The following is a 230,686-nucleotide window of genomic DNA, read 5'->3' as shown; positions in this document are numbered from 1 at the left end:
AAAAACGCGATAACATGCTTTAAAGACGTTTGCTAAAACCACTCAAAAGCCAAGTATACCTTTAAAAAACAGCCCAGTTGTAGGATGTGCTAAACGCAGTACACCGCATCAATCGCGATCAATGCGCCTCCTGACATCCGCACACCCTCTAACTCTTCCGTCAAACCAACGTTAGTCAACGACTAATGGCTAACATCCACTTTTTCACCTTTGCTTTGACCAACTTCAGTCAGTAATTGCTCAAACCAAGCGGTATCAATGTTAAACGGTTTACCGCCTTTGATGCGTGGAAACTCGATGGCACGCAAGATGTTGTTTTGATCTTCATCATGACCGATGACGCCGGATTCACGGCGGAATGCGCATTCCACGGCCAGATCAGCACAGGATTTGATTAAACGCATATCATCGACATTAGCCGCTGCTGCCCGAGCAAAATAGCCGGATTTTTGCACCAGGGTTTTTTCTGCACCTATCATTTGGGCAAACTGTTCGCCAAACCATTTTCCAGGATTAACCGCATCCAGTTTGATGTGACCAAACGCATCGCGCGGTACTTCCTGACCTTTGGCTTGCAGTTCGGCGACAATGGCCTCAACACCCGCACCTTCAGAAACAAAGATGTTGACGCAATCAACGGTATCCAATACTTGACGCAAACGCGCTGCCTCGGCTGCCAGGTCAATGGCCATTTCCGGTACGAATACAGCGTGAACTTCATAAGACTCACGTGACAAACCCAACTCAGGCAACCAGTCGCTTTGATCCAGCAGTTTGCGGTATTCCAGCGCGGTGGCCGCAGTCAACCAACCGCAGTTCCGGCCCATCACTTCATGGATAATCAACATACGCGGATTGGAATTATTTTCAGCGACCACGTTTTTAAAGTAACGCGCACCTTCTTCAGCGGCTGTCCAGGCTCCCAGAGACTGTTTGATTGGATAGACATCGTTATCCACGGTTTTCGGCAGACCGATTACCGACAGGCCATAGTTATTTCTGGCCAAAAAAGCCGCCAGATCGGCTGCCGCAGTATTGGTATCATCACCGCCGATGGTGTGCAGAATTTCCACACCGTCTTTGATTAACTGATCAGCAGCCACTTTTTGCGGATCTTCGCCTTCTTTGACCAAGCCACGTTTCACGCAATCTTTGACATTGGTCAGTTTTACCCGGCTATTGCCGATCACTGAACCGCCGAATTTTTGCAACAAGCTGGCTTTGGCGCGAACTTCCGCAGTAACCGGATAGGAATCACCCAATAACAAGCCTTTGTATCCGCCACGATAGCAGATGATTTCGATACTAGGGTCGATCTCGGTATAGCGTTCAATCAGACTGCCAATAGCAGAATTCAGACAAGGTGCCAAACCGCCTGCAGTGAGAATTGCAACTTTTTTAGGTTTATTCATGAGCGTGTCAAATATAGCAGTTAAGAAAAAATGGATTATTCGGTTAAATCAAGGCAATACTTATAGCTCTAATTTTAGCACAGGGCTTTCCTGTATCGCCAATTCAAGCATGACCATTCAGCAAATGAAAAGTGATCAGCCGCCTCTGTCCACTATCAGACTTAATCTGTATACTTTAAACAAAGCGATGTTTGCGTTACTAGTTGATGCCGGCATCGAGGCTGCGCAGCTGTTTTATGTTATTTAGCATCAACATCGACTATTTAGCAGCCCGTAGCCTCGATGCAGCAACGCGGAATCGAGGAATTCGCAGCGTAACCTTTATAAAAGCAAGGCTAGGGGGCTCTAACAAGCCTCAACCACTAATACAAACCGAGTAACCCACCAATTCATATTTTGCCGGATAGGGCGTAGGATGTGCTGAACGCAGTGAAGCGCATCAACCGCGCACGATGCGCCTGCAGAATCGGCACATCCCTAACGCTGCCGTCAAAGTAATATTGGTCAACCGCTAGTCTTAAATAATGTCTATTATTAATTCCGAAAACGAGGTAAATCAGGTGTTAGGCTGTTTGGATAAGATGAGTACAGAACTGCAAAATCCGGTACGCTACCGCCTGCCGTTGGGCGACAGCGGCGTGGATCTCAATCCATTAATCGGCCAAACGCTGCAACTACATTATACCGGGCAGATTTTTTGTACACATTGCCAGAAAAAAACCCGGAAAAGTTTTAATCAGGGCTATTGCTATCCTTGTTTTATCCGGCTGGCACAATGCGATATGTGCATTATGAAACCGGAAACCTGCCATTATGCTGCCGGAACCTGTCGTGAACCGGAATGGGGCGAGAGCTTCTGCTTCCAGCCGCACATCGTTTATCTGGCTAATTCATCCGGCATAAAAGTGGGCATTACCCGGCACTCCCAAATACCGACACGCTGGATAGATCAAGGTGCGATACAGGCCTTGCCGATTTTTCAGGTCAGCTCCCGGCATATTTCCGGGCTGGTCGAAGTCAGTCTGGCTAAACATGTCAGCGACAAAACCAGTTGGCAGCAGATGTTGAAAAACAACACCACCGCATTGGATTTAAAAACCATCCGCGACAATTTATTGGCTGATTGCAGCCCAGATTTAGCCGATATTGCTAAGCAGTTTGGCGCAGACAGTTTAAGCTTACTGGATCAAGCCGAACCGGTAGATATCCATTATCCGGTGCAGCAATACCCAAGCAAAATCAAATCGCTGGATTTCGAAAAAACCCCAACAGTTACCGGCATTTTACAGGGCATTAAAGGTCAATACCTGTTACTGGATACAGGTGTCATCAACATCCGTAAATTTACCGGCTATGAAATAGAAGTTAATGCGTCATAAAGGCTTTACTACTTTCTAAACGCATAGACAAAATACTGCAAGGCATTGACTCGGCTTAAAAACTCCACAGACAATATAGCAGATACCATACTAATGCCTTGTTTAAGCGATATCTTTAACCCCGCCGGCTGTTTCGCCAAAGACCGTAAATAGGGATAAGTCGGCAAAGTATTTAGGGTGATATCTTTTTCCAGTGCCAGGGAAAAACCGCTATTGTCAGCCAATGCCTGGTAATCCTGCCGGGTAAATTGCACATTGCATTTACCAAAAAAACCATCAGTTAAGTATCCGGAAAAACTAAAATCAGATAATTTGGCCAGTTTTGGACTCAATAAAAAATCCGACAAAGCCAAGTAACCGCCAGGTTTAAGCACACGATTTGCTTCTTTAAAAAATTGTTCACGACTGGGAAAATGAAAAATACACTCCACCGCCAGCACCACATCGAAGCTGTGGTCGGCAAACGGCAAGGCACAGGCATCGCCCTGCTGAAACCGGATACGGTTAGTGCCGGACGGCAACACCTGCTCTCTGGCACGCAGTAACTGACGTTCATCAATATTCAGCCCTACCAGATCCATATCTTGATACCGCTGGTTCAATGCGGCGATAGTACCGCCAAAACCACAGCCGACATCAAGTACGGCCTGACTATTGGTCACTTTTGCCGAATGATATATCAATTCGCTCAGTTGCTCGGCTGCGGCAACAAAATCTGTACTGTCGCCCTTGGCCTGTGCCGGAAACGGCCAGTATCCCCAATGGACATGGTGTCCAAAACTCTGTTCCAAACCTGAATGACCTTTAGCAAAAGCATCCATTAAATAATCAAAATACGGTAATTTAATAGTCATGTCGGCACCTTTTAGCAAAGATTAATTCAGGCCAGCCAAGCGCTGACCAATTGTAAAAACAAAGCTGGGGCATCCACATGTAACCAATGTCCTGCCCCTGGAATTTCTTTGATTTCGGCATTGGGGAAACGTTGATAAATACTGTCAGGACGAATATAAAACGAATTTTCACCCGCCAGAAACAGCACAGGCAAGGGGTAAATCTGAGCCGATAATTGTGCCGGAAACGCCACAATGTTGGCGGCATTGTCTGCAAAAAAATCCAGATTGACCCGCCAGCTATATTGACCTGCCTCAAATACCAGATTTTGCAGTAGAAACTGCCGGTAATTAAGATCGGGAATCAATGCCGCCAGATGTTGCTCAGCCTGTTTACGATTACCCAACTCATGCAAGGGCAGATTTTTCAGCGCGGCGACCGTGGTGGCAAAACTGTGTTGATAGCTGACCGGAGAAATATCCACCACAATCAATTTGCCCAGACGTTGCGGATAATGCAGGGCAAACCACATGGCGATTTTTCCACCCATGCTATGACCAATGATATCGGCGGTATCGATCTGCTGATTGTCCATAAACAATCGTACGTCTTCGGCCATGGCAGGATAATCCATATGCACATGATGGTCAGAACTGCCGTGATTACGCATATCCAGCACAAATACCTGACGCTGTTGCGCCAGCTGTTTGGCTATAGAGCGCCAATTACGTGCCGATGCAAAAAAACCGTGTAATATCAGTAAGGGGGTCCCCGACTGAGATTCACCAAAACTTTCAAAAGCCAGTGCTATAGCTTGCATGATGTGCGGAAACAATAAGGTTATTTTATTAAGGGCTGCAAATATTGCCAGACCTTAGCGGCAATGGCAGGTTGCGCCAATGCGTTGGGGTGTAATCCGTCAGCTTGCATTAAATCCGGCTGCAATGCCACATCTTCCAGCAAAAACGGCAGCAGCGGAATATGCAGAGTCTCGGCCAATTGCGGATAAATGCTGTAAAACATTTCGATATAACGTTTGCCGTAATTTGGCGGAATTTTCATACCCAATAATAATACCTTGGCCCCGGCAGTTTGGCTGCGCTTAATCATTTCAGTCAAATTGGTTTTCATGGCCGCTGCAGACAAACCACGCAAACCATCATTCGCACCAAGCTCCAGAACCACTATATCCGGTTTGTACTGACTCAAGGCGGCATCAATTCTGCTTAAACCACCGGCAGTGGTTTCGCCGCTGATGCTGGCATTACTGATAAGATAGTTGTTATGTTCAGCGGCCAGTTTTTTTTGCAGCAGCGTCACCCAACCTTGCTGAACTTCCATACCGTATGCCGCACTAATACTATCTCCAAACACCAGAATTGATTTCGCCATAACCGTGGTGAATGGTATAAAACTTAACGCCAGTAACAGAACCCAATTAGACATAATGCCTTCCCATAATGATAAATTCGCTCCAGCCATGATCGTCACGCAAAATCTCGGTAAAACAGTGCCAACCTCGGCAGGCGTACTGCATATATTGTCATCTGTCGATTTAATCATCAAGCCCGGCGAGAGTGCCGCCATTATCGGCGAGTCCGGTTCCGGCAAATCGACGCTGTTGAGCTTGCTGGCAGGCCTGGATACACCCAGCAGCGGCACCATAGTGGTCAATGGCTTGAATATCAGCAAGCTGGATGAGGATGGCCGCGCCAAACTCCGCCATGATTTGATTGGCTTTGTATTCCAGTCATTTTATTTATTGCCGGCCTTGACCGCCCTGGAAAATGTGATGCTGCCGCTGGAACTGCGCGGAGCAGCTCACGCTCAAGCAGCGGCTGCAGCCCTACTGGAGCGGGTGGGTTTAGCGCATCGATTAAACCACCTGCCCAAACAATTATCCGGCGGTGAACAACAGCGGGTGGCACTGGCACGGGCTTTTGTGACCCGCCCGGCCATTCTGTTTGCCGACGAACCAACCGGCAATCTTGACAGCAAAACCGGTGCCCAAGTCGCCGAACTGTTGTTTGAACTTAATCAGGAACAACACACCACCCTGGTGTTAGTGACCCATGATGCCGCCCTGGCTGCACGTTGTGAGCGGACTATTCGACTGGATAGCGGGAAGGTGATATGCAACAACTGAAGCTGGCGCTGAAATTATTACGGCGTGATTTACGCGCCGGGGAACTGAGTTTGTTGATTTTTGCCTTGCTGATTGCGGTGGGCAGTACAGCGGCCATCACCCTGTTCAGCGACCGTATGACTCGGAGTATGAGCAATCAGGCCAGTGAATTTCTAGCGGCGGATCTGGCCATTGCCGGTGCCAACCCAATACCGCCTGCCTGGCTTGATCAGGCAGGCACACTGGGTTTAAAACAGGCACAAGTGACAGAATTCAACAGCATGTTGCTGGAAAACAATGAAATGCTGCTGGCCTCGGTGAAAGCTGTCAGCGCCTATTATCCCTTACGCGGCAGTTTAAAAATTGCCGGTGCCGATGGCTTGAGCCAAATCAAGATTCAACATGGCCCGGAACCCGGTAGCGTTTGGGTAGAACAACGGGTGTTAACAGCGCTCGGACTTGAATTGGGCGCCAGCCTGACCATAGGTGAGCAAACCCTGCGCATCAGCCGGATATTGCTTTACGAGCCGGACAAACGCAGCACTTTTTATAATTTTGCCCCTCGGGTTTTAATGCATCAGCAGGATTTGGCCGCGACCGCAGTCATTCAACCCGGCAGCCATGTGCAGTATGTATTCCAATTCAGTGGTGAACCACTGGCTCTGTCTAGCTTCGAGGACAGTTTAAAAACTCAGCTAAAACCCGGCCAGCGTCTGATGGATATCCATACCGACCGTCCGGAACTGGGTGCCGCCTTACAGCGCACGTCCCAATATCTGGGCTTGTCCAGTGTGGTCGTGGTGTTAATCGCCGGGGTAGCCATTGCCATGAGCGCTCAACGTTATAGCGAACGGCATTTTAATACCGCCGCTTTATGGCGCTGTATGGGCTACCCGCAAAACGCCATGTTAAGGTTGTTTGTTTATCAGTTTCTGTTGCTGGGCATATTGTGTAGCGTAGCAGGTTGTGGTTTGGGCTGGCTGGCACAACAAGGCCTGTTTTGGGTGCTGGCCGATTTATTGCCGGCCGAACTGGCCGCGCCAGGTTTAATGGCCTATGCCGCCGGCTTTATCACCGGCATGGTTATTTTACTGGGCTTTGCCTTACCGCCCTTGTTAAGACTGGGACGGGTACCACCTTTGCGGGTACTGCGCCGGGAACTGTCGCCCTTGCCCAATAGCGCTCGCCTGGTTTACGGCTTGGCTCTCAGCCTGATGGCGGCCTTGATTTGGCGTTACACCGCCGATCTAAAGTTGACGGCATTAATTCTCGGTAGCGGCGCTTTGGCGCTTTTGGTGTTAAGCGGCCTGATTTGGGTTTTTTTAAGCTTGGTAAGTCGTTTATTCCTTCGCATGAATCTGCAATGGCGGTTTGGCTTAAGGGGTTTGCTACGTAACCGCCAGGGTAGTATCAGCCAAATTCTGGCTTTTGGCATTACTCTGACTGCGCTGGCACTCAGTTCGGTAGTGCGCAATGATATGCTGAATAACTGGCTGAAACAGTTACCCGCTGATGCCCCCAATTACTTTGCGCTAAATATTTTTCCTGAGCAAGTTAATCAGGTGCAGGATTATTTGCAGCAAGCCGGCATCAACAGCAATCGGTTTTATCCGGTGGTACGTGGTCGCCTTACTGCTATCAATACTGAACCGGTGCAACAACGGGTGGTCAAGGACAGCCAGGGTGAGGCCGCTACCCAACGCGAACTCAGCTTAACCTGGTCGGACAGCCTGCCGGCGGATAATCAAGTCGTGGCAGGCGGCGTTTGGCAAGCCGACCAACCCGGCCAGGTTTCAATTGAACAAAAACTGGCGGAAAGTCTGAAAATTCTGCCCGGTGACCGGCTCAGCTTTAGCATCGGCGGCAGCGAAGTATCAGCAATAGTGGTAAATATCCGCACGGTACAGTGGGACACGATGCGGCCCAATTTTTATATGATATTTTCCCCCGGCACTCTGACTGATTTTCCCAGCACATTTATCACCAGTTTTTATGTTGCCGAACACCTTAAACCAGCGTTAAACGGGCTGCTGAAACAATTTCCGGCCACCACCCTGCTGGAACTGGATATGATCTTGGCCCAATTTAAAACCATGCTCCATCAGGTCACCACCGCAATTAACCTATTGCTGTGTTTTGCTGTGTTGGCCGGCTTAATGGTATTGTTCGCCACAGTTTACGCCAGCCTGGATCAACGGCTTTACGAAGCGGCATTGCTGCGTACCTTGGGCGCAAGCAGGCGTTTTTTAAGACGCGCTCAGCTCATCGAATTCCTGTTACTGGGCAGTTTGGCCGGCCTGCTGGCAGCACTGGCCAGCGAACTTATTATCTATGCTTTATACAGTCAGTTGCTGCACATGGCTTATCAACCCAATTTCCGGCTCTGGGCAAGCTTGCCGGCCATCGGTGCCGTACTTGTCAGCCTGCCGGGCCTGTGGGGAGCGCGCGAGGCGGTCAACCAGTCTCCGCTGGCCGTCTTAAAACGGCAATGATTATGGTATACAAACCCAATGCTACTATCGCCACCTTGAATTGGTAATTGATCATGCTTGAAGTCGTAACTCTGCCGGTATTGACCGACAACTATATATATCTGCTCCACGATACGCTCTGCAATACGACAGCAGTAGTGGATCCAGCCTTGGCCGAACCAGTGCTGGCCGCCTTGCACAGCCGGGGTTGGCAACTTGATTATATTTTTAACACCCATCACCATAACGATCATGTCGGCGGAAATCTGACTTTAAAACAGCTAACCGGCTGCCGAATTGCCGGAGCAGCGGCGGACAGCTTAAGGATTCCAGGTCTGGATATTGGTCTGCATGATGGCGACAGTCTGAGTCTGGGACAACACCACTGGCAGATTATTGCTACGCCTGGTCATACCAGCGGCCATATCGTGTTTTATTGTGCAGAGCAAAACTTGCTGTTTTGTGGTGATACCTTGTTCTCGCTGGGTTGCGGACGGCTGTTTGAAGGTAGTCCGGCGCAAATGTGGCAATCTCTGCAACGCTTAAAAACCCTGCCGGAAAACACCCAGGTGTATTGCACCCATGAATACAGCCAAAGTAATGCCCGTTTTGCCTTGACTCTGGAGCCGGACAACCCGGATTTGCAGCAGCGCGCCAGCCAGATAGCGGCATTACGCAACGAAAACTTGAGCACCCTGCCCAGCAGCATCGGCTTGGAACGGGCCACCAATCCGTTTTTGCGCGAACATAGCCCTAGTATTCGCCGAGCTGTCGGCGCTACCACCACTGAAACTGCCGTGGACGTGTTTAGCCGCACCCGCGCCTTAAAAGACCAATTTAGCTGATCAGTCTAATAAATTAAACCGGCTTTTGGGTAAATGCCGGCAGTAAGGTACAATTACACTAAGCTAAGCGAGCTTAAATCTGCTTAAGCAGTGATGATACGCTACCGTTTATAACTGAGCTAAACCAAACAAGAGGTATAAAAATGAAAAAAAGCTTGTTTCTGGCGATTGCCATGCTGGTTTCCGGCACTGCTATGGCCGCAACTGATCACTATATTTTACGTGACGGCAATCATGTCCAGCACCTGAAGATTACCAAAGTGGGTAATGATATTAGTGTCAGTGCTGATGTGGATTTTGAACCCAACGCAGCCGAAACCGGTCGGCATCCTTGCTCAGCCCAGGTTTCTGGTGAAGCTAAAAGTACTGGCGAAAACGAATTGGTGATGAAAAAGCATATTGAGGGTGAAGCCCGCAGTTGCTTATTGAAAGTGCGCGTCTCGCCGAATGGCGCCAAAGTTGAGCAATCCGAAGAATGCGGTTATTTTGCCGCCGGGATCTGCCGCTTTTCTTCAGATGGCAAAGAATTGGTTAAAATTCAATAAATCATTCGCAGACTAAAACCTGGCTATGCAGGTTTTAATGGTTATCGGCGTGGGCGCAGCAGCGTACCCACGCCATAAAGCGACAAGTTTAACCCACATGGTGCGGCTTAAACTTTGCGTTTTACTTCCAAAATATTCGGCAACTGATTAATTCTGGCCAATACCAAGCTTAATTGTTCGGTGTTTTGAACCAGGATAGACAAATTCAGTATCGCCGACAAATCATCATGGGTCTTCAGGTTGGCCTCACTGATATGCACTCTGGCAGCCGCCAGCAGTTGCGAAACATCGCTGAGTAAATTCTGAGCATTAAAAGCATGAATTACAATCGGCACGGTATGGCGGCTAAGCTGGTTGGCACTCCACTCTGCGGGCAACACTTGCGCTTGTTGTTCGGTTGGTAATTGCTGAATATTTTCACAATCCCGGCGGTGAATCACAATTCCGCGCTTGTGGGAAATAAAACCAACGATGTCTTCACCTGTCACCGGTATGCAGCAAGATGCCAGAGTAGTCACTACGTTATCAATACCAGCTACTGTCACCAGCGATTTGGGACTGGCTTGGGCTGCCACCAGTTTTACCGGTAATGGCTCCAGTTCCGGTATTTTTAATGCTGCAGCCAATTGCCGATTATTGACGTCGCCACGCCCTAGAGCTTCGTATAACTGTTCGACATTCAGCATTTTGAAATGTTTGAGCAGATCTGCGGTCTCAATATGCTTTAAACCCAAACGCCGAATTTCTTTATCCAGTAACTGTTTGCCGGCATTAATGTTCTCGGCCAGTTTCTGCTGTTTATACCAGCTTTTTACTTTGCCGATTGCCCTTGGGGTTTTTAAATAACCCAAATTGGGATCCAGCCAATTATGATTGGGCTGTCCATTCTTGACGACGATAATCTCAACCTGTTCACCGGAACGCAGTTTATAGGTTAAGGGTTTGATCTGACCATTGACTTTGGCCCCACGGCAACCGTGACCTATATCGGTATGGATAGCGTAAGCAAAGTCCAGCGGTGTTGCGCCTTTAATCAGATCTATCAATTTACCGGCTGGTGTCAACACAAATACCCGATCCGAAAACAATTCTGTACGGAAGTTTTCAATCAAATTATCGCCATTCTCCCGGTCTTCCAGCAATTGCCGCAATGAGGCGATATTTTTTTCGGTAGCGGCATTGTATTTACGGCCTTCCTTATATCGCCAATGCGCTGCCACTCCTAATTCAGCAAATTCATGCATGGCACGGGTGCGGATCTGCACTTCTATCCGGTTGCCCTGCTCATCCACAACCACGGTATGTAATGATTGATAGCCGTTTTCTTTTGGATTAGCGATATAGTCGTCAAACTCTTTGGGAATATACTGCCAGCAACTATGCGCGATGCCCAATACCGTATAACAGGTGGAGGTGGTATCGACGATGGCACGTACTGCCAGTAAATCGTACAGATCATTAATTCCCAGCTGTTTACGCCGCATTTTGCAGAAAATACTGTAAATATGCTTGGGGCGACCGTAGACTTTGGCCGGAATATCGACTTCAGTTAATTTCTGGCGGAATTTTTGCAAAAACGTTTCGATCGCCGCTTCACGCTGAATGCGTTTTTCTGCCAGGGCCTTGGCTATCGTAAAATAATTTTCTGGATCAAGATAACGGAAAGCCAGATCTTCCAATTCCCATTTGAATTGATTGATACCCAGACGATTGGCCAGGGGCGCATAGATATCCAGGGTTTCCTGGGCAATAAAGCGCTGGATTTCCGGTGCTTCGACCGATAGATTTCTTAAGCGTTGAATGCGAAAAGCCAGTTTGATAAGCACGGCCCTGACATCGTGGGTCATTGCCAGCAACATGCGGCGCAAAATTTCGGATTGGTTAGGCTGGTTAGCCATCTCCAGGCTGTAGATATTGACTTTGTTCAACCACAGCACATCTTCCACCAAGGTCGCCACCGCTGCGCCGAATTCAGCTTTGATTTCAGCCAGAGAAAAAATCGCCGCCACCCGCGAATCACTTAGCAGCGCCGCTAAAATAGCTTCCAGATCGATATGTACAGCCATCAGCACCGCAGCGACATCCTGACCATAAGGACGAAAATTAAATCCGGCTGGTGCTGCATGAACTTTTGCCTGAGTAACTATATTCAGTGCCTTGACGATTTTGGCTTCGTCTTCGACAGAAAAACCTGAAAATAAGTCTTGAATGCGCTTTAACACTTGATCCATAAAGTTAATTGATAGAAAGCTGATGAGCCGCCTTGCTTGTCGACAGATAGGCGAGTTGTGCGAGCTAAATAAGCATCATAAGCTGCATTGCCATCTCTGGGCCAGCATTTTGCGACTTAGACTTTTGGAAATTTTTGACCTTGCTCAACCCATAAAAGTTGCAGATGAATTGAGGTTTGGTTAGGGAAGATTTGTTTTGGAGGGTAGCAGAAAAAAAACACTTTTCCTGAATGACTGGTATCAACCTAGTCAGTCATTCAGGTTAAGGCATAATCTGAACAGCTAAATCAATGAACCAGACTCAGTAATACACCCGCAGCAACAGCTGAGCCGATAACCCCGGCAACATTTGGCCCCATGGCATGCATCAGCAAAAAATTGTGGGGATTACTTTCCAGACCGATTTTATTGGCAACCCGCGCAGCCATAGGCACGGCGGAAACACCGGCCGCACCAATGAGCGGATTAATAGGCGTACTGCTAAACCGATTCATGATCTTGGCCATGATTACTCCGCTGGCTGTACCGATTGAGAAGGCAATGGCACCTAAACCCAGGATCCCCAAGGTTTCCATTTTCAAAAAGGCTTCAGCACTAAGTTTTGAGCCAACTGACAAACCCAGAAAGATGGTAATAATATTGATCAGTTCATTTTGGGCTGTCTTGCTAAGCCTGTCTACCACACCGGTAGCATTCATCAGATTACCCAAACAAAACATACCGATCAGCGGCGCTGCGGAAGGCAATAACAAGGCAGTCAGCACTACCAACATTAATGGAAAGATGACTTTTTCAGTATGACTGACCGCGCGCAGTTGCTGCATTTCAATACTGCGTTCCTCAACCGTGGTCAAAGCCCGCATGATAGGCGGCTGGATCAGCGGCACCAAGGCCATATATGAATAAGCGGCTACGGCGATGGCTCCTAATAATTCCGGGGCCAATTTGGAGGCTACGTAAATGGCAGTTGGGCCGTCTGCACCGCCAATAATGGCAATTGCGGCAGCCTGCTTCAAGGTAAAATCCATTCCGGGTACGGCATTTAAGGCCAAGGCACCAAATAAAGTGGCGAAAATACCAAATTGAGCAGCCGCCCCCAAAAACAGGGTTTTTGGATTTGCCAGCATGGGACCAAAATCAGTCATGGCCCCGACCCCCATGAAAATCAACAGGGGAAATACGCCAGCCTTGATACCGCCGTACATGTAATAAAGAATACCCCCCTCATCTATCATGCCTGCTATCGGAATATTACTGAGAATAGCCCCAAAACCTATAGGCAATAATAACAGCGGTTCGAACCCTTTTTTAATAGCGAGAAACAGCAGTAGGAAACCCACAGCCATCATAATAGCTTGTGGGCCTGTAAAGTTATACAGGCCGGTGCTTTCCCATAAAAGTCTGAGATTTTCCATTGAGTGTCTTAGTTTATGTCAGGCTTAGTTGGAATTAGTAATATGTCGGTTAACTTTTATAAAGTTACCAGAATATCGCCTACCGCTACTGAATCGCCCTGACGTACATTAACTGCACTGACGATTCCCGCCACCTTGGCGCGAATTTCCGTTTCCATTTTCATGGCTTCCATAACCAGTACCACTTCGCCTTCGGCGATGTGTGAACCTACATTGACATTTACCTTTAAAATCACACCGGCCAATGGCGAAATGACCACACCGCTACCACTAACGATAGGCGGTGTCACAACCAAATCAGGGCCAATCGGCGCTGCTGGTGCAGGCTGGATATCGAATTTAGCGTCAGCCGGGCCGACAGCAACATGAAAGTTTCGCCCATCAACATTTACGGTATAAGTTTCAACTTTACCTGGATCGCTTGCCACCGCTGGTGTAGCAGCTACTGCAGGTGCAGATTCTTTGCCCGGTGCCGGCTCGAATGCGGCTGGATTGCCGCGATTCTGGATAAATTTCCAGCCAATCTGGGCAAACATGCCGTCAATTAAAGCATCTTCCTCAATCGATGCCGACAATTTAACGTTTTCGGCAGCTGCTTTGCGCTGTACTTCAGCCAGGATATTGGCAAATTCCGGCGGTAACAGATCTGCCGGACGACAAGTTATTGGCTCCGCGCCATCAAGCACACGCAATTGCAGTTCTTTATTGACCGGTGCAGGAGTGGCACCGTATTCACCTTTCAAAACCCCAGCAGTTTCTTTACTGATGGTTTTGTAACGTTCGCCAGCCAAAACGTTTAATACTGCTTGAGTGCCGACAATTTGTGAAGTGGGCGTTACCAGAGGGATATGACCCAGATCTTCGCGGACTTTGGGAATTTCCAATAACACTGCATCGAATTTGTCTGCAGCACCTTGCTCTCTAAGCTGACTTTCCATGTTAGTCAGCATACCACCCGGAACTTGTGAAACCAGAATACGGGCATCCACACCTTTCAGGCTGCCTTCAAACTGGGCATATTTTTTCCGCACTTCGCGGAAATAAGCGGCAATTTTTTCCAGTTTAATCAAATCCAGACCGGTATCGTAAGGTTGTCCCTGAAAACTGGCGACAATGGATTCGGTTGGACTATGTCCATAAGTCATACTCAATGAGGAGATGGCGGTATCTGCATTATCCAGACCGGCTTCTACGGCTTTGATGTAGGTACCAACACTAAGGCCGGTAGTGGCATGACATTGCATATGAATAGGTATGGACACCGCTTTTTTAAGCTTACTGACCAGTTCGAAAGCATCATATGGTGTCAGCAATCCCGCCATATCTTTGATACAAATGGAATGAGCCCCCATATCTTCAATAACTCTACCCAATTCCACCCATTTCGGAATGGTATGCACTGGACTGGTGGTATAGGAAATAGTACCTTGAGCATGTGCATCGGTTTGCAAAACGGCTTTGACGGCACGCTCGATATTTCGCATATCATTCATGGCATCAAATATGCGGAATACGTCGATACCGTTGATGAAACAGCGCTCAACAAATTTATCCACCACATCATCGGCATAATGACGATAGCCCAGAATATTCTGGCCCCGGAACAGCATTTGTTGCGGAGTATTGGGCATGGCTTTTTTCAGGAGCCGTAAACGTTCCCAGGGGTCTTCGCCTAGATATCGAACACAGGCATCAAAAGTGGCACCACCCCAGGACTCGATGGACCAATAACCAATTTCATCAAGTTGCTGACAAATCGGCAGCATGTCTTCGATGCGTAGTCTGGTTGCCAGGATAGACTGGTGTGCGTCACGTAATACAACTTCTGTAATTCCTAAAGGTTTTTTTACCTTTGCCACTCGTGCTTCTCCTACTGAAACGTTTGGGGCCGATGATTTTTACCTTGCGGGTAACAAATTAAAATCGTAAATTTATACTCTTAATTTTTAGGGTATTTTTTTCGGTATTGATGGACTGCGGCGGTAATGGCTGCCAATACCCCGGCATCCTCAATTTGTCTGGCACTGATTTGCTGAGCAGACAAATCCGGAAAATAGCGTTGCACCACGGCTGACATTGCGGAAATTGCCAATACCAACATTGCCAAAAATCCATAGACGATGCCCATGCCCAACAGCATCAGCTCAATTCCTGAAGACAGCATCTCGTTCATGATACCTGACCGTTATTCCAAAAACTAAATATTTAGGTGTCGAAACCCTAGTTGCACAAATGTCTTGTACACAGACTTCGATATTCATTCAGACGGTTCCGGAAGGACTTTGGCCACGCCACATCCAAACCATGAACCTGCGAGTAAATTAAATACTGGATGGGTGACCGCTTATTGCCGGACTTGCCCAAGCCGGCTTATCCATTTACGGCATCTCATTATTACCAAAACTACAGAATTAAACAATCCCAAATTTGGGCCAATCTATACTGAGAAACCAATATTGATCAGGCTTAGTCACAAAATTTGCCTGTTTGCTTGAATTCATAGCAAAAATTGAACGTCTACGCTCAACATCAGCCACCTGCTGAGTAGCAGTCTATGCCAAACCCTGTAAAAATGCCAGCACTTCGGTCACATGGGTTTTGACCTGCACCTTGCGCCATTCTTTAAGCAGCACTCCACTTTCATCAATGATGAAGGTGCTACGCTCAATACCACGCACCTGTTTGCCATACATGGACTTCATTTTGATCACATCGAATAACTGACACAGGGTTTCATCAGTATCTGCCAGCAAATCAAACGGAAAACCTTGCTTGGATTTGAAGTTGTCATGAGATTTGCTGCTATCTCGGGAAACCCCAAGTATCACGGTCTGCAAGCCCTGAAACTGCTGAAAGTGATCTTTGAAAGACACACCCTCCAGCGTACAACCAGGTGTACTGTCTTTGGGATAAAAATACAGTACTATTTTTTTGCCACGGTAATCGCTCAACTGAATGGTTTTGCCGTCAGTTGCCGCTATTTGAAAATCCGGTACCGGCTTACCTAAGATCAATTCACTCATGTTGTTAACGTTTGATGGGTTCGAGAATGGCATCAATATTCAGGTTATCGCAGAAATCCAAAAACTCTTCCCGCAATGAAAGAATGCGGACATCATCGGGAACCAGCAGAATAAATTTACTGGAAAACACAGTATTGCTGAAAAAAGCAGTCTGATGGCTGCTGGCCGTAATTTCTTCTATGACTATACCACGCTCCACCAAAAAAGTAGTCACGGCAACCAGGATATCTTTTTTGTCCAGCGAGATGGTTTCCAAGGTATAAGGCACGCCGGATTCTGTCAGCTGATCTTTTTCCGGACGCATAAAATTGATATTGACACCATTGCGTTTAGCAATGGCATCCAGCAATCCTTCGAGTTTGGCAATATGATTCCAGTTGCCGTTAATCAGCACATAAAGCGCGGTGAGTTGAGTCAGATTGGAGGTACGCAACTCTAAAACATGACATTGACAAGCACTGACTGCGGCCAAGGTTTCAACAACCAAATCTTTAGTTTTATTTCCTAAAACCGAAATTGCGAGTTGCATAAGCGATAGTCCTTAAATTTCAGAGCAGTTTACCAGCTATCATAGCAAAATCCAGGTTTGCCCTGGATAATCTCTTAGTCAGTTTGGATTGAGGTAATTCCAGCAGTATCATCAAAATATACGGTGACTTTCTGAGCGGCCCTAACCACTTGCAAACAGGACTCATTGACATGAAAAGCAAGGCATAATTGTTGATCGCTGACTTGATTAACCCGTTTTGGTTGTATGCTGTCATGCAGCCAGGACAGGCAGAATGACCAAAGTAACCACAACAAAGCAATAACCAAAATAATCTCACCATACATTTCCAGAAGTTCCAGTAAGGTTTTATAGCCACCAAACCAGCGGATTTCATCAGAGAGATTTTTAACACCTAGTAACCAACCGCCCAAGGTGAACAATGGTAATAAAAAATACAGCCAGAGCAGCCAACTGCATATAGATAAAAAAATGGATCCGCATTTTTGACGAAAACTTTGTAAATGCGGCTGATTGATGATGATATCTTTCATTTTTGCCGCAAGCCTCTGTCCAAGGTAACCCATACTGCCCGCTGTCCGCGTTTTTTGCGCACGGCTTTGACGCAGCCGTGTACGGTAGTTCCGACATTAATCAGCCAATAGACGATGGGATACCAGATCATCCAGTAATAATGCCGGGCAGATCCGCCGCTTTTACGTTCATATCGAGAATCTATGCCCAGACTGACTGCAAATTGCACCAGACAAGTCACGCATAACAGCATACTAGTCCAGCGAGGTGACAAATCTTCCAGTGCTTCCTGAGCCTGTTCCGCAGCAATCCATTGCAAGGGTACCGCCAGCAGATAAGCCAGTATGGTAAACGCCCAGCTTAAACTGATACAGCATTCCAGATATAAAGGCCACATGCCGCGTGAACGCCAGCGCCATAAGGAACTGAAATAACGCAACAGGACTTCCACGCCGCCTTGTGCCCAACGCGAACGCTGCTTCCATAAACCGACCAAGGTTTCGGGCATTAATACCCAACACAAGGCATTGGGTTCGAAGCGGATAGTCCAACCAGCCAGTTGCAGTTTCCAGCTAATATCAATATCTTCGGTGACCATATCTGGGCTCCAGTAGCCGACATCATGCAGAGCGGTTTTACGGAAACCGGCAATCACACCCGACACCGTGAAGACATGACCATAAGCACGCTGGGCGCGTTTTATCATGCCGACGATAGCAGAAAACTCACCAACTTGTATCTTGCCCAATAAGGTAGAACGATTACGAATTCTGGGATTACCGGTCACAGCGCCGACACGCGGGTTATCAAGAAAGTGCCTGACTATCCAGGCGGTAGCCGTGGGTGCCAGCAGCGCATCACCATCAATACCTATCAGGATTTCACTGTTGGCCAATAAGGCTGCAGTACGTAAACCCACAGCTTTACCCTGATTTTGCGCCAGATTAATAACTCTGATGCATTCATGCTGGTCAGCCAGTTCGTGCAATATTTCCAGAGTATTGTCTTTGCTGCCGTCATTGATAGCAATAATTTCGTAATGTGGATATTGCTGATGCAGCAGGTATTCAATGGTTTCTCTGACGTTCTCACCTTCGTTGTAACACGGAATTAAAATTGACACTGGCGGATATTCGGACAAAACCGGCAAATCGTCCAGCACATTGCCGCGATTTTTCTCCCAACGCAGATAGTAAATGATGCCGCCCAGCATCCAAACATAAGCCATCAGTAAAGGATAGTAAAACATGAAGCGGGACAGTAATTCGTCGACCGTTTGCCAGGGCATTTCTTCCAAATATTCCTGCAGCATCAGCCGCCAATCAATCAGATGCTGAAACCACGGTTGCGCGATGATATTATCCATTGCCGGCTGTCGGATTTATATGATTTTTAATATTTTTTTTGGGTCGGAAAAAAGTTTTTCAACTCGTCCAACCGCGGCTGGTCGTGATAAACATTATCCGGATAGTAACCAATATGCTTAGCGCCGTTTTTTTTCAGCAACTGAAATTGTTCAATAAAAACCGGCATGGCAATATCCTGCTGCTTTGCCCAATCTACTGCTTGCAACTCGAAAACCATTTTATCCAAGCCATGCGGATAGGCCGCAGTTTTTTGTACCAACTCGGTCAACCAACGTTTGGGATCTGCCGCATTTTCCATAAAGGGCATTGCTTCTATGGCAACATAATCATAATGCATCAGGAAAGCCGGAAACGATTGGGCATACCATTCTTCGCTATAAGGTTTTAACAAAGGCAAAGCGTAAAAATTTCGGGCTGTTTTAATGTTGGGCCGGTAATATCGAACTTTATCGGCTAGATAATCCGTGAACTGCGCGATCAATTCGGTTTTTTGTTGAGCCCAACGCAGCCGTAAAGCACTACTGGCATGAATCTGCTCAAATTCGGCCGGTAACCCCCAAACATTGTGGGTATAATCCATTGCCAATTGCGAAACATCTTCAAAATCCGACAAAATACCGTCATCGTGAAATAAAATACCGTTAAAGTCGCAATATTTGGCCAAATCCTCATAAATTTCACCAACGAATTGTCGGGCTTCCGGATTGAAAGGCGATAAACGGGTATAGACATGCCGAGCCAGCTGGGGCTCACCATCGCGCCATTCCTTCACATACCATTTCAAGGGCACATCAGCTTTATAAGCCATAATCGGCATCCAGGCATAAACTTTGACCCCAGCCTTCGCCCGTAATTGCCAAGCAACATGATTAAACAAATCGCGCCTGACCGGTAAATGCCGATTGGGAAAATACAGTTGGTCGGCATTGCCGTCACCATCCGGATCAGAATAAGCTTGTAAATACACGGTATTGGCACCGCTGGTTTTGATGCGGTCCAGCAAAGCGGACAGATTTCGCTTGGTCTGTGCCTCATCTTCGTCATAGATATAGTCTAAATCCACATGAACAACCCGCAACTCCTGATCCAGACGCTGGTGTTTCAATATCTCGGCAAACTGTGCCACATTGGGATCATCGGCTATCATCAAGCGCTTCATTACCGCAAAATCGGCCAAGCTGTTAAGGCCGTCACTCAGCCCCATGGTCAGACTCATACCTGCTAGTTTGGCCGCTTCCAGTGCTACCGCATTATATTCACCGTAGGGCCAAACCAACACTCGTGGTCGTTTGCCTATCAATTGAAACAAGTGCTCCGAACTTTTGTCAATTTCTTGAAAAATACGTTTACGATAACTTTCATCGTTTTCATATTCCTCATATTCCGAACTATACAAGCGGGAAGTAACTGCGCTTTCCATATTGGCTTGAGGGTTGGCGGGAATACTGTGATGCAGATCATGGGTATGCGAAGCAATTTCCACCAGCCCGGTTTCCATTACTTCCCTGATTTGAGCTGTACTCATGATGGGTTTACTACCTTCATAACTGGCAGGTTGCTCCAACCAGCTACCCACGACTGCCAGGGTAGCCGAATAGTGATATTTTTTCAGCAACGGCATGGCTCGGGTAAAAAAACTTTGATACCCATCGTCGAAAGTGAGCATGACCGCTTTGTCCGGCAGGCTTTTTCCGGTTTGCCGGGCATCAAGAACATCCTGGACACTGATGACATGATAATTATTCTTTTTCAGCCAAGCGAAGTGCTGCTCTAAATGCTGCTTGTTGACACCTATTCGGTCAAACGGCGGCACACGCTCTTCTTCTTCAAGAATATCGTGGTAGTTCAACACCAGGAAACCGGCGAAGTTGGTATCGGCGCTAGCTGCTACGTTAACCAGCAGACAGGCAATAGTAAAGATAAGACGAGCAAAAATGCGCATAATCACTTAAGGTTAATCGAAAATACTACAGCTCAGCACCATTACCACTGGGCTAGCACACAAAATCGGGTTGGGCATTTTACCCGAAACCAGCTGTTTAGCCCGGATTATTTCCTGGAACCTGCAGTTGATTGAGGGGATTTCCGAGGGGCAGATTGATTAGCTGATTCAACTAGTTAAAGCCTTAACCTTGCAGAAAACACCGGTAGGCCGTTAAAAGCCAAATCCGTTTTTATTTGTAGCGGTATGGTTTTCTGAATCATGCTATGTCAGCATCTATACAGCAACTGTGCTGGGTTACACAGGTTACAAGAGTATACGCGGATTTGCTGTGGTTTTTTGCTAAAAAACGACTGACTGACCAGACCTCAGTTGATTGCAGTGTATTTAAAACCCGGCTAACAAACAATTTAGGTTTGATATCGATTCCGTGGTTTGCATTGAACCAGACTATAGTTGCCGAATTTAGTTAAAATAGCCGGTATGAGCACACCGATCGCTTCTCCACACACCCCAATGATGCAGCAATTTTTACGCATCAAATCACAGTATCCGGACACCTTACTGTTTTATCGGATGGGGGATTTTTATGAGCTGTTTTTTGACGATGCCAAAAAGGCTGCGCAACTGCTGGACATTACCCTGACAGCTCGCGGCCAATCAGCCGGCACACCAATTCCGATGGCCGGCATTCCCTATCATGCTGCCGAAAACTATATCGCCCGACTATTAAAACAGGGCGAATCTATCGCCATTTGCGAACAAATCGGTGACCCGGCCACATCCAAAGGCCCTGTTGATCGCAAAGTGGTAAGAGTGGTCACACCCGGTACCGTCACCGATGAAGCCTTACTGGATGATCGCAAGGACAATCTATTGGCGGCTTTTGTTCACTTCGATCAGGGCTATGGCTTGGCTAGCCTGGATGTGGGCAGCGGCAGATTTGTACTGCAACAGTTTGTCAATGAACAGCAATTGCTGAGCGAACTGGAGCGCTTAAGCCCGGTTGAACTGCTTTACAATGAAAATGAGGCGCTACCCGCATCCGTCAAGGAACGCCGCAGTTTGTGTAAACGTCCGCCCTGGCATTTTGATCTGGACAGTTGCCGGCTGTTGCTGCTGAAACAGTTTGGAGTACATGATTTAAAAGGTTATGGCTGTGAAGATTTAACGGCGGCTATTTGCGCCGCCGGTGCCTTACTGCAATATTTACGCGATACTCAGCAATGCGCTTTGCCGCATATCCAGGGTATCAGCGTAGAAAACGCCGATGACAGTATTAGCCTGGATGCCGCCAGTCGCCGCAATCTGGAATTGGACACCCATCCCAGCGGACAGATCCAATACACGCTGCTAGGTGTACTGGATAAAACCGCCACGGCAATGGGCGGACGTTGCTTACGGCGCTGGCTGCACCGGCCGTTGCGCGATCAAAGCCGGATCAATGACCGTTATGCCAGTATCGCCAGTTTATTGGAAAACCAGCGTTATGCCGATCTTCAACTCAGCCTGCGCCAAGTGGGCGACATTGAACGGATAAGTGCGCGCATTGCCTTAAAAACTGCCCGTCCCCGCGATTTGCTGGTATTACGGCATAGTTTGTCGGTATTACCGCAATTGCAGCAACAACTGGTAAACACGGATAATCAGTATTTAGAGGATTTGCGGCTGAAATTGCGTGAACAACCAGAGATGTTGGCATTGCTGCAACAAGCCATCGTCGATAATCCGCCGGTGCTGATTCGTGACGGCGGAGTCATTGCTGCCGGGTATCATTCTGAGCTGGATGCTTTACGCAATTTAAGCCAGAACGCCGACCAGTTTTTACTGGATATGGAGCTCAGCGAACGGCAAACCACCGGGATTAGCAATCTTAAAGTCAATTATAACCGGGTACATGGCTATTACATTGAGATTTCCAATGCCCAGGCCGACAAGGTACCGGCGCATTATCAGCGTAAACAGACTTTGAAAGGCGCGGAACGTTATATCACCCCGGAATTAAAAAATTTTGAATACAAAGTGTTGAGTGCCAGGGAAAAATCCCTAGCCTTTGAAAAAAATCTTTACGAAGAATTATTGACTACCCTGGCCAGTGAAATTCAAATGTTGCAGGCTGGTGCAGCCGCTATCGCGGAACTTGACGTACTAGTCAATTTTGCCGAACGTGCCGAAACCCTAAATTTGTGCCAACCGACACTGAATACCGAACCCGGCATAGAGATTGTGGCTGGACGCCATCTGGTGGTTGAGCAAATCTCACAGATTCCATTCATAGCCAATGATTTAAACTTTGCCGACACCAAGCGTATGTTAGTCATTACCGGCCCGAATATGGGTGGTAAATCCACGTTTATGCGGCAGGCTGCGCTAATTGTGCTGCTGGCGCATATCGGCTGTTACGTGCCGGCCCAAGCCATGCGCTGTGGCCCTATCGATAAAATTTTTACCCGCATCGGTGCTTCAGATGATTTGGCCAGCGGCCGCTCCACCTTTATGGTGGAAATGTCGGAAACGGCCAATATTCTGCATAATGCCACCAGCAATAGCCTGATTCTGATGGATGAAATCGGTCGCGGTACCAGCACCTTTGATGGTTTATCACTGGCCTGGGCCTGTGCTGATTATCTGGCCAGGCACACTCAAGCTTATACCCTGTTTGCCACCCATTATTTTGAATTAACAGCGCTGGCCGAAGAACTAAGCAGTATCCATAATATTCATTTGGATGCTATGGAACATGGCGACAAGATAGTATTTTTGCACGCGGTAAAAGATGGCCCGGCCAATCAGAGCTATGGTTTGCAAGTGGCTGCGCTGGCCGGGGTACCACAAACAGTGATTGCTCAAGCCAAATCCAAGCTGCTGCAGCTGGAAAATCAGGTTTATATTGAGCAACAAAGCCACCAGCCCGTAAATCAGTTTGATTTGTTTACCGCGCCTGATTGCCATCCGGCCGTATGTTTACTGGAAGAACTAGATCCTGATAGCCTGAGTCCACGTCAGGCTCTTGACATGTTGTACCGATTGAAAAAATTATTGAAGAATGCTTGAATGCCGCAGATAGGGATGGTCTAAAATCTCCCTAATTAAGCTTGATCAACTTTTCCGGGTAATTGCGGTATTGGTAGTTTGTGAGCAGAAACGTTGACGAGAGCGCCTTGCCAATCAAACCAGTATTGAAAAAACGCCTGACTGCCCATAGACTGAAGCCGATACCGGTTAAACCCTAGAACTATTTTCAGGAAAACCGGTCTTATGCTTGCCTAAAAACCCAATAGTACATAATACATATCATGGATGCCAACAGCCTTAGCCCTGCCCAAACCGCTCTAAATCAACTCAGCACCTATATCAATACCAAGATAATCGGCCAGGAAGTATTGGTGGAACGGATGCTGATCGCCTTATTGGCAGATGGTCATTTACTAGTGGAAGGCGCTCCAGGCTTAGCCAAAACCCGGGCCATTAATGTGCTTAGCCAAAGTATAGACGCAGACTTTCATCGAGTACAATTCACCCCGGATTTGTTGCCCTCCGATTTAACCGGTACCGAGATTTATCGTCCGCAGCTAGGCAGCTTTGATTTTCAAAAAGGCCCGTTGTTTCATAATCTGATCTTGGCCGACGAAATTAATCGTGCCCCCGCCAAAGTCCAAGCGGCCTTACTGGAGGCTATGGCCGAACGTCAAATTACCGTAGGTAAGGCTACTTATCCCCTACCACCCTTATTTCTGGTGATGGCGACCCAGAACCCAATCGAACAAGAGGGTACTTATCCATTACCGGAAGCCCAGTTGGACAGATTTTTACTGCATGTCAAAATTGATTATCCCAACGCTATCCATGAACGCAACATATTGCATTTGGCCCGTGCGGAAGCAAGAGGAACGGTTCAGCAACTGGCCGCCTACCAGCAAAAAATCAGCCAACATACGGTATTTGCCGCCCGCTACGAAGTCCTGGATATTTATATGGCGGAAAGTCTGGAGCAATATTTGCTGCAAATTGTGCTGGCAACCCGTAATCCCGGCGCATACGGTCAGGATTTGGCTAACTGGATAGAATATGGGGCCAGTCCGCGCGCCAGTATTGCCTTGGATCGCTGCGCACGCGCCAAGGCTTGGTTAAATCAGCGTGATTTTGTTGATCCCAGTGATATTCAGGATATGGCTTATGACGTATTGCGACATCGAATTATTTTATCTTATGAAGCGGAAGCGGAAGGCATCAGTACAGATGAGGTTATTAAACAATTGATAGCCCGCATCGCGGTACCTTAAACCTGTCTCCCTACTCCATAATGGATAAATACAATTCTCTAGCGGCAAATCATGATGAACGGGTCAAGGTCAGCTTAAAAAACCTGATTGATCTGGCTAAAGCGGCGGCGGCATTGCAACTGCGCTATGCTGGTATCCGTGCCGTAAACAATGGTGATTATTTATCGCCGCAGAAAGGCCGAGGCATGATTTTTGATGAAACCCGGCTCTATCAGCCTGGAGACGATGTACGCCGCATTGATTGGCGAGTGACGGCACGAACCGACAAAGTACATAGCAAGGTTTTTCGTGAAGAACGAGAGCGGCCACTGTTCATCTCTGTTGATTATAGATCTACCATGACATTTGCTACCCGCGGCGTTTTTAAATCAGTGCAAGCTGCCAAACTGGCTGGCTTATTGGCCTGGACGGCCTTACGCCAGCGCGACCGGATTGGTGGCCAGATTTTTAACGAAACCGGCTGTCAGGAATTAAAACCCTTGGCCGGCAAAGCTGCATTGCTGCATTTTTTTAATGCCTTGGTGAAACCCCGCTATACGCCAGTGGCCGATTTAAGTCTGGATAAAGTGCTGGCCAGATTATTGCAGCACGCCCGCCCCGGCAGTCAGGTGATTATTCTCAGCGATTTTCGCGGCCTGAATAGTAATGCTGAGCATCATTTGGCCAAATTGGCCCGCCATTGTGATGTGGCGCTAATCCAGATTAACGACCCACTTGAAGCCAAATTGCCCAGTAAAGGCCGCTACCGTTTTACCGACAGCCTGCGGGAATTATTAATAGATAGTAGCGACAAACGCTTTGCACTGAACTATCAGCAACGCTTTCAAAACCGGCAAACCTACTTGCAGCAACTGTGTCGCAAACTGCACCTGACTTGGCTATCATGCAGCACTACTCAGCAACCCGCTGAAGTTCTACAAACATTGAGATGATATTGAAGCTGCTATTCCCTGCAACCATGATGCACATCCATCACTATTCCGCTTAAATGCAACAATTGACTATGGAACCATTGCCTTTAAGAGATATTCATTTACCCGAGCCAATCAGCTGGTGGCCACCTGCTCCCGGCTGGTGGCTGGTGGCCATTTTAGTGCTCATATTAATTACTCTGGCCGGGTATCTATACCGCCGTGCCCAGCAGCGGATAGCATTACAAACTGCAGCTAAGTTATTGCTGGCTATTCGAAACAATCCGGATCGGGACAATCTGGAAACGCTGATCGCGCTATCGGCATGGTTACGCCGGGTAGCCATCAGCACTACACCACGCAGTGATGTAGCCAGTCTTAGCGGCCAGGACTGGCTGGCGTTTTTGGACAAATCCTTTACTGACGCACCATTTAGCCAAGGTGTAGGCCAATGTCTGGCAAATGCCCAATACCGGCAAAGCCCACCAGATACCGTGGAATTTGCCGAGTTATTCTCGCTTTGCGAGCGTTGGCTGAAGCGACAAAAACCAGCTGGCAACAGCACCGGCTTATTAAGCGGTGTGATATTCAGGAATAAACCATGATTAATTTATATTGGCCATGGCTATTGCTGTTATTACCATTCCCGCTATTGATCAGGTTATTGCTGCCGGCCCAAACAGAGGAGCAACAAGCCGCGTTAAAAGTTCCGTTTTTAGCCGATTTCGGCACCGGGGAAAACCGTGTCGTCCGTACCTACCGCCCCTGGTCATTATGGGTGGCCGCCCTGGCCTGGTGCTGTCTGGTCTTGGCGACAACGCGTCCGCAATGGTTAGGCGAGCCGCTGGAACTATCCGTCAGTGGCCGCGACCTGATGCTGGCAGTCGATGTATCTGGAAGTATGCATGAACAGGATTTTATTATTAACGGTAGTCCGGTGGACCGGCTAACCGCCATTAAACAAGTGGCCGGGGAGTTTATTCAGCGCCGTACCGGTGACCGCTTGGGCTTGATTTTGTTTGGCACCCAAGCTTATCTGCATGTACCACTCACTTTTGATCGCAAAACCGTGCGTACCTTGTTAAACGAAGCTTTTATCGGCATTACTGAGGACGAGCCACAAACATCAATAGGTGATGCTATTGGTCTGGCGGTTAAACGCCTGCAAAATCAGAAAACCGATAGCCGGGTACTGATTTTGTTGACGGATGGTGCGAATACCGCCGGTGAGCTGACACCTTTGAAAGCAGCAGAACTGGCAGCTAACCATCATCTGAAAATTTATACAATAGGCATTGGTGCCGATGAAATGCTGGTACGCAGTTTATTTGGTGCCCGCCGGGTAAATCCATCAGCCGATCTTGACGAAAAAACCCTGACAGCTATTGCCAATACTAGCGGCGGTCGTTATTTCCGAGCGCATAACAGTGAGGAACTGGCACAAATATATACCATACTGGATCAATTGGAACCTGTGGAAAAAGACAAGCAATATTTCCGTCCCCAAAGTGAATTGTTTTATTGGCCATTGACACTGGCGCTAATATTGGTGGCGGGACTGACGCTTTATGATTTGAGGCAATCATGAATTTTAACGAATTTCATTTTTTACGCCCAGAATGGCTACTGGCTTTGCTACCAGGTACGCTGATACTCTTGCTGTTGTTCCGGCGCAAACAGGCGCAGAACTATTGGCTGGAAGTCTGCGATGCAGAACTGCTGCCTTATCTTTTACAGACCACACCTTTGCGGCAACGCCGGAGTGGCCTGCTGGTCACTGCTTTGGTAGGATTAACAACGGTTCTGGCTCTGGCTGGACCAACTTGGCAGCGCTTACCTAGCCCGGCTTTCCGCAATGACTCGGCACTGGTAATAGCCCTTAATCTATCTGCGTCTATGGATGCTACCGATATTAAGCCCAGTCGTATTGCTAAAGCCCGTTACAAAATTGCCGACTTGCTGAACCAACGCAAAGATGGACAGACTGCATTACTGGTTTACGGCGGCACAGCCTTTACCGTCACACCACTGACCAGTGACACCGCGACTATTGCCAGCCAACTGGAGGCACTAAGTACCGATATTATGCCCAGTCCAGGCAGTAATGCCGACCGGGCGGTGCATAAAGCCGCTGACTTATTGCGCCAAGCCGGGGTGGCACAAGGCCATATATTGCTGATTAGCGACTCACTGGATACCAACAGTATCGACAAGGTACTGGCGGAACGCGGCGCTTATCATATCTCGGTATTAGCAATAGGTACTCAGGATGGTGCTCCGATTTCGCAACCGGGCGGGGGGTTTGTTAAAGACGACAGTGGCAATATCATCGTTGCTAAATTAGACTCGGCCAATTTGCAAATCTTGGCTGCAAAAGCTCAGGGTGTATATCAGACTGTGACCACGGATGATGCTGATGTGGAGACATTGGGCAAAACGTTTAACCGAATTAATCCACAGGATACTAAGGCACAACAAGACAATTTATTACTGCAGCAATGGGATGAAGCCGGCCCTTGGCTGGTATTGCTGATACTACCATGGGCGGCCCTGCGCTTCCGCAAAGGCTTGCTGGTATGGTTGGGACTGTGTTTACTATTACCCTACCCTCAGGATAGCTGGGCATTTGACTGGCAAAGCCTGTGGCACAACCCTAACCAGCGTGCACAACAGGCTTTTAGCCAACAAGATTATTCACAGGCTGCTGCCGAGTTTGCCAATCCAGACTGGCGTGCAGTTGCACAATACAAAGCCGGCGCATACCAACAGGCGGCAGAAACTTTGCAAGAAACCCAGAACGCCGATGGTTTTTACAATCGCGGCAACGCGCTGGCCAAAGCCGGACAGTTAGCCGAGGCAGTGAAAGCCTATCAGCAGGCTTTAGCTTTGAATCCGGATCATCAGGATGCCCAATACAATAAGGAGCTGGTGGAAAAGCGCTTGCAGGAACAAAAACAACAAGCCGATAATCAGCAACACTCCGATCAGCAACAGCCACAAAAAAAAGATCAGCCTGCCAAGCAATCCGATCAGTCGCAAAAAACTGATCAACAGGGCGACCAGGGTGAGCAGGGTGAGCAGCAAAACCAGCATGACCAAGACCAGACCGAGCGATCCAAACAGCCTGATCAGCCGGATAAACCCACTGAGCAGGCCCAACAGTCACCGGCAAACCAGACTAAACCCGCTGAAACCCAAACCGGCCAGCCGGATCAAACGGCTAACAGCGCAAAACCGCTTACAGCTGCCGAACAACAAGAAAAAAATGAACGTGATCGCGCTAACGAGCAATTGCTGAAACGCATACCTGATGAACCGACAGGTTTATTAAAACGTAAGTTCAAATATCAATACTCGCAGCAAGGCAGCAACCCTGCCGCTGACAGCAAATGGTAACACCGATGAGAATATTGCAAGCTCTACTTGTCCCCGTTTTATTATTGCTTAATCTGATTGCCCAGGCTGCCGAAATTCAGGTATCGGTGGATCGTAATCCGGTCAATCTGCATGATTCATTTCAAATTACTTTTTCCTCCACCGCCACCCCGGATGCCGATCCGGATTTTACCCCCTTGCAAGACAATTTTGAAATTTTGAATCAGCAGCGCAGCAGTAATGCCTCTTGGGTAAATGGCCACGGCAACCGGAGCGAACAATGGATCTTGACCTTGATGGCCAAGCAGCCAGGGGAATTGTTGATTCCACCGATTGCCTTCGGCAACGACAACAGCAAACCTTTGCGCCTGAATGTCACTGAAACCAGTACTGCACCTCAAAATGATGAGGAAATTTTCCTGGAAGTAAGCACCAGCACCGAAACGCCTTATGTGCAATCACAGGTGTTATATACCGTGCGTTTGTTCCGCCGCCTGCAAATTACTCAAGCCAGGCTGGATGAACCGCAACTGAAAGATGCGGTGATTGAAAAACTAGGCGAAGACAGTAATTACACGACGCAAATTAAAGGTGTTGATTATTGGGTCACTGAGCGCAAATACGCGATCTTTCCCCAACAAAGCGGGGTGTTTACAATTGCGCCGCTCTCGCTGACTGCCGACGTGCTAACGATGCGCAAACCGCGTTTCAACAGCTTTTTTAATCAGCAAACTTCCGAAACCCGCCGCATAGCATCCAAAGCCATTACGCTGACAGTGCAATCCGAACCAGCTGGCTTTAAAAATCAGGCCTGGCTAAGTGCCGAAGCTCTGGAATTAACGGAAAGTTGGTCGAATAATCGTCTGGAAACCAAAGTCGGAGAACCGTTAACCCGGACATTGCGTTTAACCGCACACGGCACTACGGTTGGTCAATTGCCGGAACTCGCCAGCACGCTTGCCGTGGATGGCATCAAAACCTATCCGGATCAACCACAACTAAGAGAGGACAAACAAAACGATGGCCTGGTAGCCTTCCGTGAAGAAAAGATTGCCTTTATCCCAGCCAAATCTGGTGACTATAACCTGCCGGCCATTGAGATTGTCTGGTTTAACACCAAAACCCAGCGCACTGAAACCGCAAGATTAGCGGCGATAACTATTAAAGCGCTGGCCGGAAATGAAGCAAATACCGGAGCACCAGCCGAAACGACCAAGGCTCCAACTGCTGTGGCAGCATACGATAAACACAGCATAACACAGCCTGCAAACGACAACAGCCAGGTATATTTTTGGCAGGTTTTGTCGGCCTGTCTTGCTATAGGCTGGCTGCTGACTGTTTGGAAACTGTACCAGCGCCCCAAACCACAAGTCGCCGAAAAACCATTACGGAATAGCGCGACACCAGCCGCCAATTCCACTATCGAAAAACGCCTACAACGCGCCTGTATGGATGATAATGCCGGTTTGGCTAAGCAACTATTGCTACAGTGGGGTAAAGCTGAATACGCGGCCGATAGCCTGGGTAGTTTGGCCGGCAATTGCAAAGCCCCGTTGCGCGATGAAATTGAACTGTTAAATCAGCATTTGTATGCCGGTTTGCAGGCAGACTGGACAGGCCTGCCTTTATGGCAGGCGTTTAGCCAACATCACAACATATCCAAGCCTAAACCCAGTGAAGAAAAAGGCCTGGAACCATTGTACAAGCTTTAATCATGGCCGATGTCGATACCATCTTTGCCGCATTGGCGAAATCGGCATTTCGCCAGCGTTTTCATTTGCCGGCCAAAGAGCAGGCATATTTGCGTGATAAAGGCCTGGACATCGTGCTAAGCCATGCCCGAGACTTTGTTCGGCTTAGGCTCGCGGCAGCTCAGCCCCATAACGACGGCAAACAAACCCCTTATCGCGGCCATCCGGTATTTATTGCCCAACATGCCACCGCCTGTTGTTGCCGGGGCTGTCTGGCAAAATGGCATGGTCTGCCGCAGAGCATGGCTTTGACTGACACACAAATAGCCTATGTGGTAGCCGTACTGGAGCGCTGGTTACGCCAAGAAATGCGCTGATACTTGCTGTACCGGCGTCTTTCAGCGCTAGCATTTGCGTAGATATTCGGCGGCCATGTATAAAGCAGCAATTGAGCGGGCTTCGCTGCATTCGCCAGTGGCCAGCAACTGATCAATTTGGTAAATGTTCCAGGGAACCACTTCCAGTTCTTCGGGTTCGTCGCCAAGCAGTTTTTCCGGATAGAGATCTTGCGCCAAAATGATGTCTATGGTGTGTTCCAGATAGGCCGGCGCCAATGAAACAGTGTGCAAGTGCGATAGGCGGTTGGCGCCGAAACCCACTTCTTCCTTGAGTTCGCGATTGGCGGCAGCCAGACTGTCTTCACCGGCATCAATTTTACCTTTCGGCAAACCCAGTTCGTAACGATGTAATCCGGCAGCATATTCTCTGACCAGTAACACCGTGTGCGAGTCAAGCATGGGTACTACCAGTACTGCCCCCATCGAAGCATTACGGGCCAGGCGCTCATATTGGCGAAACTGGCCACCGGAAAATTCGATTTCCAGCGCCTCTATCCGAAACAAACGGCTTTCGGCAACCACGGCAGTACTGTGAATGATAGGTATTTTTTTAGACATGGGCTGCTTCATATCTGGTTAATGATGCGGACTGTTGTTTTTTCCGGGCATATTCGATTTGAAAAACATCGTAACAGAGTCCAGCTAGTAAGAGCGCAGGTTTTTGGTTACCATGCCGTTTTTTAGTTACTGCATCTTTTAGGGATACCGCACAATGTTAGTCTGGCAGGAAATCGACACGGTAATGCTTGATATGGACGGCACTTTGCTGGACTTGAATTTTGATAACCATTTTTGGCAGGAGTTTGTGCCTTTACGGTATGCGCAGTTACACAATATTAGCCTGGAATCGGCCAAGCAGACGCTTGCCCCACGCTTTCGGGCCATGGAAGGCCAGTTGGAATGGTATTGTCTGGATTATTGGAGTGCTGATCTACAACTGGATATCGCTGGTTTAAAGCAGGAGTTGGCGGGATTGATTGCTGTACATCCACATGTTACCGAATTTCTGGATGCCGTGCGGCGTAGCGGCAAGCGTTTATTGCTGGTGACTAATGCGCACCGGCATAGTTTGAATTTGAAAATGGAAAAAACCTGTTTGCAGATTTTTTTCGACGCAATTATCTGTTCGCACGATTTTGGCCTGGCTAAAGAACAGCCTGGATTTTGGCAGGTGTTACAGGATACCCATGTTTATGATAAGCAACATACCCTGCTGGTGGATGACAGTGCGGCGGTGCTGCGTTCTGCACAAAACTTTGGCATTGCCCATCTGGTAGCGATTACCCGGCCGGATAGCCGGGGTGCTCTGAAACAGATTACGGAATTTGCGGCGATTGAGGACTTTCGGGCTCTGATGCCTGGCTTGGCGTAGTCTGCGCTGCCGGCCTTGGTTTGGGTCGTGGCGCGGAACGTGGCCCGGAAGGTGGGCGTTTACTGTGATTAACCACCCGTTCGCGTGGCTGTTTACGCTCGGGAATTAACACATTTTCCGCCAATAATTCCGGAGTAATGGCCTGGATGGCAACTTTTTCGCCGATATAGTCTTCAATATCCGGCATGGAATAGGCATATTCTTCACAGATAAAACTGATAGCTTCGCCGCTGGCACCAAAACGCGCGGTACGCCCGATACGATGCACATAATCCTCGACATCCTGGGGTAAATCGTAATTAATGACATGCGAAACATCGGGAATATGCAAACCGCGGGCTGCTACATCGGTGGCTATTAACAGATGAACCCGATTTTCCTGAAAGTCGTTGAGCAGACGTTGACGCTTTTCCTGCGGCACGTCGCCACTTAATAATGCCGTTTTATAGCCATTGGCCTGCAAATAATCATCCAATTGTTCGGCACTGCGTTTGGTATTGACGAAAACGATACTGCGAAACGGCTGATAATGGCGCAGCAAACCGATCAGCAAGGGAATTTTTTGTTCATTTGCCGGACAGAAAGCCAGCTGATTGATGGCTTTAGAAGTGACTTCCTCCGATTCAATCCTAATCAGCACCGGATTGTTCATATGTTCGTAAGCCAGTTCGGTGACCTTGTAAGATAAGGTGGCTGAGAACAGCAGATTGAGGCGTTTTTCAGCCGGCGGCATCCGCCGTAACAGAAAGCGGATGTCTTTGATAAAGCCTAGATCGAACATACGGTCGGCCTCATCCATGACAGTAACCTGGATATTATCCAGGGTAAACGCCCCCTGCCGGTAAAAATCAATAATACGTCCTGGGGTACCGATAATGATATCCACATTAGTTTTGATCTTGTCGAGCTGTTTCTGGTAATCAGTGCCACCGTAGATCAAAGCAAACTTGAGATCCAGGTATTGACTCATCAGCACGGCATCTTTATGAATCTGGATAGCCAGTTCGCGGGTGGGGGCAAGAATAATGGCACGCGGATTTTTGATTTTCTCGCTTTCGTCGTTAAGCAAATGCTGAAATGCCGCCAGTAAAAACGTAGCGGTTTTGCCGGTGCCGGTTTGAGCCTGACCGGCAATATCTTTGCCGCGTAAAGCCAAGGGCAAAGATTTGTCCTGTATCGGCGTGCAATGGATAAATCCAGCTTCCTTCAAACCCTTGATGATGGTATCGGACAGCTCCAGATTACTAAATTGTGTTTGCGTCAAATGTGTTTTTTTCATAGTCCTATAGGATAACTTAAAATCCGTTATGTTTGAAATTGATTGACAGTGGCTGGCCGGGAATCTATAGTTTTAACTTTGTAACCAATTGGAGAATGGCGTGAGCGACTTAGTCTTTCATGTATCGGATGCTGATTTTAATGAAACTGTGTTGAAAGCCGAAGTGCCGGTATTGCTGGATTACTGGGCAGAATGGTGTGGTCCGTGCAAAATGATTGCGCCGGTACTTGACGAAGTAGCCGGCGAATTTAACGGTAAATTGAAAGTTGCCAAACTGAATATCGACGAAAACCCAAAAACGCCGCAACTGTACGGTGTGCGCGGTATTCCGACCTTGATGATTTTCAAAAATGGCGAGATAGAAGCCACTAAAGTTGGGGCTTTGACTAAATCCCAATTAACGGCTTTCATAACCAGCAACATTTAAAGCGAATGTATAATCCGGATTTATCACAAAACATTTTGATAAGTCCGGGTATTGCGCTAGAATCTTCCGCTCTAACATCTTTGTTTCCATTTCATCTGTAGCTGATCCGCAACCAAGCTTCTTCCAGTAAACGGTTTTCTGCCGCTTTACGTATCTTTCATTTCTCTTAAAAAACATGAATCTAACCGAGTTAAAACTAAAACAAGTCAGCGAAATTATTAGCATAGCCGAAACCCTGGGCCTGGAAAATATCGACAGAGCCCGAAAGCAGGAGTTAATTTTCTGCATTCTGAAGAAACAGGCAAAAAGTGGTGAGGATATTTTTGGTGACGGTGTACTGGAAATTCTTCAGGACGGCTTTGGCTTTTTGCGCACTCCGGGCGCCTCTTATCTGGCCGGGCCAGATGATATTTACGTTTCCCCCAGTCAAATTCGCCGGTTTGGTTTACGCACCGGGGACACTGTCAGCGGCAAAATAAGACCCCCCAAAGAGGGTGAACGTTATTTTGCGATGCTGAAAGTAGAAAGCATCAATTTTGAATCGCCGGAAAATTCCAAAAACAAAATTTCTTTCTCCAATCTGACGCCATTATTTGCCAATAAGCGTTTCCGTCTGGAACAAGGCAACGGCACCAGTGAAGACTTGACTGCGCGTATCATTGACCTGATTGCGCCAATCGGCAAAGGCCAACGTGGCCTGATCGTGTCCCCGCCTAAAGCCGGTAAAACCATGATCATGCAAAGCATAGCCCATGCAATTGCCGAGAATAATCCTGAATGCTATCTGATCGTGTTGCTGATTGATGAACGTCCAGAAGAGGTAACCGAAATGGAACGCTGTGTGCGCGGTGAAGTGGTTTCCAGTACTTTTGACGAGCCGGCAACCCGCCATGTCCAGGTTGCAGATATGGTCATCGAAAAAGCCCGGCGCCTGGTGGAACACAAGCACGATGTGGTTATTCTGTTAGATTCAATTACGCGTTTGGCCAGAGCTTACAACATGGTGGTACCTTCCTCCGGTAAACTGTTGTCGGGTGGGGTGGATGCCAATGCTCTGGAAAAACCTAAACGCTTTTTCGGCGCGGCTCGCAATATTGAAGAAGGTGGCAGCTTGACGATTATTGCCACGGCTCTAGTTGAAACAGGCTCCCGTATGGATGAAGTGATCTTTGAAGAATTCAAAGGTACCGGTAATATGGAATTGCATCTAGAACGCAAAATTGCCGAAAAACGGGTTTATCCGGCCATCAACATCAACCGTTCCGGCACTCGCCGCGAAGAGTACCTGGTTGATCCGGACGAGTTACAAAAAACCTGGATTCTGCGTAAAATTCTGCAACCGATGGATGAACTGGCAGCTTCCGAGTTTTTACTGGGCAAATTAAAAGATTTTAAAACCAATGCCGAGTTTTTTAGTTCGATGAAACGCTAAGCCATTACTTTCTTGATGCACCTATCTTCATTAAGTTATTGGTGACATAGCGACGGCATCAAGACCGGCATAAATCCCCCTCGAGTTTTTGTAATAAAGAGGGGGTTTACTGCACTAAACCCAAAGCCATACATCTTAAAAAATTAAATAAAACCAGCAGCTTATAAAAAATCTGCTTTGACTGATCAGTCGTATCGCCCACCGACCACACAGTTATTGTGTTTTATGCGGTCAAGTTTGTTATATTGCGCGCCAACCTTTAACAGGAGAGTGGCTTGCAAAACTCCAACAGATTTTTTATTCAATTTATCCGCTTGGCCGGCCCCTTTTGGCAATCTGAAAACAAGGCGACAATCCGTAGCATCTCGTTCGCGTTGCTGGCACTGACTCTGGCGCAGATTGCGATATCGGTTTTGATCAATGAATGGAGTGCAAATCTGTTCGATGCCCTGGAACAGCGTTCCATGTCGCGGCTGTGGATCCAGATTTTTTTAATCCTACTGATATTCATCGCCAATATCGGTATTACCGCTACCCATCTGAATGTAAAACGGCGTTTGCAACTGGAATGGCGCGGTTGGTTGACCGATAAACTGATAGGTCAATGGATGCGTGATGGCCGCCATTATCTGGTGACCCATATAGCCGGACAACACGATAATCCAGATGGCAGGATCGCTGAAGATATTCGCATTGCCACCGAATACGCGATTGATTTATTACACACATTGTTGTTCTGTATTTTATTATTGGTCAGTTTTACCCAAATCCTCTGGTCACTTTCCGGGACGATTACCCTGGATTTAGGCTGGTTCAGCATCCCTTTTCACGGGCATCTAGTCTGGCTGGCACTGATTTTTGCCACCAGCGCTTCCATGCTGGGCTGGTGGATAGGTCGCCCTCTGACCAAAGCCACCGACCACAGACAAACCTATGAAGCTAATTTCCGTTTTGCCCTGGTAAAAGCCCGGGAAAACTCGCAAGCCATTGCCCTAATTCACGGCGAACGCCATGAAAATCCGCATTTTCATCATTTGTTTGGCGGAATTGTCGAAGCATGGAATCAGCAAACCAAAGCCTGGGCACAAATTATTATGTTCAGTTCCGGTTATTCGGTGCTATCGATGGCGTTTCCAATTCTGGTTTCTGCTCCACGGTACATTCTGGGTAGTATTTCCTTAGGCGCACTGATGCAATCTGCCCAAGCTTTTCAGCAATTAGTCTCCGCCTTATCCTGGCCGGTGGATAATATGGGTAAGGTTGCCGAATGGCGAGCTTCAGTTGAGCGTATATTAGGCCTAAGCAAAGCTCTGGAGGATTTGGAACGCGAAATCGCCAAACCGGCAGCGCATCGCATCCAGATAAGCAAAAATGCCGGCACCGTGCTGCGTTTTGAGAATTTATGCATTTCCAGGCTGGACGGTATCGTTTGCGTGTCGAGTTTAAACGCCGAAATTCGGGCTGGGGAGTGGGTATTAATCGACGGTAATGCTTTTACTGGTAATAAGCTATTCAAGGCAATTGCCGGCCTGTGGCCATGGGGTGAAGGGCGTATCGAATTACCTGACGATGAGCTGATGTTTTTTATGCCGCCCCACCCCTATTTGCCTACCGATACGCTGCGTACGGCGGTGTGTTATCCTTCTGAGAGAACAGCATTTGCACAGGATGCCCTGGAGGCTGCTTTTGCGCTGGCCGGAGTAACAGAATTGCTCGATCAACTGGAGCAAACCGGGGACTGGGAAAAAATTCTAGAACGCGAGCAACAACAACGTCTGGGACTAGTACGCTTGTTGCTGCAAAAACCCAAATGGATTTTAATGCAGGAAGCATTTGCCGCGTTAGATCCTGCTGACGAACTGGATGTCATGAAAATCATTCACAATGCCCTGCCCAATGCTGCAGTATTGACCATAAGCCGCCAACCGGGAGTAAAGGCTTTACATCAGCGCACTATTTTGATGTGCTGAACAAACTGTTGCCGCCTGAATCTCTGGAAGGGTTTGCCTATGCCATCTGCTGCTAAAAAATTGCGCGGGGTTAATCTGGGCGGCTGGCTGGTACTGGAAAAATGGATGACTCCCAGCCTGTTTGCGGGGCTGGCGGCTGAAGATGAAACCGCTTGGTGTCTGGAGATGGGAGCGGCGGCTGAGCCGCGCTTAAAACAGCATTGGCAAACATTCATCAAGCGTGAAGACTTTGACTGGCTGGCGCAACGTGGTATCAATGCGGTGCGCATTCCGGTTGGTCATTGGCTATTTGGCCCGGATTATCCATATCACCCCCGCTTTGCTGAACACCGCTACCCTTATGTAAACGACGGCCTGGAAGTGCTGGATCAGGCATTCGCTTGGGCGCAGGAATTCGGTTTGTTAATTATGCTGGATTTACATGCGGCCCCTGGTTGCCAAAATGGTTTTGATAACGGCGGCATAAAAGACGTGTGCGACTGGCATACCCAAGCCGCCTATTTGCAGCATTCATTGGCTGTACTGGAAAAACTGGCGGCCCGTTATCATCTGCACCCGGCTTTACACGGCATAGAAGTGTTGAATGAACCCCATCAGGATATAGCCAGTGCTTATTTGATGACCTTTACCCATCAGGCCTACCAGCGTATCCGTCAATATTGTTCAGCCGACCAAGTGGCTGTAGTATTTCATGATGGTTTTCGTTCTTACCAGCATTATACCGAGCTACTGCAAGCCAGCACTTACCAGAATCTGATTTTTGATATTCACCGTTATCAATGCTTTACTCTGGAAGACCTTAACAGTGATATTTATACTCATATCCGCAAAGCAGTGAGCGAGTGGAAAACTGAGGCCGACGATATTATCCGTCATGCCGGCCGTAATACCATCGTTGGTGAATGGAGCCTGGGCCTGGATCCGCGCATGTTGGAACTATGGCAGCAAGATTGGCATGATGTGGTGCAACCCACTATGGATAAATTTCAACAAAATGTGGCTTATCGCGGCTATGCTGCCAGTCAACTAGCCTGTTTTGAAAAATATCTGGGCTGGTTTTTCTGGAGTTACAAAACCGAAACCATGCCGCAATGGTCATTTCGGGATTGTGTTGAGAACGGTTGGCTGCCAACTCATTTTAGCTGACATCATCGGCAAGCTAAATTTTCATAAATTCAGCTACTTGGGCAACGCTGGGTAATATTTTGAATACGCCAGGCGAGGATGCCACCCAAGCGCCACAGGCATTAGCCAACTGCAAAGTTGCAGACCACGACTTTCCCGCGGCCAATCCAGCCAGTAATCCGGCACTGAACGCATCTCCTGCACCAGTGGCATCCAGCATATTAATGGGTCTGGCTGGACAATAAACAGCTTGCTCATCACGTGGTATGGCGATACTGCCTTGCGCACCCAAGGTAGTGACTAACAATTTGCCCTGCCAACCGGTCTGTTGCCGCCACTCAGCCCACCAGACCGGCCAGTCCGGGTTATGCCGGCTATCCGATCGATTTAGTAAGCGGATAGCTTCGGTTTGATTAACAATCAACACATCGGTGAGACCCAGCAATTCGGCACTCGGCTGCCGCCAAGGCGAGGGATTAAGTACCGTGCCAGCCCCCAACTTTCGCGCATATTCGAAAGCCGCCAATATCGGTGCGTCACCAATTTCAAACTGGGCATAAACATAACTGTGCGCATCTAATTGGGCCAGCGCGGCTGTTAGATGCGCCGGGGAAAGTTCGGCATTAGCCCCCGGATAAACGGCTAAAAAATTCTCGCCATGCCCGGCAATAAAACCGACCCCAAAACCAGAGCTGGAACCGACACTGACCACATATTGATCAGACACTCCCTCTTGCTTTAATACCTGCCGCAAGCCTTGACCGGCAGCATCTGCCCCTACGGCAAACACCCCCAGTACCGGCATATCAAGCCGGTGCAGCCCAATCGCCACATTAAAACCCTTACCACCATGATCACTATGCAATGCCGTTGCCAACAATGATTCGCCTGGGCCAGGTAAATACGCCACATCCAGACAAACCGCTTGCACATAGCTGCCAAGCACCAAAATATTCATACTGAAAAACCCTATCAGATACCAGTGTTATACTAAGTTTATTGGGTATCACGATTTAAACCAAGAACTTTGCAAACCAGAATTTTCTGTGCCCGGCATATTATGCTTGAATTGAATAGCCTGATTTATGGCATGAGATGATGTAACTATTCAGCCTAGTGGTTCGCCAATGTTATTAGGATGCACCAACTCGGGAAGCATATCGTGCGCGATTGATGCGCATCACTGCGTTCAGCACATCCTACCAGGTATCCGTCAAATTAATGTTGGTCAACCACTAGCCTCAAGGCTGCATACAGGAATCGAGCTGCCGGCTGTTAAGTGATTTGACAAAATGTCTTCGATACATGCTATCGGGTTTTTAAGGCCATCTGCGGCGATGAGCCTCGATTCCACTCCGTTGCATCGAGGCTACAGTCTCTACTTTTCAATAGGGTAAATAGTTACGAAACTACCACCAATATTTTGTTTTTGAAACAATTGGTTGTAGGATATGCCGGGTAACAATGCTAAAAAACGGCGGCAATCCGTTTCCTTTGCCAACGATGCGTCGATGACGCTATCTGGGCTTTGTGTCTGCCTATTTGCCAGACGATTAGCCTTTTTTACTGTATGGATAGTCATTCAAGATATACCACTATGACAAGAAAAACTTATACCAATTTAGACAGGGACTATAATCATGAACTTAAATTGTAAAAAAATACTATGCACCGGCTTAATGCTGGGAGTTGCACCAGCCAGCCATGCCGGACTGGCTGCGGTGGGCAGCAATCTGGTTAATGACAATGTGTTGAATGTCACCTGGACTGCAGATGCCAATTTATTAGGCACACTGGAAGCCGGAGATGCCGGGCTAACTGCTGCTATTATCAGCGATGTCGGCAGCATTACTGACTCATTGGGCATACATACCCTCAGCAGTGCAGACTTTGGCAGCAACGGACAAACCGACTGGTGGGGCAGCCTGGCCTTTATCAGCTACTTGAATGACACCAGCTACTTGGGTTATCACACTTGGCAATTGTCTGATGGTAACAGCCTTAGCTACCAGTTTAACACCAACCTGGGCGAAACTCCCGGTACCTCGCTGTCAAATACCAGCAGTAACTACCCGCTGTTTTCTAACTTGCAAGCTAACGCCTTTTGGTGGACACCTGCTGAAGCGCTGGGTACCCCAGCCAACGCTGTGGATTTTAATACTTTTTATGGCTATACCGGCGGTGCAGATAAGACCAGTCAGTTCTATGCTTGGCCGGTTTTGCCTGGCAATGTGACATTACCGGTTCCAGAACCTGGCTCGCTGTGGTTATTTGTATCAGGCGTGTTGGGTTTATGTGGTTTTAAACGCCGTCAGGCTTAACAGCAATTTTTACACTTTGGATACCGTCAGGCGTTAATAAAAAAGTTAGCCCTTACCAGCACCCAAACCGGCAAATCATGAAAAAATCAGTAGCGTCATGAAAGTTGGGTTTTTTAAAAATAAAAAAGGGAGCTTAAGCTCCCTTTTTTTTCAGACGGTCTGCGGACAAACTTACTGTTTCTTTTCGTGGATGGTGATATCGGCTCTGGCTTGTAATGAATTCAAGACCGATTCAAATTCCGCCTTGCCTAACACGCCGGCAATATTTTTGGCTATCAAACCCTGCTGGGCTTTATTTGCTTCAGTCAATTCACCTTCCGTCACCTTAACGATGTTGGCAACCACTTTACCACCCTGAGCATCATCAATAATCACGACGCCTGGATGCCCAGCCTGGGGCTTGGCGGCTTTAAACACGGCCTGACTGACTAGTGGAGACACATCGGCAGAAACCCGGCTTAAACCCTGCACTTTTTTCAAGGGTAAGTGATTAGCTTCCGCCAATTGCGCCAGCGCTTTACCGGCTAGCAGCTCAGCTTTTAACTGTTCGGCAATAGCTGTGGTTTTTTGCACGGCTTTATCATGTTGCAAGGCGGTAATTACCTGGGCTTTGACATCTTTCAGCTCTTTAGTAGCAGCCGGCAAATGCTCGCGCATCCGCAATACCACTATTTTGTCGGCACCGATTTCCAGTGGTTCGCTATTATTACCTTTCTGAACATCTTCAGAAAACGCGGCCAAGCGGATTTTTTCCTCAGCGGCAATCCCTTCACCCTTATTGTGGGTAAACAGCCCGGTGTTTTTGACTGACTCATCCAGCAATTTAGCGCTAGGTTCCAAAGTATCTGGATTTTCGTAACTGACTTCTGTCAATTTTTCACCCAAACTAGTGAACTTGGCTTCAGCCTGGGTTTTTTGATAAGCCTTACTGACTTCGGCCTTAACCGCTTCATAGGGCTTTACTTCACCCGGCACTAATTCGGTCACTTTGATCAAGTGATAACCAAATGCTGACTTAATCGGTTCCGAGACTTCACCCTGTTTAAGACTTAACGCAGTATCTTCAAAACTTTTTTCAAAAACACCGGCATTAAACAAACCTAAATCACCACCGTTTTTGGCTGAGGCCTTATCGTCGGACACTTCGGCCGCCAGTAACGCAAAATCTTTAGCCTTTAATTCCTGCTTGGCTTTGATGGCTTTTTGTAAGGCTTGCTCATCGTTGACATCCTTACTGAATGCAAACAGGATGTGACTGACTTTACGACGTTCTTTGGTACTGAACGCGGCTTTTTGCTCTTCGTAATAAGCTTTAAGCTGCTCGTCTGCCGGTTTAATTTGTTCCGCTAACTTATCCAGCGATAGCTCAACATAATCGACAGCTATTTGTTCTTCGCTTTGATAGGCATCCTGATGCTGTTGAAAATACGCCGTGATTTCTTCATCACTAGGCTTATCGGTCACCGGAGTCAGCGCTACCGTAACATATTCCAAATCACGCTTCTGATTTTGAATCTTGAAAAAATTGCTGATCTCTGCCGGTGTCACAAAACTGCTATCCGTGATGGCACGTTGAAATTGCTGCATTATCAGGGCTTTTTTGATACGGAGAATAAACTCCTCTGAGGATATGCCTTGCGCCCCTAATAAAGCCTGATACTGGGCTTTATCAAACTTACCGTCTTTCTGAAAATACTCCAGGGTCTTGATAAATTCTTTGGCGGTATCGTCGGTGACCAGCAAGTTTTCTTTTTGCACATATTGCAGCAAAACTTCATCTCGGACTAATTGTGACAAAGCCTGTTTTCTGATGGTTTCTTCATCGACTTTGATACCAGCCAGACTTTGGGCAAACTGTTGATAAGCCTTGTTGACATCATTTTCAAAAAACTCCTTGTCGCCGACAGTAATGACCGGGGTTTCCTTGCCCCCACCTAAGTAATTTTGGATGCCCCACAAGCCAAACAGCACACAAATCAGTACCAAAACGACTGATGCAAATACGCCATGCACCTTTTCTCTTATCTCTAATAGCATAAACCGTGTCCTTAAACAGTTTTTAACCTGATTAATATCAGGCAGTAAAAAATAGCGAACAAAAAAAAACCTCGAACCATACGGCCCGAGGTTTCTGTTTTGGCGGAGCGGACGGGGCTCGAACCCGCGACCCCCGGCGTGACAGGCCGGTATTCTAACCAACTGAACTACCGCTCCTAAGTCTGGTGGGTGCTGAGGGGTTCGAACCCCCGACCCTCGCCTTGTAAGGGCGATGCTCTCCCAGCTGAGCTAAGCACCCGACTAAAGAGCGACTAGTTTACAGCATCTTTTAAAGATTTACCAGCTTTAAATGAAGGAATTTTTGCTGCCTTGATAGTAATTTCTTCACCAGTTTGTGGATTGCGGCCTTTACGCTCAGCTCTCTCTTTAACTTCGAAAGTGCCAAAGCCAACCAGCACAACAGAATCACCTGCTTTAAGCGCGTTTTCTACAGATTTAAGAAATCCATCCAGAGCGCGACCAGCATCAGCTTTGGTCAGTTGTGACGCGCCAGCAATTGCATCAATAAGTTCCGATTTATTCATTTTTTCCCCTTAGGATGTTGTTGTATTAATTTTGCTTAACAATCAAGCGGTTATATTGACGCCACAAACCGGCTTGCCAACAATCCGATTTACAGGCCTCTCGACAGTGCAAAGAGCGAATATTTATAACAACCGCTAACTACCTGTGTCAAGCGTAATAAATCGCGGCAGACCACAAACCATAAGGTTTGCATCCAAATCAGCCAGGGCGGAAACTATTAATGCGCAATCAAAGTGGACTGTTTTTTCTCAGTTTTTGCTACCCCGGCTTCATTAATATCTGCCACCACCTCAATAGGCACAGGCAAATATTGCAGTGCAATCTCCAAAACTTCATCTATCCAACGCACACATTTGATGGTTAGATTCTGTTTAATATTATCGGGTATTTCAATTAGATCTTTGGCATTTTCAGCGGGTATCACTACTGTGGTAATACCACCCCGATGTGCTGCCAGCAGTTTTTCTTTTAAACCGCCTATAGGCAATACTTCCCCGCGCAGGGTAATTTCACCGGTCATGGCCACATCGGCCCGTACCGGAATTTTGGTCAGTGCCGAAATAATAGCGGTGCACATACCGATACCGGCGCTTGGGCCATCCTTGGGGGTTGCACCTTCCGGAACGTGGATATGGATATCGTTTTTCTGGAATACTTCGCTGTTGATACCCAAAATATCGGCCCGGCTTCTGACTACGGTGACAGCGGCTTCTATGGATTCCTTCATCACTTCACCGAGTTTACCGGTCGCCAACTGTTTACCTTTACCCGGCATCACTGCGGTTTCTATGGTCAGTAATTCTCCGCCGACTTCTGTCCAGGCCAAACCGGTAACCTGACCGATCTGATCTTTATCTTCGGCGATACCGTAACTGAAACGGCGCACACCCAGATATTTTTCCAGGGTCTTTTCTGAAACGACCACCTTGGTTTTCTTGGTTTTCAAAAGCAGACTTTTCACCACCTTGCGGCAGATTTTTGAAATTTCCCGCTCCAAGGATCTGACTCCGGCTTCGCGGGTGTAATATCTGACTATATCTTTAATCGCCGACTCGGAAATACTGATTTCCGCTGCAGTCAAGCCATTGTTTTTTATCTGTTTTGGTATCAGAAAACGCATGGCTATATTGATTTTTTCGTCTTCGGTATAACCGGACAAACGTATTACTTCCATCCGATCCATCAAGGCCGGCGGAATATTCAAGGTGTTGGCGGTCGCCACAAACATGACATCCGACAAATCAAAATCCACTTCCAGATAATGATCGGCAAAAGTATGATTTTGCTCAGGATCCAACACTTCTAGCAATGCAGAAGCTGGATCGCCACGAAAATCAGCAGCCATTTTATCTATTTCGTCCAACAAGAACATAGGATTGCGGGTTTTGATCTTAGCCAGATTTTGCAGGATTTTGCCCGGCATAGAGCCAATGTATGTGCGTCTATGACCTCTGATCTCGGCCTCATCCCTAACCCCACCCAAAGCCATTCGCACAAATTTGCGATTGGTGGCACGGGCTATGGATTGGCCCAAGGAGGTTTTACCAACCCCTGGCGGCCCAACCAGACACAGGATAGGCCCTTTCAATTGTTTAACCCGTTGCTGCACGGCAAGATATTCGAGAATCCGTTCTTTGACCTTTTCCAGGCCATAGTGTTCGGTATCCAGAACCTGTTCGGCCAGCTTTAGATCGTGACGCACCTTGGTTTTCTTTTTCCAGGGTACATTGACCATCCAATCAATATAATTACGCACCACAGTCGCTTCTGCCGACATGGGTGACATCATTTTCAATTTATTCAGTTCAGCCGTGGCTTTAGTTTTGGCTTCGGCGGACATACCGGCAGCGGCAATTTTCTTTTCCAGTTCGTCAACTTCGTTGCTGGCTTCATCCATTTCGCCCAATTCTTTCTGAATGGCTTTCATTTGCTCATTCAGATAGTATTCGCGCTGATTTTTCTCCATCTGTTTTTTAACGCGGCCACGAATCTTTTTTTCCATTTCCAGAATATCGACTTCGCCTTCCATCAGCGTCATTAAGTTTTCCAGACGCTTAGACACATCCAGCAGTTCCAACATGGCCTGCTTTTCTTCCACCTTCAGCGCCATATGGGCAGCCATGGTATCGGCCAGACGACCTGGGTCATCAATGCCGCTCAGTGCATTCAGGACTTCCGGAGGAATTTTATTGTTCAATTTCACATACTGATCAAATGAATTGACCGCAGTACGTTGCAGCACTTCCATTTCCTGTTCGGAAATATTGATTTCGTCGCTCAATTCCAGAACGGTTGCCGCACAGTAACCATCGACGTCCTGATATTGGATGATAGAGCAGCGTTTACTGCCTTCCACCAATACTTTCACAGTACCGTCCGGCAGTTTCAGCAATTGCAGAATATTGGCCAGCGTACCGATTTTATATAAATCCTCGATACCGGGCTCATCGACATTGGCCTGTTTTTGCGCTACCAGCAATACCTGGGTGTCCAACCTGACGGCAGCATCCAGCGCCTCAATAGACATGCCACGCCCAACGAACAAGGGGATCACCATATGCGGATAAACGACTACGTCGCGCAACGGTAACACCGGGATTAAATCGTCTTTATTATGAGTCATTTTAATTGTTTCCTACGGCAGGAAGTAAACTTGGATGTAGCGCTTAAATTAAAGGCCTTGATAAACTATTTCTAACTCAGCAAGCTTGCTTAAGCATTAGCAACCGACTAGAACAAGGTCAGACAAGGTCGGCTTAACGGAACCTAAGCTTTACTGGCCTAGGCGGGTGTTTAAATTCCTATATTGGGACTGTATCAAGTTTTACAAGCTGCCGCCACAAAAAAAGCCGCTAGACAGCGGCTTTTTTTGTATCCAATACTAAACAGATTATTTCTAAATTGCGTCAGTTTCCAGCCTGAACCAAGTGGGTTTAACTAGAATCATGATATTTTTAGACTGATTAGCCATCCTTAGCCGCACGTTTGGCCGGTTCGACACCGTAAACCAGGATAGGTTCAGACTCACCCTGGATGACACCAGCATCAATCACTACCTTGGTAATATTATCACTTGAGGGCAATTCATACATGGTATCCAGCAGTACGTTTTCGACTATGGTACGCAAACCGCGGGCGCCGGTTTTTCTGACCATTGATTTTTTGGCAATCGCTGCCAGTGAGTCGTCGCGAAACTCCAGTTCTGCACCTTCCATTTCAAACAGATGCTGGTATTGTTTGAGCAGCGCGTTTTTAGGTTGGGTGAGGATCTGAATTAAAGCCTGTTCGTCAAGTTCTTCCAGAGTAGCCACTACCGGCAAGCGGCCGACAAATTCAGGAATCAAACCGTATTTAATTAAATCTTCAGAGCGCACATCGGCAAACAGCTCACCCACATTACGCTTGTCATCCTGCACTTTTAACTCGGCAGAAAAACCTATACCGCCTTTTTCGGTGCGGCTTTTGATAATTTTATCCAGGCCGGCAAAAGCACCACCAACAATAAACAGGATATTGGCTGTATTAACCTGCAAAAAGTCCTGCTGAGGATGTTTACGCCCACCCTGCGGCGGTACTGAAGCAACGGTGCCTTCGATCAGTTTCAGCAAAGCCTGCTGCACGCCTTCACCGGACACGTCACGGGTAATGGACGGATTATCGGATTTGCGGGTAATCTTGTCGATTTCATCGATGTAAACAATGCCGGTTTCGGCTTTTTCGACATCGTAATCGCATTTTTGCAGAATTTTTAAAATGATGTTTTCCACATCTTCACCGACATAACCAGCTTCGGTGAGGGTAGTGGCATCAGCAATGGTAAACGGCACATCCAGCAAACGCGCCAGGGTTTCCGCCAACAGGGTTTTTCCTGAACCGGTAGGGCCTATCAGCAAAATATTGCTTTTGGCCAGCTCAATACCCTGTTTTTTGGTATTGCTGCGTAAGCGTTTGTAATGGTTATACACCGCAACAGCCAGAATTTTTTTGGCGTTTTCCTGCCCTATGACATAGTTATCAAGCTCCAACTTGATTTCTTTGGGCTTAGGCAAAGCCCCGGCAGCGGCGCCGCTGACTTCTTCCTGCAACTCATCTTTGATGATGTCATTACACAGTTCCACACATTCATCGCAAACATAAACCGAAGGACCGGCAATTAATTTACGTACTTCGTTCTGGCTTTTACCGCAAAATGAGCAGTACAGCAGTTTCTCGTCGTCCTTGCCTTTTTTATCTTTACTCATGAAAACCCTCAACACCGTTGCAGACTATGCTTGCCGTTATGCCAAGCATATCTGCAAAAATCAAATTTTCCAAGCCGATGAATAGCCCAGCCAAATATATCGCGTCTAAATGTTACAGCACTAATTTTTACACAGCGCGACTACTGAGTACCTTGTCAATCAAGCCGTAATCAACCGCCTGATCGGCGCTTAAAAAATTATCACGATCGGTATCCTGCTGCACTCTTTCCAGCGACTGACCGGTATGGTGTGCCAGAATCGCATTCAGCTTATCTCTAATCAGCAAAATTTCCCGGGCATGAATATCAATATCGGATGCCTGGCCCTGAAAACCGCCCAACGGCTGATGGATCATGACCCGCGAATGCGGCAGACAATAACGCTTGCCGTTAGCACCGCCTGCCAACAGCAAGGCACCCATACTGGCAGCCTGACCGATACACATGGTACTGACATCCGGTTTAATGAATTGCATGGTGTCGTAAATAGCCATGCCTGAGGTCACTGAGCCACCCGGCGAGTTGATATACAAATGAATGTCTTTATCGGGATTTTCCGATTCCAAAAACAATAATTGCGCCACGACCAGATTAGCCATGTAATCTTCAACTTTACCAACCAGGAAGATGACCCGTTCTTTCAATAACCTTGAATAAATATCGTAGGAACGTTCGCCGCGTGCGGTTTGTTCAACAACAATAGGCACCAAGCCGCCGGCAGCGGAAGGTGTTATCAATTCTGGCATGGTATTTTGTACATACATAGTCTATTAGGCCTCTATTTGCTGTTTTTCCATTACTTCACTAAAACTTAGCGTTACTTCGCCAATGTTAGACTGACCTACTATCCAGTCAACGGCTTGATCTTCCAGCACCATTTGCTGGACATCATTCAAACGTTCTTTGTCGGCATAATACCAGTTAACGACGTCTTCCGGCTTTTCATAGCTTTTTGCCATATCTTCAATCACAGAACGTACTTTGCCGGCATCAATGGTGATTTCGTTTTTGCGGATGATTTCACCTAAAATCAGGCCCAGTGCCACCCGGCGTCTGGCCTGGTTTTCAAACGCTTCTACCGGCAGCTGTAAATCTTCCAGCTTCAGTTTCAGTTGCTTGGCACGCTCTGCATAAGGTTTCAATACATTTTGCAATTCCTGGTCCACCAGCACATTGGGCAGAGTGACGCTGACACTGTCATACAAGGTGTCGAGAACTGAGTTTTTCAGCCGGCTTTTCAGGCCTTGTACCAGCTCTCTTTCCATATTATTTCTGACATCGGCACGAAATGAGTTAATGTCGGCTTCTTCAACACCGTAGGCTTTAATAAACTCAGCATCGACTTCCGGCAATATCGGCGCTTCCACACTCAATACTTCCACTTCAAACTCGGCAGTCTTACCGGCTAATTGCTGATTGTTGTAATTTTCCGGGAATGCCAAGCTAAAGGTTTTGACACCACCCGCTGCCAAACCCAGTAATTGGTCTTCAAAACCGGGTATCATCTGACTGGCACCGATTTCAACTTTAAAGTTTTCGGCTTTGCCATTGGTAAAGTTTTCGCCTTCTGCAACACCGGTAAAATTAATGGTAATCTGATCACCGGCTTCAGAAGCGCGCTCGACCGACTGCCAGGTTTTTTTCTGCTGGCGCAGTTTCAGGATCATATTGTCGACATCGGCTTCAGTCACTTCTGCCAAAGGCCGGGTAACGGTCAACTGAGTAATGCCGTCCAAAGCAATTTCCGGATAGACTTCGAATTCGGCAATATATTCAAAACCTGTCTCCACTTCGGACGGATGAATATGCGGCTGTCCAGCCGGCACCAGCTCTTGCTGTTGCAAGGCTTCAAAATAAGTAGTTTGAATCAAATCACCGGTAACTTCACCCAACACCCTTTCACCATAAAGTCTTTTCACAACATGGCTCGGCGCTTTTCCCGGACGGAATCCATCTATTTTGACTTCCTTGGCCAGAGTTTTAAGGCGAGTTTCTATTTTTGCCTCAAATACTGTATGCGGAATGCTCACAGTCATTTTGCGGTTTAATTCTGATGTCTTCTCGACAGAAACTTGCATTGTTTTACCTCAAAAAATATATAAAGGGATACTGTTGCGGAGACCTGCGCACAACTTATCAATTCGGAGAATTAACGCGGTATCGTTAACTTAACAAAAGGGGATGGTGCGAGCGGAGAGACTCGAACTCTCACGGGGTTACCACTGGAACCTAAATCCAGCGCGTCTACCAATTTCGCCACGCTCGCAAAATAGCATGGCATTATAATCAGTGCGTTTTTTAAACACAACCTGCAATTTTATCCGACTCTGTATGAATACTCTAGAAATCAGCCCTTTTTTGCTGTTGATGACGCTAATGTCCTGTTGTTTGCCAACTCAAGCCAACACTAATATTTACTATCCAGTCAGCTTTCCAGAACGGCAAATTGATATCAAAGTGGAAATTGCCGCCACTAAAGCGGAACGCGAACAGGGTTTGATGTACCGAACCGATTTGCCCACCAACACCGGAATGTTGTTTGTTTATGCTCAGCCTGCTGTACTGGAAGTCTGGATGAAAAACACGCTGTTAACCCTGGACGTAGTGTTTTTAGACGGCAAGCAACACATAGTATCCCTGTTGGACAATTTGCCGCCCTGCCGCCATTCACCCTGCCCCATTTACCGCTCAGCACTGCCTGCCCAATACATGTTGGAGCTGCCGGGCGGCTTTATCAAGCAGCATCAGCTAAAAACCGGTGAGTACTTAAGCCTGCCGAAACGCTGATAGGCCGCTTAACGCGGGCCATTGACATCTTCGGGATCGCCCTCATAAGGTGTGGCGTATTTACAGTCTTTTTGCGGACACACTTTTTCGGTACCGCGCCGTTTAGTGGTTTTCAAGGTCAAAATCGGCCAGTTACAATCCGGGCAGCTTTGCTGGATAGGCGCATCCCATAGCGCATAATCGCATTTGGGATAATCGGAGCAGGAATAAAATATTTTGCCGCTCCGGGCCTTGCGTTTGAGAATACTGCCCTGCTTACATTGCGGACAGGCCACTCCGGTATCCTGGGGCTTTTCCAGAGGCTCGATATGCTTACACCCCGGATAAGCGCTACACCCCAGGAATTTGCCATAACGCCCGATTTTAATCACCAGCGGAGCGCTGCATTTTGGACAAAACCGGCCTTCGGCGACTTCCGGATTGGCAGAAACAGCGGCATCTTCACCCAGATTACGGGTGTATGAGCAGGTCGGATAATTGGTACAGCCGATAAAACGACCATTGCGGCCCAAGCGGATGGATAAGGCGCTACCGCATTCCGGGCATTTTTCATCCAAACTTTCCTGAGTAACGTCGCTACGCTGCACACTGTTTTCTTTTTCGCTGATTAAATGCGTGAACGGCTGCCAAAAATCGTTCATCAGCGGTATCCAGTCTTTTTCACCGCGCGCCACGGCATCCAGATCATCTTCCAGATTGGCGGTAAAACCGTAATCCACGTATTTGGTGAAATGTTCGGTCAAAAACTTATTAACGATACGCCCAACATCGGTGGGATAAAAGCGCTTGCTGTCTATGGTGACATACTCACGATTCTGCAAGGTGGAAATAATCGTGGCATAGGTGGAAGGCCGGCCTATGCCGTGTTCTTCCAGGGCTTTTACCAGACTGGCCTCGCTATAACGCGGCGGCGGCTCGGTAAAATGCTGATCGGCGCTAATATCTCTGAGTTCTACAGGCCGGCCCTCTTCCATCGGCGGCAACAGGCTTTCCTGATCATCTGCCGCATCTTTGCTGTCGTCCTTGCCTTCCAGATACACCGCCATAAAGCCGGGATTGGTGATGGTGGAACCAGTGGCGCGAAACACATTGTCAGCACTGCCGCAATGCAGATCCACCGCCAGTTGATTCAGGGTGGCGTTAATCATTTGGCAGGCTACAGTCCGCTTCCAGATTAAGTCGTACAGCTTATATTGCTCGATAGTCAACCGCTCTTTTACCTGTTCCGGCAAGCGCTGCACCGAGGTGGGCCGGATGGCTTCATGAGCTTCCTGGGCATTTTTGGATTTGGTCTTGTATTCGCGCGGCTGCTTGGGAACCTGACTGGCTCCGTATTTTTCACTGATCAAGGCGCGAATATCGGCAATGGCCTCTTCGGCCAGATTCACCGAGTCGGTACGCATATAGGAAATTAAGCCCACAGCTTCGCCGCCCAGATCTATGCCTTCATACAATTGCTGGGCCACCATCATGGTGCGTTTGGTGGTAAAGCCAAGTTTCCGAGCGGCTTCCTGCTGCAAAGTTGAGGTAATAAACGGCGGAGCCGGGTTGCGGCTACGCTGTTTCTTTTCCATTTTGGCAACCGTCAGCCGGCCATCGGCGGCATCCAGCAGGGTTTGCTTGACCTGAGTGGCCTGGGCTTCGGTGGTAAAACTAAACTGGTTGAGTTTTTCACCTGCGAAATAAGTCAATCTGGCTTTAAACGGCAAACCCTGAGCCACGGCATCGGCGCTGTGCGTCCAGTATTCGCGGGTTTTAAAGGCCTCGATTTCCATTTCCCGTTCGACTATCATCCGCAATGCCGGACTTTGTACCCGACCGGCCGAGAGACCTCGTCTGATTTTTTTCCAAAGCAGCGGCGACAGATTGAAACCCACCAGATAATCCAAAGCCCGCCGTGCTTGCTGGGCATTGATCATATTGATGGAGAGTTCGGTAGGATTGGCGATGGCTTCGGTAACAGCTTTTTTGGTGATTTCATGAAACACCACGCGCTGCACCAGCTTATCCTTTAATAATTTCTTTTCTTTCAGATGTTCAAAAACATGCCAGGAAATGGCCTCGCCTTCGCGATCAGGGTCGGTGGCCAGATACAGGATATCGGCATTTTTGATGGCTTTGCCGATTTCCTGCAAATGTCGCTGATTGCGGTCTATGACCTGATATTTCATGGCAAAGCCGTTATTGGGATCAACGGCGCCTTCTTTGGGTATCAGATCACGTACATGTCCATAGGATGCAAGCACCTGAAAATCCTTTCCCAAGTATTTTTCAATGGTTTTACATTTTGCGGGTGACTCTACTATGACTAAACTTTTACTCATGCTGTCCTTACAAACACTTAATGCAGAGATGTCGGGATCAAATCGTAAACGATATCTTCCATACGGGAAAATGCGGCACTATCGCCGGGCTGACTTAGCAATACCATCAACACTATCCATTTCAGACGCTCCAGAGTGATGTTTTCATCCTTAAGCGCCATTGCTCGATCAATGGCAATTTCACGATTGGCCGGCGACAAAATCCCGGCGTGTTCCAGAAACATCAGAAAATCCCGACATTCCAGATCAAACACTGCGACTTCCTGGGCACTGAAAATTCGGAATGAAGAAGCCACACCGGAAGCAATGGTTTCCATTTCGGCCAGGGATTCTAACCAATCGAAGGCCTTATTGACATCAGGCTGCTGAAACCCTGCCTCCAGCAATTCACTGGCAATGACATCGGAGTCAGGATAACTGTCGCTATCGAGATAATTTTCAAAAAGATAAATTAATACATCAAATATGTCTTCTTTCATTAGAACCTTTATTTTGTTCGAAAGTAGCTACCACCAGCGGCTGCGGCAATATAACCCTGTAGCTCCATAACCAGCAACATCGACGAAACCGTTTCCACCGACCAGCCAATTTCCTGCACTAAAGTATCCACCGTTGTTGGGCTGTAGTCGATTAAATTCAATAGTTTTTGCTGCTCCAGGTCAAGCACGAACTGCTTTATTTCTGGACGAATTATGTTATGTACTTGATTAAAATCAGCTAATTCTTCAAAAATATCCTGTGCAGTTTCCACTAATTTGGCACCTTGGCGAATTAATGCGTTACAACCCCGAGCCAAAGGGTTATGAATTGAGCCGGGTATGGCAAACACTTCACGGTTTTGCTCCAGAGCCAAACGCGCGGTAATTAAAGACCCGCTTTGCTGGGCAGCTTCTACTACCAGCAAGCCCATGCTTAAGCCGCTAATGATACGGTTGCGGCGCGGAAAATGACTGGCTTTGGCGGTGGTACCGGGCGGAAATTCCGAAACCAGAGCGCCATTGACCACAATTTGGGTGGCTAAGGCTTTGTGACAGGCCGGATAAACCCGATCCAGACCGGTACCGGCTACAGCAATGGTGTGACCATTAACATTTAAAGCCCCCTGATGGCTGGCAGCATCAATGCCCAAGGCCATGCCGCTGGTAATCACTAATCCGGCTGATGCCAGAGTTTCAGCAAACTCCACAGCCGTTTTAATGCCAACCGCGGAGGGATTGCGGCTACCCACCATGGCAATTTGCGGCAAGCTTAATAAATCCAGCCGGCCTTTAATAAACAGCACCGGCGGGGGATTGGCTATTTCCCGCAATTGCAGTGGATAGTTATCATCCGCCAGCGTTAAAACATGGTTTTCCGGCTGCTCCAACCAGAGCAGATCTGTTTCGACCGCCTGCCAATCCGGATTTTGCAGGCCGTTGATAATGCTATCGCTAAAGCCGATGCCGCTGAGCGTGGCGCGTGAGGCAGCAAATACCTGGCTGGGCTCAAGATGCTCGAGCAGCCGGCAGATGGCCTGACCGCCAACCCCAGGCACACGCAGCATGGCTAACCAATACTTGAGATGAGGATTGCTTGGTTTTGTCAAAGTGAACCCGGTTGTCGGTGGATACTAAGGATATGGCCTAAATTAACACATTACGTCTGTTTTTAAAGAACCGCAGCCTATTATTAACAACCGGCCAGCCCAATCTGACTAAGTGGATTTAGTATGAATTTGCCGAATAAGCGATGTTTTTGGCAAAGTTTAGATGAATTTGTTCAGAAAGGCTATATCCGGACTATGGATGTCATTGAGCAATCTGCTGCCAGGGGGAGACTCCTAAGTTACATTTGATCATTAAGCCTACCTTAAGTACTGCAGCCATACCGAACCTACGCCATTGACCAAAGCAATAGCGAATAACTTGACAAATTTTTAATAGTAGAGAAACTAACAGTCTGTTTAATCTCCTGAGCCGCTGCATTGAACGATATTTCTTTGGGTATTCTGTTTAGTATATTGGCTGCATTATTGGTCATTTCCGCGTTTTTTGCCGGTTCGGAAACAGCGCTGATGACACTTAACCGCTATCGTTTACAGCATCTGGTTAAAAAAAAACACCGGGGAGCGATTAAAACCCTGGCATTGTTGAAACGGCCAGACCGTTTAATCGGCCTGATTTTACTGGGCAGCAGTTTTGTAAACATCATGGCCTCATCACTAGCCACTGTAATTGCCATCCGCATCGGCGGCGACCAAGCCATCGCTCCGGCCACAGCTTTATTAACCTTTGTGCTGCTGATTTTTTCCGAAGTAACCCCCAAAACCCTGGGCGCATTAAAACCGGAAAAACTGGCGTTTATATCGGCCTGGATTTATGTACCTTTGCTGAAAATATTTTACCCGGTGGTATTTTTGGTGAATTTGATTTCCGGGCTGATATTACGGCTGTTTGGCATCAATACCCAAAAGGGCAAAATTGAAAACATCAATAAAGACGAATTAAAAAGCATAGTGGCAGATGCGGAACATTTGATGCCGGTGCGTTATCAGAATATGCTGCTCAGCATTCTTGATCTGGAATCGGCGCGAGTAGAAGACATCATGACTCAGCGCCAGGAAATTGTCGGCATTGATCTGGAAGCGCCTATCGCCATCATAATTGAGCAAATACAAAACAGCCCGCACACTCGTTTGCCGGTTTATAAAAAAACCATAGACCGCGTGATCGGCTTTGCTCATTTGCGTACCATGCTGGCCCTGTTAAATCGACCTGATTTTGACAAACACAGTATTACCGAAAACCTGATTAAACCGTTTTTTATCCCTGCCGGCACCTCTATACACCGGCAAATGCAAACTTTTAAAACCGAAAAACTTAGGATTGGCCTGGTGGTTGATGAATACGGCGATGTGTCGGGCTTGCTGACTCTGGATGATGTGTTGCAGGAAATTGTCGGTGAACTAATCGCTGAAGAACCCAACATCAAATTACATAATGATGGTAGCTATCTGGTAAACGGTAGCGTCACTATCAGGGAATTAAACCGGATTACCCAATGGAATTTACCCACCGAAGGCCCAAAAACCCTTAACGGCCTGATTATTGAGTATCTGGAAACCATCCCCAAGGCCGGCACCAGCGTTAAGCTGCATGGTCATCCGCTGGAAATTATTGAATGCGATAGCAATACTATCCGCCAGGTAAAATTTTATTCTCAGCCCTAATCGTTTTCTTCCGCCCAAAAAAAAGCAGTTATTAAAAAATAACTGCTCAGAAAAAGGAAGAAATATAACGCAACTTTAAGCCATATTACTATACTGAAAGCTGGATATTATATTACTCGGCTTATTGACAATTTAATATGTGGCATATTGTCGCGGCTTATTATTGAATTTTCCGGGATAATTAAGCGCACTGTCGATAGCAGGCGACATCGGGTAAAGCAGAATCTATAAAAGATTTAAGCCCCAACAAAAACCATCAACACAATAGGTGTCGCAGCGGGTAAAATCGGCAACTTGATTCGGTAAGGTTGATGACAATGCAAAAAATTCAGATCGGCATCAGCAGTTGCCTGCTGGGCCAAGAGGTGCGGTACGACGGCGCCCATAAATACAATAGTTATATTGAACAAACCTTGGGGCAATATTTTAGTTTCCGACCCTTTTGCCCGGAAGTGGAAAGCGGCATGGGCATACCCCGACCGACCATACAATTGCTGGAAACATCGGCCGGTATCCGCTGTGTTGGGGTAAAAGATCCCAGCATGGACGTAACCGAACGTCTGGAGGCGGTATCCAGACAACAGCATGAATGGCTGGCTGGTTTATGCGGTTATATCCTGAAAAAAGACTCGCCCAGCTGCGGCAAAGAACGTGTCAAAGTTTACAAAAATCAGGTGCCGACCCGTAAAGGCACCGGTATTTTTGCTGCCTATGTGCAGGATACCTTCCCGGAACTACCGGTGGAGGACGAAGGCCGGCTGGGTGATCCGGTGTTACGGGAAAACTTTGTGCAGCGGGTATTTGTGTTACATCGCTGGCGGCAACTGCGCAGCCAACCGTTAAGCACCCACGCCTTGATGGTGTTTCACAGCCGCCACAAACTGATCGCCATGAGCCATAATCAAAATACAGCCCGTATACTGGGCCGACTGGTCGCGGACACCAAGCCCGATACCCTGGAAGCGGAAGCACAGCGCTATATCAGTTTGTTAATGGCCTGTCTGAAAAAGCCCGCCACCCGTAAAAACCATGTCAATGTTTTACAGCATATTCAGGGCTATCTAAAAACCAAACTGGATGGTGATGACAAACAGGAATTGATAGACAGCATAGAACGCTACCGCCTGGAACAATTACCCTTAATTGTACCGCTTACCCTATTGCGTCATCATTTTCGCCGGCAACCGGACGCGTTTATTGATGCGTCTTATTATATGCAGCCGCATCCAGGCGAACTGGCTTTGTTGAATGATATTTAATGCAATTGCTTATCTGTTAAACACTTTTTAGCTTATTCAGGAGTTTGTGTGAGCATCAGACCTTACCAAAATCAATTGCCTAAGATTGGCGCACGGGTTTATATCGATTCTGCGGCAGTCGTGATAGGCCGGGTCAGCTTGGGCGATGATGTATCGGTCTGGCCCGGCACGGTCATACGTGGCGATGTGGAAACCATTAGTATAGGTGCCGGCAGCAATGTGCAGGATGGCGCCGTGCTGCACGTATCCCATGCCGGCGATTACTCGCCGCAAGGCCGGCCACTGAATATAGGTCTGGGCGTGACCATAGGCCACCGCGCCGTCGTGCACGGCTGTACTATCGGCAATTACTGTCTGATCGGCATAGGGGCCATCATCATGGATGGCGCGGTACTGGAAGATTATGTGATGCTAGGCGCCGGAGCCCTGGTGCCGCCCGGCAAAAAACTGGACAGTGGTTTTTTATATGTCGGCGCACCAGCCAAAGTGGCACGGCCTTTAAGCGATAGCGAAAAAGAATTTCTGGAATATTCTTACCGGCATTATATTAAGCTGAAGGATGGGTATTTGCGGGAGACACTAATAACCGATTGATTATCAATGAATTTTTAATACCAGACTAATGATGCAGAATGGCAGGTGTCGTTTATTTATTGTGGAATCAAGTACATTTTCAGGCCTTAACTGATGAATAAAACTGATTTGGAAAATCTGGTTAATATTAGAGTGGAGGCAGCCGAGGTTCTTCTGTCTGCCGGTCAGTAAATGGCTGTTATTATTTGATAGGATATGCCCTGGAGTGCGCACTAAAAGCATGTATTGCAAAACAAGTCATGCAATATGATTTTCCTGATATAAAAACGGTAAACGCTAGCTACTCCCACAAATTACATGAATTAATCGGGGTCGCCGGGCTACAGCAAGATTTACGAAACAAGGAGCAGATTGATACGGACTTTGGAGATAACTGGGCAACGGCTAAGGACTGGTCGGAAGATTCAAGATATGAATGGAATATTTGTCGGACTCAGGCACAAAGCCTTCGTGATGCGGTTACGAATCCTGATTCAGGAGTACTGGCATGGCTAAAGAATTATTGGTAACCGAAACCCTGACTGAAGAAATGAAAACAGCAGGGGCTAAATTAATTAAGCGACTTGATGAAGACAATGGTCAGGTTATCAGTGCATTCTGGCTATTTTCGGAAGAAGACAGGCTGTGGAAATTAATCATCGCATCGGAGCTGGTGATTTCCGATGGCCCCATAAGCTATTATCGACGCATATCGACTTTAAACGAACAGACTAAAAATACTGATCAGGTTATCTCATTACACGATATACGGGTTGTGGGCCCAGATCAAAAGATAGTGCAATTATTACCGCGAGTGACCGCAACCGCCAATGGCGGCTCGATAGCCGGTACCAGAAATGCTATCAACGGTGTGTTTATAGATGATGTTTATATCTATAGAACAAGTCGCCAGCCAGAGAATGTTCCTAGTTTTGCGTAAAGCCGCTGATAGACAAGCTAAGTTTTTCAATGTGATTAGCCAGGTTAGCCGCGAAATAAAAACAGTATAAACTCGCATTTATAGATATTGTTAAACATTAAAACAGCATATAAGAATGCAGATGCTGGAAGTGGTTATCACGTTTAACAGCCAGCAATCGCAAATTAGCGCCGATTTTTCAGGAATGCCCTTCCCTTAGCCAATTATAAAGAGGGCCGCATTTGCGGCCCTCTGGTTCGCTTTGAGCGACTGGTAAGATAATCTCCCCAATGGACAGGGATTTCGATTTTGGGTGGTAACACCCAGACTAATCCAGCCCACGATAACGGCAGCAAGCGCTTATTGGCCAGGCTGTTACAGATAGACAACCATTACTGACTCTGTACCGCGCGCAGAAACCCGTCTACATACTGTGCAGGCAAGTCGATATGTTCATATTCTTGATTAGCCGAACTTAAGATAAGCTTCAAACCTGAATGACGGCCGGCTTCCAAATCCGCCAAACTTAGCTGTACTTCGGCGCGATCCCGATACAGACAGCCATCGCCGACACCTTTATACTCCTGGCAGCGTAATGTTTCGTGCCGAAGGTGATAGGTAGGGATCGACAGACCGGTTTCGGTTTTCGCCATATCGTAGCGCCGCGAATTTGCCATGCTATGGCTGCTGCCGTAATTGGCATCGAATTCCAGCCAATAACTGGTATTGCCTGCGAACCGGCTGTCTTTATGCGCCGTTAAATAATAGGAAACCGAATTGCTGCCATAAAGAAACTCTTGAAAATGGCGCACTTGCAGTTCCGGTGCGGATAATATCTGGTTTGGGCTGCCCGGAAAAGCCTCTATCTTGGTTTGTTGTTCGATTTCTGCTGCGGATTGGTACTTCAGGTCACTGGCGCAGCCTGCAACGCCGATTGCCAAACACAGCAATAATGTGTTTTTGAAAATAGTTATGAGCTTCATAACCTATACCCCACTTCGAATTATTATGATGGTCTTCACATGGGATTGGGAAGAGCTGGTCGGCATTACTCTGCCGACTCAGCTTTGATGGCGGTTGTTCATTAAAAGTTCTCAACCAACATAAAAATAATTAGGCTGGATTAATTATTAACCCTTATAAATCAAATGGCTTATTCGACTCGACTTGCAGATTAAGCCGATTTACGCTACCTAAAACACTCCAGCCGCCTGTAGGTCGGCATGATAAGACGAGCGTACCAGCGGCGCACTGGCGACTTGCTGAAAACCCAGGGTTTTGGCGATATCAGCGTAGCGTTTAAACTGGTCAGGGTGAATGTATTCTTTGACGGCCAAATGGGCTTTGCTGGGTTGCAGGTATTGGCCCAGGGTGAGCATGGTGACGCCGTGAGCCAGCAGGTCTTGCATGACTTGCTGCACTTCGGGTTCGGTTTCGCCCAGGCCTAACATCAGGCCGGATTTGGTGGGGACATGCGGTAAACGCTGTTTGTGGTTTTGCAGCAGGCTTAATGAGGTTTGATAGTCGGCACCGGGGCGGGCTTCCAGATAAAGCCGAGGCACGGTTTCCAGGTTGTGGTTAAACACATCGCAGGGCTGCTGGCCAAGTATTTCCAGCGCGATATCCATACGACCACGAAAATCCGGCACCAGCACTTCGATACGAGTGTTGGGAGCCTGCGCCCGAATGGCACTGATACAGGCGGCAAAATGCCCTGCCCCGCCATCTCTAAGGTCATCCCGGTTCACCGATGTAACCACCACATATTTAAGCTGCATGTCGGCAATGGTGTTAGCCAGGTTTTGCGGTTCATTGGCATCCAGGGCCTGGGGTTTACCATGGGCAACATCGCAAAACGGGCAGCGGCGGGTGCATAAATCACCCATGATCATGAAAGTGGCGGTACCGTGACTGAAACATTCGCCCAGATTAGGGCAGGCAGCTTCTTCGCAGACGGTATGCAGGCTATTGGCACGCAGAGATTTTTTGACTTGGTTGACCTTGTCACCGGACGGCAATTTGATGCGTATCCAGTCCGGTTTACGCAGCAGGGTTTCCGGTGTTTCCACTTTGATAGGGATACGGGACAGTTTGTCGGCGTTACGCTGATGAGTGGCCGGGGTATCGCGGGATGGGGCTTGCAGCTTCATGATTCAAGGGCCTGGATAATGTGGTGGACAAGCGGTACTACCAGTTCGTGGTTGTGGATATTGATGCCTTGATCAGCCAATTGGGTGACTTGCAGTCCGGCGTAGCCGCAGGGGTTGATATTGCGGAACGGGCTTAAGTCCATTGCATTATTCAGGCTTAAGCCATGATAACAGCAGCCGCGTTTAATTCTTAAGCCCAGTGAGGCAATTTTTTGCTCCTGGACATAAACACCGGGGGCATCTGCCCGAGCCTGGGCAGTAATGCCATATTGGCTGAGGGTGTTGATAACGGCATTTTCCAACAGGCTGACGATATGGCGCGGGCCTTTGTTCAGGCGGCGCAGATCGGCCAACACATAAACGATCAGTTGCCCCGGACCATGATAGGTGATTTGACCGCCTCTATCGCTGGCGATGACCGGGATGGTAGCAGCGCCGAGCAAATGTTCCAGTTTGCCGTTCAGACCCAGGGTATAAACGGCTGGATGCTCGGTAATCCAGATTTCATCAGGGCTTTGCGGCGTTCTGGTTTCGGTAAAAGCCTGCATCTGCCGCCAAACGGTGGCGTAATCCTGTAAGCCTAAATCCCGCAAAACGGTTGCTGCCGCCGCCATTTACAAGGCCATTAAAACTTCAGGACAGGCGGTTAGCTCCATATAGATGGCGTCAAGCTGGGCGCGACTGGTCGCTTCGATGACCACCGTGACTGCCGTATAGTTGCCGGCTTTGCTGGGCCGGCTGGTCACCGCACCTTCGCTAATGTCATCGACATGACGGCGCACCACTTCCACTACCATAGCATCAAAGTCGGCATGGCTTTTACCCATGACTTTAATGGGAAACTGGCAGGGAAACTCCAATAGGCTTTCGGTGTCGCTCATGACAGGGATTTTTTGTAGTCTTGCAGTAATTTATCCAGTTTTTGCCAGACTGGGCCGGGTTTACCGTCTGCCACAGCCGTACCATCCAGATCCACGATGGGAATAATCTCGCGGGTGGAGCTGGCCACCCACACCTCGCTGGCGGCCTGTAACTCGGCCAGACTGATATCGGCTTCACGGCTGGCAATATTATTAGCCTGAGCCAGTTCCAGAATCACATCGCGGGTAATGCCGGGCAGGATTTCATGACTTTTGGGTGGTGTTACCAGTACGCCATCTATCACAGCAAAGATATTACTGGCTGCGCCTTCGATAACCCGGCCATTTTTAACCAGAATAGCTTCGGCAGCACCTTGATCCAGGGCTTGCTGTCTTAACAGAATATTAGCCAGCAGGGTAATCGCTTTAACCTGACACATTTGCCAGCGGGTGTCATCCAGAGTAACGGCTTTAATGCCAACGGTTTTACCGGTAAACGGCACTATTTCCGAACACATGGCAAAGACGGTGGGAATAGTTTCCGCCGGGAAGCCATGATCGCGTTTAGGCGCATAACCCCTGGTGATTTGCAGATAAATGTATTGGTCTTTGCCGTTGTTGTTCAGCAGAGGCTGAAAAATGTTTTGCCATTCGTCAACACTGTAGTTCAAAGGCAAACGGATGGCGGCCAGGCTGTTGTTAAGGCGCTGGACATGGCTTTCCAACCGGAACAGTTTACCGGCATAGGCGGGAATAACTTCGTATACGCCATCACCAAACAGAAAACCGCGATCCAATACCGATACTTTGGCTTCCGCCAAAGGTAGATACGCGCCGTTTAGATAAACCTTATCCACTGTTACTTCTCCAACAGACTTAAAGCCGCATCATAGAGACGACGGAAGATGCCGCCTTCGGCCACACTGTCCATCGCCACCAGCGGTTTGCTTAATATGGTTTCACCGCCCAAGCTCACGGTAAGGCTGCCAACGGTGTCACCCTTATTTATGGGGGCGAAAACGGCTTTATCAATCTGGGTTTCGGCTTTTAATTCGGTAAAATGTTTGCGCGGTGCGGTGACATAAAGGTCTTCGGCGACACTAACCGGCAGTTTTGAGGTCACGCCTTTTCTGACTCTGGCTTCGGCCAGTGGCGTATTGGCTTCGTAAAGACGATGGGTTTCGAAAAACCGGAAACCAAAGTTCAACAGAGACTGGCTTTCGTTGGCGCGCGCATTGGGGCTGGCAGTACCCAGCACCACCGAAATCAGCCGCATGTCTTCACGCTTGGCTGAAGCCACCATGCAATAACCGGCTTCGTCGGTAAATCCGGTTTTAACCCCATCGACCGAGGGATCGCGCCACAACAACTGATTACGGTTTTGCTGAGTAATGTTGTTATAAGTAAATTCTTTTTGGGAATCCCAGCGGTAATAATCCGGAAATTCTTTGATCAAGGCCTGGGCCAGGGTCGCCAAATCGCGGGCGGTACTGAAGTGGTTGGCGGTAGGCAAGCCCATGCTGTTTTCGAAATGACTGTTGGTCATGCCCAGTCTGGCAGCCTGTTCGTTCATCATATCGGCAAAGGTTTCTTCGCTGCCGGCCACATGTTCGGCCAGGGCCACACTGGCATCGTTACCGGACTGGATAATCACACCCTGTAATAAGTCCTGGATGGTTACCTGTTTGTTAACTTCGACAAACATTTTGGAACCACTGGTTTCCCAGGCTTTTTGACTGATGGTGACTTTTTCGTCCAGACTGAGATGTCCGGCTTTAAGTTCGCGGAATACCACGTAAACCGTCATGATTTTGGTCAAACTGGCGGGGGCGGAATGTTTATCGGCATCTTTTTCCACCAAAACCCGGCCACTGTTGAAATCCATTAATAGATAACTTGATGCGGCGATACTGGGCGCCGCCGGAGTAAACACCTGGTTGGCTGCCAACAGGGATGGTGCGGTCAGTAATAATAACAGTCCGCTGAGCAGACTAAATCTTAAACGAAAAAATTGCATCATGGGCGCGCATCAATAATCAATCGGGAGTTTATATTGTAACACTGTCCTGATCTGCTAAGAAAAAACCAAATAAGCAGGGTGAGTAAGCCAAGTTTCGGCCTCATGGCCACCGCTGAGCAGATAAATTTTACCGGCCTGAATTTTCTGCCTATACTCTCGAAAAAATACTGTTGTTTCCCTTCATCCGTCATTTAAGGGGCGGCCCTATGCCTGAACTTGTTAAATCCACTGTGCCCGATGTTCTCTATCTTTTTTGGTTAAGCTGCAGCCGTCTATGAATAAACGGCTTACCATTCTCTACAATCTCTGGAAACGCCTGAACGGTGATACTGCTTATGAGCGATATCTGGCCCATTGGCAGCAAGCCCATGCCGCTGCCGGCGACAAACCGCTTAGTCGCAAAGCTTATTTTGCGGCTGAAACTCAACGTAAATGGAACGGTGTCAAACGTTGCTGTTAATCACAACGGCTAGCGCCAAATTTCACAATTGGTAAGGAAAATATGAATATTCTTTCTGTCGGTAAAAAATTGTTCGTGCTGGATACCAATGTTTTGATGCACGATCCGACCTCAATTTTTCGCTTTCAAGAACACAATGTATTTATTCCTATGGTGGTGCTGGAAGAACTGGATCACGCCAAGAAGGGGTTGTCCGATGTATCGCGGAATGTGCGGCAAGTCAGCCGATTTCTGGATGATCTGATTCGTGATCTGGATCAGCAGTCAATAAACGAAGGTATTCCACTATCCAGAGTGGAACTGGGCAGCAGTATTGAGAATCAGGATGGCCGCCTTTATTTTCAAACCAGACAATTAGCGCATTTGCTGCCGCCTGATCTGCCTGGACAAATTGCCGACAATTCGATTTTAAGCATAGTACTGGCGCTAGGAAAAGAATATCCGGAAGTTAAGGTTATTCTGGTCTCCAAGGATATTAATATGCGCATCAAGGCGGCGGCCTTACAGATTAGCGCTGAGGATTATCATAACGACCAGACCATAGAAGACATTGATTTGCTGTACAGCGGAGCAATGGCGCTGGAAGCGGATTTTTGGGAGGAGCACGGCAGCAAGATGGAGTCTTGGCAGGAAAACAACGCCACGTTTTATCGTTTGCGCGGCCCGCATGTGGCGGAATGGTATCCCAATCAATTTCTGTATATGGAAGACGGCTCTGGGTTTGAGGCTATCGTCAAATCCATTAACGGTGATTCGGCAGTGCTGCAATTGACTGCCGACTTTACCAGCAAGAATCACAGCGTCTGGGGGGTGTATGCCAAAAATCGTGAGCAAAATTTTGCCTTAAACGCCTTAACCGATCCGAATGTGGATTTTGTCACGCTGCTGGGCTCGGCAGGTACCGGTAAAACCCTGTTGGCACTGGCTGCCGGTTTGTCCATGACCATGGAACGCAAAATGTTCCAGGAAATTATCATGACCAGAGAGACGGTACCGGTGGGCCAGGATATCGGCTTTTTGCCGGGTACCGAGGAAGAAAAAATGGCACCCTGGATGGGGGCGCTGATGGACAATATGGAATTGCTGGGTAGCCGTTCCGGCAGTAATGAGTGGGAACAAGGCGCGTCTCAGAATATGATGATGAACCGGGTAAAAATCCGCTCGCTTAATTTTATGCGGGGCCGGACTTTTTTAAACCGTTATCTGATCATAGACGAAGCTCAAAATTTAACACCAAAACAGATGAAAACCTTGATTACCAGGGCCGGCCCTGGCACCAAAATCATCTGCATAGGCAATTTGGCCCAGATAGATACGCCTTATTTAACCGCCACCAGTTCCGGCTTGACTTATGTGGTTGACCGCTTTAAAAGCTGGGAAAACAGTGCGCATATTACCTTGCGCCGAGGTGAACGTTCCAGACTGGCGGATTTTGCTTCGGATAATTTGTGATTTTTATGGCTGGTGCGGGGTAAAGGACTGTTACGCTACCTGGGTGTGCGGTATTTGATGCCGCACACCCACATGTTTCCGGCTTACATCTCAGGAGCAGCCAATTGCCCCCCTACTCTTGGCCAGGCGGTTAATACGGCTTTGACCAGGGTTGCCAGGGGGATGGCAAAAAACACCCCCCAAAACCCCCATAATCCGCCAAAGAACAGGATGGCGATAATAATGGCCACTGGATGCAGATTGACTGCTTCGGAAAATAATAAAGGCACCAACACGACACCGTCTATAGCCTGTATCACTGAATAGGCGATCAATACATAGGTCAGCTCTTCGCCGCTACTGGCGCCCCATTGCATATAGGCCACCGCCAGCACCGGAAAAGTGACCAGAGTCGCGCCAATATAAGGTATCAATACCGAAATCCCCATCAATACCGACAGCAGCATGGCGTAATTAAGATCCAGCAAATAAAAGGTCAGATAACTGGCAGCCCATAAGATGAATATTTCCAGAAATTTACCGCGCACATAATTGGCGATCTGCCGATCCACTTCATGCCAGACGCTGATGCTGAGACTGCGTTCGGTCGGCAGAAACTGTGAACACCAGCTTAGTAAGGTCTGTTTGTCTTTTAGGAAGAAAAACACCATGAACGGCACCAGAAACAGATAAATAATGGCGGCCAGGATGCCGGCAAAGGATTGGGCGGAGACGGTGATTAATTCCTGACCATATTTGATCAGATCTTCCTGAACGGAAAACATGATCTGACGCACCCGAGCATGGGAAATAAGTTCGGGGTGTTTTTCCGGAAAGCGCATGATTTCATTCTGGGCGCTGGTAATAATATCGGGAATGTGATGCACCAGTTGCACTAATTGTTCGGAGACGACCGGTATCAACACAAACAGCACAAAACCTAAACCAGCCAAAAATACCGAAAACACCAGTAACACCGCAACCAATCTAGGTATTTTGAGTTGCTGGACTTTGGCAACCAGACCTTCCAGTAGATAAGCCAGTACCACAGAAGCAAAAACCGGCATCAACAGGCTAGCCAGACCAAAGATTAATAAAGAGCCGACCAATAAAATGGTCGCCAGGGACACCACTTGCGAGTTGGGTAAGATGCGGTCAAAAAAAGCCCGGACAAAGCGGAAGTTGGAAAAATCGGTTGGGGTGTGCTTGACCATCTGTCGCCTGAGCCTGTTTTGTGCCTGTCAAATTTGACAAGTGGGGTAAGTGGATTAATGAATTTAAGTTAAGTCTCGCGCTATGTCTAAAACACGGACTTAACCCGCTCAGCTAGGATGCCTTAACAGTAAAAGCAAAGATTACAGCAAATGTTTGATAGCTTGCCTTTCTTCAATTAATTCTTCCTGATTAATGCGTAATTTTTCCAGGCTAAACTCATTGAGTTCCAAGCCCTGGACGATGCTGATTTGGCCATCTTGAATGGTTACCGGAAACGAAAACACCAGACCTTCGGGCACGCCGTAACTGCCATCGGAAGCCACCCCCATGCTAACCCAGGTGCCGGGTGCAGTACCGTAAACCAGGGTGCGCATGTGCTGGATAGCGGCATGGGCGGCGGATGCAGCGCTGGATTGGCCACGCGCTTTAATGACTTCGGTGCCGCGATATTGCACAGTGGGTATAAATTGATCGATATACCAGTCGTGTTCCACCAGGCTCAATGCCTCGCTATCGTTGACCTTGGCGTGATGCAAATCCGGATATTGGGTGCAGGAATGGTTGCCCCAGATGATGACGTTTTTAATCGCTGTGACCGGCTCTTCGCATTTAAGCGCCAGTTGACTGATAGCGCGGGTATGATCAAGCATGGCCATGGAGGAAAAGCAGTTTGCCGGTAAATCGGGGGCGTTTTTAATGGCGATTAAGGCATTGGTATTGGCCGGATTGCCGGTGACCAGCACTTTAACCTTGGGGTTGGCAACCTGGTTGATTACTCGACCCTGCGCGGCAAAAATAGCGGCATTCTGTTCCAACAAATCGCTACGCAACATACCTTGCTGGCGTGGTTTGGCACCCACCAGGAAAGCATATTCGACACCCTGAAAAGCTACTTCTGGGTCATCGGTAACGATGATTTTATGCAGTAGCGGGTAGGCGCAATCATTCAGCTCCATGACGACACCGGCCAAAGTATTTAAAGCCGGGGTAATTTCCAGCAGGCGCAACACAATAGGCTGATCCAGACCTAATAATTCCCCTGCCGCCAGACGAAACAACAACGAATAACTTATATGTCCAGCTGCGCCTGTTACAACAATTTCGACGGGGGTTTTCATGTTTAATCCTTATGCATTATTAACTTAACTATTTACGCTCAAACCTGCACCAGAAATGCGCATCCACTTCGCCCTATCCTTATGATAGGGCTGTCAGCTAACGATTCCGGCAATCACGGCAATAAGCGGTGAATAGTTGCCGGCAAATATGACACAAAGCTTTTCAGCTAACAATCTATAATTGTCGGCTGGTCTAAAACAGACCGGACGCATCAGGCCAAATCGCTGACCAAGCAGATGCTTAGACAAGGGGCAAGCCGATTAATATCCTGTATAATGCGGCAGCCCAAAAACCGCCGGTTTTACCCACATTTATCTCGATAAGGCCCAGCCATGAAAAAACTGTTGTTTCAGTTCGATACCGATGCCCACCCTTCGGTTTTTGATACGGTCGTTGCCTATGATGGCGGGGCCGATCACGTGATCGGCCATAGTAATTTAAGCCCGGAAACGGTGGGTGCGCTGGTTGACGGCGCCATTTTCACCCGCGCGCCCAAGGATAAGAAAAATACGGCTATTTTTATCGGCGGCAGTAATATGGCTGCCGGTCAGGCCCTGCTGGCAGCGGTACAGAATCATTTTTTTCCGGGTTTTCAGGTTTCTGTGATGCTGGACAGTAACGGCAGTAATACTACCGCCGCGGCGGCTGTGGCTAAACTGGTCAGCCACGGCAGTATCGCCGGCAAAAAAGCGATGGTGCTGGCTGGAACCGGCCCGGTGGGCCAGCGGGCTGCGGCCTTGATGGCACTGGAAGGCGCGGAAGTGACCATTACTTCCCGTCAAATTTTTAATGCCGAAAAAGCCTGTTTTGCTATGAAAGAGCGCTTTAATGTGGATTTAACCCCGTTGGCGGCGAGTGATTACGAGTCACGCGCCGAAGCCATACAGGATGCCAATATTGTACTGGCCACCGGCGCGGCTGGTGTGGAACTGCTTAAACCGGAACACTGGCAGGATAATCCGCACCTGGAATTGCTGGCTGATGCCAATGCCACTCCACCTGTCGGCATAGGCGGCACTGAGGTGATGGATAAGGGTCAGTTACGCCACGGTAAAATTGTCTGGGGAGCTATTGGTTTTGGTGCGCTGAAACTGGCTTTACACCGGGCCTGTATCGCCAAGTTGTTTACCGATAATAAACAAGTATTGGATGCCGAGGTTATTTATAAACTTGCCAAGGAAATGAGTTAATTGTCTATCCCATCCGCCGGATCTGGGGCTGCCAACCTGCCGCAACAGAACATTCTGGATTTGTTTTTGGCCGGTGTCAGGGCTGCTGATCCCTATTTGGCGGTGCAAAGCTGTTTGCACGCAGACAATGCGCAATTGCACATCGATCTGGGGCGCGAATCCGACCAACACCAACGCAGCAGCGCTTGGCCGCTGGTGCATGTCCTGGCCTTTGGCAAGGCGGCTTGCGCGATGGCGGAGGCGGCCCGAAGTATTATCCCGCCCAGCAAAATGGCCCAACCGGGCCTGATTGTCACCACCTATGATAATGTCCGCGCCATTGAAAATTTTCAGGTTATCGGTGCCGGGCATCCTTTGCCCGATGCGGCGGGCTTACAGGCAGCCCAGTTACTGGCCAATCGCGCTGCTGCGGCCCGGCCCGGTGAGCTGTTGCTGGTTCTGGTTTCCGGCGGTGGTTCTGCATTGCTGCCCTTGCCGGTTGTGGGCATCAGTCTGCCCGAAAAAATTGCCACCACGAATCTGTTGCTGGCCTGCGGTGCCAATATTCAGCAAATCAATTGTGTACGCAAGCATCTGTCTCAATTGAAAGGTGGCGGTCTGGCAAAACTGGCCGGCTGCGCCGATTTGCACGCCCTGATTTTATCTGATGTGATAGGCGATGATCTCAGCGCAATTGCCAGCGGTCCAACAGTGCCGGACGATACTCGGTTCGCCGATGCGATACAGGTATTAAAATCATTTCAAGTCTGGACACAAACCCCACCAGCTGTGCAACATCACTTGCTGGCTGGCCTGAAAAATACTGAACTGGAAACGCCAAAAACCGGTGCAGACTGTTTTGCCAATAATGCTCAAACGCTGATAGGCAGCAATACCATCAGCCTGGATGCAGTGAGTCGAGCCGCCGCCGCAGCCGGCTATCAAGTGGATATTTATAGCCGGCAGTTATGTGGCGAAGCCAAACTTGCAGCCGGTGAACTGGCGGCTTATGTCAGGCAAACGCAGGCAAATGGTTTAAATCAGCCTATCGCCATTATCGCTGGCGGCGAAACTACGGTAACATTAGCCGGTAATGACTATGGCAAAGGTGGGCGAAATCAGGAAATGGCCCTGGCGTTTGCTGTAGCTGCGGAACAACATCAGCTGGATGACCACTGGCAATTTTTAAGTGGCGGCACCGATGGTCGGGATGGCCCCACTGATGCAGCGGGGGGTGTCGTGGATGCTGAAACGCTGAAACGCATCCGTGCCGCCGGGATAGATCCGGAAACAAGTTTGTTGCAGCACAACGCCTATCCGGCTCTACAGGCGGCAGATGCATTGTTGATAACCGGAGCAACCGGCACCAATGTGGCGGATTTACAGATTGTGTTGCTGCACCCTAACCATAAATGAAAAATACTTGGCTGATCAGCCCGGCCCAACCGAATGCGGTAATAACAAAACAGCTTTAGGAGAACACCATGTTTGACAAATCAATGACCATATCTGGTTTTGATGATGAATTATTTCGGGCAATTGAACTGGAACGTAATCGCCAGGAAGATCATATTGAGCTGATCGCTTCGGAAAACTATGCCAGCCCCAGAGTTCTGGAAGCGCAAGGCTCTTTGTTGACTAATAAGTATGCCGAAGGCTATCCGCAAAAACGCTATTACGGCGGCTGCGAATATGTCGATATTGTCGAGCAATTGGCTATTGACCGCGCCAAACAACTGTTTAATGCAGATTTTGCTAATGTACAGCCCCACTCAGGATCACAAGCCAATATGGCGGTCTTTATGTCGCTGGTACAACCCGGCGACACCATTCTGGGTTTAAGTCTGGCCGATGGCGGCCATTTGACTCATGGCGCCAAACCCAATTTTTCCGGCAAAATTTATAACGCTATCCAATATGGCCTGAATCCAGAAACCGGCGAAATCAATTATGCCCAAGTTGAGGCTCTGGCACTAGAACACAAACCCAAACTGATTATTGCCGGTTTTTCGGCTTATTCACGGATTTGGGACTGGCAACGGTTCCGGGAAATTGCCGATCAGGTTGGTGCCTATTTTGTGGTGGATATGGCCCATGTGGCTGGTTTGGTGGCCGCCGGGATTTACCCCAACCCGGTACCGTTTGCCGATGTGGTGACCAGTACCACCCATAAATCCCTGCGCGGCCCACGTGGCGGCTTGATCGTGGCAAAAAGCAACCCTGAGCTGGAAAAGAAAATCAATTCCAATATCTTTCCGGGCATTCAAGGCGGCCCGTTAATGCATGTAATTGCGGCTAAGGCCGTGGCGTTTAAAGAGGCGTTGACGCCAGAATTTAAAACCTATCAAGTGCAAGTGGTGAAAAACGCCCAAGCAATGGCGGAAGTGTTTATCGAGCGCGGCTTTGATGTGGTGTCTGGCGGTACCGATAACCATTTGATGCTGGTCTCTTTAGTGGCTAAAGGTATTACCGGTAAAGCGGCCGATGCCGCACTGGGCCGCGCCCATATTACTGTCAATAAAAATGCCGTGCCGAATGACCCGCAGTCTCCTTTTGTTACCAGCGGCATTCGGGTTGGCACGCCGGCACCGACTACCCGTGGCTTTAAAGAAGCGGAAGTTCGGGAAATTGCCCATTTGATGAGTGATGTGATGGATAACATTAACGATGAAGCCGTCATTGACAGAGTACGCGGCAGAGTTCACGAGTTGTGCGCACTGTTCCCGGTTTATCGGGCTTAATCACGACGCTGTACTGAATTAGCTTTACCTAGACATTTTTTTGGAAAATATCCATGTCCGACATTGAAATTGCCCAACAAGCCAAACTGCGGCCTATCATTGATTTGGCCGGTGAAAAATTTGGCATTGCCCCAGAGCATCTTGACCCTTATGGTCATTACAAAGCCAAATTATCGCTGGAATATGTTAATTCCCTGACTGACCGGACAGACGGCAAGCTGATACTGGTGACAGCCATCAGCCCTACTCCGGCCGGTGAAGGTAAAACCACCACCACGGTGGGTTTGGGCGATGCGCTGAACCGGCTAGGCAAAAAAACCATCATCTGCCTGCGTGAACCTTCGCTAGGCCCCTGTTTTGGTGTTAAAGGCGGTGCTGCCGGCGGCGGTTATGCCCAGGTGGTGCCTATGGAAGACATCAATCTGCATTTTACCGGTGATTTTCACGCTATAGGTGTGGCGCATAATCTGTTATCAGCGTTGATAGACAATCACATCAACCACGGCAATGCGCTGGACATAGACCCGCGCCGGATTCAGTGGAAACGGGTCATAGACATGAATGACCGGGCACTGCGCAAAATTACCATTGGTCAGGGCGGTGTCGCTAACGGTTATTTGCGTGAAGACGGTTTTGATATTGTGGTGGCATCCGAAGTGATGGCGATTTTGTGTCTGGCCACCAGCCGCGCCGATCTGAAAGCCCGGTTAGGCCGGATTGTGATTGGCTATAAATCCGACAAGGTCACTCCCGTTTACGCCAGCGATCTGAAAGCGCACGGGGCGATGGCGGCATTGTTAAAAGACGCCATTAAGCCTAATCTGGTGCAGACCCTGGAAAACAATCTGGCGATTATCCACGGTGGCCCATTTGCCAATATTGCCCACGGCTGCAATACCGTGACCGCTACCAAAACCGCTTTAAAACTGGCGGATTACGCCGTGACTGAAGCCGGTTTTGGTGCTGATTTAGGCGCAGAAAAGTTTATCGACATCAAATGCCGGATGGCAGGCTTAACCCCGGCAGCGGTGGTGCTGGTGGCTACAGTGCGGGCGTTGAAGTTTCATGGCGGGGTGAGCAAAGATAATCTGAATCAGGAAAATCTGGAAGCGTTGGAACAGGGCTTTGCCAATCTGGAACGCCATCTGCACAATATCCGCACCCATTATGGCCTGCCTTGTGTGGTCAGTATCAACCATTTTACTTTCGACACCCCGGCGGAAATTGAACTGTTACAAGCCAAATGTGCGGCGCTGGACGTGAAATGTGTGGTTGCCAAGCATTGGGCGCACGGCGGCGCGGGTGCCGAGCAACTGGCTGAGGAAATTTTGCAGATCGTGGATAACCGGGAACCCGGCTTTAGTTATGTCTATGATGCTGAATTACCCTTGTGGGACAAAATTTCCGCAATTGCCACCAAGCTGTATGGCGCAGCGGGTATTACCGCCAGCAGCAAGGTACAGGCGGAAATCCGCACCTTACAAAAACGCTACGGCGATTTCCCGATCTGTATGGCCAAAACCCAAATGTCGTTTTCCACCGACCCTAACGCCAAAGGCGCACCCAGTGGTCATACCGTGGAAATCAGCGAAGTGCGGCTGGCTAACGGAGCCGGTTTTATCGTGGCAATTGCTGGTGACATGATGACCATGCCGGGTCTGCCCAAAATACCGGCTGCCGAGCGGATTGATATTAGTGATGATGGGGTGATTAGCGGCTTGTTTTAGCTTGGGGTAATCGACCCGATAGAGGTCTCATTCTTACGATTACGCTATCGCTAATGGTACCTAGCGTTGAGAACGACAGCTTTCATCTCCAAGGCTGGGTTGAACAACATGACACCCAGCATCAACTCAGCGTAAATTTACGGCCATTGGCAAAATTAAACCGATTGTCGCTTTTGGGTCGAGTCCAGCTGAACTTTTCTGAGCGACTAACGTTTGGACACATAGCTATTATTGACAATGATTGATTTCCTAATTAATCGGGGATATAGTATTGCTATATGGCATTAAAGGGGAAGACTATGACCACAAGCACCGTATTCACCAATAACCGCAGTCAGGCTGTGCGTTTGCCGGCAGACATGCGTTTTCCAGAGTCTGTGAAAAAAGTTGAAGTCAGGCTAGTAGGCAATGAGCGTATCATTGCGCCGGTAGAATCGGCATGGGATAGTTTTTTTATTGCCGGCCCCACAGTCAGCGACGATTTTATGACTGAACGCGCCAGCCAACAGCAAAGCGAACGCGAAAGCTTTTAAAAATGTTGAGATTTCTGCTTGATACCAACATTGTCATTTATGTGATCAAACAACGACCTATCGAAGTATTAGCCACTTTCAATAAACATCACAATAGGATGGCAATTTCCATCATCACCTTGGCGGAACTGGTGCATGGTGCAGAAAAAAGTCAGTTTCCTGCTAAAAACTTGTCCACCATTGAAGATTTTTGTAGCCGCCTGCAAGTGCTTCCTTACACCGAATCAGCTGCCTATCATTACGGCACTATTCGCGCTGCCCTTGAGCTTGCTGGACAAGCTATAGGGGTAAACAATCTGCACATTGCCGCTCATGCCCGTAGTCAGGGATTGGTGCTTGTCAGCAACAATCTGCGTGAATTTAACAGGGTTCCTGGCTTGTTGACGGAAAACTGGGTGTAATGCATCCGGTGCAATAGCTGCGCCTATTGACGCTCTAAGGATTGCGGCTTATTGTGTTGCCGGTCGCGTTAGAATATCTCAATGCAGTCTTTACCATCAACCATCAAAGTTTGTATTATCTGGGTATGATTATCCAACAGGGCTTTGATGGTTACCGGCTTAGCTTGATTACCCGTTTTTAGCCAGATAATTTTTGGTGGCTGCCCATAAACCAGATTCATTTCGTAAAAATCTGCATCTTGGGTCACAATCACGAAATCATGGGTGATGACGTATTGGCGAATGGCTGCATCATCAGCCTGTTCCAGCCCGATTAGGGCAACCTGAGTTGAAGCAGGATAATAGTCCTGAATGAACGGAATGATGCGCCGCGACAGGTTTTCATCTAACAGTAATTTCATAATGTGCTAATCGCAACAGAATTTCTCTCCCGGTCTGCGGCAAAGAGTAAACAGGCGGTGATGTCATCTCCATTAAGTTCTGGAAAATCATCCAATATTTCTTGCCGGCTCATACCCTCAGCCAACCATGAAAGTACATCATAAACCGTAATTCGCAAACCACGAATGCAAGGCTTCCCGCTGCGCTTGCCTGGTTGCAGGGTAATGATATTGTGATAATCAATAGCCATGTTTACTCCTTTGGGTTTGATACTGTTATTTTAGTGTATTTTCCCACTTCTGAAGCGCATAGTTGGATTCTAATCCCTATTCGCAATTAGCCATTGATTTATCAACACAATAGTGGCGTGGATCCGCATCTGTTGGCAGATTTATATGTTTTGATCAACAATCTACTGCCAACTGATTAAATTAAATAGGTAACGAAACAACTTGTAGCTGGTGGCAATCCTTAAGAATTCATTACACCATACACATATGATTGTCGGTCGGCCAGTAGCGGCCACATAAACAATCATTGATGAATGACTGTAAACGGGCGCATTGCCGCCGATGATGTGACTACACTTTTCCGGACATTTTATTTGTTCTCTACAGATGTTCACAAATTTATTGTTGCATCAGTGGTTTCATGGTATATTCAAAATATTGATTCAATACTAATCATTATTGTAAACGGCTTAAATCCAACGTTCAGAGGATTCCTAGATCAGCCTGTAAGCCTAACGTTAGATAATATCCATGAGTGAACATCAAGGGATTTAATGAGTCCAACTGTTTTTCGCGAAAGTGGCTTCCGGTTTTATTTTTTCTCCCGTGAGGAACCGAGAATGCACGTTCATGTTCAGACTCAAAATGGAGAGGCAAAATTTTGGATTGAACCCAAGATTGAGCTTGACCAATACATTGAGCTTTCACAACACGAAATCAACGAAGCGCTTCGCTTAATTCAGGAGCACGAAAATGAAGTCCGCAACGCTTGGCTCAAACATTTCTCCAGCTGAAGTAACTAATATCTCCGGGCATGGTTTTTGGCTATTGCTGGAAGATGAAGAACTGTTTCTGCCATTCTCCAGCTTCCCTTGGTTTCAGGATGCCACGGTCAGTAAGATTCTTAATGTCGAGCTTCCATCATCCAACCATTTGTATTGGCCTGAGTTAGATGTGGATTTGGCTGTAGAATCTATTCGCTATCCTGAGAAATTTCCGCTGGTGAGCAAACATAATGGCTAACCCAGGCTAGCAGGCTTCGCTCTGGCGCTGAGCATTCAAATATTCTGAATAGCTCAGATCGGGCGTAAGCGGTTAGCAAACCCCAGCTACCCATTTTTCCATCTGCTGTTAATATGCGCCCTATCCACTTGCCAGGGCAGCAGTGATTCAATATCTTCCAGAGTCTGCGCCTTAGGTAGTTCTTTTAAAATATGGTGCAGATAGCGATACGGCTCTAGTCCATTGAGTTTGGCGGTTTCAATCAGGCTATAGAGATTGGCGCTGGCTTTGGCACCTTTTATGGTATCGGCGAATAGCCAGTTATTAAGATTATGCAAAGCTTTGCATAACCGCAAAGCTTGGTTGTTCTCGGATACCCCTAAAGGCACACAAGCCAGCGCGATTCATTACAGCTTAATTGAAACAGCTAAAGCCAATGGCTTGGAACCCTACGCCTACTTAACCCAAGTGCTCAAGGCACTACCTTATGCCGATACCGTTGAAAAAATTGAAGCCTTGTTGCCCTGGAATTTTAAAAATCCGAATTTGTCCAGGTAAGGGCGAGTACGTCTTTTATTGAGCGCTTACTTTAAAGAACTGCCCAAAGCTCAGACTCTGGAAGATATTGAATCACTGCTGCCCTGTCAAGTGGATAGCGAACATATTAACAGTGCATGGAAAAATGGCTAGATGGGGGTAAGCGCTCAATTATCCGCGTAATTCACAACCCTTATGGGCCCTGTCAGACTATCCCCACGCTATAAACTTGGGATTTACGATGGCATCAACCGAAAGCAATACCGATCACGAATTCTGGCAACGCCATATCGAGCAATGGCACACCTCCGGGTTATCTCAAGCCAGTTACTGCCGCCAGCAAGCGCTACTTGTCCATCGATTTAGTTATTGGAAGCGCAAGTTCCTGGCAGAGTGCGAACCGATTTCGCCTGATCCAAAAAGCGGCTTTGCCCGAGTGCAAGTAGCGGCACCTGTCGCCACACCTTCCTCGCCGGGCTTGTCCTTGTGCTTTCGGGATGGCATCCGGTTGACCGGGATTACGCAGACTAATCTGGCTTTGATTAAACCCTTGCTTGAGGTATTGCGGTGACTTATATCATGCGCCCCGCCTTGGAACTGACAGAGGTCTATCTTTACCGGCAAGCCATTGATTTTCGCAAATCCCATCGTGGCCTGGCGGCGATTATTGAGTGTGAGCTCGGCCATAATCCGTTTGATGGTGGGCTGTATGCGTTCACCAATCAGCAGCGAACTAAAATCAAATGTTTGTTCTGGGAAAACACGGGCTTTGTCCTTTATTACAAGGCTTTGGTCGAGGATAAGTTCAAGTGGCCGAAGGGTGATGAGGCACTGTTAACGTTAACCGGTCAGCAGTTGAATTGGCTTTTGGATGGCTATGACATTAGCGTCATGAAAGGCCATAAAAACCGGCATTATGAATCTGTTTTTTAAGGGAAATATCAGTATTTACGGAGTGAAATCGCGTATAATATCAGCATGATTTCACCTCACTTTCCTGCCTTAGAACACGATGATTACTCGGCTGTCTTGTTGCCGGGGATGCTCGCTGAATTACTTGAAAAAGCACAACGCGTGGATGAGTTAACGCAAACCGTTGAACTTAAATCCGAAGTCATTGCCTCGCTCAAACAACGGATTGAGTTACTCGAAGAAGCGCTACGGTTATCCAAAGTCAAACGCTTTGCACCTTCGCCGGCAAGGCCATGACTTACCTCAGTAATCAATGGGATAAGCTGATGGTGTATTGCTCGAATGGGGAATTGAACATCAGCAATATTCTTGCTGAAAACGCTATTCGTCCCTTTGTGATTGGTCGCAAAGCAGGGTTATTCAGTGATAGCCCCAAAGGGGCACAAGCCAGCGCAATCCATTACAGTTTGATTGAAACGGCTAAAGCTAATGGAATAGAACCCTACGCCTATTTAACCCAAGTCCTCAAAGCACTGCCTTATGCCGATACGGTTGAAAAAATTGAAGCCTTGTTGCCCTGGAATTTTAAAAATCAGAATTTTGCCAGATAGGGGTAGTACGTGCTTTATTAAGCGCTTACGATCAAATCCTCGTTGTGTTAAACGACGAACCAAACAACATCTGCCTCGACAGGGAAATGAAGCTCTTAATCAATGTTATAACTGGAAAATTGAAATCGTAAAGTGAACAGCATTGGGTACGTCCCCTATTTTCGTATTTCGGGATATTAAAATCCGCTTTGGCTATGCCAAAAATCGCTATCGCGGTTTAGCCAAAAACGCTGCCCGATTGACCTTCCTGGCAGCGATTGCCAATGTCATACGCGGGGATGCTTACGAACGTCGACGCCTGATTGCGTCTGAAATTTGAAAATAGGCCCAGAAACGGGCTTATTTTGGAGTGAATCCGGCTGTTTTTATACAAAAATGACCAAATATTCAAATCTTTGATCAACTTTTCAAGTGGCTGATGCTGAAAATGTCAGTTTTTCAAAGGTTCCTTAACAGTGCCTGCGCCGAAATTGTATTGCACAATAAGGCATCATGAAAACTAACATGTTTCCCATTGCTTTAAATAATAAAGACACACTAGCAGTACCACTAAAGCCATCTAATACAGTGGTAAATGGTAGTTCTCTTACTGCTTGATGTATCCAACATAGTAATCGTCTTTTACTCCCATAATACCGAGTCTTAGGAAAACTTGATATAGCTTGTTGAATATCGTATTCTGCAACTTCTATAGGTTTTTGGTAACGCCATTCGGTTACTGAAACTTCTGTGTCAGTGGTATTATAGGAGTCAAAAGTCATAACTTTTATCTAGCAAGTAGATATGGTGCGATGCGATATAAATTTTCATTTGAACTTATCGACAATATATTTAGGCCCAACAATTGCTACACCTCTGTATGGATTCATGCCTGTCAAATGAGGATCACCACTTAGAATAAAGCTGGCACCAGCATCAATCGCTAAGGCCAGAAACTGGTTGTCTTTAGGATCAATGCAATCAGTAATGACGCTAGTGACTGAAACAATTTCTGACGATTGTGCGTATAAGGTCAAAAACTCAAGCCGTGCTTCATCACTCAAATACTTATTAAATTTTTGTCGATAGATTACATCAACCAATTCTGCCAATGTAGAATCCGATGCAACAATCTGAAATTTTTTTAAAGCTAATGAAAATGCTTTAGCGGAAATTGAATTTGGTAGGATTGCAGCACTAATCGCAAGACTCGTATCGACAACAATTCGTTTAGTTTCAGCGATTGGCATGAACTAAAGCAGTAATGTCATCTTCAGTTAAACCATCTTCTTCAGCAGCTCCACTAATTTTTTGCTTGTATGCGTCAAACGCTTTAACTGCCGCGACACCTTTAAGCGGAGATAATTCGTTCATTAGTTTCATCACTTGCAACAGAGTTGTAGCTGGATTACCTGATGTTGATAAAACAAAAGATACAGGACGACCGCGACGAGTAATCAGCACTGGTTCCCGTTGCGATGTATCAATGAGTTCGCCAAAGTGATTCTGAGCGTCCAACGATGTCATGGTTCGCATAGTCAATCCTCCAATTTCAGCGAAATAGCTGTTACATAGATTATAGCTGATTTGCATTCGATACCGTTGATTTTTTGAATGCACATTTCGCACCTGATCGTCAAGAACACAAAATATTATCTGTGCTTCCGAATTACATTCTTTATTTTGCTCAACAAATTTAGAAAACAAGGTAAAATAAACAATATAAAACATGGACTTATACCACATACAACTACTACAAAATACGTTATACTAGGCTGTATAATCTGATCTTGTCTACGGGTATCATAAAGCGACTAATTTCTATTAGTCTTTATAAATCAATTGGATATTGGCCGAGCGGCCGAAGGCGCACGCATGGAAAGTGTGTATACGACAACGTATCAAGGGTTCGAAACCCTTTCAAAATTTGCTATTAATTCACAACATCCCCTTACGCTGCTTGTCATGAACGACCGTTATCAGGCGGCGAATTTTAATGATCGTATGTCCATTCTGGGTCGTAACCGGGCAACATCCTGTTGTGGGAATCCCTTTGCTAAAATTTTAACCTCATGATGAGTGTCCAGCCTCCACTGATCAACTTCCCATCAAGCCCTGAAAGTTTTATAAATGCACGATGTAATTCATACTGTCGTGTAGTACCCGTATAATATGAATCTTGGTAGCTGAAACACAATAAAAAATTAAATGACGATTGATGTGGAATTGTCTGTACCCTTCCCGAATGTAATCACAGGCAAAACCCAATTCCGGATTTTCAGCAATTAAAGCGAAAGCATCATTTAATTCATCAAAATAAAAATCCGCCTGCTCCTCTCCCCATTTGTTAAAAGAGTAAAGCCAGATATTTTTTATATCCTGTTTTGCGAGTGCCTGAGTATGGATTTTGCGCATTTTCACGCTAAACCGGCTTCTTTTTTGGCTTCCTGTCTGATTGTTTCCATTTCTAATTCGCCGGAATCGCCACTTTCTTCACCTTCAATTAAGGCCATACGTAAAGATTGCAGTTTTGAGTTTGCTTCCCTTTCTTCTAGCAATCGTAAAGAATCACGCATAATTTCACTAACGCTTGCATAGCGTCCACTTTTGAGCAAAGAGTCAATGAGGTTGTTCCAGTACTCACCAAGGCTAACAGTTTGAGTTCTTGTTTGTGCCATGTTGTTCCCCTGGTCGGATTATAAAAAGCTAGTGTAAGATATATTCTTACATTTTGCAAAGCAAACTTATTTTTCGAAACGAGTAATGCCTATCCAGGGTGGGAGTCGTACTCACGCGGAAATAAAGCTACAGCCCAACGTAAATAAATGGGCAATTACGGCCAAAAGCAGACCGAGGAGCTCTGGCTTTAATGACCGAAGTGGAATTGATAGCCGACTTTTGCTATCGAAAAGATATTGGCAATATGGGATTTTTAATTTCCAATTCGATCATGGATAACCACTTGATTTATATAAATTTCAGAATTTGAACAAAATTCATTTAATAACCTTTCAAAGTCTATTATATTTCTTTGAATGTCAATGAAATCATTTATTTTGTAGACATCTATTTCAATCTTGCTTTTGTTTTTAATAACAACCTCTCCGCCAAACCAAGATGCAAGGTTATTAAGATGCCAATTTGGATCAATTAGATATATCTCATCTGGTTTTTCATCTGAAATAGCCCACATCCCGTGCACTATTCTGTTTCTTGACGGACTTAGTTGGCGATATTTTTTAATAATTTTGGCGAACTGTTGGATTAAATCATGGTTGAGTTCTGAGTTGACAATTTTTTTTAATATATCGAATCTTGTACCATTGTTAACTATGGATGTGTAGATCATCATGGATGTAGATGCATCACTTTTTGTTAATACTCCAAGAAGCACCCCAAACAATACATCAATATGTGTCCACATATGTGCAATATTAGCAATATGTGCAGCAAGATCTGGTCTTGTAATAAGACAGTCTCTACCACCTCTAACAATGGGCCGTGACTCTTTATATCTTTCATTAAATGGCTGAGGCATAATTTATTCTGATTTTTCGGTTATGATGGCATTCTAGCACGTAGGATGGGTAGAGGCGATAGCCGAAACCCATCAATATATGTCGCTATGCAACATGAATATTGATAGCAATTCTAAATATTAACATAACTTTGTTTATTATATTTACGGTCATCGTGATGGGTTTCGGCTATCGCCTCTACCCATCCTACATCATGTCAACTACAAACCAATAAGCTGTCATTGGTAAAATTACAGCGACTGTCTCTTGTGGGTCGAGTCCAGCCAGTCATCAACAATTTATGTCTAAACAATAATAGTAATTTGCATTACTCATAGTGGCTCCACATACGCAATATTTTGACCTGTTTTTCATTAACAAGCACATGGTAAACCAGGCGATGCTGAATGTTGATGCGTCGAGAGTACGAGCCAGTTAAATCTCCAACCAGCTTTTCAAATGGCGGTAGATGCTGCAATGGATCGTTTTTTAATAGTTCAAAAAGTTGTTGTGCTTTTTCTTTCAATCCGGCAGCGGCTAGATTTTTGGCGTCTTTTTGCGCTGGGTTCGTGTGCAGCAACGCCCAACGCACCAGTCCAGTTGCTTTTAGTACCAACGACACGAGACAGCACCTATATTTAGCATATTGATGACAGCTTACTCTGATAAAGCATGTTTTTTGCCCATTTAAGTGCGTTAATGCTAACAGCTGCAAACAGGGTCTTCTTCCAGCATCCGGCGCAATACGGCTATCGCCTATTGGCACCCTATGGATTGCGGCTTAGCGTAACCGTTTTCATATGATTTTTTATTCCCTCTCACAGTCTACAATCAAAAAACCATTTACAATTCATTCCAATCATCGTATTGATCAATCGCCTTGTTAACTTCAACAGAACCGCCCCAATCAACTGGAAATATACCGCGTTCAACATCGCGGTGAAACGTGGAATATGGCCAATCCCCAACTCGCTTAACCAAGCCATGTTTTAGCGGATTAATCATGCAATATTCGATATGCGCCGCATATTCGGTTTCGTCAACAATTAAATGTTCCCAAAAACGGCGCTGCCAAATACCTCGTTCACCGCGTTTTAGCCTAACGGTTGAGCGTTTTTCCGTTGCCGGAAGACTCTTGGAAAAGCTTTGTTTAATCAGCCGCCAGCGGTTGGTGTTGTCAATATCCCTCGGCGGTAATGTCCAAACACAATGGATATGGTTTGGTAATACGACCCAAGCGTCTATATGGAACGGCCTTTTCTTTCGCGTCGCTTGTACCGATTTTCGCAGATTATCAATGTGCCTAACCAGAAGATTATTTTGACTTCTTTCCAACAAATTAACGGTAAAAAAGTAACATCCTCCCGGTATTCGGTAACGGCGGTAATCTGGCATGGGGTATCCTTTATGCTAACACTTGTCATAACAGGTATCGCTTGCATCCGGCGCAATACGGCTATCGCCTCACGCCCTATGACATGCAGCTTAGCTTGTTATTCAATATTTTGAATTTGCTCGCGCATTTGTTCTATCAGCACTTTTAGGTCTATGGAAATCTGGGTCATTTCCCGGTCTGCGGATTTTGAACCCAAGGTATTGGCTTCGCGGTTCATTTCCTGCATCAGGAAGTCTAGGCGGCGGCCGCTGGGTTCGGATTGTTTAAGGGTGTGCAGCACTTCGGTGACATGGGTTTCCAGGCGATCCAGTTCTTCGGCCACATCCAGCTTTTGCGCCATCAGTACAAGCTCCTGTTCCAGGCGGTCGTAATTGGGCTCGGCAACCAGTTCTACGATACGTGCGGTGAGTTTACTGCGCAAATTGTTCAATACTTCCGGCATGCGAGCATGACCGGCTACCACCAATTGCTGAATTTTCAGACAACGATCAGCAATTAATTCTGCCAGTTGCAGGCCTTCCCTGGTTCGGGTTGCCAGCATTTTATTCAGTGTTTGATCCAGCAGGGTGATGATTTTTTCGCGCAGGGATTCTTTGTCGGTTTCATTTTCCTGCTGCACACCGGGGAACAGCAATACATCCAATGCTGAAAAGGCTTGCGGGGCGGACATGTGTTCGGCTATCTGTTGGGTGGCAGCCAGCAGTTTTTCCACGACTGCGGTATTAACCACAAAATTTTGGGTGCTGAGCTGTTTTTTATAACTGATACTACATTCAATTTTACCGCGCTTGAGCTTCTCGCCTATCAAGCGCCGCACATCACTTTCGGCAAATCTAAGTCTATCCGGTAACTTGACACTGACATCACTATAACGATGGTTAACAGAACGCAATTCGCAAAGGATAACCAGTTCACCTGCCAAAATTTCGCCATCAGCAAAAGAGGTCATACTTCTAATCATTTTTCACCTATATTGTTGTTTTAATGTGGTGGATGGCACAAAAGCCTAACTTTATTCTTTAACCGGACGTTTTTCCAATTTACGTTGCAAGGTGCGCCGGTGCATATTCAAAGCCCGGGCAGCGGCAGAGATATTGCCTTCGTGCTGCATCAGTACTTTTTGCAGATGTTCCCACTCCAAACGTTTAACGGAGAGCGGACTATCACTGATGGCAACAGAGGCGTCACCTTCGTTTTTGTGCAAGGCATTGACTATTTCATCGGCGTTGGCCGGTTTGGTTAAATAATGTTTCGCGCCCAGTTTAATCGCTTCTACCGCCGTGGCAATACTGGCAAAGCCGGTGAGCATGACAATCTGGGTATTGGAATCCAGGGAAATAAGGTTTTTAACCATTTCCAAACCTGATTCAAAACCAATCCTCAAGTCGATAACCGCATACTCCGGTTCGGTCTGCTCGGCCAGCTGTATGGCCGTGTTGACATCATTTGCCACACTGACCTGAAAATTGCGCTTTTCCAGAGCCGCTTTCAGTACCGAACAATAAGTCACATCATCGTCAACCAGTAATAACTGTGGCTTCTCCGTGGGTAAAGCTGTCATCTATACTCTCCTTAGTTAAAAGCGGCAGGCTGATTTCTACACTAGCCCCGCATGATTCAAGATTACTAAAGTTAATTTTACCGCCGATACGTTTGATGGTGGTATAGGTTAAAAACAAGCCTACTCCCATGCCCTCTTTGTTGCTTTTAACCGGCTGATGACCGGCAAAAGCCAGAAATTCGGCCGGCAAACCTGGGCCGTAATCGCGAATCTTTAAATTAAGTGTTGAACTGTCCCATTCTACGTGAAATTCGATGCCGGAATCGGCGGGCGAGGCTTCAGCCGCATTATTAAGGATATTGATAATAGAATGGGTAACGGTACGCTCAGCAATTATCTGCGCACTCATATCGACTTTTTGGGAAATAAACAATTTAAGCTTGGTGGCAACTTTGTGGGTACGCCATTGATTAAGCACTTCGTCTATGTATTCGCTGACCAACATCATTTTGCCGGATTCGGCGCGCATTTCTCCGGCAGAAGCAGACATTACCGATAAAGCCTGTTTACAACGATCAATTTGTTGCTGAACTATCAGTAGTTTTTGGGCCAGCTCAGGAAAACGGTGTTCGGGTAAATCTGCCGCCATTTCATGGGTCAGGATGGCGATAGTGCCCAACGGGGTTCCCATATCATGGGCGGCGCTGGCTGCCAGGGTACCGAGTGATACCACCCGCTCATCGCGCAAGGCGCTTTCCCTGGCTTCAGCCAGATTGCGCTCTCTATCTCTGAGGGTTTTGGATAATTCTACTACGAAAAATGCCACCAGTCCGGCACTAAACACAAAACCGAACCACATGCCGAACACATGCAGATTAAAATATCGGCGATCATTCATCATATGCATTTTTAAGATCATTTCCGGGGTGGCATCGGTCATGGGTGGATGCATCAAATGGGGTTCGACGATGGGCAATGGTACGTTATAGGCGATTAGCACGGTATACACGCATGAGGTAATAATCACCATATTCCAGGCATAGGCCTGAGGCAGCATGATGGCCGTGACTATCAGCGGCAACAGGAATACCCAGATAATGGGATTGGAAGCACCGCCAGTCAGATACAGCAAATAAGCTAACGCGAATACATCCATGCAGATTTGCGAAAAAATCTCATGCTCGGTAACTTCTTCGTCAGTCCGCAGCCTGAGCCAGGTATAAAGATTGAGTATGGAAATGGCAAAAATAGCCAACCAAAGCTGATTTTGCGGCAACTCTATGCTTAAGCCATTTACCGCAATCAATACGGTGATGATCACCACAAACAACATCAGATTTCTGAGAATATAAAGCCATTTCAGATTCTCGCGGATAGAAATTTGGGTTTTGGGCAGAAAATGTAAAAACATATGGTTCATGGCCAGAAGGAAATGGTAATTATGTTACCGCTGTCCGGCCTGCTTGTCTGCGCTAAATATTAAAAACCACGCAGAAGCTATGTGCTTGGTTAACTCGGCGGATTATGGCTAAAAATGGGAGGGGGTTTGCGGAGGATTCCGGTTCCCGTAGAAATTACGGGAACCAGTTACGCCATAACTCAAATCCAGTGCCGCAACTACTTTTAGTAGGCAGCGACTAGATAGCCTACCTTAGTGGGCAGCGTTATAAACGACAAACATTTCTTTGTAGAAACCTAAGGCTTTTTTCAGGCTGGTCAGGGCGTTAGCATCACCTTTTTCCAGTTCTTCACGGCCGATTCTCAGTGCATCGCCGGCTTTTTGACGCAAACGCTCGGTTTGCTCATAACGGAATTCTTTTTGTGATTGACGTACTTCACCCAATAATTGCAGAACTTGAGCTTTATCGCCGCCTTTTTCCAGCAGAGCAACCGCTTCTTCGGTTTTAGCCAGAGTCAATTCGCCAGCAGCACGAACTTTAGCGTCGCCTGCACTGTTAGCCAGGGCAGCGCCAGAAACCATCGCCGACATCATCAATAAAGCGGTTAAGGTTTTTTTAAAAATTTTCATTGTTAACATCCCATACATTAATATTTAAGTGTTTAAATTACCCTATTAAAAATGCCATTATTGAAAACATTTTTTAATAGCTTGCTTTATTATTTATGGCAATTTTAGCCAACATAAATTTGGCGGCGAAAACCATAAAAATAAAGCGGTATAAATCAATAGTTGCGTTGCCTGCTCAGTTTTGGACTTAACATTACAACTCTGTCTGAATACGTATTTGGCACTTAAATTGCCAAAAATCCAGCAGTCAAGTGTATTTTAGTTATGATTTGGGAAAATCGAAAACAGGCTATGCTTTTGATTTATATCAATTTCACTAAAATAAGTACGGATTCAGGCCAATTTAATTGATTTAAACTTCTTAAATAATAACACATAAATATTAATTATTTATTACGCGCCCAAATAAATAAAAACCATAAATTAAGTAGTAAATTTATTGGCGCCGGGCAATAATGCCGTGAATGATTCCTCTCCGGCAAAAAACCTGTGAAACTTAAATGCAAACTCACCAAGACACATAGACAGACCAGATTTTGGCTATTTGTATGCCAGCAATTGACTGTTGTCGCCAGGGGTCTCGTATAGGATACCCTCGCTATAATATTGCTGGGGATTGCTGGCGATTTCCCGAGCAGCTAAAAACTGGGCGTAATAGTTGCGGGAAGCAAAGCCAAAGGCAGGGCCATCGTACTGCTCGACTATCCGGGTAAAATCCGGGCCGATTTGATTCTGGGCGCGTTTCATGCCGCCGATACCATGATTGTATGAAGTAACTGCCGTCGGCCAATTACCAAGCTTACCGTAGGCGTGACTAAGATAACGGGCCGCACCATTAGCGGAGACAATCGGATCCATGCGTCTATCGACGCTATCATGGCCAGGTATAAAAGTTTTGGCCGCCGATTTGGTAAATTGCCACAAACCTACCGCGCCCGCCGAAGATTTAGCCGCTACCTGAAAGGACGATTCGACATGGGGCAGATAGGCAAAGTCTTCCGGCAAACCCGCTTCTCGGAAAATTTTTCTAAACTGCCGATCATAACGACCGCTGATCTCCAGGCCGCGCTTAAAGCGTTCGCGAGTGCCGCGTTGAGTCCGCACCCTATCACTGGCACCATTGATAAAGCTGAGGGGTTTACCGGTACTTTCATATTTATTGATAACATGCCGGTCATGAGCATTAAGCTCAGCGCCATAACGCAATTTGGCTTCCAAACCAGCCAGCTGGCTTTTCCAGTATTCGCGGCGCTGACTGACAAATTCTTTCTGTTCGATTGTTAATCCTTCGCCAACATTGCCCGGCACCGTTACCACTTCATAAACGATATCCAGATAACGGTCATCATGCACCGCCACCTGGGAGCGCGGCCAGATTGCATAGGTTTTACGCCAAAAATCGACAGCCGGTTCCAAGGCCATAGGCTTGGGGAAAACGCCGGAATAAACGACTTTACTGTGATCAACACTATTATGTTCTGTGAATTGGGAGCGCTGCTGGGGTCGTTGCGCGATAACATCCGGCTTGACCAGACTCAGATTATCTTTTTTGGGAGAAGAACTGCCACATGCATTCAGTAACAGCATTAACCCCAGTAAGAACAGATAACGCAGAGGGGCTTGCTTGGTTTTCAGTCTGGTTATAAGTTTAAACATAGATTGGCTTCCTGATTAACAATTCAGTTACAAGCAAAAGAAAGTCTTTTTGATTTCAGTTAATTGTAGCGCCAATTTCAATTTTATGTGAAGGAAATTACCAACATTCTTGCCGGACATTCTGCCCGGCAAGACATTAATCCGCTATCGCGGCATTGCCTAAAGCTTTGCGGCCTGGTATTTGCCAAGCAAAATCCTTACTCGACTGATTTTAAGTGCCGGCCTTTTGCTTTAACCAGCCCCAATACTGGGCAAGCGCCCAGCCAAGCCCATGGCATGTTTACCCAATAATTGCTTGGCATTGGGCAACTGATCCAGCAAGGTCAAACCGGCATTTCTGAGTGCCGCCAATGCTAAACGATCATTGGAAAAAACTTTTACTAATTGATTGGTAAAACCGATGGTTTTGTCATGATCGCGCTGACGCTGTTTGGCATAACGCTGCAGGCGTTCGGCATCACCCAAATCCCCCTGCTGATGGTGTTGTTCTATCAACATTTCCGCGAGCAGAGCTACATCGCGGATACCCAGATTGAACCCTTGACCGGCCACTGGATGCAGTTGATGAACGGCATTGCCGATAATGACGGCCCGCCCGGACACCATGCTTTGGGCACGAATCAAATTCAATGGAAACGCCCGGCGCGGTGCGCAAAGCTGTAAAGCCCCTAGCCGGTAGCCGAAACAGGCTTGTAATTCGCTCAAGAAGTCGGCTTCTCCGCCGCTCTGCAGGGCCATCGCCTGCTCGTGGCTGCGCGTCCAGACCAGCGCGGACTTTCTACCGGCCAAGGGCAGTAAGGCCAGCGGCCCGGCCGCCGTAAAACGCTCGAAGGCCGTATTCTGATGAGGCAGCGTGGTTTCCAGGGTCGTAACCAGGGCGGTCTGGCCGTATTCGGTGATCTGCAGGGGAATCTCCAGCAATTTGCGCACTGTCGATTGGCCACCATCGGCGCCGACCAGTAACCGGGCGGAAAGATTGACGGCCTGGCCCTGCTGTTTCAAGCTGACATTAACCGCATCTGCACCACTGCTCAAACCGGCCACTCTGGTATCGTAAAAGCAATCGAGACCGGATTGGGCCACCAGTTCGGCCATATGGTCTTCTATATCCCGCGCCACGATCACATATCCCAGCGCCTCCACACCCTGTTCTGCAGCGGACAAACGGGTTTTGCCGAAATGGCCCTGATCCGACACATGAATATGTTTAATGGCTGTGGCTTTGTGGGCTATTGCCTCCCAGGCATTGAGGGCCTGCAATAATTGCACGGTGCCGGCGGCCAGCGCCAAAGCCCGATCCCCCTGTACCGATTCATGCATCTGTCTGCGGCTATTAGCTTCGAGTATGGCAATTTTTAAGCCGGTGTGCTGCAAAGCCAGACCCAGACAGTTACCGGCCAGACCGGCACCCACTATAATCAGATCGTAATCATTTACCATAATCAATGCCTCAGCATCAGGGCTTCGATGTCGGCTATGCTTTTCGGCACCTTGTGCGTCAATATCTCATGACCGCCGGGGGTAACCAGGACATCGTCTTCGATACGAATACCAATACCACGCCAGCATTCATCGACGGTGGTACAGGAGGCTGGAACATATAAACCCGGCTCTACGGTTAAAACCATGCCTGGTTCCAGCAAGCGCCATTCGTCACTGATTTTATAGTCGCCAACATCATGCACGTCCATACCCAACCAATGCCCAATCCGATGCATATAAAATTGTTTGTAGCTTTCATCCTTGATGAGTTTGCTGACTTTGCCCTGTAACAGGCCCAGTTCGACCAGCCCTTTGGTGAGGGTTTGCACTGATGCTTCATGCGCTTTGTGCCAGGCCACACCCGGCTGGATTTGTGCCAAAGCAGCGGCCTGAGCGTCCAGCACCAGTTGATAAAGCCGGCGTTGCGGTTCAGAAAATGTTCCAGACACTGGAAAAGTGCGGGTAATATCGGCGGCGTAATGATCGCATTCGGCACCGGCATCAATCAGCAATAAATCACCGGCCTTTAATTTGTCTTTGTTTTCGACATAATGCAGCACGCAGGCATTGTTACCGCCGGCCACAATTGAAGGATAAGCCACAGCACGCAGGCCGTTATGGGCAAATTCGTGCAACAGTTCTGCTTCTACCTGATATTCATAAACCCCGGCCTGACTGTAACGCATGGCGCGAATATGGGCCTGGGCGGAGATATCGGCAGCCCGGCGCAGCAGTTTGACTTCTTCCGCCGATTTAAACAGCCGCATTTCATGGACCAGATGATCCAGAGAGGCCAATTCGCCGGGAGCGCTGACGCCAGAGCGGGATTGTTTACGGATATGATTAATCCAATCCAATAATTTATGATCCAGTTCGCTGTCTTTACCCATGGGATAAAACACTTTGGCTTTGTTTTCCAGCAATCCCGGCAAAATGTCGTCCAGATCGTCAATTGGAAACGAATCATTGGCGCCATAATGCTGGGTAGCACCTTCCAAGCCGGCATGCGCACCTTCCCAAAGGGCTTTTTTCTCGTCAAACTCCCGGCAAAACAAGACATATTCGCCCTGTTTGCGCCCAGGAATAAACACTGCCAGCGATTCTGATTCGTTAAATCCGGTCAGATAATAAAAATCGCTATCCTGGCGATACGGGTAATGCACATCACGATTCCGGGTGCGCTGGGGAGCGCTGGCAATGATGGCAATATTGCCTATGCCAATCTGTTGCATCAGCGCGGTACGGCGTTTTTTAAATTCGCTTTGTTTCATGAGGCTAACCAGGTTAATGACTCTGAACAGGTAAGGTTTCCGGAAAATAATCCTTGACGGTTAACACTGCCGTCCGCAGGTATTCGCGCAATTCCATCAGCGCATTGGCATCCTCATCGTCACCATTTTCAATATTGGTGTCTAGTTTGGTGATTTCGACGATATCCTGCATGATTTCTGCCACTTCGCCGGGCCAGGCGACCTGTGAGCGCAGATAGCCGACCCCAAACAAAAAGCCCAGGCACCAGGCGCGCAAGGCTTCGCTCTGCTCGGCCAAGGGCTCATCATCGTCCGGCAGCAGCAAGTCGAAACCAAATTCGTCCAGCCCATTGGCCAACACTTTACGGGTTTTTTCGAACAAGTCCAACAAGGGCTCGGTATATTGTGCCGGAATATCGGCGTAATCACTGAGTATCAGTTGCAACCAGTTGTCGGCATCAGCCTGAATGGCGATAGATAACATGCCAACCGCGACGCCATGAGCTTCGGCGGCCTCAAAATCGGCGTCCAAACTGATCAGTATTTCAGAAATGCTTTGATACCCCATCTGTATATTATTCACTTTTGCTAATATGCTGATTAAAAAACGCGCTTATGCTAACATTGTTAATGATAATCTTGGCTTTTAATCCATCCTGCCATCAATTTACTTATGCCTGCTTCAGAAACCCCCTCATTGATTGAATTGGCTGCTCTGGAAGCTAAAATTGACCAGTTGATTGAGCAATATCTGTTGATTAAAAACGAGAACAAGTCTCTAAAAATCAAACAGGATGCCTTGGTTAAAGAAAAAGCCAAGCTGCTGGAAAAAAACACACAGGCCAAAACGCAAATTGAAGCCATGTTAGCCCGTCTGAAAGCGATGGAAAACGATACATGAACAAGCCTATTATCAATGCCGTTTCTTTAAATATTCTCGGCACCGAATACAAAATAGCCTGTGACAAGTCCGAACAGGATGAACTGATCCGTTCTGCCACTGAGCTGGACAAACAAATGCGCAAAATTCGCGATACCGGCAAAGTGATAGGTACCGATAAGATTGCGGTTCTGGCGGCGTTGAATATGGCGTATGAACCGATTTCAGCAGAAGCCGATATTAATCCCAACGACAGCGCCATCAGCGAACGATTGCTGGAATTACGCCTAAAAATAGAAAAGGTTTTAGAAAATCTGTAAAACTGTATAGAATACCTACCCTATCTCCTGCGGCGTTCGAGCAGTGCTGGGTGTTTCCTGAACCTATTTTTACCCCGGAAACTTTTTACCTTTCATGGTGTGCATGCCTGTTTTTTTCAGGAAGCCTGATTGACTGGATTTGTTTCCACTTGAACCTTCGGTTCAAGGACGAAAGCACGAGACGGCGCAGGCGGGAGATTCTTCAAATTGATCAATGATGATCAGCGGCTTTGGCAATAAGCTGCTTTTCCTGCAGTACTAATCCAAGGCATTATCTTCACTCCCGCACCCCAACCCGCCAACGTACGGCTTTGCTGTAAAAACCATCAATATTCGCGATCATCTCACAATACCGGGCCAAATCCGGATACTGGCCTTGCCAATATTCTACGCCGTGCCCACCCAACCAAATATTAAATTTTTCTGCTTTTGCCGCTGTTACTACCGCATTCAAGGCGGCTTCGGTTTCTGGCTCAGGCGGGGTTTTTATCAAACTTAACACAATAATATCGACTTTCAGCTTGCGGGCGGCATCCAGCATATCGGCGGCAGGGACACTAGGGCCAAGATAGTAGCAGTTGTAGTGCTGTTCGGCAGCCAGCAAACAACACATCAAAATCCCGAATTCATGACGATCCCCGCTGGGCGTGGCAAACAGTATGCCGGGCCGATTGGCGGAAATGCTGCGGATATTGTTAACCATGCCCAGCAGGATACGCTTTACACAAGCTGAAAACATGTGTTCCTGGGCAACATTGATTTTTCCTTCGTGCCACAGTTCTCCAACACTGGTCAGAGTCGGACTGAGTATATCGCGCAGATAAACCAGCGGCTCACTTGCCAACAGCGCCCGTTTCAGCAACTGCTCGCAGCGGTCTATTCGATAATCCTGCAAGGCCTGGACAATTTGTTCGGTAAAAGCCAGCGTATGATCGGTTACAACAGTGGCTGGAAGCGACAGCTTCTGTAGTTCTTCTACACTCAAACCGGACAATTTGCTGATGGCATGACCCTGCCGGGTCAAATCCGCCAACAGCAGCAGTTTTTCCAAATCCAGCTGGGAATAAAAACGATGAGCATTTTCATCACGCTGCGGAACTATTATCCGATAGCGGCGCTCCCATGCTCGTAGGGTTTCTGGTCCGAGGCCAGTCAATGAGGCAATTGCTTTGATCGAATACATTGTTTAAGTTTTGTATAAGTTTTTTATTTGACAAACATTGTACATTGAGATAACTTTATCGCCAACTTAATTCTTGCTCGTGGGAATATCATGGCACTACTAGAATTTTATCCATTACAAAAAAGAACTGTTGCTCCATTGGCAGACCTGTCATTGTCTAGTGCGGAGTTACGCCAAAAGCCGGATCAGACGCCTAAAAACCGCGTGTCCAGCCGTGCCGCCAACAGCGCTGCCAAGCAGGATGCAGACCTGAATGCCGCGCAACAACTGGCGACAACGATGGAACTGGCCAGACAACAACTGCAACAATTACTGCTGCAAAATAATCTGGCCTGCCAATTAATGTCCGCACAATTAGCCAAAACCGGCAGTGAGGATGGTGACGACAACATCAATTACAAAACCTTGACAAGCTTGTGCAACAGTATTGTACAAAACAATGACTCTGTACAGGGTAATGTACCAAGTTCAGGTGAGTTTAGGACCGCTTCAGACACTACCATTGAACTGCTGGGCAGCTGCCATTTTTACTCAGCTTATCTGATCCAACTGACTGAGCCGATTATTAGCCAAAAGCACCCCGAACCATCCAGTAGTGACGCACTTTATAAAAAGCAGGTGTTAAAAAGCCGTTATCAATTACAAGCGTTGCGCGAACAAATGATTGTGTCTAATACCGGCCTGGTAGCATTTATTGCCCATAAGTATAAAACCACACAGCTGAGTTTTGATGATCTGATGCAGGAAGGTATGGTGGGGCTGATTAAGGCGGTTGACCGCTTCGACCCCAATCGCGGCATCTGTTTTTCCACTTATGCGGTTTTCTGGATCAAGCAGGCTATTTCCCGGCTGATCGTGAAACAGGACCGAGTGGTAAGGCTGCCGATCGCTCTGGCCGAGAAAGCTTCTGCCGTTTTTGAAGTGATGCGCAATTGTTATCTGGAACACAATCGCTGGCCCAGCCAAGCGGAACTGGAAAAGGAATGCGATTTAAGCGTGGAAGAAATAAAAACGGTCAGTAGTTATTTTCAGGCGACCCATTCTCTGGATGCCGCCATTTCCGAAGAAAATGACGATTTGACTCTAATGGATAGCCTGCAGCAACAACAGTTTTCGCTACCTTTGTCTGAATTGATTGATAACAACCTGAATTTATATATAGAGAATGTGGTTGCCAGCCTGCCGGAAAAGGAAGCGACCATTCTGAATATGCGCTTTGGCTTGAAAAATCATACCGAAATGACTCTTCAGGCTATTGCCGATCAATTACAAGTGACTAGGGAGCGTGTCAGACAAATACAAAACCAAGCCTTAAAAAAACTAAAAGAACAGTTTGGCTACGATCTGGTGCTTTTTCTTGAGCCGAATGACAGCTGAGAAATGACCAGAGCCTAGTCACTTTAATAAGAGGAGTTACCATGTCTACAGAAAAACCTAACACCAGCAAACCCACTCCGCCACCCGATTGGAAAGCGGAGATTGATAAGCACTGGCAACGCCTGAGCCAGCGCGGCAGTGACTTTTATCAATCCCATCAGCAACTGTTTGGGGTGCAGAAAGTGGCGGCAGTAGCCGGTGCCGGGCTGCTGGTGGCCTGGCTGGGCAGCGGCTGGTATATTGTCGATCAGGGCAACCGAGGCGTGGTCAGCCGGTTTGGCGCTTATGCCGACACCACCTTGCCCGGCCTGAACTGGCATTGGCCGCTGCCGCTGGAAAGCGTGAAAGTGGTGAATGTGGAACAGCAACGCTTTATCGAAGTGGGCTACCGCGATTCCGGACGCTTTGCCAAAGCCGCCAATATTCCCCAGGAGTCGCTGATGCTGACCCGGGATGAGAACATCATCAATGTCCGGTTGGCGGTGCAGTATCAGATCAATAATGCCAAAGACTATCTGTTCAATGTCAAAGACAGCGAAGCCACTTTGAAACAACTGACCGAAAGCGTGGAACGCGCCGTGATCGGCCAGCATGATATGGATTTTGTATTGACCGAAGGTCGCAGCGAAATCGTGGCCGAAATCAAAAGTCAGATCCAGACCGCCATGGACCGCTATCAGGCCGGCATCACCATCGCCAGCGTCAACCTGCAAGACGCCCAGCCGCCTGAAGAAGTACAAGGGGCTTTTGAAGACGCCATCCGCGCCCGTGAAGACAAACAGCGCCTGATCAACGAAGCCGAAGCCTACAGCAACGAAATCCTGCCCAAAGCCCGTGGCGCCTCTGCCCGTTTACTCCAGGAAGCCGATGCGTACCAGGCCGAAAAAGTGGCTAAAGCCAAAGGCGAAACCGAACGCTTTGATCAACTTCTGGTGGAATACGAAAAAAATCCCGCCATTACCCGCAAACGCCTGTATCTGGAAGCCAAAGAAAAACTCTATAGCGGCAGTCGTAAAATCCTGATCGAATCCACCCAGAACGCCCCGCAATTCTACATGCCGCTGGCCAATGCCGAAGCCCAGGCCGCCGGCAGCAAACACCCCGTAGCTGACCTCGGCAGCCCGGACAACAGCGGCGAAGCCGCCCATAACCACAAAGCCGCCGCCCCCGAACTACGTCCCAGCCGGAGCAAACCATGAACAACAAAACTCTCAGCCTCATCATTCCGGCCAGTCTCACCGTATTACTGGCCGGCTACCTGTCAGTGTTCTATGTCGAACAGCACCAAAAAGCCATCCTGTTTCGGCTGGGTAAAATGGTCAGCACCGAATTTGCCCCTGGACTGCATATCAAAACCCCCATCATCAACAACGTCAGAACCTTTGACGCCCGAGTGCTGACCCTGGACACCAAATCCGAACGCTTCCTCACCTCCGAAAAAAAGAACGTCATCGTCGACTCCTTCGCCAAATGGCGCATCGGTGATGTCGGCTTGTTTTATACCACCGTCGGCGGCGACGAATACCAGGCCAACCTGCGTCTGGACCAGATCATGAAAGATGCCATGCGCGGCGAATTTGGCCTGCGCACCATCAAACAACTGATCACCGAAGACCGCAGCGAACTGGGCCAAACCCTGCTGGACAAACTCGCCCCGGTGGCCGGCAAATTCGGCATCGAACTGATCGACATTCGCATCAAACGCATCGACCTGCCGCCAGAAGTCAGCAGCTCCGTGTTTCAGCGCATGCGCGCCGAACGGGAAAGAGTGGCGCGGGAATTCCGCTCCCAGGGTGCCGAAAGCGCCGAACTGATCAGCGCCGAAGCCGACAAACAGCGCCAGATCCTGCTGGCCAACGCCCAGCGAGAAGCCGAAAACCGCCGAGGCCGGGCTGATGCCGAATCTGCAGAAATCTATGCGGCCAGCTACGGCAAGAACCCCGAGTTCTATGCGTTTTACCGCAGCCTGCAGGCTTATCAAACCGCCTTTGAAAAAACCGACGACACCCTGGTGTTAAAACCCGATTCGGATTTCTTCAGGTATTTTAATAACGAGAAATAAGGCTGACATCGGCGGACCGGTTGCGGTTTAAACCCTAGACCGGTCTGCCGAATATAATTTAATCAGTTATTCAGGCACAGCCCTGCCGGGCCTTAGTTTCTGAAATCTGCAGAGGTCATTATCATGTTAAAACATCTTGTCCGCTTTACCGTACTCACCGTGATTGGTGTGATACTTTTTAATTATTTTAATCGCCCTACCCCGCATTACGAGCAAAACTATAGTGTTACCTATTCTGACTTTATAGCGGACATTCGCAGCCACGCCATCGCCGAAGTGGTTATCGATGGTAATAATGTGGAAGGCCGCCGGCAAAGCGGTGAATATTTCAATACTTATAATCCCAATGATCCGCGCCTGATCGACGAATTGCTGGAATATGGGGTAAAAATCAAAGTTGAAAAACCCGAACAGCCTTCGACCATCATGCAAATAGTGATGTCCTGGGCGCCAACCTTATTATTGATTGCGGTATTTGTGTATTTCATGCGCAAACAACAGCAAATGGGCGCCGGCGGCCAGAACAGCTTTGGTAAAAGCCGGGCCAAGCTGATGGCGGAAGATCAGGTGAAGGTGCGTTTTACCGATGTGGCCGGAGTGGAAGAAGCCAAAGAAGATGTGGTGGAAATGGTGGACTTTCTGAAAGCCCCCGGCAAATATGAAGCCCTGGGCGGCAAGATTCCGCGCGGGGTGTTGATGGTGGGACCTCCCGGTACCGGTAAAACCCTGCTGGCCAGAGCCATTGCCGGCGAAGCCGGAGTACCGTTCTTTTCCATCTCCGGTTCCGACTTTGTGGAAATGTTTGTCGGTGTCGGCGCCTCCCGGGTGCGGGATATGTTTGAACAGGCCAAAAAGCGGGCGCCCTGCATTATTTTTATCGACGAAATCGATGCGGTAGGCCGGCAACGCGGGGCTTCCGGCATGGGGGGCGGTAATGATGAGCGTGAACAAACCCTGAACCAGTTACTGGTGGAAATGGACGGCTTTAGCGGCAATGAAGGCATTATTGTGATAGCCGCCACCAACCGTGCCGATGTGCTGGATAAAGCCCTGCTCAGACCGGGCCGGTTTGACCGGCAGGTGCAAGTGGGCTTGCCTGATCTGAAGGGCCGCGAACAAATCCTTAAAGTGCATGGTAACCGGGTACCTTTGGCCGATGATGTCAACATCAACGACCTGGCACGCGGTACCCCCGGTTTTTCCGGGGCCGAACTGGCCAATCTGATCAACGAAGGCGCTTTGTTTGCCGCACGTAACAACCAGCGGGTGGTGACCATGCAGAACCTGGACAAAGCCCGCGACAAAATGATCATGGGTGCCGAAAAGCGCACCATGGTCATGGGCCGGGAAGAACTGCTGATGACCGCTTACCATGAAGCCGGCCATGCCATTGTGGGCCGCAACGTACCTGAACACGACCCGGTGTACAAAGTCAGCATCATGCCGCGCGGCGGGGCTTTGGGCATTACCATGTTCTTGCCGGAACGCGACCAGTACAGCGCCAGCAAAGACAAACTGGAAAGCCAGATTGCCAGCCTGTTTGGTGGCCGGGTGGCTGAAGCCCTGATTTACGGCAAAAATAAAGTCACCACCGGGGCTTCCAACGACATCCAGCGTGCCACCCAGCTAGCCCGTAACATGGTCACCAAATGGGGCTTGTCCGACCGACTGGGGCCTATGGATTACGGCGATAACGAAGGCGGTTATATGGGCTCACAAGCCAAGCCGATGTCCGAACAGATGGCACAAATCATCGATGAAGAAATCCGTAAGGTGATAGACAGCAACTATTTACGGGCGGAAACCATACTCAAAGAGAATATGCAGATTCTGCACAATATGGCTCATGCTCTGCTCGATTGGGAAACCATTGATAAATTCCAGATTGATGAGTTGCTGCAGGGTAAGGTGCTGGCGCCGCCAGAACCGGAGCCGGAGCCGATAGAAATAGCCGAGCCAGTAGCGGCAGACAGTGACAGTACCGAGCCGGTAAACGATGTAGGACAATTGGCGCTATCCTGAGGACAGTCCAGGGTTGATAGGCAATATGTATATCAACCCTTAGTCCGACATGGCCTCTCAGCAGGAATTTATTTTCCTCCTCTATGTGCCCTTCAAAATGCAGTACTTCTGAAGGGCATTTTTTTGGCTATAGGTAATTATCATGCAGCAAAATATTAGTGTCGGCAAAAGTGTGAATTTACTCAGATGGATTTCTGTATTAAATTTTAATGCGGCTCTGTTGTTTTTATTGTACGTTAGCCTGACTTCTTTTCAGGGTGAGAGCCAGTTTTTTGCTGATGAAAGCGAACTGTATGGACCAATGATGGGTAATTTCCGCTTAATGCTGATTTATCTGTGTGTCACCGAAATTGCCGTGTACAGCTATTGCCGGCTGACGCAACAATTTCAGGGCATTCTGATCATGGGCATTTTTGTGCTACTGTTAATGGTGTCGATCGATTTTTACGGTTTTATCAATCAGGTACCGGTTGACGATAATTATAGTTGCCTGTTTTTATACTTGGGTTTATCCCATTTATGCTACGCAGGCATCCAGTTAAAACTACCCAAACCACACCCGCAACAATGAACAGCAAACATATTTTGATCACCGGCGGCAGCGGCTTTTTGGGCGCAGCTTTATGTGATTTATGGCTAAGACAAGGCTGGCAGATCACGGTGCTGAGCCGTAACCCGGCGGATGCCGCCAAACATCTGCACCCTGCCATTAAGATAACCACCAATCTGCAAACATTGTCTGCCGACAGCCGGTTTGACGTTATCGTAAATCTGGCCGGTGCCCCTATTTTTGGCGGACGCTGGAGTTTGGCCCGCAAGCTGTTATTGCGCGACAGCCGTATCGCCGGCACTGAAAACCTGCTGGCTTTTATCGCCGGCCTGAAGCAAAAGCCTGAAGTATTGTTGAGCGGCTCGGCCATTGGCATTTACGGCAATCGGGGGAATACCTTGTTAACCGAAGCCAGCCCCGGCAAGACAGATTTTTCCCAACAGCTTTGTTCTGACTGGGAAGCGGCGGCATTGCAAGCTGAAAACCTGGGGGTTCGGGTGTGTCTGATCAGAACCGGCCTGGTGCTGGACCAGCAAGGCGGTATGCTGCAGAACATGCTGCCGGCCTACCGGCTGGGGTTGGGCGGTAAACTGGGCAGCGGCCAACAATGGATGTCGTGGATTCACCGGAAAGATTGGCTGGCCGGGATGGATTTTTTAGTTCAGCACCCTGAGCTGTCCGGTCCCTTTAATTTTACCGCGCCGGCACCGGTGACCAATGCCGAGTTTTCCGCCGCTTTAGCCAAACAACTACACCGACCAGCCCTGTTAAACCTGCCCGCTCCGCTATTACAAGCTTTGTTGGGAGAAATGGCAGAACTTGTGTTAGGCAGTCAGCGCGTGAGTCCTGAACGGTTGCTGAGCAGCGGTTTCAGTTTTGCCTATCCTGCCCTGGAGGCCGCCTTGGCCGATATTTTTGGACCTCATTAAATCACATGTTTCGCTACCGCCTGTCGGCATTTATCTTTCGCCGCGACCTGCGGCTTGCAGATAACCGGGGCCTGAATGCGGCACTGGCCGCTTCTGAAAAGGTGTTACTGTGTTTTATTCTTGATCCGCGCCAAATTGAACCTCACCCTTATCAAAGCTTACCCGGCCTGCAGTTCATGCTGGAAGCGCTGGCTGATTTACAGCAGCAAGCCCACCAGCTGAACGGGGTTCTGTATCTGTTTAACGATCAACCGGAACAGGTGCTTAGCCGCTTACGGCAGGAACAGCAGATTGAGGCGGTATTTGTAAATCGTGATTACACGCCGTTCAGCCGCCATCGCGATGCTGATTTACAGCACTATTGCCGGCAAGCCGGGCTGGATTTTAACAGTTACGCCGATCTGTTACTCAATGAGCCGGAACAGGTGTTGAAAGATTCTAGGCAACCTTATCAGGTGTTTACCCCCTTCTACCGGCGCGCCCGGCAAATACCGGTGGCCTTACCGCAAACAGTCAGCACCGGCAAGTTTGTCCAGCACTATCCTGAGTATAAAGAACCGGACTGGTTAAAGCAGTTACAAACCTCGCACCATAATCCTTTTCGTGGTGGTCGCAGCCCGGCGCTGGCGATTTTGGAACACAAAGTCACGGAGTGCAGGGAGTATGCAGTGCAAAGGGATATTCCGGCGCTGGCCGCCACCAGCGGCTTATCGGCTTATCTTAAATTTGGTTGCTGTTCAGTTAGGGAAGCTTATTACGCCATTGCGCAGGAACTGGGATCGGAACACGGTTTGCTCAGGCAGTTGTACTGGCGAGATTTTTTTAGTCATATCGCCTTCCATTACCCGCATGTGTTTGGTCATGCCTTTCACCGCCAGTATGATGCCATCCCCTGGCAGAAAGATATGGATAGGTTTCAGGCCTGGAGCGAGGGACGCACCGGGTTTCCGATAGTGGATGCGGCGATGCGGGAATTGCGGGAAACCGGCTGGATGCATAACCGCTTGCGCATGATTACCGCCTCTTTTCTGGTGAAAGATCTGCATATCAGCTGGCGCTGGGGTGAGCGTTATTTTGCCCAGCAGTTGATTGATTATGACCCTTGCATCAACAACGGCAACTGGCAATGGGCGGCTTCAACCGGTTGTGATGCTCAGCCTTATTTTCGGATTTTTAACCCCTGGCTACAGCAACAGAAATTCGACCCGGATGGTGTTTACATCCGGCGCTGGCTGCCGGAATTGCGTGACTTAAGCCCTAAGCAAATAGATCAGCAGCGGGATGGCGGACTGGTTGGTGATTATCCGGGGCCGATGGTTGAGCATGGGGTACAGAGTGAGATCATTAAGGGATTGTTTAAGGCGGTGCAGAGTAGTTGATCAAATATGTTTTCCTGCTCAATCAGGCGGTAAATTTTAGGCAGGCTATTTCAGTAATCCCCTGCTAATAAAAATAAATATGGTGTCACCATAATTTAATTTTTAAAACCGGATGATTTGTAATATAAATCCCTAATATCAGTTATTGATTTTAAATCAGCGGCCAAACATCTCATGTCTCCACCTTCAATTGCCAGCGTTAGCTATGATGCATTCAACGGTCAACTGATATTGACCGGAGCTAACTTCACCACCAGGGCTAGCGACTTTAAGGTGACAAGCTTTAGTATTTCGGGGGATGGTGGTCATACTTATCAGTTGACCAATAGCAGTAAGGTGTCAGGTACACCGACCAGCAATAGTGTGACGATACAAATCTCGGCTACTGATCAGTTAGCTGTCAATGGCCTGCTCAATCATAATGGCCAATTGGCAAACAATGGCGCGGCTAATATTCTTGCTGCCGGTAAGGGCTGGGACAAAGGTGCCAAACCATTTGTTATGCAAAGCATTACGGTGAGTGATGCCACAGTTCCGACTTTATCGGCTGTCAGTTATAACGCTGCCAAAGGCGTACTGACATTCTCCGGCAGCCTGTTTGTTAATAATGGGCATACGAATGGCATTAATTTGAGCCATTTTACGCTGAGCGACAGCAGCGGCAATTTCCATTTTAACTTTAGCACTAAAGACATAATCAGCAAGCTACAGACTGATAGTTTTACGATTACGCTAACTAATGCCGACAAAGCCACACTCAATCAAGTTGCCGTCAGTAACGCCACTCTGTTGACACTCAGCGCGAACAGCCTGTGGGATAGTGATAATGGTGCCGCCATCAACGGCCAAGCTGTTACGGTAAATGGCCTTAAGCCGGTTTTAAGCCAAGCCGATTATGACGCTGCCACCGGGATTATGACGCTGAGCGGCAGTAACTTCAGCTCAGTCTCGGCCAATTACAAGATCAACGACTTCCACATTAAAGGCGATGGCGCCGCAAATTATATCTTAAGCCTTGACAGTTATATCAACAGCGCCATCAGCAGCAATAGTATCGCCATTCAACTTTCTGTAACTGACCAACTGGCAGTGGATGGCCTACTTAACCAGAATGGCGCTAAGGCCGGCGATGGTAAAACCTTATACCAGCTATCGGCCAGTAAAGGCTGGGACGGCGGCAACAACCCACTTGGCGCTCAGGGCGTCATGGTCAGCAATGCCGTTGCTCCCAGTATTACCGCAGTTAGTTACGATACGGCAAGCGGCGTGTTTAGCTTCAGCGGCAGCCATCTGGTTAAACACGGTAATAGCCAGAATATTTTACTCAGTGCCTTCAAAATCATTGGCAACGGCAGTTACACGTTCAGCACCACGGATACTTTCAGCAATTTTAGCGCCAGCGGGTTTAGTGTGGCCTTGAGCAAAGCCGACAAGACCAAGGTGAATACTGTTATTAACTCTAATGGGACTGAAACCTTTAACGGCACAGCTTACAATATTAGGATCAAATCCCATTGGGACGGTGACAGTTCACCCGCGATCAGTACATTAGGCCTTAGTGCCAGCGGATATAACCCCTTGATTAATCAGTTGCTGGATACCGGCGTTCGTGCCGATGCCGTTGCCCAGATCAGCAATGACGCACTCAGCTACAGCGGTATGTTGAAAATACTGAACGATATTGCCGCCCGTGGCAGTGTTACCGCTAATATTTTCCATGACTTGACGGCCTTGGTGGCTAACTTCAATACTGTGGGCGGCATTCAGGTATCGCCTTATCTGTATAACATCAGTAATAAATTGATAAACGGTGATCCGACAAACGCCACATGGACTGGCGGAGCAGCTACGGCAGTGACACTGGGCAATCTGACTATCGGCAGCAGTGCCGACCAAATCCGCGAGCTAATACAAAAATGGTTTTTGGGCGGTGATTTACCGGCGACGTTTTCAGATTACCAAGTCAGCTCCAGCCATTATTTGCTTAGCTCCAGCCCGATTTTCAATGCCAGCGGCACCCCAGTGATCACGGATATCAATCAAGGCCATGTTAATGACTGCTTCCTGTTGGCGGCTTTGGCTGAAGTCGCCAAATGCGAATCTTCTGCCATTACCACCATGCTTACCGATAACGGCAATGGCACTTATGGGGTAAGATTCTTTATCGATGGCGTTGCCAGCTATATTACGGTTAACAAAAACCTGTTGTACGAAAACTCCGGCACTCTGCTTGGCAATCGTTCGAACAGCGACATCTGGGCCAGTCTGATAGAAATAGCCTATATTCAGCTCAATGAAAGCGGATTAGGCAATGCCTGGAGTGTGATCAACGGCGGCTACTCCGGTGCTGCGCTGACTTTAATCACCGATAAAGCTGCTTATACCTATAACAGCAGTAACTATAACGCTTACGCCTGGACTGGCCTGCAAAGCTCGCTGATCAAGGAGGTACAAGATAATGATGAAGTCATTTTTGACTGTTATGGTGACCGACAGGACAACAGCGGGCGCACCACTTTTGTCTCGGATCACTCTTTTTGTGTAGTCGGTTACGACAGTGTGACCGGTGATTTTATTTTACGCAATCCCTGGGGGGTACAAACCGGACAAACCTGGGATACCACGTTTGAAGCCAGTATGGCGGATTTGCAAACGATTGGTGCTGGTCAAATTGACACTCTTTTGCCACTGGATAGTAACAGCCTGCAGGAACCGGCTGTCGCCACCGGTTTTAACAATCCCACCAGTACGGCGGTGGACAATAATGGCAACATTTATGTTGCCGATAGCGGCGATAACGCTATTAAGGAGATTAGCGCCGGCACCCATGCCGTTACTACGCTAGCCAGTGGCTTTAATAATCCGGTTGGTGTTGCGGTAGACAACAGCGGTAATGTTTATGTGGCAGATAACGGCAATGGCGCGATAACAGAAATTGCCGCCGGTAATCACGCCGCCAATACGCTGTTCACAGGCGTTAACGCGCAAAGTATTGCTGTCGATGCCGGCGGTGACCTTTTTGTTACCGTTAATGATATTTACTATGGTCAATCTATCATCGAAATAGCCGCCGGCAGCAATACCCCGCAAACACTCGCCAGCTATGCAAACGCCCAGTTAAGTAATCTGACCATCGACCAGGCGGGTAATCTGTATTTTACTACCTACACATCAGGCTGGCTCAACGGTACTCTTAATATCAACGAAATCAGCGCCGGTAATCACGCGGTAACTACGCTGGATACCTTAAGCGCTTTTGGTGGTCACAGTATAGATGTTGACAGTATGGGCAATATTTTCTTTTCAGCTGCTATCCAGGTGGCGAATGGCTCGGGAAATATAAATGTTATTGATGAAATTGCGGTCGGTAGCAACACCCTAACCAGAATAGATGCCAACGTCAATGCTGATTCGATTTCGGCCGACCACGCCGGCAATCTTTATATTGCCGACAGCGTCAACAACGCTGTGGAAGTGATTAGCACCAGTCGCATCGCCGCCATTCCGGTGCTGTATCTATTTGATAATAAACCCGGCACCCCGGTGGTAATTGATCATTACTTTAAAGGTAACGGCCAGATTGAATTATCGCAAACAGCATTTGGCGCTTTTGCCAACACCGGCACGATAAGTGCCACCAACTTCAGTAACGCCGGTAAAGCCACCAGCCATAACGATTTTCTTTATTACAATAAAAGCAACGGTGGCGTTTATTACGATGCGCACGATGCCAGCCAAGCTGTTGAAATTGCTATTGTGGGTTTAAACAGTCATCCTGCCGCTTTGAGTGTGGCGGATTTTCAACTGGTTTCATGAAGAATAGGCAGGCTGCTTGGCAGCGATTTCCTCGATTCTGCTTTGCTGCACCCAGACTACTTGCTACTTTTGAGAAGAGAGAAAAATTCTGGTGATCTGGGGTTTTGCCGCACCGGCCAAATTTAGCCTGAAATATTATTGGCTCTGAAGTGTGCCGGGGTGTCGCCGCTTTTTGAACCTATCTTTGAGACCCCAGCACTTCAATGGTTTCGTGGGCATATTATCTGGCAAAATGAATTTAGCTTACCAAAACCTGTTTGGGTTTTTGGCGTTTAACTTGGTATCCAACGACACTGACTCCGATGAGCATCATTACCCATTGTTCCGGCTCTGGGATTGTTGGCACCGGAAACCCGCCTGGTGAGGTTCCACCGATTGTGCCTAAAAAAATAGGCCCTATGATAGTAATACAATCAGAACCTTGACTCCAACAGCCTTGATATTTATTGTCGGCAAAATAGACTTGGTATTTATCTGCCGGGTCACTTGAATAGCCAAATGCATAACCGCCAGAAGTCAAGAAGCCACCAGCACCACCAGCGGTAAGAAATAGATTATCTGTGGGAGTATTTCCGCCAGTGGTAGCACTGGAAGGAAACTGTTGGCCTGTACCTAACAATGTTAAGGAGGTGTATGTCGAACCACCTACCCCACTTTCTACAAATTTTCCAGACAGCGCATCAATGGTGTACTGGGTTGTACCTGCGACAATTTTCTCACTGGTATATAGATCTGCGGTTACGACACCACCCCCGACATTTAGCGTCTGTTCAGTAAGAAAACTATACCCAGCCGAGGCAAAAGTTGGAATTGAGGTCAAGGCTAAAGCAATAACATTTTTAATCACAAAATTTTTCATAAATCATCTCCTAACAACTATCTACATTTTGATAAAACCATCAACTTTGCCAGTTGAATGGTTATCTCAAATCATGGCTTTTATGATGAGCCGAATTCATGCTAACACATATAAACTTTATGCCTTGTTTTATAAGCCAATTCGGCATCCTTGAGATTAATAGTCAGAATTGAGGCATGGCTAGCAGGATACGAGGAGTATTGAAAATATTTTGACTGCGTTTACCGATTACGCGATGGCTTCGGGGCGATTTTTTAGGCTTTAAGGACTGCGCCGGGAAAATTTAATTGGCGCATGGCTTCGTAGAGGACGATGGAAACGCAGTTGGACAGGTTAAGGCTGCGGCTCTCCTGACGCATGGGCAGATACAGTTTATGCTCAGCCGGCAGGGTTTGCAGAAAGCTGGCCGGGATACCGCGGCTTTCCGGGCCAAACAGCAAAGCATCGCCATCCTGGAAGTTGATCTGGCTGTAAACTTTGCTGCCTTTGGTGGTTAGGGCATACAGATTTGGCGGGGTGGCGCGATTGATATAGTCGGCCAGGGAAGCGTATTGACGGATGCTGACCCATTCATGATAGTCCAGTCCGGCTCGGCGCAGGCGTTTGTCGTCCAGCTCAAAACCCAGCGGCTGAATCAGATGCAGCTGTGCGCCGACATTGGCGCACAGCCGGATGATATTGCCGGTATTGGCCGGAATTTCGGGTTCAAACAGGACAATATCCAGCATGTTGATCTGGGTGATTATTTGCTCTCAACATCAACCGGTGTGAGTTTCCAGATATCGCGGTTGTATTCGCTGATAGTGCGGTCAGTTGAAAATTTGCCGCTGGCCGCTGTATTGAGGATGCTCATTTTGATCCAGTGATCCTGATCTCGATAGGCCTGTTCCACACGTTTTTGGGCTTCGATATAACTGCGAAAATCGGCTATGGTCATCCACGGATCGTACGGACTTTTGATGGAGGCGATGATGTCATCAAAAATGCCGGGTTCAAACTGGTTGAAGTGACCACATTCCAGTAAGTGCATTACCGATTGCAAGTCACTATCCTGATTGATATAGGCCTGCGGATCGTAATGCGGGCGCATGGCTTCGACTTCGGTTTCGGTTAAACCGAATAAAAAGAAATTTTCCTCACCTACTTCTTCACGAATTTCAATATTCGCGCCATCCAGTGTGCCTATGGTTAAAGCGCCATTCATCATCAATTTCATATTGCCGGTGCCGGAGGCTTCTTTACCGGCTGTGGATATCTGTTCGGACAAATCCGTACCCGGACAGATTTTTTCCATTGCGGTTACCCGGTAGTTGGGCAGAAATATCAGGCTGAGCTTATCGCCCACCGCCGGATCGTTGTTAATGACATTGGCGACGTTATTAATCAATTTAATGATTTTTTTGGCCATTACGTAACCGGGCGCAGCTTTACCGCCGATCAGCACACAACGCGCTACCCAGTTTTGGGTATCACCACGTTTGATGCGGTCGTACAGATAAATCACATGCAATACATTCAAAATCTGGCGTTTGTATTCATGTATGCGTTTAACCTGGACATCGAAGATGGCGTTGACATTGATATTGGCGTTTACTTCTTCTTTTTTGTATTCCACCAAACGCTGTTTACTGGCCTGCTTTAATGCATGCCATTTTTGTCGAAATTCGGGATCATCAGCATATGGCTTGAGTTTTTCCAGTTCGGCCAGATTGGTAATCCAGGCATCACCTATGGTTTCGGTAATCAACTTGGCCAGATCGGGATTACAGGCGGCCAGCCAGCGTCTGGGTGTAACGCCATTGGTTTTGTTATTGAACTTGCCTGGCCAGAGTTCATAAAAATCTTTGAACAAGCCTTCCTGCAACAATTTAGAATGCAGTTCCGCCACGCCATTGACCGAGTAGCTACCGACTATGGCCAGATAAGCCATGCGGACCTTTTTCTCGTAGCCTTCTTCGATAATGGACATGCGTGCCAGACGCTCGCCATCACCCGGCCAATGCGCCGAGACTTCTCTCAGAAAATAGGCATTGATATCAAAAATGATTTCCATCAAACGTGGCAGCAAAGTTTGCATCAAGCTTACCGACCACTTTTCCAACGCTTCCGGTAACAGGGTGTGATTGGTATAAGCCATGGTATGACTGGTAATCTGCCAGGCCTCTTTCCAGGACAGACCGTGAATGTCGATTAGCAGGCGCATTAATTCGGCAACGGCGATACTGGGATGGGTGTCGTTGAGCTGAAAACAGTTTTTTTCGGCAAATTTGCTGAAGTCTTTCCCATGCCGGCCTACCCAGTTGGCCAGCACATCCTGCAAACTGGCCGAGGCCAGCAGATATTGTTGCTGTAAACGCAAGGCCTTGCCGTTTTCATTGGCATCATTGGGATACAGCACCATGGTGATGTTTTCGGCGGTATTCTTTTGGGCAACCGCTTCGGCATAGTCACCGGCATTGAACTCTTGCAGATTAAATTCTTCGGTGGCGACAGCTTTCCATAAGCGCAAAGTATTGACTGTACCGTTTTTATAACCGGGCACTGGGGTGTCATAAGGCATAGCCAGCACATCATGGGTATCCAGCCACACGACGCGTTTCTGGCCTTTTTCATCGATATGGGTCTGAGTATGGCCGCCGAATTTGACTCTGGCCAGATATTCCGGCCGTTCAATTTCCCAGATATTGCCCATGCGCAGCCAGTGATCGGGGAGTTCGACTTGTTCGCCATTCTGGATTTGTTGGGTGAACATACCGTATTCATAGCGCAAGCCATAACCGGTAACCGGCAATCGCAAGGTGGCACAACTGTCGATGAAGCAGGCGGCCAAGCGGCCCAAGCCACCGTTACCCAGACCGGCATCCACTTCGCTGTCCAGCAGTTCTTCTGCTTCCAGCCCCAAATCATACAGGGCCTGATTAACCACATCATCCACGCCCAGATTCAGCATGGCATTGCTTAAGGAGCGACCTATCAGAAACTCCATAGACAGATAACAGGCGCGTTTGCAATCCTGGTCTTTATAGGTGTTATAGGTGGTTTTCCAGCGTTCGACCAGTCGGTCACTGATGGCCAGTGATAAGGCTTCGTAGGCATAATGCGGGGAACGGCAATGTTCGTCGCGGCCTAAGCGATGGCTGTAGTAATGTTTAAAATCGGCGATGAAATTCTTTTTTTCCAGGCCGAGTTTAGGTAATTTGGTAATGTCGGACTTTGGATTGCTTTTGCGAAATACTCTGTTAGGCATGAGCTTACACTCCTTGATTTTTATGGTCGCACCAGGAAAACCCTAACGGTTTTCCTGGGCCTTTAAGCCCTGATAGTTCAGGACGCTAAAATCACCTGCCAATTATCACCAAGCAAGCTAATTATTCCACCAGCTTGCCGTGACACTGTTTGTATTTTTTCCCGGAGCCACATGGACAAGCATCGTTACGGCCAATTTTTTGACTGTTTCTAACAAAGGGTTGATCCGTTGCCAGTGGCTCCTCTGCGATAGCTTGCGGCTCTGTTTCAAAGGCAGAATGCGCTTCGGCATGTTCAAAATGCATTTCCTGCGGAGCTTGGCGCTGTTCGTCGATGGCTTTGACATCTTCTTCGCGGGTAACCTGCACTTTGCTGAGAATATTTACCACTTCGGTTTTGATATGATTCAATAAATCAGTAAACATGGTAAACGCTTCGCGCTTATATTCCTGTTTAGGATCTTTCTGAGCATAGCCACGGAAATGAATGCCCTGACGCAGTTGATCCATAGCTGCCAAATGTTCTTTCCAGCTGTTATCCAGCACTTGCAGCATAACGGATTTTTCAAAGCTTCTTAACACTTCTTCACTAACTGCTTCTGCCTTGTCGCGGCTATCCTGCTCGGCTTTGTCGAGAATCAGTTGGCGCAATTTGGGCTCGTTCAGGGTAATATCTTCAGCCATTAACGCAACTAAGGGCAGATGCAGATTGAACTCCTGGTGCAGATGCGCTTCCAATCCGACTATATCCCATTGCTCTTGCATGGTTTTTGGTGGAATATAGCGCGCGATGACATCATTGAGGACATCGGCCCGTATCGCAGAAATAATATCACTGATATTATCAGCTTCCATCAGTTCATTACGTTGCGAGTAGATAACTTTGCGCTGATCATTGGCAACATCGTCATAGGCCAGGATTTCCTTGCGGATATCGAAGTTACGGCCTTCCACTTTGCGTTGTGCGCTTTCTATTGAGCGGGTTACCCAGGGATGCTCTATGGCCTCACCTTCCTGCATACCCAGTTTTTGCATTAAAGACGCGACCCGGTCTGAAGCAAAAATCCGCATCAAGTCGTCTTCCAATGCCAGGTAAAAGCGTGAGGAACCTGGGTCGCCCTGGCGCCCGGAACGGCCACGTAACTGGTTGTCGATACGGCGGGATTCATGGCGTTCAGAACCGATGACATGCAAGCCGCCGCTGGCCAGCACTTTTTCATGCCGGTCCAGCCAGGCACCGCGCACCAGTTCCTGCTCGGCAGGACTGGCATTTTCACCCAGTGCGGCCAATTCAGCATTTAAATTACCACCCAGCACGATATCGGTACCACGGCCAGCCATATTAGTGGCGATGGTAACTGCACCCGGCATACCGGCCAGTTCGATGATATGCGCTTCGCGTTCATGTTGTTTGGCGTTCAGTACTTCGTGCCGGATACCCTGCTTTTTCAGCAGTCCGGAAATCAGTTCGGAATTTTCGATGGAGGTGGTACCCACCAATACCGGCTGACCGCGTTTGACGCAGTCTTTGATATCTTCGATGACGGCATTATATTTTTCGCGGGCCGACAGATACACCACATCACCAAAATCTTTGCGGATCATGGGTCGGTGTGTGGGGATAACGACAACTTCCAGGCCATAGATTTTATTCAGTTCGAAAGCTTCGGTATCGGCTGTACCGGTCATACCGGACAGTTTGTTATACAGGCGGAAATAATTTTGGAAGGTTATTGATGCCAGAGTTTGATTCTCATTTTGAATCGGCACGTTTTCCTTGGCTTCCACGGCTTGATGCAGGCCTTCCGACCAGCGTCTACCGGACATCATCCGACCGGTAAATTCGTCAACAATGACGATCTGGTTATTGTGCACTACATAATCGACATCTTTCTGAAACAGGATGTGGGCGCGTAACGAGGCATTCAGATAATGCATCAATCGAATATTGGCGGCATCGTACAGTGAAGAGCCATTGGCAATCAGGCCGTGTTCGGCCAAAAGCTGTTCGACCCGCTCGTAACCCTCTTCAGTGAGGTGAATTTGCCGAGTTTTTTCATCAACTGCATAATCACCGGGCATTTGTTCTTGTTGTTCAGGATCCGGGGATTTTTCCTGTTTGGTCAGGAACGGGATGATCTGGTTGGTTTTCAGATAAATTTCAGTACTGCCTTCAGCCTGACCGGAGATGATCAATGGTGTTCTGGCTTCGTCAATGAGGATGGAGTCCACCTCGTCGACAACAGCAAAATACAGGTCACGCTGAACTTTTTGCTCCAGATTGAAGGCCATATTATCGCGCAGATAATCAAAACCAAATTCGTTATTCGTGCCATAGGTAATATCGGCTGCATACGCGGCTTTGCGTTCTTCATGCGTTAAGTCACTAACAATGACGCCGGTAGTCAAGCCTAGAAAGCCATACAGTCTGCCCATCCATTCCGCATCACGCCGCGCCAGATAATCGTTGACGGTAACTACATGCACACCGCGACCCGGCAAGGCATTTAAATAAGCTGCCAGCGTGGCCATCAGGGTTTTACCCTCGCCGGTTTTCATTTCGGCGATCTTGCCGCTGTGCAATACCATACCGCCTATCAATTGCACATCGAAATGCCGCATCCCGAATACTCGGGTGGACGCTTCTCTAACGGCAGCAAAAGCCTCAGGCAAAAGATCATCGAGTTTCGTTCCCTGCGCCAGACGATCTCGAAAATACTCAGTTTTAGCCTTTAAAGCTTCGTCCGACAACTTTTCATATTCAGCCGCCAAGACATTAACTTTTTTGACCAATTTGCGTTTTTTCTTGACCAGCCTTTCATTGCGGCTGCCAACAACCATTTTAACCAGCTTACCCAGCATGATACTTCCAGTGTGAGAGTGAATTACAAACCATAAGATTATAAACGCTATGAGGGGTGTTTCACCAGAAATCAAGCCTAATCATCTACAAATTGCTTGCCGCTAAATTGCGCAAAACCAGAATTGACGTGGACAAGACCGGTTATCGGCGTATAATTCGGTAACTTGATACTTAGCAAGTTTAAAGGTTTACACCATATTAAAACCTTATCCTCTACCTGAGTTTTTATGAAAATTGTGATTCTTGGCGCCGGTGTTACCGGTTCTTCTGTGGCCGGCGCTCTGGCCAGCGAAGAAAATGATATTGTTGTTATCGATTTAAAACCGCAACTGCTCACAGCTCTAAAAGCTCAATTGGACATTGCCACGATAGAAGGCAATGCCACCCACCCCTCGGTTCTTGAACAAGCCGGCATTAAACATGCGGATATGGTGATTGCGGTTACTGACCGTGATGAAACCAATATGCTGGCCTGTCATGTGATCAACACGCTGTACAGCAAACCTAAAACCATTGCCCGGGTACGCGACATCGATTTCCTCAACCATCCTCAGTTGTTTGAGCCGGGCGGTATCGATATTGTCATCAGTCCAGAACAGATTATCACCGAATCTTTACATAATTTAGTCAAGTTTCCCGGTGCCTTGCATGTCTCGGAATTTGCCGATGGTTTGATCAGGCTGTTTTCCATCCGGGTGGTTGCTACTGGCTTTCTAACCGGTAAACGAATTCATGCCGTCAAGGAAAAACTGGCTGACGATATGATCCGGGTGGCGGCCATTTTTAGAGACGGCGTTACTATTCCGGTTAACGGTGAAGCGGTGATTGCTACCGGCGATGAGGTGTTTTTTGTCTGCCCGCGTGACAAGGTACGCAAGACGCTGATCGGTCTGCACAAACTGGAAGCACCGATTAAAACCGTGATGATAGCCGGCGGCGGTCATGTCGGCAAACGCCTGGCCATTGCCCTGGAAAAAAATTATTACGTTAAGGTGATAGAGCAGGATCAGAATCGGGCCAAAGATATTGCCAATGATTTACGCCATACCCTGGTTTTGCACGGCGATTGTACTGATGAATCGCTGTTGCAGGAGGAGATGATTGAAAACATCGATTTGTTTTGTGCGATTACCAATAATGACGGTATTAATTTGATTTCAGCGGGTCTGGCGAAAAAACTAGGTGCGAAACGGGCTATTTGTCTGGTCAACAATAATTCTTATCTGAAATTGCTGGATGGGTCTGATATTGATCTGGCCATACAGCCCAAACTGGAAACGCTGGGCAGTATACTCAAACATGTCAGAAAAGGTGATGTGGTGGGGGTTAGTTCGGTATGTGGCGGCAGCGCCGAAGCAATTGAGGCAATTGCCCATCGCAGTAAAAACTCTACATCGGTGGTCGGTTTACGGGTAGACCAGGTCAATTTGCCTGACGGGGTGATTCTGGGTGCGTTAATCCGCGAAAAAGAGGTGATACCCGTACATCACGATACCGTGTTTGCCGAAGGCGATCATGTGGTGATGTTTGCTCTGAATAAAAAACTCATCAAAGCCATAGAAGGCTATTTTCAACCTATTTGAGTCCGCTGATCGGCGTCGATACAGGCCAGGGCCTTTTGCGGCATGGTCTGAGTGCCGTTACCCTGCAAACAGGCCTGACTGTCTTCATGCACGGCGGACATAAATTGCAGCAACTGCATTTCGGTCTTAAGTTTCTCTTCGGGTTGGCGTTCCTCCCACATTTTGTTCAATAATTGCTTGGCGTGGTGGTGGATGGTAAATGCTACGGCTTCCGGCAAGTGGACATAGCTGTTGCGCAGCGAAGACTTAAGTCTGTCCAGAGCTTGCAAGTATTCCTGGTAATCTTTTAAATCCTGTTTACACTGAATTTTCACCATCGCCAATTCGTTTTGGTGTCGGGTTTTGCTGACCGCCAGTTCGTGCGCTAATTGCTCGGCCTGTTTGCTGAGCTGGGCGGCCAGGGCTTGTTCGGCCAGGGCTTGAGTCTGACGTAACTCAGCAATTTCGGCCTGCCTGTCGAGTTGCCAATGCAAATGTTCATCGCGATTTTGTCGCAAGAAGCCGAGTATACCGGTCAGATGATGGCGAATAAAGGTCATGATATCTGCTCCCGTAAGGCCAGCATGGCCTGGGCATCAGCCTGTTTATGATGTTGGCGCAAAGCCTTATGCAGGTCTTTGTAACGCTGAGCCGACAAGCGGGGTTTCGCCATCTGTAATTCCTGGTCTATGGATCGGTACAAAGTCCGCATTTGTCTGCGGTTATCCGCCAGCAGCAGCCGTTGCCGTTTCAAGCGACTGAAATAGCGAATCTGACTGGTTTCCGGTATTTTACGCTGGGCCAGCTGGATTTTTTGGCTGTGCGTGGCCAGCACTTTGCGCAGGGCAACGGCTTCCTGACAAAAATAAGCGCGCAGTTCCCGCCCGATCCCGGCAAACAAGGCGGCAACACCCAGCAATAATAACAGGGTGAATGCCAGCAGCATAGTAAGATCGGCCAACCAGTTGAAGCTGGAGGCCAAGGAGCTTAAGCCTAATTTGAAACAGACAAAACCACTCAAAAACAGCAGCATAGCTGCGGTAGCTATTGCCAGTATGCTGTAAACTAGACGACCCGGCATTTTGCCTCAGTTGGGGCGCTCGATAAATTCCAGGGCATTACCATCCAAGTCCCGGCAAAACAGGGCTTTGCGACCGGAAATGCTTAGGGTATAAGTTAGCCTGGCTTTATCCAGATCCTCCCGCAGAGCGGCAATAGAGTTGACGTGCATGGCCACATGGCGGTCTCTGCCACCATGTACAGGCCGACCACTGATTGGATCAGGGTTATTAAGTTCCAGTAAATGAATCTGCTGCTGGCCTATGGCCAGCCAGGCTCCAGGAAACCCCAGATTGGGGCGTTCTATGGGCTGCATACCCAGCACGTCCCGGTAGAACTTTAAGGATTTCTCGGTATCGGCCACGATCAGGCTGGCATGATGTAGGGTAAAATTATGGCTAGACATGATTAGCACCTTGGCAAAAAAACCTATCGATTATAGTGGTGGGAGCTTCAGCAATATGTTTGCTTAAACCAATCCAGACTGGCCGCACTGGAGCCGGTAGGCCGATATTCGGCACCTACCCAGCCCTGATAAGGCGATGCCGCGATAATAGCGAACAAGCTGTTAAAGTCAATAGCTCCGCTACCGGGCTGACCCCGGCCAGGATGATCGGCGAACTGGATATGACCGATACTGGTAATTTGTTGCTGCAAAAATATCCGGCTATCTTCGCCCATGCGCTGCATGTGGTATATATCGTACTGCATGGCTAAAGTCGGGTGGTTGAGTTCGGTCAGTATATCCAGCATCTGGCTGCTGCTGTCAATAATAAACCCCGGCATGTCATAACAGTTAATAGCTTCAAACACGGTGCGTATGCCCAGTTCTGCAAAAGCATCTGCGGCATAGCGCAGATTATTTTTAAAGGTGTCCAGATATTCGTCATAGCGTTCCGACTGCAAACAGCGTCCCGGCAGCACATTGATCATTTGCGGTTTTAAAAGTTCGGCATAGGCGATTGCCTGATTGACCGCTGCTTTAAATTGCAGCTGTTTTTCCGGTACTGCCGCCAGCCCTTCACCACCTTCCAGCAGGGTGTCGGCCGCCACATTAAACAAAATCAACTGTAAAGCATTTTCCTGCAATAAAGCCTGTAATTGTTGCGCCGGCAACTGATAGGGAAACTGAATTTCCACGGCTTTGAATCCCTGGCGGCTGGCCACCTGAAAACGTTGTGGCCAGGGATATTCGCTAAACAACAGACTGAGATTGGCGCTGAAACGTAACATCAGTTTTGACTGTACAGCTTGAGCAGGGTGGAGGGATCCTGTTCCAGATAGCCGCGATTGCCATGCAATTGCAGTAATTGCGCGGCCAAACCTGACATGGGCACGGCACTGCCGAGACTAGCCGACAGGTCGGCAGCCATGTTTAAGTCTTTAAGCAGGGTCTTGACCCGCCATTTTACCGGTTCGAAACGGTTTTCGGCCATTTCCGGGCCGACAATCTGCAAAGGGCGGGAATCAGCAAAACCGCCGGCCAGCGCCAATGGGATCTGGCTCAGCTCGACACCGGCCTGTTTAGCCAACGCCATCATTTCCGCAATCACCAATACATTGCAACTGACGATCATTTGATTGCAAATTTTGGTGATCTGGCCGCTGCCCACCCCCCCCATGTGGGTAAGTTGCCGATACAGAGGCCGCAATACTTCGCGGGCTACAGCGACATTAACCTCGGCACCGCCGGCCATAATGGCCAGATTACCCTGTTCAGCGCCGACGGTACCGCCGGATACCGGGGCATCTACCCAAGCCATGCCGGCCTCGGTTTGTAGCCGGTCGGCCAGTTGCCGGGTGGTTTGCGGGTGAATGCTGGATAAGTCGATCAGTAATTTATCAGCACTGGCTTGAGTCAAAACATGTGGTATCACCACTGCTTCAACTGCGGCGGTATCAGCCAGACACAAGATCACTACATCCACGGCCTGCACCAGTTCGGCAATGCTGCTGCTCTGACTGGCGCCGGCCGCCAACACTTCGGCCAGTTTATCTGGACTGCGGTTCCAGACAAGTACCGAAAAACCAGCCGCCAGCAAACGCAGGCACAATGGTTTACCCATCAGACCTATGCCGATGAATCCCAGTCGGTAGTTTTGCTGAGTCATGCCGCCAACCTTATTCGTAAAGCGCTACGCTTAAATCGGGCAGATGGGCAGAACCGGACCCGGAGGTTTGGCCAATTAAATGTTGATGTACCAGACGGAAGGCCTGATCAAAGTCGGCGTTGACAAAACCACGAGTCAATTGTTCGCACAAGGCGTAAAGCCCCGAATAATGCACGGTCTCTCCGGAAGTGCAGGCATTGATTTTATCGGACAGTTGGCGGACAACGGTTAATACCGAACCGTCCTGCCGCCAGTTAGCCGATACCGAGGCTATATCATCACCACGACATGCAATGGCTGCCACGGCGTTATAAGCCAGATCGATCAATCCGGCCAGAATTTTTAACAAATCACCTTCAGCGATAGCATTGCAGGTCTCGCTGCCGCAAGCCAGTAACAAGGCCTGGCGTCTAACCACGTCCATATCGGCCAAATGCACCGATTCGGAAAACTCCGCCTGGGCCACGCCATATTGTTGATGAAACTCTCTGACCAACTGTAAATGTTTGTGCATTGCTCCCCTCCTATTCAGTTAAAAAATCCAGTTTTGCTTGTTATACCGTATCGGCTATGCTTTGGTTCAATAACAAACTTATTTTCTGGTACATTCCAGTCCGTCAACTTTTTGAAATCCGCGCGGTAACAAATTACCACGATTGGCGCGATTGCCGGTGTATTGCTGGACATCCGCTCCCTTCAGCAGAAAATGGCGTTTACCCGACAAAATTTTCAATTCGCTGTCTGCCGCCATTGCGGTGACAGCTACCACCGCATCCTGACCTGAGGCCAGATCGACGGTATGGATATTGATCAGTTTATTTCCTTTACCTTTTACCAGTTCCGGTAGTTCCTGAGCCGGAAAAATAAGTAAACGGCCTTGTAAGGTGGCCACCGCCAGAAGCTCATCTTTGGCCGGAATCAATACCGGCGACATGGCTTTGCCGGCATCAGGCAAGGTCAGCACGACTTTACCGGCTTTATTTTTGCTGGATAAATCCTGTAATTGCACCCTAAAGCCATAGCCGGCGCTGCTGTACAATAACAACCAGTCCTCGGTCTGTCCGGCAAATACGTCTACAAACTGGCTGCCCGGCGGTGGATTCAGGCGACCGGTCAAGGGTTCACCCTGGCTGCGTGCCGACGGCAGATCGTGACTATTGATGGTGTAAACACGACCAGTGTCATCCAGCAAATACGCAGGCTGAGTGGTGCGACCGCGCGCAGATGCCAGATAGGCATCGCCTGCTCGGTAACTGAGGCTGGCCACGTCGATGTCATAGCCTTTGGCAGCGCGTATCCAGCCTTTTTGCGACAAAATCACCGTCACAGGCTCATTGGCTATCAATTCGGTGGTATCCAATGCCTGAGCTGCACCGCGCTCAACTATAGGCGAACGGCGTTTATCGCCGTATTTTTCCGCATCTCGTTCAATTTCTGTACGGATCAACCGGTTTAATAATTGTGCGGAACCCAGGGTTTTTTCCAAAGCCTGACGTTCTTGTTCCAGTTGGTCTTGCTCGCCGCGTATTTTCATTTCTTCCAGCTTGGCCAAATGACGCAGCTTGAGTTCCAGGATGGCTTCGGCCTGAATATCGCTTAGGCCAAACCGGGATATCAATTCGGCTTTGGGATGTTCCTCATAACGAATGATAGCGATGACTTCGTCAATATTCAGATACGCAATTAATAAGCCTTCCAGAATATGTAGTCGAGCCAGCACTTTATCCAAGCGATGCTGTAAGCGCCGGCGCACGGTAGTGGTACGAAAAGTCAGCCATTCGGAGAGGATCTGCTTCAGATTTTTCACCTGCGGCTTGCCATTCAAGCCTATCATGTTCAAATTGACCCGGTAACTTTTCTCCAAATCGGTTGTCGCGAATAAATGCGACATCAGCGCTTCCACGTCCAGACGTTTTGATTTGGGGATAATCAGCAAGCGGGTCGGATTTTCATGATCGGATTCGTCGCGCAAGTCTTCCAGCATCGGCAGTTTTTTGGCCAGCATCTGCGCGGCGATCTGTTCCAGCAGTTTGGCTCCGGAAACCTGATGCGGCAAGGCGGTGATGACGATATTGCCATCTTCCAGCTCGTATTTGGCGCGCATTTTTACCGAACCGTTTCCAGACTGATAAAGTTTTTGCAGATCAGTGCCTGAAGTTATGATTTCAGCATCGGTGGGATAGTCTGGGCCTTTGACATGCGCCAGCAAGCTTTCCAAAGTACTGTCCGGCTGATCCAGTAATTGCAGGCAGGCATTGGCTACTTCACGCAGATTGTGTGGCGGAATATCGGTGGCCATGCCCACGGCAATACCCATGGTACCGTTTAACAGTACATTAGGCAGGCGCGCGGGCAAGATGGAGGGTTCCTGCAAGGTACCGTCAAAATTATCCGTCCAATCCACCGTACCCTGCTCCAGCTCACTGAGCAAGGTTTGGGCATAGGCGGTCAGCCGTGATTCGGTATACCGCATGGCGGCAAACGATTTGGGATCATCCGGTGAACCCCAGTTACCCTGGCCGTCAATCAGGGGATAGCGATAGGAAAAGTCCTGGGCCATCAGCACCATGGCTTCATAGCAGGCTGAATCGCCGTGCGGATGGTATTTACCCAGTACATCACCGACGGTACGGGCAGATTTTTTATATTTGGCCAGTGCGGTTAAGCCCAGTTCCGACATGGCGTAAACGATACGACGCTGTACCGGTTTCAAGCCATCGCCGATATGCGGCAAGGCCCGATCCAGAATCACGTACATGGAGTAATCCAAATAGGCTTTTTCGCTGAAATCTTTCAGCGGCAGTTGTTCGAAGTTTTCCAGTGTGCCCATTAAAGCTCTAAAATTATGCTGTGTATGATGCGAAGAAATCCATTTAAGGGATTAAGGATAGAGCGCCACTTGCTGCAAACCCACGGTTTCCGGCAAATCGAACAGCAGGTTCATGGCTTGTACCGCCTGCCCGGAAGCGCCTTTGACCAGATTGTCTATCACTGACAATATCACGACCGTATCACCGCCCTGGGGCTGGTGAACAGCAATCTGGCAGCGATTGCTGCCGCGCACATTTCGGGTGTCGGCGTGACTGCCCGCCGGTAGCACATCGACAAAAGCCTCGTGCTGATAGCGCTGTTGATAAAGGCTCTGCAAATCGATGGACTTGCTGAGGCGCGCATACAGGGTAGCATGGATACCCCGAATCATGGGGGTTAAATGCGGTACGAAAGTCAATCCTACCGGCTGGCCGACGATATTGGCCAAGCCCTGGCGAATTTCCGGCAAATGCCGATGGCCGGCGACTGCGTAAGCTTTAAAGCTTTCGCCGGCTTCGCTCATCAGACTGGCCAGTTCAGCTTTGCGCCCTGCTCCGCTGACACCGGATTTGACGTCAGCTATCAGTTGGCTACTGTCTACTGCGGCATTTTCCAATAATGGTAAAAACCCCAGTTGTACTGCGGTGGGATAACAGCCGGGACAAGCGATCAGGCTGGCTTGTTTGATCTGCTCTCGGTTGATTTCCGGCAAGCCGTATACGGCAGAGGCAATCAGTTCCGGACTGGCATGTTCCATACCGTACCATTTTTGCCATTCCTGCACGTCTTTTATCCGAAAATCTGCGGATAAATCGATGACTTTGACACCATTTTTCAACAAGTCTGCAGCCATGGTCATGGCGGTACCATTAGGGGTGGCAAAAAATACTACATCGCAGGTACTCAGTTGTTGGACATCCGGACTGGTGAAAACCACCTCTGTATAACCGCGTAAGCTGGGATAAATATGATCGACACGCTGGCCGGCATCAGATCTGGAGGTGACCACACTGACCTGTACTTGCGGATGTACCAGTAAGATCCGCAACAATTCCACACCGGTATATCCGGTGCCGCCCACTATGCCTGCTTTTATCATTTGCTGTTTATCCCAATTCGCCTGAAAAGCTACCTATAATAATGTTTATCGTCATCATAGTAAAAAACCTATTCATGCGTGCTATTGAAATCATGGCTTCCAGTGCTGAACAACACCTGCAATTGACTGAACAGGCCAGGCCTGAGGTCAAGGCTGGTCAATTATTGATCAAGGTGGCTGCAGCCGGAGTGAATCGACCGGATCTACTGCAACGTCAGGGTGTGTACCCGCCACCACCCGGCGCTTCCACCATTCTGGGACTGGAAATTGCCGGCTGGGTTAAGGAAGTTGGGCTTGGTATCAGCGGCTTTCAGCCGGGCGATAAAGTCTGCGCGCTGGTCAGCGGCGGAGGCTATGCCGAATACTGTGTGGCTGATGCGCTGAGCTGTCTGCCGATTCCGGATCATTTCAGTTTTATTGAGGCGGCAGCCATTCCTGAAACTTTTTTTACAGTTTGGAGTAATGTGTTCATGCGCGGTGCTTTGCAGCCTGATGAAAGCCTGCTGGTGCATGGCGGCGGCAGCGGTATAGGTACCACTGCGATACTGCTGGCCAAGGCTTTTGGCAATCCGGTATATGTGACTGCAGGCAGCGCAGAAAAATGCCGGAAGTGTCTGGCCTTGGGGGCAACGGCGGCCATTGACTACTCTCAGCAGGATTTTGTCTCTGCCATTCGCGAGCTGAGCAATGGCAAAGGCGTGGATGTGATTCTGGATATGATAGGTGGCGATTATTTGCCCGGCAATCTGCAATGCCTGGCTATTGAAGGCCGACTGGTACAAATTGCCATACAGCATGGCGCAAAAGCAGAAATCAATCTGTGGCAGCTAATGACCAAGCGTTTGACAGTCAGCGGCTCTACTTTGCGCAATAGGGATACGGAATTTAAGAGCAAAATCGCCCGGCAATTATTGGACAAGGTCTGGCCCTTGTTAAGTGCCGGCCAAATCCGACCCTGTATTGCTGCGGTATTTCCATTGGCTGATGCCGAACTGGCCCATCAGTTGATGCAAAACAATTTACATTTTGGCAAAATTATTCTGGAGATTTGAAATGGCTTATTCAACCATTATTTCGGCTCAGGCTTTGGCTGAGCATCTTGATCAGAAAGACTGGGTGGTGATCGACTGCCGGTTTTCCCTGGCTGACAACACGGCAGGCCGGAAGGCTTACCGACAGGGACATATTCCCGGTGCTCGCTATGCCGATCTGAATCTGGATTTGTCGGCCCCGGTAAAAAGCTATACCGGTCGTCATCCTTTGCCTGATTTTACGCTGCTGTCACAAAAACTTGGGGCGTGGGGGGTTGGCAACCGGAGTCAGGTGGTAGTTTACGATGATGCCGGCGGGGCTTTTGCCGGCCGTTTGTGGTGGTTGTTGCGCAGCTTGGGGCACCAGCAGGTTGCCGTGCTGGATGGCGGAATACGTCAATGGCAACAACATGGTCTGGCCTTGACTACGACTTTGCCAAAACCGGTTAAAACTCAATTCCGCAGTTATCTGGATAATCGCCAATGGTTAAGCGCCAACCAAGTGGAAGACGGCTTGGCGGCCGACAAGATAGTGCTGGTTGATGCCAGAACCCCGGAACGGTTTGCCGGTCGGCAGGAGCCGATTGATCCGGTTGCAGGGCATGTACCTAAAGCTTTGAACCGGCCTTTGCAGTTAAATCTTAATCAACAGGGCCGGTTTTTAGCCCCTAAGCAATTACGTGAACAGTTTCTCAGCTTGATTGGTACCATTGCACCCGAGCAGGTGGTACATATGTGCGGTTCCGGTGTGACCGGCTGTCATAATTTATTGGCGATGGAGCTAGCCGGACTGACTGGTTCGAGATTGTATGCCGGTTCATGGAGTGAATGGATCACCAACCGTAATCGTGGCGTGAGCCGGGAATAACAGCAAGCCTGCACCAAGTTTGGCTATCCATTGACCTCTGAAAATAAGCGCTTGATTGCCAAATTTAGTGCCGCCAGTTCAAAATCAGGTTTTGGGCAAACCGAGCTGATGGGACAAATAAGCACGGACCAGGTTACGCAAACCGGTCGAGGATACTTCCAAGCCCAATGGCGCGGCTATGGTATCGAACTGATAAAGTACATCAGTAGCCGTCACCAGGGTGATAAATTGCAAACCTTCGGTTCCGGGTAGTTGTTTGGAGGCATTACGCAACAGCGGAGCCAGTTTATCCCAGGAGTCTTTGAAGAACTCGCGCACTGGGTCGGGGCCGCTGTTATCCGGATTGCTCAGGCCTTCCTGAAAGGCATCTCCGGCTTCTTGTAAGACTTCCCGCAAACTGGCTTTATCCTGTGCCGATTGTTCCGCCAGCACCGGCTGATTCAGACCATTTTCCAGACTATGTTGCCAGCTTTGCCAGAGTTGTTGCCATTGCTGCATTTCATCGGCACTAAACGCGGCAGCCTGAAGCGGCTGCTTTTTCTTTTTGAAACCGACAAAACCCAGTTTGATTTGCAGAGCGTTATCGCCAACTTGGACATGTTTGAAACGCAGGCTGTTCAGGGTATCATGCAAAGTTTCACTGTCATCGGCACTAATATATGGTAGCAAAGTTTTGGCAATATCATTACGGGCCTGATTCAGATCGATTTTTAAATCCGAAAGTTGCGCCTGTACGGCTTTATTGATTACATCCTGTAACTGACCGATATTCAGCGGCTGACCGCCTGGATCATAAGCTGTAATGCGGCTGACCGGAAAACTGAGTACCGCACCGGTGACATCCAGTTTGGGTTGCTGAAATGTTTGTAAAACACCACGCCATTCGATGGCTGGCATGCATTTACCTGCCAGTAACAAACCGATACGAGCGTGAACTTTATTATCAATTTTTATCTGCGAATTTTCAGCGCTGATTTGCGGATCGGCCAAATCCAAAAAACTGCATTCTTTACCGTCTTTCCATAGCCGAGCCGTAGTGTCAGGACGGTTATAGAGCTGTTTGATCAAGACATTGCGGATCAGCTGATAATCCAGAGGCACAGTCAGGGTGGTTTCGGCAGCATGGGCGCTGCTGATCAAGCCCAACAAGCCACCGATCAGCACTAGGGTTGGTATGATAGGCATTGAATACTCCAATAAATTTTGCTTTGCAGTTTAATCGTCGGGGCCGGGGCGGAATTTATTATTTAGACTGGTATCACACCACGATAGGCCGAAGAGATTGGGTAACGACGATCACGCCCAAATGCTCTGGGCGTGATACGGATACCCGGTGGCGATTGGCGGCGTTTGTATTCGTTTCTATCCACCAGAGCTATTGCGCGATTTACATCAACCAGACGATAGCCTAATGCTACTATGTCGGCAGCAGCGTAATCGTGTTCAACATAGAGCTCCAGAATAGGATCCAGTACCGCATAAGGCGGCAGCGAGTCTTCATCTTTTTGATCTGGGGCAAGTTCGGCTGATGGTGGCCTGGTCAATACACGCGGCGGTATCACCTCTGACAAGCTGTTACGATAGGCTGCCAGTTGATAAACCAATAATTTGTAAACATCTTTTAGCGGAGCAAAGCCGCCGGCCATATCACCATATAAAGTGGCGTAACCAACACTCATCTCGCTTTTGTTGCCGGTAGTCAGCAGCAGCTTGCCCTGTTTGTTGGACAGGGCCATCAATAGCACGCCGCGACAACGAGCCTGGATATTTTCTTCGGTGGTATCACGTTTACTGCCGGTAAATAGCGGAGCCAACATGTCATTAAAGGCATGAACCGCCGGTTCGATAGGTATGATGTGATGCTGCACCCCCAGAGCTTCGGCTTCCAATCGGGCATCTTCATTGCTCATATCCAGGGTGTAACGCGAGGGCATCAAAACGGCTTCAACCTGCTCAGGGCCAAGTGCATCGACTGCCAACGCCAGCACCAGTGCCGAATCTATGCCACCGGATAAACCCAGGATGGCCCCTTTGAAACCGTTTTTACGTACATAGTCGCGGATACCGAGTACCAAAGCCCGATATTCGCTGATAACCGGCTGGTAATGTTCGGCCACGGCGGCTGTCTGGGGTTGCTTGTCGACAAAGCGGATGATGCTCAATTGTTCGCCGAATTCCACAGCGCGAAACACGATGCGACCATCCCGATCTGCTACAAATGAGGCTCCATCGAAAATTAATTCGTCCTGCCCGCCGATCTGGTTAACATAAACCAGAGGAATTTGTGATTCTTTGATTTGCCGACCAATAATTTCTTCGCGCTGATAGACTTTACCGGCATGAAACGGCGAGGCATTCAGGGACAAAATGATTTCAGCACCAGCCTGTCGGTTGGTCTCGATGATGCCGGCCCGCCAGATGTCTTCACAAATTGTCAAGGCCAATCGGGTATTGTTTAAGGTAAACAGGGCTGGTTCGCTGCCGGCAATGAAATAGCGCTGTTCATCGAACACGCCATAGTTAGGCAAAGCATTTTTATAATATTCAAGCTGAATTTCGCCATCCGCCAATACCGCAGCCGTGTTGTACAGGCCATGATCCTGGCGTTTTGGATAACCGATCACCACGGTGATACCCTGAGTTTGCCTGGCTATTTCCAGGACAGCCTGAGCAATCTGCTGCAAAAAATCGGCACGAAACAGTAAGTCTTCCGGTGGATAGCCACTGACACACAATTCCGGGAAGACAATCAGGTCAGCCTGTTGCTGTCTGGCCCGATGGGCTGCATCGATAATTTTGGCAGTGTTGCCAGACACATCAGCAACGCTGAAATTAAGCTGAGCTAAGGCTATATCGATCTGCATATCAATTTGTAAAGCAATCCCGCATGGCTAAACCGATATCGGAAGGTGAACTGACCATGACGACTCCAGCGGCGCGCATAGCCGCGACTTTGCCGGCTGCGGTTCCGACACCACCGGTGACGATGGCACCCGCATGACCCATACGTTTGCCGGGCGGTGCCGTCAATCCGGCGATATATCCCACCACGGGTTTGCTGACGTGGGCTTTGATAAACTCAGCGGCGCGCTCCTCGTCGCCACCGCCGATTTCACCCACCATGACGATACCCTGGGTCTGTTCATCCTGCTGCAAACGGCTTAAAACGTCGATAAAATTCATGCCGCGTATCGGATCACCGCCTATACCGACACAGGTACTTTGACCTAAACCCTGACGAGTGGTCTGATGCACTGCCTCATAGGTAAGAGTCCCGGAGCGGGACACTATGCCGATTTTGCCGGGCGTGTGGATGTGTCCGGGCATAATGCCGATTTTACATTGACCGGGAGTGATGACGCCGGGACAGTTTGGCCCCACCAGTAATGATTGACTACCCTGTATAGCGGCTTTGACTTTAAGCATATCCAACACCGGGATACCCTCGGTGATGCACACAATCAATTCAATGCCGGCATCGACGGCTTCTAAGATAGCATCTGCGGCCAAAAACGGCGGTACATAAATCATGCTGGCAGTGGCCTGAGTTGCAGCTACGACTTGTCTGACGGTATCAAACACCGGCAAATCCAGATGAGTTGTACCTCCCCGACCAGGGGTAACCCCGCCGACCAGACGAGTGCCGTAAATTAAGGCTTGCTGGGAATGAAAACTGCCCTGTTTACCGGTAAAACCCTGACATATCACTCGGGTATCGGCGTCTATCAGTATACTCATGCGGCCTCCGCCAATGCGACAGCCTGTTCCGCTGCACTGTTTAAATCATCAGCAGCATACAAACCCAAGCCGGAATTGCTGAGCATGGCCCTCCCCTGCTCGGCGTTGGTACCCTCCAGCCTCACCACCACCGGAACGGTTAAGTGCATATCTGCCACTGCCGCCAGAATACCGGCAGCAATAACATCGCAATGCACAATGCCGCCAAAAATATTGACCAATACGGCTTTAACCACACCATCAGCCAGAATCAGTTTGAAGGCTTCTTTGACTTTGTCTTTATTGGTACCGCCACCGACATCCAGAAAATTGGCCGGTGATCCGCCTTTGAGTTTAACCATATCCATAGTAGCCATCGCCAGTCCAGCCCCATTGACCATGCAGCCGATATTGCCGCCCAAGGTGACATAGTTGAGATCAAACTGTTTTGCTTCTGCCTCTTTGATGTCTTCCTGACTGATATCGCGCAGTGCAACAATATCAGGATGCGCAGCCACTGCATTATCATCAAAATTGATTTTGGCATCCAATGCTACTAAGTGGCCTTGTTCCGTCTCAATTAAGGGATTTATTTCAATTTGACTGGCATGTTTGCTGACAAATAACTGGTATATGCCGACCATGATGTTTTGCAACTGGGCCTGCTGCTCTTTGCCCAACGCCAAGGCTGCGGCGATTTGCCGGCCATGATAGGCTTGCAAACCGGCTGCGGGATGCACTGTGGTACGCACGATCAGTTCGGGGGTTTCTGCCGCGACTGTCTCTATATCCATTCCCCCGGCTGCAGAAGCGATAAAAATCAGGCGTTCGCTGTCCCGATCTACCAGCAGACTCAGGTAAAATTCGCGTTTGATTGCCGATACTTCTTCGATCAAAACCTGATTTACCGGCAAACCAGCTGCATCTGTTTGCTGGGTACGCAAGTATTTTCCCAACATACCGGCGGCATATTCGCTGACTTCCGACAAGGATTTGGCAATTTTGACACCGCCGGATTTACCTCTGGCACCGGCATGAATTTGGGCCTTTACGGCCCAGGCCTGTCCAGCCAAAGTTTGGGCATGATGACGAGCTTGTTCGGCATCGGTTGCCACTAGCCCATAAGGCACGGGTACAGAAAACTCGGCGAGTAACTGTTTGGCCTGATATTCATGGATATTCATTTAATTACTCCACGTAATTAGCTGGTCAAGCGGATAGTCATTATATAACGCTATAGGCAGAAAAGCTCGGCCGACGTTGGCAAGGAAGGGAGGTAAGCTTGAACAGAGACAGATGTGTTAGCGGCTGATACGAATAATTCGTTTTGTAGAAACAGTTGGACACACCAACTGTTTCTACAAAACTGCAGGTAGTTACTTATTGATATTTGTCGATTGCCTTTAATTTTTGCAAGGCTTCTTGAATTTTGAGTTTGACATCATCAGTCAATTCATTGTTTTTGTAAACTTTTTCCAGCAACCCTTCTTCAAGCAGTGCATCTTTTATCCACCGTTTGGCGAAAGCGTAATTACCGGGAATTTTGCTGATTTCGCCGGTTTTGGGGTTTTTCAGACTATCCTGAGCGACTGCTTCGCTAACAAGCACAGTTTCGGCGGATTTGGTATTGGCCGGAACGGGTTTTGGACGCGCTGGTTTGGCTGCCACGGCTTTTACCGGCTGAGGCTTTGATTCCGCCACAGTCGCACTAACTGAGGCCGCAGCCGGCTCAGGTTTGCTCACTCTGGCTTTATGGCTGGCTGCCGGGCTTTTTTTATCACCTAGAACCACAAATACGACATAAGCTACAAAAACAACGGTCAGTATAAAAAATAACTCAGCCATAACCCTTCCTCTAGTTTTATTTTAATTTTAGGAAAAACACAGTGTAAACGATAGTGTGAATATACCAGAGCGAACGAAAACGGTAAACCAATAGCACTTAAAAATTAAATTATTAAATTCGTATCAGTAAACAATAGTGACGAGTTTTATTAAGTTTAACCGAGCGGCAAGACGTAATGATAGCGTCATAATATTTAAACAAAACCGTGATATAAATAGCGCCAACAACTTTTTAGGCCATCAGTTCAGCCGTTATTTCAGCTTAATCATTATCTTTGGATGGCGAGCTCTCAGATTGGAACGGCTTTAAGCCAGACTATTTAATCAGAGCCATTTGTCATATAACAGTCATATTGTCATATTTCTGTCACATTGAGTCTTTAGAATTTTCTACAGTTTTACGTATCAGCTAAATGCTTAATTGGTCTCAACAGCCTGAAACAAAGCCTTTTGTTCTTACAAAAATCAAACTAACTAATTGATAATAAAATATATTCGGAGATTTACGCATGAAGCTGACTAAACTCAGTTTGGCAATAGTTACTGCTTTAGGCGCTGGCGCAATCAGCGATGCCTTGGCGCTGGACTTATATGTCGATAGCAAAACCCAGCAAATATTTGCCGAACCCGGCCCAGGCCGAACCAAACTGGGAACCTTTCAGCGGGTCGAAGACAGCCCCAATCAACAGGTGGAAACAGCTCAACAAAAAGCTGAAATAGACAAAATCAAAGAAGACTTAGCCTTAAAAACCAATGAATTAAAAGCCATAGACGAACACTTGAAAGATCCAACTGAAGGCAAGCTGCATATTGACGAAAAAGGCATTAAGTTTGAAAGCAAAGATGGCAATTTCGATATGGCTATTACCGGCCGAATGCAGGTCGACTCCCAAAGCAATGTCTCGGGCCTGGATGGCGTGGGCAGCAGTAAAGTAGCCAAAACTGACCAACCTTCTGATGGCGCCAATATTCGTCGGGCCCGGTTAGGTCTGGAAGGCAGTTTTTATAAAGATTACGAATATAAATTCGAGTACGATTTCAGCCGTGGTAACGGTACTGTCGCTGCCGGCATTACCGATGCCTATATCAATTGGAAAGGTTATGATCCGTTTGGACTTAAAGTGGGGTCTTTTAAAGAACCGTTCAGCTTGGAAGAAGCCACCAGTAACCGCTGGACTACTTTTATCGAACGTAATATGGCGGTCAACTCTTTCTCTGACAACCCTAACGCTTACAAAACCGGCCTGGGGTTGAACTATGCCCAGCCACGCTGGACTGCAGCCGGCGCATTTTTGACTGAACCCGTTGGCGGCGGCTGGGCCTATAATTCTTCTTTGAATGGCGGCTATAACAGTGCTGCAGCATCAAGTGCCTACAGCAATATCAACGGCAATCAAAACCGCAGCAACGGTTCCGGTGATACCGGCTGGGAACTGACTGGCCGTGTCACTACTTTGCCCTGGTTTGAAGACAAAAACAAATTCGTCCATTTGGGCGCTTCCGGCTCACAACGCCAGGTCAACAACAATTATGATGCCAGCGGCAATCTAGCCAGCGGCGGTATGACTTTTAATGCGACAATCGACGGCAACGTTGATCGTACCTCAGTTCTGAACACAGGTAGTTTAACCAATATTGCCGGCAAGAATGCTGCACATAGGGTCAACAAAATTACCCGGTTTGGCGGCGAGGGTGCGGTGGTTTACAAATCTTTATCCGCCCAGGCTGAGTACATTCAGACCGACGTTTCCGGGATAGGCTACACCAACGAATCGCTAAACGGTTATTATGGTTTTGTGAGTTATTTCCTGACCGGCGAATCCAGAACCTATAAAGCCAAAACCGGCGCCTGGGACAGAATTAAGCCCAATAGCAATTTCTCGACTCATGGCGGCGGCTGGGGAGCCTGGGAACTGGCGGCTGGCTATGATTACCTGAATCTGAACAGTGGTGTCATTCACGGTGGCCGGGCCAGTACCGGTAAATTCGGCATTAACTGGTATCCAATGTCTCACGTCAAACTGATGGCCAATCTGATCCATTATTTGAATGTTGATACTGCCGACATCAATGTGGTTAAAGCCGACGGCAGCACTGACGCCGCAGCAACCGCCCGCTCCAAAGCCTACAACAGCGCCAATCTGGATACTGTTGAGGCCAGGGTCCAGGTCGATTTCTAAACCCATTCAAACGCCGACTTTCTGTTGAATGTCGGCGTTTGCCCTGGATAAGTATGAATTTAGTTAAAAGTTAACAAATACTGATGCCATCGCCAAATGATACATATAGTTATTGCGGTGATTGGCATCATCAAGGTATTGATTCATATAACCCAGCTCGGTTCTGACATTGCTGTTAAATGTCCAGCCAAATCCGGCAAAACCCCGGTTTTGGTCAAAACCTGAACGACCACCCCAATCGGTATTGTTAACCCGGACAAACACTTCGTCCCAAGTAATAAAGCTCAATTTATTATCAAAACCGATAGGCAGCGTGTATTTAATCATTTGGCGCGGTCTTTCTCTGACCTGCTGCCCCAAACCAAAGTTGGTTTCCCACATGGTTCGGAACATAAAGTTACCGTAATCAGTTGGCAAAACATAACGGAACGCCGGCCAGACATCCTGCTGCGCCACATATGGGCCATTATGTTGAGTGCCGAATTTGAGGTTTTGGGTAGGCAGCCAAGTATATCCGGCCCAGATGGTGGCGCGATCGCTAAGCGAATAACCTACCGCTGTCCTTACCATGCCTTGATACCAATGATTGAAGTTGTCATTGAAACGGGTTTGACCTTCTACCCAGACTCTGGCTTTTTTGGATAGCGAAGGTGAAATCGACTCCATACTGCCTTCACCAACTGCTTGCAACCAGGCACCGGTTGCTTCGACCATAAGATTTTCAGTTGGCGCTTCTGCGTAAACACCCCCGGCATACCAGCCGACTTGCAGCATAATGATTTGCATAACAAGCAAACGCTTGAATGATTTACGTATCATAATTTGATTCCTAATTTTTGGTGTTAATAATAAAACTGAGTCCGCCGGCTGAGTAACCGAGCAAATCAGCAGTGCTAGGCAACTGCAAAATTACGCCCTAGAGTTACCTTAGCAATGAACGTGCCCGCCTGACCGGGCGATTAACTTTGATTGTCATATTGTAGCGCTTATAAGGGGGGATTCACCACTAGGCCGGCAATCGGCAATGAGCTGCCAGCAGGCAATATTGCTTTGAAATGCCCTTGGCTTTGTTACTTCAGGCATTATGGTTAGAGATAGGCAATGGCAACACAGAAATGTGACACTGAAGCCATCTTTTCCAGCTTGCTCCCAACCAATATTTGGCTCACTCAACGATTTTAAAAGCATTTGGTTTAAACAAACCGGTTAAATTGGTTTATTTGCCCCGCCGATATGGATATACTCAGTCAGGTTTACCGGTTGATAGCCTTAAACATTGGCTTTGCCAGAGCACTCAGGTCGACTAAAAACCTAAGCCATGAACAGGGGGATGAGTTATTAATGCTGGCATGGTAAATGCTTTGAATATTTGTAATTATTCAGCGAATAATCGTACGCACCTAAGAATTGTTGAAACTCAATAGCTTTATTACACTCACGGCGGGTACGATGCGCAGCAAGGTTTTTGAATAATTTAAAATCAATGGCTTGCGCATCTAACCCGCCCTACGCTGAATAGATACGAATATTTAAATTAAAGCAGCCCAACATAGCCATTATGGTCGCCTAACCAGGTGCAACGCTTTACATACCGCTGTTACTTAAGGATTATGAAGCCAACCATGCGCCAACTGCTGTTTCGTCCCGTCATCTTTGTCAGCTTTGTGCTGGGCTTGCTGGTCATCGGCGAGCTACTGGCAATAGGCCGGTTAACCTGGGTTAACGGGCAACGCATTCATACCATTGAACGCGATATAGATCGTGGCCGTCATCTGGAAAAAACTATTTTCGAGTTATTGCAATTGCAACTGACTCTCTCATCACGAAAAGATAGCGATAAATCCCAACAAACCGATATTGCCAATATTCAAAACCAGTTGATTGAAATTCTAAAATCGCATAACAACGCTTTTTCGACACCGTTTGATTTAAACAATGTCCGCAATGTGTTTACCAAAGCTCAGCCCGAGGATCAGCCCAGCATGATGCATGCGCTGGAATTGATAGAGCAGGTACTGGATAAACAGGCATCGGAAGAAGAAAACCTGCTGGTCAATGTTAAAAACGACAGCAAACTTGAGTTACAGTTAGCGATGATTTTACCCTTGCTGTTATTCTGGATTGGCCATTACTTCTTCAAAACCAATGTCCTGGAGCCTATGGATTCTTTAAAGGAATTACTTTCCGGCTTGGCGGAAGGAGAAATGAAGCCGATAGAACGTGATACCTCTGACCCTTTATTACACTCGCTGTTCGACCGCTATAACCATTTGGTATCGCGCCTGCTGGAACTGGAGCAGGAACATCTGGATCACACCAAGGCTCTTGAGTATAAAGTGCGGGAAACCAGCCACGCTTTACTTGAGCAAAGCCAGCAACTGGCAAAAGCGGAACGACTGGCCGCCTTGGCGGAATTGGCGGCCAGTACTGCTCATGAATTGCGTAACCCTTTAGCCAGCATTCAATTGGCACTGGAAAACATGCTGCAGGAATGTGTGGATGTTGAACTCAGCGAGAGAATGCAAATGGTATACCGGGAAGTCAAGCGGCTAACCCGGAATTTAAACGATTTACTGGCCTCTGCTCGCAGCAGCGCAGAGTCATCGCAAAAAATTGATGTCCGCCAATTGCTGGACGAATTACTGATGCTGCTTAAATTTCAGGCCCAAGAAAATATTAAATTCAGTTGTGATGTAACGCCTCATCTGCAGGTTTTTTTACCGGAAAGTGAATTTCGGCAAATGTTACTGAATTTATTACTGAACTCTATTCAAGCCATTGCCCAGAATAGCGGTGCAGTAAATGTAACAGCCAGTAGCGAGCATAACAAATTGATAATGACCATTACCGACACCGGCCCGGGTTTTAATGCCGAAGTACTGAAACACGGCATCCGGCCTTTTGTAAGCCTGAAGGATGGTGGCACTGGTCTGGGCTTGGCGATGGTGCAACGCTTTGTCAAAGACCATCATGGTCATCTACATCTGCAAAATACAGTTCAAGGCCATGCTCAGGTGACTTTCAGCTTGCCTATGCTCAATGCCTAACGCCGCTATACTACCGACCCAATAGGTTTATGCAGACAGACCGGCCAGGGTTGGATAGACTATCACTCTGCCATGCAACCGATTTTTGTTTAATGAATACCAAACCAACATCGCTGACATTTTACGGCTGGTTATCACTACTGGCAGCAATATTCACAATCGCCTTAAAAAGTTACGCTTACTGGTTGACGAATTCGGTTGGCTTGTTGTCCGATGCCCTGGAATCGGTTATTAATCTGATAGCGGCTATTATCATGTTAATTGTGCTTAGCATTGCCGCCCGCCCACCTGATGACCGCCATACTTACGGTCATGAGAAAATTGAATATTTTTCCAGTGGCGCAGAAGGCATCATGATATTGCTGGCTGCTTTCAGCATTATCTGGACAGCCTGGGAGCGCCTGTTTGCACTACAGCCTTTGCAGAAACTGGATATCGGGATTGCTATCTCGGTATTTGCCTCACTGATTAATTTGTTTGTTGCGCGTATTTTAATCAGTACCGGCAAACGCCATCGCTCGATCACGCTGGAAGCTGACGGCAAGCATTTAATGACCGATGTCTGGACCACAGTCGGGGTACTGCTAGGCATTGCCATCATTTCGGCAGGCAATCATTTTACGGCGACTTTAAAAATTGCCCAGCAATTAGGCCTGAACAGCTGGGAAATTCTTGATCCGATTATTGCTTTTCTGGTCGCACTTAATATTTTTGGGGCGGGACTGCATTTAATCCGCCGCACTATTTCCGGATTGATGGATGCCGCCTTATCACAAGAAGAATTGACGGCTATTGTGGAAATATTAGACAAATTTGCCGCCAGCGAACATATCACTTATCACGCCCTGCGCACTCGCTATGCTGGTACCCGGCGGTTTATGTCGGTACATATTTTGGTACCGGGCGATTGGACTGTAAAACAAGGCCATGATTTTGTGGAAAACATAGAAGGGCAAATCAAGTTTATCTTTAACAATATCGATATTGATACCCATCTTGAACCTATTGAAGATCTTGCATCCTGGGATCACTGATTAAATATATGGCTGACACATTATTAATAATTGAAGACGAACTGCTGTTGGGCACTGAACTGGCTCGATTTTTTAGCAAACGCGGCTGGGAAGTAACCATCGCCCAGACTATCAGGCAGGCGGAATCGCATCTATCAAAACAGGAAATTGACCCGCTGGTAGTGCTGTCTGATATGAATTTGCCAGACGGCAACACTCTAGATTTGCTGGAGAATCTGAAAAACAAAATCAGCAGCAGTGAATGGGTGTTCCTGACCGGTTACGGTAGTGTCGCCGACTCGGTGCGAGCGGTACGCCTGGGTGCTTATGATTTCATCGAAAAACCCTGTGAGCTGGAACGCCTGAATCTGCTGGTGGAAGGGGCGGCACGCAGTGCCAGAGCCCAGCGTCGCGTTCAGCAACAAACGGCCGCACAAAACAGCCGACATACTCTTGATGCCTTGATAGGCAGCAGCCCACCAGCCACGGCTTTGCGCAGTATGATTGCGCAAATGGCCAAGGTACCTTTTTCCAGCCTGATTATCAGTGGAGAAACCGGTTCAGGTAAAGGCTTGATTGCCCGCATCCTCCATTCTACCGGGAGCCGTGCTCAGGCACCACTGGTGGAAATCAATTGTGCGGCATTACCCAGAGAATTGTTGGAATCGGAATTGTTTGGTTATGAAGCAGGGGCATTTACCGGCGCTAAGAAGCGACATCGTGGTCTGTTTGAGCAAGCCCATACCGGCACCTTATTTCTGGATGAAATCGGCGAAATGGATCTGGATTTACAGACCAAGTTACTGAAAGCAGTGGAGGATTTTCGCATCCGTCGTCTGGGGGGGGAAACAGAAATCAGCATTGATGTGCAAATTATTGCCGCTACCAACCTGAATCTGGCCCAAAAAGTTGAACAAGGCCAGTTCCGCAGTGATTTATATCATCGTTTGAATATCATGAGTTTGCGGGTGCCGCCATTACGGGAGCGCAAGCAGGATTTGGAAGAACTGGTTCCTTTGTTTATCGCCGACAGCAACCGTAAATCGGCGAAAAACGTCAGCCATATTTCCCAACAAACCTGGGATAATCTAAAACGCTACGATTGGCCAGGCAATGTTCGCGAATTACGTAATGTGCTGGAGCGCTGCGTACTGCTGGCGACGGATGAAAACTTTCCTGATCAATGGTTGCAACTGCCTAATATTTCCAGCAAACCATCACTACCGCAGGTTGAAAACGGGATTTTCCTGCCGCTGGACGGCAGTCTGAGTCTGCAGGATATGGAAAAGTATTTAATTCAGGAAGTGCTGAATCGTACCGATGAAAACGTCACCGCCGCCGCAAGAATGCTGGGTACTACCCGGGAGACCTTACGTTACCGGGTACAGAAATATAATTTGAAGTGTAAATAAATCCATAAATTTTTGGCTAACCCCAAGCCTGAAGTAAGCAAGTTTAAATCAGCAGTTACCCATGCGCGAATTTAGCGCTATCAAAAGACTGATATTGCTATAAAACATTACCTTCAGTTTAGTATAAAGTGCTTCGACCCTCTAGATTATTTTCTTATTCCCAGACCAGCGCTCCTCCCACCTGATACTCGGTTACCCTGGTTTCGAAAAAGTTTTTTTCCTTGCGCAGATTCGCCTGTTCGTCCAGCCAGGGCAACACATTGCCGGCACCGGGAAACGGTTCCGGCCATCCCAGTTGCCGGGCGCGACGGTTGGCGATATAGCGAAACTGCTCGATATGCAAAGTGGCGTTGTATCCCAGGATAGGCTCACGCAGAATATAGCCGGCATAAGCTACTTCAGCAGCCTCGGCTTCTTCCCACATGAGTTTGATTGCGCTGGGGTCTAGTTGCAAATTTTCTTCTTCCAGCAATTGCTTAACCACCCGGATGCCGAATGCACAATGCAGCACTTCGTCACGCATGATGTATTGCAACTGCTCAGCAGTACCTTTCATCAGACCACGACGTTGTAAGGCAAAGATTGGACTAAAGCCGTTATAAAACCAGCAGCCTTCAAATACTGCGGCAAAAAACAAATAGGCCAAGGCAAAATCGTGCAATGCATCGCGGTCACTCAAGGGCCGGTTTGCTTGCAGTACACCGTTAAGCCGTCGGTTAGCCAGCGCAATTTTGGCGTGAATTTCCGGCACGACCCGATAACGATTATAAATTTCCCGTTGATCCAGACCCAGGGTTTCGATACAGTGCTGGTAGGTCCAGGTGTGTAATGCTTCTTCATAAACTTGACGGGCCTGATAGATTTGCAGTTCCGGAGCACTCATTTTTTCCATCACCGCCAAGCCGATATTACGCATCGCCAAAATGTCTGAGGTGGTCAGGTAGGCTAGTACATTTTGGAACAAATGCTGCTCTGCCGGATTCAGTTTATGCTGATAATCGTGCACATCCTGGGCCATGGAGATTTCCAGCGGTGTCCAGTGATTGCTGTTGGCATTCAGGAAAAACGACCAGGCCCAGGGATATTTGAACGGTGCCAGCTGATTGATATCGGCTCGACCGTTGACTACCCGTTTGTGCTCAGCGTCTATCGGCATGGATGCAAGTATACTGATTGCATCATTCGCTGCGCTATCCTCAGGCTGCGCACTCACATTATCCCAGTCATCGAAAATGCTTAGTGGTTTCATTGACAAACCTCACAGTCCGGATTGGTAATCGCACAAGCCAGACCGACAGCTTCGCTACTTTCGGCAGCGGTTTTTTCCATTGCCGTCGCCCCCAGAGTGCGTAAGTAATAGGTGGTTTTCAAACCACGCAACCAAGCCAGAACATATAAGCTGTCCAACTTTTTCCCAGAGGCTTCAGCCACATAAAGGTTTAGCGATTGTGATTGATCGATCCATTTCTGGCGACGGGCGGCAGCTTCGATCAGCCACTCGGCATCGATTTCGAAGGCGGTAGCGTAACGGGCTTTGATAGAGTCGGGAATCCGGTCAATGGCGGCTAGGGAGCCATCGAAGTATTTTAGGTCTGCGATCATGACTTCATCCCATAAATCCAGCCGCTTCAACTCGCTTACCAACGCCGCGTTGACTACGGTAAATTCGCCGGACAGATTGGATTTGACATAGATATTTTGGTAGATGGGCTCAATGGAGGCCGACACACCGACGATATTGGCTATGGTAGCGGTCGGCGCAATGGCTACGCAATTGGAATTACGCATACCGACTTGCATTATCCGCTGTCTAAGCTTGTCCCAATCCAGGCTGGTACTGCGATCCATTTCCAGCCTGCCGCTGCGTGCCTCAGCCAGCCGGTCCAGACTATCCAGCGGCAGGATGCCCTGCTGCCAGAGACTGCCGGCAAAACTGCTGTAACGACCACGTTGCTCGGCCAGTTCCGACGAAGCCCAGTAGGCAAAATAACAAAGCAGCTCAGCCGAGCAATCGGCAAATGTCACCGCTGCGTCACTGGCATACGCCAACCCCATGCGTTGCAGGCAGTCGGCGAATCCCATCATACCCAGACCAAGCGGACGATGGCGCAAGTTGGCCTTGCGGGCCTTGGGCGTAGCGTAAAAATTGATATCAATGACATTGTCGAGCATGCGCATTGCGGTGCTGATGGTGTGTTGCAGCTTGGTCTCATCCAGTTGCCAAACGCCGTCCCGCTCAATTAAATGGGCCGGCAGATTAACCGAACCCAGATTACACACCGCTGTTTCGTCGGTAGAAGTATTCAGGGTAATTTCCGTGCACAGATTTGAGCTGTGGATGACCCCGGCATGCTGCTGCGGTGAACGCAGATTACAGGCATCCTTAAAGGTGAGCCAGGGATGGCCGGTCTCAAACAGCATGGTCAACATCTTGCGCCATAATTGCACGGCACTAATCTGCTTGTGCAGTTTGATTTCGCCGCGCCCGGCTCTGGCTTCGTAGTCGCAATAGGCTGCTTCGAAAGCTGGGCCGAATTTCTCGTGCAAATCAGGGACATCAACCGGCGAAAACAAGGTCCATAATCCATTATTTTGCACGCGTTGCATGAATAGATCGGAGATCCAGGCGGCAGTATTCATATCATGGGTGCGGCGACGTTCGTCACCGGTATTTTTCCGCAAATCCAGAAACTCCTCGAAATCCAAATGCCAGTTTTCCAGATAGGCGCATACCGCACCCTTACGCTTGCCGCCCTGATTAACGGCAACGGCGGTATCGTTGACCACTTTCAGGAACGGGATCACACCTTGACTATGACCATTAGTACCCTTGATCCGGCTACCCAACGCCCGCACCGGGGTCCAGTCGTTGCCCAACCCTCCGGCGTATTTTTGTAATAAGGCATTTTCCTTAATACCTTGATAGATGTCTTCCAGATCGTCGCTAACGGTAGTCAAATAGCAGGAAGATAGTTGGGGATGGCGAGTACCACTGTTGAATAGTGTAGGTGTCGAACACATGAAGTCAAAGCTGGACAACAAGTGGTAAAACTCGATAGCACGTGCCTCGCGGTCAATTTCGTGGAGGGCCAAGCCCATGGCCACCCGCATAAAGAAACATTGCGGTAGTTCGATGCGGCGGTCGTCTATGTGCAGGAAATAACGATCATAAAGGGTTTGCAGGCCCAGATAGTCGAATTGCAGATCGCGTTCAGCATTTAACACCTGACCTAAGCGGGGCAGATCAAATTCCAGCAAGCGCGAATCGAGTAATTCTGCGGCGACACCGGCGCTGATAAACTCACAAAAGCTGTCGGCATAGCATTCGGTCATCTGTATCTGCTTCAATGTAACTCCCAGCACTTCCTTACGCAGATTATTCAGCAGCAAACGCGCTGCAACTTTTGCGTAGTCCGGTTCGCGCTCGATCAAAGTACGTGCCGCTAACACCAAAGCCTGACCTACAGTCGACAACGGAATACCGTCATAAAGATTTTGCAGGGTTAATGTCCAAACTTGCTCGGCGTCCACATCGGTCAATCCGGCGCAAGCTTCGCGGCATAATTCCAGCCAAAAGGTATTATCCAGCGGTAAGCGCTGCCCATCATCACTGACCATTAACGGCGCTATATCCACACCAACCCGTGGCGGCGTTTCCATCAAGCGCTGCGCGGCACGTTGCTCCCGGTAGAGTACATAGGCGCGAGCAACATCGTGAGCGCCGGAACGCATCAGGGCCAATTCCACCTGATCCTGTATATCTTCGATATGTACTGTACCACCCCCTGGAAATCGCCTGCTTAATACATCTACCACACTGGAAGTCAGATGCGCGACCTGCTCGCGAATACGCGCGGAAGTCTGGCCTTGTGGGCCGGATACAGCCAAAAATGCTTTGGTAATGGCGATACCGATTTTTTCCGGCTGAAACACTACCACAGCCTGATTGCGGCGTATCACCTCAATACCTTGATAGGCAATAGTTACAGAGACTTTGGCTTGTTCTGCGGCATTGATGGTTCGGGTAGACGAGCGGACTGCGGTTGATTGCATGCGGTACTCCACGGCTGGGGAACGGGAGTGGCAAAATGATGAGTAGTCGATTTGATCATTAAACGACAGAAAAGTCGTCTGACCCAGATAGGCTTACCATCGTCTTTGGAGGCACCCCGCTCCTGGTTGACTAAGTTTGACGAAGGCAGGTCTCCTGGCTTTCGGGTCGTAATCTTTAATCGGCCTTCCCGGATTACTATCCAGTGGCATGCAGGACTAAAAACTCACCGAGTACAGTTGCGGGGGCAGCTTCGGTATACCGGCAACTGGGCTAAATGCGCCCATATTGACCGACCGAATTCCCTTTTAATCCCCTTTTGGGGAACCATCTCAGGGGGAGATTCTAAGCCTGACAAATGGGCAGGTCAAGCACAATCAACTATATATTGTGATATATTTTTCAATAACCACTATATACAGCTATTCATGGGTAGTAGCTATCCCGGTGCGGGCATGGTTTATCAGCCACTGCATGTATTCCAATTCGGCATCTTCGTGCCGGCAGGCCAGATACATGGTTTTCGTCAGCGGCAAGCCGCTAAAACGCAGACTGGTCAAGCCTAGCTTGGCATATTTGTCCGCCAGCAGCCATTCCGGCAACAGGCAAACCCCACGTCCAGCAGCAACCAGTTGCAGCATAATGTCGGTTTCCTCAACCGGAATATGGCCGGCAGGTTCAATACCGGCCGGTTGCAGCACTTTTCTGAACATGTCCAGTCGATCACGTTCAACTGGATAGGTCAATACGGTTTCATCACCTAAGTCGGCCGGAACAATCGAGCCGCGTCCGGCCAGCCGATGTTGCTCTGCAACAATCAGCACTAGCTCGAAGCCGAACAAGGCTTGATATCTGAGCATGCCATTATTGACCGGATCGGAGGTCAGTACTGCATCCAGCTTGTAACTCTGGATTGCTTCAAAGGAATTGAAACGATAACGGGAAGTGACTTCTATCGCCAGATCCGGCCAAGCCCGCAAATATGGCTGCAGGATGCCGCGAAACCATTCATAACAGGCATGGCAATCTATACCTATCGCCAGCTTACCGGTCTTACCCTCAGCCAGCAGCGTCAGATGCCGCCCAGCCGAGTCTACGGTTTCAATCACCGATTCGGCTACCTCGGATAAATAGCGGCCCGCCTGCGTCAATACCAGTAACCGGCCCTGCTTGTGCCAAAGCGTCACCCCCAGGCGTTGTTCCAGGTTTTTGATCTGATGAGACAGTGCTGATTGAGTTAGATGCAACTTTTCGGCGGCAGCACTCAGCGTGCCGTGCTGTTTTAGCGCCAAAAGAATGCGCAAATGTATCAGCTCCATATCTATGAATATCCTTCATCGAATCATGAGAAACCATCAATTATCCTCATTATTATTCCTGCTTACAATGCTGGCATTTTCTTCATCAACACAATAGGCATTTACGCATGACTAAAATTCACAACCTGGGTTTTCCCCGTATCGGTAAAAATCGCGAACTGAAAATTGCGCTGGAACGTTATTGGCATGGGGAAATCGATGCCGATGCCTTACTTGCCGTTGGTGCTGAGTTGCGTGCTCGGCATTGGCAATTACAGAGCAGTTGCGGACTGGATTATCTACCGGTTGGCGATTTTTCTTACTATGATCACGTTCTGGATACCACTGCCATGCTGGGCGCGATACCACCCCGCTTCAACTGGCAGGGATCACAAGTTGATCTGGATACCTATTTCCGTATGGCACGCGGACAAAGTGCCGATGGCAGCAGTTACCGGGCTCTGGAGATGACCAAATGGTTCGATACCAATTACCACTATCTGGTGCCGGAAATCAGCGCAGATCAGAAATTTAGCTTAGCCTGCACCAAGCTGTTCGATGAAACCAGAGCATTGCTGGCCCTCGGCCATCAAGCCAAGCCGGTGTTGCTTGGTCCGCTAAGCTGGTTATGGCTGGCAAAGACAGTCGGCCATTTCGATAAGCTGGATTTGCTGGAACGCTTGTTGCCGGTGTATCAGCAGATTCTGCAAGGTCTGGTCGAACTGGATGTGGATTGGTTACAAATCGATGAACCAATATTGGTAATGGATCTACCCGATGCCTGGCAACGAGCTTTTGAAATGACTTACGCTACGTTGCAGCACAGCTCTATCAATATTTTGCTGACCAGTTATTTCGGCGGATTGGCTGATAATACAGCATTGGCCTGCCGATTGCCGGTTGCTGGTCTGCATATAGACCTGACACGCGCCCCCGAACAGCTAGACTCGGTACTGGCCAATTTCAGCAACCGTAAAGTTCTGTCACTAGGGTTGGTTGATGGTCGTAACATCTGGCGGACGGATTTGACGACAGCTTTAGCAACTGTAGAACAGGTACGGCAAAGTTTTCTCGGCCATTTATGGTTGGCTCCTTCTTGTTCATTGCTGCATGTGCCCATTGATTTGGCAAGGGAGACCGGGTTAAATCCGCTGGTCAAACCCTGGCTGGCATTTGCCCGGCAAAAATTAACTGAGCTGGAATTGTTGCGTCTGGCCTTTGTTGAAGGTATTGATGCGGCGCAGCCGGAATGGGACGCGGCAGCCGCAACCATTGCCTCACGCAGCGCTGCCGCCTGGATATGCAATAACAAAGTACGCGCCCGTCTGGAAAATTTGGCGGCTAATCTGGATCGCCGCCTCAATCCGTTTCCGATTCGTAAAACATTACAACAACAAAAGCTGAATCTACCGCTTTTCCCGACCACTACCATAGGCTCATTCCCGCAAACCACGGCAATTCGTAAAGCCAGACTGGACTATAAACGCGGCACACTGGCTGAGCAGGACTATAGAACTTTCATGGCAGAGCAAATCAAGCAATGTGTACGGGAACAGGAAGCATTGGGACTTGATGTATTGGTGCATGGCGAACCAGAACGTAACGATATGGTTGAGTATTTCGGCGAACGGCTAGACGGCTTTATGTTCACTAGTCACGGCTGGGTACAATCCTTTGGCTCCCGCTATGTAAAACCACCGATCATTTATGCCGATGTCAGCCGGCCTCTGCCGATGACTGTCAGTTGGAGCTATTACGCCCAGTCACTGACCGACCGTCCCATGAAAGGCATGCTGACCGGTCCTGTGACGCTATTGAATTGGTCATTTGTGCGCGATGATCAATCCCGTGAGCAAACGGCCTATCAACTGGCGCTGGCAATACGCGACGAAGTTATCGATCTTGAGCAAAGCGGTATTCAGGTAATACAAATCGACGAGCCGGCTTTTCGCGAAGGTTTGCCTCTACGCCAAGCAGACTGGCCTAGCTATCTCAACTGGGCAGCACGGGCGTTTCGCATCAGTGCCGGCGGCGTTGACGATGCCACCCAAATCCATACTCATATGTGTTATGCCGAGTTCAATGACATCATTGCCGCCATCGCAGATCTGGATGCCGATGTCATTACCATAGAAACTTCGCGTTCGAATATGGAGTTGCTGGATGCGTTTACTGACTTTGATTATCCAAATCAGATCGGCCCCGGTGTTTTCGACATCCATAGTCCGAATCTGCCGGCTACCGAGACCATGGTGGAACTGCTAAAAATCGCCGCCAGCCGACTGACGCTGGATAAGCTGTGGGTCAACCCGGATTGTGGTCTGAAAACCCGGCAATGGAGTGAAGTTAGACCGGCTTTGGCTGCGATGGTCAATGCTGCTAAACAACTACGTGAAATAATAGTCTAAGTCCTGAAGATGAATATCTCTTTTGAAATTGTTCCCAGAAGCCTGGAAGTTTTTGATCAGCAATACTCATTTGTGCAATCACTTAATCCCGGCATTAATATTATCAATGTCCCCGATATTCAGCATTTTACCACCCGCAGTTGGGCGCTCTCTGACCGAATCGACCGAAATAAATTTCGCTTTATCCCGCATTTTCGTGCCATCGATTTCAGCATTGAAAGCGGCGAATTGTGCAGAATTATCGATGATTACCAACTTGATAATGTGTTGCTGGTGACGGGAGATCCGCCGGAAGGGTTGAAACGGGCCTATTACAATACTGATGTTGTCGATTTAATTCGCTCACTACGTCATTATTATCCCAAGCTGAATATCTACGCCGGCTTTGACCCGCATCGAAACGGCTTACAACAGGAATGTGATTATATTCAGCGCAAAGTTGATGCCGGTGCAGGTGGCTTTTTTTCTCAACCTTTCTACGACAGCAGAATGATTGAAATCTATGCTGAACAAATGACTGGCTTGGAAACTTATATAGGGATTAGTCCGATCACTTCCACTGCTTCAATGAACTACTGGGAAGTTAAGAATAAAGTCAAATTTCCCAGTGGTTTCCGTCCGGATTACCAGTGGAATGTGGCATTTGCCAATAACCTGATTGATAGTATTATTGCCAGCAAACTAAATATTTATTTCATGCCGATTCGTGTTGATTTGCAGCGTTATTTCAAATCAGTATTGATCAATAGATTTAAAAACTGCTAAGCCGCCAGAGGTCGCGGAGCCTGGGCTGGGAGCCTGCTCTGCAACTAATGGCGACTCTTGTGCTTGATGCGGGGTTTGTCGACATTGCTGCCTGCAGCCTGCTCAACTGGTTCTGAGGCTGGCGCTTGCTCACCCAGGCTTAGGCTATCCTGCACGGTCGGCAATTGGCATTCGGGCAACATTTTGGTATCCGGCGGGCAGATAACCCGGTAGCTGATAGGACTTTGTCCAACAAAATCTGCATCGGCTTGTGCCGTTTCGGCACCAGCGGTTTCGTCAGAAATATGTCCTAATAATTCCGCACTTTCGACGGAACCGGCCACTAGACAACATATTATTGCCAACTGCCGGCTAACTAAAGCCGGCATCACGATTCTTCACGCTTGCGGTTTTGCACCCGTTTGGCTTCATTCCATAAATTGTCCAGTTCGGCCAGTTGGCAATCGCGCAAACTGCGTCCGGCTGCTGCCACTTGGGTTTCGATGTAATTAAAGCGGCGGGTAAATTTTTGCGTGGCGGCACGTAGCGCCATTTCGGGATTGACCTGTAAATGTCTGGCCAGATTTACCACGACCAGAAATAAATCACCGATTTCTTCTTCAATATGAGCTTGATCCTGACTTTGCCAGGCTTCATGCACTTCGGCTAATTCTTCTCTGACTTTATCGAACACCGGCTCAATTTCGGGCCAGTCAAAACCGTGGCTGGCAGCCCGATTCTGGATTTTTTCACATTGCACCAAGGCAGGCAGACTGCTGGCAACACCTGCCAAGACACTTTCCGGGCTATCGCTTACTTTTTTTTGCTGCCTTTCGACGGCCTTAGCATCATCCCAAGCCTGTTGGCGTTGGGCATCGCTGCTATAACTGGCAGTTGCGAATACATGGGGGTGTCGGTTAATCAGCTTCTCGGCTATTCCGGCAGCTACCTGCTCAAAATCAAACAAGCCACGCTCTTCAGCAATCCGGGCATGAAACACCACCTGCAGTAACAAATCGCCCAATTCACCACGCAAATCCTGAAAATCGTTGCGTTCAATTGCATCAATTACTTCATAGGCTTCTTCCAGGGTATAAGGCATCAGGCTGTGAAAGTCCTGCTGGATATCCCAAGGGCAACCGGACTCCGGGTCGCGCAAACGCACCATCAAGTCTAATAGTGTCCGGGTTTTGCTTAAACTCAAAATGATGTTCCGAAGCTGTCTAGATAACGTTGTTGAAACTCGGCCAGCGTAAATCGATGATTCTGGGTACCGGAATGCTCGATTTTAATAGCCCCCAATAGTGATGCGATACGGCCGGTAGTTTCCCAATCATAGGCATTGATCAGACCGAACAGCAAGCCGGCACGATAGGCATCACCACATCCAGTTGGATCCTGCACTGAACTGACGGGTGCGGCCGGAATTTCCAGACACTGACCATTGGTGTAAATTTTTGAACCTTGACTGCCTAAGGTGATGATCAATGCTTCAACTTTTTCGGCCAACTGGATCAGGTTCAAACCGGTACGCTGCTGTACTAATTCCGCCTCATAGTCATTGAAGGTTGCATAATTGGCCAATTCCAGAAATCTTAATAATTCTGGACCATCAAACATCGGCATACCTTGGCCCGGATCAAAAATGAACGGAATACCTTGCTCGGCAAATTGTTCCGCATGTTCTTGCATCCCCTGTTTGCCGTCTGGCGATACGATACCTATACTAATTTCGCTAGCCGAGGCTACCTGATTATAATGCGAGAAATTCATGGCACCAGGGTGAAACGCGGTAATCTGATTATCGTCTGAGTCGGTGGTAATGTAAGCCTGCCCGGTATAATGATCATCCAGCACCTGAATGTAGCGTGTTGAGATGCCATGTTGACTCAACCATTGGGCATAAGGTTCAAAATCATGACCAACGGTGGCCATAATCTGCGGCTCTTCTTGCAGCAGTTGCAGATTGTAGGCAATATTGCCTGCGCAACCGCCATATTCACGGCGCAAGCTAGGTACCAGAAATGAAACATTTAGGATATGTACTTTATCCGGGAGAATGTGGTTTTTGAATTTATCATGAAACACCATAATGGTGTCGTATGCCATAGATCCACAGATCAATGCAGCCATTTTTATCCTTTTATAACAAAATTAATGCCCAGGTCACACCTGCCCAGATCAATGAGAGCATGACGGCAGCGGAACCGATATCTTTGGCGCGACCCGACAATTCGTGATGCTCGAAGCCTACTCGGTCAACTACTGCTTCAACTGCTGAATTTAACAGCTCTACCAATAACACCAGCACCACGCTGCCAATCAGCAATACTTTCTCGATATTATTATGGCCCAGCCATAAAGCCAATGGCGTTGTCAGCACAAATAAAGCCGCCTCCTGACGAAAGGCTTCTTCGTGCTGCCAAGTCGCCTTAAAACCTGCTATGGAAAAAAAGCAGGCATTTACTAGCCGTTTCCAGCCTTTTGCGTTTTGATTTGCCATGGTTTTATTGTTCAATAAAATGTTGATACGCTGCAGCATCCAGAAGCAAATCCAATTCTGCCGGTTGTTCCGCTTCGACACAAAACAGCCAAGTCTGAAAGGCGGCTTCATTTACCAGTTCTGGTTCATCCAGTACTGCTTCATTTATGGCAACTACTGTGCCGGTCACCGGGCTATGCAGATCGGATGCGGTTTTTACTGACTCGACTACCGCAATTTGTTCGCCACGCCGAACCTGGCGACCCAGTTCAGGTAAGCCGATATACATGATGTCCCCCAACTCAGATTGAGCAAAATCGGTAATACCTACCCGCACAATTTGCCCATCTTCCAATTTTGCCCATTCATGGGTCTCAGCGTATTTCAAAATTTCCGAAACGTCACTCATCCTAATTTCTCCTTTTTAAATCTTCAGTCCAACAAGGTAAGCTATTCTTGATAGCTATAAGCCCGATTAAAACAGTAAAAAAATCAGCTTTTACAGATTAGCCCACAGAGTCCTGGAGCAAACTGACTATACCGGGTGCTGCCTCAGTTGCAGTTGTGCAACTAAACCTAACCCACTACCACTAAACGGGTATAGCCCGGTTTACCGATAATTTGCTGCGTACTTGGTATAATTTTGGCATTGATCTTACTTATTTTTGGATTTTCATGCCTATTTTAATTTTGCTGGTTTGTCTGTGCGTTTTCCCGGTCTGGACGTTAGCCGCATCCGGTGACGAAAACCCTGCTGCTGCACCCAGCAATAATGGGCCAGACACGATCAGTTTAGAACCTAAACTCCAGCTCCTGGCCGCAATCAAAACTCAAACTCTGGCGGCAGCTCAACGCCAACCTGAAATAATAAGCTATGGATCAGTCATCAATCTGGAGCCATTGCTGCAACTCCGCCAGCAATATCTGGCCAGCCAAACCTTACAGGCCAGCGCTCAGGCCAAATCTACCGAATCATCGCTAAATTTGACCCGCACCGAACAACTACATCATCAAGATATCATTTCCACCCGCCGCCTTCAGGAGCAGTTTGCGCAATCACAAGCCGATCAGGCCAATCTTAACGCCAGCAGCAATCAGCAACAAACCATTCTGGCCGGCAGCCGCTTGTTATGGGGGGAGATTTTAACCGAATGGTTTGTGCTTGGACATAATAAAAACGCCTCAGCGTTTTTTAATCAGGACGCCCAGTTAATTCAGATCAGCCTGCCTGCCAACATGCAACTCTCCACTAATCCAGAAACCATTTATGTTGACGAGCGCGGCCAACGTCAATCAGCGGTGCTTGCCCGACTGGTTTCGGTGGCCCCTGGAGTTGACCCAGTATCACTTGGTAAGCGCTATTTTTTTAAACTGGAAGGCCACCATATTCCTTATGGCGCTCATATCACGGCCTGGCTATCTGCTCCCGATAAAGCGGTCTCCGGCATATTTATTCCCAAATCAGCTCTGATCTGGCATTTGGGCCAGGCCTGGGTATTTATTAAAACCTCAGCCAACAACTTTAGCCGTCGGGCCATTCCTGAATATCAGACTGATCCGCAAGGCTATTTTGTCAGAGATGTGCTAAAGCCGGGTGAAGAAGTGGTGATCAACGGCAGCCAAACTTTGCTGTCTCACCAATTGAAAACCATTATCCCCAACGAAGACAGCGATTGAAACCAGCCAAGCTTACCGTTGCTATAACCATAATTCTAAACCCGGCAAAACAGCTCGGACACAATTAGCCGCATCATTGCGCCACAGGCAGTATTTGGACACTTTCCCAAACATTGTCAATAAATGCTTGATCCATTTCCACCATACCTTGTTGCAACCATTCCACCACTATTTTAGCCACATTGGGATAGGTGATATGCATGGCATGGTGATTGTGTAACCAAGCTTCGATAACAGCCGGTTGTATATCATACATGGTCCGTCCATAACCTAATTGCTCCAAAGCCGCCGCATTGGAAATTTGCTCCATTTGCGAATGCAGTGGCTTAACCAGAATTTTTTTACCCAATTGCAGCGCTTCGCTGGCCAGCTCGAAACCAGCATTACTAATGATGCCGGCGCAATCGTATAAATCTTTTTGAAATCCAGCTCTGGATAATGGTTTGCTGACAATATTGGCAAATTTTGAAACGACCGGCTCTGGACTATACACATGAAATTCGAAGTTCTCAAAACAGGATAATTGACTTAAAACATAATTCGGATCTTCAAACGGCAAATACACCACAATTTTGTCGGACTGGATATTTGCCGGAAATTCCGGGGTTTCAATAATCGGCGGTAAAATCGGTTGACCGAAATGGTGCCAATGTAGTCCTACGCCAGTAGTGGCCGGGGCGAAATATTTCATTACCTGGTTAGCAATAGGATCCGAACCCTTGCGCGGGATATTGTGACCGAAGGCATATTGGTGGCCGATGCCTATCACTTTTCGGCGCTGTTTTCTGGCAGCCCAAGCTGTCACCGGTTCGAAATCGCTGATAATCAAATCATAAGCACTTAAATCCAGCGTGGAGATATCTTTATAAAATTGCACTGGGCTGGCTTGCAGCGCCGTTTTTAAATATGAAACTTGTCCTTTAGCGGTGTTGAATGTCAAGCCTTCCTTAACCCGATAACCGTTAAAGATTTCCATATCAAAATACTTTTCAGCTGGGCGACCACTAAACTGATAGCTAACATCAAAACCAGCCTGTTGCAATTCCTTGGCCATGACTCTTGCCCGGGTAATATGTCCATTACCCGTCCCTTGTACTCCATAAAATATTTTCATATCACAATTTGATTGAGGCTAAAAATGGCTGAACCCAGACCCAAACCGGCCCCTACCAAGGTATCGGTTGGAAAATGTACACCCAGCACTACGCGGGAAAAACCTACCAGAGCGGCCCAGACAGCTAGTATGGGCAATAAGCCGGGGTAAAAATAGGCTATTAAGCATGCGACCATGCAGGCGGCAGATGTATGCCCTGAAGGAAAACTGAATTGATCGGAAGGTGTGATCACGCTACGAAAATTTTGTAGGGCCTGCTGCGGGCGATGACGTTTGCATGAATTTTTGAGCAGGAAATACAAAGGTCTTTCAATGCTAAAAGCCAATACCATAGCTTGCAACAAAGGATCACTCGCACCTTGGTACCACAACAGACAAGCTGCTAAGGCTACATAGAGAAGACCATCTCCGGTTTTGGATATATAACGACATATGCGCACTAAATTGGCATGGATGCTGACACTGTTTAACCAGGTAAACATGAATACGTCGTACTTGTGTATGGAATAGATTAATTTCATGATTTCAACCTCCTAATTTTGCGGCGCATATTTTTGTACTGTTACAGCCGTGGAAATCAGAGATTTTCCGTTATGCAATGACTTCTCAAACTCAGGCCCAGATTAGAAGAGCCATATTACAGATGGATGAAGGTTTGTTTAAAGTTGTATGACACCACTGATATTTGACGTTTTCTGAGCCAAACTAAGACAAGCTGATCAGCATTTTATTGTGCCTGGCCTACCCGACCGAAAAACAACACCGTCTGAGTAGCTGTTAAAATAGCTGATCAGATCATGTCAAAATTTTTGCAATATGATGATAGTTGCTCAATTTTGTTACAATTCTTTCACTCCGTTTAGAAAATTGCTTTTTAATCAATCTTCAAGACTTGTCAGTATCTTAAAACTGTCCCGTTTTCCTGCAGGCAACCTATGCAACGTTTTTGTACTATCGCCTTTGTCCTTGGCCTGATTCTAATGATCTTTGGGCTGACCTATATTTTGCCCATTGCAACTTCGCTGTACTTCAATGACGCTATGACGGAGCATTTCACCAACGGTATGTTGCTGAATATCGGTGCGGGTGCGATTCTGGCCGGTCTGAGTATGCGCTGGCGCGGCGATGTAAAAACCCGGGATGGTTATTTGCTGGTGGCGAGTTTCTGGATACTCATGGCGGCAGCGGCAACCTTACCGTTAATGTGGGGCTTACCTGAATTATCGTTTACCGATGCATTCTTCGAAACCACTTCGGCTTTGACCACTACCGGGGCGACGGTGTTTGTCGGACTGGACAGCTTGGCCCCTTCTTTGAATTTGTGGCGACACGAGCTTAACTGGTTGGGAGGTCTAGGCATTATTGTGTTGGCAGTGGCTATTCTACCCTTGCTGGGCATAGGTGGGATGCAGTTATACAAGGCCGAAATTGCCGGCCCTATCAAGGATAGTAAATTGACGCCACGTATTAATGAAACTGCCCGCTTGTTATGGATGATTTATGCGGCATTCACACTAATCTGCATCGTATCTTTAAAATTGGCGGGAATGGGTTGGTTTGATGCTATTTGCCATGCCTTTTCCACCATGAGCTTAGGCGGCTTATCCACGCACGATGCCAATATCGGCTATTTCGGATCCCCTACAATAGAACTGGTTTTGATGGGATTCATGCTGATTTCTGCCATGAATTTTGCGGTTCATTACTCGGCCTTGCACAAATTCAGTTTAAAACCCTATCTGACCGACCCTGAAGCAATTCCTATGCTCGCTGTGATAACAGCGAGTGTGATGATATGCAGTATTTATATCTGGTATCAGCAAATCTATCCCGATTTTCTGACCGCATTGCGTCATGTCAGCTTTAATTTAATCTCGGTCAGTACCTCCGGCGGGTTTGTCAGTGACAATTTCAGGCTTTGGCCACCCTTTGTGATCTGGTGGATACTCTACCTGACCAGCATCACTGCCTGTACCGGCTCTACCGGTGGCGGAATCAAAATGTTCCGCACCCTGCTGCTCTGGAAACAGGCGGGACGTGAGATGTTCAGCATTCTGCATCCCCGCGCAATTAATCCCATTCGGATTGGCGATATGCCTATCCCCAACAAGATCATTTTTTCGGTTTTGGCCTTTATTTTTCTGTATTTTATTTCCATCGTGGCCTTAACATTTGCCTTATTGTTCTCCGGCCTTGACCCCTTATCTGCACTGGGTGCAGTTTTGGCATGCATCAATAATGCCGGGCCTGGCTTGAGTCTGGTAGGTACGGCCAGCAATTACCAAGGGCTGAGCGATTTTCAAACCTGGATTTGTGTGATCGCGATGCTATTGGGCAGATTTGAAGTTTTTACCCTGCTGATGCTTTTTACCCCCGCTTTCTGGAGAAAATAGTACAATTTAGGGTTTGCATGCCTGATCTATTGCTATTCGTGCTATATCAGGCCAATTTTCCGCTACCGACTTTTAATATTCATCAGGAATCATGGTATGTCTACCACTCGAAATATAGATTTTCTTAGTAAGAAAACTTTTGCTTACATATTCTCCGGCAGCTTGTTTATCATTTCAATTCTATCTTTTTTCATCAATGGCTTACAGTTAGGCATTGATTTTACCGGCGGCAGCGTTTATGAAATCCACTACGATCAGTCGGTCGATCTGGACAAAATGCGTAATGCTCTGGAACAACAAGGTTTTGCCGATGCCAATCTCCAGCATTTCGGCAGTTCTCAGGAGGTTTTATTACGTCTTAAGCCGGTAACGGATATTAGCCAAAAGCAATTGACTGAAAAAGTACAAAGTATCACCGATAGCAGCCAAGCCCAACCGGGTGAAATTCGCCGGGTAGAATTCGTCGGCCCTCAAGTGGGTGAAGACTTGATCAATAACGGTGGACTGGCTTTGCTTTTTGCCTTTATTGGCGTCATGATTTATGTGAGTATCCGCTTTGAATGGAAGCTTTCGGTAGCTGCTATTGTGGCCTTGTTTCATGACTCTATTATCACCATGGGATTTTTCTCGGTATTTGGCTGGGAATTTGACCTGACAGTGTTGTCGGCGATTCTGGCTTTAGTCGGTTATTCCACCAACGACAAGATTGTGATTTACGACCGAATTCGGGAAATTACCCGCACCACCAGAATTCAGTCTATGAATGAAATTATCAATCTGGCCATCAATGAAACCCTGAGCCGAACTATTCTGGTTTCTTTCACAGTATTTTTGACTTTATTGGCACTGGTATTTTTGGGTGGCAAAATCATTCACGGCTTTGCCATTGCCATGTTGATTGGCGTTATCAAAGGCACCTACTCTTCAATTTATATCGGTAGCGCCTTGGCCTTGTCCTTTGGCTTAAGCCGAGAAGATCTGATGCCGGCTAAAAAAGATGCCACACTGGATCAATTGCCTTAAGATTCGGCTAAAAATCAGCCCTGGTAAAACAATGGCTTGATTAAGCACTAAACTAAGGTATAAATAATGCCATTATTCAGCTTGAACTCTGAATGACTGCAATCAAAACAAGTGCTTGGCTATGTTGATACGCGACACGAGCGTTCGGCACGGCCCGCACTGTTTTTGTTTTTTTAACATACGCTCTGCCAAGTATGGACAAGTGCAGCACGGGTACTTTTGCGCTTGTTGTGCTATCGGCAACCTGCCTAGTGTTAGGTAGTGACTGTATTTTTAATTTTAGACGCATCATCGGCCTGGAGTTCATCCTTCATTGACCAACCTCAGACCTGTATGCACGGAAAAACCTGATGACACAAACGATTAACAGCAGCAATCCTCAAACCCTGAACCTGGGCATTCCCGGCTTTGACTACGCAGACTTATACGATACGCAACGTTTGGCGGATCTTATGGGTGTTTTTGATCAATCTGTCGCGCAACATGACGCGGCACTGTTTGATGAAATCCAGTCCTATCGCCAGAATCAGGGCGACGGCATGGCCCCTGAACAAGTTTCGGAATTACTGGTAAAACTGGCTCCGCTGGTCGGCACTTTTGTCGCCAGACTGTTCCAGGTCAGCAATGTTCGCGATGAGCAGATTGACGCTATTCGCAGTGAATTTTCTTCCATATTTGTGTATCGCAGTGAAATTGTCGGCAAACTGGCCAGCCGTTTCAAGGGTCAGTCTATCGTGGACTGGGATATTACCGCTCTGCATCAGCAACTGGAAACCCTGGTAAACGCTGCCGGCAAACAGGCTTTATACCAGGCCGACCCGGAACGTGCGGTTAGTGAAATTGCCGCCGATCTTTGGCGTCTGGTACAACAGGGCGAACCGGCAGAGGCTGTTGTCGCTGAACTGGATATTATTTATCGCTGGAGTTTTGCCGCCCAGCATGCTCCAGAATTACAAGCGCTGGTAAAAAAATGGCTGAGTTTCAAGATAGCTGAAAAGTGCAATCTGGATAATCTGGTTGCTCACGATACTTTGGACAGAGACAGTCATCAGGTCTGGGCCAGCGAACATCATCATCACCGCCGCCGCGATGGCTTTGCCCTGACTGACAAACGCCATTCTCAACGCCAGGCTTTATACGAAGTCGATCATTGCATTTACTGCCATGATCGTAATAACGACTCGTGTTCAAAAGGTATTAAAAACAAAAAAGACGGTACCTTTAAAAACAACCATCTCGGCTCCCTGATGACCGGTTGCCCGTTGGAAGAAAAGATTTCGGAAATGCATCTGGTTAAGCGTCAGGGTGACAACATTGGGGCTCTAGCCTTGATTATTATTGATAATCCAATGTGCCCCGGCACTGGTCACCGGATTTGTAATGACTGTATGCGCGGCTGCATTTATCAAAAAACTGAAGCCGTGAATATTCCACAGATTGAAACCAATGTGCTGACCGACGTGCTGTTCATGCCTTGGGGTTTTGAAATTTACAGTTTGTTGACCCGCTGGAATCCACTGAACGTGAAACGTCCGGTGGCGTTGCCTTACAATGGCAAAAATGTGTTGGTGGCGGGCCTGGGGCCGGCCGGATACACTTTATCTCACTACCTGCTTAATGAAGGTTTTGGCGTGGTGGGGATTGATGCCTTAAAGCTGGAACCACTGCCCTTGTACCTGACCGGTAACAAAGATCAGTTGCCTGAACCGATTCTGGATTTCGCTACTCTCTATGAAGAACTGGATAAACGGGTTTTGCTGGGTTTTGGCGGCGTGGCCGAATACGGTATTACCGTACGCTGGGATAAAAACTTTCTAAAAGTGATTTATCTAAATCTATTACGGCGTAATGCGTTCAAATGCTACGGCGGCATTCGCTTCGGCGGCAGTATCAGCATTGATGAAGCCTGGGACTTGGGTTTTGATCATATTGCTATTGCCAGCGGCGCCGGCAAACCGACGGTCATCGATCTGAAAAACAATCTGATTCGCGGGATTCGTAAGGCTTCCGACTTTTTAATGGCTTTACAATTGACCGGGGCAGCCAAGGATTCCTCATTAGCCAATCTGCAGGTGCGCCTGCCGGCCGGCGTCATCGGCGGTGGTTTGACTGCAATTGATACTGCTACGGAATTATTGGCATATTATCCGGTGCAGGTCAGTAAGGTTGTAAAACGCTACGACAAACTGGTGAGTGTTTATGGTGAGGCCCAGGTACGCAACCAGTATGATAGCGAAGAACTGGAAATTCTTAATGAATTTCTGGCACATGGCCGGATTATTGAGCAGGAACGCCAACGTGCCGCCGCTGCCGGTGAAACACCGAACTTTTTGCCACTGCTGCAACAATGGGGTGGAGTGACCTTGTTCTATCGTAAAGGGATCAAGGATTCGCCAGCCTACCGGCAAAATCATGAAGAAATCCATGAAGCCTTAGCCGAAGGCATCTGGCTGGCGGAAGGCATGAGTCCACTGGAAGCAGTGGCAGATGAATACGGTCATCTGCAGGCGGTACATTTTGAAAAACTGGCCGAACAGGAAGGCAAATGGCGGAAAACCGAGGAAGTTGAAATCAAGCTGCGCGGCTTATTTATTGCGGCCGGTACGGCACCGAATACTATTTATCAGTCTGAATTTCCCGGCACTTTTGTTATGGATCGTAAGTTTTATAAACGTTACGAACCTGACTGGTCTGCCCAGGCCGAACTGGTGGCCAGCGAGGATGAAACTCAGGTTAAAGTGGGTAAGCCGGCACCATTTACGTCTTATCAGAACCAAGGCCGCAATATCAGTTTTTACGGTGACAATCATCCGGTTTATGCCGGTAATGTGGTGAAAGCCATGGCCAGCGCAAAAGATGGTTACCCTTATATCGTCAAACTGTTTGCCGATGACCTAGCGCAACTGAAAGCCGCTGAACAAGCGCAACGGGATCAGCAATTACTGGCCCTGCAGCAACATTTGGACGAGATTTTCCTGGCACATATTGTGGCGGTAAACCGCCTGACACCTACCATTATCGAGGTGGTTGTGAAAGCGCCGGCAGCCGCTAGGAACTTTAATCCCGGCCAATTTTACCGGGTGCAAAACTTTGAATCACTGGCACCAGTTAAAGAAGGTACGGTGCTGGCATCTGAAGGTATTGCGCTAACTGGGGCGTGGGTAGACAAAGAACAAGGCCTAGTATCTTTGATTGCTCTGGAGATGGGTAGCTCTACACGCTTGTGCGCAACCTGGCAAGCTGGGGACCCGCTGGTACTGATGGGAGTTACCGGAGCACCAACGGAAATTCCGCATAATCAGACCGTGTTGCTGCTGGGCGGCGGACTGGGTAATGCGGTGCTGTTTTCGATAGGTAAAGCACTACGCTCGGCCGGAAATAAAGTTCTGTATTTTGCCGGTTATCGAAACCGGGAAGATTTATTCAAGGTTGAGGATATTGAGGAAGCTTCCGACTTGATTGTCTGGGCGGTAGATAAACGGCCTGGTAATGACGCCATACCTATCACCCGCCAGCAAGATAAAAGCTTTGTCGGCAATATTGTCGAAGCCATGCTGGCTTTTGCCAATGGTGATCTGGGTGAAACCGGGCTGTTCTTACAAGACGTGGATCATTTGATCGTGATTGGATCGGATCGGATGATGGCAGCTGTGAAAGCCGCCCGCCATGGAGTACTGAAACCTTATCTGAAAGAAAGCCATGAGGCGGTGGCCTCCATCAATTCGCCTATGCAATGCATGATGAAAGGGGTTTGCGCCCAATGCCTATGCAAGCATGTGGATCCTGAAACAGGTGAAACCAGCTTTATGTACTCCTGTTACAATCAGGATCAAGCTTTGGATTATGTGGACTTTGATAATCTGCGCGCCCGCTTACGGCAAAATACCGTGCAGGAGAAATTGTCTTCCTTGTGGTTAACTTATTTGCTGGAAACAGACCAGGCCTGAAAAACGATCTGATTCGTCATTTGGGCTGAATACCCGAATGACGAACTTTCGAAAACAGTCCGGCATGCTTTTAGCTTGGCACCCGGCTTATCTGCAACATTTAGCCAAACCGATGATTTCTTTTCTCACTGCAATATTAGCATTTAGAGTGCTATAGGTTCCTGGACATAATAAACTGCCGAGAGCCCCAGAAACCGGCTATCTCGGTATCCTTTAACGTGACTGCCTGCTGGTTTTGCAGTGCCATTGGTATAAATTTTCGAACTTTGGAGTTCACCCGTGATTCAACGCAGCCTTTTTTTAGTGATGCTGATCTTGGCACCGCAATTATCCTGGGCAAACCCTGAACAGGCGGCACACACGCTGAACTTGACTCAACACTGGGTCGGTTATCTTTCCATTCTTATTTTTGCCATCGCCTATTTATTGGCTATGACGGAAGAAGTGACCCAGTTAAACAAATCCAAACCTATGGTATTGGCAGCCAGCATGATCTGGGCGTTTATCGCTGCCATCTATGTGGCCGGCGACATGAATGAACAAGCCGGACGCGCGTTTCGCGCCTGTCTGGAAGGCTATGCCGAGTTATTTCTGTTCATCATGGTGTCTATGGCTTATCTGAATGCACTGCAAGACCGTGGCGTTTTTGATAATCTCCGGGTTTGGCTGCTCAGCAAGGGATTCAGTTACCGTAAACTGTTCTGGATAACCGGCATCCTGTCATTTTTTATGTCCTCGCTTTGCAACAATCTGACCACAGCATTACTGATGGGCGCGGTGATTGTAGCCATGGGCAAGGATAACCGCCAATATGTGACTTTGGCTTGCATTAATGTGGTGGTTGCGACCAATGCCGGCGGTTCGTTCAGTCCGTTTGGCGATATTACCAGTCTATTGGTCTGGCAAAGCGGTGTGGTGCCTTTTGTGAATTTTTATGCCTTATTTTTGCCGGCAGTAGTCAATTTCCTGTTACCGGCCAGTATCATGCATTTCTGGATCCCCAAACTGCAACCTGCAGCCATAGGTAAAGCCCCGACTATGAAGCGTGGCGCTGTAACCATGATATTTTTGTTTATTCTCACCATCATTACCGCAGTTTGTTTTGAAGACTTTCTGAAATTGCCGCCGGCTGCCGGCATGCTGGCGGGATTGACCTATTTAAAATTTCTAGGCTTTTATCTGCAAAAAACCGATACCAAACCTGAGGTTAGTGATTTTGCTCATGTTTATAAATTATTTAATGTGGATTTGCCGGAAAAAAACCGCAAGCAACAATTTGATGTTTTCAAGAGTGTCGCAGCACTGGAATGGGATACCTTATTATTTTTCTACGGGGTAATGATCAGTGTTGGCGGCTTGAGCTTTATCGGTTATCTGACACTGACATCACAAATGCTGTACGTTGGACTGGATCCGACGATCGCCAATATTCTGGTTGGTATTTTCTCAGCATTTATTGATAATGGCACCATTATGTTTGCGGTACTCACCATGCACCCGGATATTTCTCAAGGCCAATGGTTATTGGTAACCCTGTCGACAGGCGTGGGCGGCAGTTTGCTGTCAATAGGTTCTGCCGCTGGTGTCGGCTTAATGGGTCAGATGCGAGGTGTATATACTTTTAGCGCTCATTTAAAGTGGATGCCAGTCATTCTACTCGGATTTTTCGGCAGTATTGCTACGCATTTCCTGCTGAATGGCCGCTTTTTCTAAGCTCAAACAGGCATCAACAGCTATGATGCTTATTGGGCATTGCTAATTGATCTGTATTTGCAACAGTTAAAAACCCGGCATTCAGCCCCCGATTAGATTCAATTCGATTAGGAAGTTTTTGTCATATACAGGTAATATTTTTTCGCTAGACTATTTGATTAAATGCACTCGAAAATATGATCATGTCAAATTTGAACGTTCTAGTCGTGGAAGATGAAGAAGCCATACGGGAAATGCTGGTTATGGCTCTTGAACAAACTGGTTTGACGGTGATGGCCGTTGCCAGCGCCGAACAAGCATTGCAAACACTGGCGGAAAACATGACAGACCTGCTGTTACTTGACTGGATGTTGCCGGGTATCAGTGGCGTTGAATTGGCCAGACGTTTAAAAAATGATTCCAGTTACAAGGAGTTGCCGATTATTCTGTTAACGGCGCGTGGTGAAGAAGAAGATAAGATTCGCGGACTGGAAATTGGGGCTGATGATTATATTACCAAACCTTTTTCTCCCAAGGAATTAATTGCCCGTATCAAGGCGGTAATGCGCCGCAGTGGTAAGTTATCTGATTCCGGTTTGCTGAATGTCGGCGATCTAACCTTGGATGCAGAACAACACAGGCTAACCATAGCCGGCCACACTCTGGAAGTGAGCCCTACTGAATTCAGGTTGATGCAGTTTTTTATGACTAATCCGGACAAGGTTTACAGCCGGACACATTTACTGGATCAGGTTTGGGGACGTAGCGTTTATATTGAAGAACGTACCGTGGATGTACATATCCGTCGCCTAAGAAAAATATTGGCAACCTACGACCGTGAAGAATTGATACAAACCGTAAGAGGCTTTGGGTATCGTTTTTCTCTGGCCGGCTAATCTAACATGCAGCGCTGGTACCGAGAGCTAAATTTACTTTTGCTTTTAACTCTGCCGGCTTTAGTGCTGGGCATGTTTACCGGATATATTGCTTTATGTTTGTTGGTGGTTGTGACTTTGTTGCTGATCCGCCAAACTATCTATATTGATCACCTGGAAAAATGGTTAAGCCGGGGCGCTTTTGGAGACAAACACCCACAACATGGGATTTGGCGCGACATTTATTATCATATCTGGAAAATCAGGAAAATCGACAAAAAGCGGAAAAAAAAATTAACCCGCATGATAGACCGTTTCCGGACTTCAACAGATGCACTGCCTGATGCTGCGGTGGTGTTAGGCAGTTATGGGGAAATCGACTGGACCAACAAATCTGCCCGGGACATTTTGGGTTTAAAAAAATCGGATAAAGGTCAGCGTATTGCCAATCTGGTACGCAATCCTTTGTTTATCCAATATTTAAAGTCTAACGACTATCAGCAAAAAATAAGCATCCCTTCACCAGTTAACGAAAATATCATCTTACAGATCAGCATTGTCCCTTATGGCACCGGACTGCGCTTATTACTTGCTCAAGACATTACTCAGTTAAAAAATATCGAACGCATGCGTACAGACTTTGTCGCCAATGTCTCGCATGAATTACGCACGCCGCTGACGGTATTGAAAGGCTATCTGGAAACTCTGCTGGAACTGGAAAATGTTCCCAGCGTGTATTTGCGCTCTTTTCAAAATATGTCTACCCAAACCGAGCGGATGCAATTGCTGATTGATGATTTGTTATTGCTGGCGCGTCTGGAAACCAAGTCTAAAAAATCCGAGTGTATCAATATAAGCGAATTACTTAAACAGTTGTGCAAGGAAAGTGATTTGCTGGAAAAGGACGAATGCCGGGTCAACCTCAAACTTGACAGCCCGACTAATCTATTGGGTGACCCTGAAGAATTGCGCAGTGCTTTCAGCAACTTACTTGCAAATGCTTTAAAGTACTCGCCAGCCGACAAACCAGTTTATGTGAAATGGTTTAAAAATTCCGAAAATGGGGTTTGTCTGGAAATCGAGGATTTTGGCGAAGGAATATCCAGTAACGATATTCCGCGTATCACCGAACGTTTTTACCGAGTAGAGGTTAAACGTAACCGTAAGATAAACGGTACCGGCTTAGGTTTGGCCATTGTTAAACATGTTTTAGTCAGACATGACGCCCGACTTGAAATTGACAGTCAATTAGGTAAAGGTAGTCGCTTCCGTTGCCAGTTTCCGCAAAAAAGAATTTGTTAAGCTGATTATATGCGTTAGAATCGCTCAACATCAGGTTAACTCGGATTTTTTATATTGCTGTGCAACTTGGCGGTTTCGATACTAGACCAGTATCTAGCCAGCCAAACCGGTGACAGGGTTGGTATAATGGCCCGCTTTATCCTAACCCAATCAGACAGCTAATGATTTCCGCAACTGTTGTCGAACTTTCTCACTGGCAATTCGCCTTGACCTCGGCTTTTCATCTGGTTTTTATGCCGCTTAACCTCAGTCTATCGTTATTGCTGAGTATGACCGAGACCCGAAATTTATTGAGCAGAAACAGCGGATATAAGCTGATATGCGAATTCTGGACACGAATTTTTGCCATCAATTTTAGTTTGGGCTTGTTAGCCCGATTAGGAATGCTGTTTCAATATGGCACGCAGGATTCGTATTTTTCCGATTATGCCGGCGAGGTGCTTTTCCTGCCGATAGGCATAGAGTTATTAGGGAGTTTCTGGCTAGCCGCGCTATTGTTTGGGCCGTATGTTTACGGCAGACAGGCCATGGGTAAAATTCCACATCTGCTGATCAGTTGGCTATTATGTCTTGCGCTTTTGCTTGGTGCCGGCTGGCAATTATTAGCACAAAGCTGGCTGGAAAATCCCCAAGCGGCTGTTTTTAATTATCAGTCTTTCCGACTGGAGTTAAACGATTTCAAGCACATTCTGGAAAATTCCGCGACCGTCTGGCAGGTACTGAACGATCTCAGTTTGGCCTATCTCATTGGTGCAGGCACTATTCTGGCCATTAGCAGTTGGCGCTGGTATCACCATGCCAGCCCTGAGATTGACCGGTATAGTTATCGTTTCGCCGCCTTACTGGGCCTGCTGGCAGTGAGCAGCCTGTTAACATCAACATTAATCCATCACCCACTGACACCCTTAGCAAGCCAGAGTGTTGCGCTGTTGACCGATGCTGATAGGACGGCTTTGACGGCTAAAACTGAAGCCAAAATTCATAACAGTATTTATGCTTACCGCTTATTATTAGAATTACGCGACGAAAATCAATCCGCACAATTACTGGAGAATTTCCAGCAAAATCAGGCTGACTTAGGCTATGTCTGGTTACTGAAACCCTGGACCGATCATCTTGCCGAGGCCAGTGACCAGCAGGTTAAACAGGCAGCCCAAGCCAGTCTGCCCGACAAAACGGAACTAATGAATTGGCTGCAGCTGTTTGCCTTGCTATGCACTGCCTTGAGTCTGTTAGGCTTTCTGCTGGCAACTGGGTTTAGTCACCGGCGAATTCCACCACTCTGGTTACTTAAATCAGCTTATTACCTAGGCGCTCTACCCTGGCTGGCGGCACTGTGCAGTTGGTTAGCCACCCAAATCAATCTGCAGCACTGGGGGGTGTTTGCACAACTGCCCAGTTTTTTAGGCGTATCCAGTTTGGCAACAACAGACTTATGGTTCAATCTGGGACTGGACAGTATGATTGGCCTGACATTGCTGGCAATAGCGGTGTTTTTGTTGCGCCCGGCCGTTATGCAAAATTTAGTTCCCCTGTGGCCGGAGTCAAAAGATGAACTTTGATTACGAAAGTCTGAAATTGATCAGTTGGGGAATACTGGTATTATGTCTGGTCGGGTTTATGCTGTGCGACGGTTTAGTGCAGGGTATTTGTGTATTACTGCCGATTATCGCCAAAACTGAAAATCAGCGTCAACAGCTGTATGCCAGACTTGCTCCGGTTTGTTTGGGTCAACTAAGCTGGTTGCTGACCAGCATAGCCTGGTTAATGACGGCCTGGCCAATTGCCTATGCGGTATTTTTTTCCAGTCTGCGGCTGTTACTGATCCCTTTATGGCTGAGTTATATTTGCCGGACTTTGGCTATATTGTTTAGAAACAGTCTAGCCAACCCGGTCTGGCAACAATGGTGCGATAAAGCCGTACAGATATCTGCGGTCATCACCCTGGCCGAAGTAGGTATACTCGTCGGCAATTTGCTGAAAGGGATACCGTTTCATCTGGATAGTGATATGCGAATTTTGTTTCTGGGAGACATTGGCGGCCTGCTCAATCCTTTCGCCTTGCTAAGTGCCTGCTTGACAGCAGCGCTACTGGTGTTTTATGCCGCCTGTTTTTTACAATCGAAAAACACCGGCGAACCTGATCACTCCAACCAAACCCTGACATTTAAAGCCGGAATCAGTTTTATACTGTTATTCGGCATAGCCGGTTTGTGGATTACTCATTTGGAAGGTTACCATATCAGTTCGGAAATTCTGCCAAACGCAGCCGCTAATCCGCTTAGTAAATTTGTGAAACGCGGCGAGGGCTTATGGCTGGATAACTACGAACATTTGCCCGGTTTATGGTCGATACCCACATTGGTGTTATTGGGTGTTGGCATCAGCTTGTATCTGAGCTATATCAACAAAACCGGCTGGGCATTTGTTGCCGGCAGCAGCAGTGTAATTTTTGCAGTAATCACGGTTACAATTTCAATGTTTCCGTTTCTATTGCCATCCAACCGTTCTTTGAACAGCTCGCTAACGCTGTGGGATGCAGGTGCCAGTTTTAATAGCCTGACGCTATTATTGCTGGTCGCCGCAGCGGGATTACCCTTACAGATTATTTTGACCAGCTGGGCCTTTGGCTTAGGCCTGATCGATAATTCTGTAAACCATACCGATTGATTACTTGGCTGCTGTTCTGCCTAAGATTTGAATATTTTGTTCAAATTAGCGTCGAACAGCTTTTAAACATTGGCAGGTAGCATTAAATGACCGAAAACACCCTTAATGACCCAGAACTGGACAAATTGCATCGCTACTGGCAAGCCTGTAATTATTTGGCAGCCGGGATGATTTATTTGCGGGATAATCCTTTATTACATGAGCCTTTAAAAGCTGAACACATCAAACAACGGCTGCTGGGACATTGGGGGTCCAGTCCAGGCTTAAGTTTTATTTATGTGCATATCAATCGGCTAATTAATAAATATGCTTTAAACAGTATTTTTCTGGCTGGCCCGGGGCACGGTGCTCCCGGTATCCTGGCGCCGGTGTATCTGGAAAGCACTTACAGCGAGATTTATCCGAATAAGGGCGAAAATCTGGAAGGTTTGCTGCATTTTTTCAAGGAATTTTCCTTTCCAGGCGGTATAGGCAGTCATTGCACACCTGAAACTCCGGGGTCTATCCATGAAGGCGGCGAACTGGGCTATAGTATTTCACATGCTTTTGGAGCCGCTTTTGACAATCCGGATTTGCTGGTGGCGGTCACGATTGGTGACGGTGAAGCCGAAACTGCCGCGCTAGCCACCTCCTGGCATTCCAACAAATTTTTGAATCCGTTGCGAGACGGCGCGGTGTTACCGATTCTGCATTTAAACGGTTATAAAATTAACAATCCCAGTCTGCTGTCGCGCATCAGCCATCAGGAACTGGAACAACTATTTCTGGGCTATGGCTGGGAGCCGCATTTTGTGGAAGGTAGTGATCCGCAGGAAATGCATGTCAAAATGGCCGCCATACTGGAATCATGTGTATTAAAAATCCGCGCTATTCAACAACAGGCGCGAAATAGCGGTGTGGCGACCCGGCCACGCTGGCCGATGCTGGTATTGCGTTCTCCCAAAGGCTGGACTGGCCCTCAACAAGTGGATGGCCATAAAGTTGAGGGTTTTTGGCGTGCCCATCAAGTACCGCTAAATGCGGTACGGGAGAACCCTGCCCATTTGGCACAATTGGAAACCTGGCTGCGCAGTTACCATCCTGAAACTTTATTCGACACCCAAGGCCGCCTGCTCCCGGAATTAAAAGCTCTGGCTCCCAAAGGGGAACATCGTATGAGTGCGAATCCGCACGCTAATGGTGGGCGTTTACGCAAAGCTTTGCGACTGCCGGATTTTCAGGATTATCAAGCGGCTGTAGGCAAACCCGGTAACAGCAGCGCAGAAAACACCCGACCGCTTGGTAAATTTTTACGTGACATCATGCTGGCAAATCCCAGCAACTTTCGCTTGTTTGGTCCGGATGAAACCAGCTCTAATAAGCTGGATGATGTGTATCAGGTCAGTAAAAAAACCTGGCTGGCCGACTACTTGCCGGAAGACTGCGATGGCGGCGAACTGGCAGTTGATGGCCGAGTAATGGAGATGTTGTCCGAACATACCCTGGAGGGTTGGCTGGAAGGTTATCTGTTGACTGGCCGCCACGGCTTTTTCTCGACCTACGAAGCCTTTGTGCATGTGATTGATTCCATGTTTAATCAGCACGCCAAATGGCTGGCTATGGCTAAACAGGTACCGTGGCGAGCTGCGGTATCTTCGTTAAATTTGTTAATTACCTCAACAGTGTGGCGGCAGGATCATAACGGCTTTACTCATCAAGATCCCGGATTTCTGGACTTGGTGGTCAACAAAAGTCCGGCGGTAACCCGAATCTATCTGCCCCCAGATGTCAATACGCTGTTGGCAATCAGTGCTCATTGTTTACAAAGCACTGATTACATAAATGTGATAGTCTGCGACAAACAGAAACATTTACAATATCTGGATATGGATGCAGCAATCAAGCATTGCAGCAAAGGCATAGGTATTTGGGAATGGGCCAGCAATGATACCGGTGTCGAACCGGATGTGGTATTGGCCTCTGCCGGCGATATTCCCACTAAAGAGGCCCTGGCCGCTGTGACTATCCTGCGCGAACATTTCCCGGAGCTGAAAATTCGCTTTGTGAACGTGGTTGATTTGTATAAACTCAGCCCGGCCAGCGAACATCCGCATGGTCTGTCTGATCGCGATTTTGACAGTCTGTTTACCCTGGACAAACCAATACTGTTTAATTTTCACGGTTATCCCTGGTTAATCCACCGTCTGGCTTACCGGCGCACCAATCACAAAAACTTGCATGTGCGTGGTTACAAGGAAAAAGGCAGTATCAACACACCGCTGGAATTGGCTATACAAAATGAGATAGACCGCTTTAGCCTTGTTATAGATACTATAGACCGCATCCCCAACCTACGGGTGGCTGGAGCGCATGTTAAGCAGAAAATGCGCGACATGCAGATTGATTGCCGCAATTATGCCTATAAGCATGGGGTGGATTTGCCGGATGCAGATAACTGGGTATGGCCGGAATAAGGGCCGAACCGGCAACACCAAGAGATTATTGCGCATGATCAGATAAACGACCAAATCCTTACTTGGTTATGATCTTTTGTGTGATTACTTTAGCAATAATCTAAGATACACTATAGCCATATCGCTGCACAAAATATTGCGCTTGCACCAAGAAACGATAAAACTATAACAACAAAAATGAGGGTATAACTATGATCGCCATTGTAATTTATTTGCTGACAACACTATTTGTAGGCTATGTCCTTTATAGCGCATGGAAGGGCTGAACAATTATTTTATGCACGAATGTTGATGCCAGTAAGGTGTACTCTTAGTCGCTGACAACCACCGCTAACTTTGCATAGTTGAATTTGCCTAATTGCTCCGCTTTAATCACCTTTGAGGCGATGGTTATTAGATAAAGTTGGGTTTAATTCCGGAGCACCGATAGCGGGCGATATTGGTAGTGGTTGGCTGGCCAATCTGGCTAACAGCCAAGACTTTTACTATCTTTTTAATAAAAATGAATGCTTAATGGTTGGCCCTGCCTAGCCATCAATCCCATTGAAATATATTCCACAGATTGATATTGGTGTTTCTGTCCATATCGTTCTTTTTTACATCCATCTGGCCATCGCCATTGGTATCCAGCATGTAATAGGCCGGGCCTATCTGCGGAATAATTTTGATCATATACAGCTTACCGTTGCGCCGATACTCTTGGATGGTTTCTTCGCCTTTTCGGGTAATGGTAATATCCGGCTCCATTTCTTCTCCCGAATGTACCGGCATTGGTAATTCCGGTGGCTCGGGCACGGCGGCAGGCTCGTTACCATCCGCTGCAAAAACCAGCGGCGAGAACAGCACCAGGCTGAAGATAAAATATTGACGCATGTCGATCTCAATTAATCAGTTTAAAGTCAATAATAATACAGTTTCAACATATCTGTATTAATCAGGGATGTTAAGGTCGACACTCAACGCTTGCCAGGATATTGTCTGAAATGTTCTTGCTAACAAACCCCGGAAGTGTCTGGGCTTATCTGCCCAGGACAACCAGGGTTTATATTAAGCCTGTTTGCGCAAATATTTCTCTACACCTGTGGTTCTGGCTATACCGGAATCTTTGGGTTGCAGACTTTGTTTAGCCAAATATTTTGCCACTCCAGATGCCGCAGGTGTATCTTTATGTAACACTTCCTGTTTGTGCAAGTATTTGGCTACACCGGTTACGTCCTGGGCTGAGTTTTCCGGAACTTGATGTAGAGCCAAATATTTACTGACGGTACTGGCTTCTACTTTAGGTTTTGCGGTTAATTTCTGTTTGACCAGATATTTGCTGACACCGGTAAGAGCAGGTTGTTGTTTAGCCAGTATCGCCTGTTTGGCCAGATATTTGGCAACACCACTTGGCGGCTCGATTTGACTTTGGATCTGGAGCTGTTTGGCCAGATATTTTGCCACGCCGGTGGCTTTGCCGGCCTGACTTTCGGACGATGCCAGTTTCGCCAAATATTTGGCAACACCGGAACCAGCCGACTCTTCATTCTCTACATCCGCTTCCACCAGAGTCAACTCAGCAGAGCTTTCAGCAACAATGGCGGCTTTTTCTTGCTGCAATTTGAGTTCCTGCTCGATATAGCGCGCGACTAATGCTGCTGCAGCCTCTTTGCGGTCCTGGATGGCCTGCTCAGCCAGGAATTTGGCAACACCGGTCAAAGGTTGATGTGCCTTGGCAAGCCGATCCAACTGCTGTAAATATTTGGCAACGCCAGTTAATACCGGTGCGTCTTTTGCCAACTGGATTTGTTTTGACAGGTATTTAGTCACGCTAGTAGCAACTGGTGCATCTTTGGCAAGCAAATCCTGTTTGAGTACGTATTTAGCCACACCAGTAACAGCTGGGGCCGCATGATCTGAAAATTGCTGTTTGGTCAAATACTTGGCTACACCAGTGACCAATTGAGTTTCGCGCTCATGGTTGGTGACGTATTTGGCAACGCCGGTTACCGGGGTGGCTCTGTCCTGAATGGTCTGTTTAACCAAATATTTGGCGACACCGGTAATACGATTGGCTTGTTGTAGTGTTAAATATTTTTCTACACCACTGATTTGCGGCTGTTCTTCTATTTCTAAGGCCGTTTCAACTATCGGTTCTGCTTCAATCTCAGCTTCGATTTCTTCTGCTACTGGAGCTTCTACTACCGGCTGTTGCCGAGCCAGATAGCGCGCTACACCTGTCAGGTTTTCGGCTTCGTCTGCTACCTGAATTTGTGGCTCCAGCTTTTGCAAATACCGAGCGACACCGGTAAGCTGACTGCTTTCTGAATTTTCTTCTATATTTTCGGCGACGCTTTTTGCAGAGGAGCTACCGAAGAAAAATGTCGGTACTATTCCGAATATGCTATTCATCAAACTGTTGTTTTTCATTTGAGAATACTCCTGAAGGTAAGTAGGTTAGTGCGATTCAGTTTTAACTGATTTACACCGTTTATTTAAGAGGTAACTGACCTCATGTTTAAAACTCGCCAGTAATCACTTTTATACCGGGAGAGCTTATTTTGTATCGGCACTGCTATAAATTACTTTGGGCTGAAAATTGGCCGCCGGATATTTGGGGTCAACCTCAACTTGTGCTACTGCACTTGCGCTGGCTATACAAGGATTGGCCGCCGCTGTGGCAACCGCTGCCGGTGCAGCCTCTTCACTGCTGTAAATCACTTTAGGCTGGAAATTTGAGGCCGGATAGTCTTGGGCGCTTACTGCAGAGCTTGCCAGCAGGAATGCCACGAATAAACCATAAACCACTTGTTTGATTGTCATAGTGTTCACCATCACTCTGGGTTAAAAACGTAAAAACTCCCACCGATAAACGGCGGGAGTTTTTTACAGTTTACTACTATATCTTAATTATTAAAGCACTGCTTCGACATTAGCGACAACATTTTCGACGGTAAAGCCGAATTCTTTGAACAGCAGAGGCGCAGGAGCGGATTCACCGAAGCGATCCAAACCGACAACTTTGCCGTTGCTGCCGGCATATTTCCACCAGGTGTCGGTGACACCGGCCTCGACAACAACGCGTTTGCTGATGCTAGGCGGCAATACGCTGTCCCGATATGCTTGATCCTGCGCTTCGAAAACGTTGGTCGACGGCAGGGACACCACGCGGATGTTTTTGCCTTTGGCGGTCAGTGCTTCTGCGGCTTTGACAGCCAGTTCGACTTCGGAACCGGTCGCGATGATGATGGCATCCGGGGTGCCGGCGCTGTCTTTCAGGATGTAGCCGCCTTTGCTGATGGCTTCGATTTGCGCAGCTGTCCGCGGGATGTGCGGCAGGTTTTGGCGCGAGAAGATCAGGGTGCTAGGGCCATCTTGTCTTTCCAGCGCGGCTTTCCAGCTAACAGCGGATTCAACGGCATCACAGGGCCGCCAGACTTGCATGTTGGGGATCAGTCGCAAGGTGGCGGTTTGTTCGACCGGTTGATGAGTCGGGCCGTCTTCGCCCAGACCGATGGAGTCGTGGGTGTAGACGAAGATGGTGGGGATTTTCATCAGGGCTGCCATCCGCAGGGCGTTACGGGCATATTCCGAGAACATCAGGAAGGTGGCGCCGTAAGGTTTGAAGCCGCCGTGCAATACCAGGCCGTTCATGATGGCGGACATGCCGAATTCGCGCACGCCGTAGTAGATGTAGTTGCCGTTGTAGCCGTCGACGTTGACATCTTTGCAGCCTGACCATAGGGTCAGGTTGGAGCCGGCCAGGTCAGCTGAGCCGCCGAGCAGTTCAGGCAACAGCGGGCCGAAGCCGTTCAGGCTGTTTTGTGAAGCTTTGCGGGTGGCGATGGTTTCAGCTTTGGCATCGACGGCGGCAATGAAGGCGTTGGCTTTTTCGGTCCAGTCGCTAGGCAGCTGACCTACGATGCGGCGTTCGAATTCGGCAGCCAGTTCTGGATAGGCGGCACGGTATTTTTCGAATTTTTCGTTCCATTCGCTTTCCAGACGGGCGCCTTTATTGTTGGCATCCCAGCCGGATTTGATGTCAGCCGGTATTTCGAAAGCAGGGTACGGCCAGCCGATACGTTCACGGGTAGCCGCGACTTCGGCTTCGCCCAGGGCCGCACCGTGGCAGTCTTCTTTGCCTTCTTTGTTGGGTGAACCCCAGCCGATAATGGTTTGGGCGCAGATAATGCTCGGTCTGTCGGTGACTTGACGCGCTTCGGCAATGGCCGCTTGAATCGCGGCGGCATCGTGGCCATCCACTTTAGGGATGACGTGCCAGCCATAGGCTTCAAAGCGTTTTGGGGTGTTGTCCAGGAACCAGCCGCTGACGTTGCCGTGACCACGGACTTCACCGTCAATGGAAATGTTGTTGTCGTCGTAGATGGCAATCAGTTTACCCAGGCCCAGTGAGCCTGCCAAAGAGGCGGCTTCGTGAGAAATGCCTTCCATTAAGCAACCGTCGCCTAAAAACACGTAGGTGTAATGATCGACGATCTCATGGCCGGGTTTGTTAAACTGGCCGCCCAGGGTGCGTTCTGCCAGCGCAAAACCGACGGCATTGGTGATGCCTTGGCCTAAAGGGCCAGTGGTGGTTTCGACGCCCGGTGCATAGCCGTATTCAGGGTGACCGGCGGTGCGAGAGTGCAGTTGGCGGAAGTTTTTCAGTTCTTCTATCGGCAGGTCGTAGCCGCTCAGGTGCAGTAACGAGTACAGCAGCATAGAGCCGTGGCCGTTGGATAATATGAAACGGTCACGGTCTGGCCATTTCGGATTAGCCGGGTTGTGGTGCAAAAAATCGTTCCACAGCACTTCGGCAATATCAGCCATCCCCATCGGCGCTCCGGGGTGGCCTGAGTTGGCTTTTTGCACGGCATCCATACTGAGTGCGCGTATGGCGTTCGCTAAATCTCGACGCGAAGGCATTGTTAGTCTCCTAGGTAGTTGTAAAAACAATTAAAGAAGCGGCAATTATTGCCGGTTCTTAAGAAATCTGGGGTTTATGGCTGGCAGTCGATTTTGACCGGCGTATAGGACACCGTGACATTTCCGGTTGATTTGTATTGATATTGCGGCTGATGTTTATTCAGAACAGTTCAATCACTAAACGGGTATGTTCAAAATTCAGGGTGCTTTGCTATAAACAAACAAAAGGACGAGTGGCAACGCCACTCGTCCTTAACAGCTTATTTGTATCAGCTTTCAAGCAAGCCGAAATTATGCTGCAGCATCAACCAGTTCGCGGATCTCGCGAGCAGCTTCAGCTGGTGATGGTGCACCGTAGATAGCCGCACCAACTACGATGATGGTGGCGCCTGAAGCAACTACTTGTTGTACAGTAGATTGTTTGATACCGCCGGCGACGGAAATTCTGACGTTCAGGCCCAGAGCCGCGATGTCTTGCAAGTCGGCAAATGGGGTTTGGCCGGCTGCTTGCGCATCCAGACCGGTGTGAATACCGACGATTTGTGCGCCCAGTTTCACAGATTCTTTGGCAACATAAGCTTTATCACCAACATTGATCAGGTCAACCTGTACTTCTGCACCGTATTTTTTAGCTGCTTTGATAACGCCGCCAATGGTGGCCAGGCCGGATACGCCCAGTACGGTCACGATGTCTGCGCCAGCTGCATAGAATGCACCGGCTTCGTATTCACCTGCGTCCATGGTTTTCAGGTCAACCAACAACAGTTTGTCTGGGAAACGTTGTTTTAATTCTTTAACCAGGTTAACGCCGTTATATTTGATGCAAGGGGTACCGATTTCAAAAATATCCACGTATGGCGCTACTTGATCAGCCAGGCCAACAGTTTGATTGAAATCTAAAGAATCCAATGCGATTTGAATTAATGGTCTTGCCATATTAATGTGCTCCGATTGTTACAGTTTATTGTTATAAGAACCACTCACCAACCATTTATTTCGAGTCACTGACCAGAAATGCTCCGCTCCCCTGTTGATGAACATTTAAGACGAACTTTGGCAACTCTAAATCAGAACAAGGCCGTCTGTCAATGCAAATGCCCAGTAAAAAAGCTTTCAGGAGCGTTTGCATAAATAAGGCTTTGTAGCAGTTATAGAATTTTTCGGTGTATACCTTGTGCAGAGGGCAATTTAGTAACGAAAAACGCCAACAGATGTAAGCAAATTACTCACATTCTGCCGTTGCCTCAGCTACTGGCCAGTACACACTTAGCTATCGCTTGTCGCTTTGTTATCCGCCAGTGTCGGAATCCATACAATTTGCAAGGGATAAGTCTCAGGGCTAAATCGTACCTGCTGGCTACAGGCCTTGTCAATCTTGAGTTAAAAGATTTTAAACCAGCTAAATTAAAAACTGGATTGAATATTGCTTTATTGCTGTTGATAACTTTCTAACTATATGGAATGCAATATGTCGAACACTGTTTTTTCTGAAATTTTAAGCGGATTGTACGATAACACAGTTGTGCCTTATTTGGGGCCTGGGGTTTTGTTCGATTCGGTTAACAAGGTGAGCGGAGAACCAATTCCGGCTGATAGCAACAGCCTGATTCTGGCCATGAATGGCGGCAAACCGATGGCACCGAAACTGATGTTTGAGTTTCCCCGTGCGGCCATGAATCAGGAATTAAAACGCGGACGCGCTTTCTTAACCCAATTTCTGGATAAGGTTTACGGCCAAACTGAATGGAGCCGGGCATCGGCTCATGACTGGGTAGCGGAATGGCGGCCCAAATATGTGATCGACATTAATCGCGACACTCAACTCCAGGACACCTATGCTGACGAAGAGCATACTTTAATCGTCGGTTTATCGCGGGTAATAGGTGCGGCTTTCCGGTATAGAATTTATCATTATGACGGCAGCAGTTATTTTGAAATACCCGAACAACAGGTAGACAAAAACTTGCCCATATTATTTAAACCGATGGGGACTCCTAAACCGGAATCCAGTTATGTGGCCTCGGATGCGGATTATGTTGATTACATTACCGAGCTGATGGGCGGTTTTGCTATTCCGGGATTCCTGAAAGAATATCGGGAGGGTAAAAAATACCTATTGCTGGGACTGCCGTTAAACCGGGACTCTGAACGGATGGTGATGAGCGACATTGTCTATGGAGCCGCCGAACATAAAGGCTGGTTTATAAGAAAAAACCCCACCGATAAGGAAAAACGCTTTAGTGAACGCATGGGCTTTGAACTGATTGAAGCCGATTGTCAGGAGTTTTTAGCGGTGGCGCATAATCGGGTATCGGAAGCGGCTTAAGCTGATATTTGCAAACGGGCGCCCCCTGGATGGCGGCGCTCATCAGCTTTTAACACTTTCTGATAATTTGCGGTTTAAAACAGACATGCAACAACACGAGAGACTGGCAACGGTTTATCAGCCAGAAACTCAACAGCAAGACAATTAGTGCAATCACGGGCAGTCCTGCCGCAGCAGTATCTGACAGATAGGCATCAGCAAGCCCGACACTAAGCAGCATGATCACTACAGGCAGCAGATAGATGATGATAGAGGTGGCAAGCAGATGGGTATCATCAATTGCCACCATTACTTCGTCACCAACCTGCAAACCAAGATCACAATCAATGGCAAACTCTCGTTTGGGCAGCAGTTTTGCCAAGGTGGCAGTGCTGCAGGTATTTTGTTGCATACAGCCGCCGCAAGCGCCACTTTGCAAGCTTTTAATCCATACCTGCCCGGTACTAATCTGGGTTACGACAGCCTGTTGTTCTATCATAAATTGCTAATGACCTTATTGCCAAGCCGGACTTATACCGGCCAGCCAGGCATTTAATCTGGCTTCGCTAAGCTCTTTCTGGTTATCTTCATCCAGCACCAAGCCCAGAAACTGATCGTCCAGCACGCCTTTGGAACGTGTGAAATCATAACCTTCGGTACTGGTAAAACCGATAAAATTAGCACCTACATCACTAAAAGCATCAAATAAAAACCCTAAGGCATCGACAAAATTGCTGCCGTAACCCACCTGATCACCCAAACCGAATAACGCGATGGTTTTTGCCGAAAAATCACTATCGGCCAGAGTCGGCAAAAACTCTTCCCAACTTTCATTTTGATTGCCGCTGGACAAACCCGGCAGCTCGCCGTCACCATAAGTAGGTGAACCCAATATCAACACATCATAAGCCAGCAGATCATCGACGGTCGCATTACGAATATTGACTGGCTTATCGGCTATCGCATCGCCTAATTGCTTGTGGATGGCTTTGGCAACTTTACGAGTGTTACCGGTATCAGAGCCGAAAAAAATGCCTACTTTTGCCATGCTACTTACTCCTTAAGATAGTTTTAAACTTGGATTTGCAACAAACCGGGATTTGCCGCACTTTGCTGAGCCTGCCATTGCGCCTGGGTATAGGTTTTTAAAGTAACGGCGTGGAGACGACCTGAGGCCAGAGGTTCGTTCAAAGCAGCCATTACCCCCTGATGCTGTTTAATCAGGCTTAAATCGGCAAATTGATCGCTGATAACAGCTATTTCCAGATTACAGCCCTCGCCAACAATATGGACAATTGCGTCAGGATAAGCTTGGACAATTAAGGCATCTACTTCGGAATGACTAATCACCGCAGCCTGAGGTTCTGCCGATTTAGGCAGCGCTGATTGTAATAAAGACAGCAATACCCCGTCTTTGTCCAGCGTTTCGATAATATCGCAGCCGCCGATTAGTTCACCGTTAACAAACAGCTGCGGAAAAGTTGGCCATTTGGAAACAGTCGGCAGTTTGTCACGAATAAACGGCGCTCTTAACACATCGACATAGGTATAAGGCACTTTGCTGGTATTGAGTATGGCAACCGCTTTGGCAGAAAAACCGCATTCCGGTGCACTGGGCACCCCTTTCATGTAAAGAATGATGGGGTTTTCGGCGATTTGTTTAAGGATTTTGTCTTTAGTTGAACTGCTCATAGTGTAGTTTGTTAATTAAGTTGTTTGCATGAACCGGCCAATCAGACCGATGGCCTATGACTGACCACCGGATGCCAGCAGCCCCAGGGTATCGGCGTTTTCAAACGCCGAAGCGCGTTCGACAATTTCTATCTCGGCCTGGCCGCGTATCATTTCGGCATTTACCACGCAACGCTCGACATTGCCTTTGGAAGGAACGTCGAACATAGCCCGGCGCAAGACATTTTCCAAAATACCACGCAAGCCTCTGGCGCCGGTATTTCGCTCAATGGCTTTTTCGGCAATTTCCACCAGGGCATCCTGGGTAAATTCCAGTTGCACTTCATCAAAGGCAAACAACTGCTGATATTGTTTGACCAGAGCATTTTTGGGTTCGGTGAGAACCTGGATTAAGGCATCGACATCCAGCGGCTCCAGTGGCGCTAAAACCGGAAACCGGCCGATGAATTCCGGTATCAGGCCAAAGCGCTTTAAGTCATCCGGCTGGGTGGCGTTGAGCAGAGCTTCCAGCGTGGGCTTATCCTCAGAATTACTGACTTCGGCGTGAAAACCAATAGAGGTCTTAGGCGGCATCAACCGCTTTTCCACATGTTTTTCCAAACCTGGAAAAGCGCCACCGGCTATGAACAAAATATTGCGGGTATCGATCATTACGGTATCACTGCCGTTATGATCTTTGCGCCGTCCTTTGACAGAGACTTTTACCTGCGAGCCTTCCACCAGCCGCAACAAAGCCTGCTGAACGCCTTCACCGGAAACATCACGAGTACCAAAAGCCTGTTCCGGACTGCGGGCAATTTTGTCTACTTCGTCGATATAGACTATGCCCCATTCGGCTTTATTGATTTGGCCATCGGCAATATCCAGTAAACGCACTAGAATATTTTCCACATCATCCCCAACATAACCTGCCTGCGTTAAGGTGGTGGCATCTGCAACAGCAAAAGGCACACCGACTATCTTGGCCAGGGTACTGGCCAACAAAGTTTTACCGGTACCGGAAGGCCCTATCAGCAGGATATTGGATTTACCGATTTCCACTTCCTGCCCGGAGTCGCCCAGATTACCGGTTTTATTACTTTCCTGCTTCAGACGTTTATAGTGATTGTAGACGGCGACCGACAGAATCTCTTTGGCCAGATCCTGACCAATGACATATTGATCCAGTTTGAGTTTGATTTCAGCCGGTTTAGGCAAAGGCCCCTGCATTTCGGTAAGTTCCTTTTTTTTGCCCCAGCTGGATACGACCTGGCTAGCCAGCGTGACACAGGCTTCACAGATATGCCCTTCAGTACCGGCAATCATGGGCACCGAGGCCGAGGCCTCTATTCCGCAGAATGAACAATGTTTGAGTTCTTTTGCCATGCCTTATCTCCTGTTAAAGATTTTATTGCTGCTTCAATTTTTTGCTGAGCCTATCGCCTAGCACATCCTTCGATTGATATAGTTAGCCGGCTGGTAAGCTGGCCAGCCAAGTGCGTTGGCAATTACGCCGATAACGATCCTGCATGAGTTGGCGTATTTTGGGTGTGGCTTTTTTCAACGACAGGGTTTCGGCATGGATAATTTTTTGGCACTGAATCACATGAAAGCCTACTTCTGTCTCTACTACCGCGCTGACTTCATTTTCTTTTAAGGCAAACAATGCTTCATCGAGTTCCTGATAAAGTTTGCCTTTGACGATAGTACCCAATTCTCCCCCATCTAAAGCGGTAGGACATTCGGAATTTTTTAATGCCAAATCAGCAAATTTATGCGGTTTGCGTTTTAAGGTTTCCGCAATTTCGCTGATGCGCCGATGTGCATTTTCTCGAGTATTTTCCGGATAATCCGGATTGATGCTGATTAATATGTGCCGGGCAACCCGCTGCTCGGGCTGATGAAATTTTTCCGGGTGCGAATGGTAAAAAATACCGATTTCCACTTCATTGACTTTGGGGGCACGCGCTGCCACTTTTTCCAGTACAGCATTGACTTTACACTGCCGGGATAAAGCCGCGCTGAGTTCCGGCAAGGTCAGATGATTGGCGGCAAGAGCGGCATTAAAGCTTTCTTCATCCGCAAACCGACCTTGGACTTCAGCAATGGCCTGCTGAAGCTCCTGCTCAGTGACGATCACGCTGGCGGCCTCTGCAGAATTGATGACTCTGGTTTCGATAGCGTATTCGTTTTTGGCCTGTCTTTCAACCTGGCGTAACTGCTCGGCTTCCAGATCGCCAGGGGCTTTCTGGTAAAGGCTGAGCGCAGCCCGTAATAAAGTGTAAGGTTCGATTTCGACATTCGAAGTCCGGTTCATAATTACTCCTCGGGTTCTCTGAAATTATCCGGATCCGCCGGTTCCAGCGCAGCTTCGGGAACTTGCAGGGTTTTTCCAGGAAATCTGACGTGATACTGCATGGGAATACTATCCCGCAACACCATGAGAATTTCGCCTTCCGCGCCTTTTTCGACAATGACCTGACCCTGCACAGCCAAACTGATACGGCTCAACACCTTATCGCGAAATTCAAAACGGCTGGGATTCCAGGCTGCATCAGCCGGTATCAGCTCTTCGGCCCGGCAACCGACCATGCGGCCCTGATCAAGAAAATGCACGGTATAGATGACCTGATCCTGCAAAAACGTCCCCATTTCGATGACATGTCCAACGCTACCACGCCTGACCAGCAATTCGCCTACCGGCATACCCGGATAGGTGCCGTCATTACGCACATTACGCGTGACTCTGACTTGTTCGCCGAACTCAAAACGTTCTTCATCGTAGCGTTCTTCTATCATGTTTGAATGTCACCCAATGAGATGAATATGGTTTGCGGCTCGCCCATCTTGAATACTTTGAACACTTTTTCGGTTTGGGCATCAGAATCCACAAAATCCTGATAAGCCCGGAACAGTAACTGCTTGTAAATCTGTTTTTTACTGTCCTCATCCTCCGGCATCAAATCACCGCCTTTGGACAGGTAATCGTGAAAGCGTTGCAGAATATGCAGGCGATTGACATGTACGGTGGTTTGATCGTACTCCAGTTCAAAATAGTGTAAAAAATCTTCCGCAGATTCCAGTTCTTCCACTTCTTCTTCAAAGCTCATGCTCTTACCTCACAATTAACAGATGGTCGATACCGGCGTTATCGCCGCCCAGTACATACATTACCAACAGGATAAGCAGCATTGCTGAGGTCTGGGCCAAAAATGGATCTGATTTTTGTTTAATCATGACAGTCACCTGCTAAGTTAAAATTAAGTATCTATTCGGGGTAGTTTCGCTGAGGAACACTGAATCGGGATTATCAACTGCGAATCCGGCAAACAGCGTTTCATCGGGACTACGTTATCAAGCGTATTCCACGGCCTGACCAGCTGATTCCAGACGCTGGTAGACCAGTTCCAACAGGGCTTTTGCACCTATGCGGTCTTTGTCATCCAAAGCCACCAGTTTTTCAAAAATGCTTTGACTGAGCGCCAGATTTTCCATGCGCATATTCAGAAAGCCGATTGACTTCAAGGTAAATAAATACAAACGAATACTGGTCAATTGTTCTTTGGGTGCATCTTTAATATGCTGTATATTCAGCTCCCGCCAATCTGCCGGCAAACTGATATCCCGACGAATCAAGCTCAAGGCTTGTTCCGAAATCATCAGCGCTTCACTGAGACGGTGCTGGTAGTAATAAAACCGGTTAAGAGCTACCAGCACATTCAGCGATTCCGGTGCGCGTAAATAGGCTTGTAATAAGGGCAATTCTGCAGCACCGGTGCTATACAATTCCGAAGAACGTTTGATCAGATCCTGCACTTCCTGAGTATCTTCGCGCTGAAAATACAAATCCCTGGCTTCAAATTCCAATAAATCCATCACTCACCACCTGCGGCCATTTTTAAAATCACTGCTTCTTCGCCATGACAAATACCCTCGGCCTCACAATTATCGCAATCGCCATCGGCGGCCATCACAAAACGCTTTTGATTGTCTTCCAGTTGATCCAGACGTTCGATCAGGCAGTTAATGGCTTTACCTATCGGATCCGGCACCAGATGGTGATCCAGATCAATACCGTGTGCATTCTGGATTTTTACCCCTTTGGTCTGAATGATGCGACCCGGTATACCAATCACCGTACAACATGGCGGCACATCTTTGATCACCACCGAGTTTGCCCCAACCCGCACATTGTTACCGATGGTGATGGCCCCCAGAATTTTGGCGCCAGCCCCAACCATGACATTATTGCCCAGGGTTGGATGGCGTTTTTCCTTGTTCCAGGTGGTACCACCCAGGGTGACACCGTGATATATGGTGACATCGTCACCGATTTCTGAGGTTTCGCCGATAACGACACCGGCACCGTGATCAATAAAAAACCGCTTGCCTATGCAAGCACCAGGATGAATATCAACATTGGTAAACCAGCGCCCAAATGCGGCCAATACCCGTGCCGCCAGTTTCCAGCCAGCCAGCCACCAGCGATGGCTAAGCCGGTAAATTAAAACGGCATGGACACCCGGATAAGCCAATAATACTTCCAGTAAATTACGTGCCGCCGGGTCCCGGGAAAACACGCAGTTGACATCTTCGCGCCAATCTTGCCAGATGCTGGGCGCAGCATTGGCAGCTTGCGGCGAAATTAACATCATTTCGCCAGACTCCAGGTGGTTTTGCCTGGCATAGGTACGCCAGGCACCCGGAAGAAGGTACCGGGATAACGTTCGTCCTGTTCGTTGACGGGCGACAGACTAGCCGGTTGTTTGCTGAGCTTGTCAGCGCTGGGTACACTGGTTTTTTGAGGATTGCTGGACATCGAACACCTCTCTATAGGCTGCTTAAAAACTGATTTAACTCCGGCGGCTGCGGGGAGCGTTTATTAAAACTGACAAACTGGCGAATTACGGGTAATAAGCGACCGGCCTGGGCGCGATTAATCAGAATACCCAGTTGCTGGTAAGCATGAATCACCCCCTGACTACCGGAGTGTTTGCCCAGCACCAATTCATGGCTGCGACCGACTATGGCCGGATCGACACCCTGATAGTTATGCGGATCTTTGAGTAAGCCATCGACATGGATACCGGCTTCGTGGCTAAACACATCGCGACCGATCAGGCTTTTGCGGCTGCCGATGGTGTCACCGGAAGCGCTGGCCACCTGTTGCGACAAGGCCGGGAAGCTGCGTAAATCAACACCGGTTTGCATACCGTATAACTGGGTTAATCCGATAACTACTTCTTCCAGAGCGGCATTACCGGCGCGTTCACCCAGACCGTTGACGGTGGTATTAACATGAGTGGCACCGGCTAATGCCGCGGCTAAACTGTTGGCAGTAGCCAGACCGAGATCATCGTGGGCGTGCATTTCGATATCCAGATCGGTGAGGCTGTGTAATTTGCGGATGGCGTCCAATACACCAAACGGCTCCATAATGCCTACTGTGTCGGCGAAGCGGAATCGGCAGGCTCCTGCGGCTTGGGCGGTTTGAGCCATTTGAGCCAGAAAATCGGCATCGGCACGTGACGCGTCTTCCGCACCCACGCAAACCTGCATGCCGGCATCAACAGCTGTTTTGACGCAATAATCGATGGTGTTTAACACCCAGGCCCGGCTCTGTTTAAGTTTGTGCTGGATATGCTGATCAGAGGCGGAGATGGATAAATCCACTAAACCTACCCCTAAGTTCAGACAATGCTGTAAATCATCACTGCGCATTCTTGACCAGACCAGCAGGCGGCTGGACAGCTTTAACCCGGCCAGCGCTTTGATTTCGTCACGTTCCTGGGCACCCATGGCCGGAATGCCGATTTCCAGTTCTGGTACGCCCAATGCGGCGAGCTGACGGGCTATGCTGAGTTTTTCATCCAGGGAAAACGCCACTCCAGCCGACTGTTCGCCATCGCGTAAGGTGGTGTCGTCTATGATGATGGTTCTGGCCTGTTGATTCATACTGCTCTACCCGACTGGCTTGATATTGTTTGTGGCGGTGTAGCTGCCTTTATTTCATAGAATGCAAAACACTTGCCAACTGTTGAGATCAGGTAAATCAAGGGGTTTGGTGGGGTTGGTCGGATTAGTGACAGCACAAAGCGTAGTGAGGGGCGGGGAATTGTCGGGAATGTGACAATTTTATGGGGAGGGGAGAGATTTTCTGTTGTGCGTGTTATGTAGTATGGATGTAGCGGAATCCGGGAATCGGCGTTGATTGGCTTTATATGACTTGAATCAAGTATTACCGGGATCGTTGTTATCTAAGGCAGATTAATTTGGAAACGCTACGCGAAGCCAATTTAATACCGGTTCCCGCACCGGCGGGCGAAGAAACATCGGCCTGGCAACTTGGTACGCTGCGCGCGGATTTTGATATTCGGCTTGATTTGGGTAATAGCGGTAATTTGAAGTTTTGGTTATGCGTGTGGTTTATGGCCTTGAATGCTGAGTTTCGCTTTGCGCTATCCAGCCTACCGAGCTATGTTTGCCTTAGTCGTTGATTTGACCTGAAGCGGGTGAAGCCATTGTAAAACCACTTAACCTTTGTTTAATAAAGGCTACACTGCGAATCCCTCGATTCCACTACGTTGCATCGAGGCTACGGGCAGGGCTTCGCTTTGCTCTACCCAGCCTACCGAGCTATGTTTGCGTTAGTCGTTGATTTGGTCAGAAGCGGGTGAAGCCATTGTAAAACCACTTAACCTTTGTTTAATAAAGGCTACACTGCGAATCCCTCGATTCCACTACGTTGCATCGAGGCTACGGACCCTAACGAGTTACGAGTTTTTATGGGGATTTTATGTGCTGAACTGAGAAAACGTAATGACATTAGGCAATAAAACCTTGCCTGCGGCAGTTTTGTGTTGCTGCGCAATTTTTTAGGGGCCACAGAAGGGAGTTTGGCTGAATCGACCAGTATTTCCGTGGGTGAAAATACCGGTCGTGATACTTAAGCGTAAGTAGGCTGAAAAGCTTGTTCGGGGTTGGTGACTGGGCCGTCGCCTTCCCAGTAGGGGGAAAGTTTGCGTAAGTTGGCGACGATGGTGGGCATGACTTTCAGGACTTCGTCTACTTCGCTCATGGTGTTGTAGCGGGAGAAGGAGAAGCGGATGGTGCCGTGGGCTGCGGTGTAGGGAATTTGCATGGCACGCATGACGTGCGATGGTTCCAGTGAGCCGGAGGTGCAGGCGGAGCCGCTGGAGGCGGCGATGCCGGCGCGATTGAGCAGCATTAATATGGCTTCGCCTTCGATGTATTCAAAAGCGATGTCGGTGGTGTTGGGCAGGCGGTTGTTGAGATCGCCGGTAATGAAACAATGCGGAATCTGATCGACGATGCCTTGCTCCAGGCGGTCGCGCATGGCTTTAACCTGGGTGTTTTCATATTCCATATGCTCCAGAGCCAGTTCACAGGCTCTGCCCAGACCGACGATAGAAGCGGTGTTTTCGGTACCGGCACGGCGACCCCGTTCCTGATGACCACCACGCAGCAATGGGCGGTAGCGGGTGCCACGGCGCAGGTACAACACACCTATGCCTTTGGGGGCATGAAGTTTATGGCCGGACAGTGACAGCATGTCGATTTTGGTGTCCTGCAGCATCATGGGAATTTTACCGACGGCTTGCACGGCATCGGTGTGAAACATGACACCAGCGGCGTTGGCCAGTTCGGCCATTTCCTCAACCGGGAAAATGGTGCCGGTTTCATTATTGGCCCACATTACCGAGACGATGGCCACCTGATCGGACAGCATGTTTTTGTAAGATTCCAGATTAAGTCTGCCACACTTGTCCACCGGCAAACGATGGATGGTGTAACCTTCTTTTTCCAGGTTTTCACACAAATTCAGGATAGCCGGATGTTCTACCGAGGTGGTAATGATTTCTTTGCGGGTGGGCTGGCATTTGATAGCCGAGAGAATGGCGGTGGAATCTGACTCAGTGCCACAAGAGGTGAAAATAATTTCTGAATCATGCTCTGCACCCAACAACTCCTGTACCTGACCACGGGCTTTTTTGATGGCTTTGGCCACGCCGTCGGCAAAGCGATGGATGGATGATGGGTTACCGAATTGTTCGGTAAAATACGGAATCATCGCATCCACTACGGCCATATCCACCTTGGTGGTGGCGTTATTATCCAGATAAATATCAGGCATGAGCGGCCTCCTCAATGTTGACCAGTTTCGGCATTTGCGAAGCCGGCACTACTTTGATGAACTCGCCCAGCACTTCCATCAGACGTTGCTGAATCCCGGAAATGGTCATGGCGGCCATCTGACAACCATTGCAAGCACCGGTCATATTGACATAAGCGGTATTGCCGACCACTTCAACCAGTTCCACATCACCACCGTCAGCCATCAGTTGCGGCCGCAGTGAATTGAGGACTTCTTCGATTTTTTTGATGCGTTGCAAATTGGTCAGCGGTTTCTTTTCGGCAACCACTTCAACTTTTTCGATAGGTGCCGCATTAGGATCAAAAGTTTCACCACGTTCTTTTAACACCCGCTCCAGGATAGCTTCAATATCTTCATGGCAGGCCGCACAACCACCACCGGCTTTGGTGTAGTTGGTAACATCTTCCACGGTACGAAGTTTGTTGGCCCAGACCATTTCTTCGATCATCACGGCATCAATGGCAAAACATTTACAGATCAATGCGCCTTCTTCGTGATCATCTTTCCATTCTTCGCCACGATAATTGGCCACTGCAGCTTGCAGGGCTTCACGACCCATTACCGAGCAATGCATTTTTTCCGGCGGCAGGCCATCCAGTTCTTTGGCGATATCCTGATTGGTGACCTTTAAAGCTTCATCCAGAGTCAGACCTTTGATGATTTCGGTTAATACCGAAGATGAGGCGATGGCCGAACCACAGCCAAAAGTCTGAAAACCGGCATCTTCGATGACTTCGGTGTCATCGTTGACTTTGAGGGTTAAGCGCAAGGCATCGCCGCAGCTGATGGACCCTACTTCGCCTACGGCATTGGCCCCCGCCACTGCTCCGGCGTTTTTGGGGTTGAAAAAATGATCTTTTACTTTATCAGAATAATCCCACATAACTTATTTCCTCGACAGCATTACGAACAGGTTTTGGTAGGCGCGCCATTGTCGGTGGTCGTAAACGACGAACCGCAAGCGCAGCTTTTGACAGCATTGGGATTGGTGAACTTGAAGCCTGAACCATCCAGGCTGTCCACAAAATCGATGGACATGCCATCCAGTTTAGGCATACTCAGCGGATCGACGAAAACATTCACTTCGCCGCATTCGATGACAGTATCATCCTGATTATTCTTGGCTTCCAGTCGCAGTCCATAGGACAGGCCGGAACAACCTCCATCGGTGACTTCTATGCGCAGACCGCCGGTTGGTTTGTCGGAACTGCTGATAAAACGACCCACTGCTTTAATGGCGCTTTCGGTTAAAGTAATCATTATTAAGTCTCCTGAACGGTTTGGCATTGATCTTGTAATAGCTAATGCAACCAGTGTGCCATACGTAAACAATGCCGCTAAGACACTGATTGCATAGGCACTCTGCGAATTTACTCCGACCAGCTCACAGACTATTTCACAACAATCGGCCTGCGTTTGTCGGATTTGCTACATACAACAACAGGTAAACAGTATGAATTTAGAAGATTTGGATTTGGGCGATGTGGTGTACGCTGCACACGAGATCATCGACGACGGCAGTATGCCGGAAGGTGAAGAAGGCGAAGTGCTGGCCGATGCCGGCGCACGCGGCGTGATTGTTATGAAGGGTTATGTAGAGGAAAACCCAGGACGCAGTGTGTTTTTGGTACGTTTTGAAGATAAAGACTTTAATCTGGGCCGGCCCATAGGCTGCTGGAGCGAGGATTTAAAGGTTGTGGAACTGGTTTCTTAAGCAAAAAACATCAAGGCCACGTAGTTTTTGGGTGTAGTCTGTAGCCTCCCATGCAACTCGGTGGAATCAAGAGACTCACAAGCTTGCCTTGCTTAAAAACAGGCGCCCATAGCCAGTTTATCGCGGTATTGTCAGCCTACAGCCTCGATTCTGCGTTGCTGCATCGAGGCTACTTCAGGCTTTTTGTGTAGGCAAGATTTGATTTTTAAAATTGGATGAATATGAACATCGAATCGGCAGGCGTATTGAATTATCACGAACGTACCAAGCATCAGTTAAATGCTTATGCCAAGGGACCGGGGTCGCTGGATTGGGATGATCAGCCCCAGCCATTCCGACGCTTTACCGGTTGTGAAATTGTCACCTTGCCCAAACCGGGAGCTGAACTGGCGGTTTTGTTTGCCGATTTGGATACACCGGCACTGATTAACCCGCTGACCGTAAATTTGACCAGTATCGGCTTATTGCTGGAATTGGGGTTTGGTTTATCGGCCTGGAAACAATTTGGCCCGGATCGCTGGTCCTTACGCTGTAATCCATCCAGCGGCAATCTGCATCCCACTGAGGTTTATCTGGTTTGCACTGATGCTGACTTGTTGGCACCCGGTGTCTATCATTATGTCAGTTACGATCATTATCTGGAACAGCGCAGCCGGTTTGCCGGGCCAGAACTGGGGGCGGCAGTGTATATCGGCCTGTCGTCTCTGCATTGGCGGGAGGCCTGGAAATACGGGGAGCGGGCGTTCCGCTATTGTCAACACGATACCGGCCATGCCCTAGCGGCTTTGAGTTATGCGGCCGCCTGTTTAGGCTGGAGCGTGGAATTGTGCAGCGCCGCTAGTGACGCCGATATTGCCGCCTTGCTGGGTATAGACCGCGATGCGGATTTTGTGAAAGACGAGCGGGAATATCCGGATTTAATCTGCAAGCTGCATTACGGGCCACTGCCCGATACCACCTCCGATATTGCCGGGTTAAATCAGGTTTTGACCCAGACGAAATGGTTTGGCAAAGCACCGGCTTTAAGTGGCCGGCATTTTTATCGCTGGCCGATAATTGATGAAGTGACCGCGCAAGCCGAAAAACCGGTCACTGTGCCGGAACGCTGGCAAACTGAACTTAAGGCGCTGCCCACTACCCGGCTGAGCCTGCCTGCCAGTGAGCTGATCCGGCAACGGCGCAGCGCCCAACATTTTAACGGCAAGGCCGAAGCCCTGCCGCTGGCGGATTTTCAGCGTATCCTGGCGGCTTTGCAAGCCAATGCCAAACCACCTTTCAGCACCTGGAACTGGCAACCGCAAGTAGACATTATGTTATTTGTGCATAGAGTAGACGGACTGGAACCGGGCCTATATTGGCTACCACGTAGCGCCACCTCTCTGACCGACTTTAAGGCCGCCATGTCGGCAGATTTTGTCTGGCAGGCAATAGAAGCACCCTACCCGTTTTACCTGCTGACCGGCGGCAATGTACGCCAAGCCGCCAAGACTTTATCTTGCCACCAGCCGATAGCCAGCGACAGCGCGTTTAGCCTGGGCATGCTGGCCCGGTTTGCCGAGAATGTGGACAGCGCAGCCTGGCATTACCGGCGGCTGTTTTGGGAATGCGGTCTGCTGGGGCAGATTCTGTATCTGGAAGCCGAGGCCGCCGGCGTACGCGGCACCGGCATCGGCTGTTTTTTTGACGATGCCGTGCATGGGGTGCTGGGTTTGCAGAATAACACCTGGCAAAGTCTGTATCATTTTACCGTGGGTACGCCGCTGGATGACGGGCGGTTGCAGAGTTTTCCGGCTTATGGGCATTTGGGATGAAACCAAAAAATCAGAAGCTGTTAAAAACTTTGTGTAAACTAAGGCAGAGCAATTCTACAATGTGCAGGTTACACAATGAATACTGTTGAATTTCAGACAATTATCCAAAACGGCATTATAAATTTACCTGCGAATCAGCAAAGCTGAGCCTACCGTAAAGGCAGCGGAAACAGAATCAGTGTTTTTTGATTGCGCGGGGATTTAGCAGAACAGGGAAATCAGTCAAGAATCAATCCGTGCCAGTGCTTGGCCAAATAGCTTCACATGATTCCTTGCGACACAAATATCCTAATTGACTTTTACAAAGGCAAGCAAACTGTTATACAAAACTTAAGGCAAATTGGTTTTGATCAAATTGCCATTAGCACTATTACCCAAGCCGAGTTGTTTTTTTGGCGCTCGTGACAAGCCGGAAAAGATTTATCCCTTACCAGTATTTGCCGGCATCTGACCCAGATTAAGTTAATTCTGTAAGCATCAACTGAGTATTGGGGGCGACCAGGGCGCCGCAGATGGTGTCTGTGGGCCAGAACTCGATGAGTTGCCAGGCGTTTGGGGGGGAGTATTCGGCGGGGAGGCTGGCAAATGTTTGGGCAGCCGGGAGATTTAGTTCGCAATTGGACAGGCCCAGGACGATGCCGCGCCCAACGGCCTTGACAAAGGCCTCTTTTTTTGTCCAGAGCTGGTAGAATAGCTTATGTTGTTGGGACAGCGGCAGTTGTTGCCAAAGGTGAAACTCTCCTGCGGAAAAACAGCGCTGTGCCAATGCCCGGAGGTTGGTGCGCGGTTGGGTATATTCGATATCGATGCCGATGTTTTCGAGATTGGAGATGGCTATAACCAGCCGGTCTGCACTGTGCGAGAGATTGAAGTACAGAGGGTGCTGTTTTAGATAGGGCTTACCGTATGTGCCGATACCAAATTCCAGTGCTGCAGGCTGCACACCAAGGTATTCTGCCAAGCTGGTGCGCAATTGGCCGCGCACCTGTATATAGCGGTCTCTCAGCGCCGGTTGACGAAATTTGTTGGCGGTTGTCAGTTCCTGCTTACTAAGTAAGCCGGTCAGTTTTTGCAGTAAATCTTGATCTGCCTGAAAACAACTATGGCGGATATCTATAAAATTCATCCCTCTTCACCAGGCTTTTAATGGGAAAAACACCATTAAAACCACACGTTTAGTCTGAATTTAAGGTGTTTTTTCTTGACGAAACAGCATAAAGACAGTAGTTTATCAGACCTTTTTGGTAAATTTTTCTTAATTAGCGGGTTTTAACTTGTCAACCTGTTTTAAAATACGGTTTTGTGGCGGTTAATTGATGAGGGGCAGGCAAAACCTAGGCCCCTTCCCTGTTTTGTAAGGGGGTGCTGGTATAGGGCTATGGTTTATAAAGTCGTTGCCTTATTAATCAGTACCTAACCTAAAATATAGGGTCTGACGGGGTTGTTTTACCTGTCGATCAGTTTCTGTGGTTTTTTTCGAGGGCTTTAAATTGGAACTCAGTGGCGGACATATCCTTGTCCAATGTCTTAAAGATGAAGGTGTCGAATATGTATTCGGCTACCCCGGCGGTGCAGTTTTGCACATTTACGATGCTATTTTTCATCAGGATGAAGTTAAGCATATTTTGGTGCGGCATGAACAGGCAGCTACTCACGCGGCTGATGCTTATGCACGCGCCACAGGTAAACCTGGGGTAGTGCTGGTGACATCCGGCCCTGGCGCAACTAATGCGGTAACTGGTATTGCCACGGCCTATATGGATTCGATTCCTATGGTGATTCTATCCGGCCAGGTGCCTTCACCGGTGATCGGCAGTGATGCGTTTCAGGAAGTTGATACGGTGGGTATTACCCGGCCTTGCGTGAAACACAATTTTTTGGTCAAGGATGTCCGGGATTTGGCGGAAACCATAAAAAAAGCTTTTTATGTGGCGACTACCGGTCGGCCTGGCCCGGTGCTGGTTGATGTACCGAAGGACATTACCGACCCTAACATTAAGGTGCATTACCACTATCCTAAAAAAGTAGCCATGCGCTCCTATAACCCGGTGGTTATCGGCCATAAGGGGCAAATTAAAAAAGCGGTTGAGCTGTTGCTGGCTGCCAAGCGCCCGATTATTTATTCTGGCGGCGGGGTGATTTTGGGCAATGCCCATCATGAGCTGATTGCTTTGACACGTTTGCTGGGCTATCCGATTACCAGTACCTTGATGGGACTGGGGGCTTATCCGGCACCTGATCCACAATTTTTGGGCATGCTGGGTATGCACGGCACTTATGAGGCCAATCTGGCCATGCATGAAAGTGATGTGATTCTGGCGGTGGGCGCACGTTTTGATGACCGGGTAACCGGCAAGCTGACCGAGTTTTGTCCTTATGCCAAAATCATTCATATTGATATTGATCCGGCTTCGATTTCGAAAACGGTAAAGGTGGATATTCCTATCGTTGGTGATGTGAAGCCGGTGCTGGAACAGATGATTGATATTATCAAGGACAGCAAGCAAAAGCCGTCTAAATCTGCTCTGGAAGCCTGGTGGAGTTTGATTCAAAGCTGGCGTAGCGTGCAGTGTCTGGAATATGACCGCACCAGCACCATAATCAAGCCCCAGTTTGTGATTGAGCAGTTGTATGAGGTGACCGGCGGTAATGCTTATGTCACTTCGGATGTGGGCCAGCATCAGATGTATGCGGCGCAGTATTATCATTTTGATAAACCCAGACGTTGGATCAATTCCGGCGGCTTGGGCACCATGGGCTTTGGTTTGCCGGCGGCAATTGGGGTAAAACTGGCGTTTCCGGAAGCGGATGTGGCTTGTATTACCGGCGAAGCCAGTATCCAGATGTGTATTCAGGAGCTGTCCACTGCTTTGCAATACCGTACCCCGGTGAAAATCATCAATCTGAACAATCGTTATATGGGTATGGTGAGACAGTGGCAGGAGTTTTCTTATGAGAGCCGTTATTCGCAATCTTATATGGATACTTTGCCGGACTTTGTGAAGCTGGCAGAAGCTTACGGACATGTGGGCATGCTGATCAATAAGCCGGAAGATGTACGCGGAGCTTTGGAAGAGGCGTTTGCTTTAAAGGACAGAACGGTGTTTCTGGATTTTATTACTGATCGTACCGAAAACGTTTACCCAATGATAGAGGCAGGCAAGGCGCATCACGATATGAAATTGCGAGTCGCTCCCGGCACTCCGCTGGATAGGGAGTTGTCATAATGAGACATATCATTTCAATTTTAATTGAAAACGAATCTGGCGCACTGTCGCGGGTGGCGGGCCTGTTTTCGGCACGCGGCTATAATATTGAGTCTTTGACGGTTGCACCCACCGAAGATCCGAGTCTGTCGCGGATGACGCTGGTGACACGCGGCAGTGACGAGATTATCGAGCAGATTACCAAGCAGCTTAATAAGCTGATTGACGTGGTTAAGCTGATTGATCTGGCGGAGTCGGCGCATATCGAGCGGGAGTTGATGCTGGTTAAAATTAAAACTTCTGCTGATACCCGTGAAGAGGTGAAGCGGATGGTGGACATTTTTCGCGGCAAAATTATTGACGTGACCCACAACAGCTATGTGGTGGAAATGACCGGACAATCCAGCAAGTTGGATGCTTTTATTCACGGTTTTGAGGAAGGCAGTATTATTGAAGTGGCGCGCTCCGGCCCGACCGGCATTTCTCGCGGCGAGAAAGGCTTACATTTATAACAATTTATATTTACCCAGTAACGAGAAAAACCTATGCAAGTTTATTACGATAAAGACGCTGATCTTTCGGTGATCAGAAACAAAAAAGTAGCCATCATCGGCTACGGTTCGCAAGGCCATGCCCACGCCAATAATCTGAAAGATTCCGGCGTTGATGTCGTCGTTGGTTTGCGCGCCAGTTCAGCGTCTGTTGCTAAAGCAACCGCCAGCGGCCTGACTGTTAAAGACGTACCGGAAGCGGTGGCTTATGCTGATGTGGTGATGATTTTGACGCCTGACGAATTTCAGTCGCAATTGTATAAAACTGAAATCGAACCGAATATTAAACCCGGCGCTGCGCTGGCGTTTGCTCACGGCTTCTCGATTTTGTTCAACCAGATCGTGCCGCGTGCTGATCTGGATGTGATTATGATTGCCCCAAAAGCACCTGGTCACACTGTGCGCTCTGAATTTGTTAAAGGTGGCGGTATTCCTGATTTGATTGCTATTCATCAGGATGCTTCCGGTCAGGCCAAAGCCATTTCTTTATCTTACGCTTCGGCAATTGGCGGCGGTCGTTCCGGTATTATTGAAACCACTTTCCGCGACGAAACCGAAACCGATTTGTTTGGTGAACAAGCGGTATTGTGCGGCGGCGCGGTTGAGCTGGTGAAAGCCGGTTTTGAAACCCTGACTGAAGCCGGCTATCCACCGGAAATGGCTTATTTTGAGTGTCTGCACGAATTGAAGCTGATTGTGGATCTGATGTATGAAGGCGGCATTGCCAACATGAATTACTCAATCTCCAATAATGCCGAATATGGTGAATATGTCACCGGCCCGCGTGTTATCAATGCGGAAAGCCGTCTGGCCATGAAACAGGCGCTAGCCAATATTCAAAAAGGCGAATACGCCAAGCAGTTTATTCTGGAAGGCGCTACCGGCTATCCGGAAATGACTGCGAAACGCCGTTTGAATGCTGAGCATCCGATTGAACAGGTTGGCGCTAAATTGCGGGCAATGATGCCTTGGATTAAAGCCAATCAGATTGTGGATAAAACCAAGAACTGATCGGCGCTATACCAGATGGGTACAAGCCCTTAGCCACGCTATTAAAAAGGATGTATCTGATCTGGTTTAAACCGATCTGCAAAAGCCCGTCACTGACGGGCTTTTTTATGTTTAGCGCAGTGAAATTAGCAGAACTTTTCTCAGCCATGTAAAATGGGCTAAATTTACTTCGCATAGTAAGAGCAATGATACAAAAGCCACCTCCTCGTCACCGGGGCATTTATCTGCTGCCTAATCTGTTCACCACGGGCGCCATGTTTGCCGGTTTTTACGCGATTACCGCCGCCATTAATGGCCGGTTTGAAACGGCGGCCATTGCCCTGTTTATTGCTATGGTGCTGGATGGCCTGGATGGCCGGGTGGCCCGGCTAACCAATACCCAAAGCGAGTTCGGCGTGCAGTACGACAGTTTGTCGGATATGGTTTCTTTTGGTGCAGCGCCGGCGATCGTAATGTATCTATGGACTTTATCCACTATGGGCCAGGCCGGATTATTCGCGGCTTTTGTGCACATGGCCGGTGGCGCGTTGCGGTTGGCGCGGTTTAATACTCAGGTGGAAGTGGCGGATAAACGCTATTTTCAGGGCTTACCCAGCCCGGCTGCGGCGGCAATTTTGGCCGGCGGCTTATGGTTTTGCATTGAAAACGGCTACGATGTAGAGAATATCAAATATCTGGTATTAATTACCACCACGGTAACCGGTTTACTGATGGTGAGTAATTTCCGTTATTCCAGTTTTAAAGAAATTGATTTTAAAAACAAGGTGCCGTTTCTGGCAGCGATTATCACCATGCTGGCAATAGGCTTTGTGATGGCGCAACCGCAGCGCATGCTGTTCATCATCTCGGTGGCTTACGCCGCCTCCGGGCCTATTGTGACACTGGTATTGCGGAAAAGAAAACTGCAAAGCCGCAAAAATTAGGACGTGCCTATCCACATCAGCCGCTTACTGTTAGACACTCTGGACGAACACTGGCGGCGGTATCGGATCAGCCTGATTGATTGCCGCCATGATTGCAGCGAGAACGCGGTGCATGAATTACGGTTTGCTATCCGCCGCTTACTGGCAATGCTGGCCTTATTGACAACGCTGAACCCAAAAGCGCGGGCAGGCAAACTGCAGCGTTTATTAAAAACTCAATTAGACTGCCTGAACGCATTACGCGATACTCAGGTAATGTTACTGGAAATAGGCAACACCGCCACGACATTAGCAGAATTAAAACCGTTTCTGCAAGATTTGCAAGCTCAGGAAAGCCGCTTACTGGCGGAAACCCGCGCGTTTATCAAAACCATCCCTAGCGGCAAAATCAAACGCAAATGCAAAAAGCTACATAGCCGCTGCAAAGCCCGCCGGGCAGATAAAACCGCCCTGCTTGAGGCAGTGGATAAGGTGTACGGCACAGCGCTGCAACGTTATCTGGCTGTTGATCCTCATCAGTTGCCCAGCCTGCATCATCTGCGCATCAGTATGAAAAAATTGCGTTATCTGCTGCTGGATATCCAGCCTTGGTTACCAGACCAGGACAAAGATCAATTGCCAGCCATTAAAGATTATCTAACCCTGTTGGGGGATATTCAAAATTCGGCAGTTCTGACTGCTGCGCTAACCAGTTTTTACCATGATGGGCTACCTACAGCAATAGCGGCTTATTATCAAGCCCAACAACAGGCCTTGTTGGACAGGTTTATGCTGGAGAAAGTGCAGATTTATGATTTTTGGCGGGTAAACCCGTAGGCTGTTAACTCAAAATCTTGAGCAGATGGCGACAATGCAGTATAGTTAGGTCATGAACACATCACATCCCCGATCCAAGTCCGCTGTTATTGCCGTATTGCCCGGCAGGCTACTGTGCGCCCTACTGCTGCCCTGAGGGGCACCCAGACATCTCATTCGCACCACCCAACTCATTTTTTAGTATTCCCGGCGGTTAAACCGCAATTTTCATGAACGGAGTGATCATGAAAGACAAATTAATTATTTTTGATACCACTTTGCGCGATGGCGAGCAAAGCCCCGGCGCGTCGATGACGCGCGATGAAAAAGTCCGCATTGCCCGGGCACTGGAACGCCTGAAAGTCGATGTGATTGAAGCCGGTTTTCCGGCTGCCAGTCAGGGTGATTTTGAGTCGGTGCAGGCGGTGGCCGGTGTGGTGAAAGACAGCACGGTATGCGGTCTGGCTCGGGCCCTGGATAAAGACATAGACCGAGCCGGTGAGGCTTTGCGTGGCGCCAACAGCGCCCGGATTCATACCTTTATCGCTACTTCGCCTATCCATATGCAGATGAAGCTGCAGATGAGTCCGGAACAGGTAATTGAACATGCGGTGCGGGCGGTGAAACGGGCCCGGCAGTATACCGATAATGTGGAATTTTCCCCGGAGGATGCCGGACGTTCGGAAGAGGATTTCTTGTGCCGGATTCTGGAAGCGGTAATCGATGCCGGCGCAACCACGCTGAATATCCCCGATACCGTGGGTTACAGCATGCCCCAGCAGTTTGGCGCCACCATCGCTAACTTGCGGCAACGTATCCCCAATGCTGATAAAGCCATTTTCTCGGTGCATTGCCATAATGACTTAGGCTTAGCGGTTGCCAACTCGCTGGCGGCGGTGATGAACGGCGCCCGTCAGGTGGAATGTACCATCAACGGCCTGGGCGAACGGGCCGGTAATGCCTCTTTGGAAGAAGTGGTGATGGCCGTACGCACCCGTCAGGACTTCTTTGGCTGTGACAGCCGGCTGGATACCCGGGAAATCGTCACCTGTTCCAAACTGGTGTCTTCCATTACCGGTTTCCCGGTACAGCCCAACAAAGCCATTGTCGGCGCCAATGCCTTTGCCCATGAATCAGGCATTCATCAGGACGGTGTCCTGAAAAGCCGCGAGACCTATGAAATCATGCGGGCCGAAGATGTGGGCTGGTCTACCAACCGCATGGTGTTAGGCAAACACTCCGGGCGTAATGCCTTCAAAACCCGGATGATCGAACTGGGGATGCCGTTCAGCAGCGAAACAGCCTTGAACGAAGCCTTCTTCCGCTTCAAGCAACTGGCCGACAAAAAGCACGACATCTTTGATGAAGACTTACAGGCTCTGATCTCCGAACAAAGCGAAGCCGCAGAAGTGGAACAAATCAAACTGCTCAGCCTGAAAGTCTGCTCCGAAACCGGCGAAGTACCCAATGCCAGCGTCACCATCCGCAGCGGCGGCCAGGAACTCACCGGCAGCGCCCAGGGCGGCGGCGCCGTGGATGCCAGCCTCAAAGCCTTGGAAAGCCTGTTACATACCCAAGCCACATTGGCCCTGTACTCGGTGAACAACATCACCACCGGCACCGATGCCCAGGGAGAAGTCACCGTCAGGCTGGAAAAAGCCGGCCGTATCGTCAACGGCTCCGGTGCTGATACTGATATCGTCATCGCTTCGGCCAAGGCTTATATCAATGCGGTCAATAAGCTGAACTACCTGGAGTTAAGACAGCATCCGCAAATGGTGGAGGTTTGAGGTAAGCCGAATGGACGAAGTGACGCGGCTAAGCTATTTACAGGCAATGGGGATTGATGTTTGGGTCCCCAGACAGTCTGGCGCTTCGGCAATTACGGCGGCTGATTTGGCGCTTGCCTCTGCTGCAGTCAGTCATCCGACTGATGCCTGGCTGGATTTGCAGCAGCAAGTAGCCGCTTGCCGGCAATGCGGACTTTGCGAAACCCGGACTCAAACTGTTTTTGGGGTGGGTAATCGGCAGGCTGACTGGTTGCTGATAGGCGAAGCACCGGGTCAGCAGGAGGATTTACAGGGTGAACCGTTTGTGGGTAAGGCCGGGCAATTGCTGACGGAAATGCTGCGGGCGATTGGTCTGGGCCGGGAGCAGGTGTATATTGCCAATATGCTAAAATGCCGACCACCGCATAATCGCGACCCTGAAGCTCTGGAAGTGGCGGCTTGTCAGGATTTTTTAAAACAGCAGATAGCGCTGATTCAGCCCAAACTGATTATGGCGGTGGGCCGGATTGCCGCGCAGAATTTATTGAAAACTCAGCAACCGCTAGGCAAGTTGCGTGGTATTTGTCATGATCTGGATGGGATTCCGCTGGTGGTAATTCATCACCCGGCTTATTTGTTGCGTTCCTTGTCGGAAAAAGCCAAAGCCTGGGAAGATTTACAGTTTGCGCTGGGGCTTTATAAACAGTTGGTATAAGAATAATATGTGGAAATTGCTTTATAAATTAAAAAGCTTGGTGGTTTATGATGCGGATCGGGAATTTTACGCCAAAATTTTTCCTGGTTCGGTGCAAAACAAGGACTTGCTGCGTATGCGCAAAATGGACCATAGCGACTTGGCTGCCGTATTGGCTATTGAGGAGTTGAATTATGAGTTTCCCTGGCCGAAAAGCATTTTTGAAGATTGTTTGCGTACCATGACTTATACCAATTGGGTATGCGAAGCGCCTGAGGATAAGCTGGTGGGCTATTGCATTATTTGTGTGGCGGCCGGCGAGGCACATATTATGAATATCAGTGTTTGCCCTGGCTTTAAGCGCCAAGGTGCCGGCCAGAAAATGCTGGAGCATTTGATTGAGTATGCCAGACCCAAAGCGGAGAAGATTTTTCTGGAAGTGCGGCCCAGTAATCCGGGGGCTATGGTTTTATACCAGAAGGTGGGATTTAAGGAAATTGGCGTGCGCAAAAATTATTATCCGGCTAAAGATGGCCGGGAGGACGCGGTGATGTTGGCGCTGGACTTGGTACCTATGCTTTAAGTTTGGGTTGCGGGTCTGGTGTTGGCTGATCATGTGTGACAGCCGAATTCCATAACAGGGGATGCGGTATTTTGTTTTTTCTGGAGGTTATTGCATGCGCATCTCGTTAAATAGTCAGATATTCATAGGTGCCGCATTAGGCGTTGCTCTGGGGCTGTTTTTTGCAGAATTGGGCCCGGACGCGGAATTCACCCAGCAAGGTATTTTCGTGTGTGGTTTGGCCGGGAATCTGTTTATTGATATGTTAAAAATGGTGCTGGCACCGTTGGTGTTTACCTCAATTGCGGTTGGTGTGGCTAATCTGCGTATGCATAGCCAGATGCACAGGGTCTGGAAATATACTCTAGGCTTTTTTGTGCTGTCGATGACTTTGTCGATTTTACTGGGCTTAAGCGCAGCCAATCTGTTTGCTCCCGGCAAGGGTTTAAGCCTGGATTTATTCGCCAGTGCTCAGCAACACTTCAGCGCCAAACAAATGACGTTTGCCGAGTTTATTGCTGAGTTTCTGCACGGCATTTTTCTTAATCCTTTTGCGGCGCTGAGTCAGGGTAATGTGCTGGCTATTGTGGTGTTTGCGCTGATTATGGGGATAGCCATTGTGGTGGGTGGTGACCGCTACCGCAATATTTTACTGCTGCTGCAGGAAGGCCTGGAGCTGATGTTACGGCTGGTGGGCTGGATCATGCATTTAGCGCCGTACGGGATTATGGCGCTGCTGGCGAAATTACTGGCTACCCAAAACATGGCTTTGCTGGGCAGTTTGATCAAGTTTGTGGCGGTGGTGTTGGGCAGCACTTTATTGCACGGGTTTGTGGTTTTGCCGCTGCTGCTTTATCTGGTTACCGGGGTTACGCCGTTACGGTTTTTTCGCGGTGCCCGCGAAGCATTAATCACTGCACTGGCCACCAGTTCCAGTTCGGCGACTTTGCCGGTTTCGTTGCGCTGCACCGAGCAGCATTTGCACGTTAAGCCGGGTATCGCCGGGTTTGTGATTCCGCTGGGCGCTACGGTGAATATGGACGGTACTGCACTTTATGAAGCCGCCGCGGCCTTGTTTATTGCCAACTTATCCGGCATTGAGCTGTCATTTGTACAGCAGTTAATTGTGTTTTTTACCGCCATGATAGCTGCTATCGGCGCACCCGGCATACCCAGCGCCGGGATGGTGACGATGGTGATGGTGCTGCAATCGGTGGGTTTGCCGGCTGAGGCAATTGCGATTCTGTTACCGATAGACCGTATTCTTGATACGTTTAGAACCATGGTGAATGTGGAGGGCGATATGGTGGGCAGTTTGGTGGTGCAGAAGCTGGTAGGCGATAAATAAGCCTGGCCCTCCTGTTACCTGGTATTTACCGGAAATAGGACGATACCAGGCATGATTTTGTCGCCATTGATGTTTTTTAAATCTATCTGCATGTTGCGGCTTTTATGATTGATGTTAACTTCGCCAAAAAACTGTAAACCCGAATAAGGCGAGAAGCCATCTTTGGGGTTTTTACAGTCCGGCCCGGCCAACTGCGGGGTATTGAATTTGAGCTGTAGGCCAAAGGTGGCATCAGGTTTTTGGGCGCAGTACGCGCCGGCATTTAAGGGGCCGGCAACAAATTCCCAGAATCCGCTAAAGTCGTGAAACGTGGCGAGTTTGGGATTGTAATAATGCGCCGCTGGCGAATGAGTTTCTGCTGTTAGCCAGACAATGTTGCTGATTTTATGGTGTTTAATAAACTTTAGTAGTTCGGCAATTTCCAATTCCCGACCAGCCGGCGGCCCGTCATTGCCGTTGGCAATAGCCTCCCAGCGCGACTGACCGGTGGCATCCACACCATCGCCTATATTCAGACCCAAGGGCATATCGGCGGCAATGACTTTCCAAACGGCTTGCGAATGTTGTAATTCTTGCTCCAACCAAGCCAATTGCACCGCGCCCAGAAATGCTGTATCCGGGCCTGGCGCTGTTTGCAGATTATGGCTGTTGGGCCCCCGGTAGCTGCGCATGTCCAGCACAAACACATCCAGCAATTTGCTCAGGGCTATTTTGCGATAAATACGCTGTGCTGCTGAGGCATCGTAAGGCCGCAAGGGAGCATATTCATGAAAAGCTGTGGCGGCATGGGCCACTAATAAGGGTATGTCTTTAATCTGATAGCGGTCATCGTTGCTTAGATCCTTGGTATCCGACCAGTTACTGACCACTTCGTGATCATCCCATTGCCAAATTTGGGGGACTTCGGCGTTAAATGTCCGCAGATTGGGGTCAGACAAATTATATTTATAGCGACCACGAAACTCATCCAGGGTTTCGGCGACCTTGTCCACCCCGAAGGCGATTAGATTGGTCCAATCCTGGCCGTTTTCAGCTATTTTGTGGGCCGGTATTATGGCATCGGCGTATACATTATCGCCACTGTGAATAAAAAACTGCGGCTCAACTTGGCGCATCGTGGTGTAGATTTTCATGCCGCCAAAATTTTGGTTTATTCCCCAGCCTTGGCCGGCGGTATCACCGCCCCAAACAAAGCGGATATCTTCATTGGCGCCTAGCGTATGAAAACGCCCGGTTATTGGCTGACTTTGCTGGTGCGGGGTAGTCAAATCTTTAAACCAGACTTTTAGATAAACATCGCGGCCGGGCGGCAGTCCGGTTAAATCCAGCCGTGCGGTAAAATCGCTATTTTCCAGGGCATAGGGTCCGGTAAGGCGTTGGGCATGATCAAATTCCCTATTAAAGGCATATTCCACCATCAGCTGCGCCGGACGGTCGGTGCGACTCCAAATAATGGCCCTACCTTGACTGACATCACCGATTTGAATGCCTTGTGCCATTGCCGGTAAGCTGGTATCAACTGCTGCCGCTAATGAGCCGGTTAGAAGTGCCAGACTCAACCCGATTAAACACCAGGGCTTTGCTATATGTTTGCAGGATTGAGCGGAGTTTTGCATATTGATGACTCCAGCAAATAAGGCGGGGACAAGTGTAAAAGCGATACTTGGATGCTGAGTAGTTACGATTTATGTTAATCAAAAAAGGCATCGAATGATGCCTTTTTAACCAGCCTGGAATTAATCGTAACTATAATGTTTACGCAAGGGCTTTACCACTTCCCAATGGCTATCCAGACCTGCTGGAAATACCACCAGATCACCGGGTAAAATCTGTACCGGCTCACCGCCTACCGGGGTAACGATAATTTCGCCTTCCAGCACATAAGCGGTTTCGGTTTCATCGAAATCAATGCTGAAAGTAGAGATTTCTTTTTCCCAGATCGGCCACTCGGCTACGCCCAGTTCCGCTAGACGCTCTTCGCTAGGCTTATGTTCAATTATGATTTGGCTCATGTTTTTTCCATGTAAAGTTCCTGTGAGGTCGGGATTTTAACATTGTGCCGATCTGGCTGCCAGCTTAGTGCTGTGACGGTTGTGTTAAAGGTGAAATTATAAACGCCGCGATTAATTATTTGATCCTTGGGCCAAAATCTCCTCTGCTAACCCGAGTACGGTATCAACTTCTATTTCCCGTATCGAAAAATCATTTTTGTTCAGTTTATAAGGATTTACCGGAGAAGATGACTTTAATATTTTGTTAATTGGGGTTTGATAAACCCGGCTGATGGGGGTTGGACCAAACAGGGTGATGGAGGGCCGGTTTAACGCCCAGGCCATGTGGGTGGGACCGGTGTCGTTGCCGATGACCAGATCGGTGCGGGCGATGGCGGCTTTGAGGTCGTTCAGACTCAGACGCGGCAAGGGCTTGGCATCACTACGCTCGGCTATCCAGGCGGCAGCTTGCTGTTCCGGCTCGCTACCGCAACTGATCAGGCAGTTGGCCGGCAGGCGCTGAATAATTTGCAGATATTTTTCCTTGGGATAGTTGCGGCTGGGCCAGGTGGAGCCGATTACAAACAACACTTGGGTTTGGTTGGCCGAATAATAGCTGTCCAGGGTTTGCTCGGGAGTGTGGTAATACAGGAATGCCTGCTTTTGAATAATTTGTTCTGGCGATACGCTGATATTTAAGGGTTTGGTTAAGACGGTGACATTGCGGTCTATGGTATTGGCATGGTATGGGCAGTGGACTGTTTGCCGATAAAACAGGGCTGCGGCTGATTCGCGGATGGAATGTTTGTCAAAGCCGATGCTGTGTTTACTGAGTAATCTGGCCACCAGTGCTGATTTAATCAGGCCTTGGGCATCTATGACCAAATCATAGTCTTGGGCTGCATAGCGGCGAATTTTGGCCATCTCTGCGCTTAAGCCGCGTTTGGCTGTTTTCAGGGCCTTTAAATTAAGCGGCTGGATACGCTGAATATGCGGGTTGTCTGCCAGTACTCCGGCAAAATGTGCTTCGACGATCCAGTCTATTTCGATGTCTGGCCGGGCGGTTTTGATGAATTGTAATGCCACCATGGCATGCACAATATCACCTAGTGCCGATAGTTTTACGATAGCCAGTTTCATGTCCGGCTCAGGGCTGGATGGCAGCCAGCACGATAGCCGGGCTGATGTCGGTAAGACAGCGGGTATGACCCAGCGGGCAATCTCGTTTAAAACAGGGGGCGCACGGCAGATTAAGACTAAGAATTTTGGCCTGGGGGTGTAGCGGCGGGGTAAAACCGGGGTCAGAGGAACCGTAAATCGCTATCACCTGTTTATCCAGCGCCGCTGCGACATGCATTAGCCCGGAATCGTTACTCAGTACCACACTGGCCAGCGATAATAAATCCACCGCTTCGCCCAGACTGGTGTTGCCGGTAAAATCCCGGCCTATCCCGCCGGACAAAGTCTGAATTTCGGCGGCGACCGCCTGATCCTTGACCGAACCGAACAGCCATACCTGCCAGCCGGCCTGATGTTTTTGCCGGGCTACTTCCGCAAAATGCGCCGCCGGCCAGCGTTTGGCCGGGCCGTATTCCGCACCGGGGCAGATTGCCAGAATTTTACTGCCTGCGCTAACTTTGAATTTGGCCCTGACATCGGCCTGTAAGGCCGGGCTGACTAGCAGTTTTGGTAAGGGATAGGCGGGAGCTGGTGCAGCGTTGGCCGGTAAACCCAGCGCGACAAAGCGTTGCACTGTCATGGGCAAGCGCTGTTTATGGAGGCGGCGGGCGTCGTTTAATAAACCCCAGCGCAATTCGCCTATATAACCGGTACGCAGCGGGATATCGGCAAAAAACACGGGCAGTGCTGATTTCCAGGAATTGGGTAGCACAATGGCTTGCCGGTAATGTTGTTGGCTTAATTGTCTGCCTAGTTTAATTCGTGTGCTTAAGGCCAACTGGCCATGACTCAAAGGTAAGGCTATGGCCTGATTGATTTGCGGCATGCGCGCCAGCAGTGCGGCTGACCAGGCTGGGGCCAGTACATCGATAAGACAATCTGGATGGGTTTGTTTTAGGCTAATGAACAGACTTTGCGCCATGACCATATCACCGACCCAGGATGGGCCGATGATAAGGATACGTGCTGCCGATAAACTCACGTTTAACGGACGAAGCTCAACCATTCCCGATGGTCGTCGCGACGGCCGTTTACGTAATCAAAGTACAGGGCTTGCAGTTTTTCGGTAATCGGGCCACGACTGCCACTGCCGATAGCTCGGCCATCGTATTCGCGAATTGGGGTGACTTCCGCTGCGGAACCGGTAAAGAAGGCTTCGTCGGCTATATAGACTTCATCACGGCTGATCCGCTTTTCGCTGACTTCATAGCCTTGTTCGCGGGCTATGGTGATCAGGGTGTCGCGGGTAATGCCTTCCAGAGCCGAGGTGGTTTCCGGTGTGTATAGTTTGCCGTTTCTGACGATGAACAGATTTTCACCACTGCCTTCGGCAGCAAACCCTTCATGATCCAGCAGCAGGGCTTCGTCGTAACCGGTGGCCAGAGCTTCCTGCAATGCCAGTATGGAATTGATGTAGTTGCCGTTGGCTTTAGCTTTACACATGGTGCTGTTAACGTGATTACGGGTATACGAGGAGGTACGAATCCGTATGCCTTTTTCCATGTTTTCTGCGCCCAGATAGGCTCCCCAGTTCCAGGCTGCTACCATGACATGAACTTTTAAATTATCTGCCCGTAAGCCCATACCTTCGGAACCAAAGAAACACATGCTGCGAATATAAGCGCTATCCAAGTTATTTTTGGCTACGGCATCACGATGGGCCTGATTGATTTCATCTTTGCTGTATGGCATTTTCATATTCAGAATATGCGCCGAACGGAACAGCCGGTCTGTATGTTCCTGCAATTTGAATATGGCGGTACCACCTTGGGCATTATAGGCGCGCAAGCCTTCAAATACGCCGGCACCATAGTGTAAGGTATGGGTTAAAACGTGGACTTTAGCTTCGCGCCATTCTACCCATTTCCCATCAAGCCATATCCAGCCGTCTCTGTCATCCATCGTTTTCATCATATGAACCTGTTTGTATGTTTCTTAATAAATAAGGGCGCGGTGCCTGCTATAGTGGTAAATTGTACTATAAAGCCTTATGCTCATTAACTAACCGGCATAAAAAACCACGATTAGGCTTGAAAATATTTTTAACAATAGTTTGTTTTTTGAGTAGTTTTGGCTGAATTTGTGGATTTTTTTGATGGGAATGCTTGTAAAAAACTGCTAAAAATTTTAGTCTCGCGGCAAATGTAAAAAAAACATTAAACAGGCCAACTCCAGAAGCACTAAGCGGCTATTCATTAAAAAATCATTTAAAATCAATTTGTTAAAAATATAACCTATTGGAGGCTGATTAAGATTTTTTCAGCTGATTTTTGTCATAATTTGTTAACCGGTTAATTCGCTGTATTTTTGCTTTGACAAAGACAATTGCTATGTATAATGACACCGATTTAGCAAGGTAATCGTTGTCGCTTTTCCAAGTCTTCCACTACCCGCTTTATTCAAAACCCCGTAACACGCCAGTGATGGCTTTATTAAGCAAGAGAGATTTATGTCAGTACAAGTAGAAGGCAAAGTAAAATGGTTCAACGATGAAAAAGGCTTCGGTTTCATCGAACAGGCAGGCGGCAAAGATGTATTTGTACATTTTAGCGCTATCAATGGCAGTGGCCGTAAAACCTTGAAAGAAGGTCAGCGCGTAACGATGGAAGTTACCACTGGTCAAAAAGGTCCACAGGCAGAAAACGTTACCCCTTTATAGGTTGACGTTGGGCACACGTTTAAAAGACCGCATTAGCGGTCTTTTATTACGATATTGTAGCCCTGCTATTTGATCTATAGCTTGATCTGGCTTCTGTTTGCTTGCTGATATTATTCGGTAAGCACTCACCTACGAGACACAGCTTCTTAGATTTCCCTGCGTCCATTAAATGCGTGGGATAAGGTACTGCTGTCTATAAATTCCAGCTCACCACCCATTGGAATACCGTAAGCAATGCGCGTGGCGCGAATATTGTGTTTACCGGCAATTTCTGCGATGAAATGGGCTGTTGCCTGACCTTCCACGGTTGAGTTAGTTGCCAGAATTATTTCGCTGATTGCGCCTGCTTGCAAGCGCTGCTCCAATGCGTCTATGCCTAGCTGATCCGGGCCTATTCCATCTAATGGCGACAATCTGCCATGCAATATAAAATACTTGCCCTTAAAGCCGATAGCCTGATCAATGATCCAGCTATCGGCCGGACTTTCCACTACACAGAGCAAACCGGTATCGCGCTGGGAATTAGCACAAACCTCGCATAATTTGGTTTCCGTCAGTGTACGGCACTCTGCGCAGTAAGCTATTTCTTGCAGGGCTTGCGCCAGAATCCGGCTAAGCTGCTCACCACCCTGGCGATTGCGTTGCAGCAAATGAAAAGCCATGCGTTGTGCTGATTTAGGCCCCACGCCAGGCAGGCAGCAGAAACTCTGGATCAATTCTTTCAGCAAGCCGCGATTTTGCATATTAAAAAGGCATTTGAAAGCCTGGCGGGATTGGAATACCGGCAGTAACGTCTGCCATTTTTGCCTTTTTCATTTTCGCGACTTTGTGCACAGCATCGTTTACGGCTGCGGCGACTAAATCTTCCAGCATATCTTTATCCTCACTTAACAGTGATGGATCTATGGTGACCTTACGCACTTCGCGCTTGCCGGTCATGACGATACTGATCAGACCAGCACCGGACTCACCCAGCACTTCAATGGCGGCCAGTTCTTCCTGAGCTTTTTTGTAATTGTCCTGCATTTTTTGGGCTTGTTGCATAATGCCCGCTAGCGCACTTTTCATGGTACTTCTCCAAAGGGTTAGGTGAGAGGCTCAATACTGCCGGGCAAAATTCTGGCCGTAAAAGTCTCCATTAATTCCTGAACATTTTTATCATTATTGATGCTGGCCACTGCAGCCTCTTGCCGGTGTTCACTGGCTTTTTGCATTTGCTCAGCCGGGGTCATTTGTTCAGTGCTTTGCTTGGTAATAATTAGTTTAATGGGGGTTCCATAATAATTTTCCAGGGCATCTTTTAATTTTTCTTCTGCTTTGTTGCCTATTTGCTGAAAATCAGGATTGAGCAGCAAGCGACAGACATTATCAGCCATGCTTTCCAAAACACAATGACTGGCCAATTCCCGGCTTAACGGCGGCAGCCGCAGTGCGGAAATTATCTCAGACCAGCTTGCTGCTGTTGACGAGCGATTTGCTTGCTGCAGATTGCCTACCGGCTCTACAGCAGGAGCGGCAATTACTGAACGATTGGTATTTTCTCTAACTTTCACCACAGGGGGACTGGCTGCAGCTGGTTTATCTGTGGGTAGTTGCGGCTTGAATGTCAACATGCGCAACAGCACCATTTCAAACCCGCTACGCGGATCCGGAGCCAGTTGCAGATCACGCTGACCAATCAAGCCAATTTGGTAGAATAACTGGGTATCTGCCGGCGTAATGGTTTGTACTAAATGATTTAATAATTGTTTATCAAATTCTTGATCCTTAAACTCGGGTATATGCTGAATGAGCGCCACCCGATGCAGAACCCGCAAAATTTGCTGCAAAATATCGGCAAAATCCGGGCTTAATTCGGCCACTTCGGCCGTTTTTGCCAGCAGCGCCGGCGCATCAGCATCCGCCAAGGCCATTAAGATATCTGCTACCGGCTGCTGGGCAATCGTACCCAACATACCGCTTACAGCAGACAGATTAACGCCACCACTACCATACACTATAGCTTGATCAAGCAAGCTTAAGGCATCGCGCATACTGCCGTCTGCAGCACGTGCCAACAGTTTTAGCGCCGCGCTTTCAAACTCGATCTGTTCCTGACCGAGAATAAATTCTAATTGTGTGGCTATCTGTTCCGGTAACAGGCGTTTAAGATTAAACTGCAGACAACGCGACAAGACGGTGACCGGTATCTTATGCGGGTCGGTGGTTGCCAGTAAAAACTTTACATGCGCCGGCGGCTCTTCCAGCGTTTTCAGCAAGGCATTAAAGCTGTGGCCGGACAGCATATGTACTTCGTCTATCAGATAAACTTTATAGCGGCCCTGATGGGGAGCGTATTGGGTGTTATCCAGTAAATCGCGGGTATCTTCAACTTTGGTGCGGGAGGCTGCGTCAACTTCAATCAAGTCCATGAAGCGGCCTTGTTCAAAATCCCGGCATACCTGACATTCGCCGCAAGGATTAAAGTCTTGCAGATTTTCGCAGTTGATGGCTTTGGCTAAAATGCGGGCTACAGTGGTTTTGCCAACCCCACGTGTTCCGGTAAACAGATAAGCGTGGTGCAAACGATCATGCTGTAAAGCATGGGTAAGCGATAATGTGACGTGTTCTTGTCCGACCAGTTGGGAGAAATTGCTTGGGCGCCATTTTCTGGCAAGAACCTGATAGGCCATCGGCAACTAAGGAAATGAGGCGTTTGGGCGGACGCTATGCCAGCTACATCCCGGCACACGAATCTGCTGCTACCGTTGCTCCCTTCCGGGCCTGGCGGGGTTTACAGCGTATCGTTGCGAGAGAACCGACATAGCACCCATAAAACATCAGTCAAAGCTGAAGAGTGGTGCATTATCGCCAATATTGCCGGGTTACGCAATAGCTAAAAAATAAAAGCTATCAACAAATTCTTACCTGCAGCTGATTTTAGGACAAATACGCCATAAAAATAGACTGTTAGGGCCAGCAAGCATTTGCCTTAATCCTGATAATTTACCCGTTGGCTTTCCGCTGTCGCTGTGATTATTTCACCGAGCACCACTGCGCTTTCACCATTTTGTTGCAAAATTTGCAAGGCATTAGCAACATCTTCCTGGCCTACACATAAGATCATGCCGATGCCGCAATTGAAAGTTAGCAGCATATCCACCAAAGCCACATTGCCCTGCTCCTGCAACCAGACAAAAATATCCGGTAATTGCCAAGCGGAAAGCCGGATATTGGCAGATAAATCTTTGGGCAATACCCGCGGCAGATTTTCGGTGATGCCGCCGCCGGTAATATGCGCCAGGGCATGCACATCAATGCTGCTGAGCAGGTTTAAAACTGATTTTACATAGATACGGGTAGGTTCCAACAAGGTTTGTCCCAGCGGCTTGCCGTTGACCAGATCATCCAAGCTATGGCCGGATTTCTCGATAATCTTGCGAATCAGTGAATAGCCGTTGGAATGAGGCCCGGAGGAAGCCAAGCCTATTAATACATCACCCGCTTTGACTTTGCTGCCGTCTATGATGCGGTCTTTTTCGACGATGCCGACACAAAAGCCGGCCAGATCATAATCACCATGAGCATACATACCTGGCATTTCTGCGGTTTCACCACCAACCAGAGCCGCCCCGGCCAATTCACAGCCCTGACCTATACCGGCAATTACCGCCGCCGCCGTATCGACATCGAGTTTGCCGGTAGCAAAATAATCCAGAAAAAACAGCGGCTCTGCACCTTGCACGACGATATCATTAACGCACATGGCCACCAGGTCAATACCCACGGTATCGTGAACATTTAAATCCAGTGCCAGCTTTAACTTGGTACCGACACCATCAGTGCCGGACACCAGTACAGGACTGCGATAACGATCCAGCGGCAGTTCAAACAAGGAACCAAAGCCGCCCAGCCCTGCCATTACACCGGCATTGCGGGTTTTGGCTGCAATCGGTTTTATACGTTCGACTAAAGCGTTACCTGCTTCAATATCGACACCGGCGCTCTTATAGTTCAGGCGTTCTTGCTGTTGTTCGCTCAATGTAGGCCTCTTGATCAACAAATTGTAAAAATTTAGCAACGGGCAGATCATGACACATTTGCGCCAGTCAGTAAGTTTACCCGGATTATCAGTCAATATTGTACTATAACTCCACTCTAAGAACGGCAGACTAGGCACTGGGCAATGAATTTTCTAAAATATGCAGTTGGATGTTACGGATGGTTGGTTTTGCTGTTGGCTCTAAGTCAACCGGTGGCCGCTGTGGAAGTCAGTGGTGTTTTTTCGGCCGAACTAATCGCTAATAATGAATCGTCTGATGCCAGAAACTACGCCATCAGACAAGGTTTGTTTGCGGTACTGGACCGGGTGGTCATTACTGAAGATATCGCTCAAATTCCGGCAGTTCAGCAAATGCTGCAGAACGCTCAGCAATATGTCAAACAATCGCAGTTTTTACCGCTGCCGGCGGATGATTATGCTGATACCAGTGCGCGCCTGTTACGAGTTGAGTTTGATGAGGACCAGGTGCTGGATGAATTAAGAAGGAATCAGCTGGGCATCTGGACGGAAATCAGGCCGCAAACTTTAGTTTGGCTGGTGGTGGATGAAGGAGCGGGCTGGCAATTCTACAATTCTGATACCATGCCGGATATTGAAAGTGGCTTGGCGCTAATCGCAAAAATTAAGGGTATCCCGTTAATTTATCCGCTGCTTGATCTGGAAGAGCAGCAAAAAATTGCTGTTAACGATGTTTTGACCACGGAATCCAGAAATCTGAAAACGGCTTCTGCACGCTACGAAGTGCCTTCGATTTTGGTGGGCCGCTTGTTGAAAAAAGCGGATTGCTGGCAAGGCAGCTGGGAATCTTATTTCGACGGCAAAGTCAGGCAGTGGCACACCGGCTGTTTAGCCCTTAAGCCGGTGATACAGACCGGTGTCCGCGGCGTTTATGATGTACTGTCAAATTATTACGGCATTAAAGCCGATAAAGCAGCGACGCCATAACTTATCCGCGCTGCTCTACGGCTCTGTTCAATCAAAACTCGTCGTTACCCGGAAAAGTATCGAACGGGGTACGGAAGTCCTGATATTGATGACTGAATTGATCGTTCAAGGCCTGAATCAAGTCCTTGGTTTGCTCAATTAAGGCATTGATGCGTTTCCGATTCTTTTTGTTTTTGCCGACCGGCGTAGTAATCGGCAACAGTATGCGCCAGAAGCTGAGGCTTTTAGCAAACAGACCCGCCAAATCTTCCGATAAATTCAGTTGCTTTTGTCGTTTGATCAACTGATTGATGACCAGCTTGGCATTAAAGCGGCTGACAATAAGATGCAGCGGTGTCAGGATCACGATGGAAACCAGAATGACCACCGGGCCGATGATAGGATCAAACAGCAGATCCAACACGCCGCCAGCCACTTCGGCAAACAGCACCAGCATGATAATAAAACCCATAATAACCAACATGACGGCATTGCTGCGCTCTTTCCACAGCACTAAAGCTTCTTCCACTTCCTGAAAAATCACATCATCGATATTTCGGATACTTTTTTCCAAGGTGCCTAGAATTCGGTAGGAGCGGTCATTATTCAGATTATTGACTCGCTGATCTATAGCAGCAGGACTGCTGCCGTAAGACAATACGATAAATTGCCCGGTATGGATACCAAACTCGGTCAAGCGACGTTGCCAGGCGGCGGCAATTTCCAGACTTTTGTGAGCTTCTAAGGTGATTTCGGAATGGTCGATGACAAAGACAAATTTATTGGAATCCTGTTGGGCGACTATGCTGGATACCACATCGCTGACCAGTTCATTATCCGCTTCGAATAAATCGGTAAATACCAGCACCAAATCGGATATATCCAGCACATGTTGACGCAACAAACTGGTCACCTGATTTTCGGTGCTGCGATTCAGCACTGGAGTATCTATTACCAGTTTGTTTTTGATGGGTGCGCTATTAACAGTCACCAATTCCAGATAGGTGTTGAGCCTATTGCCTTCACCACTGGCAATCAATTCAATGTCCCGTCCGATTTGATAAAACGGTAAACGATGATCCGCATCCAGTGCGGTGCCCGGTAAAGTAACCGTATTAGTTTGCGGGGTGTATTGTAGTACTGTGAATTTGTGCCGCGCAGTATGCAGATCTACACCTAGATAACGGTTGAGAAATTCTGATTTGGCCGGCGAATATCCGCCCAAGGTGCTAATGATGGGCCACCACGAGGTTTTTCGCGCGGTTGTTTCATCATTATCCAGCAGGCCCAATTCCTGTTCAAGCTGATCCAGTTCCTGAAATACCTTAGCCGCTTTTTGTAAAACGGGGTCGGTGGCTGCAAATTGCTTTTCCAGATTGATTAAGTGCTTGCTAACCGTTTTATCCGCCATGTGATGTACGCCTTATTATTAGTGACAATTATCAGACGGCGGGAGTATACACCTATGCGCGCATGGCGGAAAACACTTAGTATGCGACTACGCTTATTCTTTGATATTTAAATCTTTAAGTTTTCTGGTTAAGGTATTTCGGCCCAGGCCCAACAAAATGGCTGCTTCATGTTTTCGGCCATGGGTATGTTGTAATGCGGTTTCAATCAGCAAAGTTTCCATGGTAATGCTGGCCTGTTTGGCAATATCGATCTTGCCTGCTGCTAATTGCTGTTTTACCCAGATATTAAAGGCAGCTTCCCAATTTCCCTGGTTATTATTAATGGATATATCCTGATTAGGCTGGGTCAGTTCGGGCGGCAAATCCTCTATATGAATTTCCCGGCCTGAGGCCATTACTGTTAGCCAACGGCATATATTTTCCAGTTGCCGGACATTGCCGGGCCATTTCAGATTACTTAAAAACTGTTCGGCTTCGGGTTTCAGGCTTTTTATTTCAGTGTTTAATTCCTTGGCACTTTGATAAAGAAAATGCCGCATCAGCAGTCCGATATCCTGACGGCGTTCCCGTAACGGCGGAATGTGAATACGAATGACATTTAACCGATGAAACAAGTCTTCCCGAAACCGGCCTTGCGCCACCAGAGTTTCAAGATTTTGGTGAGTGGCGGCAATAATTCGCACATTAACCTTTACCGAAGCATGAGCTCCGACCGGATAAAATTCATTATCCGCCAGCACTCTTAACAAACGGGTTTGTAATTCTGCCGGCATATCGCCGATTTCATCCAGAAACAATGTGCCGTTATTGGCCTGCTCAAAACGACCAATACGCCGTGCCTGTGCACCGGTAAACGCGCCTTTTTCATGACCGAATAATTCGGATTCCATTAAATCCTTGGGTATTGCCGCCATATTCAGGGCAATAAAGGGCTGTCCTGCCCTAGGACTATGTCTATGCAAGGCTTTGGCAACCAACTCTTTGCCGGTACCGGATTCACCATTTATCAACACGGTAATATGCGAACGCGCCAAACGGCCTATAGCCCTGAATACCTCCTGCATGGCTGGGGCTTCGCCAATTATCTCTGGCGTTTCTTCTATAGTTTCCTGGGGTGCAGTGACATTATTTTGCAATTGTTTGCTGTGAATACAGGCTCTTTGTACTGTTTCAACCACATCATTGACATCAAACGGCTTAGGCAAATATTCAAATGCACCACCATGAAAAGCTGAGACGGCACTTTCCAGATCCGAATGGGCTGTCATAACAATCACTGGTAGATCAGGATAATGTAGCTGAATATTTTTCAGCAGTTCCAATCCATCCATATTCGGCATCCGAATATCGGTAATCAATACTTGCGGCAAGGCTGTCGGCAACAGTTTTAGCACTTCCTGGGCGCTGGCAAAGCTTTGCGATGCTATCCCTGATTTTTGCAGGGCCTTTTCCAATACCCAGCGTATCGATTTGTCGTCATCAACTATCCACACCATATCAAGCTGCTGCATAGACATTCTCCAGCGGTAAATAAATGGAAAACACAGTGCTGCCCGGTTCACTTTCGCACTCGATCAGACCATTATGCTGATTGATAAGTGATTGTGCTATGGATAAACCCAAACCGGTTCCTTCCGCACGACTGGTGATCATGGGATAGAAAATCTGATCCATCAATTCCGGCTTGATGCCGGGACCAGTGTCGGTAATGTCTATTTTAATAGCTAGTTTGTAGCGTTTACGGCCTATGGTCATGTGGCGGCTGATTCGAGTGCTGATAACAATTTCTCCTTCGTTTTGAATAGCTTGTACTGCATTACGCACTATATTCAGTAAGGCCTGAATCAATTGATTTTTATCAGCATACAATTCCGGAATACTTGGATCGTAATCGGTTAGCAGCACTATAGATTTATTGGCTTCCACCGCTACCAGATGCCGTACTCGTTCCAAAACTTCATGAATATTAATCAGACTTTTTTGGGCAGGTTTGTTAGGGCCGAGCATTTTGTCCATCAAATCCTGTAACCGATCAGACTCGGCAATAATAATTTGGGTATATTCCTTGAGCTCAGGATCATGCAATTCTAAATCCAGTAATTGCGCTGCCCCGCGTAAGCCCCCCAGGGGATTCTTGATTTCGTGAGCCAAACCCCTGACCAGTAAACGACTGGTATTTTGCTGGGCAAGTAATTGCTCTTCCTTAGTTATCTTTAAATGTCGGTCCACTTGTAATAATTCGATCAAAATTTCATTGAGTTTGCCGTTTTCATGCAGCGGTGTGGCGCTGAAATTTACGGTAATCGATTGGTTCATGCGCTCCAATATCAATTCTCTGTCCACCAAGGGTTCGTCCATATTCAGGCGGTGCAGCAAATCTTCAAAAACTGATGTGTTTGATGTCTTCAACAATTTATGGATATGATTACCCAGCAGATGTTTGGCACTATCAGCCAGTAAAATTTCCCCAGCCGGATTTACATAAGTCAAGCGTAAATCTCTGTCGAATAACAGGATCGCTTCATTTAAGTGATCGAGGATTTTTTTAAACACAGTGGTCATGATATGGAATCGGCTTTGTTAAAATTACTGCAATTAATGCGCCAAAGATTAGAGGCATGATCTAGAAACAGCAGGATGGGGGATAAACAGGATATTTCGCACCATTTTGGATCAAAACATAAATGTGTGCGTTTATTTGTGGTGCAATAATTTGAGCTACTCACGCCCGATGCTGAATTTATTAATTATGGATTAGTGCTTCTGCCTAGAAAAAATGCCCCTTTACGGTGCTGCTGAAATCAGCCAATTTTATTGCTATCAATTTTACAGCTGGGAAAACTACTTACTTCTCAAGTTATTAATCGCCAGCCTGAAAAATTGCTGATTGCCTTCAAGCCCGCTTGATGACAAGTTAGATATCATAATCAGCCAGTAAGGGCGCATGATCACTGAATCGCTGTGCTTTATAGATACTGGTTGTCACTGCTTTAGCAGCTAACGCCGGTGTGGCGACTTGATAATCTATGCGCCAACCGACATTTTTGGCCCAGGCTTGCCCCCGATTACTCCACCAGGTGTAACATTCTTCGCCAGCCTCAGGACACAGTCGCCGATAAACATCCACCCAACCCAGTTGGGTAAAAACCTGTGTCAACCACGCCCGTTCTTCTGGTAAAAATCCGGAATTTTTTTGATTGCCGCGCCAGTTTTTCAGGTCAATCTGCTGATGAGCAATGTTCCAGTCTCCGCAAATCACCACATCTCGACCACTGGCATATAAATCTGCCAAGTGGGGATAAAATCTGGCCATTACGCTATATTTGATGGTCTGCCGTTCTTCACTGCTGGACCCGGAAGGCAAATACAGGGAAATAACACTGAGATTACCCAATTGCACTTCCAAATAGCGGCCTTCACTATCGATATCGGCATGTCCCAGACCAACGATTACTTTATCGGCCGGCTGTTTGCTGTAAATACCCACACCGCTGTAGCCTTTTTTTTCGGCATAATGGAAATAGCCGCTAAAACCGGCAGGTCGCAACATTTCTGCTGTCATATCGGCTGCCTGGGCTTTCAGTTCCTGCACACAGACAAAATCTGCATTCTGATCTGCTAGCCATGTAAAAAAACCTTTAGTGCTGGCGGAACGAATACCGTTAAGATTTGCAGAAATAATACGTGTCATGCTTAAACGCGGATTGTGAATAGTGGATGGCGGCGGGCAGAGAGTGTGTCATTACTCGCCTCCGGTTGAGGATTCATTCTGCCATAAAAACCCTGGGTTTGTGCATTGCCGATTTTTTAAAATATGTATTAAGTGAATCTTACAAACTATCTACCGAGGGTTTTCAATGCTACAACACTGTGCAAATACCAGTCGACTGGTAAATTTGGTCATGCTTTTTGCGCTGTTAACCGGTTTAGCCGCCGGCAAGGTATGTGCTGATACCCCTGAAGCAGATGTGCTTATTATCGGTGCCGGTCTGTCTGGACTAAGTTCTGGCTATTATCTGAAAAAAGCCGGAAAAACCGTGCATATCCTGGAAATGAGTGCACGCTTGGGCGGACGCATTCGCACTGCGGCTTATGATAACTATACTTACGCTGAGGTGGGTCTTGAGGAGTTTTGGGAAAGCAATCCGGCTATTGAAATTTTGCATGATCTTAATGTACCGCTGGAAACTGCTTACCACGGTTTTTCAAGCTTTTATTATCAGGGTCGATTATATGCAGCAATTCAGGAAAATAATCAGGCTTTTTTAAAAACCTTTTTAACACCAACGGAATTACAAACCTACCGGCGCTGGGATGCCAATATGCACTTTCTACATCAACAACTCGCCAGACGACCGATCAGCCCTGAGCTAATGGCCTTGAAAGACCAATCTTTTGCCGATTGGTTAGCTGAAACCAGCGGATTATCCGCCAAAGCAAGGGAGTTTGTCCGTATCCAGACCGAGCCGGAATTTGGTGGCTCCTGGCAACAAATTAGTGCTCTGGATGCTATTGCGGAATGGGACTTTTTTAGTGGTGAAGGGCAGACGCCCTATCATGTGGTCGGCGGTAATCAGCTCGCAGTTGCTAAAATTGCCGACTTTATCGGCAAAGACAGCGTGCAGCTCAATCAACTGGTCACTCATGTCAAATCCGATGCAGATGGAGTTGAAGTTCTGACTATCGATCAAACGACTTATCAGCAGCATGTTTACCGAGCCAAATATCTGATCAGCGCCATCCCTTTATACAAACTCAACGAAATTCAATTCGAGCCGCCACTCAGCTTAGCGCGAAAACAGGCTATCCAGACTCAGAGTGGCGGCGCATACTTTACTGCTCACATATTATTGGATGCCCAAGCCAGCCGTTACTGGATCCAGAATGGGCAAAGTCTGTTACCTATACTTAGCGATAGTGTCTTAGGGGTAATTTATGCCGGGAAAACTCAATCCAACCAACAGGTTCTGTTAAATTTATTGATTACCGGTGCTAATGCCGAGCAATTTAACACCCGAATCACAACATTGGATGATATTAAGGCTATCTTGCTAACTGCCTTTGAAAAACAATGGCCGGGCTTTGGCCAATATCTAAAACAAATGTTTTTTTATCGATATCATCCTCGTGCCATTGCGGCCTGGCCAGTTGGCCGCTCCCGTTTTGACGAATTGTCCGATTCCTTACGGCAACCGCAAGGCCGGATTTATTTTGGCGGTGATTTTAGCGAGGATACCCATTCCAATGGCGCAACGGTATCTGCACAGCGGGTAGTTAAGGCCATTCTGCAACAAGAATCACAAGCCGAACAAAAATAGTGGTTAATCCTGATGGCGGTGGTGAATATCCGGATAATGGGGATGTTTGTGCGTGATGACCTCATGGGTATGGAAATGATCATGCGATGCGCTGCTGTCCCAGGCAAATTCGTGGTCATGTTGATGATGTGCGTCATGTATATGGCGGTGGCGATGCCCTAATGATTCATGGGTATGCTCGTGCTCATGGCGTTCAGTTAAATGCAGCCATACGCCTATTGCCATCAATCCGGCAGCTAGCCAAAATTTTGCGCTAGCTGTTTCTCCAAGCAGACTGATTGCCACGAATGCACCGATAAACGGCGCGGTGGAAAAATAGGCTCCGGTTCGGGCAGCACCCAAACCACGTAAAGCCAGCACAAAAAACACCAGACTAATACCATAGCCAAACAAGCCGAGCGTTGCAGTTTCCAGTAAAATTGGCGGCTTAGGCAAGCTATACCCTATCAACAAGGCCAGGGTACAATTAAATAAACCGGCTATCAGGCCTTTGACTGCGGCAATAAACAAAGCATCGTTAGCGGAAATGCGGCGAGTCAAATTATTGTCTATTCCCCAACAGCAGCAAGCCAATGCCACAAATAGGCAGCCCAAGCCGTTTGCGGCTAAAGTTTCAGCGTTTGGCCAAGCCAATATCACTCCGCCGCCAACGATACACAGCATCCCCATTACCACGCGCCGGTCAGTATTCTCTTGGAACACTAACCAGGCAAGCAAAGCCGTAATTACGGCTTCCAGATTCAACAACAAAGAAGCTGTGGCGGCATTAACTAACAATAAACCCAACAACAACAGTACCGGCCCCAGTATACCGCCAAATAAAATCGCACTCAGCAGCCAGGGCCATTCCTGCCAACTAAGTCCGCTGACTTGCCAACCACGATCTCTGACTAGACGAGCAACTCCCAGGCCTACACCACTGCCCAAATACAACAAGCCACCCAGCAGGATAGCCGGCATTTCTCCAACTAGTAATTTGGCCAACGGGGTGCTGACGCCAAACAGAACGGCAGCACATAAGGCATGAAAAACACTAAGTTTCATTTTTTAAGTCGATTGAGGATGGCAAGTAGAGTACTCAAGAATGGCTCCTACTCAAGCAAAATATAATTTTTTAACGGGTATTTTGCCACTCCAGCGAATGACAAAATATTGCCCTCACCCCTGAGTTTAGCGGCTAATTAATTGGCTCGTCATAAATATGCAATCTTTGATGGTTATGCTGATACTTGCTACAAAACCATACAATAAACGAGGCATATATGACGATAAACAAAACCCTAATCTCACTAGCTGTGAGTATGGCGGTCGCAGGCTCTGCAGTTGCGGCCACTAAAAACTCTGCTACAACTAGCAGCTCAACTATAAAGCATGTGTTGCTAATCTCGGTGGATGGCTTACACCAAAACGATCTTGATTGGTTTGTGCAGCAAAATCATAACTCCACTTTGGCAACCATCGTCAATAATGGTATTAAGTATACCAATGCTTCGACACCATTTCCTTCCGATTCATTTCCTGGCTTAGTCGCCCAAGCAACCGGCGGTAATCCACAATCGACCGGGATTTATTATGACGATTCGTATAGCCGGGCTTTGCTGCCTTTAGGCACCAGTGTTACTGATTGCCAAGCTAAGACTGTCGCAGCCGGCGCGGAAGTCCAGTACGCCGAAAATATCGATAAAACCACAAATGGCCTTTTATTACTCGATGCCGGGCAAGGCATTTCTGGATTATATCCGGTTCCGGCATTTACCCCTGGCGTTTTGGACCAAGTACCCACCACTATTTTGAGCTTAAAAAGTAGTCCGGCTGATATCAGAAGCACGCTGATTGATCCAACCCAACTACCAGTTGATCCAAGCACCTGTAATGTTGTTTATCCACATCAATACCTGCAAGTCAATACCATCTTTGAAGTGGCTAAAGCCCACGGCCTGAATACTGCTTGGACCGATAAACATCCGGCTTATGAGATATTGAACGGACCTTCCGGAACCGGGGTCGATGATCTGTTTGCACCTGAAATCAATAGCCAAATTGCCGATAATGCCAGCGCTGCTGATTGGACCAAAAATAATATTAATACCCAAAGATACGATAGCATCAAGGTCGTGTCGATTATTAATGAAATTAATGGTTACGATCACGCCGGCATTAAAAATCCAGGTACACCAGCGATTTTTGGCATGAACTTTCAGGCTGTATCCACGGCTCAAAAACTGAACACATCAACCACTCCTGAAAGTCCAACAGTAGCTGAGTTGGGTGGTTATACCAACAATGGTACTGTGCCGGGTCAAGTTGTGCAAAGTGCCTTAAGTTTTGTTGACAGTAGTCTTAAACAAATTTTTGACGAAATCAACAACAACCCCAGCACCCAAGCTAATACAGCCATTATTATTTCGGCAAAACACGGCCAATCCCCACAAAGCAGAAGCGATTTGACTATTATTGATGATGGAGCCCTGACCACTGCTTTGAATAACGCTTGGGCACAGAAAAACCCCAAAGCCAAGCTACCCCTGGTAGCCCATGCCATGGATGATGATGGGGTATTATTGTGGTTAAATGACAGATCGACTGCCGCTTTAAGCTTTACCAAACAGTTCTTGTTAAACTACACCACAGGTAAAACCCTATCAGGTGTTAAAGTACCTGCCGGCGTTGGTTCTGACTCTGCAGGTGTGAAAATCAGCAAACCTTTCAGTAATGCCGGCTTAAGAGCAGTATATGCCGGTGTTGATGCCCAAAAGTTAATCAATGTAAAAGCAACTGATCAGCGGGTACCCGATGTGATTGGTATTGCCAAACAAGGCTCTGTTTATGCCGGCGGTTCATTGTCAAAAGTTGCCGAGCATGGTGGTTATTCCATAAATGACCGTCATGTGCCTATTCTGGTTTGGGGACCCGGCATCAAACACGGTGTCAGCGTCAATAGCAATGTTGAAACCACACAAATTGCACCAACCATTCTCAAGTTATTAGGCTTGGATCCAAGTCAATTACAAGCGGTGCAAGCTGAAAAAACTCAGGTATTGCCACAAATCAACTAAGCGATTAGTTTATCCTCTGGTGCTTTAAGTGCCAGAGGATAAACTGCTAGTACTTATTTGCCGATCACATGTATTGATCAAGCAGATTGTCGCGTTATTATTTCGCGACACTGAGTTGCTCTGCCAAAATCTGCTATCCGGTTGCGTTAAAAACAATCCCCAGATAATTTTCCACGGCATTGACTTGCTCGGATGGAATCATATCTTTGCGAAAATTCGGCTGTGCCAGTTTGTTCAGCAGATAAGGCCTAAATTGCAGATATTTTTCCTTAAAGAATCTAAATTCTTTGGTCATTGCCTTATCCGCCGGTATTTTTCTGGCGATTGCCTGGGCAATTTTACTGTCGATTAAATCAATTTGGGCGTTAATATATTGCAAACACCGATTTGCGCATGGCTCGGAAATCTCACATAACACCATTAACATAGGCAAAATTGAAATGGATAACAGACCGGTGTCTATTGGGATTTTTGCCAATTCCTGTGGATTACTCAACAATTGCTGCTCCAATGCGGTGTAAACCTGATTGGCCCAAACAGTTTTTTCCAAAATCAATTCGGCGCGACGCTGCTGTAAAGCTGTCTGATATTCCTGGCTGACCACTTGCTGTTTTTCTATGACAACTTGATAGCCGGCTTTAGTGCCGCTCATAATACATTCTTCCCCATAATGCCGGCTTTGCAGCACCAGATGTTGCAAACTGTCTGGATAAAGTGAATCAAAAGGTACCATGCTGCAAACCACTGGTTTACGATTATGCTGGATCCGGCATTGGTTGTTCTCGGCTAAAGCCGGACATTTTTTCAACGATTCATAATCGATGGCCATAGGCATTAGCGAAACATAAAAGTCTGCAGATTTTGTCTGTTTAGCGCTAAATAACTGAGCATCAAGCGTTTCTGTTAATAAGGCACTATCGGAATTACTTAAAATCAAACCGCGCCTAGCATCAAAACTGGCTTCGGATTCCGGGGAACTGATGCGGCGCAAGGCCAGACTACCGACAAAAAGCGATTCATGATGCAGCAGCTCCGGTACACTTAACAAAGGCGGTGAATTACAGCATTTACCACATGCCGTACAATTGAACGATACCGTATCGAAGGGATTTATCGTTGTTGTCTCAGCTATTGACACTCGACCTACTCCGGTTTAAAACAAACCAAAATTTCGCTGTACCGTACGAAAACCGATATGAGAAATAGCTAGATTGGCTTCATGTGCTTCGCGTGCGGAAGGTCGGTAACGGACACAGAAATTACGGCCGCACAAATGTGAGCCGCCTTTAACCACCATAGGCCGGTCTGCTTTTTGGCTATCAACCGCAGACAAACGCTGAGCATAGGCCTGATGCGACTCCGTGTATATATCTTTGGTCTGTTCCCAAGCATTACCTATCATATCGTATAACTGAAAATCATTGCCAGGATAGCAGCCCACCGGAGCTAGGCCGGCATAGCCGTCTTCCTGGGTATTTAAATTGGGAAAATTTCCCTGCCAGAAATTTGCACGCGGTTTGCCTTGAGCATCTCTGGGTTCTTTTTCCAGTTCAGCACCTTGCCGATGAGCTTTAGCCGCATATTCCCATTCTGCTTCGGTGGGCAGATCGCGACCCAGCCATTTTGCATAAGCCAGGGCATCATTAAATGTCACCAATGTGACTGGCTGGTTTGCTGCAGCACTACTTTCCAAACCATTTGGATGCCGCCAATTGGCCGATTTGTCATAGGTCCACCAGGCATAAGGTTGTTGATTCGGGACGGTTTCATCTGGTGTTCTAAATACCACACCACCGCCTTCGCGTTCAGCTTCGGTGATGTATCCGGTTGCGGACACGAAATCACTGAACTGCGCGACAGTTACTTCGGTTTGATCTATCCAGAATCCCTTAACCTGGGTGACAATTTCATCACGTTCTTCCTCATATCCCAAAGTAGTTCCCAGTTTAAATTCGCCATTGTGTATGTACACCATACCCGCCAAGGGCTTGATGCGCCAATTGCCGGGCAATCCAGAATAATGTCTACAAAGCTCCGAATTTCCCAGTTGCGCCGGGTATATGCTGACGGAGCCAATGAATATCAATCCGTAGGCCGCGATTAGCACCGTACAGGCGAAAGCAAAGCAGGCCGAGCCTGCTTTGCCCCAGGATTTTAATCCTAATGCCATGCTAACCTCAGTAATAGCCAAGCGGTCTTAACGGCTCAACTCCTCCGGTATTATGCAGATAGTCTGTCCAGGACTGATAGAGCTGGTTAACAATATCCGGGTGGCTGGCCGAAACATCATTGGTTTCGGCTCTATCATTGACAATATTGAACAACTGCCAGTGACCATCTGCCGGACCCAATGGCGGTTCAACCCACAAAGCTTTCCATTGACCGCTACGCAGATAGGCGCGGCCGTATTGTTCCTCGCCTACAGCTTCGGTATGCAGCGGACCTGTATTGAGTCCAGCCAGTTCACTTAAATACGATTTCCCGGTAATCGGATAAGCATCGCGACCGTTATAAACCACCAGCGGCAAATTATTGACACCCACATTAGCTGACGGCGTGCTGGGCTGCGAAATGCCGGCCAGTTCCAGTAATGTTGGAGCAACATCGCGAATATGGACAAAATCTCGCAAAGTGGGGTACTGGGTGGTTTGGCCAGGCAAATGGATAATAGTTGGTGAAGAAGTACCGCCCTCAGTGGTGTAGCCTTTACTCAACCGAAATGGTGTGGCACTAACTTCGGCCCAGCGTAATCCATATTGAATATTGGTAGCAGCCGAACCGCTTGGTCTTAGGGTTTGATCTTTGCCTAGATTATTGAAGTTGCTAGCATTGATGGTATCTTGCGCCGCAGAAAGCGGCCACCCTTCGGCACCGTTGTCGGAATGAAAGACTATGTAGGTATTATCGTATTGACCAATATTCTTCAGGTGTTGAATCAGCAGACCAACGTTGTAGTCCAAATTGGAGACCATACCTGCATAAACTTCCATATAGCGGGCCTGGGTCTTTTTCTGGGCGGGTGTCAAGCTATTCCAGACTGGGTCCACCAAACCGGGGCCGTAATCTACATTAAGCAAATTTCCAGTTTCAACCGTATTAGCATTAATGTAACTGGCAGCGGCCTTGCCATTATTGGCGGTAGCCGGTGAAGCACTGGTAGCATCTGGTAGGGTTTGACTGGCCACAGTGTAATCGTTAGGCACTAAACCCAGTTGCTTTTGTCTGAGCAAACGCCGATTGCGCACCACATCATAACCTGCGTCATACCAGCCCGAATACTGACTTAACCATGGCTCCGGTACTTGTAACGGCCAGTGAGGCGAGGTAAACGTGGCAAAAGCCGCAAATGGTTTGCCGTCACCGTGGTCGGCATCAATATAGCTGATGATCTTTTGGGTGTAGACATTGGTGTCATACCAGGGCTGACCGCTGACATCGGTAGCAGGCAGCGAAACGTATTGGCCGTTTTCAGTATAAGTTTTTTGGGCAGAGGTATCATGTCCGAAATGATTACTGGCAGCACCACCAAGCAGGGTAAACGATTTTTCGAAACCCCACTGATCCGGGGTTTTGTTGATAGAGGAGTTAACCAAAGAACCCAAATGCCATTTGCCGGCAATATAAGTGTGATAACCGCCATCTCTCAGTAATTCGGCTATGCTCAAAGCGTGATTATTCAAATAACCTTCGTAACCGGGTAAACCACGGCGTTCATCGTTAGGAGCGCCCATAGTACCTTCACCGACCAAGTGATGATCGGTGCCGGAATACAGCATGGAGCGGGTGACTGCGCAAACGGTAGATACATGATGATTACTGAGAATCCGCCCGGATTTTACCAGACTGTCGATATTGGGAGTACGGATCTCGCCACCAAAAGCACTGAGATCGGAATAACCAAGGTCATCGGCAATAATGTAGAGGATATTAGGTTTGGAGCCTGCCAGCGTACCGGTGGCCTGAGCCGTGATGGGGCTGGTAGACAAGGTTAACGCAGCAACAGCCAAACCAGCAGACATGAGTGTCTTGGAAAATGGTGGTTGATGTGCGGCTTTGCTTTGTAAAATGGACATGTTGTTACCTCAATCGGAGCAATGTTGGTGGCGACCACTGATGATCGCAAATTAATTTAAGCGTGATAATGACAGGCGTTAGGCTGGGAGTCGGCGGCGGCCTAACATAGAGGACATTAGCAATAGACCGCCGCTGAACATCCAGATGGTTTCGGTTAACGGTACGGCTGTGACGGTAAAATTGGACACGACCGTAACGGCTGAACCGTAGTAGCCATCCAGGGTATTGGCATCAAAACCAAATACATCGTGAGGATTGACAATAAACTCGATACTGCCCGATTGGGTTGGTATGCTGGAATCTTGATTGGGGTCAATCAGTGTAGTGAAATTGCCGTTCAGCACATATCCGAAGGCATCAGTACCGGATTCACCCCATAAATCGTTGGTGGTATATGACCAGTCAAAGGCTATTTTTTCAAGCCCCTCTGCCGTGATGGAAAATATAGTATCGCCGGGAATACCTGCATTACCGCTGGTTAGGGTCACCGAGGCCGGAGCAGAACTTAAATCCACGCTGCCGCCGGCATTATCGTTAATAGTCCAATTGGCTACATTGTAGTAGTTGCTAAAGTCGGCAAAAGCTGGATGACATAAGCCTAAAGCCAGCACAATCACAGAAGAGCAATGAGTTAACTTAAGTTTCATTAATGATCTCGAATTTAATTGAAATTCTCTTGATCTGCCCAGCGGTTTTATCCTGAGAGGCTTAAACAGGTCAAAAGGCGGCGTGCCGGCTATTTCATTTTTTGAAAATTAAACCCCATGCACCCCGCAGATATGGCAATTGTTGTGCCAAAAAAACAATCCTGTTATTTCAATGACTCAATACGATAAAGCTAATGCTGACTGTTGAATTTAAGTCACAGCTTGTTGATAAGGTGTTGCAGAATGTGCATTTACTGAAGCGAGGAGTTTGTTGCGACCCTATCTGGATATTTGTCGGTATTTTTATATGTTACTTATTTTAAACAACTTTTTATAAACCCATAAATCCTGACGGCCATGCTAAGCCGCTCTACTTTGCTCCCAATGAGCAAAACCAATCAGATTGAGGCCAAAATTGGGAAATGGAAATTTGATCCGGCAGGAATAGCTAGATCTACACTTTGCAGCACTTCAATACTTACAAAACCGATCTATGGTGATGATGTTTAACTCGAATACATATAGCCTTAACTGCCTTGATCCAGCATCGGAATAATCAAATAATCCGACCATTTAATTTCTCCGCCGATTTGCTCTGAATTAGGTATCATTTGCAAATTCCAGCCGCCACCCAAAGCCGTAATCAACTGTACCGCAGCACTCAGCCGACTACCTTGGAGTTGTACGGCTGTTAGTTGATTTGTCAGCGCTGTGGTTTGGGCCGTTATCACATTCAGATAGCTCACCGTACCGGCCTGATATTGGTTAATGGTCAAACTTAAACCTTCATTGGCCGCCCTGACGGCTTTAAGCTGCACTTGGGCTTGTTCTTCCATAATCCTTAATGCCGCCAGATTATCTTCTACCTGCTGGAAAGCGGTTAATACTGTTTGCCGGTAGCCGGCTACGCTGGCGTCAAAATTGTCAACAGCTTGTTTATACTGAGCATTTTTGGCTCCCCCATCAAACAGGGTCAAAGCCCCCGCAGCAGGACCTAATGACCAATAGCGGTGTGACTGGCTAATCAAGGTGTCTAAAAATCCAGACTGGAATCCATTGGTAACACCGAGACTAAAAGTGGGGAAATAAGCGGCTTTGGCGACACCAATCTGGGCGTTGGCCGCCGCTACTTGACGTTCGGCGGCGGCAATATCGGGACGCCGCTCTAAAAGCTCTGAAGGCAGCTGGACAGGTATTGCCGGCGGATCAACATCCAGCGGTAAAGCTGGTAAAGCAACTTCTGCTGGTGTTTTACCCATTAATACCGCTATGGCATGTTCAAATTGGGCGCGTTGCACGCCCAAATTAATGGCCTGGGCGCGAACCGATTCAGTTTGCGCTTCGGCCAGCACTACATCGCTTTTAGCTGCCACACCAACGGTATAGCGATTTTTAGTAATTTTCAGAGTCTTGGCATAAGCACCGGCGGTTTCATCAAGCAAGGACTTTTGAGCGTCTAGCGTCTTTAACTGAAAATAAGCTGCTGCCAGAGCCGCCTGACTAGATAATTTTAAGGCCTGCATGGTCGCGGCGCTGGCTTGAGCGTTGGAGGTATTGGCCTCAATTTGTCGGCGGACACTGCCCCATAAATCCGGCTGCCAGGTCAAGGACAAAGCTGTGCCAAATAGATTTCTCAAGCCCGATACGGCCACGCTCTGGCCACTTGCTGCCACAAAACGGTTAACCGTAGTGGTAGCAGAACCTACTGGTGAAAGTGCTGCCTGCGCCGTCAGCACTAAATGTTCAGCCTGACGAAATTGTGCTTCTGCCTGCTGAATGGATTGATTGCCCTGAGTTACCTGCACTTCCAGCTCATTCAAACGCGCATCGTTAAATATTTCCCACCAATTACCTATTTGCACATTATCTCTGGGCTGGGCTGATTTCCAACCTTTGACTTCCTTAAATTCGACCGGAACCGACAAATTTGGCCGAATATAGTCTGGGCCCATCATACAGGCGTTAATTTGGCTAGCTAACAGGGTGTAAAGCAAAGGTCTGGTGATGTGAAAACTCATGAAAATCTCGACAAACTTAGGCGAATTTATCTGCATAATACAAAGTGTTGTGACAAATCCGTTTCTGTGTAAGCTAACGAAATTCATCCATATAAAGAAAGATAGACATCCAGAATGGTGTAAAGTGTCAGCCTGACTGAAATTAGGCCACCGGTTATCAAAATAACCAATATAGATTTAGTTAAATCCTCACATTTAGGCTGGTCGGCGCGATAGCCGCCTCAATAGTGCCGCTGTGATCATGATCACATTTTTTCTGACAATAGCCTGCCAGCGGAATCACACCAATAAAAATCGTAATGGTAAAATGGCTGCCAAGAGAATTATAGTCAATTGCACTTTGACACCTGCATTAGGTACTGAAATTTGATAGCTATAATCTTACGGCTTATTGGAAATCATGCTCAAGTTGGTAGTTGTGCCATAAAGACGTAACCACTTTGTACAGTGTTTCGATACCAATTTTTTGATATCTGATCGATGTATATCGAGCAGCTGGTGTTGGTATCCAAGCGAACATTCTTTCTGACTTCAATCCATTTAACGATAACAATTCGTTTCTTATTAAAAATCATAAATACCGCTAAACCATTTTTTATGGTACATAATATATGTGGGTAGACGAATGGTTCTAATACTGACGTAAATTGAAGAGGATAGAACACGTCACGCTCGATCTGTAGCTAAATACATAGCTCGGCACATGAAACGACACCATTAATTAGACAAGTAAATAATTGATATTTAAGTGAACAATTAAATAAACCGAAAATTTAAAACAGCAAGTTATCATAGATAATATTTATCCAACTGATTTCACTGTGAAAAATCCTAAAAAATCACAAATTGAATATCTGCCGACGGCGATTAATGTGTCAGCACCAACACAGACATTATATTTATCACTTTGCCAGCTTCGTCTAACGCTTGGATATTAGATCGCAGTTATATACGACTGTTTCTAATGCCATTACAAAGGAAAAATATGAAGATTCCAAAAATACATTTTATAATTTGGCTACTGCTATGGTCAGGATCGACTTGCCCAGCAAGCATACCAGCCTTACCATCAAGTTTTTGGCATAAACCCATCCCTAGCGATGTCCCTCTGGACCCCAATTCTGGTAATTATGTCACCGAATTTATCCGTCAGTTTAATTCCTTTTATGGTACGGTTTCGATAATGACGGATACCTACACTGCTCCAGTATTTATTGCTAAACCCGGCACACCCACTGTGTCTGTGCGGCAATGGAATTGCCAACATTCCACAAAATCAAATCCAGGTTTGAAAGCACAACTAAGCAAAATTCCCGTACCGAGCGACGCCGTCAGTTCACCGGATAGTGATGCGGAAATGGCCATATACGATCCAGTCCATGATAGCCTATGGGAATTCTGGAAAATGCGGCATGTTAATGGTACTTGGCAAGCCTGTTGGGGCGGTCAAATCAAAAACTTCTCTAAGTCTAATGGAATTTTCCCCTGGCCTTATGGAGCCACGGCCACGGGTTTGCCTTTGGCGGCTGGACAAATTACTGCAGAGGAGCTACAAAGCGGTCAAATCAATCATGTCATTGGCATATCACTGGTTGAACTAGCCGATAAAAGCATCTTTTCCTGGCCAGCTAATCGCTCCGATGGTAGCAACCCTAAAAATCTCCCCCATCGGATACCGGAAGGCACCCGCTTCAGGTTGGATCCCTCTATCAACTTAGATGCGTTAAAACTGACATCGGTAGCCAAAATCATTGCCAAAGCCGCTCAAATCTATGGCTTCGTTGTCTGGGATAAAAGTGGAGCGATTTCCTTACGTGCCGAAAACGTGCTGTCTTATACAGCTCTAGGCTTGGCAAATCCTTATCCTGCTTTATTTGCCGGCAAACAAAGCTGGGCGATTTTAAAAAATTTTCCTTGGGATAAATTGCAGTTCTTATCAAGGAACTATGGGAAATAAGGCATTTTAGTCAGCCGTATCGACATTCCGCTGATTCCAGCTCCGGACTTATCAGGGCATCATTCATTTCGGTGCCAGCCTGTTCAATAAGGTGTCAATAAACGTCACCTTATCATCGAAATCTTTGCAGGTATAAGTGAATCGCAATTTATCTGCACCATCGAATTTATAAGCTTGCGGCTGAGTTTGTATCATTTTAATCAATTCACCGGCATCTATCTGCGGCGTAGCGGAAAAAACAATTCGGCCACCGGCACTATGTGCTTCCAATTTTCTGATACCCAAATGTTCGGCTTGCTGTTTTAATTCGGTAACACTAAACAGGGCTTTTACCTGATCGGGAAGTAAGCCAAACCGATCTATCATTTCTATTTTCAGCAAGCGCAAATCTTCAGCCGTTTCGGCACTGGAGATACGTTTATACAATACCAACCGGGCATGAATATCCGGCAAATAACTCTCCGGTATTAAGGCTGCGGTTTGCAGGTCAACTTCCGGACCAGTTTCCAGCGGTGCATCCAACTCCGGCTGTTTGCCGGATTTCAGCGCATTGACGGCGCGTTCCAGTAACTCGGTGTATAAAGTAAAGCCGATCTCCTGGATTTGTCCACTTTGTTCATCACCCAGTAATTCCCCTGCACCGCGAATTTCCATGTCGTGAGAGGACAGCATGAAACCGGCGCCCAGTTCGCCTGAAGTTTCAAAAGCCTCCAGCCGTTTAATGGCATCACCAGTCATCAGGGCTTTGGGTGGCACTATGCAGTAGGCATAGGCGCGATGATGTGAACGACCTACCCTACCGCGCAACTGATGCAGCTGAGCCAGCCCAAGTTTATCGGCACGATTGATGATAATGGTATTGGCGCTAGGTATATCAATACCGCTCTCGATAATCGTGGTGCTAACCAAAATATTAAAGCGCTGATGATAGAAATCCAGCATGATCTGCTCCAATTCTCGCTCTGCCATTTGCCCGTGAGCAAACCGGATTCTGGCTTCCGGCACCAGAACTTGTAATTCGCGGGACATTTTGTCCATGGTTTTAACATCATTGTGCAGAAAAAACACCTGACCACCGCGTTTGATTTCGCGCTGACAAGCTTCCTGAATTTGAGATTCTATCCACTCACTGATAAAGGTTTTAATGGCATGACGGTTGGGCGGTGGTGTAGCAATAATGGAAATGTCACGCAAACCGGACATGGCCATATTCAGGGTGCGCGGAATCGGTGTAGCCGTTAAGGTGAGCATGTCTAATTCGTAACGCAACTTTTTAAAGTATTCTTTCTGGGTAACGCCAAACCGGTGCTCCTCATCAATAATCACCAGACCCAGACTTTGATATTGCATATCTTTGGACAATAGTTTATGTGTACCTATCACTACATCTACTTTGCCGGCAGCTAAATCTTCAGTAATGGCTTTTTGCTGTTTGGGCGAGACAAACCGTGACATGACTTCAACCCGAATCGGCCAGTCGGCAAACCGGTCACGAAAATTCTGATAATGCTGCAGCGCCAGCAAAGTAGTCGGTACCAATACGGCTACCTGTTTGCCGCTCTGCACGGCGATAAACGTAGCGCGCATCGCCACTTCAGTTTTGCCAAAGCCGACATCGCCGCATACCACCCTATCCATAGGTTGAGTACTTTGCATGTCGCTAATAATAGCCGCTATAGCTCTATATTGATCCGGGGTTTCTTCAAACGGAAACGCTGCTGCAAATGCCGCATAATCGGTATTATCGATCTGAAAGGCAAAACCGTGTCGAGCAGCACGTTTAGCGTGGATATCCAACAATTCTGCGGCCACGTCCCTGGCCCGCTCCATGGCTTTTTTCTTGGCCTTGCTCCAGTGATCGGTACCGAGACGATGCAGAGGGGCACTTTCAGCACTAATACCACTATAGCGGCCGATCAGATGCAATGAGGACACCGGCACATACAATTTGTCGTGATTGGCATACTCCAACATCAGAAATTCATTTTCTATGCCGCCGGCCGTAAGAGTCTGCAAGCCTAGATAACGGCCTACACCATGCTCCTGATGCACCACGGGTGAGCCTATGCTCAACTCGTTCAGGTTGTTAAACACGTTTTCCAGTTCGCGCGCCGCAGATTTGCGCTGTCTGCGGCGTTGCTGAACTTTTTCGCCGCTCAGTAAATTTTCCGGAATAATGGCCAGCGCCGGATTATCCAGCCGTAAGCCTTGATCTAGAGGGGCGGCCAGAATACAGGGCGATTGTGAACTTTGTAAGAATTCGGTCCAGTTTTGTATCGGCTTAACCGGCAGTTTGCAGATTTTCAGCCGATCTATCAGGCCTTCCCTATGCCCAGCTGTTTCGGCCACAAATAAAATCTTACCGGCAAAGGTTTCGATAAACTGGCGCAAATGTTGGGCTGGTTCTTTCAAACGGTTGTCTATATGGAGTTCCGGCAAACTCAGACAGGAAAAGCTATGGCTTGATTCGGACTGATTATCCAGAATAATCCGTTTAAAACTTCTGGTGAGCTGTTCCAGCTCTGTTGTGGTTAAAAATAGCCGGTCAGGTGCCAGCAAAGGCCGGTCGATGTCGTACTTGCGCTGCTGAAACCGTTCTTCTGTTTCGTTGCAAAAGCGCTGGGCAGTGGCGGCAAAATCGGCCGGTAACACAAACAATGCGGTTTTAGGCAAATAGGCAAACAGGGATTCGGTATGATCAACAAACAGCGGTAGATAATATTCAATTCCTGCCGGGGCAATTTGTTTTGAAACATCGACATACAGCGGGTTTTTAGGCGAAGATTCCGGGAATTGTTCGCGGAAGGCCTGACGAAAATGTTTGATGGCGGCATCCGTAAACGGAAATTCGCGGGCGGGAAACAGTTCTATTTTGGCAATTTTTTCTTTGGACATCTGGGTGTCCGGATCAAAACTGCGTATGGATTCGACTTCATCATCAAACAATTCGATGCGGAACGGCTGTTTGCTACCCATGGGAAACAAATCCAGAATTGAACCGCGCACGGCGAATTCGGCATGCTGATAAACCTGGGAAACACATTGGTAACCTACGGCTTCCAGTTTAAGTCGGCTTAGTTCCAAATTTAAAGTACTGCCTACACTGATGGCAAAACTATGAGCCAGTACATGCTCACGCGGGGCCAGTCGATGCATCAGTGTCGTCACTGAGACAATCAAGGCTCCGGAACGAGTGTCCGGC

General features: G+C 48.0%; 208 protein-coding genes, 3 tRNA genes, 2 other RNA genes, 3 pseudogenes and 1 riboswitch (1 of these 217 only partly in view). Of the genes and pseudogenes, 90 read left to right on the top strand and 126 right to left on the bottom strand.

Annotation, left to right across the window (positions count from 1 at the left end; translation table 11 throughout):
• Window positions 1-182 precede the first annotated feature (182 nt).
• Window positions 183-1,412 carry a pyrophosphate--fructose-6-phosphate 1-phosphotransferase gene (locus KEF85_RS02760; protein ID WP_215583210.1) on the bottom strand — a complete coding sequence of 410 codons (1,230 nt, stop codon included), beginning with the start codon at window positions 1,410-1,412 and terminating at the stop codon, window positions 183-185.
• On the opposite strand from KEF85_RS02760, the gene KEF85_RS02755 reads away from it, so the two are divergent.
• Window positions 1,411-1,659 carry a hypothetical protein gene (locus KEF85_RS02755; RefSeq protein ID WP_215583209.1) on the top strand — a complete coding sequence of 83 codons (249 nt, stop codon included), beginning with the start codon at window positions 1,411-1,413 and terminating at the stop codon, window positions 1,657-1,659. The genes KEF85_RS02760 and KEF85_RS02755 overlap by 2 nt on opposite strands.
• 277 nt (window positions 1,660-1,936) lie before the next feature.
• Window positions 1,937-2,791, top strand: a complete 855-nt coding sequence (locus tag KEF85_RS02750; RefSeq protein WP_246535025.1) for a DUF2797 domain-containing protein — start codon at window positions 1,937-1,939, stop codon at window positions 2,789-2,791.
• An 8-nt stretch (window positions 2,792-2,799) separates the two neighbouring features.
• On the opposite strand, the gene KEF85_RS02745 is transcribed toward KEF85_RS02750, so the two are convergent.
• Genes KEF85_RS02745 through KEF85_RS02735 form a run of 3 tightly spaced genes read right to left on the bottom strand, consistent with a single transcriptional unit; the run spans window position 2,800 to window position 5,071 of the window.
• Window positions 2,800-3,645 (bottom strand): class I SAM-dependent methyltransferase, encoded by an 846-nt coding sequence (locus KEF85_RS02745; protein WP_215583208.1) that lies wholly within the window; start codon window positions 3,643-3,645, stop codon window positions 2,800-2,802.
• Window positions 3,646-3,671: 26 nt separating this feature from the next.
• On the bottom strand, window positions 3,672-4,445 hold the full coding sequence (locus tag KEF85_RS02740; RefSeq protein ID WP_215583207.1) for an alpha/beta fold hydrolase: 774 nt from the start codon (window positions 4,443-4,445) through the stop codon (window positions 3,672-3,674).
• 20 nt (window positions 4,446-4,465) lie between these two features.
• Window positions 4,466-5,071 (bottom strand): arylesterase, encoded by a 606-nt coding sequence (locus KEF85_RS02735; RefSeq protein ID WP_215583206.1) that lies wholly within the window; start codon window positions 5,069-5,071, stop codon window positions 4,466-4,468.
• A gap of 1 nt (window position 5,072) precedes the next feature.
• On the opposite strand from KEF85_RS02735, the gene KEF85_RS02730 reads away from it, so the two are divergent.
• The 4 genes from KEF85_RS02730 (at window position 5,073) to KEF85_RS02715 (ending at window position 9,611) form a co-directional block, all read left to right on the top strand.
• On the top strand, window positions 5,073-5,771 hold the full coding sequence (locus KEF85_RS02730) for an ABC transporter ATP-binding protein (RefSeq protein WP_215583205.1): 699 nt from the start codon (window positions 5,073-5,075) through the stop codon (window positions 5,769-5,771).
• The gene (locus tag KEF85_RS02725; protein ID WP_215583204.1) at window positions 5,759-8,242 is read left to right on the top strand and encodes an ABC transporter permease; all 2,484 of its coding nucleotides are present in this window, start codon (window positions 5,759-5,761) and stop codon (window positions 8,240-8,242) included. The genes KEF85_RS02730 and KEF85_RS02725 overlap by 13 nt, the downstream gene beginning before the upstream one ends.
• Before the next feature lie 53 nt (window positions 8,243-8,295).
• On the top strand, window positions 8,296-9,066 hold the full coding sequence (gene gloB / locus KEF85_RS02720) for a hydroxyacylglutathione hydrolase (RefSeq protein ID WP_215583203.1): 771 nt from the start codon (window positions 8,296-8,298) through the stop codon (window positions 9,064-9,066).
• 143 nt (window positions 9,067-9,209) lie between these two features.
• The gene (locus KEF85_RS02715; RefSeq protein ID WP_215583202.1) at window positions 9,210-9,611 is read left to right on the top strand and encodes a hypothetical protein; all 402 of its coding nucleotides are present in this window, start codon (window positions 9,210-9,212) and stop codon (window positions 9,609-9,611) included.
• A gap of 107 nt (window positions 9,612-9,718) precedes the next feature.
• Here the strand turns inward: KEF85_RS02715 and KEF85_RS02710 are convergent, their stop codons facing one another.
• The 9 genes from KEF85_RS02710 to pgaB form a co-directional block, all read right to left on the bottom strand.
• Window positions 9,719-11,842 (bottom strand): RelA/SpoT family protein, encoded by a 2,124-nt coding sequence (locus tag KEF85_RS02710; protein WP_215583201.1) that lies wholly within the window; start codon window positions 11,840-11,842, stop codon window positions 9,719-9,721.
• A gap of 287 nt (window positions 11,843-12,129) precedes the next feature.
• Window positions 12,130-13,257, bottom strand: coding sequence for a sodium ion-translocating decarboxylase subunit beta (locus tag KEF85_RS02705; RefSeq protein ID WP_215583200.1), 1,128 nt, complete (start codon window positions 13,255-13,257; stop codon window positions 12,130-12,132).
• Between the two features lie 56 nt (window positions 13,258-13,313).
• A complete protein-coding gene (gene oadA, locus KEF85_RS02700) occupies window positions 13,314-15,116 on the bottom strand; it encodes a sodium-extruding oxaloacetate decarboxylase subunit alpha (RefSeq protein WP_215583199.1) in 1,803 nt (600 codons plus the stop codon).
• Window positions 15,117-15,196: 80 nt separating this feature from the next.
• On the bottom strand, window positions 15,197-15,430 hold the full coding sequence (locus KEF85_RS02695; protein WP_215583198.1) for an OadG family protein: 234 nt from the start codon (window positions 15,428-15,430) through the stop codon (window positions 15,197-15,199).
• 379 nt (window positions 15,431-15,809) lie between these two features.
• Window positions 15,810-16,280: a peroxiredoxin gene (locus KEF85_RS02690; protein ID WP_215583197.1), complete on the bottom strand. Its 471-nt coding sequence runs from the start codon at window positions 16,278-16,280 to the stop codon at window positions 15,810-15,812.
• 4 nt (window positions 16,281-16,284) lie between these two features.
• A complete protein-coding gene (locus KEF85_RS02685) occupies window positions 16,285-16,809 on the bottom strand; it encodes a glycine cleavage system transcriptional repressor (protein WP_215583196.1) in 525 nt (174 codons plus the stop codon).
• A 74-nt stretch (window positions 16,810-16,883) separates the two neighbouring features.
• Window positions 16,884-17,321 carry a poly-beta-1,6-N-acetyl-D-glucosamine biosynthesis protein PgaD gene (pgaD, locus tag KEF85_RS02680; RefSeq protein ID WP_215583195.1) on the bottom strand — a complete coding sequence of 146 codons (438 nt, stop codon included), beginning with the start codon at window positions 17,319-17,321 and terminating at the stop codon, window positions 16,884-16,886.
• Window positions 17,318-18,667 (bottom strand): poly-beta-1,6-N-acetyl-D-glucosamine synthase, encoded by a 1,350-nt coding sequence (gene pgaC, locus KEF85_RS02675; protein WP_215583194.1) that lies wholly within the window; start codon window positions 18,665-18,667, stop codon window positions 17,318-17,320. Before pgaC ends, pgaD begins: the two co-directional genes overlap by 4 nt.
• A 26-nt stretch (window positions 18,668-18,693) precedes the next feature.
• Window positions 18,694-20,610 (bottom strand): poly-beta-1,6-N-acetyl-D-glucosamine N-deacetylase PgaB, encoded by a 1,917-nt coding sequence (pgaB, locus tag KEF85_RS02670; protein ID WP_215583193.1) that lies wholly within the window; start codon window positions 20,608-20,610, stop codon window positions 18,694-18,696.
• 483 nt (window positions 20,611-21,093) lie between these two features.
• Here pgaB and mutS point away from each other — a divergent pair, with 483 nt between their 5' ends.
• The 8 genes from mutS to KEF85_RS02630 all read left to right on the top strand — a co-directional run bounded on the left by mutS (window position 21,094) and on the right by KEF85_RS02630 (window position 31,247).
• Complete coding sequence (gene mutS, locus KEF85_RS02665) at window positions 21,094-23,664, top strand: DNA mismatch repair protein MutS (protein WP_246535024.1); 2,571 nt, start codon at window positions 21,094-21,096, stop codon at window positions 23,662-23,664.
• Between the two features lie 242 nt (window positions 23,665-23,906).
• The gene (locus tag KEF85_RS02660; protein WP_215583192.1) at window positions 23,907-24,893 is read left to right on the top strand and encodes an AAA family ATPase; all 987 of its coding nucleotides are present in this window, start codon (window positions 23,907-23,909) and stop codon (window positions 24,891-24,893) included.
• A 20-nt stretch (window positions 24,894-24,913) separates the two neighbouring features.
• Window positions 24,914-25,825, top strand: coding sequence for a DUF58 domain-containing protein (locus KEF85_RS02655; RefSeq protein ID WP_215583191.1), 912 nt, complete (start codon window positions 24,914-24,916; stop codon window positions 25,823-25,825).
• Window positions 25,826-25,881: 56 nt separating this feature from the next.
• On the top strand, window positions 25,882-26,409 hold the full coding sequence (locus tag KEF85_RS02650; protein WP_246535023.1) for a DUF4381 domain-containing protein: 528 nt from the start codon (window positions 25,882-25,884) through the stop codon (window positions 26,407-26,409).
• Window positions 26,406-27,392 (top strand): vWA domain-containing protein, encoded by a 987-nt coding sequence (locus KEF85_RS02645; protein ID WP_215583190.1) that lies wholly within the window; start codon window positions 26,406-26,408, stop codon window positions 27,390-27,392. Before KEF85_RS02650 ends, KEF85_RS02645 begins: the two co-directional genes overlap by 4 nt.
• Complete coding sequence (locus KEF85_RS02640) at window positions 27,389-29,200, top strand: vWA domain-containing protein (RefSeq protein WP_215583189.1); 1,812 nt, start codon at window positions 27,389-27,391, stop codon at window positions 29,198-29,200. Before KEF85_RS02645 ends, KEF85_RS02640 begins: the two co-directional genes overlap by 4 nt.
• Before the next feature lie 5 nt (window positions 29,201-29,205).
• Window positions 29,206-30,891 (top strand): BatD family protein, encoded by a 1,686-nt coding sequence (locus KEF85_RS02635; RefSeq protein WP_215583188.1) that lies wholly within the window; start codon window positions 29,206-29,208, stop codon window positions 30,889-30,891.
• A 2-nt stretch (window positions 30,892-30,893) separates the two neighbouring features.
• Window positions 30,894-31,247: a DUF4186 domain-containing protein gene (locus KEF85_RS02630; RefSeq protein ID WP_215583187.1), complete on the top strand. Its 354-nt coding sequence runs from the start codon at window positions 30,894-30,896 to the stop codon at window positions 31,245-31,247.
• Between the two features lie 27 nt (window positions 31,248-31,274).
• Here the strand turns inward: KEF85_RS02630 and nudE are convergent, their stop codons facing one another.
• Window positions 31,275-31,826, bottom strand: a complete 552-nt coding sequence (nudE, locus tag KEF85_RS02625) for an ADP compounds hydrolase NudE (protein WP_215583186.1) — start codon at window positions 31,824-31,826, stop codon at window positions 31,275-31,277.
• Between the two features lie 154 nt (window positions 31,827-31,980).
• Here nudE and yrfG point away from each other — a divergent pair, with 154 nt between their 5' ends.
• Window positions 31,981-32,640 carry a GMP/IMP nucleotidase gene (gene yrfG / locus KEF85_RS02620; protein WP_215583185.1) on the top strand — a complete coding sequence of 220 codons (660 nt, stop codon included), beginning with the start codon at window positions 31,981-31,983 and terminating at the stop codon, window positions 32,638-32,640.
• Here the strand turns inward: yrfG and KEF85_RS02615 are convergent.
• Window positions 32,585-33,919, bottom strand: a complete 1,335-nt coding sequence (locus KEF85_RS02615; protein WP_215583184.1) for a DEAD/DEAH box helicase — start codon at window positions 33,917-33,919, stop codon at window positions 32,585-32,587. The genes yrfG and KEF85_RS02615 overlap by 56 nt on opposite strands.
• 100 nt (window positions 33,920-34,019) lie before the next feature.
• Here KEF85_RS02615 and trxA point away from each other — a divergent pair, with 100 nt between their 5' ends.
• From trxA to KEF85_RS02595, 4 genes are all read left to right on the top strand, one after another.
• On the top strand, window positions 34,020-34,346 hold the full coding sequence (gene trxA, locus KEF85_RS02610; RefSeq protein WP_215583183.1) for a thioredoxin TrxA: 327 nt from the start codon (window positions 34,020-34,022) through the stop codon (window positions 34,344-34,346).
• A 175-nt stretch (window positions 34,347-34,521) separates the two neighbouring features.
• A complete protein-coding gene (gene rho / locus KEF85_RS02605; protein ID WP_215583182.1) occupies window positions 34,522-35,778 on the top strand; it encodes a transcription termination factor Rho in 1,257 nt (418 codons plus the stop codon).
• A 275-nt stretch (window positions 35,779-36,053) separates the two neighbouring features.
• Complete coding sequence (locus KEF85_RS02600) at window positions 36,054-37,748, top strand: ABC transporter ATP-binding protein/permease (protein WP_215583181.1); 1,695 nt, start codon at window positions 36,054-36,056, stop codon at window positions 37,746-37,748.
• A 39-nt stretch (window positions 37,749-37,787) separates the two neighbouring features.
• Entirely contained in the window at window positions 37,788-38,894 is a 1,107-nt protein-coding gene (locus KEF85_RS02595) for a glycoside hydrolase family 5 protein (protein ID WP_215583180.1), read from the top strand.
• Between the two features lie 13 nt (window positions 38,895-38,907).
• Here KEF85_RS02595 and KEF85_RS02590 read toward each other — a convergent pair whose 3' ends face one another.
• Window positions 38,908-39,831 carry a PfkB family carbohydrate kinase gene (locus KEF85_RS02590; RefSeq protein WP_215583179.1) on the bottom strand — a complete coding sequence of 308 codons (924 nt, stop codon included), beginning with the start codon at window positions 39,829-39,831 and terminating at the stop codon, window positions 38,908-38,910.
• Between the two features lie 420 nt (window positions 39,832-40,251).
• A complete protein-coding gene (locus KEF85_RS02585) occupies window positions 40,252-40,455 on the bottom strand; it encodes a hypothetical protein (protein ID WP_215583178.1) in 204 nt (67 codons plus the stop codon).
• 58 nt (window positions 40,456-40,513) lie between these two features.
• Between KEF85_RS02585 and KEF85_RS02580 the strand changes: the two genes are divergently transcribed.
• The gene (locus KEF85_RS02580) at window positions 40,514-41,194 is read left to right on the top strand and encodes a PEP-CTERM sorting domain-containing protein (protein ID WP_215583177.1); all 681 of its coding nucleotides are present in this window, start codon (window positions 40,514-40,516) and stop codon (window positions 41,192-41,194) included.
• A gap of 171 nt (window positions 41,195-41,365) precedes the next feature.
• Here the strand turns inward: KEF85_RS02580 and KEF85_RS02575 are convergent, their stop codons facing one another.
• The 9 genes from KEF85_RS02575 to KEF85_RS02535 form a co-directional block, all read right to left on the bottom strand.
• Window positions 41,366-43,231 (bottom strand): SurA N-terminal domain-containing protein, encoded by a 1,866-nt coding sequence (locus KEF85_RS02575; protein WP_215583176.1) that lies wholly within the window; start codon window positions 43,229-43,231, stop codon window positions 41,366-41,368.
• 100 nt (window positions 43,232-43,331) lie between these two features.
• A tRNA-Asp gene (locus KEF85_RS02570) sits at window positions 43,332-43,408 on the bottom strand.
• A gap of 6 nt (window positions 43,409-43,414) precedes the next feature.
• Window positions 43,415-43,490 (bottom strand) — tRNA-Val (locus tag KEF85_RS02565).
• Window positions 43,491-43,503: 13 nt separating this feature from the next.
• Entirely contained in the window at window positions 43,504-43,776 is a 273-nt protein-coding gene (locus KEF85_RS02560) for an HU family DNA-binding protein (protein WP_215583175.1), read from the bottom strand.
• A 218-nt stretch (window positions 43,777-43,994) separates the two neighbouring features.
• Window positions 43,995-46,400 carry an endopeptidase La gene (gene lon / locus KEF85_RS02555; RefSeq protein WP_215583174.1) on the bottom strand — a complete coding sequence of 802 codons (2,406 nt, stop codon included), beginning with the start codon at window positions 46,398-46,400 and terminating at the stop codon, window positions 43,995-43,997.
• 340 nt (window positions 46,401-46,740) lie between these two features.
• Entirely contained in the window at window positions 46,741-48,018 is a 1,278-nt protein-coding gene (gene clpX / locus KEF85_RS02550; RefSeq protein WP_215583173.1) for an ATP-dependent Clp protease ATP-binding subunit ClpX, read from the bottom strand.
• A gap of 127 nt (window positions 48,019-48,145) precedes the next feature.
• Entirely contained in the window at window positions 48,146-48,763 is a 618-nt protein-coding gene (gene clpP, locus KEF85_RS02545; protein WP_246535022.1) for an ATP-dependent Clp endopeptidase proteolytic subunit ClpP, read from the bottom strand.
• A gap of 24 nt (window positions 48,764-48,787) precedes the next feature.
• A complete protein-coding gene (tig, locus tag KEF85_RS02540) occupies window positions 48,788-50,095 on the bottom strand; it encodes a trigger factor (RefSeq protein WP_215583172.1) in 1,308 nt (435 codons plus the stop codon).
• A gap of 104 nt (window positions 50,096-50,199) precedes the next feature.
• Window positions 50,200-50,283: transfer RNA gene (locus KEF85_RS02535), tRNA-Leu, on the bottom strand.
• Between the two features lie 65 nt (window positions 50,284-50,348).
• Here KEF85_RS02535 and KEF85_RS02530 point away from each other — a divergent pair.
• A complete protein-coding gene (locus KEF85_RS02530; protein ID WP_215583171.1) occupies window positions 50,349-50,804 on the top strand; it encodes a DUF192 domain-containing protein in 456 nt (151 codons plus the stop codon).
• A gap of 8 nt (window positions 50,805-50,812) precedes the next feature.
• Here KEF85_RS02530 and topA read toward each other — a convergent pair whose 3' ends face one another.
• Genes topA through dprA form a run of 3 tightly spaced genes read right to left on the bottom strand, consistent with a single transcriptional unit; the run spans window position 50,813 to window position 54,671 of the window.
• Window positions 50,813-53,128, bottom strand: a complete 2,316-nt coding sequence (topA, locus tag KEF85_RS02525) for a type I DNA topoisomerase (protein WP_215583170.1) — start codon at window positions 53,126-53,128, stop codon at window positions 50,813-50,815.
• 17 nt (window positions 53,129-53,145) lie between these two features.
• The gene (locus KEF85_RS02520) at window positions 53,146-53,607 is read right to left on the bottom strand and encodes a Smg family protein (RefSeq protein ID WP_215583169.1); all 462 of its coding nucleotides are present in this window, start codon (window positions 53,605-53,607) and stop codon (window positions 53,146-53,148) included.
• Window positions 53,608-53,615: 8 nt separating this feature from the next.
• Window positions 53,616-54,671, bottom strand: coding sequence for a DNA-processing protein DprA (gene dprA / locus KEF85_RS02515; RefSeq protein ID WP_215583168.1), 1,056 nt, complete (start codon window positions 54,669-54,671; stop codon window positions 53,616-53,618).
• Window positions 54,672-55,091: 420 nt separating this feature from the next.
• Here dprA and KEF85_RS02510 point away from each other — a divergent pair, with 420 nt between their 5' ends.
• The 5 genes from KEF85_RS02510 (at window position 55,092) to KEF85_RS02490 (ending at window position 59,108) form a co-directional block, all read left to right on the top strand.
• Entirely contained in the window at window positions 55,092-56,336 is a 1,245-nt protein-coding gene (locus tag KEF85_RS02510) for an HlyC/CorC family transporter (RefSeq protein ID WP_215583167.1), read from the top strand.
• Window positions 56,337-56,653: 317 nt separating this feature from the next.
• Window positions 56,654-57,595: a YbgA family protein gene (locus KEF85_RS02505; RefSeq protein ID WP_215583166.1), complete on the top strand. Its 942-nt coding sequence runs from the start codon at window positions 56,654-56,656 to the stop codon at window positions 57,593-57,595.
• Between the two features lie 48 nt (window positions 57,596-57,643).
• Window positions 57,644-58,189 carry a gamma carbonic anhydrase family protein gene (locus tag KEF85_RS02500; protein WP_215583165.1) on the top strand — a complete coding sequence of 182 codons (546 nt, stop codon included), beginning with the start codon at window positions 57,644-57,646 and terminating at the stop codon, window positions 58,187-58,189.
• A 239-nt stretch (window positions 58,190-58,428) separates the two neighbouring features.
• Window positions 58,429-58,698, top strand: a complete 270-nt coding sequence (locus KEF85_RS02495; RefSeq protein ID WP_215583164.1) for a hypothetical protein — start codon at window positions 58,429-58,431, stop codon at window positions 58,696-58,698.
• Window positions 58,677-59,108: a hypothetical protein gene (locus KEF85_RS02490; protein WP_215583163.1), complete on the top strand. Its 432-nt coding sequence runs from the start codon at window positions 58,677-58,679 to the stop codon at window positions 59,106-59,108. Before KEF85_RS02495 ends, KEF85_RS02490 begins: the two co-directional genes overlap by 22 nt.
• A gap of 371 nt (window positions 59,109-59,479) precedes the next feature.
• On the opposite strand, the gene KEF85_RS02485 is transcribed toward KEF85_RS02490, so the two are convergent.
• The 6 genes from KEF85_RS02485 to KEF85_RS02460 form a co-directional block, all read right to left on the bottom strand.
• Window positions 59,480-60,070, bottom strand: coding sequence for a hypothetical protein (locus KEF85_RS02485; protein WP_215583162.1), 591 nt, complete (start codon window positions 60,068-60,070; stop codon window positions 59,480-59,482).
• A gap of 210 nt (window positions 60,071-60,280) precedes the next feature.
• Window positions 60,281-61,237 carry a lipoyl synthase gene (gene lipA / locus KEF85_RS02480; protein WP_215583161.1) on the bottom strand — a complete coding sequence of 319 codons (957 nt, stop codon included), beginning with the start codon at window positions 61,235-61,237 and terminating at the stop codon, window positions 60,281-60,283.
• The gene (gene lipB, locus KEF85_RS02475; RefSeq protein ID WP_215583160.1) at window positions 61,234-61,851 is read right to left on the bottom strand and encodes a lipoyl(octanoyl) transferase LipB; all 618 of its coding nucleotides are present in this window, start codon (window positions 61,849-61,851) and stop codon (window positions 61,234-61,236) included. The genes lipA and lipB overlap by 4 nt, the downstream gene beginning before the upstream one ends.
• Window positions 61,852-62,118: a YbeD family protein gene (locus KEF85_RS02470; protein ID WP_215583159.1), complete on the bottom strand. Its 267-nt coding sequence runs from the start codon at window positions 62,116-62,118 to the stop codon at window positions 61,852-61,854. It abuts the gene before it with no gap.
• Window positions 62,115-62,954 carry a D-amino acid aminotransferase gene (locus KEF85_RS02465; RefSeq protein ID WP_215583158.1) on the bottom strand — a complete coding sequence of 280 codons (840 nt, stop codon included), beginning with the start codon at window positions 62,952-62,954 and terminating at the stop codon, window positions 62,115-62,117. The genes KEF85_RS02470 and KEF85_RS02465 overlap by 4 nt, the downstream gene beginning before the upstream one ends.
• Before the next feature lie 2 nt (window positions 62,955-62,956).
• A complete protein-coding gene (locus KEF85_RS02460; RefSeq protein WP_215583157.1) occupies window positions 62,957-64,117 on the bottom strand; it encodes a D-alanyl-D-alanine carboxypeptidase family protein in 1,161 nt (386 codons plus the stop codon).
• A gap of 274 nt (window positions 64,118-64,391) precedes the next feature.
• On the opposite strand from KEF85_RS02460, the gene KEF85_RS02455 reads away from it, so the two are divergent.
• Window positions 64,392-64,577, top strand: a complete 186-nt coding sequence (locus KEF85_RS02455) for a CstA-like transporter-associated (seleno)protein (protein ID WP_215583156.1) — start codon at window positions 64,392-64,394, stop codon at window positions 64,575-64,577.
• A 42-nt stretch (window positions 64,578-64,619) separates the two neighbouring features.
• Window positions 64,620-66,029, top strand: coding sequence for a PhoH family protein (locus KEF85_RS02450; protein ID WP_215583155.1), 1,410 nt, complete (start codon window positions 64,620-64,622; stop codon window positions 66,027-66,029).
• 83 nt (window positions 66,030-66,112) lie between these two features.
• Here the strand turns inward: KEF85_RS02450 and KEF85_RS02445 are convergent, their stop codons facing one another.
• Both KEF85_RS02445 and KEF85_RS02440 read right to left on the bottom strand, forming a co-directional pair.
• Entirely contained in the window at window positions 66,113-67,222 is a 1,110-nt protein-coding gene (locus KEF85_RS02445) for an AI-2E family transporter (protein ID WP_215583154.1), read from the bottom strand.
• A gap of 141 nt (window positions 67,223-67,363) precedes the next feature.
• Window positions 67,364-68,341: a malate dehydrogenase gene (locus tag KEF85_RS02440; RefSeq protein ID WP_215583153.1), complete on the bottom strand. Its 978-nt coding sequence runs from the start codon at window positions 68,339-68,341 to the stop codon at window positions 67,364-67,366.
• 333 nt (window positions 68,342-68,674) lie between these two features.
• Here KEF85_RS02440 and KEF85_RS02435 point away from each other — a divergent pair, with 333 nt between their 5' ends.
• The 6 genes from KEF85_RS02435 (at window position 68,675) to vapC (ending at window position 74,913) form a co-directional block, all read left to right on the top strand.
• Window positions 68,675-69,532, top strand: a complete 858-nt coding sequence (locus KEF85_RS02435) for an NADP-dependent methylenetetrahydromethanopterin/methylenetetrahydrofolate dehydrogenase (RefSeq protein WP_215583152.1) — start codon at window positions 68,675-68,677, stop codon at window positions 69,530-69,532.
• A complete protein-coding gene (locus KEF85_RS02430) occupies window positions 69,533-70,927 on the top strand; it encodes a glycerate kinase type-2 family protein (protein ID WP_215583151.1) in 1,395 nt (464 codons plus the stop codon).
• A gap of 68 nt (window positions 70,928-70,995) precedes the next feature.
• Window positions 70,996-72,252 carry a serine hydroxymethyltransferase gene (gene glyA, locus KEF85_RS02425; RefSeq protein WP_215583150.1) on the top strand — a complete coding sequence of 419 codons (1,257 nt, stop codon included), beginning with the start codon at window positions 70,996-70,998 and terminating at the stop codon, window positions 72,250-72,252.
• Between the two features lie 53 nt (window positions 72,253-72,305).
• Window positions 72,306-73,979 carry a formate--tetrahydrofolate ligase gene (locus KEF85_RS02420; protein WP_215583149.1) on the top strand — a complete coding sequence of 558 codons (1,674 nt, stop codon included), beginning with the start codon at window positions 72,306-72,308 and terminating at the stop codon, window positions 73,977-73,979.
• A 299-nt stretch (window positions 73,980-74,278) separates the two neighbouring features.
• Window positions 74,279-74,512 (top strand): type II toxin-antitoxin system VapB family antitoxin, encoded by a 234-nt coding sequence (gene vapB, locus KEF85_RS02415; RefSeq protein ID WP_215583148.1) that lies wholly within the window; start codon window positions 74,279-74,281, stop codon window positions 74,510-74,512.
• A 2-nt stretch (window positions 74,513-74,514) separates the two neighbouring features.
• On the top strand, window positions 74,515-74,913 hold the full coding sequence (gene vapC / locus KEF85_RS02410) for a type II toxin-antitoxin system tRNA(fMet)-specific endonuclease VapC (protein WP_215583147.1): 399 nt from the start codon (window positions 74,515-74,517) through the stop codon (window positions 74,911-74,913).
• A 68-nt stretch (window positions 74,914-74,981) separates the two neighbouring features.
• Here vapC and KEF85_RS02405 read toward each other — a convergent pair whose 3' ends face one another.
• Together KEF85_RS02405 and KEF85_RS02400 are read right to left on the bottom strand one after the other, a co-directional pair.
• Complete coding sequence (locus KEF85_RS02405) at window positions 74,982-75,314, bottom strand: DUF5615 family PIN-like protein (protein WP_215583146.1); 333 nt, start codon at window positions 75,312-75,314, stop codon at window positions 74,982-74,984.
• On the bottom strand, window positions 75,311-75,544 hold the full coding sequence (locus tag KEF85_RS02400; protein ID WP_215583145.1) for a DUF433 domain-containing protein: 234 nt from the start codon (window positions 75,542-75,544) through the stop codon (window positions 75,311-75,313). Before KEF85_RS02400 ends, KEF85_RS02405 begins: the two co-directional genes overlap by 4 nt.
• A 534-nt stretch (window positions 75,545-76,078) precedes the next feature.
• On the opposite strand from KEF85_RS02400, the gene KEF85_RS02395 reads away from it, so the two are divergent.
• Window positions 76,079-76,318, top strand: a complete 240-nt coding sequence (locus tag KEF85_RS02395) for a DUF4160 domain-containing protein (protein ID WP_215583144.1) — start codon at window positions 76,079-76,081, stop codon at window positions 76,316-76,318.
• Complete coding sequence (locus KEF85_RS02390) at window positions 76,278-76,547, top strand: DUF2442 domain-containing protein (protein WP_215583143.1); 270 nt, start codon at window positions 76,278-76,280, stop codon at window positions 76,545-76,547. The genes KEF85_RS02395 and KEF85_RS02390 overlap by 41 nt, the downstream gene beginning before the upstream one ends.
• Before the next feature lie 86 nt (window positions 76,548-76,633).
• On the opposite strand, the pseudogene KEF85_RS02385 reads toward KEF85_RS02390, so the two are convergent.
• Window positions 76,634-76,846, bottom strand: a pseudogene (locus tag KEF85_RS02385) (transposase domain-containing protein); the annotation flags it as partial.
• A gap of 31 nt (window positions 76,847-76,877) precedes the next feature.
• On the opposite strand from KEF85_RS02385, the pseudogene KEF85_RS02380 reads away from it, so the two are divergent.
• The 6 genes and pseudogenes from KEF85_RS02380 to KEF85_RS02355 form a co-directional block, all read left to right on the top strand.
• Window positions 76,878-77,084: pseudogene (locus KEF85_RS02380) on the top strand (transposase domain-containing protein); the annotation flags it as partial.
• Window positions 77,085-77,304: 220 nt separating this feature from the next.
• Window positions 77,305-77,634, top strand: a complete 330-nt coding sequence (gene tnpA, locus KEF85_RS02375) for an IS66 family insertion sequence element accessory protein TnpA (RefSeq protein WP_215579477.1) — start codon at window positions 77,305-77,307, stop codon at window positions 77,632-77,634.
• Between the two features lie 8 nt (window positions 77,635-77,642).
• Window positions 77,643-77,996: an IS66 family insertion sequence element accessory protein TnpB gene (gene tnpB / locus KEF85_RS02370; RefSeq protein ID WP_215579475.1), complete on the top strand. Its 354-nt coding sequence runs from the start codon at window positions 77,643-77,645 to the stop codon at window positions 77,994-77,996.
• Between the two features lie 45 nt (window positions 77,997-78,041).
• Window positions 78,042-78,272, top strand: coding sequence for a hypothetical protein (locus KEF85_RS02365; protein ID WP_215579471.1), 231 nt, complete (start codon window positions 78,042-78,044; stop codon window positions 78,270-78,272).
• A pseudogene (locus tag KEF85_RS02360) lies at window positions 78,260-78,586 on the top strand (transposase domain-containing protein); the annotation flags it as partial. The gene KEF85_RS02365 and the pseudogene KEF85_RS02360, both read left to right, overlap by 13 nt.
• Window positions 78,587-78,728: 142 nt before the next feature.
• The gene (locus tag KEF85_RS02355) at window positions 78,729-78,905 is read left to right on the top strand and encodes a hypothetical protein (protein WP_425515585.1); all 177 of its coding nucleotides are present in this window, start codon (window positions 78,729-78,731) and stop codon (window positions 78,903-78,905) included.
• Window positions 78,906-79,392: 487 nt separating this feature from the next.
• On the opposite strand, the gene KEF85_RS02350 is transcribed toward KEF85_RS02355, so the two are convergent.
• From KEF85_RS02350 to KEF85_RS02280, 15 genes are all read right to left on the bottom strand, one after another.
• Window positions 79,393-79,815, bottom strand: coding sequence for a putative toxin-antitoxin system toxin component, PIN family (locus KEF85_RS02350; protein ID WP_215583140.1), 423 nt, complete (start codon window positions 79,813-79,815; stop codon window positions 79,393-79,395).
• Window positions 79,802-80,296 (bottom strand): type II toxin-antitoxin system Phd/YefM family antitoxin, encoded by a 495-nt coding sequence (locus tag KEF85_RS02345; RefSeq protein WP_215583139.1) that lies wholly within the window; start codon window positions 80,294-80,296, stop codon window positions 79,802-79,804. Before KEF85_RS02345 ends, KEF85_RS02350 begins: the two co-directional genes overlap by 14 nt.
• Window positions 80,297-80,689: 393 nt before the next feature.
• Window positions 80,690-80,980 carry a type II toxin-antitoxin system RelE/ParE family toxin gene (locus KEF85_RS02340; protein ID WP_215584965.1) on the bottom strand — a complete coding sequence of 97 codons (291 nt, stop codon included), beginning with the start codon at window positions 80,978-80,980 and terminating at the stop codon, window positions 80,690-80,692.
• 2 nt (window positions 80,981-80,982) lie between these two features.
• The gene (locus tag KEF85_RS02335) at window positions 80,983-81,243 is read right to left on the bottom strand and encodes a type II toxin-antitoxin system ParD family antitoxin (protein WP_215583138.1); all 261 of its coding nucleotides are present in this window, start codon (window positions 81,241-81,243) and stop codon (window positions 80,983-80,985) included.
• Between the two features lie 254 nt (window positions 81,244-81,497).
• On the bottom strand, window positions 81,498-82,103 hold the full coding sequence (locus tag KEF85_RS02330) for a hypothetical protein (RefSeq protein WP_215583137.1): 606 nt from the start codon (window positions 82,101-82,103) through the stop codon (window positions 81,498-81,500).
• Between the two features lie 308 nt (window positions 82,104-82,411).
• Window positions 82,412-82,705: a Txe/YoeB family addiction module toxin gene (locus KEF85_RS02325; RefSeq protein WP_246535021.1), complete on the bottom strand. Its 294-nt coding sequence runs from the start codon at window positions 82,703-82,705 to the stop codon at window positions 82,412-82,414.
• 221 nt (window positions 82,706-82,926) lie between these two features.
• Window positions 82,927-83,478, bottom strand: coding sequence for an REP-associated tyrosine transposase (locus tag KEF85_RS02320; RefSeq protein ID WP_215583136.1), 552 nt, complete (start codon window positions 83,476-83,478; stop codon window positions 82,927-82,929).
• Between the two features lie 98 nt (window positions 83,479-83,576).
• Window positions 83,577-84,440: a YicC/YloC family endoribonuclease gene (locus KEF85_RS02315; protein WP_215583135.1), complete on the bottom strand. Its 864-nt coding sequence runs from the start codon at window positions 84,438-84,440 to the stop codon at window positions 83,577-83,579.
• A 51-nt stretch (window positions 84,441-84,491) separates the two neighbouring features.
• Window positions 84,492-85,040: a response regulator transcription factor gene (locus KEF85_RS02310; RefSeq protein WP_215583134.1), complete on the bottom strand. Its 549-nt coding sequence runs from the start codon at window positions 85,038-85,040 to the stop codon at window positions 84,492-84,494.
• Complete coding sequence (locus tag KEF85_RS02305; protein ID WP_215584961.1) at window positions 84,997-86,391, bottom strand: ATP-binding protein; 1,395 nt, start codon at window positions 86,389-86,391, stop codon at window positions 84,997-84,999. The genes KEF85_RS02310 and KEF85_RS02305 overlap by 44 nt, the downstream gene beginning before the upstream one ends.
• Before the next feature lie 240 nt (window positions 86,392-86,631).
• Entirely contained in the window at window positions 86,632-87,009 is a 378-nt protein-coding gene (locus tag KEF85_RS02300) for a hypothetical protein (RefSeq protein ID WP_215583133.1), read from the bottom strand.
• 540 nt (window positions 87,010-87,549) lie between these two features.
• On the bottom strand, window positions 87,550-88,665 hold the full coding sequence (locus KEF85_RS02295; protein WP_246535020.1) for a lytic transglycosylase domain-containing protein: 1,116 nt from the start codon (window positions 88,663-88,665) through the stop codon (window positions 87,550-87,552).
• A 231-nt stretch (window positions 88,666-88,896) separates the two neighbouring features.
• Window positions 88,897-90,105, bottom strand: coding sequence for a 2-octaprenyl-6-methoxyphenyl hydroxylase (gene ubiH / locus KEF85_RS02290; protein WP_215583132.1), 1,209 nt, complete (start codon window positions 90,103-90,105; stop codon window positions 88,897-88,899).
• A gap of 2 nt (window positions 90,106-90,107) precedes the next feature.
• On the bottom strand, window positions 90,108-91,418 hold the full coding sequence (pepP, locus tag KEF85_RS02285; protein WP_215583131.1) for a Xaa-Pro aminopeptidase: 1,311 nt from the start codon (window positions 91,416-91,418) through the stop codon (window positions 90,108-90,110).
• Window positions 91,419-91,431: 13 nt separating this feature from the next.
• Window positions 91,432-91,980, bottom strand: coding sequence for a UPF0149 family protein (locus KEF85_RS02280; protein ID WP_246535019.1), 549 nt, complete (start codon window positions 91,978-91,980; stop codon window positions 91,432-91,434).
• A 90-nt stretch (window positions 91,981-92,070) separates the two neighbouring features.
• On the opposite strand from KEF85_RS02280, the gene KEF85_RS02275 reads away from it, so the two are divergent.
• The 3 genes from KEF85_RS02275 (at window position 92,071) to ssrS (ending at window position 92,798) form a co-directional block, all read left to right on the top strand.
• Window positions 92,071-92,298: a TIGR02449 family protein gene (locus KEF85_RS02275; protein WP_215583130.1), complete on the top strand. Its 228-nt coding sequence runs from the start codon at window positions 92,071-92,073 to the stop codon at window positions 92,296-92,298.
• On the top strand, window positions 92,295-92,597 hold the full coding sequence (locus KEF85_RS02270; RefSeq protein ID WP_215583129.1) for a cell division protein ZapA: 303 nt from the start codon (window positions 92,295-92,297) through the stop codon (window positions 92,595-92,597). Before KEF85_RS02275 ends, KEF85_RS02270 begins: the two co-directional genes overlap by 4 nt.
• Before the next feature lie 21 nt (window positions 92,598-92,618).
• A non-coding RNA gene (ssrS, locus tag KEF85_RS02265) (6S RNA) lies at window positions 92,619-92,798 on the top strand.
• Between the two features lie 76 nt (window positions 92,799-92,874).
• On the opposite strand, the gene KEF85_RS02260 is transcribed toward ssrS, so the two are convergent.
• Window positions 92,875-93,780, bottom strand: coding sequence for a MerR family transcriptional regulator (locus KEF85_RS02260; protein ID WP_215583128.1), 906 nt, complete (start codon window positions 93,778-93,780; stop codon window positions 92,875-92,877).
• A 90-nt stretch (window positions 93,781-93,870) separates the two neighbouring features.
• Between KEF85_RS02260 and KEF85_RS02255 the strand changes: the two genes are divergently transcribed.
• The 8 genes from KEF85_RS02255 to KEF85_RS02220 all read left to right on the top strand — a co-directional run bounded on the left by KEF85_RS02255 (window position 93,871) and on the right by KEF85_RS02220 (window position 105,915).
• Window positions 93,871-95,157, top strand: coding sequence for a sigma-70 family RNA polymerase sigma factor (locus KEF85_RS02255; protein WP_246535018.1), 1,287 nt, complete (start codon window positions 93,871-93,873; stop codon window positions 95,155-95,157).
• A 41-nt stretch (window positions 95,158-95,198) separates the two neighbouring features.
• Window positions 95,199-96,356: an FtsH protease activity modulator HflK gene (gene hflK, locus KEF85_RS02250; protein WP_215583127.1), complete on the top strand. Its 1,158-nt coding sequence runs from the start codon at window positions 95,199-95,201 to the stop codon at window positions 96,354-96,356.
• Window positions 96,353-97,219: a protease modulator HflC gene (gene hflC / locus KEF85_RS02245; protein ID WP_215579947.1), complete on the top strand. Its 867-nt coding sequence runs from the start codon at window positions 96,353-96,355 to the stop codon at window positions 97,217-97,219. Before hflK ends, hflC begins: the two co-directional genes overlap by 4 nt.
• 123 nt (window positions 97,220-97,342) lie before the next feature.
• A complete protein-coding gene (gene ftsH / locus KEF85_RS02240; RefSeq protein ID WP_215583126.1) occupies window positions 97,343-99,241 on the top strand; it encodes an ATP-dependent zinc metalloprotease FtsH in 1,899 nt (632 codons plus the stop codon).
• Window positions 99,242-99,383: 142 nt separating this feature from the next.
• A complete protein-coding gene (locus KEF85_RS02235) occupies window positions 99,384-99,812 on the top strand; it encodes a hypothetical protein (RefSeq protein ID WP_215583125.1) in 429 nt (142 codons plus the stop codon).
• Window positions 99,809-100,720: a TIGR01777 family oxidoreductase gene (locus KEF85_RS02230; RefSeq protein WP_215583124.1), complete on the top strand. Its 912-nt coding sequence runs from the start codon at window positions 99,809-99,811 to the stop codon at window positions 100,718-100,720. The genes KEF85_RS02235 and KEF85_RS02230 overlap by 4 nt, the downstream gene beginning before the upstream one ends.
• Window positions 100,721-100,725: 5 nt before the next feature.
• Complete coding sequence (locus KEF85_RS02225) at window positions 100,726-102,099, top strand: cryptochrome/photolyase family protein (protein WP_215583123.1); 1,374 nt, start codon at window positions 100,726-100,728, stop codon at window positions 102,097-102,099.
• A 174-nt stretch (window positions 102,100-102,273) separates the two neighbouring features.
• A complete protein-coding gene (locus KEF85_RS02220; RefSeq protein WP_215583122.1) occupies window positions 102,274-105,915 on the top strand; it encodes a C2 family cysteine protease in 3,642 nt (1,213 codons plus the stop codon).
• Window positions 105,916-106,153: 238 nt separating this feature from the next.
• Here the strand turns inward: KEF85_RS02220 and KEF85_RS02215 are convergent, their stop codons facing one another.
• The 4 genes from KEF85_RS02215 to secA all read right to left on the bottom strand — a co-directional run bounded on the left by KEF85_RS02215 (window position 106,154) and on the right by secA (window position 112,881).
• Window positions 106,154-106,774 carry a hypothetical protein gene (locus KEF85_RS02215; RefSeq protein WP_215583121.1) on the bottom strand — a complete coding sequence of 207 codons (621 nt, stop codon included), beginning with the start codon at window positions 106,772-106,774 and terminating at the stop codon, window positions 106,154-106,156.
• A 254-nt stretch (window positions 106,775-107,028) separates the two neighbouring features.
• Window positions 107,029-107,502 carry a tRNA (uridine(34)/cytosine(34)/5-carboxymethylaminomethyluridine(34)-2'-O)-methyltransferase TrmL gene (trmL, locus tag KEF85_RS02210; protein WP_215583120.1) on the bottom strand — a complete coding sequence of 158 codons (474 nt, stop codon included), beginning with the start codon at window positions 107,500-107,502 and terminating at the stop codon, window positions 107,029-107,031.
• Window positions 107,503-107,516: 14 nt separating this feature from the next.
• Entirely contained in the window at window positions 107,517-110,021 is a 2,505-nt protein-coding gene (locus KEF85_RS02205) for a glycogen/starch/alpha-glucan phosphorylase (RefSeq protein WP_215583119.1), read from the bottom strand.
• A 121-nt stretch (window positions 110,022-110,142) separates the two neighbouring features.
• On the bottom strand, window positions 110,143-112,881 hold the full coding sequence (secA, locus tag KEF85_RS02200) for a preprotein translocase subunit SecA (RefSeq protein WP_215583118.1): 2,739 nt from the start codon (window positions 112,879-112,881) through the stop codon (window positions 110,143-110,145).
• Window positions 112,882-113,109: 228 nt separating this feature from the next.
• On the opposite strand from secA, the gene trkA reads away from it, so the two are divergent.
• A complete protein-coding gene (trkA, locus tag KEF85_RS02195) occupies window positions 113,110-114,465 on the top strand; it encodes a Trk system potassium transporter TrkA (RefSeq protein ID WP_215583117.1) in 1,356 nt (451 codons plus the stop codon).
• Here the strand turns inward: trkA and KEF85_RS02190 are convergent.
• The 8 genes from KEF85_RS02190 to argC form a co-directional block, all read right to left on the bottom strand.
• Window positions 114,453-115,004 carry a hypothetical protein gene (locus tag KEF85_RS02190; protein WP_215583116.1) on the bottom strand — a complete coding sequence of 184 codons (552 nt, stop codon included), beginning with the start codon at window positions 115,002-115,004 and terminating at the stop codon, window positions 114,453-114,455. The genes trkA and KEF85_RS02190 overlap by 13 nt on opposite strands.
• Window positions 115,001-115,525, bottom strand: coding sequence for a hypothetical protein (locus KEF85_RS02185; protein WP_215583115.1), 525 nt, complete (start codon window positions 115,523-115,525; stop codon window positions 115,001-115,003). The genes KEF85_RS02190 and KEF85_RS02185 overlap by 4 nt, the downstream gene beginning before the upstream one ends.
• Window positions 115,526-115,531: 6 nt before the next feature.
• A complete protein-coding gene (locus KEF85_RS02180) occupies window positions 115,532-115,909 on the bottom strand; it encodes a VOC family protein (RefSeq protein ID WP_215583114.1) in 378 nt (125 codons plus the stop codon).
• Window positions 115,910-115,956: 47 nt separating this feature from the next.
• Window positions 115,957-116,736: a hydroxypyruvate isomerase family protein gene (locus KEF85_RS02175; protein WP_215583113.1), complete on the bottom strand. Its 780-nt coding sequence runs from the start codon at window positions 116,734-116,736 to the stop codon at window positions 115,957-115,959.
• Window positions 116,736-117,614 (bottom strand): NAD(P)-dependent oxidoreductase, encoded by an 879-nt coding sequence (locus KEF85_RS02170; RefSeq protein WP_215583112.1) that lies wholly within the window; start codon window positions 117,612-117,614, stop codon window positions 116,736-116,738. Before KEF85_RS02170 ends, KEF85_RS02175 begins: the two co-directional genes overlap by 1 nt.
• Before the next feature lie 10 nt (window positions 117,615-117,624).
• Window positions 117,625-118,128 carry a nucleoside triphosphate pyrophosphohydrolase family protein gene (locus KEF85_RS02165; RefSeq protein ID WP_215583111.1) on the bottom strand — a complete coding sequence of 168 codons (504 nt, stop codon included), beginning with the start codon at window positions 118,126-118,128 and terminating at the stop codon, window positions 117,625-117,627.
• Between the two features lie 78 nt (window positions 118,129-118,206).
• The gene (gene parC, locus KEF85_RS02160) at window positions 118,207-120,444 is read right to left on the bottom strand and encodes a DNA topoisomerase IV subunit A (RefSeq protein ID WP_215583110.1); all 2,238 of its coding nucleotides are present in this window, start codon (window positions 120,442-120,444) and stop codon (window positions 118,207-118,209) included.
• 51 nt (window positions 120,445-120,495) lie between these two features.
• Complete coding sequence (argC, locus tag KEF85_RS02155; RefSeq protein ID WP_215583109.1) at window positions 120,496-121,524, bottom strand: N-acetyl-gamma-glutamyl-phosphate reductase; 1,029 nt, start codon at window positions 121,522-121,524, stop codon at window positions 120,496-120,498.
• Window positions 121,525-121,598: 74 nt separating this feature from the next.
• Here argC and KEF85_RS02150 point away from each other — a divergent pair, with 74 nt between their 5' ends.
• Both KEF85_RS02150 and KEF85_RS02145 read left to right on the top strand, forming a co-directional pair.
• The gene (locus KEF85_RS02150) at window positions 121,599-122,576 is read left to right on the top strand and encodes an NAD(P)H-quinone oxidoreductase (protein ID WP_215583108.1); all 978 of its coding nucleotides are present in this window, start codon (window positions 121,599-121,601) and stop codon (window positions 122,574-122,576) included.
• Window position 122,577: 1 nt separating this feature from the next.
• A complete protein-coding gene (locus KEF85_RS02145) occupies window positions 122,578-123,423 on the top strand; it encodes a sulfurtransferase (RefSeq protein WP_215583107.1) in 846 nt (281 codons plus the stop codon).
• Window positions 123,424-123,507: 84 nt separating this feature from the next.
• Here the strand turns inward: KEF85_RS02145 and KEF85_RS02140 are convergent, their stop codons facing one another.
• From KEF85_RS02140 to KEF85_RS02120, 5 genes are all read right to left on the bottom strand, one after another.
• A complete protein-coding gene (locus KEF85_RS02140) occupies window positions 123,508-124,608 on the bottom strand; it encodes a hypothetical protein (RefSeq protein ID WP_215583106.1) in 1,101 nt (366 codons plus the stop codon).
• A 62-nt stretch (window positions 124,609-124,670) separates the two neighbouring features.
• Window positions 124,671-126,287 (bottom strand): NAD+ synthase, encoded by a 1,617-nt coding sequence (locus KEF85_RS02135; protein ID WP_215583105.1) that lies wholly within the window; start codon window positions 126,285-126,287, stop codon window positions 124,671-124,673.
• 1 nt (window position 126,288) lies between these two features.
• Entirely contained in the window at window positions 126,289-127,161 is an 873-nt protein-coding gene (sucD, locus tag KEF85_RS02130; protein ID WP_215583104.1) for a succinate--CoA ligase subunit alpha, read from the bottom strand.
• On the bottom strand, window positions 127,158-128,324 hold the full coding sequence (gene sucC / locus KEF85_RS02125; RefSeq protein ID WP_215583103.1) for an ADP-forming succinate--CoA ligase subunit beta: 1,167 nt from the start codon (window positions 128,322-128,324) through the stop codon (window positions 127,158-127,160). Before sucC ends, sucD begins: the two co-directional genes overlap by 4 nt.
• Before the next feature lie 196 nt (window positions 128,325-128,520).
• Entirely contained in the window at window positions 128,521-128,985 is a 465-nt protein-coding gene (locus KEF85_RS02120; RefSeq protein WP_215583102.1) for a hypothetical protein, read from the bottom strand.
• 509 nt (window positions 128,986-129,494) lie between these two features.
• On the opposite strand from KEF85_RS02120, the gene KEF85_RS02115 reads away from it, so the two are divergent.
• A complete protein-coding gene (locus tag KEF85_RS02115; RefSeq protein WP_215583101.1) occupies window positions 129,495-131,165 on the top strand; it encodes an OprO/OprP family phosphate-selective porin in 1,671 nt (556 codons plus the stop codon).
• 63 nt (window positions 131,166-131,228) lie between these two features.
• Here the strand turns inward: KEF85_RS02115 and KEF85_RS02110 are convergent, their stop codons facing one another.
• Window positions 131,229-131,984, bottom strand: a complete 756-nt coding sequence (locus KEF85_RS02110; RefSeq protein ID WP_246535017.1) for a DUF2490 domain-containing protein — start codon at window positions 131,982-131,984, stop codon at window positions 131,229-131,231.
• A gap of 803 nt (window positions 131,985-132,787) precedes the next feature.
• On the opposite strand from KEF85_RS02110, the gene KEF85_RS02105 reads away from it, so the two are divergent.
• From KEF85_RS02105 to KEF85_RS02095, 3 genes are all read left to right on the top strand, one after another.
• Window positions 132,788-134,212: a sensor histidine kinase gene (locus KEF85_RS02105; protein WP_215583100.1), complete on the top strand. Its 1,425-nt coding sequence runs from the start codon at window positions 132,788-132,790 to the stop codon at window positions 134,210-134,212.
• A 92-nt stretch (window positions 134,213-134,304) separates the two neighbouring features.
• On the top strand, window positions 134,305-135,246 hold the full coding sequence (locus KEF85_RS02100) for a cation diffusion facilitator family transporter (RefSeq protein ID WP_215583099.1): 942 nt from the start codon (window positions 134,305-134,307) through the stop codon (window positions 135,244-135,246).
• Window positions 135,247-135,254: 8 nt separating this feature from the next.
• Window positions 135,255-136,637 (top strand): sigma-54-dependent transcriptional regulator, encoded by a 1,383-nt coding sequence (locus tag KEF85_RS02095; protein WP_215583098.1) that lies wholly within the window; start codon window positions 135,255-135,257, stop codon window positions 136,635-136,637.
• Between the two features lie 154 nt (window positions 136,638-136,791).
• On the opposite strand, the gene KEF85_RS02090 is transcribed toward KEF85_RS02095, so the two are convergent.
• From KEF85_RS02090 to KEF85_RS02080, 3 genes are all read right to left on the bottom strand, one after another.
• Window positions 136,792-137,886 (bottom strand): ribonucleotide-diphosphate reductase subunit beta, encoded by a 1,095-nt coding sequence (locus KEF85_RS02090; protein WP_215583097.1) that lies wholly within the window; start codon window positions 137,884-137,886, stop codon window positions 136,792-136,794.
• Window positions 137,883-140,690: a ribonucleoside-diphosphate reductase subunit alpha gene (locus KEF85_RS02085; protein ID WP_215583096.1), complete on the bottom strand. Its 2,808-nt coding sequence runs from the start codon at window positions 140,688-140,690 to the stop codon at window positions 137,883-137,885. The genes KEF85_RS02090 and KEF85_RS02085 overlap by 4 nt, the downstream gene beginning before the upstream one ends.
• Before the next feature lie 127 nt (window positions 140,691-140,817).
• A riboswitch (cobalamin riboswitch) is annotated at window positions 140,818-141,035 on the bottom strand.
• Window positions 141,036-141,110: 75 nt separating this feature from the next.
• Window positions 141,111-142,007 carry a LysR family transcriptional regulator gene (locus tag KEF85_RS02080; protein WP_215583095.1) on the bottom strand — a complete coding sequence of 299 codons (897 nt, stop codon included), beginning with the start codon at window positions 142,005-142,007 and terminating at the stop codon, window positions 141,111-141,113.
• A 107-nt stretch (window positions 142,008-142,114) separates the two neighbouring features.
• On the opposite strand from KEF85_RS02080, the gene metE reads away from it, so the two are divergent.
• Window positions 142,115-144,394, top strand: coding sequence for a 5-methyltetrahydropteroyltriglutamate--homocysteine S-methyltransferase (metE, locus tag KEF85_RS02075; RefSeq protein WP_215583094.1), 2,280 nt, complete (start codon window positions 142,115-142,117; stop codon window positions 144,392-144,394).
• 9 nt (window positions 144,395-144,403) lie between these two features.
• On the top strand, window positions 144,404-145,159 hold the full coding sequence (locus tag KEF85_RS02070; protein WP_215583093.1) for a methylenetetrahydrofolate reductase: 756 nt from the start codon (window positions 144,404-144,406) through the stop codon (window positions 145,157-145,159).
• Between the two features lie 44 nt (window positions 145,160-145,203).
• Here KEF85_RS02070 and KEF85_RS02065 read toward each other — a convergent pair whose 3' ends face one another.
• The 5 genes from KEF85_RS02065 to gcvH are packed head-to-tail and all read right to left on the bottom strand — an operon-like array spanning window position 145,204 to window position 148,029.
• Window positions 145,204-145,527: a hypothetical protein gene (locus tag KEF85_RS02065; protein ID WP_215583092.1), complete on the bottom strand. Its 324-nt coding sequence runs from the start codon at window positions 145,525-145,527 to the stop codon at window positions 145,204-145,206.
• The gene (mazG, locus tag KEF85_RS02060) at window positions 145,527-146,342 is read right to left on the bottom strand and encodes a nucleoside triphosphate pyrophosphohydrolase (protein WP_215583091.1); all 816 of its coding nucleotides are present in this window, start codon (window positions 146,340-146,342) and stop codon (window positions 145,527-145,529) included. The genes KEF85_RS02065 and mazG overlap by 1 nt, the downstream gene beginning before the upstream one ends.
• A complete protein-coding gene (locus tag KEF85_RS02055) occupies window positions 146,339-147,271 on the bottom strand; it encodes a carbohydrate kinase family protein (protein ID WP_215583090.1) in 933 nt (310 codons plus the stop codon). The genes mazG and KEF85_RS02055 overlap by 4 nt, the downstream gene beginning before the upstream one ends.
• A 10-nt stretch (window positions 147,272-147,281) precedes the next feature.
• On the bottom strand, window positions 147,282-147,641 hold the full coding sequence (locus KEF85_RS02050) for a diacylglycerol kinase (protein WP_215583089.1): 360 nt from the start codon (window positions 147,639-147,641) through the stop codon (window positions 147,282-147,284).
• A gap of 4 nt (window positions 147,642-147,645) precedes the next feature.
• Complete coding sequence (gcvH, locus tag KEF85_RS02045; protein WP_215583088.1) at window positions 147,646-148,029, bottom strand: glycine cleavage system protein GcvH; 384 nt, start codon at window positions 148,027-148,029, stop codon at window positions 147,646-147,648.
• Between the two features lie 266 nt (window positions 148,030-148,295).
• On the opposite strand from gcvH, the gene KEF85_RS02040 reads away from it, so the two are divergent.
• The gene (locus tag KEF85_RS02040; protein WP_215583087.1) at window positions 148,296-149,297 is read left to right on the top strand and encodes an efflux RND transporter periplasmic adaptor subunit; all 1,002 of its coding nucleotides are present in this window, start codon (window positions 148,296-148,298) and stop codon (window positions 149,295-149,297) included.
• Window positions 149,298-149,370: 73 nt separating this feature from the next.
• On the opposite strand, the gene KEF85_RS02035 is transcribed toward KEF85_RS02040, so the two are convergent.
• Together KEF85_RS02035 and KEF85_RS02030 are read right to left on the bottom strand one after the other, a co-directional pair.
• The gene (locus tag KEF85_RS02035) at window positions 149,371-150,411 is read right to left on the bottom strand and encodes an MJ1255/VC2487 family glycosyltransferase (protein WP_215583086.1); all 1,041 of its coding nucleotides are present in this window, start codon (window positions 150,409-150,411) and stop codon (window positions 149,371-149,373) included.
• Window positions 150,408-150,932 carry a phosphatase PAP2 family protein gene (locus KEF85_RS02030; protein WP_215583085.1) on the bottom strand — a complete coding sequence of 175 codons (525 nt, stop codon included), beginning with the start codon at window positions 150,930-150,932 and terminating at the stop codon, window positions 150,408-150,410. The genes KEF85_RS02035 and KEF85_RS02030 overlap by 4 nt, the downstream gene beginning before the upstream one ends.
• Before the next feature lie 414 nt (window positions 150,933-151,346).
• Between KEF85_RS02030 and KEF85_RS02025 the strand changes: the two genes are divergently transcribed.
• The 9 genes from KEF85_RS02025 to KEF85_RS01985 all read left to right on the top strand — a co-directional run bounded on the left by KEF85_RS02025 (window position 151,347) and on the right by KEF85_RS01985 (window position 166,766).
• The gene (locus KEF85_RS02025; RefSeq protein ID WP_215583082.1) at window positions 151,347-152,804 is read left to right on the top strand and encodes a TrkH family potassium uptake protein; all 1,458 of its coding nucleotides are present in this window, start codon (window positions 151,347-151,349) and stop codon (window positions 152,802-152,804) included.
• 96 nt (window positions 152,805-152,900) lie between these two features.
• Window positions 152,901-153,827 carry a protein translocase subunit SecF gene (gene secF / locus KEF85_RS02020; protein WP_215583081.1) on the top strand — a complete coding sequence of 309 codons (927 nt, stop codon included), beginning with the start codon at window positions 152,901-152,903 and terminating at the stop codon, window positions 153,825-153,827.
• Between the two features lie 350 nt (window positions 153,828-154,177).
• A complete protein-coding gene (locus tag KEF85_RS02015) occupies window positions 154,178-157,774 on the top strand; it encodes a pyridine nucleotide-disulfide oxidoreductase (RefSeq protein WP_215583078.1) in 3,597 nt (1,198 codons plus the stop codon).
• A gap of 306 nt (window positions 157,775-158,080) precedes the next feature.
• Window positions 158,081-159,487, top strand: coding sequence for a sodium:proton antiporter NhaD (gene nhaD, locus KEF85_RS02010; protein WP_215584951.1), 1,407 nt, complete (start codon window positions 158,081-158,083; stop codon window positions 159,485-159,487).
• A gap of 182 nt (window positions 159,488-159,669) precedes the next feature.
• Entirely contained in the window at window positions 159,670-160,362 is a 693-nt protein-coding gene (gene phoB, locus KEF85_RS02005; protein WP_215583075.1) for a phosphate regulon transcriptional regulator PhoB, read from the top strand.
• Window positions 160,363-160,368: 6 nt separating this feature from the next.
• Window positions 160,369-161,643, top strand: coding sequence for a phosphate regulon sensor histidine kinase PhoR (gene phoR / locus KEF85_RS02000; RefSeq protein ID WP_215583072.1), 1,275 nt, complete (start codon window positions 160,369-160,371; stop codon window positions 161,641-161,643).
• A 161-nt stretch (window positions 161,644-161,804) separates the two neighbouring features.
• Window positions 161,805-163,205, top strand: a complete 1,401-nt coding sequence (locus tag KEF85_RS01995; RefSeq protein ID WP_215583070.1) for a cytochrome ubiquinol oxidase subunit I — start codon at window positions 161,805-161,807, stop codon at window positions 163,203-163,205.
• Window positions 163,195-164,313, top strand: a complete 1,119-nt coding sequence (cydB, locus tag KEF85_RS01990) for a cytochrome d ubiquinol oxidase subunit II (RefSeq protein ID WP_215583068.1) — start codon at window positions 163,195-163,197, stop codon at window positions 164,311-164,313. The genes KEF85_RS01995 and cydB overlap by 11 nt, the downstream gene beginning before the upstream one ends.
• Window positions 164,314-164,399: 86 nt before the next feature.
• Window positions 164,400-166,766: a phosphoketolase family protein gene (locus KEF85_RS01985; RefSeq protein ID WP_215583067.1), complete on the top strand. Its 2,367-nt coding sequence runs from the start codon at window positions 164,400-164,402 to the stop codon at window positions 166,764-166,766.
• Window positions 166,767-167,300: 534 nt separating this feature from the next.
• Here KEF85_RS01985 and KEF85_RS01980 read toward each other — a convergent pair.
• From KEF85_RS01980 to hxlA, 5 genes are all read right to left on the bottom strand, one after another.
• Entirely contained in the window at window positions 167,301-167,639 is a 339-nt protein-coding gene (locus KEF85_RS01980; protein ID WP_215583066.1) for a DUF2782 domain-containing protein, read from the bottom strand.
• Between the two features lie 174 nt (window positions 167,640-167,813).
• A complete protein-coding gene (locus tag KEF85_RS01975) occupies window positions 167,814-169,175 on the bottom strand; it encodes a hypothetical protein (protein ID WP_215583065.1) in 1,362 nt (453 codons plus the stop codon).
• A 126-nt stretch (window positions 169,176-169,301) separates the two neighbouring features.
• The gene (locus tag KEF85_RS01970; RefSeq protein ID WP_215583064.1) at window positions 169,302-169,568 is read right to left on the bottom strand and encodes a hypothetical protein; all 267 of its coding nucleotides are present in this window, start codon (window positions 169,566-169,568) and stop codon (window positions 169,302-169,304) included.
• Between the two features lie 90 nt (window positions 169,569-169,658).
• The gene (gene tkt, locus KEF85_RS01965; RefSeq protein ID WP_215581156.1) at window positions 169,659-171,671 is read right to left on the bottom strand and encodes a transketolase; all 2,013 of its coding nucleotides are present in this window, start codon (window positions 171,669-171,671) and stop codon (window positions 169,659-169,661) included.
• Window positions 171,672-171,962: 291 nt separating this feature from the next.
• On the bottom strand, window positions 171,963-172,607 hold the full coding sequence (gene hxlA / locus KEF85_RS01960; RefSeq protein WP_215583057.1) for a 3-hexulose-6-phosphate synthase: 645 nt from the start codon (window positions 172,605-172,607) through the stop codon (window positions 171,963-171,965).
• A gap of 532 nt (window positions 172,608-173,139) precedes the next feature.
• Here hxlA and KEF85_RS01955 point away from each other — a divergent pair.
• Complete coding sequence (locus KEF85_RS01955) at window positions 173,140-173,997, top strand: SIR2 family protein (protein WP_215583053.1); 858 nt, start codon at window positions 173,140-173,142, stop codon at window positions 173,995-173,997.
• 49 nt (window positions 173,998-174,046) lie between these two features.
• On the opposite strand, the gene KEF85_RS01950 is transcribed toward KEF85_RS01955, so the two are convergent.
• The 12 genes from KEF85_RS01950 to nifV form a co-directional block, all read right to left on the bottom strand.
• Window positions 174,047-174,475 (bottom strand): SoxR reducing system RseC family protein, encoded by a 429-nt coding sequence (locus KEF85_RS01950; RefSeq protein WP_215583048.1) that lies wholly within the window; start codon window positions 174,473-174,475, stop codon window positions 174,047-174,049.
• A 15-nt stretch (window positions 174,476-174,490) separates the two neighbouring features.
• The gene (locus KEF85_RS01945; RefSeq protein WP_215583046.1) at window positions 174,491-175,024 is read right to left on the bottom strand and encodes a flavodoxin; all 534 of its coding nucleotides are present in this window, start codon (window positions 175,022-175,024) and stop codon (window positions 174,491-174,493) included.
• A gap of 23 nt (window positions 175,025-175,047) precedes the next feature.
• A complete protein-coding gene (grxD, locus tag KEF85_RS01940) occupies window positions 175,048-175,668 on the bottom strand; it encodes a Grx4 family monothiol glutaredoxin (RefSeq protein ID WP_215583045.1) in 621 nt (206 codons plus the stop codon).
• Window positions 175,669-175,722: 54 nt separating this feature from the next.
• Entirely contained in the window at window positions 175,723-177,033 is a 1,311-nt protein-coding gene (gene clpX / locus KEF85_RS01935; protein WP_215583042.1) for an ATP-dependent Clp protease ATP-binding subunit ClpX, read from the bottom strand.
• An 82-nt stretch (window positions 177,034-177,115) separates the two neighbouring features.
• Window positions 177,116-177,964, bottom strand: coding sequence for a nitrogen fixation protein NifM (gene nifM, locus KEF85_RS01930; RefSeq protein WP_343222145.1), 849 nt, complete (start codon window positions 177,962-177,964; stop codon window positions 177,116-177,118).
• Window positions 177,965-177,966: 2 nt separating this feature from the next.
• Complete coding sequence (locus KEF85_RS01925; RefSeq protein ID WP_215583039.1) at window positions 177,967-178,446, bottom strand: nitrogen fixation protein NifZ; 480 nt, start codon at window positions 178,444-178,446, stop codon at window positions 177,967-177,969.
• Complete coding sequence (gene nifW / locus KEF85_RS01920; RefSeq protein WP_215583038.1) at window positions 178,443-178,757, bottom strand: nitrogenase-stabilizing/protective protein NifW; 315 nt, start codon at window positions 178,755-178,757, stop codon at window positions 178,443-178,445. The genes KEF85_RS01925 and nifW overlap by 4 nt, the downstream gene beginning before the upstream one ends.
• A 4-nt stretch (window positions 178,758-178,761) precedes the next feature.
• Entirely contained in the window at window positions 178,762-178,884 is a 123-nt protein-coding gene (locus KEF85_RS16870; protein WP_281413666.1) for a hypothetical protein, read from the bottom strand.
• 117 nt (window positions 178,885-179,001) lie between these two features.
• Window positions 179,002-179,523, bottom strand: coding sequence for a hypothetical protein (locus KEF85_RS01915; protein WP_215583037.1), 522 nt, complete (start codon window positions 179,521-179,523; stop codon window positions 179,002-179,004).
• A complete protein-coding gene (gene cysE / locus KEF85_RS01910) occupies window positions 179,523-180,302 on the bottom strand; it encodes a serine O-acetyltransferase (RefSeq protein ID WP_215583035.1) in 780 nt (259 codons plus the stop codon). The genes KEF85_RS01915 and cysE overlap by 1 nt, the downstream gene beginning before the upstream one ends.
• Window positions 180,299-180,466, bottom strand: coding sequence for a hypothetical protein (locus KEF85_RS01905; protein ID WP_215583031.1), 168 nt, complete (start codon window positions 180,464-180,466; stop codon window positions 180,299-180,301). Before KEF85_RS01905 ends, cysE begins: the two co-directional genes overlap by 4 nt.
• Window positions 180,467-180,477: 11 nt before the next feature.
• A complete protein-coding gene (gene nifV, locus KEF85_RS01900; RefSeq protein ID WP_215583030.1) occupies window positions 180,478-181,602 on the bottom strand; it encodes a homocitrate synthase in 1,125 nt (374 codons plus the stop codon).
• Between the two features lie 317 nt (window positions 181,603-181,919).
• On the opposite strand from nifV, the gene KEF85_RS01895 reads away from it, so the two are divergent.
• On the top strand, window positions 181,920-182,144 hold the full coding sequence (locus KEF85_RS01895; protein ID WP_215583029.1) for a hypothetical protein: 225 nt from the start codon (window positions 181,920-181,922) through the stop codon (window positions 182,142-182,144).
• 449 nt (window positions 182,145-182,593) lie between these two features.
• Here the strand turns inward: KEF85_RS01895 and nifS are convergent, their stop codons facing one another.
• Genes nifS through KEF85_RS01880 form a run of 3 tightly spaced genes read right to left on the bottom strand, consistent with a single transcriptional unit; the run spans window position 182,594 to window position 185,083 of the window.
• Window positions 182,594-183,802 carry a cysteine desulfurase NifS gene (nifS, locus tag KEF85_RS01890; protein WP_215583028.1) on the bottom strand — a complete coding sequence of 403 codons (1,209 nt, stop codon included), beginning with the start codon at window positions 183,800-183,802 and terminating at the stop codon, window positions 182,594-182,596.
• Window positions 183,795-184,706, bottom strand: a complete 912-nt coding sequence (gene nifU, locus KEF85_RS01885; protein WP_215583025.1) for a Fe-S cluster assembly protein NifU — start codon at window positions 184,704-184,706, stop codon at window positions 183,795-183,797. Before nifU ends, nifS begins: the two co-directional genes overlap by 8 nt.
• A 20-nt stretch (window positions 184,707-184,726) precedes the next feature.
• Window positions 184,727-185,083, bottom strand: coding sequence for a HesB/IscA family protein (locus tag KEF85_RS01880; protein ID WP_215583023.1), 357 nt, complete (start codon window positions 185,081-185,083; stop codon window positions 184,727-184,729).
• Between the two features lie 193 nt (window positions 185,084-185,276).
• Here KEF85_RS01880 and KEF85_RS01875 point away from each other — a divergent pair, with 193 nt between their 5' ends.
• Window positions 185,277-185,537 carry a nitrogen fixation protein NifZ gene (locus tag KEF85_RS01875; RefSeq protein WP_215583020.1) on the top strand — a complete coding sequence of 87 codons (261 nt, stop codon included), beginning with the start codon at window positions 185,277-185,279 and terminating at the stop codon, window positions 185,535-185,537.
• Between the two features lie 221 nt (window positions 185,538-185,758).
• Window positions 185,759-187,348, top strand: a complete 1,590-nt coding sequence (locus KEF85_RS01870) for a SagB/ThcOx family dehydrogenase (protein ID WP_215583019.1) — start codon at window positions 185,759-185,761, stop codon at window positions 187,346-187,348.
• Window positions 187,349-187,805: 457 nt separating this feature from the next.
• On the opposite strand, the gene KEF85_RS01865 is transcribed toward KEF85_RS01870, so the two are convergent.
• Entirely contained in the window at window positions 187,806-188,474 is a 669-nt protein-coding gene (locus KEF85_RS01865; RefSeq protein ID WP_215583018.1) for a 4'-phosphopantetheinyl transferase family protein, read from the bottom strand.
• A 364-nt stretch (window positions 188,475-188,838) separates the two neighbouring features.
• Between KEF85_RS01865 and KEF85_RS01860 the strand changes: the two genes are divergently transcribed.
• From KEF85_RS01860 to KEF85_RS01820, 9 genes are all read left to right on the top strand, one after another.
• Window positions 188,839-190,575 (top strand): acetolactate synthase 3 large subunit, encoded by a 1,737-nt coding sequence (locus KEF85_RS01860; RefSeq protein ID WP_215584947.1) that lies wholly within the window; start codon window positions 188,839-188,841, stop codon window positions 190,573-190,575.
• Window positions 190,575-191,066, top strand: coding sequence for an acetolactate synthase small subunit (gene ilvN / locus KEF85_RS01855; protein WP_215583017.1), 492 nt, complete (start codon window positions 190,575-190,577; stop codon window positions 191,064-191,066). Before KEF85_RS01860 ends, ilvN begins: the two co-directional genes overlap by 1 nt.
• A 33-nt stretch (window positions 191,067-191,099) precedes the next feature.
• Window positions 191,100-192,116 (top strand): ketol-acid reductoisomerase, encoded by a 1,017-nt coding sequence (gene ilvC / locus KEF85_RS01850; RefSeq protein ID WP_215583016.1) that lies wholly within the window; start codon window positions 191,100-191,102, stop codon window positions 192,114-192,116.
• Between the two features lie 185 nt (window positions 192,117-192,301).
• Window positions 192,302-193,039: a CDP-diacylglycerol--serine O-phosphatidyltransferase gene (pssA, locus tag KEF85_RS01845; protein WP_215583014.1), complete on the top strand. Its 738-nt coding sequence runs from the start codon at window positions 192,302-192,304 to the stop codon at window positions 193,037-193,039.
• A gap of 3 nt (window positions 193,040-193,042) precedes the next feature.
• Window positions 193,043-193,855, top strand: coding sequence for a CHAD domain-containing protein (locus KEF85_RS01840; RefSeq protein WP_215583013.1), 813 nt, complete (start codon window positions 193,043-193,045; stop codon window positions 193,853-193,855).
• Window positions 193,856-194,079: 224 nt separating this feature from the next.
• Window positions 194,080-195,624, top strand: coding sequence for a 2-isopropylmalate synthase (locus tag KEF85_RS01835; RefSeq protein ID WP_215583012.1), 1,545 nt, complete (start codon window positions 194,080-194,082; stop codon window positions 195,622-195,624).
• Window positions 195,625-195,634: 10 nt separating this feature from the next.
• Window positions 195,635-196,318: a uracil-DNA glycosylase gene (locus tag KEF85_RS01830; protein WP_215583011.1), complete on the top strand. Its 684-nt coding sequence runs from the start codon at window positions 195,635-195,637 to the stop codon at window positions 196,316-196,318.
• Window positions 196,319-196,325: 7 nt separating this feature from the next.
• Window positions 196,326-196,880 carry a ribosomal protein S18-alanine N-acetyltransferase gene (gene rimI / locus KEF85_RS01825; protein ID WP_215583010.1) on the top strand — a complete coding sequence of 185 codons (555 nt, stop codon included), beginning with the start codon at window positions 196,326-196,328 and terminating at the stop codon, window positions 196,878-196,880.
• Between the two features lie 94 nt (window positions 196,881-196,974).
• Window positions 196,975-198,207: a dicarboxylate/amino acid:cation symporter gene (locus KEF85_RS01820; RefSeq protein ID WP_215583009.1), complete on the top strand. Its 1,233-nt coding sequence runs from the start codon at window positions 196,975-196,977 to the stop codon at window positions 198,205-198,207.
• Window positions 198,208-198,221: 14 nt separating this feature from the next.
• On the opposite strand, the gene KEF85_RS01815 is transcribed toward KEF85_RS01820, so the two are convergent.
• From KEF85_RS01815 to KEF85_RS01795, 5 genes are all read right to left on the bottom strand, one after another.
• Complete coding sequence (locus KEF85_RS01815; RefSeq protein WP_215583008.1) at window positions 198,222-199,823, bottom strand: alkaline phosphatase D family protein; 1,602 nt, start codon at window positions 199,821-199,823, stop codon at window positions 198,222-198,224.
• A 120-nt stretch (window positions 199,824-199,943) separates the two neighbouring features.
• Entirely contained in the window at window positions 199,944-200,219 is a 276-nt protein-coding gene (locus tag KEF85_RS01810) for a cupin domain-containing protein (RefSeq protein ID WP_215583007.1), read from the bottom strand.
• 111 nt (window positions 200,220-200,330) lie between these two features.
• Window positions 200,331-201,338, bottom strand: coding sequence for a lipopolysaccharide heptosyltransferase I (gene waaC / locus KEF85_RS01805; protein WP_215583006.1), 1,008 nt, complete (start codon window positions 201,336-201,338; stop codon window positions 200,331-200,333).
• A gap of 7 nt (window positions 201,339-201,345) precedes the next feature.
• Window positions 201,346-202,383, bottom strand: coding sequence for a lipopolysaccharide heptosyltransferase II (gene waaF / locus KEF85_RS01800; protein ID WP_215583005.1), 1,038 nt, complete (start codon window positions 202,381-202,383; stop codon window positions 201,346-201,348).
• Window positions 202,362-203,288, bottom strand: coding sequence for a branched-chain amino acid transaminase (locus tag KEF85_RS01795; RefSeq protein WP_215584945.1), 927 nt, complete (start codon window positions 203,286-203,288; stop codon window positions 202,362-202,364). Before KEF85_RS01795 ends, waaF begins: the two co-directional genes overlap by 22 nt.
• Before the next feature lie 538 nt (window positions 203,289-203,826).
• Between KEF85_RS01795 and KEF85_RS01790 the strand changes: the two genes are divergently transcribed.
• Window positions 203,827-204,036, top strand: a complete 210-nt coding sequence (locus KEF85_RS01790; RefSeq protein ID WP_215583004.1) for a cold-shock protein — start codon at window positions 203,827-203,829, stop codon at window positions 204,034-204,036.
• 146 nt (window positions 204,037-204,182) lie between these two features.
• Here the strand turns inward: KEF85_RS01790 and recR are convergent, their stop codons facing one another.
• The 5 genes from recR to purM all read right to left on the bottom strand — a co-directional run bounded on the left by recR (window position 204,183) and on the right by purM (window position 208,057).
• Window positions 204,183-204,779 carry a recombination mediator RecR gene (gene recR, locus KEF85_RS01785; protein WP_215583002.1) on the bottom strand — a complete coding sequence of 199 codons (597 nt, stop codon included), beginning with the start codon at window positions 204,777-204,779 and terminating at the stop codon, window positions 204,183-204,185.
• Window position 204,780: 1 nt separating this feature from the next.
• Window positions 204,781-205,104 (bottom strand): YbaB/EbfC family nucleoid-associated protein, encoded by a 324-nt coding sequence (locus KEF85_RS01780; protein ID WP_215583000.1) that lies wholly within the window; start codon window positions 205,102-205,104, stop codon window positions 204,781-204,783.
• 17 nt (window positions 205,105-205,121) lie between these two features.
• A complete protein-coding gene (gene dnaX / locus KEF85_RS01775) occupies window positions 205,122-206,708 on the bottom strand; it encodes a DNA polymerase III subunit gamma/tau (protein ID WP_215582997.1) in 1,587 nt (528 codons plus the stop codon).
• 34 nt (window positions 206,709-206,742) lie between these two features.
• Window positions 206,743-206,839, bottom strand: an RNA gene (ffs, locus tag KEF85_RS01770) — signal recognition particle sRNA small type.
• 168 nt (window positions 206,840-207,007) lie between these two features.
• Window positions 207,008-208,057 carry a phosphoribosylformylglycinamidine cyclo-ligase gene (gene purM / locus KEF85_RS01765; RefSeq protein ID WP_246535015.1) on the bottom strand — a complete coding sequence of 350 codons (1,050 nt, stop codon included), beginning with the start codon at window positions 208,055-208,057 and terminating at the stop codon, window positions 207,008-207,010.
• 144 nt (window positions 208,058-208,201) lie between these two features.
• Here purM and KEF85_RS01760 point away from each other — a divergent pair, with 144 nt between their 5' ends.
• A complete protein-coding gene (locus tag KEF85_RS01760) occupies window positions 208,202-209,023 on the top strand; it encodes a DUF2066 domain-containing protein (protein ID WP_215582996.1) in 822 nt (273 codons plus the stop codon).
• Window positions 209,024-209,054: 31 nt separating this feature from the next.
• On the opposite strand, the gene KEF85_RS01755 is transcribed toward KEF85_RS01760, so the two are convergent.
• The 4 genes from KEF85_RS01755 to KEF85_RS01740 all read right to left on the bottom strand — a co-directional run bounded on the left by KEF85_RS01755 (window position 209,055) and on the right by KEF85_RS01740 (window position 214,105).
• A complete protein-coding gene (locus KEF85_RS01755; RefSeq protein ID WP_215582994.1) occupies window positions 209,055-210,413 on the bottom strand; it encodes a P-loop NTPase family protein in 1,359 nt (452 codons plus the stop codon).
• 93 nt (window positions 210,414-210,506) lie between these two features.
• A complete protein-coding gene (ntrC, locus tag KEF85_RS01750) occupies window positions 210,507-211,925 on the bottom strand; it encodes a nitrogen regulation protein NR(I) (protein WP_215582992.1) in 1,419 nt (472 codons plus the stop codon).
• Complete coding sequence (gene glnL, locus KEF85_RS01745; RefSeq protein ID WP_281413704.1) at window positions 211,912-212,967, bottom strand: nitrogen regulation protein NR(II); 1,056 nt, start codon at window positions 212,965-212,967, stop codon at window positions 211,912-211,914. The genes ntrC and glnL overlap by 14 nt, the downstream gene beginning before the upstream one ends.
• A gap of 361 nt (window positions 212,968-213,328) precedes the next feature.
• Window positions 213,329-214,105, bottom strand: coding sequence for an exodeoxyribonuclease III (locus KEF85_RS01740; RefSeq protein WP_215582988.1), 777 nt, complete (start codon window positions 214,103-214,105; stop codon window positions 213,329-213,331).
• Window positions 214,106-214,271: 166 nt separating this feature from the next.
• Between KEF85_RS01740 and KEF85_RS01735 the strand changes: the two genes are divergently transcribed.
• A complete protein-coding gene (locus tag KEF85_RS01735) occupies window positions 214,272-215,732 on the top strand; it encodes a flavin monoamine oxidase family protein (protein WP_215582987.1) in 1,461 nt (486 codons plus the stop codon).
• Window positions 215,733-215,735: 3 nt separating this feature from the next.
• On the opposite strand, the gene KEF85_RS01730 is transcribed toward KEF85_RS01735, so the two are convergent.
• Entirely contained in the window at window positions 215,736-216,776 is a 1,041-nt protein-coding gene (locus KEF85_RS01730) for a DMT family transporter (RefSeq protein ID WP_215582986.1), read from the bottom strand.
• 329 nt (window positions 216,777-217,105) lie between these two features.
• On the opposite strand from KEF85_RS01730, the gene KEF85_RS01725 reads away from it, so the two are divergent.
• Window positions 217,106-218,788, top strand: a complete 1,683-nt coding sequence (locus KEF85_RS01725; protein WP_215582985.1) for an alkaline phosphatase family protein — start codon at window positions 217,106-217,108, stop codon at window positions 218,786-218,788.
• Between the two features lie 133 nt (window positions 218,789-218,921).
• On the opposite strand, the gene KEF85_RS01720 is transcribed toward KEF85_RS01725, so the two are convergent.
• From KEF85_RS01720 to KEF85_RS01700, 5 genes are all read right to left on the bottom strand, one after another.
• Window positions 218,922-219,926, bottom strand: a complete 1,005-nt coding sequence (locus KEF85_RS01720) for a hypothetical protein (RefSeq protein WP_215582984.1) — start codon at window positions 219,924-219,926, stop codon at window positions 218,922-218,924.
• Window positions 219,927-219,941: 15 nt separating this feature from the next.
• Window positions 219,942-220,958 carry an SUMF1/EgtB/PvdO family nonheme iron enzyme gene (locus KEF85_RS01715; RefSeq protein ID WP_215582983.1) on the bottom strand — a complete coding sequence of 339 codons (1,017 nt, stop codon included), beginning with the start codon at window positions 220,956-220,958 and terminating at the stop codon, window positions 219,942-219,944.
• A 7-nt stretch (window positions 220,959-220,965) separates the two neighbouring features.
• Window positions 220,966-222,861: an arylsulfatase gene (locus KEF85_RS01710; protein WP_215582982.1), complete on the bottom strand. Its 1,896-nt coding sequence runs from the start codon at window positions 222,859-222,861 to the stop codon at window positions 220,966-220,968.
• Between the two features lie 78 nt (window positions 222,862-222,939).
• Window positions 222,940-223,509, bottom strand: coding sequence for a hypothetical protein (locus tag KEF85_RS01705; RefSeq protein ID WP_215582981.1), 570 nt, complete (start codon window positions 223,507-223,509; stop codon window positions 222,940-222,942).
• Between the two features lie 527 nt (window positions 223,510-224,036).
• Window positions 224,037-225,527 carry an efflux transporter outer membrane subunit gene (locus KEF85_RS01700; RefSeq protein ID WP_215582979.1) on the bottom strand — a complete coding sequence of 497 codons (1,491 nt, stop codon included), beginning with the start codon at window positions 225,525-225,527 and terminating at the stop codon, window positions 224,037-224,039.
• 1,183 nt (window positions 225,528-226,710) lie between these two features.
• On the opposite strand from KEF85_RS01700, the gene KEF85_RS01695 reads away from it, so the two are divergent.
• A complete protein-coding gene (locus tag KEF85_RS01695) occupies window positions 226,711-227,484 on the top strand; it encodes a DUF4124 domain-containing protein (RefSeq protein WP_246535014.1) in 774 nt (257 codons plus the stop codon).
• Window positions 227,485-227,547: 63 nt separating this feature from the next.
• Here the strand turns inward: KEF85_RS01695 and mfd are convergent, their stop codons facing one another.
• Window positions 227,548-230,686, bottom strand: the 3' portion of a protein-coding gene (gene mfd / locus KEF85_RS01690; protein WP_215582975.1) for a transcription-repair coupling factor. Its footprint extends 305 nt past the window's final position; the window shows 3,139 of its 3,444 coding nt (coding positions 306-3,444); its start codon lies beyond the right edge, outside the window; it ends in the stop codon at window positions 227,548-227,550.

The sequence above is a fragment of the Methylomonas paludis genome (assembly GCF_018734325.1).
Taxonomy (GTDB): domain Bacteria; phylum Pseudomonadota; class Gammaproteobacteria; order Methylococcales; family Methylomonadaceae; genus Methylomonas; species Methylomonas paludis.
The sequence above is the reverse complement of the archived record's forward strand: the minus strand, read 5'-3'. Positions and strand labels throughout refer to the sequence as shown.

Bases quoted from the DNA above. Each gene is read 5' to 3' on its own strand.
- KEF85_RS02135 (WP_215583105.1), bottom strand. From the start codon at position 126,287: ATGCAGATCGATATAGCCTTAGCTCAGCTTAATTTCAGCGTTGCTGAT.
- KEF85_RS01925 (WP_215583039.1), bottom strand. From the start codon at position 178,446: ATGATAGAAGAACGCTACGATGAAGAACGTTTTGAGTTCGGCGAACAA.
- KEF85_RS01735 (WP_215582987.1), top strand. From the start codon at position 214,272: ATGCTACAACACTGTGCAAATACCAGTCGACTGGTAAATTTGGTCATG.
- dnaX (WP_215582997.1), bottom strand. From the start codon at position 206,708: ATGGCCTATCAGGTTCTTGCCAGAAAATGGCGCCCAAGCAATTTCTCC.
- hflC (WP_215579947.1), top strand. From the start codon at position 96,353: ATGAACAACAAAACTCTCAGCCTCATCATTCCGGCCAGTCTCACCGTA.
- phoR (WP_215583072.1), top strand. From the start codon at position 160,369: ATGCAGCGCTGGTACCGAGAGCTAAATTTACTTTTGCTTTTAACTCTG.
- waaC (WP_215583006.1), bottom strand. From the start codon at position 201,338: ATGAAACTGGCTATCGTAAAACTATCGGCACTAGGTGATATTGTGCAT.
- KEF85_RS02655 (WP_215583191.1), top strand. From the start codon at position 24,914: ATGGATAAATACAATTCTCTAGCGGCAAATCATGATGAACGGGTCAAG.
- KEF85_RS02270 (WP_215583129.1), top strand. From the start codon at position 92,295: ATGAACAAGCCTATTATCAATGCCGTTTCTTTAAATATTCTCGGCACC.
- KEF85_RS02300 (WP_215583133.1), bottom strand. From the start codon at position 87,009: ATGAAAATTTTTAAAAAAACCTTAACCGCTTTATTGATGATGTCGGCG.
- KEF85_RS01970 (WP_215583064.1), bottom strand. From the start codon at position 169,568: ATGACAATCAAACAAGTGGTTTATGGTTTATTCGTGGCATTCCTGCTG.
- KEF85_RS01915 (WP_215583037.1), bottom strand. From the start codon at position 179,523: ATGGATTTATTGGAATTTGAAGCCAGGGATTTGTATTTTCAGCGCGAA.
- KEF85_RS01905 (WP_215583031.1), bottom strand. From the start codon at position 180,466: ATGTCCAGCAATCCTCAAAAAACCAGTGTACCCAGCGCTGACAAGCTC.
- KEF85_RS02690 (WP_215583197.1), bottom strand. From the start codon at position 16,280: ATGAGTGAATTGATCTTAGGTAAGCCGGTACCGGATTTTCAAATAGCG.
- cysE (WP_215583035.1), bottom strand. From the start codon at position 180,302: ATGATGTTAATTTCGCCGCAAGCTGCCAATGCTGCGCCCAGCATCTGG.
- KEF85_RS02185 (WP_215583115.1), bottom strand. From the start codon at position 115,525: ATGCCGGGTCGTCTAGTTTACAGCATACTGGCAATAGCTACCGCAGCT.
- pgaB (WP_215583193.1), bottom strand. From the start codon at position 20,610: ATGCGCATTTTTGCTCGTCTTATCTTTACTATTGCCTGTCTGCTGGTT.
- KEF85_RS02065 (WP_215583092.1), bottom strand. From the start codon at position 145,527: ATGCCGGCTTTAGTTAGCCGGCAGTTGGCAATAATATGTTGTCTAGTG.
- yrfG (WP_215583185.1), top strand. From the start codon at position 31,981: ATGTTAGTCTGGCAGGAAATCGACACGGTAATGCTTGATATGGACGGC.
- KEF85_RS01705 (WP_215582981.1), bottom strand. From the start codon at position 223,509: ATGAAACTTAAGTTAACTCATTGCTCTTCTGTGATTGTGCTGGCTTTA.
- KEF85_RS01995 (WP_215583070.1), top strand. From the start codon at position 161,805: ATGATTTCCGCAACTGTTGTCGAACTTTCTCACTGGCAATTCGCCTTG.
- hflK (WP_215583127.1), top strand. From the start codon at position 95,199: ATGTCTACAGAAAAACCTAACACCAGCAAACCCACTCCGCCACCCGAT.
- KEF85_RS02615 (WP_215583184.1), bottom strand. From the start codon at position 33,919: ATGAAAAAAACACATTTGACGCAAACACAATTTAGTAATCTGGAGCTG.
- pepP (WP_215583131.1), bottom strand. From the start codon at position 91,418: ATGAAACAAAGCGAATTTAAAAAACGCCGTACCGCGCTGATGCAACAG.
- KEF85_RS02640 (WP_215583189.1), top strand. From the start codon at position 27,389: ATGAATTTTAACGAATTTCATTTTTTACGCCCAGAATGGCTACTGGCT.
- nhaD (WP_215584951.1), top strand. From the start codon at position 158,081: ATGCTGATCTTGGCACCGCAATTATCCTGGGCAAACCCTGAACAGGCG.
- KEF85_RS16870 (WP_281413666.1), bottom strand. From the start codon at position 178,884: ATGATTAAACAAAAATCAGATCCATTTTTGGCCCAGACCTCAGCAATG.
- KEF85_RS02725 (WP_215583204.1), top strand. From the start codon at position 5,759: ATGCAACAACTGAAGCTGGCGCTGAAATTATTACGGCGTGATTTACGC.
- nifV (WP_215583030.1), bottom strand. From the start codon at position 181,602: ATGAATCAACAGGCCAGAACCATCATCATAGACGACACCACCTTACGC.
- KEF85_RS02485 (WP_215583162.1), bottom strand. From the start codon at position 60,070: ATGAAGCTCATAACTATTTTCAAAAACACATTATTGCTGTGTTTGGCA.
- KEF85_RS02165 (WP_215583111.1), bottom strand. From the start codon at position 118,128: ATGCACAAACATTTACAGTTGGTCAGAGAGTTTCATCAACAATATGGC.
- KEF85_RS02050 (WP_215583089.1), bottom strand. From the start codon at position 147,641: ATGGCAAATCAAAACGCAAAAGGCTGGAAACGGCTAGTAAATGCCTGC.
- KEF85_RS01740 (WP_215582988.1), bottom strand. From the start codon at position 214,105: ATGACACGTATTATTTCTGCAAATCTTAACGGTATTCGTTCCGCCAGC.
- KEF85_RS02275 (WP_215583130.1), top strand. From the start codon at position 92,071: ATGCCTGCTTCAGAAACCCCCTCATTGATTGAATTGGCTGCTCTGGAA.
- KEF85_RS01730 (WP_215582986.1), bottom strand. From the start codon at position 216,776: ATGAAACTTAGTGTTTTTCATGCCTTATGTGCTGCCGTTCTGTTTGGC.
- KEF85_RS02170 (WP_215583112.1), bottom strand. From the start codon at position 117,614: ATGACTCAGCAAAACTACCGACTGGGATTCATCGGCATAGGTCTGATG.
- ilvN (WP_215583017.1), top strand. From the start codon at position 190,575: ATGAGACATATCATTTCAATTTTAATTGAAAACGAATCTGGCGCACTG.
- metE (WP_215583094.1), top strand. From the start codon at position 142,115: ATGACTAAAATTCACAACCTGGGTTTTCCCCGTATCGGTAAAAATCGC.
- pssA (WP_215583014.1), top strand. From the start codon at position 192,302: ATGATACAAAAGCCACCTCCTCGTCACCGGGGCATTTATCTGCTGCCT.
- KEF85_RS02085 (WP_215583096.1), bottom strand. From the start codon at position 140,690: ATGCAATCAACCGCAGTCCGCTCGTCTACCCGAACCATCAATGCCGCA.
- argC (WP_215583109.1), bottom strand. From the start codon at position 121,524: ATGATAAAAGCAGGCATAGTGGGCGGCACCGGATATACCGGTGTGGAA.
- topA (WP_215583170.1), bottom strand. From the start codon at position 53,128: ATGAGTAAAAGTTTAGTCATAGTAGAGTCACCCGCAAAATGTAAAACC.
- KEF85_RS01955 (WP_215583053.1), top strand. From the start codon at position 173,140: ATGTCGAACACTGTTTTTTCTGAAATTTTAAGCGGATTGTACGATAAC.
- trmL (WP_215583120.1), bottom strand. From the start codon at position 107,502: ATGCTGGATATTGTCCTGTTTGAACCCGAAATTCCGGCCAATACCGGC.
- KEF85_RS02695 (WP_215583198.1), bottom strand. From the start codon at position 15,430: ATGAACGAGATGCTGTCTTCAGGAATTGAGCTGATGCTGTTGGGCATG.
- secA (WP_215583118.1), bottom strand. From the start codon at position 112,881: ATGCTGGGTAAGCTGGTTAAAATGGTTGTTGGCAGCCGCAATGAAAGG.
- ilvC (WP_215583016.1), top strand. From the start codon at position 191,100: ATGCAAGTTTATTACGATAAAGACGCTGATCTTTCGGTGATCAGAAAC.
- KEF85_RS02110 (WP_246535017.1), bottom strand. From the start codon at position 131,984: ATGATACGTAAATCATTCAAGCGTTTGCTTGTTATGCAAATCATTATG.
- gcvH (WP_215583088.1), bottom strand. From the start codon at position 148,029: ATGAGTGACGTTTCGGAAATTTTGAAATACGCTGAGACCCATGAATGG.
- KEF85_RS01760 (WP_215582996.1), top strand. From the start codon at position 208,202: ATGAATTTTCTAAAATATGCAGTTGGATGTTACGGATGGTTGGTTTTG.
- KEF85_RS02660 (WP_215583192.1), top strand. From the start codon at position 23,907: ATGGATGCCAACAGCCTTAGCCCTGCCCAAACCGCTCTAAATCAACTC.
- clpP (WP_246535022.1), bottom strand. From the start codon at position 48,763: ATGCCAGAATTGATAACACCTTCCGCTGCCGGCGGCTTGGTGCCTATT.
- KEF85_RS02055 (WP_215583090.1), bottom strand. From the start codon at position 147,271: ATGGCTGCATTGATCTGTGGATCTATGGCATACGACACCATTATGGTG.
- KEF85_RS02295 (WP_246535020.1), bottom strand. From the start codon at position 88,665: ATGTTTAAACTTATAACCAGACTGAAAACCAAGCAAGCCCCTCTGCGT.
- KEF85_RS02080 (WP_215583095.1), bottom strand. From the start codon at position 142,007: ATGGAGCTGATACATTTGCGCATTCTTTTGGCGCTAAAACAGCACGGC.
- KEF85_RS02235 (WP_215583125.1), top strand. From the start codon at position 99,384: ATGCAGCAAAATATTAGTGTCGGCAAAAGTGTGAATTTACTCAGATGG.
- recR (WP_215583002.1), bottom strand. From the start codon at position 204,779: ATGCAAAATCGCGGCTTGCTGAAAGAATTGATCCAGAGTTTCTGCTGC.
- KEF85_RS01755 (WP_215582994.1), bottom strand. From the start codon at position 210,413: ATGGCGGATAAAACGGTTAGCAAGCACTTAATCAATCTGGAAAAGCAA.
- KEF85_RS01985 (WP_215583067.1), top strand. From the start codon at position 164,400: ATGACCGAAAACACCCTTAATGACCCAGAACTGGACAAATTGCATCGC.
- KEF85_RS02760 (WP_215583210.1), bottom strand. From the start codon at position 1,412: ATGAATAAACCTAAAAAAGTTGCAATTCTCACTGCAGGCGGTTTGGCA.
- dprA (WP_215583168.1), bottom strand. From the start codon at position 54,671: ATGCTGCGTGTGCCTGGGGTTGGCGGTCAGGCCATCTGCCGGCTGCTC.
- KEF85_RS02755 (WP_215583209.1), top strand. From the start codon at position 1,411: ATGAGCGTGTCAAATATAGCAGTTAAGAAAAAATGGATTATTCGGTTA.
- KEF85_RS02470 (WP_215583159.1), bottom strand. From the start codon at position 62,118: ATGAGCGACACCGAAAGCCTATTGGAGTTTCCCTGCCAGTTTCCCATT.
- KEF85_RS02320 (WP_215583136.1), bottom strand. From the start codon at position 83,478: ATGCCAGATTACCGCCGTTACCGAATACCGGGAGGATGTTACTTTTTT.
- KEF85_RS02040 (WP_215583087.1), top strand. From the start codon at position 148,296: ATGCCTATTTTAATTTTGCTGGTTTGTCTGTGCGTTTTCCCGGTCTGG.
- KEF85_RS02520 (WP_215583169.1), bottom strand. From the start codon at position 53,607: ATGAAAGAAGACATATTTGATGTATTAATTTATCTTTTTGAAAATTAT.
- KEF85_RS02095 (WP_215583098.1), top strand. From the start codon at position 135,255: ATGGCTGACACATTATTAATAATTGAAGACGAACTGCTGTTGGGCACT.
- KEF85_RS01710 (WP_215582982.1), bottom strand. From the start codon at position 222,861: ATGTCCATTTTACAAAGCAAAGCCGCACATCAACCACCATTTTCCAAG.
- rho (WP_215583182.1), top strand. From the start codon at position 34,522: ATGAATCTAACCGAGTTAAAACTAAAACAAGTCAGCGAAATTATTAGC.
- KEF85_RS02035 (WP_215583086.1), bottom strand. From the start codon at position 150,411: ATGAAAATATTTTATGGAGTACAAGGGACGGGTAATGGACATATTACC.
- tkt (WP_215581156.1), bottom strand. From the start codon at position 171,671: ATGCCTTCGCGTCGAGATTTAGCGAACGCCATACGCGCACTCAGTATG.
- KEF85_RS02350 (WP_215583140.1), bottom strand. From the start codon at position 79,815: ATGCCAATCGCTGAAACTAAACGAATTGTTGTCGATACGAGTCTTGCG.
- clpX (WP_215583042.1), bottom strand. From the start codon at position 177,033: ATGGCAAAAGAACTCAAACATTGTTCATTCTGCGGAATAGAGGCCTCG.
- KEF85_RS02340 (WP_215584965.1), bottom strand. From the start codon at position 80,980: ATGCGCAAAATCCATACTCAGGCACTCGCAAAACAGGATATAAAAAAT.
- KEF85_RS02750 (WP_246535025.1), top strand. From the start codon at position 1,937: ATGTCTATTATTAATTCCGAAAACGAGGTAAATCAGGTGTTAGGCTGT.
- rimI (WP_215583010.1), top strand. From the start codon at position 196,326: ATGTGGAAATTGCTTTATAAATTAAAAAGCTTGGTGGTTTATGATGCG.
- KEF85_RS02230 (WP_215583124.1), top strand. From the start codon at position 99,809: ATGAACAGCAAACATATTTTGATCACCGGCGGCAGCGGCTTTTTGGGC.
- nudE (WP_215583186.1), bottom strand. From the start codon at position 31,826: ATGTCTAAAAAAATACCTATCATTCACAGTACTGCCGTGGTTGCCGAA.
- KEF85_RS02505 (WP_215583166.1), top strand. From the start codon at position 56,654: ATGCAAAAAATTCAGATCGGCATCAGCAGTTGCCTGCTGGGCCAAGAG.
- mutS (WP_246535024.1), top strand. From the start codon at position 21,094: ATGAGCACACCGATCGCTTCTCCACACACCCCAATGATGCAGCAATTT.
- KEF85_RS02735 (WP_215583206.1), bottom strand. From the start codon at position 5,071: ATGTCTAATTGGGTTCTGTTACTGGCGTTAAGTTTTATACCATTCACC.
- KEF85_RS02315 (WP_215583135.1), bottom strand. From the start codon at position 84,440: ATGATTAGAAGTATGACCTCTTTTGCTGATGGCGAAATTTTGGCAGGT.
- KEF85_RS01865 (WP_215583018.1), bottom strand. From the start codon at position 188,474: ATGAATTTTATAGATATCCGCCATAGTTGTTTTCAGGCAGATCAAGAT.
- KEF85_RS02530 (WP_215583171.1), top strand. From the start codon at position 50,349: ATGAATACTCTAGAAATCAGCCCTTTTTTGCTGTTGATGACGCTAATG.
- KEF85_RS02390 (WP_215583143.1), top strand. From the start codon at position 76,278: ATGAAGTCCGCAACGCTTGGCTCAAACATTTCTCCAGCTGAAGTAACT.
- KEF85_RS02365 (WP_215579471.1), top strand. From the start codon at position 78,042: ATGATTTCACCTCACTTTCCTGCCTTAGAACACGATGATTACTCGGCT.
- KEF85_RS01815 (WP_215583008.1), bottom strand. From the start codon at position 199,823: ATGCAAAACTCCGCTCAATCCTGCAAACATATAGCAAAGCCCTGGTGT.
- KEF85_RS02145 (WP_215583107.1), top strand. From the start codon at position 122,578: ATGGCTTATTCAACCATTATTTCGGCTCAGGCTTTGGCTGAGCATCTT.
- KEF85_RS01875 (WP_215583020.1), top strand. From the start codon at position 185,277: ATGAATTTAGAAGATTTGGATTTGGGCGATGTGGTGTACGCTGCACAC.
- KEF85_RS01870 (WP_215583019.1), top strand. From the start codon at position 185,759: ATGAACATCGAATCGGCAGGCGTATTGAATTATCACGAACGTACCAAG.
- KEF85_RS01695 (WP_246535014.1), top strand. From the start codon at position 226,711: ATGACGGATACCTACACTGCTCCAGTATTTATTGCTAAACCCGGCACA.
- KEF85_RS02180 (WP_215583114.1), bottom strand. From the start codon at position 115,909: ATGTCTAGCCATAATTTTACCCTACATCATGCCAGCCTGATCGTGGCC.
- KEF85_RS02560 (WP_215583175.1), bottom strand. From the start codon at position 43,776: ATGAATAAATCGGAACTTATTGATGCAATTGCTGGCGCGTCACAACTG.
- KEF85_RS02140 (WP_215583106.1), bottom strand. From the start codon at position 124,608: ATGCCTATCATACCAACCCTAGTGCTGATCGGTGGCTTGTTGGGCTTG.
- grxD (WP_215583045.1), bottom strand. From the start codon at position 175,668: ATGAGCAGTTCAACTAAAGACAAAATCCTTAAACAAATCGCCGAAAAC.
- KEF85_RS01830 (WP_215583011.1), top strand. From the start codon at position 195,635: ATGGACGAAGTGACGCGGCTAAGCTATTTACAGGCAATGGGGATTGAT.
- KEF85_RS01945 (WP_215583046.1), bottom strand. From the start codon at position 175,024: ATGGCAAAAGTAGGCATTTTTTTCGGCTCTGATACCGGTAACACTCGT.
- waaF (WP_215583005.1), bottom strand. From the start codon at position 202,383: ATGGTTGAGCTTCGTCCGTTAAACGTGAGTTTATCGGCAGCACGTATC.
- KEF85_RS02420 (WP_215583149.1), top strand. From the start codon at position 72,306: ATGTCCGACATTGAAATTGCCCAACAAGCCAAACTGCGGCCTATCATT.
- KEF85_RS02395 (WP_215583144.1), top strand. From the start codon at position 76,079: ATGAGTCCAACTGTTTTTCGCGAAAGTGGCTTCCGGTTTTATTTTTTC.
- KEF85_RS02585 (WP_215583178.1), bottom strand. From the start codon at position 40,455: ATGACTATCCATACAGTAAAAAAGGCTAATCGTCTGGCAAATAGGCAG.
- KEF85_RS02330 (WP_215583137.1), bottom strand. From the start codon at position 82,103: ATGCCTCAGCCATTTAATGAAAGATATAAAGAGTCACGGCCCATTGTT.
- KEF85_RS02490 (WP_215583163.1), top strand. From the start codon at position 58,677: ATGGCTAAAGAATTATTGGTAACCGAAACCCTGACTGAAGAAATGAAA.
- KEF85_RS01975 (WP_215583065.1), bottom strand. From the start codon at position 169,175: ATGAAAAACAACAGTTTGATGAATAGCATATTCGGAATAGTACCGACA.
- KEF85_RS02335 (WP_215583138.1), bottom strand. From the start codon at position 81,243: ATGGCACAAACAAGAACTCAAACTGTTAGCCTTGGTGAGTACTGGAAC.
- KEF85_RS02445 (WP_215583154.1), bottom strand. From the start codon at position 67,222: ATGGTCAAGCACACCCCAACCGATTTTTCCAACTTCCGCTTTGTCCGG.
- lipB (WP_215583160.1), bottom strand. From the start codon at position 61,851: ATGGCGGCGGCAGCAACCGTTTTGCGGGATTTAGGCTTACAGGATTAC.
- KEF85_RS02255 (WP_246535018.1), top strand. From the start codon at position 93,871: ATGGCACTACTAGAATTTTATCCATTACAAAAAAGAACTGTTGCTCCA.
- KEF85_RS02120 (WP_215583102.1), bottom strand. From the start codon at position 128,985: ATGGCTGAGTTATTTTTTATACTGACCGTTGTTTTTGTAGCTTATGTC.
- KEF85_RS01700 (WP_215582979.1), bottom strand. From the start codon at position 225,527: ATGAGTTTTCACATCACCAGACCTTTGCTTTACACCCTGTTAGCTAGC.
- KEF85_RS02310 (WP_215583134.1), bottom strand. From the start codon at position 85,040: ATGACAGCTTTACCCACGGAGAAGCCACAGTTATTACTGGTTGACGAT.
- ntrC (WP_215582992.1), bottom strand. From the start codon at position 211,925: ATGCAGCAGCTTGATATGGTGTGGATAGTTGATGACGACAAATCGATA.
- KEF85_RS02175 (WP_215583113.1), bottom strand. From the start codon at position 116,736: ATGTTACGTTTCAGCGCCAATCTCAGTCTGTTGTTTAGCGAATATCCC.
- KEF85_RS02745 (WP_215583208.1), bottom strand. From the start codon at position 3,645: ATGACTATTAAATTACCGTATTTTGATTATTTAATGGATGCTTTTGCT.
- nifM (WP_343222145.1), bottom strand. From the start codon at position 177,964: ATGAACCGGACTTCGAATGTCGAAATCGAACCTTACACTTTATTACGG.
- KEF85_RS02305 (WP_215584961.1), bottom strand. From the start codon at position 86,391: ATGTTTTTACATTTTCTGCCCAAAACCCAAATTTCTATCCGCGAGAAT.
- parC (WP_215583110.1), bottom strand. From the start codon at position 120,444: ATGGGCACACTGGAAAACTTCGAACAACTGCCGCTGAAAGATTTCAGC.
- KEF85_RS02440 (WP_215583153.1), bottom strand. From the start codon at position 68,341: ATGAAAACCCCCGTCGAAATTGTTGTAACAGGCGCAGCTGGACATATA.
- pgaC (WP_215583194.1), bottom strand. From the start codon at position 18,667: ATGGATAATATCATCGCGCAACCGTGGTTTCAGCATCTGATTGATTGG.
- KEF85_RS01810 (WP_215583007.1), bottom strand. From the start codon at position 200,219: ATGAGCCAAATCATAATTGAACATAAGCCTAGCGAAGAGCGTCTAGCG.
- KEF85_RS02740 (WP_215583207.1), bottom strand. From the start codon at position 4,445: ATGCAAGCTATAGCACTGGCTTTTGAAAGTTTTGGTGAATCTCAGTCG.
- sucD (WP_215583104.1), bottom strand. From the start codon at position 127,161: ATGAGTATACTGATAGACGCCGATACCCGAGTGATATGTCAGGGTTTT.
- KEF85_RS02450 (WP_215583155.1), top strand. From the start codon at position 64,620: ATGAATATTCTTTCTGTCGGTAAAAAATTGTTCGTGCTGGATACCAAT.
- nifU (WP_215583025.1), bottom strand. From the start codon at position 184,706: ATGTGGGATTATTCTGATAAAGTAAAAGATCATTTTTTCAACCCCAAA.
- KEF85_RS02105 (WP_215583100.1), top strand. From the start codon at position 132,788: ATGCGCCAACTGCTGTTTCGTCCCGTCATCTTTGTCAGCTTTGTGCTG.
- KEF85_RS02150 (WP_215583108.1), top strand. From the start codon at position 121,599: ATGCGTGCTATTGAAATCATGGCTTCCAGTGCTGAACAACACCTGCAA.
- glyA (WP_215583150.1), top strand. From the start codon at position 70,996: ATGTTTGACAAATCAATGACCATATCTGGTTTTGATGATGAATTATTT.
- KEF85_RS02400 (WP_215583145.1), bottom strand. From the start codon at position 75,544: ATGGCTATTGATTATCACAATATCATTACCCTGCAACCAGGCAAGCGC.
- KEF85_RS02635 (WP_215583188.1), top strand. From the start codon at position 29,206: ATGAGAATATTGCAAGCTCTACTTGTCCCCGTTTTATTATTGCTTAAT.
- vapB (WP_215583148.1), top strand. From the start codon at position 74,279: ATGACCACAAGCACCGTATTCACCAATAACCGCAGTCAGGCTGTGCGT.
- KEF85_RS02190 (WP_215583116.1), bottom strand. From the start codon at position 115,004: ATGACCTTTATTCGCCATCATCTGACCGGTATACTCGGCTTCTTGCGA.
- KEF85_RS02215 (WP_215583121.1), bottom strand. From the start codon at position 106,774: ATGAAAAATTTTGTGATTAAAAATGTTATTGCTTTAGCCTTGACCTCA.
- KEF85_RS01950 (WP_215583048.1), bottom strand. From the start codon at position 174,475: ATGATAGAACAACAGGCTGTCGTAACCCAGATTAGTACCGGGCAGGTA.
- KEF85_RS02220 (WP_215583122.1), top strand. From the start codon at position 102,274: ATGTCTCCACCTTCAATTGCCAGCGTTAGCTATGATGCATTCAACGGT.
- phoB (WP_215583075.1), top strand. From the start codon at position 159,670: ATGTCAAATTTGAACGTTCTAGTCGTGGAAGATGAAGAAGCCATACGG.
- KEF85_RS01715 (WP_215582983.1), bottom strand. From the start codon at position 220,958: ATGGCATTAGGATTAAAATCCTGGGGCAAAGCAGGCTCGGCCTGCTTT.
- KEF85_RS02685 (WP_215583196.1), bottom strand. From the start codon at position 16,809: ATGCAACTCGCAATTTCGGTTTTAGGAAATAAAACTAAAGATTTGGTT.
- KEF85_RS01835 (WP_215583012.1), top strand. From the start codon at position 194,080: ATGAAAGACAAATTAATTATTTTTGATACCACTTTGCGCGATGGCGAG.
- KEF85_RS02460 (WP_215583157.1), bottom strand. From the start codon at position 64,117: ATGATGCAATTTTTTCGTTTAAGATTTAGTCTGCTCAGCGGACTGTTA.
- clpX (WP_215583173.1), bottom strand. From the start codon at position 48,018: ATGAGTAAAGATAAAAAAGGCAAGGACGACGAGAAACTGCTGTACTGC.
- KEF85_RS02595 (WP_215583180.1), top strand. From the start codon at position 37,788: ATGCCATCTGCTGCTAAAAAATTGCGCGGGGTTAATCTGGGCGGCTGG.
- tnpA (WP_215579477.1), top strand. From the start codon at position 77,305: ATGGCATCAACCGAAAGCAATACCGATCACGAATTCTGGCAACGCCAT.
- ftsH (WP_215583126.1), top strand. From the start codon at position 97,343: ATGTTAAAACATCTTGTCCGCTTTACCGTACTCACCGTGATTGGTGTG.
- KEF85_RS02225 (WP_215583123.1), top strand. From the start codon at position 100,726: ATGTTTCGCTACCGCCTGTCGGCATTTATCTTTCGCCGCGACCTGCGG.
- vapC (WP_215583147.1), top strand. From the start codon at position 74,515: ATGTTGAGATTTCTGCTTGATACCAACATTGTCATTTATGTGATCAAA.
- nifS (WP_215583028.1), bottom strand. From the start codon at position 183,802: ATGCCTGATATTTATCTGGATAATAACGCCACCACCAAGGTGGATATG.
- KEF85_RS02575 (WP_215583176.1), bottom strand. From the start codon at position 43,231: ATGCTATTAGAGATAAGAGAAAAGGTGCATGGCGTATTTGCATCAGTC.
- cydB (WP_215583068.1), top strand. From the start codon at position 163,195: ATGAACTTTGATTACGAAAGTCTGAAATTGATCAGTTGGGGAATACTG.
- KEF85_RS02495 (WP_215583164.1), top strand. From the start codon at position 58,429: ATGCAATATGATTTTCCTGATATAAAAACGGTAAACGCTAGCTACTCC.
- pgaD (WP_215583195.1), bottom strand. From the start codon at position 17,321: ATGAAAGATATCATCATCAATCAGCCGCATTTACAAAGTTTTCGTCAA.
- KEF85_RS02650 (WP_246535023.1), top strand. From the start codon at position 25,882: ATGCAACAATTGACTATGGAACCATTGCCTTTAAGAGATATTCATTTA.
- KEF85_RS02205 (WP_215583119.1), bottom strand. From the start codon at position 110,021: ATGCCTAACAGAGTATTTCGCAAAAGCAATCCAAAGTCCGACATTACC.
- gloB (WP_215583203.1), top strand. From the start codon at position 8,296: ATGCTTGAAGTCGTAACTCTGCCGGTATTGACCGACAACTATATATAT.
- ubiH (WP_215583132.1), bottom strand. From the start codon at position 90,105: ATGGTAAATGATTACGATCTGATTATAGTGGGTGCCGGTCTGGCCGGT.
- KEF85_RS01820 (WP_215583009.1), top strand. From the start codon at position 196,975: ATGCGCATCTCGTTAAATAGTCAGATATTCATAGGTGCCGCATTAGGC.
- KEF85_RS02715 (WP_215583202.1), top strand. From the start codon at position 9,210: ATGAAAAAAAGCTTGTTTCTGGCGATTGCCATGCTGGTTTCCGGCACT.
- KEF85_RS02630 (WP_215583187.1), top strand. From the start codon at position 30,894: ATGGCCGATGTCGATACCATCTTTGCCGCATTGGCGAAATCGGCATTT.
- KEF85_RS02030 (WP_215583085.1), bottom strand. From the start codon at position 150,932: ATGAAATTAATCTATTCCATACACAAGTACGACGTATTCATGTTTACC.
- KEF85_RS02590 (WP_215583179.1), bottom strand. From the start codon at position 39,831: ATGAATATTTTGGTGCTTGGCAGCTATGTGCAAGCGGTTTGTCTGGAT.
- KEF85_RS02090 (WP_215583097.1), bottom strand. From the start codon at position 137,886: ATGAAACCACTAAGCATTTTCGATGACTGGGATAATGTGAGTGCGCAG.
- nifW (WP_215583038.1), bottom strand. From the start codon at position 178,757: ATGAGCTTTGAAGAAGAAGTGGAAGAACTGGAATCTGCGGAAGATTTT.
- KEF85_RS02405 (WP_215583146.1), bottom strand. From the start codon at position 75,314: ATGAAATTACTGTTAGATGAAAACCTGTCGCGGCGCATCATTCCGTTC.
- KEF85_RS02345 (WP_215583139.1), bottom strand. From the start codon at position 80,296: ATGTTTTATATTGTTTATTTTACCTTGTTTTCTAAATTTGTTGAGCAA.
- KEF85_RS02015 (WP_215583078.1), top strand. From the start codon at position 154,178: ATGACACAAACGATTAACAGCAGCAATCCTCAAACCCTGAACCTGGGC.
- tig (WP_215583172.1), bottom strand. From the start codon at position 50,095: ATGCAAGTTTCTGTCGAGAAGACATCAGAATTAAACCGCAAAATGACT.
- KEF85_RS01795 (WP_215584945.1), bottom strand. From the start codon at position 203,288: ATGAAAACGATGGATGACAGAGACGGCTGGATATGGCTTGATGGGAAA.
- KEF85_RS02435 (WP_215583152.1), top strand. From the start codon at position 68,675: ATGAAAAAACTGTTGTTTCAGTTCGATACCGATGCCCACCCTTCGGTT.
- KEF85_RS01790 (WP_215583004.1), top strand. From the start codon at position 203,827: ATGTCAGTACAAGTAGAAGGCAAAGTAAAATGGTTCAACGATGAAAAA.
- KEF85_RS01880 (WP_215583023.1), bottom strand. From the start codon at position 185,083: ATGATTACTTTAACCGAAAGCGCCATTAAAGCAGTGGGTCGTTTTATC.
- KEF85_RS02070 (WP_215583093.1), top strand. From the start codon at position 144,404: ATGAATATCTCTTTTGAAATTGTTCCCAGAAGCCTGGAAGTTTTTGAT.
- KEF85_RS02645 (WP_215583190.1), top strand. From the start codon at position 26,406: ATGATTAATTTATATTGGCCATGGCTATTGCTGTTATTACCATTCCCG.
- KEF85_RS02705 (WP_215583200.1), bottom strand. From the start codon at position 13,257: ATGGAAAATCTCAGACTTTTATGGGAAAGCACCGGCCTGTATAACTTT.
- KEF85_RS02115 (WP_215583101.1), top strand. From the start codon at position 129,495: ATGAAGCTGACTAAACTCAGTTTGGCAATAGTTACTGCTTTAGGCGCT.
- KEF85_RS02025 (WP_215583082.1), top strand. From the start codon at position 151,347: ATGCAACGTTTTTGTACTATCGCCTTTGTCCTTGGCCTGATTCTAATG.
- lipA (WP_215583161.1), bottom strand. From the start codon at position 61,237: ATGAAGCTGCAAGCCCCATCCCGCGATACCCCGGCCACTCATCAGCGT.
- hxlA (WP_215583057.1), bottom strand. From the start codon at position 172,607: ATGGCAAGACCATTAATTCAAATCGCATTGGATTCTTTAGATTTCAAT.
- sucC (WP_215583103.1), bottom strand. From the start codon at position 128,324: ATGAATATCCATGAATATCAGGCCAAACAGTTACTCGCCGAGTTTTCT.
- tnpB (WP_215579475.1), top strand. From the start codon at position 77,643: ATGCGCCCCGCCTTGGAACTGACAGAGGTCTATCTTTACCGGCAAGCC.
- KEF85_RS02730 (WP_215583205.1), top strand. From the start codon at position 5,073: ATGCCTTCCCATAATGATAAATTCGCTCCAGCCATGATCGTCACGCAA.
- lon (WP_215583174.1), bottom strand. From the start codon at position 46,400: ATGACTCATAATAAAGACGATTTAATCCCGGTGTTACCGTTGCGCGAC.
- KEF85_RS01780 (WP_215583000.1), bottom strand. From the start codon at position 205,104: ATGAAAAGTGCGCTAGCGGGCATTATGCAACAAGCCCAAAAAATGCAG.
- KEF85_RS02455 (WP_215583156.1), top strand. From the start codon at position 64,392: ATGAATAAACGGCTTACCATTCTCTACAATCTCTGGAAACGCCTGAAC.
- trkA (WP_215583117.1), top strand. From the start codon at position 113,110: ATGAAAATTGTGATTCTTGGCGCCGGTGTTACCGGTTCTTCTGTGGCC.
- KEF85_RS01980 (WP_215583066.1), bottom strand. From the start codon at position 167,639: ATGCGTCAATATTTTATCTTCAGCCTGGTGCTGTTCTCGCCGCTGGTT.
- KEF85_RS02580 (WP_215583177.1), top strand. From the start codon at position 40,514: ATGAACTTAAATTGTAAAAAAATACTATGCACCGGCTTAATGCTGGGA.
- KEF85_RS02100 (WP_215583099.1), top strand. From the start codon at position 134,305: ATGAATACCAAACCAACATCGCTGACATTTTACGGCTGGTTATCACTA.
- KEF85_RS02710 (WP_215583201.1), bottom strand. From the start codon at position 11,842: ATGGATCAAGTGTTAAAGCGCATTCAAGACTTATTTTCAGGTTTTTCT.
- KEF85_RS02260 (WP_215583128.1), bottom strand. From the start codon at position 93,780: ATGTATTCGATCAAAGCAATTGCCTCATTGACTGGCCTCGGACCAGAA.
- secF (WP_215583081.1), top strand. From the start codon at position 152,901: ATGTCTACCACTCGAAATATAGATTTTCTTAGTAAGAAAACTTTTGCT.